This window comes from Corynebacterium sp. TAE3-ERU16 (genome assembly GCF_019209935.1).
Lineage (GTDB): Bacteria > Actinomycetota > Actinomycetes > Mycobacteriales > Mycobacteriaceae > Corynebacterium > Corynebacterium antarcticum.
Map to the genome: position 1 here is coordinate 1 of NZ_JAHUTN010000005.1, position 211,442 is coordinate 211,442.

General features: G+C 67.0%; 184 protein-coding genes and 5 tRNA genes. 126 read left to right on the plus strand and 63 right to left on the minus strand.

The genetic code is table 11. From position 1 onward, the window contains the following. Positions 1 to 204: 204 nt before the first annotated feature. The 4 genes from KRX55_RS06345 to gluA form a co-directional block, all read right to left on the minus strand. Positions 205 to 1,155, minus strand: a complete 951-nt coding sequence (locus KRX55_RS06345) for an amino acid ABC transporter permease (RefSeq protein WP_218406939.1) — start codon at positions 1,153 to 1,155, stop codon at positions 205 to 207. Next, the gene (locus KRX55_RS06350; RefSeq protein WP_218406940.1) at positions 1,156 to 1,839 is read right to left on the minus strand and encodes an amino acid ABC transporter permease; all 684 of its coding nucleotides are present in this window, start codon (positions 1,837 to 1,839) and stop codon (positions 1,156 to 1,158) included. Positions 1,840 to 1,909: 70 nt separating this feature from the next. Further along, positions 1,910 to 2,797: a glutamate ABC transporter substrate-binding protein gene (locus KRX55_RS06355; protein WP_218406941.1), complete on the minus strand. Its 888-nt coding sequence runs from the start codon at positions 2,795 to 2,797 to the stop codon at positions 1,910 to 1,912. A 98-nt stretch (positions 2,798 to 2,895) separates the two neighbouring features. After that, complete coding sequence (gene gluA, locus KRX55_RS06360; RefSeq protein WP_218407089.1) at positions 2,896 to 3,624, minus strand: glutamate ABC transporter ATP-binding protein GluA; 729 nt, start codon at positions 3,622 to 3,624, stop codon at positions 2,896 to 2,898. A 242-nt stretch (positions 3,625 to 3,866) separates the two neighbouring features. Here gluA and miaB point away from each other — a divergent pair, with 242 nt between their 5' ends. Beyond that, complete coding sequence (miaB, locus tag KRX55_RS06365; RefSeq protein WP_218406942.1) at positions 3,867 to 5,408, plus strand: tRNA (N6-isopentenyl adenosine(37)-C2)-methylthiotransferase MiaB; 1,542 nt, start codon at positions 3,867 to 3,869, stop codon at positions 5,406 to 5,408. Positions 5,409 to 5,493: 85 nt separating this feature from the next. Continuing rightward, a complete protein-coding gene (locus tag KRX55_RS06370) occupies positions 5,494 to 6,273 on the plus strand; it encodes an Rv2732c family membrane protein (RefSeq protein WP_218406943.1) in 780 nt (259 codons plus the stop codon). 6 nt (positions 6,274 to 6,279) lie between these two features. Here the strand turns inward: KRX55_RS06370 and KRX55_RS06375 are convergent, their stop codons facing one another. Together KRX55_RS06375 and KRX55_RS06380 are read right to left on the minus strand one after the other, a co-directional pair. Next, positions 6,280 to 7,425, minus strand: coding sequence for a GNAT family N-acetyltransferase (locus KRX55_RS06375; RefSeq protein WP_218406944.1), 1,146 nt, complete (start codon positions 7,423 to 7,425; stop codon positions 6,280 to 6,282). A 46-nt stretch (positions 7,426 to 7,471) separates the two neighbouring features. Then, positions 7,472 to 8,794: a DUF349 domain-containing protein gene (locus KRX55_RS06380; protein WP_218406945.1), complete on the minus strand. Its 1,323-nt coding sequence runs from the start codon at positions 8,792 to 8,794 to the stop codon at positions 7,472 to 7,474. A 162-nt stretch (positions 8,795 to 8,956) separates the two neighbouring features. Between KRX55_RS06380 and KRX55_RS06385 the strand changes: the two genes are divergently transcribed. Genes KRX55_RS06385 through dapF form a run of 3 tightly spaced genes read left to right on the plus strand, consistent with a single transcriptional unit; the run spans position 8,957 to position 11,400 of the window. After that, on the plus strand, positions 8,957 to 9,592 hold the full coding sequence (locus KRX55_RS06385; protein ID WP_370625770.1) for a hypothetical protein: 636 nt from the start codon (positions 8,957 to 8,959) through the stop codon (positions 9,590 to 9,592). Then, on the plus strand, positions 9,589 to 10,497 hold the full coding sequence (gene miaA, locus KRX55_RS06390) for a tRNA (adenosine(37)-N6)-dimethylallyltransferase MiaA (protein ID WP_255567634.1): 909 nt from the start codon (positions 9,589 to 9,591) through the stop codon (positions 10,495 to 10,497). Before KRX55_RS06385 ends, miaA begins: the two co-directional genes overlap by 4 nt. Positions 10,498 to 10,500: 3 nt before the next feature. Further along, positions 10,501 to 11,400: a diaminopimelate epimerase gene (dapF, locus tag KRX55_RS06395; RefSeq protein WP_218406946.1), complete on the plus strand. Its 900-nt coding sequence runs from the start codon at positions 10,501 to 10,503 to the stop codon at positions 11,398 to 11,400. A 57-nt stretch (positions 11,401 to 11,457) separates the two neighbouring features. Here the strand turns inward: dapF and KRX55_RS06400 are convergent, their stop codons facing one another. The 3 genes from KRX55_RS06400 to KRX55_RS06410 form a co-directional block, all read right to left on the minus strand. Continuing rightward, positions 11,458 to 11,865 carry a hypothetical protein gene (locus KRX55_RS06400; protein ID WP_218406947.1) on the minus strand — a complete coding sequence of 136 codons (408 nt, stop codon included), beginning with the start codon at positions 11,863 to 11,865 and terminating at the stop codon, positions 11,458 to 11,460. Between the two features lie 27 nt (positions 11,866 to 11,892). Beyond that, complete coding sequence (locus tag KRX55_RS06405) at positions 11,893 to 12,432, minus strand: hypothetical protein (RefSeq protein ID WP_218406948.1); 540 nt, start codon at positions 12,430 to 12,432, stop codon at positions 11,893 to 11,895. A gap of 72 nt (positions 12,433 to 12,504) precedes the next feature. Then, positions 12,505 to 13,251 carry a hypothetical protein gene (locus KRX55_RS06410; protein ID WP_218406949.1) on the minus strand — a complete coding sequence of 249 codons (747 nt, stop codon included), beginning with the start codon at positions 13,249 to 13,251 and terminating at the stop codon, positions 12,505 to 12,507. Positions 13,252 to 13,395: 144 nt separating this feature from the next. Here KRX55_RS06410 and hflX point away from each other — a divergent pair, with 144 nt between their 5' ends. The 3 genes from hflX to KRX55_RS06425 all read left to right on the plus strand — a co-directional run bounded on the left by hflX (position 13,396) and on the right by KRX55_RS06425 (position 18,081). Then, on the plus strand, positions 13,396 to 14,973 hold the full coding sequence (hflX, locus tag KRX55_RS06415; RefSeq protein ID WP_218406950.1) for a GTPase HflX: 1,578 nt from the start codon (positions 13,396 to 13,398) through the stop codon (positions 14,971 to 14,973). Positions 14,974 to 15,139: 166 nt separating this feature from the next. Continuing rightward, positions 15,140 to 16,705, plus strand: a complete 1,566-nt coding sequence (locus KRX55_RS06420; protein WP_218406951.1) for an amidase family protein — start codon at positions 15,140 to 15,142, stop codon at positions 16,703 to 16,705. Between the two features lie 98 nt (positions 16,706 to 16,803). Further along, entirely contained in the window at positions 16,804 to 18,081 is a 1,278-nt protein-coding gene (locus KRX55_RS06425; RefSeq protein WP_218406952.1) for a uracil-xanthine permease family protein, read from the plus strand. Between the two features lie 122 nt (positions 18,082 to 18,203). Here the strand turns inward: KRX55_RS06425 and KRX55_RS06430 are convergent, their stop codons facing one another. After that, positions 18,204 to 18,473 carry an HPr family phosphocarrier protein gene (locus tag KRX55_RS06430; RefSeq protein WP_200257207.1) on the minus strand — a complete coding sequence of 90 codons (270 nt, stop codon included), beginning with the start codon at positions 18,471 to 18,473 and terminating at the stop codon, positions 18,204 to 18,206. Between the two features lie 311 nt (positions 18,474 to 18,784). After that, a complete protein-coding gene (locus KRX55_RS06435) occupies positions 18,785 to 19,756 on the minus strand; it encodes a 1-phosphofructokinase family hexose kinase (protein ID WP_218406953.1) in 972 nt (323 codons plus the stop codon). A 469-nt stretch (positions 19,757 to 20,225) separates the two neighbouring features. Here KRX55_RS06435 and ptsP point away from each other — a divergent pair, with 469 nt between their 5' ends. Further along, positions 20,226 to 21,935 carry a phosphoenolpyruvate--protein phosphotransferase gene (gene ptsP, locus KRX55_RS06440; protein WP_218406954.1) on the plus strand — a complete coding sequence of 570 codons (1,710 nt, stop codon included), beginning with the start codon at positions 20,226 to 20,228 and terminating at the stop codon, positions 21,933 to 21,935. A gap of 95 nt (positions 21,936 to 22,030) precedes the next feature. Here ptsP and KRX55_RS06445 read toward each other — a convergent pair whose 3' ends face one another. From KRX55_RS06445 to lexA, 3 genes are all read right to left on the minus strand, one after another. Continuing rightward, on the minus strand, positions 22,031 to 22,999 hold the full coding sequence (locus KRX55_RS06445) for a 1-phosphofructokinase family hexose kinase (protein ID WP_218406955.1): 969 nt from the start codon (positions 22,997 to 22,999) through the stop codon (positions 22,031 to 22,033). Continuing rightward, entirely contained in the window at positions 22,996 to 23,775 is a 780-nt protein-coding gene (locus tag KRX55_RS06450; RefSeq protein WP_218406956.1) for a DeoR/GlpR family DNA-binding transcription regulator, read from the minus strand. Before KRX55_RS06450 ends, KRX55_RS06445 begins: the two co-directional genes overlap by 4 nt. Before the next feature lie 424 nt (positions 23,776 to 24,199). Then, a complete protein-coding gene (gene lexA, locus KRX55_RS06455; RefSeq protein WP_218406957.1) occupies positions 24,200 to 24,871 on the minus strand; it encodes a transcriptional repressor LexA in 672 nt (223 codons plus the stop codon). A 380-nt stretch (positions 24,872 to 25,251) separates the two neighbouring features. On the opposite strand from lexA, the gene KRX55_RS06460 reads away from it, so the two are divergent. Then, the gene (locus tag KRX55_RS06460) at positions 25,252 to 25,668 is read left to right on the plus strand and encodes a hypothetical protein (RefSeq protein ID WP_218406958.1); all 417 of its coding nucleotides are present in this window, start codon (positions 25,252 to 25,254) and stop codon (positions 25,666 to 25,668) included. A 70-nt stretch (positions 25,669 to 25,738) separates the two neighbouring features. Then, positions 25,739 to 26,194: a transcriptional regulator NrdR gene (gene nrdR, locus KRX55_RS06465; RefSeq protein ID WP_200257217.1), complete on the plus strand. Its 456-nt coding sequence runs from the start codon at positions 25,739 to 25,741 to the stop codon at positions 26,192 to 26,194. A 12-nt stretch (positions 26,195 to 26,206) separates the two neighbouring features. Here the strand turns inward: nrdR and hrpA are convergent, their stop codons facing one another. Beyond that, positions 26,207 to 30,127: an ATP-dependent RNA helicase HrpA gene (gene hrpA, locus KRX55_RS06470; protein WP_218406959.1), complete on the minus strand. Its 3,921-nt coding sequence runs from the start codon at positions 30,125 to 30,127 to the stop codon at positions 26,207 to 26,209. A 59-nt stretch (positions 30,128 to 30,186) separates the two neighbouring features. Then, entirely contained in the window at positions 30,187 to 31,167 is a 981-nt protein-coding gene (locus KRX55_RS06475) for a hydrogen peroxide-inducible genes activator (RefSeq protein WP_218406960.1), read from the minus strand. Between the two features lie 159 nt (positions 31,168 to 31,326). On the opposite strand from KRX55_RS06475, the gene KRX55_RS06480 reads away from it, so the two are divergent. The 4 genes from KRX55_RS06480 to KRX55_RS06495 all read left to right on the plus strand — a co-directional run bounded on the left by KRX55_RS06480 (position 31,327) and on the right by KRX55_RS06495 (position 35,709). After that, a complete protein-coding gene (locus KRX55_RS06480; protein ID WP_218406961.1) occupies positions 31,327 to 31,923 on the plus strand; it encodes a peroxiredoxin in 597 nt (198 codons plus the stop codon). Further along, positions 31,924 to 32,448 (plus strand): carboxymuconolactone decarboxylase family protein, encoded by a 525-nt coding sequence (locus tag KRX55_RS06485; protein ID WP_218406962.1) that lies wholly within the window; start codon positions 31,924 to 31,926, stop codon positions 32,446 to 32,448. 196 nt (positions 32,449 to 32,644) lie between these two features. Continuing rightward, positions 32,645 to 33,301: a response regulator transcription factor gene (locus KRX55_RS06490; RefSeq protein WP_218406963.1), complete on the plus strand. Its 657-nt coding sequence runs from the start codon at positions 32,645 to 32,647 to the stop codon at positions 33,299 to 33,301. A gap of 8 nt (positions 33,302 to 33,309) precedes the next feature. Next, a complete protein-coding gene (locus tag KRX55_RS06495; RefSeq protein WP_218406964.1) occupies positions 33,310 to 35,709 on the plus strand; it encodes a hypothetical protein in 2,400 nt (799 codons plus the stop codon). On the opposite strand, the gene KRX55_RS06500 is transcribed toward KRX55_RS06495, so the two are convergent. Both KRX55_RS06500 and KRX55_RS06505 read right to left on the minus strand, forming a co-directional pair. Then, positions 35,706 to 38,246: a DEAD/DEAH box helicase gene (locus KRX55_RS06500; protein WP_218406965.1), complete on the minus strand. Its 2,541-nt coding sequence runs from the start codon at positions 38,244 to 38,246 to the stop codon at positions 35,706 to 35,708. The two genes, KRX55_RS06495 and KRX55_RS06500, sit on opposite strands and share 4 nt — an antisense overlap. Before the next feature lie 50 nt (positions 38,247 to 38,296). Then, a complete protein-coding gene (locus tag KRX55_RS06505) occupies positions 38,297 to 39,295 on the minus strand; it encodes a PAC2 family protein (protein WP_218406966.1) in 999 nt (332 codons plus the stop codon). 346 nt (positions 39,296 to 39,641) lie between these two features. Here KRX55_RS06505 and KRX55_RS06510 point away from each other — a divergent pair, with 346 nt between their 5' ends. Then, on the plus strand, positions 39,642 to 40,700 hold the full coding sequence (locus KRX55_RS06510) for a DUF4192 domain-containing protein (RefSeq protein ID WP_218406967.1): 1,059 nt from the start codon (positions 39,642 to 39,644) through the stop codon (positions 40,698 to 40,700). Between the two features lie 21 nt (positions 40,701 to 40,721). On the opposite strand, the gene KRX55_RS06515 is transcribed toward KRX55_RS06510, so the two are convergent. From KRX55_RS06515 to KRX55_RS06535, 5 genes are all read right to left on the minus strand, one after another. Beyond that, the gene (locus KRX55_RS06515; protein WP_218406968.1) at positions 40,722 to 41,405 is read right to left on the minus strand and encodes a metal-dependent transcriptional regulator; all 684 of its coding nucleotides are present in this window, start codon (positions 41,403 to 41,405) and stop codon (positions 40,722 to 40,724) included. Between the two features lie 390 nt (positions 41,406 to 41,795). After that, positions 41,796 to 42,785 (minus strand): sigma-70 family RNA polymerase sigma factor, encoded by a 990-nt coding sequence (locus tag KRX55_RS06520; protein ID WP_234034463.1) that lies wholly within the window; start codon positions 42,783 to 42,785, stop codon positions 41,796 to 41,798. A 115-nt stretch (positions 42,786 to 42,900) separates the two neighbouring features. After that, entirely contained in the window at positions 42,901 to 43,341 is a 441-nt protein-coding gene (gene dtd, locus KRX55_RS06525) for a D-aminoacyl-tRNA deacylase (RefSeq protein ID WP_218406969.1), read from the minus strand. Between the two features lie 16 nt (positions 43,342 to 43,357). Continuing rightward, entirely contained in the window at positions 43,358 to 44,968 is a 1,611-nt protein-coding gene (locus KRX55_RS06530; RefSeq protein ID WP_218406970.1) for a DUF7782 domain-containing protein, read from the minus strand. A 53-nt stretch (positions 44,969 to 45,021) separates the two neighbouring features. Beyond that, positions 45,022 to 45,570: a DUF3099 domain-containing protein gene (locus KRX55_RS06535; RefSeq protein WP_218406971.1), complete on the minus strand. Its 549-nt coding sequence runs from the start codon at positions 45,568 to 45,570 to the stop codon at positions 45,022 to 45,024. Positions 45,571 to 45,627: 57 nt separating this feature from the next. On the opposite strand from KRX55_RS06535, the gene KRX55_RS06540 reads away from it, so the two are divergent. The 3 genes from KRX55_RS06540 to KRX55_RS12045 all read left to right on the plus strand — a co-directional run bounded on the left by KRX55_RS06540 (position 45,628) and on the right by KRX55_RS12045 (position 49,004). After that, positions 45,628 to 45,867: a DUF3039 domain-containing protein gene (locus tag KRX55_RS06540; RefSeq protein WP_198736052.1), complete on the plus strand. Its 240-nt coding sequence runs from the start codon at positions 45,628 to 45,630 to the stop codon at positions 45,865 to 45,867. A 47-nt stretch (positions 45,868 to 45,914) separates the two neighbouring features. Further along, entirely contained in the window at positions 45,915 to 47,573 is a 1,659-nt protein-coding gene (locus KRX55_RS06545) for a DEAD/DEAH box helicase (RefSeq protein WP_255567646.1), read from the plus strand. Between the two features lie 87 nt (positions 47,574 to 47,660). Then, positions 47,661 to 49,004: a DUF418 domain-containing protein gene (locus KRX55_RS12045; protein WP_218406973.1), complete on the plus strand. Its 1,344-nt coding sequence runs from the start codon at positions 47,661 to 47,663 to the stop codon at positions 49,002 to 49,004. Between the two features lie 110 nt (positions 49,005 to 49,114). On the opposite strand, the gene KRX55_RS06555 is transcribed toward KRX55_RS12045, so the two are convergent. After that, a complete protein-coding gene (locus KRX55_RS06555; RefSeq protein ID WP_218406974.1) occupies positions 49,115 to 50,770 on the minus strand; it encodes an RNA polymerase sigma factor in 1,656 nt (551 codons plus the stop codon). Between the two features lie 374 nt (positions 50,771 to 51,144). Next, positions 51,145 to 51,900: a polyphosphate--glucose phosphotransferase gene (gene ppgK, locus KRX55_RS06560; RefSeq protein WP_218406975.1), complete on the minus strand. Its 756-nt coding sequence runs from the start codon at positions 51,898 to 51,900 to the stop codon at positions 51,145 to 51,147. A gap of 84 nt (positions 51,901 to 51,984) precedes the next feature. Between ppgK and KRX55_RS06565 the strand changes: the two genes are divergently transcribed. Both KRX55_RS06565 and KRX55_RS06570 read left to right on the plus strand, forming a co-directional pair. Next, a complete protein-coding gene (locus tag KRX55_RS06565) occupies positions 51,985 to 52,866 on the plus strand; it encodes an inositol monophosphatase family protein (protein ID WP_218406976.1) in 882 nt (293 codons plus the stop codon). A gap of 200 nt (positions 52,867 to 53,066) precedes the next feature. Then, entirely contained in the window at positions 53,067 to 53,360 is a 294-nt protein-coding gene (locus KRX55_RS06570) for a DUF4193 domain-containing protein (RefSeq protein WP_218406977.1), read from the plus strand. A gap of 105 nt (positions 53,361 to 53,465) precedes the next feature. On the opposite strand, the gene KRX55_RS06575 is transcribed toward KRX55_RS06570, so the two are convergent. Beyond that, on the minus strand, positions 53,466 to 53,981 hold the full coding sequence (locus tag KRX55_RS06575; protein WP_218406978.1) for a DUF3093 domain-containing protein: 516 nt from the start codon (positions 53,979 to 53,981) through the stop codon (positions 53,466 to 53,468). A 105-nt stretch (positions 53,982 to 54,086) separates the two neighbouring features. Between KRX55_RS06575 and dut the strand changes: the two genes are divergently transcribed. From dut to dxs, 5 genes are all read left to right on the plus strand, one after another. Further along, on the plus strand, positions 54,087 to 54,533 hold the full coding sequence (gene dut / locus KRX55_RS06580) for a dUTP diphosphatase (RefSeq protein ID WP_218407092.1): 447 nt from the start codon (positions 54,087 to 54,089) through the stop codon (positions 54,531 to 54,533). Positions 54,534 to 54,736: 203 nt separating this feature from the next. Continuing rightward, the gene (locus tag KRX55_RS06585; protein WP_218406979.1) at positions 54,737 to 55,696 is read left to right on the plus strand and encodes a DUF3710 domain-containing protein; all 960 of its coding nucleotides are present in this window, start codon (positions 54,737 to 54,739) and stop codon (positions 55,694 to 55,696) included. An 89-nt stretch (positions 55,697 to 55,785) separates the two neighbouring features. Continuing rightward, positions 55,786 to 56,406, plus strand: coding sequence for a DUF3159 domain-containing protein (locus KRX55_RS06590; protein ID WP_218407093.1), 621 nt, complete (start codon positions 55,786 to 55,788; stop codon positions 56,404 to 56,406). 86 nt (positions 56,407 to 56,492) lie between these two features. Further along, on the plus strand, positions 56,493 to 57,806 hold the full coding sequence (locus KRX55_RS06595; protein WP_218406980.1) for a class I SAM-dependent RNA methyltransferase: 1,314 nt from the start codon (positions 56,493 to 56,495) through the stop codon (positions 57,804 to 57,806). 353 nt (positions 57,807 to 58,159) lie between these two features. After that, positions 58,160 to 60,142 carry a 1-deoxy-D-xylulose-5-phosphate synthase gene (dxs, locus tag KRX55_RS06600; RefSeq protein WP_218406981.1) on the plus strand — a complete coding sequence of 661 codons (1,983 nt, stop codon included), beginning with the start codon at positions 58,160 to 58,162 and terminating at the stop codon, positions 60,140 to 60,142. Between the two features lie 12 nt (positions 60,143 to 60,154). Here the strand turns inward: dxs and KRX55_RS06605 are convergent, their stop codons facing one another. Next, a complete protein-coding gene (locus KRX55_RS06605; protein ID WP_218406982.1) occupies positions 60,155 to 61,360 on the minus strand; it encodes a ribonuclease D in 1,206 nt (401 codons plus the stop codon). A gap of 374 nt (positions 61,361 to 61,734) precedes the next feature. Here KRX55_RS06605 and KRX55_RS06610 point away from each other — a divergent pair, with 374 nt between their 5' ends. Genes KRX55_RS06610 through KRX55_RS06625 form a run of 4 tightly spaced genes read left to right on the plus strand, consistent with a single transcriptional unit; the run spans position 61,735 to position 65,454 of the window. After that, a complete protein-coding gene (locus tag KRX55_RS06610) occupies positions 61,735 to 62,739 on the plus strand; it encodes a siderophore ABC transporter substrate-binding protein (RefSeq protein WP_218406983.1) in 1,005 nt (334 codons plus the stop codon). A 9-nt stretch (positions 62,740 to 62,748) separates the two neighbouring features. Continuing rightward, complete coding sequence (locus tag KRX55_RS06615; RefSeq protein ID WP_218406984.1) at positions 62,749 to 63,690, plus strand: ABC transporter permease; 942 nt, start codon at positions 62,749 to 62,751, stop codon at positions 63,688 to 63,690. Continuing rightward, positions 63,677 to 64,702 (plus strand): iron chelate uptake ABC transporter family permease subunit, encoded by a 1,026-nt coding sequence (locus KRX55_RS06620; protein ID WP_370625771.1) that lies wholly within the window; start codon positions 63,677 to 63,679, stop codon positions 64,700 to 64,702. Before KRX55_RS06615 ends, KRX55_RS06620 begins: the two co-directional genes overlap by 14 nt. Next, complete coding sequence (locus tag KRX55_RS06625; RefSeq protein WP_218406986.1) at positions 64,699 to 65,454, plus strand: iron ABC transporter ATP-binding protein; 756 nt, start codon at positions 64,699 to 64,701, stop codon at positions 65,452 to 65,454. Before KRX55_RS06620 ends, KRX55_RS06625 begins: the two co-directional genes overlap by 4 nt. A gap of 16 nt (positions 65,455 to 65,470) precedes the next feature. On the opposite strand, the gene KRX55_RS06630 is transcribed toward KRX55_RS06625, so the two are convergent. Continuing rightward, the gene (locus KRX55_RS06630; RefSeq protein ID WP_370625772.1) at positions 65,471 to 66,112 is read right to left on the minus strand and encodes a DUF3000 domain-containing protein; all 642 of its coding nucleotides are present in this window, start codon (positions 66,110 to 66,112) and stop codon (positions 65,471 to 65,473) included. Between the two features lie 186 nt (positions 66,113 to 66,298). Between KRX55_RS06630 and hemQ the strand changes: the two genes are divergently transcribed. Next, positions 66,299 to 67,000: a hydrogen peroxide-dependent heme synthase gene (gene hemQ / locus KRX55_RS06635; RefSeq protein WP_218406988.1), complete on the plus strand. Its 702-nt coding sequence runs from the start codon at positions 66,299 to 66,301 to the stop codon at positions 66,998 to 67,000. A 75-nt stretch (positions 67,001 to 67,075) separates the two neighbouring features. Here hemQ and msrB read toward each other — a convergent pair whose 3' ends face one another. The 7 genes from msrB to KRX55_RS06670 all read right to left on the minus strand — a co-directional run bounded on the left by msrB (position 67,076) and on the right by KRX55_RS06670 (position 70,072). After that, positions 67,076 to 67,489 (minus strand): peptide-methionine (R)-S-oxide reductase MsrB, encoded by a 414-nt coding sequence (gene msrB, locus KRX55_RS06640; RefSeq protein WP_218406989.1) that lies wholly within the window; start codon positions 67,487 to 67,489, stop codon positions 67,076 to 67,078. Next, positions 67,486 to 68,799 (minus strand): glycosyltransferase family 87 protein, encoded by a 1,314-nt coding sequence (locus tag KRX55_RS06645; RefSeq protein ID WP_370625773.1) that lies wholly within the window; start codon positions 68,797 to 68,799, stop codon positions 67,486 to 67,488. Before KRX55_RS06645 ends, msrB begins: the two co-directional genes overlap by 4 nt. Positions 68,800 to 68,829: 30 nt before the next feature. After that, complete coding sequence (locus KRX55_RS06650) at positions 68,830 to 69,597, minus strand: pyrimidine reductase family protein (protein ID WP_218406990.1); 768 nt, start codon at positions 69,595 to 69,597, stop codon at positions 68,830 to 68,832. Between the two features lie 108 nt (positions 69,598 to 69,705). Beyond that, positions 69,706 to 69,778: transfer RNA gene (locus tag KRX55_RS06655), tRNA-Gly, on the minus strand. Positions 69,779 to 69,810: 32 nt separating this feature from the next. Beyond that, a tRNA-Val gene (locus tag KRX55_RS06660) sits at positions 69,811 to 69,882 on the minus strand. A 13-nt stretch (positions 69,883 to 69,895) separates the two neighbouring features. After that, positions 69,896 to 69,969: transfer RNA gene (locus tag KRX55_RS06665), tRNA-Cys, on the minus strand. A gap of 30 nt (positions 69,970 to 69,999) precedes the next feature. Continuing rightward, positions 70,000 to 70,072 (minus strand) — tRNA-Gly (locus KRX55_RS06670). Positions 70,073 to 70,377: 305 nt separating this feature from the next. Here KRX55_RS06670 and KRX55_RS06675 point away from each other — a divergent pair. The 24 genes from KRX55_RS06675 (at position 70,378) to KRX55_RS06790 (ending at position 95,145) form a co-directional block, all read left to right on the plus strand. After that, positions 70,378 to 70,449 (plus strand) — tRNA-Val (locus KRX55_RS06675). A 317-nt stretch (positions 70,450 to 70,766) separates the two neighbouring features. Beyond that, positions 70,767 to 71,372 carry a copper resistance CopC family protein gene (locus KRX55_RS06680; RefSeq protein ID WP_370625774.1) on the plus strand — a complete coding sequence of 202 codons (606 nt, stop codon included), beginning with the start codon at positions 70,767 to 70,769 and terminating at the stop codon, positions 71,370 to 71,372. A gap of 7 nt (positions 71,373 to 71,379) precedes the next feature. After that, positions 71,380 to 72,111 carry a copper chaperone PCu(A)C gene (locus KRX55_RS06685; protein ID WP_218406991.1) on the plus strand — a complete coding sequence of 244 codons (732 nt, stop codon included), beginning with the start codon at positions 71,380 to 71,382 and terminating at the stop codon, positions 72,109 to 72,111. A gap of 153 nt (positions 72,112 to 72,264) precedes the next feature. Beyond that, positions 72,265 to 73,566, plus strand: coding sequence for a Dyp-type peroxidase (locus tag KRX55_RS06690; protein ID WP_218406992.1), 1,302 nt, complete (start codon positions 72,265 to 72,267; stop codon positions 73,564 to 73,566). Between the two features lie 310 nt (positions 73,567 to 73,876). Beyond that, the gene (thrS, locus tag KRX55_RS06695) at positions 73,877 to 75,862 is read left to right on the plus strand and encodes a threonine--tRNA ligase (RefSeq protein WP_255567635.1); all 1,986 of its coding nucleotides are present in this window, start codon (positions 73,877 to 73,879) and stop codon (positions 75,860 to 75,862) included. Further along, complete coding sequence (locus KRX55_RS06700; protein ID WP_218406994.1) at positions 75,834 to 76,460, plus strand: HIT family protein; 627 nt, start codon at positions 75,834 to 75,836, stop codon at positions 76,458 to 76,460. Before thrS ends, KRX55_RS06700 begins: the two co-directional genes overlap by 29 nt. Further along, on the plus strand, positions 76,453 to 77,103 hold the full coding sequence (gene pgsA, locus KRX55_RS06705; RefSeq protein ID WP_218406995.1) for a phosphatidylinositol phosphate synthase: 651 nt from the start codon (positions 76,453 to 76,455) through the stop codon (positions 77,101 to 77,103). Before KRX55_RS06700 ends, pgsA begins: the two co-directional genes overlap by 8 nt. Before the next feature lie 13 nt (positions 77,104 to 77,116). Beyond that, entirely contained in the window at positions 77,117 to 78,091 is a 975-nt protein-coding gene (locus tag KRX55_RS06710) for a phosphatidylinositol mannoside acyltransferase (protein ID WP_218406996.1), read from the plus strand. Then, positions 78,088 to 79,212, plus strand: a complete 1,125-nt coding sequence (locus KRX55_RS06715) for a glycosyltransferase family 4 protein (RefSeq protein WP_218406997.1) — start codon at positions 78,088 to 78,090, stop codon at positions 79,210 to 79,212. Before KRX55_RS06710 ends, KRX55_RS06715 begins: the two co-directional genes overlap by 4 nt. After that, on the plus strand, positions 79,206 to 79,670 hold the full coding sequence (locus KRX55_RS06720) for a hypothetical protein (protein ID WP_218406998.1): 465 nt from the start codon (positions 79,206 to 79,208) through the stop codon (positions 79,668 to 79,670). The genes KRX55_RS06715 and KRX55_RS06720 overlap by 7 nt, the downstream gene beginning before the upstream one ends. 127 nt (positions 79,671 to 79,797) lie before the next feature. After that, entirely contained in the window at positions 79,798 to 80,694 is an 897-nt protein-coding gene (pdxS, locus tag KRX55_RS06725) for a pyridoxal 5'-phosphate synthase lyase subunit PdxS (protein ID WP_218406999.1), read from the plus strand. A gap of 99 nt (positions 80,695 to 80,793) precedes the next feature. Next, positions 80,794 to 81,336, plus strand: coding sequence for a DUF7822 domain-containing protein (locus KRX55_RS06730; RefSeq protein WP_218407000.1), 543 nt, complete (start codon positions 80,794 to 80,796; stop codon positions 81,334 to 81,336). Between the two features lie 126 nt (positions 81,337 to 81,462). Next, positions 81,463 to 82,341, plus strand: coding sequence for an acyl-CoA thioesterase (locus KRX55_RS06735; protein ID WP_218407001.1), 879 nt, complete (start codon positions 81,463 to 81,465; stop codon positions 82,339 to 82,341). Further along, entirely contained in the window at positions 82,341 to 82,931 is a 591-nt protein-coding gene (gene pdxT, locus KRX55_RS06740) for a pyridoxal 5'-phosphate synthase glutaminase subunit PdxT (protein WP_218407002.1), read from the plus strand. The genes KRX55_RS06735 and pdxT overlap by 1 nt, the downstream gene beginning before the upstream one ends. Positions 82,932 to 83,129: 198 nt before the next feature. Beyond that, on the plus strand, positions 83,130 to 83,891 hold the full coding sequence (locus KRX55_RS06745; RefSeq protein WP_218407003.1) for a YebC/PmpR family DNA-binding transcriptional regulator: 762 nt from the start codon (positions 83,130 to 83,132) through the stop codon (positions 83,889 to 83,891). A 199-nt stretch (positions 83,892 to 84,090) separates the two neighbouring features. Then, entirely contained in the window at positions 84,091 to 84,681 is a 591-nt protein-coding gene (ruvC, locus tag KRX55_RS06750; protein WP_218407096.1) for a crossover junction endodeoxyribonuclease RuvC, read from the plus strand. Then, a complete protein-coding gene (gene ruvA, locus KRX55_RS06755; protein ID WP_218407004.1) occupies positions 84,678 to 85,277 on the plus strand; it encodes a Holliday junction branch migration protein RuvA in 600 nt (199 codons plus the stop codon). Before ruvC ends, ruvA begins: the two co-directional genes overlap by 4 nt. A 67-nt stretch (positions 85,278 to 85,344) precedes the next feature. Further along, the gene (gene ruvB / locus KRX55_RS06760; protein ID WP_218407005.1) at positions 85,345 to 86,448 is read left to right on the plus strand and encodes a Holliday junction branch migration DNA helicase RuvB; all 1,104 of its coding nucleotides are present in this window, start codon (positions 85,345 to 85,347) and stop codon (positions 86,446 to 86,448) included. Positions 86,449 to 86,517: 69 nt separating this feature from the next. Then, complete coding sequence (gene yajC, locus KRX55_RS06765) at positions 86,518 to 86,892, plus strand: preprotein translocase subunit YajC (protein WP_218407006.1); 375 nt, start codon at positions 86,518 to 86,520, stop codon at positions 86,890 to 86,892. A 390-nt stretch (positions 86,893 to 87,282) separates the two neighbouring features. Next, positions 87,283 to 89,301: a protein translocase subunit SecD gene (secD, locus tag KRX55_RS06770; protein ID WP_218407007.1), complete on the plus strand. Its 2,019-nt coding sequence runs from the start codon at positions 87,283 to 87,285 to the stop codon at positions 89,299 to 89,301. A gap of 3 nt (positions 89,302 to 89,304) precedes the next feature. Next, on the plus strand, positions 89,305 to 90,423 hold the full coding sequence (gene secF / locus KRX55_RS06775; RefSeq protein WP_218407008.1) for a protein translocase subunit SecF: 1,119 nt from the start codon (positions 89,305 to 89,307) through the stop codon (positions 90,421 to 90,423). A 242-nt stretch (positions 90,424 to 90,665) separates the two neighbouring features. Further along, positions 90,666 to 92,315, plus strand: a complete 1,650-nt coding sequence (locus KRX55_RS06780; protein WP_218407009.1) for an ABC transporter substrate-binding protein — start codon at positions 90,666 to 90,668, stop codon at positions 92,313 to 92,315. After that, positions 92,312 to 92,869 carry an adenine phosphoribosyltransferase gene (locus tag KRX55_RS06785; protein WP_218407010.1) on the plus strand — a complete coding sequence of 186 codons (558 nt, stop codon included), beginning with the start codon at positions 92,312 to 92,314 and terminating at the stop codon, positions 92,867 to 92,869. Before KRX55_RS06780 ends, KRX55_RS06785 begins: the two co-directional genes overlap by 4 nt. Continuing rightward, positions 92,866 to 95,145, plus strand: coding sequence for a RelA/SpoT family protein (locus tag KRX55_RS06790; protein ID WP_218407011.1), 2,280 nt, complete (start codon positions 92,866 to 92,868; stop codon positions 95,143 to 95,145). Before KRX55_RS06785 ends, KRX55_RS06790 begins: the two co-directional genes overlap by 4 nt. Before the next feature lie 1,163 nt (positions 95,146 to 96,308). Here the strand turns inward: KRX55_RS06790 and KRX55_RS06795 are convergent. Continuing rightward, complete coding sequence (locus tag KRX55_RS06795) at positions 96,309 to 96,623, minus strand: hypothetical protein (RefSeq protein WP_218407012.1); 315 nt, start codon at positions 96,621 to 96,623, stop codon at positions 96,309 to 96,311. A 285-nt stretch (positions 96,624 to 96,908) separates the two neighbouring features. After that, on the minus strand, positions 96,909 to 97,760 hold the full coding sequence (locus KRX55_RS06800) for a peptidylprolyl isomerase (protein WP_218407013.1): 852 nt from the start codon (positions 97,758 to 97,760) through the stop codon (positions 96,909 to 96,911). 159 nt (positions 97,761 to 97,919) lie between these two features. Here KRX55_RS06800 and KRX55_RS06805 point away from each other — a divergent pair, with 159 nt between their 5' ends. Beyond that, positions 97,920 to 98,567, plus strand: a complete 648-nt coding sequence (locus tag KRX55_RS06805) for an MBL fold metallo-hydrolase (protein ID WP_218407014.1) — start codon at positions 97,920 to 97,922, stop codon at positions 98,565 to 98,567. 78 nt (positions 98,568 to 98,645) lie between these two features. After that, on the plus strand, positions 98,646 to 99,926 hold the full coding sequence (gene hisS, locus KRX55_RS06810) for a histidine--tRNA ligase (protein ID WP_218407015.1): 1,281 nt from the start codon (positions 98,646 to 98,648) through the stop codon (positions 99,924 to 99,926). A 30-nt stretch (positions 99,927 to 99,956) separates the two neighbouring features. Here the strand turns inward: hisS and KRX55_RS06815 are convergent, their stop codons facing one another. Continuing rightward, positions 99,957 to 100,724 carry a hypothetical protein gene (locus tag KRX55_RS06815; RefSeq protein ID WP_218407016.1) on the minus strand — a complete coding sequence of 256 codons (768 nt, stop codon included), beginning with the start codon at positions 100,722 to 100,724 and terminating at the stop codon, positions 99,957 to 99,959. Between the two features lie 128 nt (positions 100,725 to 100,852). Between KRX55_RS06815 and KRX55_RS06820 the strand changes: the two genes are divergently transcribed. Continuing rightward, on the plus strand, positions 100,853 to 101,494 hold the full coding sequence (locus tag KRX55_RS06820) for a hypothetical protein (RefSeq protein ID WP_218407017.1): 642 nt from the start codon (positions 100,853 to 100,855) through the stop codon (positions 101,492 to 101,494). A gap of 8 nt (positions 101,495 to 101,502) precedes the next feature. On the opposite strand, the gene KRX55_RS06825 is transcribed toward KRX55_RS06820, so the two are convergent. After that, a complete protein-coding gene (locus tag KRX55_RS06825) occupies positions 101,503 to 102,081 on the minus strand; it encodes a TetR/AcrR family transcriptional regulator (RefSeq protein ID WP_218407018.1) in 579 nt (192 codons plus the stop codon). A gap of 140 nt (positions 102,082 to 102,221) precedes the next feature. On the opposite strand from KRX55_RS06825, the gene KRX55_RS06830 reads away from it, so the two are divergent. Further along, entirely contained in the window at positions 102,222 to 104,963 is a 2,742-nt protein-coding gene (locus KRX55_RS06830; RefSeq protein WP_255567636.1) for a DEAD/DEAH box helicase, read from the plus strand. Here the strand turns inward: KRX55_RS06830 and KRX55_RS06835 are convergent. The 3 genes from KRX55_RS06835 to ypfJ all read right to left on the minus strand — a co-directional run bounded on the left by KRX55_RS06835 (position 104,960) and on the right by ypfJ (position 107,527). Continuing rightward, on the minus strand, positions 104,960 to 105,409 hold the full coding sequence (locus KRX55_RS06835) for an arsenate-mycothiol transferase ArsC (protein WP_218407019.1): 450 nt from the start codon (positions 105,407 to 105,409) through the stop codon (positions 104,960 to 104,962). The two genes, KRX55_RS06830 and KRX55_RS06835, sit on opposite strands and share 4 nt — an antisense overlap. A gap of 27 nt (positions 105,410 to 105,436) precedes the next feature. Then, positions 105,437 to 106,540: an ACR3 family arsenite efflux transporter gene (gene arsB, locus KRX55_RS06840; RefSeq protein WP_218407020.1), complete on the minus strand. Its 1,104-nt coding sequence runs from the start codon at positions 106,538 to 106,540 to the stop codon at positions 105,437 to 105,439. A 99-nt stretch (positions 106,541 to 106,639) separates the two neighbouring features. Then, positions 106,640 to 107,527, minus strand: coding sequence for a KPN_02809 family neutral zinc metallopeptidase (gene ypfJ / locus KRX55_RS06845; RefSeq protein WP_218407021.1), 888 nt, complete (start codon positions 107,525 to 107,527; stop codon positions 106,640 to 106,642). A 190-nt stretch (positions 107,528 to 107,717) separates the two neighbouring features. Between ypfJ and aspS the strand changes: the two genes are divergently transcribed. The 17 genes from aspS (at position 107,718) to KRX55_RS06930 (ending at position 126,117) form a co-directional block, all read left to right on the plus strand. Next, a complete protein-coding gene (gene aspS / locus KRX55_RS06850; RefSeq protein ID WP_218407022.1) occupies positions 107,718 to 109,517 on the plus strand; it encodes an aspartate--tRNA ligase in 1,800 nt (599 codons plus the stop codon). A 317-nt stretch (positions 109,518 to 109,834) separates the two neighbouring features. Next, positions 109,835 to 111,094: a phosphotransferase gene (locus tag KRX55_RS06855; RefSeq protein ID WP_218407023.1), complete on the plus strand. Its 1,260-nt coding sequence runs from the start codon at positions 109,835 to 109,837 to the stop codon at positions 111,092 to 111,094. A 75-nt stretch (positions 111,095 to 111,169) separates the two neighbouring features. Then, entirely contained in the window at positions 111,170 to 112,528 is a 1,359-nt protein-coding gene (locus KRX55_RS06860; protein WP_218407024.1) for a replication-associated recombination protein A, read from the plus strand. Between the two features lie 152 nt (positions 112,529 to 112,680). After that, complete coding sequence (gene alaS / locus KRX55_RS06865; protein ID WP_218407025.1) at positions 112,681 to 115,350, plus strand: alanine--tRNA ligase; 2,670 nt, start codon at positions 112,681 to 112,683, stop codon at positions 115,348 to 115,350. A 310-nt stretch (positions 115,351 to 115,660) separates the two neighbouring features. After that, on the plus strand, positions 115,661 to 116,191 hold the full coding sequence (gene ruvX, locus KRX55_RS06870; protein WP_218407026.1) for a Holliday junction resolvase RuvX: 531 nt from the start codon (positions 115,661 to 115,663) through the stop codon (positions 116,189 to 116,191). After that, positions 116,192 to 117,382: an endolytic transglycosylase MltG gene (gene mltG / locus KRX55_RS06875; protein ID WP_255567638.1), complete on the plus strand. Its 1,191-nt coding sequence runs from the start codon at positions 116,192 to 116,194 to the stop codon at positions 117,380 to 117,382. Positions 117,383 to 117,470: 88 nt separating this feature from the next. Further along, entirely contained in the window at positions 117,471 to 118,319 is an 849-nt protein-coding gene (locus KRX55_RS06880) for a shikimate dehydrogenase (RefSeq protein ID WP_218407027.1), read from the plus strand. Further along, positions 118,316 to 118,633 carry a hypothetical protein gene (locus tag KRX55_RS06885; protein ID WP_218407028.1) on the plus strand — a complete coding sequence of 106 codons (318 nt, stop codon included), beginning with the start codon at positions 118,316 to 118,318 and terminating at the stop codon, positions 118,631 to 118,633. Before KRX55_RS06880 ends, KRX55_RS06885 begins: the two co-directional genes overlap by 4 nt. Positions 118,634 to 118,709: 76 nt before the next feature. Beyond that, on the plus strand, positions 118,710 to 119,135 hold the full coding sequence (locus tag KRX55_RS06890; protein WP_200257679.1) for a prepilin peptidase: 426 nt from the start codon (positions 118,710 to 118,712) through the stop codon (positions 119,133 to 119,135). A gap of 66 nt (positions 119,136 to 119,201) precedes the next feature. Further along, positions 119,202 to 120,413, plus strand: a complete 1,212-nt coding sequence (aroC, locus tag KRX55_RS06895) for a chorismate synthase (protein WP_218407029.1) — start codon at positions 119,202 to 119,204, stop codon at positions 120,411 to 120,413. After that, a complete protein-coding gene (locus KRX55_RS06900) occupies positions 120,413 to 120,922 on the plus strand; it encodes a shikimate kinase (RefSeq protein ID WP_218407030.1) in 510 nt (169 codons plus the stop codon). The genes aroC and KRX55_RS06900 overlap by 1 nt, the downstream gene beginning before the upstream one ends. A gap of 46 nt (positions 120,923 to 120,968) precedes the next feature. Then, entirely contained in the window at positions 120,969 to 122,063 is a 1,095-nt protein-coding gene (gene aroB, locus KRX55_RS06905; protein WP_218407031.1) for a 3-dehydroquinate synthase, read from the plus strand. A gap of 10 nt (positions 122,064 to 122,073) precedes the next feature. Further along, positions 122,074 to 122,505, plus strand: coding sequence for a type II 3-dehydroquinate dehydratase (gene aroQ, locus KRX55_RS06910; RefSeq protein ID WP_218407032.1), 432 nt, complete (start codon positions 122,074 to 122,076; stop codon positions 122,503 to 122,505). 260 nt (positions 122,506 to 122,765) lie between these two features. Next, entirely contained in the window at positions 122,766 to 123,860 is a 1,095-nt protein-coding gene (locus tag KRX55_RS06915; RefSeq protein ID WP_370625775.1) for a M24 family metallopeptidase, read from the plus strand. A gap of 95 nt (positions 123,861 to 123,955) precedes the next feature. Continuing rightward, complete coding sequence (efp, locus tag KRX55_RS06920) at positions 123,956 to 124,519, plus strand: elongation factor P (protein ID WP_198735991.1); 564 nt, start codon at positions 123,956 to 123,958, stop codon at positions 124,517 to 124,519. A 20-nt stretch (positions 124,520 to 124,539) separates the two neighbouring features. Beyond that, positions 124,540 to 125,184, plus strand: coding sequence for a transcription antitermination factor NusB (gene nusB, locus KRX55_RS06925; RefSeq protein WP_370625776.1), 645 nt, complete (start codon positions 124,540 to 124,542; stop codon positions 125,182 to 125,184). A gap of 81 nt (positions 125,185 to 125,265) precedes the next feature. After that, positions 125,266 to 126,117, plus strand: a complete 852-nt coding sequence (locus tag KRX55_RS06930) for a PPK2 family polyphosphate kinase (RefSeq protein ID WP_218407034.1) — start codon at positions 125,266 to 125,268, stop codon at positions 126,115 to 126,117. 3 nt (positions 126,118 to 126,120) lie between these two features. Here the strand turns inward: KRX55_RS06930 and KRX55_RS06935 are convergent, their stop codons facing one another. The 4 genes from KRX55_RS06935 to KRX55_RS06950 form a co-directional block, all read right to left on the minus strand. Next, the gene (locus KRX55_RS06935; RefSeq protein ID WP_218407035.1) at positions 126,121 to 127,011 is read right to left on the minus strand and encodes a hypothetical protein; all 891 of its coding nucleotides are present in this window, start codon (positions 127,009 to 127,011) and stop codon (positions 126,121 to 126,123) included. A 38-nt stretch (positions 127,012 to 127,049) separates the two neighbouring features. Next, positions 127,050 to 127,550, minus strand: a complete 501-nt coding sequence (locus KRX55_RS06940; RefSeq protein WP_218407036.1) for a YbjN domain-containing protein — start codon at positions 127,548 to 127,550, stop codon at positions 127,050 to 127,052. Then, positions 127,543 to 128,019, minus strand: a complete 477-nt coding sequence (locus tag KRX55_RS06945) for a YbjN domain-containing protein (protein ID WP_218407037.1) — start codon at positions 128,017 to 128,019, stop codon at positions 127,543 to 127,545. Before KRX55_RS06945 ends, KRX55_RS06940 begins: the two co-directional genes overlap by 8 nt. A gap of 123 nt (positions 128,020 to 128,142) precedes the next feature. Further along, positions 128,143 to 129,537, minus strand: a complete 1,395-nt coding sequence (locus KRX55_RS06950) for a TIGR01777 family oxidoreductase (RefSeq protein WP_218407038.1) — start codon at positions 129,535 to 129,537, stop codon at positions 128,143 to 128,145. Between the two features lie 152 nt (positions 129,538 to 129,689). Between KRX55_RS06950 and pyrR the strand changes: the two genes are divergently transcribed. The 25 genes from pyrR to secG all read left to right on the plus strand — a co-directional run bounded on the left by pyrR (position 129,690) and on the right by secG (position 160,728). After that, positions 129,690 to 130,262 (plus strand): bifunctional pyr operon transcriptional regulator/uracil phosphoribosyltransferase PyrR, encoded by a 573-nt coding sequence (gene pyrR / locus KRX55_RS06955; protein WP_218407039.1) that lies wholly within the window; start codon positions 129,690 to 129,692, stop codon positions 130,260 to 130,262. 10 nt (positions 130,263 to 130,272) lie between these two features. Then, a complete protein-coding gene (locus KRX55_RS06960; protein ID WP_218407040.1) occupies positions 130,273 to 131,196 on the plus strand; it encodes an aspartate carbamoyltransferase catalytic subunit in 924 nt (307 codons plus the stop codon). A 53-nt stretch (positions 131,197 to 131,249) separates the two neighbouring features. Next, a complete protein-coding gene (locus tag KRX55_RS06965) occupies positions 131,250 to 132,608 on the plus strand; it encodes a dihydroorotase (protein WP_218407041.1) in 1,359 nt (452 codons plus the stop codon). Positions 132,609 to 132,695: 87 nt separating this feature from the next. Continuing rightward, positions 132,696 to 133,862: a glutamine-hydrolyzing carbamoyl-phosphate synthase small subunit gene (gene carA / locus KRX55_RS06970; protein ID WP_370625777.1), complete on the plus strand. Its 1,167-nt coding sequence runs from the start codon at positions 132,696 to 132,698 to the stop codon at positions 133,860 to 133,862. A 6-nt stretch (positions 133,863 to 133,868) separates the two neighbouring features. After that, positions 133,869 to 137,225 (plus strand): carbamoyl-phosphate synthase large subunit, encoded by a 3,357-nt coding sequence (gene carB / locus KRX55_RS06975; RefSeq protein WP_218407043.1) that lies wholly within the window; start codon positions 133,869 to 133,871, stop codon positions 137,223 to 137,225. Between the two features lie 8 nt (positions 137,226 to 137,233). After that, positions 137,234 to 138,064: an orotidine-5'-phosphate decarboxylase gene (gene pyrF, locus KRX55_RS06980; RefSeq protein WP_218407100.1), complete on the plus strand. Its 831-nt coding sequence runs from the start codon at positions 137,234 to 137,236 to the stop codon at positions 138,062 to 138,064. 229 nt (positions 138,065 to 138,293) lie between these two features. Then, complete coding sequence (mihF, locus tag KRX55_RS06985; RefSeq protein WP_198735979.1) at positions 138,294 to 138,620, plus strand: integration host factor, actinobacterial type; 327 nt, start codon at positions 138,294 to 138,296, stop codon at positions 138,618 to 138,620. 8 nt (positions 138,621 to 138,628) lie between these two features. Further along, positions 138,629 to 139,201: a guanylate kinase gene (gmk, locus tag KRX55_RS06990; protein WP_218407044.1), complete on the plus strand. Its 573-nt coding sequence runs from the start codon at positions 138,629 to 138,631 to the stop codon at positions 139,199 to 139,201. Positions 139,202 to 139,275: 74 nt separating this feature from the next. Continuing rightward, positions 139,276 to 139,551: a DNA-directed RNA polymerase subunit omega gene (gene rpoZ / locus KRX55_RS06995; protein ID WP_198735977.1), complete on the plus strand. Its 276-nt coding sequence runs from the start codon at positions 139,276 to 139,278 to the stop codon at positions 139,549 to 139,551. Between the two features lie 178 nt (positions 139,552 to 139,729). Next, a complete protein-coding gene (gene coaBC / locus KRX55_RS07000; RefSeq protein ID WP_370625778.1) occupies positions 139,730 to 141,016 on the plus strand; it encodes a bifunctional phosphopantothenoylcysteine decarboxylase/phosphopantothenate--cysteine ligase CoaBC in 1,287 nt (428 codons plus the stop codon). Positions 141,017 to 141,219: 203 nt separating this feature from the next. Continuing rightward, the gene (gene metK / locus KRX55_RS07005) at positions 141,220 to 142,443 is read left to right on the plus strand and encodes a methionine adenosyltransferase (RefSeq protein WP_218407045.1); all 1,224 of its coding nucleotides are present in this window, start codon (positions 141,220 to 141,222) and stop codon (positions 142,441 to 142,443) included. Positions 142,444 to 142,479: 36 nt separating this feature from the next. After that, on the plus strand, positions 142,480 to 144,510 hold the full coding sequence (locus KRX55_RS07010; RefSeq protein WP_218407046.1) for a primosomal protein N': 2,031 nt from the start codon (positions 142,480 to 142,482) through the stop codon (positions 144,508 to 144,510). A gap of 104 nt (positions 144,511 to 144,614) precedes the next feature. After that, positions 144,615 to 145,556 carry a methionyl-tRNA formyltransferase gene (gene fmt, locus KRX55_RS07015; RefSeq protein ID WP_218407047.1) on the plus strand — a complete coding sequence of 314 codons (942 nt, stop codon included), beginning with the start codon at positions 144,615 to 144,617 and terminating at the stop codon, positions 145,554 to 145,556. Beyond that, positions 145,553 to 147,106 carry an RsmB/NOP family class I SAM-dependent RNA methyltransferase gene (locus KRX55_RS07020; RefSeq protein WP_218407048.1) on the plus strand — a complete coding sequence of 518 codons (1,554 nt, stop codon included), beginning with the start codon at positions 145,553 to 145,555 and terminating at the stop codon, positions 147,104 to 147,106. Before fmt ends, KRX55_RS07020 begins: the two co-directional genes overlap by 4 nt. 46 nt (positions 147,107 to 147,152) lie before the next feature. After that, positions 147,153 to 147,812 carry a ribulose-phosphate 3-epimerase gene (rpe, locus tag KRX55_RS07025; protein ID WP_218407049.1) on the plus strand — a complete coding sequence of 220 codons (660 nt, stop codon included), beginning with the start codon at positions 147,153 to 147,155 and terminating at the stop codon, positions 147,810 to 147,812. Between the two features lie 169 nt (positions 147,813 to 147,981). Then, positions 147,982 to 148,455, plus strand: a complete 474-nt coding sequence (locus KRX55_RS07030; RefSeq protein ID WP_218407102.1) for a PH domain-containing protein — start codon at positions 147,982 to 147,984, stop codon at positions 148,453 to 148,455. Between the two features lie 58 nt (positions 148,456 to 148,513). Then, complete coding sequence (gene uvrC, locus KRX55_RS07035) at positions 148,514 to 150,571, plus strand: excinuclease ABC subunit UvrC (protein WP_218407050.1); 2,058 nt, start codon at positions 148,514 to 148,516, stop codon at positions 150,569 to 150,571. Between the two features lie 70 nt (positions 150,572 to 150,641). After that, positions 150,642 to 151,556: an RNase adapter RapZ gene (gene rapZ / locus KRX55_RS07040; RefSeq protein ID WP_218407051.1), complete on the plus strand. Its 915-nt coding sequence runs from the start codon at positions 150,642 to 150,644 to the stop codon at positions 151,554 to 151,556. A 13-nt stretch (positions 151,557 to 151,569) separates the two neighbouring features. Further along, positions 151,570 to 152,586: a gluconeogenesis factor YvcK family protein gene (locus KRX55_RS07045; RefSeq protein WP_370625779.1), complete on the plus strand. Its 1,017-nt coding sequence runs from the start codon at positions 151,570 to 151,572 to the stop codon at positions 152,584 to 152,586. A gap of 77 nt (positions 152,587 to 152,663) precedes the next feature. Continuing rightward, the gene (gene whiA, locus KRX55_RS07050) at positions 152,664 to 153,650 is read left to right on the plus strand and encodes a DNA-binding protein WhiA (protein WP_218407052.1); all 987 of its coding nucleotides are present in this window, start codon (positions 152,664 to 152,666) and stop codon (positions 153,648 to 153,650) included. Between the two features lie 436 nt (positions 153,651 to 154,086). After that, entirely contained in the window at positions 154,087 to 155,091 is a 1,005-nt protein-coding gene (gap, locus tag KRX55_RS07055) for a type I glyceraldehyde-3-phosphate dehydrogenase (RefSeq protein WP_218407053.1), read from the plus strand. A gap of 175 nt (positions 155,092 to 155,266) precedes the next feature. Beyond that, positions 155,267 to 156,481: a phosphoglycerate kinase gene (locus tag KRX55_RS07060; protein ID WP_218407054.1), complete on the plus strand. Its 1,215-nt coding sequence runs from the start codon at positions 155,267 to 155,269 to the stop codon at positions 156,479 to 156,481. 74 nt (positions 156,482 to 156,555) lie between these two features. Next, positions 156,556 to 157,338, plus strand: a complete 783-nt coding sequence (gene tpiA / locus KRX55_RS07065; protein WP_218407055.1) for a triose-phosphate isomerase — start codon at positions 156,556 to 156,558, stop codon at positions 157,336 to 157,338. Between the two features lie 205 nt (positions 157,339 to 157,543). After that, positions 157,544 to 160,294: a phosphoenolpyruvate carboxylase gene (gene ppc, locus KRX55_RS07070; protein ID WP_218407056.1), complete on the plus strand. Its 2,751-nt coding sequence runs from the start codon at positions 157,544 to 157,546 to the stop codon at positions 160,292 to 160,294. 197 nt (positions 160,295 to 160,491) lie between these two features. Continuing rightward, positions 160,492 to 160,728 carry a preprotein translocase subunit SecG gene (gene secG / locus KRX55_RS07075; protein WP_198735961.1) on the plus strand — a complete coding sequence of 79 codons (237 nt, stop codon included), beginning with the start codon at positions 160,492 to 160,494 and terminating at the stop codon, positions 160,726 to 160,728. Between the two features lie 2,166 nt (positions 160,729 to 162,894). Here secG and pgl read toward each other — a convergent pair. The 5 genes from pgl to tkt form a co-directional block, all read right to left on the minus strand. After that, positions 162,895 to 163,656, minus strand: coding sequence for a 6-phosphogluconolactonase (gene pgl, locus KRX55_RS07080; protein WP_218407057.1), 762 nt, complete (start codon positions 163,654 to 163,656; stop codon positions 162,895 to 162,897). Positions 163,657 to 163,685: 29 nt separating this feature from the next. Further along, positions 163,686 to 164,654 (minus strand): glucose-6-phosphate dehydrogenase assembly protein OpcA, encoded by a 969-nt coding sequence (locus KRX55_RS07085; RefSeq protein WP_218407058.1) that lies wholly within the window; start codon positions 164,652 to 164,654, stop codon positions 163,686 to 163,688. 53 nt (positions 164,655 to 164,707) lie between these two features. Then, positions 164,708 to 166,264 carry a glucose-6-phosphate dehydrogenase gene (gene zwf / locus KRX55_RS07090; protein ID WP_370625780.1) on the minus strand — a complete coding sequence of 519 codons (1,557 nt, stop codon included), beginning with the start codon at positions 166,262 to 166,264 and terminating at the stop codon, positions 164,708 to 164,710. A gap of 92 nt (positions 166,265 to 166,356) precedes the next feature. Next, on the minus strand, positions 166,357 to 167,436 hold the full coding sequence (gene tal, locus KRX55_RS07095; protein WP_218407059.1) for a transaldolase: 1,080 nt from the start codon (positions 167,434 to 167,436) through the stop codon (positions 166,357 to 166,359). 175 nt (positions 167,437 to 167,611) lie between these two features. Then, entirely contained in the window at positions 167,612 to 169,711 is a 2,100-nt protein-coding gene (gene tkt, locus KRX55_RS07100) for a transketolase (protein ID WP_218407060.1), read from the minus strand. Positions 169,712 to 170,156: 445 nt separating this feature from the next. Between tkt and KRX55_RS07105 the strand changes: the two genes are divergently transcribed. Next, positions 170,157 to 171,089 (plus strand): heme o synthase, encoded by a 933-nt coding sequence (locus KRX55_RS07105; RefSeq protein WP_218407061.1) that lies wholly within the window; start codon positions 170,157 to 170,159, stop codon positions 171,087 to 171,089. 44 nt (positions 171,090 to 171,133) lie between these two features. On the opposite strand, the gene KRX55_RS07110 is transcribed toward KRX55_RS07105, so the two are convergent. The 5 genes from KRX55_RS07110 to mptB form a co-directional block, all read right to left on the minus strand. Next, positions 171,134 to 172,096, minus strand: coding sequence for a quinone oxidoreductase family protein (locus KRX55_RS07110; protein ID WP_218407062.1), 963 nt, complete (start codon positions 172,094 to 172,096; stop codon positions 171,134 to 171,136). 40 nt (positions 172,097 to 172,136) lie between these two features. Continuing rightward, positions 172,137 to 173,078 (minus strand): COX15/CtaA family protein, encoded by a 942-nt coding sequence (locus tag KRX55_RS07115; protein WP_218407105.1) that lies wholly within the window; start codon positions 173,076 to 173,078, stop codon positions 172,137 to 172,139. A 150-nt stretch (positions 173,079 to 173,228) separates the two neighbouring features. Continuing rightward, entirely contained in the window at positions 173,229 to 173,939 is a 711-nt protein-coding gene (locus tag KRX55_RS07120) for an ABC transporter permease (RefSeq protein WP_218407106.1), read from the minus strand. Between the two features lie 98 nt (positions 173,940 to 174,037). Then, positions 174,038 to 174,967 carry an ABC transporter ATP-binding protein gene (locus KRX55_RS07125; RefSeq protein WP_218407107.1) on the minus strand — a complete coding sequence of 310 codons (930 nt, stop codon included), beginning with the start codon at positions 174,965 to 174,967 and terminating at the stop codon, positions 174,038 to 174,040. A gap of 53 nt (positions 174,968 to 175,020) precedes the next feature. Further along, a complete protein-coding gene (gene mptB / locus KRX55_RS07130; protein ID WP_218407063.1) occupies positions 175,021 to 176,712 on the minus strand; it encodes a polyprenol phosphomannose-dependent alpha 1,6 mannosyltransferase MptB in 1,692 nt (563 codons plus the stop codon). Positions 176,713 to 177,136: 424 nt separating this feature from the next. Between mptB and KRX55_RS07135 the strand changes: the two genes are divergently transcribed. From KRX55_RS07135 to KRX55_RS07175, 9 genes are all read left to right on the plus strand, one after another. After that, positions 177,137 to 177,877 (plus strand): helix-turn-helix transcriptional regulator, encoded by a 741-nt coding sequence (locus KRX55_RS07135; protein ID WP_370625781.1) that lies wholly within the window; start codon positions 177,137 to 177,139, stop codon positions 177,875 to 177,877. Beyond that, the gene (gene sufB / locus KRX55_RS07140; protein WP_218407065.1) at positions 177,878 to 179,323 is read left to right on the plus strand and encodes a Fe-S cluster assembly protein SufB; all 1,446 of its coding nucleotides are present in this window, start codon (positions 177,878 to 177,880) and stop codon (positions 179,321 to 179,323) included. 5 nt (positions 179,324 to 179,328) lie between these two features. Further along, on the plus strand, positions 179,329 to 180,513 hold the full coding sequence (gene sufD, locus KRX55_RS07145) for a Fe-S cluster assembly protein SufD (protein WP_218407066.1): 1,185 nt from the start codon (positions 179,329 to 179,331) through the stop codon (positions 180,511 to 180,513). 81 nt (positions 180,514 to 180,594) lie between these two features. Beyond that, a complete protein-coding gene (sufC, locus tag KRX55_RS07150) occupies positions 180,595 to 181,350 on the plus strand; it encodes a Fe-S cluster assembly ATPase SufC (protein ID WP_218407067.1) in 756 nt (251 codons plus the stop codon). Positions 181,351 to 181,367: 17 nt separating this feature from the next. Continuing rightward, a complete protein-coding gene (locus tag KRX55_RS07155) occupies positions 181,368 to 182,627 on the plus strand; it encodes a cysteine desulfurase (RefSeq protein WP_218407068.1) in 1,260 nt (419 codons plus the stop codon). Then, the gene (gene sufU / locus KRX55_RS07160) at positions 182,627 to 183,076 is read left to right on the plus strand and encodes a Fe-S cluster assembly sulfur transfer protein SufU (protein WP_218407069.1); all 450 of its coding nucleotides are present in this window, start codon (positions 182,627 to 182,629) and stop codon (positions 183,074 to 183,076) included. The genes KRX55_RS07155 and sufU overlap by 1 nt, the downstream gene beginning before the upstream one ends. Then, the gene (locus KRX55_RS07165; RefSeq protein ID WP_218407070.1) at positions 183,073 to 183,501 is read left to right on the plus strand and encodes a metal-sulfur cluster assembly factor; all 429 of its coding nucleotides are present in this window, start codon (positions 183,073 to 183,075) and stop codon (positions 183,499 to 183,501) included. The genes sufU and KRX55_RS07165 overlap by 4 nt, the downstream gene beginning before the upstream one ends. A 186-nt stretch (positions 183,502 to 183,687) precedes the next feature. Then, positions 183,688 to 184,296 (plus strand): Ig-like domain-containing protein, encoded by a 609-nt coding sequence (locus KRX55_RS07170; protein WP_218407071.1) that lies wholly within the window; start codon positions 183,688 to 183,690, stop codon positions 184,294 to 184,296. 41 nt (positions 184,297 to 184,337) lie between these two features. After that, on the plus strand, positions 184,338 to 184,868 hold the full coding sequence (locus tag KRX55_RS07175; RefSeq protein WP_218407072.1) for a hypothetical protein: 531 nt from the start codon (positions 184,338 to 184,340) through the stop codon (positions 184,866 to 184,868). 406 nt (positions 184,869 to 185,274) lie between these two features. Here the strand turns inward: KRX55_RS07175 and KRX55_RS07180 are convergent, their stop codons facing one another. Beyond that, positions 185,275 to 186,396, minus strand: a complete 1,122-nt coding sequence (locus KRX55_RS07180) for a lycopene cyclase family protein (RefSeq protein WP_218407073.1) — start codon at positions 186,394 to 186,396, stop codon at positions 185,275 to 185,277. 130 nt (positions 186,397 to 186,526) lie between these two features. Here KRX55_RS07180 and KRX55_RS07185 point away from each other — a divergent pair, with 130 nt between their 5' ends. Then, the gene (locus KRX55_RS07185) at positions 186,527 to 188,158 is read left to right on the plus strand and encodes an ABC-F family ATP-binding cassette domain-containing protein (RefSeq protein WP_218407074.1); all 1,632 of its coding nucleotides are present in this window, start codon (positions 186,527 to 186,529) and stop codon (positions 188,156 to 188,158) included. Between the two features lie 83 nt (positions 188,159 to 188,241). Then, positions 188,242 to 188,796 (plus strand): DUF1990 domain-containing protein, encoded by a 555-nt coding sequence (locus KRX55_RS07190; protein WP_218407075.1) that lies wholly within the window; start codon positions 188,242 to 188,244, stop codon positions 188,794 to 188,796. Positions 188,797 to 188,808: 12 nt separating this feature from the next. On the opposite strand, the gene KRX55_RS07195 is transcribed toward KRX55_RS07190, so the two are convergent. From KRX55_RS07195 to can, 3 genes are all read right to left on the minus strand, one after another. Further along, complete coding sequence (locus tag KRX55_RS07195) at positions 188,809 to 189,552, minus strand: glutamine amidotransferase (protein WP_218407076.1); 744 nt, start codon at positions 189,550 to 189,552, stop codon at positions 188,809 to 188,811. Between the two features lie 83 nt (positions 189,553 to 189,635). Further along, complete coding sequence (locus KRX55_RS07200; protein ID WP_218407077.1) at positions 189,636 to 190,214, minus strand: TetR/AcrR family transcriptional regulator; 579 nt, start codon at positions 190,212 to 190,214, stop codon at positions 189,636 to 189,638. Positions 190,215 to 190,399: 185 nt separating this feature from the next. Then, positions 190,400 to 193,219: an aconitate hydratase gene (gene can, locus KRX55_RS07205; protein ID WP_218407078.1), complete on the minus strand. Its 2,820-nt coding sequence runs from the start codon at positions 193,217 to 193,219 to the stop codon at positions 190,400 to 190,402. Between the two features lie 465 nt (positions 193,220 to 193,684). Here can and KRX55_RS07210 point away from each other — a divergent pair, with 465 nt between their 5' ends. From KRX55_RS07210 to KRX55_RS07235, 6 genes are all read left to right on the plus strand, one after another. Then, complete coding sequence (locus KRX55_RS07210) at positions 193,685 to 194,197, plus strand: Rv1476 family membrane protein (protein WP_218407079.1); 513 nt, start codon at positions 193,685 to 193,687, stop codon at positions 194,195 to 194,197. A 592-nt stretch (positions 194,198 to 194,789) separates the two neighbouring features. Next, positions 194,790 to 196,745 carry a DIP1281 family NlpC/P60 protein gene (locus tag KRX55_RS07215; protein ID WP_218407108.1) on the plus strand — a complete coding sequence of 652 codons (1,956 nt, stop codon included), beginning with the start codon at positions 194,790 to 194,792 and terminating at the stop codon, positions 196,743 to 196,745. A 68-nt stretch (positions 196,746 to 196,813) separates the two neighbouring features. Then, on the plus strand, positions 196,814 to 197,905 hold the full coding sequence (locus tag KRX55_RS07220; protein ID WP_218407080.1) for a ferrochelatase: 1,092 nt from the start codon (positions 196,814 to 196,816) through the stop codon (positions 197,903 to 197,905). Positions 197,906 to 198,026: 121 nt separating this feature from the next. Then, positions 198,027 to 198,782 carry an ABC transporter ATP-binding protein gene (locus KRX55_RS07225; protein ID WP_218407081.1) on the plus strand — a complete coding sequence of 252 codons (756 nt, stop codon included), beginning with the start codon at positions 198,027 to 198,029 and terminating at the stop codon, positions 198,780 to 198,782. A gap of 5 nt (positions 198,783 to 198,787) precedes the next feature. Beyond that, positions 198,788 to 199,513 carry an ABC transporter permease gene (locus KRX55_RS07230; RefSeq protein ID WP_218407082.1) on the plus strand — a complete coding sequence of 242 codons (726 nt, stop codon included), beginning with the start codon at positions 198,788 to 198,790 and terminating at the stop codon, positions 199,511 to 199,513. A gap of 40 nt (positions 199,514 to 199,553) precedes the next feature. Next, positions 199,554 to 200,120, plus strand: a complete 567-nt coding sequence (locus tag KRX55_RS07235; RefSeq protein WP_218407083.1) for a TetR/AcrR family transcriptional regulator — start codon at positions 199,554 to 199,556, stop codon at positions 200,118 to 200,120. Positions 200,121 to 200,130: 10 nt separating this feature from the next. Here the strand turns inward: KRX55_RS07235 and KRX55_RS07240 are convergent, their stop codons facing one another. Next, on the minus strand, positions 200,131 to 200,949 hold the full coding sequence (locus KRX55_RS07240) for a hypothetical protein (protein ID WP_218407084.1): 819 nt from the start codon (positions 200,947 to 200,949) through the stop codon (positions 200,131 to 200,133). Between the two features lie 34 nt (positions 200,950 to 200,983). Between KRX55_RS07240 and KRX55_RS07245 the strand changes: the two genes are divergently transcribed. From KRX55_RS07245 to KRX55_RS07255, 3 genes are read left to right on the plus strand one after another with little or no spacing between them, the layout of a single operon-like run. Continuing rightward, positions 200,984 to 201,826 carry a DUF3097 domain-containing protein gene (locus tag KRX55_RS07245; protein ID WP_218407085.1) on the plus strand — a complete coding sequence of 281 codons (843 nt, stop codon included), beginning with the start codon at positions 200,984 to 200,986 and terminating at the stop codon, positions 201,824 to 201,826. Between the two features lie 45 nt (positions 201,827 to 201,871). Continuing rightward, a complete protein-coding gene (locus tag KRX55_RS07250) occupies positions 201,872 to 202,300 on the plus strand; it encodes an NfeD family protein (RefSeq protein WP_218407086.1) in 429 nt (142 codons plus the stop codon). A 35-nt stretch (positions 202,301 to 202,335) separates the two neighbouring features. Further along, positions 202,336 to 203,514, plus strand: a complete 1,179-nt coding sequence (locus tag KRX55_RS07255) for an SPFH domain-containing protein (protein ID WP_255567641.1) — start codon at positions 202,336 to 202,338, stop codon at positions 203,512 to 203,514. Positions 203,515 to 203,609: 95 nt separating this feature from the next. On the opposite strand, the gene KRX55_RS07260 is transcribed toward KRX55_RS07255, so the two are convergent. After that, positions 203,610 to 204,188, minus strand: coding sequence for a MarR family transcriptional regulator (locus KRX55_RS07260; RefSeq protein ID WP_218407109.1), 579 nt, complete (start codon positions 204,186 to 204,188; stop codon positions 203,610 to 203,612). Positions 204,189 to 204,368: 180 nt separating this feature from the next. After that, a complete protein-coding gene (locus KRX55_RS07265; RefSeq protein WP_370625782.1) occupies positions 204,369 to 205,094 on the minus strand; it encodes a TVP38/TMEM64 family protein in 726 nt (241 codons plus the stop codon). A 232-nt stretch (positions 205,095 to 205,326) separates the two neighbouring features. Between KRX55_RS07265 and KRX55_RS07270 the strand changes: the two genes are divergently transcribed. The 4 genes from KRX55_RS07270 to KRX55_RS07285 all read left to right on the plus strand — a co-directional run bounded on the left by KRX55_RS07270 (position 205,327) and on the right by KRX55_RS07285 (position 211,210). Then, complete coding sequence (locus KRX55_RS07270; protein ID WP_218407111.1) at positions 205,327 to 207,192, plus strand: methylmalonyl-CoA mutase family protein; 1,866 nt, start codon at positions 205,327 to 205,329, stop codon at positions 207,190 to 207,192. Between the two features lie 8 nt (positions 207,193 to 207,200). Beyond that, positions 207,201 to 209,486, plus strand: coding sequence for a methylmalonyl-CoA mutase (scpA, locus tag KRX55_RS07275; protein WP_200257539.1), 2,286 nt, complete (start codon positions 207,201 to 207,203; stop codon positions 209,484 to 209,486). Positions 209,487 to 209,501: 15 nt separating this feature from the next. Continuing rightward, on the plus strand, positions 209,502 to 210,599 hold the full coding sequence (gene meaB, locus KRX55_RS07280) for a methylmalonyl Co-A mutase-associated GTPase MeaB (protein ID WP_218407088.1): 1,098 nt from the start codon (positions 209,502 to 209,504) through the stop codon (positions 210,597 to 210,599). Between the two features lie 179 nt (positions 210,600 to 210,778). Beyond that, positions 210,779 to 211,210 (plus strand): cupin domain-containing protein, encoded by a 432-nt coding sequence (locus tag KRX55_RS07285; protein WP_200257537.1) that lies wholly within the window; start codon positions 210,779 to 210,781, stop codon positions 211,208 to 211,210. Positions 211,211 to 211,442 lie beyond the last annotated feature (232 nt).

A 211,442-nucleotide genomic window follows, 5' to 3' on the forward strand; every position in this document is an offset into this window, starting at 1 on the left:
TTCAGTCTGTGGCTCTTGGCGGGTGTGGGGCGTGGTCTGGCTTCGCGTTGTGTTTCTCTGCGTGCGCGGTGGGTGTGTTGTGGTGTGGTTGTGGGGGGGGGGGGCCCCCCCCCCCCCCCCCCCCCCCCCCCCCCCCCCCCACCTCCGGCTCCCCGGCAGATCGACTCCATGCCGACGGCAGGAGTCAGCTCCGTGGTCGGGGAATCACTCTCCCTGCGTCTGCGTGCGCAGGTCGCGGTGGGACGGCTCGTGCCAGTCGATGACGGCCCGGTCCTTGGTTTCCACGCCCTGGTCGGGATGCTCCGGAACCTTCGCGACGATCAGCTTGCGCGCGCGTCCCGCCCGTAGCTGCCGTTCGATGCGCTCCGCCAGGCGCGTCAGGGCGTAGTTGATCATGATCATGATGACGGCGACCATGATGAGTGCGGGGAAGTAGTTGCGGTAGGCGGACGCCGACTGCAGACCGGAACGGACGATCTCGATGTAGCCGATCTGGTAACCGAGGGCCGCGTCCTTGAGGGCGATGACCATCTGCGAGATCAACGCCGGCAGCATCGCGGCGACCGACTGGGGAAGAAGGATCGACCAGGTCGCCTTTCGGTGTGACAGCCCCAGCGCCCGGGCGGCCTCCATCTGCCCCTTGGGCAGTGACCTGATCCCGGAACGGAGGATCTCGGCGATCACCGAGCCGTTGTACATCGTCAGACCGAAGACCACGGCGGAGAACGCCAGCTGGGAGGACGGCACGAGGTTGTAGAGCGCGAACATCTGGTAGGCGAAGATCATGAGGATCAGCACCGGGATCGCGCGGAAGAACTCGACGATGATCCCGCAGAAAACCGAGATCAGCCGGTTGGGGGAGAGGCGCCCCAGGCCGAGGAGGGTACCGAGGACGAGCGCGAGGATGATCGAGCAGAACGCCGATTTCAGTGTCCCCCACAGGCCGGGAAGGAGATAGGTCGTCCACGTGGTGGACTTCAGGAAGGGAGTCCACTTCTCTCCTTCGAGCTGGCTGTTGTCGTTGAGAACCTGGAGTATCCAGACCCCGATAGCCAGCGCTCCCAGGAGAGTGATGACCGTCAGGATCCGGTTCAGTCGCCGGCCCTTGGGGCCGGGAGCGTCGTAGAGAACCGTTGCGCGTACGCTGCTGCTCATTTAGTTCTTCACCGCCAATGTCGTCGAGTAATGGCTGACCAGGAGACCCATGGGCAGCGTGAGGATGAGGAACCCGAGGGCGAAGATCCCGAATATCAGGAATCCCTGCGCAGCGTGGTTCTCGATGGTGGCCTTCATCAGCAGCGACGCTTCGGCGACACCGATGACCGAGGCCACCGTCGTGTTCTTGGTCAGGGCGATCAGGGTGTTTCCCAGCGGAACGATCGCCGCCCGCAGGGCCTGGGGGAAGATCACCGATCCGAAGATCTGCGGGAAGGTCAGGCCCAGTGACCGGGCGGCCTCGGCCTGTCCGAAGTGGACGGTGTTGATTCCCGATCGCAGCGACTCCGCGACGAAGGCGGAGGTGTAGAGGACGAATCCCAGGACCGCGAGCCGGAAGTTGTTCGACTCGATGAAGTGGGAGTTGTCCGGGGCGAGCGTCAGCCCGAGATTCCCGTACAACCCGATCGAACAGAACAGGACGATCAGCGTCAGTGGCGTGTTCCGTACCGTGTTGATGTAGAGAACGGACAGCCGGCGCATGATCGAGACCGGGGAGACCCGCATCGCGGTGAGCACCGTACCGAGCAGAAAACTGCCGATGGCCGACAGGACCGTCAGTTGAATGGTGACCCAGAACGCGGGCCAGAGGGCCGGCGCGAGGTCGTTCCACATGGCGTTCATAAGCGGAGCAGACTCCTTATCGGTGTCGAGGAGGGGGCCGGTGTGCACCGACCCCCTCCCGGTGTTCGTTCTACTTTGCGGTCAGGAAGGAGAGGTCTCCGGGGGTTCCCTCTTCGACCACGGAGGCGTCGTCGCCGAGGTTCTTGTTCAGGAACTTGATGAACTCACCGGAGGAGTACATCTCGCTCAGCGCCTCGTTGACGGCGTCGGTCGCGGCTGCGTCGTCCTTCATCATTCCGATGCCGTAGTACTCGTCGGTGAAAGCCTCGCCGTCCGGCTTGACCATCTCGATGACGCTGAACTGGCCGTCGTACTGGGAGGCGTAGCCGTACAGGATCGTCGCGTCCGTACTCACTGCGTCGACCTTGCCCTGGCTGAGCGCCTCGACGCAGGATGCGTAGGTGTCGTATTCCTGCAGCTGGACGCCGGGCAGGGCGTCCTTGACCTTCTGCGCGGGGGTGGAGCCGGAGACGGAGCAGAGCTTTCCGCCACGATCGAGATCCTCGAGGGATGAGATCTTGTCGTCGTCCTTGCGCACCAGAAGCGCCTGGTGGGTGATCAGGTACGGGCCGGCGAAGTTCACTGCTTCGGCGCGGGACGCGTTGATCGAGTAGGTGGCGGCGATCATGTCGACCTCGCCGTTCTTGATCATGGTCTCACGCTGCGCGGAAGGGGTCTCCTTCCACGTGATCTCCGGGGTGTTCCAGTTGTTCTCCTCGGCGATGTGGTTGACGACGTAGGTCGCGACGTCGACGTCGAGTCCCGTGAAGGTTCCGTCGGGTGTACGCAGGCCGAGGCCCGGCTGATCGAACTTGGTTCCGACGTTGACCTTGCCCGACTCGATGGCCCCGAGCAGGCCGGCGCTGTCAGAGTCGTTGCTGTCGCCGCACGCCGCGAGGGAGAGAGCCATGGCGCCGGCGGCGGTTATGGCGAGGGTGTTTCTGATGAACTTGTTCATGAGTGTCCTTAACTGTTCATGGAGCGGGATTCCCGCTCCGGCCCAGGGGCGTCGGTGACGCCGTGGGAAGAGTGTGGGTGGGGGAAAGCCCCGGGGTCTCAGTGGCCGAGGATCTTCCCGAGGAAGTCCTTGGCCCGGTCTGATTCGGGGCTGTCGAAGAAGGTTGCGGGATCGGTGTCCTCGACGATCGCCCCCGCATCCATGAAGAGCACCCGGTCGGCGGCCTTGCGTGCGAAACCCATCTCGTGGGTGACGACGACCATCGTCATGCCACCGCTGGCGAGGTCGGTCATGACGTCGAGGACCTCGTTGACCATCTCCGGATCGAGTGCCGAGGTCGGCTCATCGAAGAGCATGACCTTCGGATTCATCGCCAACGCCCGCGCGATGGCGACACGTTGCTGCTGGCCACCCGACAGCTGTGCCGGATACTTGTCGGCCTGTTCGGCGATGCCCACTCTCTCGAGCAGGCGCATCGCCTCGGCGTCCGCCTCCTCCCGCTTGATCCCGCGGACCTTCATCGGGGCAAGTGTCACGTTCCGTTTGATGGTCAGGTGGGGAAACAGGTTGAAGGACTGGAAACACATGCCGACGTCCGCACGCAGACGGGCGAGCTCCTTCCCCTCCTCGGGGAGGAGCTCGCCGTCGATGTAGATCTCGCCGGAGTCGATCGTCTCTAGGCGGTTGATCGTCCGGCACAGGGTGGATTTACCCGAACCGGACGGACCCAGCACGACGACGACCTGCCCTCTGGGGACGTCGAGGTTGATGTCCTTCAGCGCGTGGAAGTCATCGAAGTACTTTTCCACGTTCCGCATGCGGATCATGGTGTCGGTAGTGTTGTTCGCCATAGATCAAGCTTAATGTAATACAGGCCACATATCCTCTCCGGGGGGTGGTCGCCATTTCGACGGACGCGGCGTTTTCAGCGCTTTTGGTGAATCGGGGGTATTCTTCTTCCCGCTGTCCAGCCCTGTTTCAGGCGTTCGCCGCCGGGATCATCCGTGGTTGCGTACGGGGTGTGCCGGGGATCGGTCTATGGGGGTACTAGGGGTTATGATTGGCCATTGTGTTGCAGCAGAATCTGACATCCCAGCCCAGTCGCACGTACGAGGTCCGTACCTTCGGCTGCCAGATGAACGTCCACGATTCGGAACGGTTGGCGGGACTCCTCGAGGAGGCCGGCTACGAACGGGCCCGGACCGGCGCCGACCCGGACCTCGTCGTATTCAACACCTGCGCGGTCCGGGAGAACGCCGATCAGCGTCTCTACGGCAGCCTCGGTGCGCTGCGTGCGGTCAAGCGCACCAGGCCGGACATGCAGATCGCGGTCGGTGGTTGCCTGGCGCAGAAGGACAGACAGGTCGTGGTCGAGAAGGCTCCCTGGGTCGACGTCGTCTTCGGTACCCACAACATCGGCTCGCTCCCCGCGCTGCTGGACCGGGCGGCCCACAACCGGGAGGCGGCGGTCGAGATCGTCGACTCCCTGGAGCAGTTCCCCTCCGTGCTGCCGGCGAAACGGGAGTCCGCGTACGCGGGATGGGTCAGCGTCTCGGTCGGGTGCAACAACACCTGCACCTTCTGCATCGTCCCGTCACTCCGTGGCAGGGAAGCCGACCGCCGCCCGGGGGACATCCTCGCCGAGGTGCAGGCCCTGGTCGACCAGGGTGTCGTCGAGGTGACGCTCCTCGGTCAGAACGTCAACGCCTACGGCGTACACTTCGCGGATCCGGAGCTCGAACGTGACCGCTCGGCGTTCTCGAAACTGCTGCGGGCCTGCGGTGACATCGAGGGGCTCGAGCGTGTGCGCTTCACCTCCCCGCACCCCGCGGAGTTCACCTCCGACGTGATCGACGCGATGGCGGAGACCCCCAACATCTGCCCGCAGTTGCACATGCCGCTCCAGTCCGGTTCCGACCGGGTACTGAAGGCCATGCGGCGGAGCTACCGGTCGAAGAAGTTCCTCGGAATCCTCGAGGAGGTTCGGTCCAAGATCCCGCACGCCGCGATCACGACCGACATCATCGTGGGATTCCCCGGCGAGACCGAGGAGGACTTCCAGGCGACCCTGGATGTGGTGGAGGCCAGCCGATTCAGCTCCGCGTTCACCTTCCAGTACAGCCCCCGTCCCGGAACCCCGGCCGCCGGTTACGATGACCAGATTCCGAAGGAGATCGTCCAGGAGCGCTTCGAGCGGCTCATGGCGCTCCAGGAGCGGATCTGCGCCGAGGAGAACGCCACTCTCGTCGGCACCGACGTGGAACTGCTGATCCAGACTGACGGAGGACGGAAGAACGACCGGACCAACCGGATATCCGGGCGGGCGCGGGACGGTCGCCTCGTCCACCTGAACCCCGTCGCGGCACCGCGGAACCCGGCGGCCATCGACCGGGCGATCCGGCCCGGTGACATCGTCACCGCGACGGTGACGTCCTCGGCGCCGCACTACCTGATAGCGGACGACGGGGTGCTCACGCACCGCCGGACCACCGCCGGTGACATGTCCGAGGCGGGGAGGACCCCCACCACCGGGCCGACGGGCGTCGGCCTGGGGCTGCCCGCGTTCGGACGACCCGCCGCGTGGCCGTCCGACACGGGTTGCGGGTGCTGAAAACCGCTGTTCCGCACACGGGTGGCATAGTTGAATGTGTCCACCGCAGGAATCAGATCACCGAATTAAGGAGCACCCCGACGCCGTGAGTGACAACAACCCCTCCCGGGAGCACTCCGTTGCCGGAGACCCGGAAGAATCCGCGGTCGAGAAACGTCGACGTCTGCGGGCCGAGAAGCTCGCCCCCTACATGGACGATCTGCCGAACGCCGAGAAGCAGGCGGCCCAGACCCTGTATCTCGGGCCGCAGCAGGTGTTCCTCGGACTCGGGATGCTCGGATTCCTCATGTCTCTCTTCCTACCGCACTCCGGTCAGGTGCTCGGACTGGATGTGCTGTTCTTCTCCGACACCGCGAAGGCCTTCGTCACCACGTGGCCGGAACGCATCTACGTCTGGACCGGGGTGACCGGTGTCCTGCTGCTCACCGGTGCGACGATCCTCACCCGGTCGTCGTTGATCGCCTACCTGTCGTGGTTCTGCTCCGGTGCGTCCATGTTCTACTCGCTGTTCGCGATCTGGATGCGCCAGTCCCGGCCCCCGACGGAGCCCGGGGTCGGGCCGTCCTACGGACTGGTTCTCGGCGCGGTCAGCGTGACGGTGGTGGCGCTGAGTCTGACCCGCATCGTGCTCCGGCGTTCCAGCTTCCAGAGTGCGCTTGCGGAGGCACGGAGACAGACGCCGCAGGCCAGTGCGGTGCACAAGGTCCAGGAGGAACTGCTGGCGGCCCAGGTGGACCGCGACAGTCACGACGTCTACGCGGATGATCGACGCTCGCGTGCGGCGAAGCGGCGCCGGGCCAACCGGGACCGGGCGCGCCGTGAGGGCCGGGACCACCCCGAGGGGTCCGTCGAGGGAACCGTCTGATCCGCCCTAGCTTTCGCGGGCTCCGAGGCGTTTCTGCCAGTAGACGTCACGGGCCCTCGGGTCCGCGCCGTATTCCGCGTTGAGCGCACGGATCCTCCTCGATCCGGTGGCCGTGGCCGTGTGGATGCGCCGGATCCCCCTGTCGCGGGCGGCGCCGAGCAGGGCGTTCTTCACCGCCCGGGCGAGGCCCCGGCCGCGGTGCTCGCGGTGGACCACGGTCATCATCTGTGCGGCGACATCGGGGGAGTCCGCGGGGTCCCGGGAGAACGCTGATGCCGCCACGGGCGTCCCGGATCTGTCGAACACCATCGCCCAGACGACCGTCCGCCCGGTGCAGCGGGTGTCGGCGTCCACCCGTTCCAGTCGGGCACCGTCCCAGCGTTGTGACTCGGAGACCAGATCCTCCAGCGGCAGATCGGCGGAGAACATCTCGAGCAGCCTGCACAGGCCGTCCGTGACACCCGGTTCCGCGTCCACCGGGTTCATTCCTTCGAGAATCCTGCCCGAATATCCGGCCGGGAGGTCGCATGTTTGCGGCCGTGCAGGCACCGGCACCGCAGCCTGTTCCTCGACCAGTGCGGGAACGAATCCACGGGTGCGGTAGAGGGCATCCAGGGGATCCCCGGCGGTCGGATCCGCATCCGTCAACTGCCGTATCTGGATCACACTCCTGCCGAGGAACCCGCAGATCTCCCCGACCTCGGTGATGATCGCGTCGACCGCATCCCGCCCCTCGTCGCCCAGTCGTTCACCGGGAAGCGGCAGGTACGGGACGTCGAGGGTGATCTCCACACCGCACACCGACAGGTTCTCCCGGAGCGGAACCGAGATCACGGCCCACGCGTAGGCCACCGGCGCGGGATCGTCACCGGTGGAGGGAATGAGCGGGTACCCGAGATCGGAGATGTCGGCCGTCGCGATGGCGTGGGCTGTCACGGGGTCGTCATCGTCGACGACGGCGAGACCGATCACCCGGACGTCCGGGCCACCGGACAGGGTGTTCAGGACCGAGTCCACCGACACGGACGCGTCCGTGGTTCCGGTGACCTGTTGCCCGTGGACGCCGAGCATCAGCGCCCAGTGGCGGAGGGACATCGACGCCGTATCCGGGGGCGAACCGAGCGGGGGAGTGGTGAATTGGACGGGGCGCATGGGAGGACAGTCTATCGTCCAACCATGCGCCCCTGCGTCGTGGCGTCTAGCGTTCCCCGATGGCGGCCCGGGCCGTTTCCGCCCATTCGGACCACTGGGCCGCCTGGGCCCGGAGTTTCTCCGCCTTCTTCGCGTTGCCACGGGCCTCCGCGGCCTCCGCCTGTGCGGTGAAGTCGCGCACCTTCTCCTCGAACTGCGCCGCACGGGCCTCAGCCGCCGGATCGGTGCGACGCCACTGATCGTCGGCGGCGTCGGCGACCCGCCGTTCGACGGCACCGATCTTGTCCTCGAACTCCCGGATCCGTCCCCGGGGGACGAACCCGATCTCCTCCCACTTCTCCTGGAGCTCGCGCAGCTTCGCCCGGGCCCCCTCGAGATCCCGCTCCGGCTGGATCTGGGGCCCGTACTCGGCGAGCAGCGCCTCCTTCCGGGAGGCATTCTCCTCGAATTCACGGTCGCGTTCCTCGTTGAGGGCGTTGCGCGCCTCGAAGAAGTGGTCCTGCGCGGCCTTGAATGCGGCCCAGAGCTTGTCGTCGACGTCGCGGGGAGCGCGTCCGGCCGCCTTCCACTCGGTCATGAGATCGCGGAAGGCACGGGCCGTCTCATTCCAGTCCGTCGAGTCCTTGAGTGCCTCCGCGCGCTCGACGAGGGCTTCCTTCGCCCGCCGTGCCGCGGCCCGGCCGCGGTCCAGCTCGGCGAAATGCGAACCCCGGCGCCGGTTGAAGGCGTCGCGGGCACGTGAGTACCGTTTCCAGAGGGCGTCATCGGTCTTCCGGTCGATTCCGCGGATCGACTTCCATTCGGTGAGGATGTCCCGGAGCCGGTCCCCGGCGGCCTTCCACTCCGTCGACTTCTCCCCGATGTCCTCCGCTTCGGCGGCGAGCTCCTCCTTGCGGGCGATGGCGTTCGCCCGGCGCTGCTCCTTCTCGGCCTTCACCTGCTCGCTGGCCTCCTCGGCCTCACGGATGATCTCCCCGAGCCGGCGATCGAGTCCATCGAGGTCTCCGACCACCGACGCGGTCGGCAGGCTCTCCCGGAGCTGAACCGCGGTTTCCCGGATGTTCTGGGCCTCATCGGGGTGAGCTTTGAGACGGGTCTCCAGGAGCTCCACCTCGGTGGCCAGATCGTCGAACCGGACGCCGTAGTGGGCCAGCCCCTCTTCCGGAGTGCCCGCCTGCCAGGAGCCGACCAGGCGTTCGCCGTCGCCGGTGGTGACGTACACGTTCCCACTCTCATCGACCCTGCCCCACTTGCTCGGGTCGCTCCGCGAGATCAGCGGTGCCGCCGGCTTCTGCGGGCGGACGGCAGGCATGGCGCCGGGCCGGGGGCCCGGTCGGGGACCGGGCTTGGGGGTGGAGTTCGTGCTCATGGTCAGCGTCCTTAGGGAGTCATCGCCGCGCGACACGGCAGCCGTGAAAGGTGCGGAGTACCGGAAGTTAGGGTCTCTCCCATCGAGAATACAGCCCCGGGGTTAGCAGCGTGAAGATACGGCGGACGGGAGTCGGTGAAACCGGTGGTTTAGTCTGGTCCCGTGACTGAAACAGCAGCCTCCGACCGCGGAAACCGTACGGGCCCCGTGATCGTCGTGCCGGCGAGTCCGGCGCTCGTTCTGTCCGGCGACGCCGATCCCGCCGGTGTCCGGCTGCGGACCGCGACGGAACGGATTCTCTCCCGACACGGAGATCTCCCCGTGCACCTCGTCGGATCCCGGGATCCCCGATGGTGGACCAGCCACAGGGGTACGTTCGCCGCGTGGGGTGATGCCACGGTGAACGTCGGGGAGGGGCGGTACCTCCCGGAGCTGGTCCAGCGTTTCCTGCTGGGGCCGGGGAACCGGGGGCGGGTCGTCGACGTCCGCGGTGCCCTCGGCCACCCCGACCCCGGAGTTCTCACGATGGTCGCGGTCGACGGGTCCGCGGGGCTGACCGATAGGGCACCGTTGGCGCTGATCGACGGGGCGGAAACCGTCGACGCCTGGTGCCGGGCGCTGCTGGCGGGAGACTCGCCAGAGGCGATGACCCCGGGTGAACTACGTGAGGGGGGAGTCATCGAACCGGATCTCTGGATGGAACTCGCCGATGTCCATCCGATCCGGGCGGAACTCGTCGCCGCGGATACGACCACCGGAGTCGGCCGCTACGTCGCGGAATGGGGGGCCGGCGCATGAAGATCCCGGTTCCGGTCGCCGTCGTGGGCCCCACCGCCTCGGGAAAGTCGGCGCTCGGGATAGCTCTCGCGCGCGCGCTCGACGGTGAGGTGGTCAACGTCGATTCGATGCAGCTCTACCGGGGCATGGACATCGGTACCGCCAAGCTGTCGGTCCCGGAGCGGGAGGGCGTTCCGCACCACCAGATCGACGTTCTCGACGTCACCGAGACGGCCAGCGTCGCCCGCTACCAGAGGGAGGCGGTCTCCGACGTCGAGGAGATCCTCGGGCGGGGCAGGACCCCGGTTCTCGTCGGTGGATCGATGCTCTACGTTCAGGCGCTCGTCGACGACTGGAACTTCCCGCCCACCGACCCGGAGGTCCGCGCGAGGTACGCGACGCGGCTCGACGAGATCGGTGTCACCGCGCTCCATGCGGAACTCGCGGCGGTGGACCCCGCGGCCGCCGCTGTGATCGAGGCGAATGATCCGCGCCGGACGGTCCGGGCGCTCGAGGTCATTGAACTGACGGGTCGACCGTTCGCCGCCTCGCAGCCACCGATCGATGCGCCGCCCCGGTGGGGGACCCGGATCCTGGGCCTGGCGACGGAACCCGACTGGCTGAATCCCAGGATCGAGCTCAGGACCCGCCGGATGTTCGACGAAGGCCTCGTCGACGAGGTTGAACGACTGCGGGAATCGGGGCTCGTCGCGGAGTCCACGGCCGGGCGTGCGATCGGATACGCACAGGTGTTCGCCCATCACCGCGGTGAGCTCACGGCCGTGGAGATGGTGGAACGGACGATCACCGGTACCAGGCGGTACGTGCGGCGGCAGCGGAGCTGGTTCCGGCGTGACCCGAGGACCGTCTGGCTGGACGCGGCGGGTGACACGGTGGCGCAGGCGCTCGAATCGCTAGACTCGTGACCCATGACGAACCAGCGACGACAGCTCTCCTTCGCGAAAGGCCACGGTACGGGCAACGACTTCATCATCCTGCCCGATCCCGAGGCTCGGACAGATCTTTCACAGGGGCTCATCCGCGCACTCTGTGACCGGCACCGGGGTATCGGTGCAGACGGTGTCCTGCGGGTCGCACGTGCCGGGGATCTGGTCGACACCGGTGTCCTCGGCACCCTGCCCGGCGGGGTCGCCACGGGAGACTGGTTCATGGACTACCGCAACGCCGACGGCACGACGGCGGAGATGTGCGGGAACGGCGTGCGGGTGTTCGCACACTGGCTCCGGTCGAGCGGGACGGTCGACGGGGACACCGTGCGGGTGGGCACCAGAGCCGGACTCCGGCAGGTCCGGATCGGGAAATGCTCCGGCACCTCAGCGGAGATCACCGTGGAGATGGGCATGCCGGAGGTGACCGGTGTGAGTACCTGCACCGTCTCGGGCCAGCGCTTCGCCGGTATCGGGGTCGACATGGGCAACCCGCATCTCGCCTGCGTGCTGCCTGGCCTGGACCCGGTGGAACTGGCGGCACTCCCCGTGGACCGCTCCTTCGAACTCGATCCGGAGTTCTTCCCGGCCGGGGCCAACGTGGAGATTCTCACCGAGCTCGCCGACGGTCGCGTCCACATGCGGGTCCACGAACGTGGTGCAGGCGAGACGCTCTCCTGCGGTACCGGTACGGTGGCGGCCGCGGTCGCGGCGCTCGCCGACGCCGGTGAGGTCACCGGGGAGGTGACCGTCGTCGTCCCCGGTGGGGAGATCACGGTCGTCGTCCGGGAGGACGGATCGACAATCACCGGTCCGTCGGCGATCGTCGCGGAGGGGGTCATCGACCGGGAGGCGCTCGACGTCGCCGAGGAGCGGGGCTAGGGGCCGGGTTCCCGGACGCGGCCGGAGACGACTCACCGGGTTCCGCATTGTCCGGGGTCAGGCCTGCCCCGGTACCGTCACGAACTGCTCGAGACCCGGGATCGGGTTACCGCCGCGGATGACGTAGAACTCCAGCCAGACCGTGAAGCACAGCATGAACAGTGAGATGAGCACGGCCGCGATCGACATGGCGAGCCTGCGGCCGTGCTGACCGCGGGGTAGCCGCAACGCCCGGCGTACCGCGAGAAGTCCCAGCAGGGCAGACAGGCTGAACAGGATCCACTGGAGTAACGGGTGCTCCTGGTAGAGCGGGAAACCGACACCCAGGAGACCAGCCACGCACAGGGCGAGGATCGCGATGCCGTTGCCGTCGGGAATGTGGGCGAGGGCGTCGGGGGTCGAACCACGGGCTGGCTCGGTTCCGGGGTCTCCGGTGGTGGGACGTGGATCAACGGGATGCGACATGGTGGTCATCCTAGGGGGGTTGCGCGGTCATTCGTAGTCGACGCCGAGTCTGAGGGCGGTACGTCGTGCCTGCGCCCAGGCATCCCTGAGCTCGAGTGCCCTCCGGTCGGTCACCCCCAGCAGTGTCTCCAGCTGGGGGATGCTCAGGTCACCGGTGAGTCGTTCGTCGAGACGCCCGAGGAATCGGCGGGCCGTCCCGTACTCGAAGTAGAAGGTCTCGATGTCGGGGTGGCTGCAGTCCGGATCCGCGAGTGCGGGACGTTTCTGCGAGCGGTCGGCCACCGAATCCGCGTCGGTCCCGTCGCGGAACCGCTCGAACTCCTCGAGGACATCACTGATGTCCTCGGCGGACAATCGGATGGAGGTGGCCAGGGACTCCGCCTCCGCACCGTCCGGCCGGTGCCGGAGCACGAAGTAGGCCATCGACATGATCAGTGCCCCGAGGATGATGCCCTCGAGTTTCAGCCACGCCGTGAGGACAACGCAGAGCAGACCGGTGGCCACCAGCGGCCACGCGGAGACGGGACTGCCGCTGGTGCTCCGTTCCGGGAGTGCGTCATCGTCCATGGTCGGTCACATCCTCAGTGCTCGGGAGAGTGACGGTCGAATCGTCCGTCCGTGCTCGTCCGGGTGGCGGGACTATCCGCATCCGCCGGATCCGCAGCCGCAGCCGCCGCCTCCGGATCCGCAACCGGCGGGCATCCTGACCGCGGCGGTGAGCATGACGGTACCTGCGACGACCGCCCCCTGGGCGGGCAGCTCCGGTGCATCCGGGAGACAGAGATCCATCGGGAACGGTGCCTCGATGTCACAGTGGATGAAGCGCTGGCCGGAAAGTGCCGTCGTCCGGTATTCGGCGGAACGGATCTCGGCGGTGAGCGTCGCCCCGGCGTCCGGGACACGTGATCCGTCCCCCGAGAGGACCACAGCGGCTCCGTGGCTAACCAGCATCCCGACCTCGCCCCCCTTCTCCGCCGTGAAGTCCCCGACTGATGGGTACACGGTGGTGTCCACGCCCAGGGCGGTGATCGCGAGTTGCTGCCACTGCTGGACATTCTCGTCGACGAGCAGGGGCCCCTGCGCGAGGTTCGTGGTGATGGAGGCGATCTGCTCGCCATCCCCGGTCACGACGTCACAGAACGCCAGCACGTCGGTGATCATGTTGACGTGTCCGAGAGCTTCCGTGGTGGATTCGAATCCGGCCCAGGTGGCGAACGGCTCCACCGCCAGGATGTTGATGCAGGCTCCCGAAGGGTCGGCGAACTGTATCAACTGGCCTCCCCGGACCTCTCCCGTCACCGAGAGTTGTCCGGAGGCGATGGCGGCTTCGACGGCGTCCTGCCATCGGTCGTACCGGAGGCCGATGCTTGCGAGATCTTCACTCATGACACCGATTCTAGGTGCTGCTGTCCCGATCGGTTGTGTCGGGGACCCACACCCCGAGGAGACCGGTTGACGCGATAGCGGGTACGGCGCCGCGGAACGGTCCCGGTCACTGCGCACGGGGCGTTTGTGCCACAATGGACGACAATGACTCAGAGAAACAACGATGACCTGCTCGCCGCCGCCTTCAGGGACCACGTCGCGGGCTACGCCCCGGAGGAATCCGCTGGCCGAACCGGCGACCGTGCCGCGGTCGAGACCGAACTCGAGGCCGTCGGGCAGGCACCTCCCGCCACGGGAGCGCAGACGCAGGACCCGACGACCGGTGAACTCGATCTGGAGGCACGCGCCAGTCTCCGGAAGTTGACCCGTGGTGCCAACACCCACACCACCGAGCAGTCCGACGGCTACGACGTCGAGTACCGGAAGCTGCGGCTCGAGCGTGTCGTCCTGGTCGGTGTCTGGACGGAGGGCACGACCGCGGAGATCGAGGCGACGATGGCCGAGCTGAAGGCGCTGGCCGAGACCGCGGGCTCCGAGGTGGTCGAGATGATCTACCAGAAGCGGGACCGCCCGGACGCCGGGACCTACATCGGATCCGGCAAGGTACGCGAGCTCAGGGAGATCGTGGCCGCCACCGGAGCCGACACCGTCGTGTGTGACGGTGAACTGTCCTCGGGCCAGCTCATCGCCCTCGAGAAGGCCCTCGACGTCAAGGTCATCGACCGGACCATGCTCATCCTCGACATCTTCGCCCAGCACGCGAAATCCAAGGAGGGCAAGGCGCAGGTCTCCCTGGCGCAGATGGAGTACCTCATCACGCGTGTGCGTGGCTGGGGCTCCGCCCTGTCCCGGCAGGCCGGCGGTCGCGCCGGTTCCAACGGTGGGGTGGGGTTGCGTGGGCCCGGTGAGACGAAGATCGAGGCCGATCGCCGGCGGCTGCGCCAGGACATGGCCAGGCTACGACGTGAGCTGTCCGGGATGAAGACGTCCCGGGACATCAAGAGGGCCAAGCGCAGGAATTCGACCATTCCCCAGATCGCCATCGCCGGATACACCAACGCCGGAAAATCCTCGCTGATCAACGCGATGACAGGTGCGGGGGTGCTGGTGGAGGACGCCCTGTTCGCGACCCTGGACCCCACCACCAGGCGTGCGGAACTCGCGGACGGTCGAGCGGTCGTGTTCACCGACACCGTCGGATTCGTCCGGCATCTGCCCACGCAGCTCGTCGAGGCGTTCCGGTCCACCCTCGAGGAGGTCGTCGAGGCGGATCTGGTCCTCCACGTCGTGGACGGATCGGATCCGTTCCCGCTCAAGCAGATTGAGGCGGTGAACGGGGTGATCACCGACATCGTCCGGGAACTCGACGTTCCGGCTCCGCCGGAGCTCATCGTGGTCAACAAGATCGACGCCGCGGATCCGTTGGTCCTCGCGGAACTCCGGCACGCCATCGACGACGTCATCTTCGTCTCGGCGCTCACCGGAGAGGGGATACCCGAACTGGAACAGCGGGTCGAGGCGTTCCTCAACTCACTCGACGCCCACGTCCATCTCGAGATCCCGTTCAGTCGCGGTGACATCGTCGCCAGGCTCCACGAGCAGGGAACCGTGCTGTCGGAGACATACGGTGAAAAGGGGGCCCTGGTGGACGTCCGGCTCCCGCAACCGGTTGCCGCGGAACTCGCCGACTTCGCCGTCCCCCGGGATCCCGGGGGCGAGTGATCCCCGGATCCCGGGGGAGTGGAACCACGTAATCCCACGCCGGCCCGCCCGGGCAGGTAGAAACGATGTGGAGATGCCGGGAACGACGGGTCGACATGCGTCGCCACCCGAGAAGGACCTCTTTTCCGCGGCACAGTCAATCCGTCCAAGAGAAACGAGCCGGATCATGCGCACGATAACCAGAGTCGTCACCTCGATAGTCGCCATCGGCGTCATCGCCGTCGGCGGCGTCATAACCTACAACAACCTCAGCAGCCGGGACGGGTCTCTCCATCGGCGTGTCGACGGCGACTTCACACTCGATGAAGAGGTGAATACCTACGCCGGTCAGACGGAGATCGACTACGCGCCCTACGACAGCATCCTCGCGGATCTGAGTCCGGAGCGACGCCACCAGATCTCCGTCGCCTTCGAGGGGCGTGATCTCGCCGGGCGGGCGCAGGCGCGGCGGGAACTCCGGGTGACGAACACCGAGGCACTGGCCTACTACGTGGCGAACATGCGGGAATCGAACAGTTACTACCGTTCGGTCCTGCAGCTCGACCCCGACGCGATCGAGGTCGCCGCGGAGTTGGACGCCCGCGGTGCCGGTCCGAGTCAGGACCAGCCTCTCCGCGGCGCCGTCGTCCTCGTCAAGGGGAACATCGCCGTCGCGGGACTGCCGAACGACGCCGGCTCGAGAGCACTGCACTCCGCGGTGGCCGAGACGGATTCGCCGCTCGTCGCGCAACTCCGGGAGGCCGGCGCGATCGTCGCGGGTAGAGCGAACCTCAGTGAGCTCGCCAACTTCCTCACGGTTGACAACCCCAACGGGTTCAGTGCGGTCGGAGGCCAGACCCTCGACGCGCGGGATCCGTTGAACCGGGACCCCAGCGGCAGTTCGACCGGGTCGGCCACCGCGATAGCCCTCGACTACGCTGACCTGACCTTCGGCACCGAGACCCAGGGCTCCGTCATCGAGCCGGCGGTGGCCGCCGGGGTCTACGGAGCCAGGGCCGGCTGGGGCGAATGCGACATCAGCGGTATCGTGCCGATCGACGACCGTGTCGATTCCCCCGGGGTGTTCGGGCGCAGCGTTGCCGACCTCGTCACCGGATTCCGGTCAGCCTGCGGCATCGATCCGGCGAAGAAATCGGACAGGGAACTCACCGTCATCGGTTTGGGCCTCGATCCGATTCTGGTAGGGGCCCTCGGGCGCTCAGGGATCACCGTGGTCGAGCCGTCGCCGGAGCTCGAGCAGAGTATCGCGGAGCTGAAGGAGTTGCCGTTCATGGACGCTCTCGTGGCCGGTGTCGGCACCTCCATGGGGACCTATTTCGCCGCGAACGCCTCGGGTCGCATCAAGAACCTCGACGATCTCGTCGAGTACTACCGGGAGCATCCGGAGGCCGCGCCCTACGGACTCAGCCTGATCGAGGCGGGACTGACACCACCGATGAGTTTCGGGGAGTCGGACGAGATCCTCGAACGCGGGCGTGAGATCGTCGGAAAGATCAGACGGCAGACGGAGGAACAGGGAGCGGTGGCACTGGTCGGCAGGTCCGAAGGACTGCCGGAGATCACCGCAGGCGGTTCCTCCCGCGCGACCGTGCCGCTGATTCCGGTGACACAGAACCTCGCGGTCGATGTGTTCGGGAAGTACGCCGTCACCATCGACACCGCCGAGAGCGACACGGCTGCACTGCTCGAGATCGCGCGCAGGGTCGAGGCGGCGCGCCCCTTCGACGGATAGCGGAGGACGAGGCGTGCATCGACCTGAAAGCACGCTTAACGATCCTCGATGCGGGGTGGATTGCCCGCAACGCCCCGAGGGGCGGATAATGGCACGCTGTGAGTCAAATATTCGGATGGACCGTCCACGGTGACGGCAAGAAGATCAGTCCCGGTGCGGTCGTCAACCCTGAGGAAAGGCTGAGCTGGCCGCGAACCATCGGAATCGGTATGCAACACGTCATAGCGATGTTCGGTGCCACTCTGCTGGTCCCGACGCTCACCGGGTTCCCCGTCAACACGACCCTGCTGTTCTCGGGCCTCGGAACGATGCTGTTCCTCGTGATCACGAGGAACAGGCTCCCCAGCTACCTCGGCAGTTCCTTCGCGTTCATCGCGCCCCTCATCGCGACCCAGGGGGAGGGGCTGGCTGTGCAGCTCGGTGGAGTGGTCGCCGCGGGTCTGGTTCTGGTGGGCGTCGGCGTGCTGGTCAAACTCGCGGGCAAGCGGGTCCTCGACGCCGTGATGCCGCCGGCCGTGACCGGCGCCATCGTGGCACTCATCGGACTGAACCTCGCTCCCGTGGCCGCATCGGATTTCGCCGCGCAACCCGGTGTCGCCGCCGTGACGCTCGCGGTGATCCTGCTGTGTTCGGTGGCCGGTCGGGGGATGGTCGCCAGGCTCGGAATTCTCATCGGGGTCATCGTCGGCTGGGTGTTCGCCGCGGTCAGCGGGCAGCTCCGCGAGGGCGCCACTGAAGCTGTCGCCGCCGCCGACTGGATCGGTCTGCCCACGTTTCACGCACCGTCGTTCCAGGTGTCCGCGGTGCTCGTGACCCTTCCTGTTGTCATCGTGCTCATCGCGGAGAACGTCGGTCACGTCAAGGCGGTGTCCGCCATGACCGGTAGAGACCTCGATGATGTCGCCGGTGACGCACTCATCGCGGACGGCCTGGCTACGACCCTCGCCGGCGGGTTCGGCGGTTCCGGGACGACGACTTACGCCGAGAACATCGGCGTCATGGCGGCGACCCGGGTCTACTCCACCGCAGCCTACTGGGTGGCCGCATCGACCGCGGTGGCACTGGCTTTCGTGCCGAAGTTCGGGGCGCTCATCAACACCGTTCCCGGGGGTGTCATGGGTGGTGCGACCATCGTGCTCTACGGTCTCATCGGGATGTTGGGCGTGCGTATCTGGCAGGACAACCGGGTCGACTTCAACAACCCGGTCAATCTGATGGCGGCGGCGGTTGCGATGATCGCGGGGATCGGGAACCTGACACTGACCGTGTTCGGCCTGGAACTCCAGGGGATCGCCTGGGGCTCCGCGGGCATCATCATCGTGTATCCGATCCTTAATCGGCTCTACCGGCACATCGGCGAAGGACAGTTTCTCTGAGCTGCCCCGGAGCTCGGTTCGTTCCGGTGGCGACGAATGAGGGAGCCCCGGAACCGCGATCGCGGTTCCGGGGCTCCCTGCCGTCCGGTGCGCCGGCTACAGTGCCGGGCGGTACGGGAGGATCAGGCGTCGAGGTCCTTCTCGATAAGTGCGGCGATCTTCTCGACGGCCTCCGCGTTCTCCGAGGTGACGGTGACCCGGTCGCCGGAGTTCGCCCCCATCGCCATGATCATCATGGACGATGCGGCCTCTGTGGGGTCGTCGTCCGCGTCCTCGCCCTCGAGGGAGAGGAAGATGTCCTCGTCGTACTCGGCGGCTGCTTCAGCGACGATGGTTGCGGGGCGGGCGTGGAGGCCGACGGAGGAGCCGACGGTAACGGTCTTGGAAGCCATGTGGCAGTCCTTTCTTTCCTCGTGCTGGGCACGGGCGAAGTGGTTCCTTTTAGCTGTCTACGAACCTCTGCCGCCCACTGGGACACCGGGATCAGTCCGGTCCGTCAGACGGTGAGGTACCGCCTCCAACTCTACGCACTAACCAGCGACAGTCGCCACACCGGGGACCCGGGAGTTGTCCGGGACACAGGCTCCTTCCCGTGGAACACCCGCTTCAGCGTCAGTTTCACGGTTCCGGAGATCGGCGGAGTCCGCCGATCACGCGGTCCTGCTGCACCGACGGTCCCGGACTTGGTGGTTCCTCCGGAGAATCAGTGGTGTTTCCGGACGAGAGCCGAATCGGGGACGACCATCCCCGGACGGGGTATCGATGTTCCGGGCAGGCTCGCCGCCGCCGCGCCCAGAGCGACCGCCTCAGCCAGCGCCACCGCGGGGACCGCCCCGCGGGAGTCCGCCATGAGATAACCGGCGAGGGTGCAGTCTCCCGCGCCGACCGTGGAGATCGGGCGGATCGGATGCGCCGGTGTCGTCCAGGCACCTTCATCAGTGACGAGGGCGGCCCCGGCGGCACCCAGGGTAACGAGCACCCTCTGCACCCCGTACCGGAGAATCTGGCGGGCGGCGTCCACGGCCGGGGAGAAGTCACCGTCAAGCGCGGCACGTTCCAGCGACGAGCCATCGATCCCGGTGATCTGCCCGAGCTCGAGACCGTTGGGTTTGATGAGCGTGGGGGCGGGGGCGCCTTCACGGATCCGGTCCACCAGCTCCAGGAGGGGGCCGTCCGACGTGTCCACCGCCACCGGGACATCGGGGAAGGTGTCGTGGACGAGTCCGAGCAGGTTCTGGTACCAGCCGTGCGGGGCTCCGGGGGGCAGGGAACCACTCATCACGACCCACTCCGCCGCGCCCGCGGCGATGATGAGCGCCTCCTCGACCGCTGTCACCGCGCTGGGGGACAGCGGGTTACCGGGACCGTTGAGCTTCGTCGTCGTCCCGTCCGGTTCGGTCACCGTCGTGTTGGTCCGAACCGAGACCCCTCCCGGGATGATCCGGTACGGGACCCCCGTTTCCGCCATCAGCCTGACGAAGGTCCCGTGGCTCGGTGCCGGAAACAACGCCAGGGTGTCGACCCCGGCGGAATGACAGGCGTGAGCGACGTTGATTCCTTTTCCGCCCGGAGACTGGGTGACCGAGGTCAGGCGTTGCACACCGCCCGGCCGGAGGGGGACCGGGAGGCTCAGGCTCAGATCAATGCTCGGGTTCGGGGTCAGCGTGAGAATCAAGGGGAGGTCCTCAGATTCGATCGGTGGTGCGGAGAGACCCGCGGGGAATGCGTAGCGAGGGAAACCCCGTCTCGTACCGGTTGAGAGGGGTCCGATCATCCCGGGAGTGCTGTCCGGGGCCCCGGGGTCCCCGGCTTCGACTGGGGGACTGTGCCGGTATCTCTGTGTTGGCTGCGACAACGTTAGCAGGCGTCCGGTGGCCCCTCGGGCTGGGGATCGGTGTGGTTCAGTCCGTTGTGCCCCCTGCCACGGCCCACCCCGGGGGCGATGGCCCGGGCGGGCGCAGGTGGCGGTAGGTGAGGGAGCTGCGCGTGGGCCTCAAATTGTCCATGCCATCCACCCCTCCATGTTGTGTTTCTGTCCGATTTCTCCCGTTCTCGTGTGGGAAATGTGGGAACCCACAGCGGTGTGCGGTTGTGGGTGGTATCTTCGGAACCACTGAAGCAATAGTGAGGACAGGGACTGAATTATGGAAAATGTGACACAGGACACTAAGGGTTCCGTACTTCACGGAACCGCGGTCGTACCCGGAATCCGCTACGCCAAGGCGGTGTGGATCAAGCCGCGTCCCAAGCTCCCGCAGGCCGGGGCACAGGTCGACGAGGCCCAGCGCGACGCCGAGTACGAGCGCTTCGTGGCCGCCGCCGACACAGTGGCTGAGCGGCTCTCCTCGCGGGGCGAGCGTGCGGTCGGGGCCGCGAGTGAAGTGCTCAACGCGACGGCGGGCCTGGTCCGCGACCGCGGCTGGCGCAAGGCGGTGAAGAAGAACACCGCCGCCGGGCACCCAGCGGACTACGCTGTGGTCGCCGCGACCACGAAGTTCATCTCGATGTTCGAGGCCGCCGGCGGAATCATGGCGGAGCGTGTCACCGACCTGCGGGACATCCGGGACCGGACAATCGCCGAGATCCGCGGGGAGGACGAGCCCGGACTTCCCGAGGTCGACGGCGAGGTCGTGCTGTTCGCGGATGACCTTTCCCCCGCTGACACGGCCGCATTGGACACCACCCAGTTCACGGCTCTCGTCACCGAACTCGGTGGCCCGACGAGCCACACGGCCATCATCGCCCGTCAGCTGAATGTCCCGTGCATCGTCGCCGTCGGCGCCGATGTGAACAAGATCCCGGCCGGTGAGATGGTCCTGGTCGACGGCGGCGAGGGGAGCATCGAGATCGGTGCAGATCCCTCTGATGCGCAGCGCCAGGTAGCGGAATCCAAGGCTCTCGCCGAGAAGGTGGCGCTCTGGCGTGGCCCGGCGCAGACCAGTGACGGACACCGGGTCCAGCTGCTCGCCAACGTCCAGGACGGTAAGGCCGCTACGACCGCCGCGGGGACGCAAGCCGAGGGAATCGGCCTGTTCCGCACCGAGATGTGCTTCCTGTCCGCGACCTCCGAGCCCTCCGTCGAGGAGCAGGCCAAGGTCTACACCAAGGTTCTTGAGGCGTTCCCGGACTCCAAGGTCGTCGTGCGTTCCCTGGACGCCGGATCGGACAAGCCGGTCGCCTTCGCCACCCTCGCGGATGAGATGAATCCGGCACTCGGTGTGCGCGGGCTGCGTATCGCCCGGGCCAACGAGGGACTGCTGATCAGGCAGCTCGACGCCATCGCGAAGGCGGCCGAGGACCTGGGTCGCGGAGAAGACACCCCGACCTGGGTCATGGCACCCATGGTCGCCACCGCACGGGAAGCCAAGTGGTTCGCAGGGCTCTGCGCCGAACGTGGCCTGACCGCCGGTGCGATGATCGAGGTTCCCGCCGCGGCCCTCATGGCCGACAAGATCATGCCGCACCTCGACTTCGTCTCGATCGGGACGAACGACCTCACCCAGTACGCCATGGCGGCCGACCGGATGTCGCCGCAACTCGCCTACCTCACCGATCCGTGGCAGCCCGCGGTGCTCCGTCTCATCAAGATGACCTGTGATCAGGGGCGGAAGACCGGTACCCCTGTCGGTGTCTGTGGTGAGGCAGCCGCTGATCCGCTGCTCGCCTGCGTGCTGACGGGTCTCGGGGTGAACTCCCTCTCTGCGGCATCGACGGCATTGGCCGCGGTCGGGGCGCAGCTGGCCGAGGTCGATCTCGACACCTGTGTCCGTGCCGCCGAAGCAGCGCTCGACGCGGAGGGTGCTATCGCCGCCCGGGAGGCGGTCCGGGAGATCATCCCGCTGCCCCAGGCGTAGGAGGTTATCCCACCCGCATGAGCGAACGGGGCCCGGAACCAGCGAAGGTTCCGGGCCCCGTTTCCCTGTTTTTCACGGGTTCAGACGGGGAAGGATCAGTATCGTAGATCGGTGCAACTGACGGCTTCGGGATGGACCAGATCCGGGGTGGGCAGTGCGCCGTCCCGGAGAGGGGCATCGGCGGTGGCGTAGGCGAGTGCACCGGACAACCGTTCCTCCCGACTTCCGGAACCGTCACCCATGAGGTGGCCGGCGAGGAGAACATCCCTGAACCGGTCCGGACCCGATCCTGAACTCGACGTCGACCGGGCGACTATGCCCGATCCCTCGCTGAAGACCACCGCGGTATCCGGCGGACAACTGACGAGGACCTCGGACACACCCGCCCCCAGCAGGTTGCGGATGGCGCGCATGACCGATGACGCGTCGCCGGATCTGAGGTCGGACTCGAGAGTTGATGCGTCCGTGTCGGGGAGGAGATCGGCGATGTCACCGGTTGTGAGTGCCAGCAGGGACGGAGTGATCGCGGAAAGCTGCCGGACCACCGCGCGTAGGGGGCCACCGGAGGTGGCGACCGCGACCCTGACATCCGGATGGTAGAGGGAGAGTGCCCTGATGACCTCGACGTACCAACCGTTGGGGGCGACATCGGGGAGCGGACCTCCCAGCACAACCCAGGTCGCGTCCTCGGCTTTCGTGACCGCCAGATCGCGGAGCTGTGCGAGTTGAACCGGGTCCAGTGGCATCGGGGGGTCGAGGAACTGCGTGGCCTCGCCGGTGCTGTCCGTGACGAGGAACCTCGTCTGGATCGGGCCGGCGACGGGTATGTAGTCGTGCGGGAGCCCCAAAAGACCGATCATCCGGAGGTACTGACTGATCTCGGGTGCCGGAAAGATGGCGAGTGTCCTGGTCCCCGCGAGGTACGCGAGCCGGGACACCGTGACCCCGCACCCCGCCGGGAAGGTTTCTACCTGCCCCAGACGGAGAACGGTCCCACCGGTGAGTGGGGTGTCGATCGCGCCGGACCGTTCGAGTACCGGGGTCGGGGTCACCGTGAGGATCATTGCGCTATCACGACCTCGATGTTGCGCTCACGGAGGGCATCGACGAAGGACTGGGGTGCCGCGGAGTCGGTGACCACGACGTCGATGTCGTCGACACTGGCGAAGCTGACCATGTAGTCGCAGCCCATCTTGGTGGCGTCGCAGAGTACGACGACCTTTCTCGCGTTGATGATCATCGACCGCTTGACGGCGGCTTCCTGACTGTCCGCGGTGGACAATCCGTGGTCGAGAGTCAGGGCGTTGGTTCCGATGAACGCGACGTCCGCGCGCATGAGGGCCAGTGTCCGTAGTGCCGTGTCCCCCACGACCGCCTGCGTGATGGACCGGACGGAGCCACCCAGCAGCTGAACCTCATCCAATCCCGCCGAAGCCATCTTGAGGGCGATGGGCAGGCAGTTCGTCACGATGGACCAGCGGGGGCCCATCGGATGCGCCGCAATGAGATCGGCCAGTGCCGCGAGGGTTGTGCCGGCGTCCAGGAACATTCCGCCCTGCGGGTCCGGAAGATAGTCGACCGCCGCGCGGGCGATCGCGGATTTGGCCGATGAAGCGCTCTTCGCCCTCACGTCGACCGCCAGCTCCGCGGTCTGGAAGTTCTGACTGGCGACCGCACCACCGTGAACCCTGTGTACGGTACCCTCGCTGTCGAGTACCGCGAGATCACGCCGGATGGTCTCGGCGGTCACCTCAAAACGCTCGGCGAGTTCGGTGACATTGACGCGGCCCTCCACGGCGGTCAGTGACGCGATCTGCCTGCGGCGTTCCTCTGCGTACATGGGTCCTCCTCGGTACACGGCAGGAACCAGTCGTGGCGGGGACAACGGTCCACCTCCTGAAACAACGGCTTGATGAACCGTACGTCGTGGGGGAACCGTGGTTGCCCCAGGTGCGACGCAGGGAAAGGATCATCGACCGCCGGTGCCTCGGCCTGCTTTTCCAGTTAACTGTTCCAGTGTCCCACAAAAGCGAAACAAACGGGCGGAAAGGGGCGCCCACAGGAGACTAAAACCACAAACCCACAGGCGCACTACAGGTCCCTGTCCAGAGGATTGCGCCGTCATCACGTTGATAAAGGCTGTTCAACGGGTATTAGTGGGGTTCCGCTGGAGGATCCGGTGTTCGGACGTGCGTTACCTGAGAAACAGACAGTGACCCCCCGATAGTGTGTGGATGCCGGGGTGTACAGCTCCGGTGGCGGCGTCAGAGTTTGCGTATCACGGAGACGACCTTTCCCATGATCTCGGCGTTCTCACCGTTGATCGGGGAAAAAGCGTCATTGCGGGGGAGCAGCCAGGCGCCGGATGCGTCGCGGTGGAACTCCTTGACTGTGGCTTCACCGTCGATCATCGCCGCGACGAACTCACCCTGCTCGGCGACCGGCTGACTCCTGATGATGACCCAGTCTCCGTCGAGGATCGCGGCGTCGCGCATCGATTCGCCCACGACCTCCAGCATGAACAACTCACCGTCACCGACGAACTCCGTCGGGAGCGGGTAGTACTCCTGGACATTCTGTTCGGCGAGAATCGGACTTCCCGCGGCGATCGCCCCCAGTGCCGGGATCATGCTCGTCTGGGCCTGATCGGCCTCATCCGGTTGCGCGGGCCTCTTCCCCCGACGAGGGGCCGGTTCAGGCATGTTCCTCACGTCCACCGCACGGGGCTTGTTCGGGTCCCGGCGCAGGAATCCCTTCTTCTCCAGTTCCTTCAACTGGTAGGCCACCGAGGAGGTGGACTGGAGGCCCGCGGCGTCACCGATCTCCCTGATGCTCGGCGGATAGCCCCGGAGGACAACCGCGTCCCGGATGACCTCCAGGATCCGGCGTTGTCTCGGGGACAGTTCGGAGGGATCGTGCTTGTTCGCGTTCGCCATCGGGGTCTCCTGAGCGTCGTCGTTTGTTCTGGGATGTGTGTTCTGGGGTGTGATCGTGACGGATGGTCGGGCGCAACCTGGCTCGGTGCCGTCGATTCCGGGCCGTGAGTCGTCGGGTGCTCGTCGGATGCGTCCTGCCTGTGGTACGACCGTCGTTCGGGTGGGGACTGTCGGCGTTCGAAAAACCGGGTGGAGCGGCAGGGATGAAGCATTCCACCACATATATTCTTGTTCGATCCTAACACGGGTGTTCGAAGATTTCAGCCGCACTCTGGACAATGTCCGGCGGGAGTGTTATAAATCGAACATACGAACGAGTTCGAACATGTGGGCGATAGACGTGTTCGAGGAGTCCGGTGTCCGAGGTAGTCTTCAGCCACATGACGAAGGAACAGAAAATGACGATCACGAACAACAACGTATCAGCACTTCAGGATGGTTTCCGGCGCCATGCCGCGGTCGTTCCCGCGGCATCGGTGTGGAACGGTCACTGTCGGCCCGTGTCGCCGGGAGGCGGGGCCGGTGTTCGAAAGATGGGGGCCGTGTGTAGAACACCCGGGCCAATTTCACCCGGATCCGGTCATGCCCGCGTCGAAGATTCTGACTGGGCCACCGGGCGCCACGCACGCCGCGGCGCGGCACTGCGTACGTACGTCGCCGGGGCCCTCATCGGCGGCGCATTGTTCGCCGGTTTCTTCATCGCCGCGCCCGCAGACGACGCGCCTGTCGGCCAGGGGGAGAACTACACGACGAGTTCGGTGGCCCTGTCAGGTAGTCCGGGTGGGGTTCCTCGGTGAACTCCCACCCGATTAGGATGGATTCCCCGAGGTCCGGTCCCGGACCGCCCGACCAGACGAGGATGAATCCGTGCACTGCCCCTTCTGTCACCAGTCAACCTCAAGGGTGATCGACTCCCGTACCGTCGACGGTGGCTCGGCGGTACGTCGTCGGAGAGAGTGCAGTAGCTGTCACGGACGCTTCACGACTGTGGAGAAGGCCGTGCTCATGGTGGTCAAACGCAATGGCGTCTCCGAGCCTTTCAGCCGGGAGAAGGTCATCACCGGAGTCCGACGGGCCTGTCAGGGCAGGGATGTCTCGGATGACGCGCTCAAGCGGCTCGCACAGCAGGTCGAGGAGACCGTTCGTCAGCACGGAAGCTCGCAGGTGCCCGCGAACACGATCGGTCTGGCCATTCTGAAGCCGTTGCGGGAACTCGATGAGGTCGCCTATCTGCGCTTCGCCTCCGTCTACAAGTCCTTCGAATCAGCGGCTGACTTCGAGTCGGAGATACGCCTGATGCGACGTCGTTCCCGGGAACCATAGCCGGGCCCGGGTTCACCGGAGCGCGTCGACCGCTTTCTGGATCCGTTTCAGGCTCACGGGCCGGGGTGTTCCCAGACGCTGCGCGAAGAGGCTCACGCGGAGTTCCTCGATCATCCACCGGATCTCCTTCACCTCTCCGGTCTTGGAACGACCCGCGGGCAGCTTACGTAGCCTCTCCTCGAGGTAGTCCCGCGCGGCCCGCACCGTCTCCTGGTTGTCCGCGTCCCTGTCCGGATCGTGTTCCATGGAATCCAGCCGGATCACCATGGCCTCCAGATACCGCGGGAGGTGCCTGAGGTGGTTGACGCCGTGAACCGAGACGGCGTGCTCCGGCAGCAGGAACTCCAGCTGACCGCGCATGTCCTCGATGGCATCGCCGGTCCACAGGGACAGCTCCTCCGCCACGCGGTGGTAGTCCACGAGACCGGGTGCCAGTGCCGTCACCGTCCGGCGTACCCGCGGAGGCACCTCCGGTTTGATGCGGGCGACGAGCTCGCGGAAGGCCTCCGGAGTGCGTACCGGACCCCCGGCCTCGATGAGAGCGTCCCGGATCGCGGCGATCCGGGCGTCATTGACCAGCCCCTCGCCACCGCCGTGCGGGTAGTTCTCGACCGCCACGCGCTGCTTGAGGGGGAGACCATTCAGCATCTGCTTCGTCGGGACCTCTATCTCGCGCATGAGGAGGGTGAGTGTCGCGGTCAGCATCGAGGAGTCGGCCGACTGTTTCGTCGGCATGACCCGTACGGCGACACCTTCCGGTGTCGCCACCAGCGCGGGATACGCCGTGACCTCCTGTCCGTCGACCCGGGTCAGAACCTCTGTCTCGATGTCCCCGATCTTCTCCCTGTCCCACTTCTTCGCCGTGGCCCGCTGAAGACCTCTGCTGACACGGTTGACGGAGGCGTTGATCTGTTCGACGTTGCGCTTCTTCAGGGCACCCAGGTTCCGGTCGCGGTCGACGACCGCTCCGCGCTTGTCCACGGCCGCGAAGCTGATCCGGAGATGGTCGGGGAGATTCCGCGGCCGGAAGTCCGTGTCATCGATGCCGGTCCCGCCGAGACCGCGCAGTGCGTCGGCGAGTTGACCGCAGATCGTCCCGGAGTACGGACGCAGCAGCGGAAGTGCGCGTTCGGCGAAGTCCGGGGCCGGTACCACCGATCGGCGCAGTGCCTTCGGCAGGGTCCGGATGAGCTCGGTCACCAGCTCCTGACGCAACCCGGGGACCAACCAGTCGAATCCCTCGTCGGACACTCCCGCGAGTAGGGGAATCGGGATCCGGACGGTGACCCCGTCGTCATCGGCGCCGGGCTCGAAGTGGTACGTCAGCGAGTAATCCAGGCTGCCCTGCCGCCAGAGGTCCGGGAACGCCTCCTCGTCGATGCCGTGCCTTCCCTCGTTGATGAGGGCATCGGGATCGAAGCTGAGGAGTTCCGGGTCGCTCCGGTGGGTCTTCTTCCACCAGGAATCGAAGGTCCGGCCGGTGGTGACGGTCTCCGGTATCCGGGAATCGTAGAAATCGAAGAGCGTGTCCTCGTCGACGACGATGTCGCGGCGACGCGCCTTGTCCTCCAGCCCCGCGGCATCCTCGAGCATCGCGCGATTCTCGTGGAAGAAACTGTGGTGGGTCGTCCAGTCACCTTCGATGAGCGCGTGCCGGATGAACATGTCCCGGGCTGCCGTCGGATCAACCCGGTGGTACGGCACGGTCCGGTCCGCGATGATGGTGACCCCGTAGAGCGTCGATTTCTGGTGTGCCATCGCCGCCGTCCGCTTGGCCGACCAGAAGGGGTCCGAATAGGAGTGACGCAAAAGATGCGGCGCGATCCGCTCGACCGCCTCGGGCTCGATACTCGCCACATCACGCGCCCACAACCGCGAGGTCTCGACGAGCTCCGCGGCCATGACGAACTGCGGCGGTTTCCTGGCGAGGGCTGAACCCGGGAACACCATGAACTTGGTTCCGCGGGCGCCCTGGAACTCCCGGGAGTCGCCGATCTTCATCCCGATGTGTGACAGGAGACCGGAGAGCAACGCGGTGTGGACGGAACGGGGATCGGTCTTCGTGGCGACGTCTTCGTTCGCCGACCAGCCGAGCTGTTTAGCCACACCCCGCAGCTGCCTGACCAGATCGAACCATTCACGGATCCGGACGTAGTGGAGGAACTCCTTCTTCATCCGTTTCCGGAACGCGTTTCCGCTCATCTCGTCACGGGTGTCGTGGAGGTACCCCCACAGCTTGAGGTAGCCGAGGAAGTCGGAGGTGGTGTCCTTGAACCGGGCGTGTGCCTGATCCGCCTGTGCCTGATGGTCGAGGGGTCGTTCCCGGACGTCCTGGATCGTGAGTGCCGCGACGATGACGACGACCTCGTGCAGGCAGCCGAGCTTCTCCGCCTCGACGAGCATGCGGGCCATGCGTGGATCGACCGGAATGCGGGCGAGTTGCCGGCCCACCGGAGTGAGCTCGGGCGCACCGTTGTCCTCGCCCTCGGCGAGCGCTCCGAGCTCGTGGAGGAGGAGAAGTCCGTCGCGGACCGACCTGTCGTCGGGTGCCTGGATGAATGGGAAGTCGGCGATGTCACCGAGCCTCAGGGATGCCATCTGCAGGATCACACTCGCCAGGTTCGTCCGGAGGATCTCCGGATCCGTGAACTCCGGTCGGGTGGTGAAGTCCTCCTCCGAGTAGAGGCGGATGGCGACGCCGTCCGCGACGCGTCCACAGCGGCCGGACCGTTGGTTGGCTGAGGCCTGCGAGATCGGTTCGATGGGAAGACGCTGGACCTTGGTCCGGACGGAGTACCGCGATATCCGGGCCAGACCGGTGTCGACGACATAGTGGATACCGGGGACGGTCAGCGAGGTCTCGGCGATGTTGGTGGCGAGGACGATCCTGCGGCCCCGGTGGCTCGAGAACACGCGATGCTGTTCGGCGTTGGAGAGCCGTCCGAACAGGGGGGTGACCTCCACACCACGCCACCGGCGCCCCTCGATGGCCTCCATCGCGTCCCGGATGTCACTCTCCCCGGCGAAGAAACAGAGGATGTCACCGGGGCCGATGGCCATGAGCTCCTCGATGGCCTCGAGGAGACCGTCGAGCGGATCCCGGTCGACGGTCCTGCCGTCCACCTCGAACTCGAGGGGCCGGTAGCGGACCTCGACAGGGAAGGTGCGTCCCGACACCTCGATGATCGGGGCCGGGTTACCGTCGGAGTCGTGGAAGTGCTCCGCGAAAGCCTCGGGGTCGATGGTCGCGGAGGTGACGATGACCTTGAGATCCGGACGTCGGGGGAGCAGCTGTTTGAGATACCCGAGGAGGAAGTCGATGTTGAGGCTGCGCTCGTGGGCCTCGTCGATGATGATCGTGTCGTAGGCGTTGAGATCCCGGTCCCGTTGCATCTCGGCGAGAAGTATGCCGTCCGTCATGAGCTTGACCGACGTCGATGCCGAGACGCGGTCGTCGAAACGGATGGCGTAGCCGACGGACTCACCGACGTGTTGGCCGAGCTCGTCGGCGATCCGCTCCGCCACGGTCCTCGCGGCCAGGCGCCGCGGCTGCGTGTGCCCGATGAGCCCACGACGTCCCCGCCCCAGCTCGAGGCAGATCTTCGGGATCTGGGTGGTCTTGCCGGACCCGGTCTCCCCGGCGATGATCACGACCTGATTGTCTCTGATCGTCTCCGCGATGTCCCCGCGCCGTGCGGTCACCGGAAGCTGTTCCGGGAAGGTGATCGCGGGAACCGCGGCCTGGCGGGTCGCCAGTTTAACCCGGGCGGTGTCGATGTCGTGCGCGATGGCCGTCAGCGCCTTGGGGGAGCGTGCCTTGCGGAGCCGTCGACGGAGGGCCCTTTCGTCGGCGATCGTCACGCCGTCGAGCCTGTCGATGAGGTCCTTCCTCGACGGGGGAGCGGAGTGGGGGCTGGAGTCAGTCTGTGTCATCACTAGGAGTTCATCTTAACCGGGTGGGGTCTGCGGGCGTCGCCGCCGCGGGGCAACCTTCAGTCGGCTTTCGTCGATCGGGGGAGTGAGGTGCCGTTGAGCCCGGACACGGTCTCCGCGTATGCGGCTCGGATGAGCTCACCGAGCTGCTGGAACTCCTCCCGACGTGCTGAAGATGCGCGGTAGGCGAGTCCTATCGTCCGTTGTGCGTCGACGCCCGGGGCGAAACGCGCGACGGCGAGACCCGGGCGGTCGCACTCCGAGGGGATCGCACTGACCGGAACCAGCGTCGTACCCAGTCCACCGGCCACACACTGCATCACCGTCGCCAGGCTCGCGGCGCGGGTCGTCGCTTTCCCGGGTCCGGAGGGGGCGGGGGAGAAGTCCTGGCTCTGGCAGAGGTCGATGATCTGGTCCCGCAGGCAGTGGCCGTCGTCGAGGAGCAGAAGGTTGAGCTGCTCGAGCTCCGGGAGGGTGACGTCCTCCCGCCCGGCCATCGGCGAGGTGTCCGGCACGACGACCGCGAACTCCTCCTCGTAGAGGGGCATGGTGGTCAGTCCGGTGCCGGACACGGGAAGCGCCACGACGGCGCAGTCGATCTGGCCGTCCCGGAGCTGCTCCAGCAGGTGTCTGGTCTGGTCCTCGATGATGCACGGTTGGAGATCGGGCAGATCCGAGGCCGTTCTGTGGAGCATGGTCGGCAGGATGTACGGGGCGACGGTCGGGATCATTCCCAGGGCCAGAGGTCCGGTGAGGCTCCCACAGGCCCCCCGGGCCATGGCGAGGAACGTCTCGGCGGCGTCGAGCGTCGCCTTGGCCGAGGGGAGCAGCTCCTCGCCGGTGGGAGTGACGATGACGCGTCTTGTGGAACGTTCTATCAGCTGCACCCCCAGACCGGTCTCGAGGGCCACCAGGGCCTGGGACAGACTCGGCTGGGAGATGGACAGCTTCGCCGCAGCCGTCCCGAAGTGGCGGTTCTCGGCGATGGTGACGAAGGTTCGCAGCTGGGCGAGTGTCGGACGGTACTCTTTATTGCTCATGCCTATTACTATATAACACACCCTAAAGTTAAACCTTTTGACGTCACCGTCGGTTGTAGGCATACTCGGAAGTGTCCGACGGCGGCGCCACGGGGCCGCGGTCCGGACACGACGAACGAACAGACAATCTCCACAACGACCACCATCAGGAGGCACGACATGGCACTGCTCACCATCGGCGACAGGTTCCCGGAGTTCTCGCTCACCGCACTCAAGGGCGGTTCGCTCCACGACGTGAAGGCCAACCAGCCCGACGACTACTTCGAGACGGTCACCAACGACTCCTACGAGGGCAAGTGGAAGGTGTTCTTCTTCTACCCGAAGGACTTCACCTTCGTCTGCCCCACCGAGATCGCCGCCTTCGGCAAGCTGGACGAGGAGTTCCAGGACCGCGACACCCAGATTCTCGGCGGCTCCGGCGACAACGAGTTCTCCCACTTCAACTGGCGGGCGACCCACCCCGAGCTGAAGACCGTTCCGTTCCCGATGTTCGCCGACATCCGCCACGACCTGATGCGCGCACTCGGTGTCGAGAACGCCGACGGTGTCGCCGACCGCGCGACCTTCATCGTCGATCCCGACGGCATCATCCAGTTCGTCTCGGTCACCCCGGACGCCGTCGGGCGTAACGTCGACGAGGTCCTCCGCGTCCTTGACGCACTCCAGTCCGAAGAGGTCTGCGCCTGCAACTGGCAGAAGAACGATCCCACGAAGAACATCGACAAGATGGAAGTCCTGAAGGAGGAACTCAAGTAAATGTCGATCGATAACCTGAAGTCGGGACTCCCCGAGTACGCCAAGGACCTGAAGCTCAACCTGAGCAGCCTCGCCCGCAGCACCGAGCTCAGCGAGCAGCAGCTCTGGGGCACCTTCCTCGCCTGCGCCGCGGCCACCCGCAACGACACCGTCTTCTCCGAGATCTCCGAGGAAGCCTCGGGCCACCTCCCGGATGAGGCTGTGGAGGCCGCACTCGGTGCCGCGTCCATCATGGCGATGAACAACGTCGCCTACCGCGCCAAGGACTTCCTCGGCGATGACTACACCCAGGTCAAGATGGGCCTGCGGATGAACATCATCGGCAAGCCCGGTGTCGACAAGGTCGATTTCGAGCTGTGGTCCCTGGCTGTCTCCACGATCAACGGCTGCCCGGACTGCACCATGGCCCACGACAAGACCGTCCGCGGCGAGGGACTCACCAAGGAGCAGGTCTTCGAGGCGGTCAAGATCGCCGCGACGATCTCCGGTGTCGCGCAGGCGGTTCAGATCGAGGCCGCACGCTGACGTTCCGCCAGCTGATTCCGGTCGGCCGGAACCGCGCCTGAAACCCCTCTCTCCTCTCGGTCCCCGAGGGCGTGGGAGGGGTTTTGCCGTGTCCGCACTTCCGGGGCAGGTGGCCGGGGATCGGGTATTCCCCGCGCGGGGGTACCGGTCGACAAAACGGGAGTATTCTGAAGCGAATCAACTACTGTTGTTTTGCATGTCTATCAATGTTGTCGCAGTCGATGACCACGATGTCGCTCTGGTGGGTATCCGGAGTGTGCTGGAGGGGTCGGAGGTGTGCAACCTCGTCGGCGGGTTCTCCGACGTCGATGCTCTCGCGGAGTTCCTCGACGGGCCCGGGGCGCCGAAGGTGGACCTCGCCCTCCTGGACCTTCGGCTGGGGGATGACTCGGACCCGTACGTCAACGTCACCCGCCTTCGCGAACTCGGACTCAGGGTCCTGGTGTTCTCCGCGATGGAGAGCCCCTTCTACATGCGTCGGGCGTTGTTGGCCGATGTCAACGGCATGGTGCAGAAATCCGTGGACGTGTCCGAGCTCATCGGTGCGATCAGGACCGCCGCGGCCGGGAACACCTACGCCACCAGCGACTGGGCGTCGCTGATCGACTCGGATCCACTCGCTGAGGCGATCGACCTCACCGAACGGCAGCAGGAGATTCTCGTCCTCTACGCGAGTGGCATGACTGCGGATTCCGTGGCCCGGGCCACCGGTCTGAAAGATCCCACGGTCCAGGACCACCTGAACCGTATCCGGCGGAAATACGTCGACGCGGGACGCCGGGCGAACACGAAGGTCGAGCTCTACCGCCGCGCCCAGCAGGACGGCTACATTCGCGGACCACTGGACCACTGACGCCGTCCATGCAGCAACCGTCCTCCGACAGCACGACACGGATCTCCCGGAGTGCCGCTCCGCCGCCGGTCCGGTATCCGGACGACGAATCCTCTGCGGGGCGCGGGGCGCTCTTCTCCCCCGCGCCCGCTCGTGGCGGGGGCGGGATCCCCGAGGACCTGCTCGCCCGTCTCGCCCGCCACCGGGACGCGGAGGTGTCCGTCCTGCGGATAACCGCTCTGGTGACCGGTATCTCACTGCTGCTGCATCTGGTGTCCTCGTACACGACCCACTCCACGACCGCTTCCGGGGGTGGCGACGGTGATCCGGTCGTCGCGGTGGCGTTCGCGACCCTGGTGGGCTGCGCCCTGCTCCAGCTGATGGCCTGCTTCTCCGCTCGGGCGGCCGTCTACCGGTTCGCCATGGCGTTCGGCGGAGGAACCTACCTGTTGATGCTGGCCGTCGACGTGACCCTGTTCTTCTCCCGGGGTGAATCACGGCTCGGGCCCGTGCACCTGGGGGACTACTGCGCGATTCCGGCGGTCATGGTGGCGGCGGCCATCGGCCCCCCGCTGGGACTCATCCTCGCCTTCGCCATGACCGCGGTGGCGGCGATCGCCAACAACCAGGCCATCACGCCCGTTTCCCAGCTGTTGTCCGTCGGACACGGGTTGATCGTTCCCCTGCCCTTCTTCATCGCCTTCACCATGGGGCTCAGCGCGGCCCGGCGTCTGGATGCCCGGATCAGCCGCGCGCACCGGGAGATCCTGTGCGAGATCCGTTCCCGGGAACTGCGGGAGACCGAGGCACGGTTCCTCGCCCACATCCACGACACGGTGCTCACACTCCTGCGTGCGGTCGCATCCGGTGGCATTCCCCCGGACAAGGATCTCATCCTGTCCCATCTGACCCCGTCCGAGGTACCGACCCCGGACACCGGGATACCGGTGGCCGATGCCGTACGGATGGTGCGTGAGGTTGTGGCTGACGCTGCACCGGGCACGAGGGTCATCGTGACCGGGAAACCGGCACCCGCCGGAGTGGGACCACCGGGGCAGGTGGTCACGGCCATCTGTGGTGCGATCGGCGAAGCCGCCCTGAACTCCATCCGTCACGCGCGGACCGATGACCGGCGCTGCGTGATCAGCTGGACGACAGGCAGGGGTGAACTCACCGGATTCCGGGTGCAGTTCACCGACGGCGGAATCGGTTTCGATCCCGCTTCCGTTCCGGAGAACCGCGCCGGCGTCAGGGTGTCCATCACCGGGCGTGTCGCCGCGACCCCCGGATGCTCGGTCGACGTCCGTTCCAGGCCGGGATCGGGTACCCGGGTCACGCTCAGTTGGCGACGCCCGGCGGACCCGGGGAACCGGGAGGATGCCGCTCTACCGTCGCTGTACCGGTTGACCGGTATGTACATCACCCACAGTCCGTGGTTCGCCCTCGCGGCAGTCACGGTACTCACCGGTGTCTCACTCGTCGATGAGGACTGCACCCACGGCCTGGCGTGGGGTATCGGGATAGCCGCGCTGGCCGTGTCGGTGTTCGCGGTGACCTCCGGGACGACCGAGAGACTGGGACGCCGATCCACCGCGATCGTCGTCGTCTCCGTTGTGGTGATGATCGTCGCGGGCGCACTGACCGGCACCATGTCGACCGACGCGTGGCCCGCCGGATGGTGGATGTACGCCACGCAGGTTTCACTACCGCTGTTGGCGATCAGGTGTCGGGCCGTGGTGGCTCTGGCCACGACCTTCGTGTGCGCCGCGCTCGTCCGTGTCCTGGTGCTGGCCGGTGTCGACGTTCAGGGGGCGGACACGGGGATCCTCATGTTCGCGGCCACGACCATCACCGGGGCGTTGGTGCCGTTCCTCGTCCGGCGGGCGACCGCGGGATTCCCGGTCGCGGTCGAGGCGACCCGGATTCGGAGCGCGGGACTCTCCCGGGTCACCACCCGGTCCAGCTTTCTCGGGGAGAGCTGTGGATGGGTCGGTGACCTCGTTCGCGCCATCCTGGACGATGCACGCCCGGAGGCCGCCAGGCGGAGGGACGCGAAGCTCCTCGAGCTACGGCTCCGGGACGCGATCAGATCTCCCCTGCTCGATCGTCCGCGGGTTAACAGGGCCGTCTGGGAGGCGAGATCGAGAGGGGTACGGGTCGTGCTCCTCGACGAGCGGTCGGAATCGTCCGCTCTCCGGGGCGTCTCAGGTGGGGACCCTGATCCGGAGTCCACCGCGCTCACTGGGGTTCGTTCGGCCGCGGCCGGGATCATCGACGCCGCCGTGGACGGACAGGTCACGGTCCGGCTGCTGCCGGAGGGGAGGTCGAATATCGCGACGGTGGTCTCGGAGGTCCGTGGCGAGGTCCACTACGTCACGTTCGACCACGCGGGGCGCGCCGTCACACGTCACATGCGGTCGGAGGACTAGTTGTGCTCGAGAGTGAGCTCCGCGAAGCGGACCTCACCGGCGGTGTCCGAGGCATCCAGGTCGACGGTCGCGACGAATGCGAACGCGTTGTCGCCCTCGGGATCCTTGAGGATCTGCCGTACCTTCCACAGCCGGCCCTCCTGCGCCAACCGGAAGAACTCGGGTCCACGGGCCGCTGGACCGGTGTCCATGTCCGCGTACTCCTCGAAGTAGGCGTCCATACCCGCCCCGAAGTCCGGCGGGGCATCGAGATACCCCGTGAACTCCGCGAGCTGATCCTCCTTCTCGAAGGCGAACAGCTCCACCAGCCGGAACATGGCGTTACGCACCATGATCGTGAAGGCCCGACGGTTCGCGGTGAGCGCGGTCGGGTCCTCGACACCGTATGCCAGCTCCCGCTCGAGGGTCTCCTTCGACACCGGGGCATCCGGGTCCGCCAGCTGCGCCCACTCGTCGACGAGTGACGAGTCGACCTGCCGGATCATCTCGCCGAGCCAGACGATGATGTCCTCCAGCTCCTCCGGTGTGTGCTCCGGTGGAACGGACTGCCGGAGCGTGCGCCACGCATCCGTCAGGTAACGCAGTACGACACCTTCACTCCGGGCGAGACCGTAGGTGGCGATCACGTCGGAGAAGGTCATGCCGTGCTCGATCATGTCGCGGACCACCGACTTCGGCCGCAGCTCGAACTCCCTGACCCAGGGGTGGCCCTCCGCGTAGGACTCGTAGCCCGTCTCGAGCAGTTCCTCGAGGGGTTTGGGCCAGGTGATGTCCTCGACGATGGCCATCCGCTCCGTGTAGTCCACGCCCTCGGATTTCAGGGCCGCGATCTCCTCACCGCGTTCGGCGCGCTGCTGTGCCACCAGGAGCTGGCGGGGGTTGTCGAGGATCGCCTCGAAGACACTGATGATGTCGAGGACGTAGGTGTCGGATTCGGGGTCGAGCAGATCGAGTGCGGCCAGGGCGAACGGGGCCAGCGGCTGGTTGAGCGCGAAGTCCCGCTGGAGATCCTCGGTCAGGTGCCAGTGACGCCCGGTGGGATCCGGCCCGTCGGGTATCCGCTCGACGATTCCCGCGGAGACCAGGCCGCGGAACAGCTCGATCGCGGTCAGGATGTCCCTGTTCTGTTTCCGGCGGGTGTCGTGGTTGTCCCGCAGCAGGTGGCGCATGTGCGCGAATCCGTCGCCCGGGCGTGCGATGACGTTGAGCAGCATCGAGGTGGAGATCCGGAACTGACTGCTCAGCGCCTCCGGCTCCGCGGTGGTCAGACGCTGGTACGTCTTCTCCGTCCAGCTCACCTCCCCCGGACGGGCCGCCTTCTTGCGCAGTTTCTTGAGCTTCCTGGGGTCACTTCCGGCCCGTTCGCGGAGGCGGTAGTTCTCTATCTCGTGCTCCGGGGCCTCGACGACGACGTGGCCGACCGTGTCGTATCCGGCGCGTCCCGCGCGCCCGGCGATCTGGTGGAACTCCCGGGACTTGATCATCCGCTGGTTCGTCCCGTCGAACTTCGACAGTCCGGTGAGCAGGACGGTCCGGATCGGCACGTTGATTCCCACTCCCAGGGTGTCGGTCCCGCAGATAACCTTGAGGAGACCGGTCTGCGAGAGCTTCTCCACGAGACGCCGGTACTTCGGCAGCATGCCGGCGTGGTGGACGCCGATACCCTTGCGGAGCAGCTTCGACAGCGTGCGTCCGAACGTGGTGGTGAAGCGGAAGTCCCCGATCTCGGCCACGATCCGCTCCTTGGTCTCCTTGTCGATGATGGACATCGACGTCAGGGCCTGCGCACGCTCGATGGCCTCGCGCTGGGCGAAATGGACGACGTAGACGGGTGCCTTGTTCTCCTCGATGAGTGCCTCGATGGTCTCGTGGACCGGCGTGTACACATAGGAGAAGTCCAGTGGGACGGGGCGCTCGCTGCCCGACACCAGTTCGGTGTCCCGGCCGGTACGTCGGCTCAGGTCCTCCTCGAGCCAGGTGGTGTCGCCGAGTGTCGCGGACATCAGGAGGAACTGGGCGCGCGGAAGCTCGAGCAGCGGCACCTGCCACGCCCAGCCGCGGTCCGGCTCCGAGTAGTAGTGGAACTCGTCCATGATCACCTGGTCGATGTCGGCGTCGGCGCCGTCGCGCAGCGCTATGTTGGCGACGATCTCCGCCGTCGCGCAGATGATCGGGGCGCCGCCGTTGACGGTGGCGTCGCCGGTCATCATGCCCACGGACTCGGGACCGAAGATGTCGCAGAGGGCGAAGAACTTCTCGCTCACCAGCGCCTTGATCGGCGCGGTGTAGAAAGTCCGTTGTCCGCGGGCGAGGGCGATGAAGTGCGCGGCTGTCGCCACCAGGGATTTGCCTGAGCCGGTGGGGGTGGCCAGGATGACGTTGTTGCCGGCCAGGATCCCGAGCGCCGCCTCCTCCTGCGCCGGATACAGCTGTATCCCCTTCTCCCCGGCCCATCCGGTGAAGGAATCCCAGACGCAGTCGTCGATGAGGGAGTCGGGGACATCGGTCAGGTCGGGGAGAATCTGGGTCAGGGTCACGTTCTCCAGCGTAACCGGCGGGCCCGGACCGACGCCATCTGCTGTACCGGTCAGGGATTCCGGTCGTCGGGGCCCGGTGCCGGATCGCCGTCGGCCCCGGGGGAGTCCGACTCTCCGTCCCCGGGATCTCCCGGGTTGTCGACGGAGGCGAGGAACCTCTCGAACTCCTCGGCGAGGGCATCCGGGTCGGTGGCCTCCGTCTCACCGGGGAGGAGAGCTTCGGGATTGTCCTCCCGGTAGGACTCGAGTTCCTCGTCGTAGCTCTGCTCGAGGGACCGGACCATGGCCGCGATCTCGCCGGAATCGTCGACCTGGTCGCGGAGCAGGGTCATCATCTTCGCCGAGTCCCGTTCGAGGCTCCCCAGCGGGAGTGAAAGGGAGCCGGCGGTCTCGACCGCACGCAGGAGTTTCAGGGTCGCCTCGGGGTAGTTGGATGCGGCGATGTAGTGGGGGACGTGAGCGGTGAATCCCGCGACCGAGCGCCCCCGGGAACCCAGCGTGTACTCGAGTTGAAGGGACGCGGAACCGGGTAACGTCATGTTGCTGTTCACCCGGAAGTGCCTGCGGGTTATCTCATCGGATGTGCCGTGTGCGGTGACGAGCAGTGGCCTGGTGTGCGGAACCGTCATCGGCGCCGAGTAGAGGCAGATCGTCCGGCTGACGTTGAACCGCTCGGAGAGATCGATGACGGCGTCGGTGAATGCGTTCCACCGCATGTCGGGCTCCGGTCCGGCGAGCAACAGGAACGGATGGCCCGCCGAATCCCGCATCGCGTAGAGACCGAGGGTGAGGTCATCCATGTCGACGACCTCGTGATCAGTGATCCGGACGGCGGGACGGCGCGACCGGTAGTCGATCAGTTCGTCGTTGTTGAACGCTGCGACGGGACTGTTCTCCAGGGAACTGAGGAGGTGGCTCGCCGAGGAATCCACGGCATGTCCCGCGTCCGCGTAGCCCTGGAGCGCGACCACGAGAGTGGTGCCGTTCTTGGGTTTCATCTCGGGCGCGGGGTACTCCAGCTCATACATGCGGCGACTGTTGTCCTGCATGTGCGTTCCTCCTTCGTACGTCTGTTGCGCTCGCTCTCCGGCTCCGGGGACCGCCCGGGGACACCCATATCCGTCAACAACAGCAGGAGGGTGAATATTCCGGGGGGAATTACCCCTATGTCGTTCGGCCCGGGCCGACGGGGGTCGGTGGTCGTCCCCGCGCCGGGAATCAGCGCCGGGAATCAGCCGGATGATGGAGGCTGACCCACAAGGATACACCGTTCAGCTCAACATCTGCCACGATCATCACCATGACCGGTGGATGATCCGTCGACCGGATCCGTTGTGTGCGTCGGGGTCCGCCGCAGGGACCCCGGTTCCCGTGGCCTGGGCCACGGTGTGGGCCATGACGGAAACACTCTCCCTTCCCGCCGACCTGATCGCGAGTATTCCCGTATTCCTCGGCTTCTACCCGACCGAATCTCTGGTGATGGTGGCCCTCGACCCCGGGGACACGGGTGCGGGGCGATCCCGGATCGGGCCCGCCACCCGGGCGGACCTCTCCGACGGTGATGCGGTGGCGGGTACCCTCGGTGCCCTCGCCGATGTCGGTGTCACGGACGCATTCGCGTTCTTCGTCGGAGAAGGCCGGGCCGGGGAGATCCCCGACAGCGGCACCGTGACCGAGCTGCACCGGGGAGCGGCTGACCGGGGTATCCGCCTCCTCGGCGCCTGGTGGGTTCCACAGATCATCTCGGGGGCGCCCTACCGGATCCTCGCCGACTCCGCGGGAGGTGACCCGGGCTCGACGGGACACGGCGAAGTGGAGCGGTGGCGGTACGGTGTCATCCCGGACATCGCCACCGCGGCGGCGATGCGTGAGCTGGTGTCGTCCGGAGGGGTACTGCCCGAGCTCACCAGGCGGGAAGCCCTGGACTTCTTCGCGCGGAGCTCCTCCGTTCTCTCGGAGGACAGGGTCCGGCGCATCACTGAGAACGCTGAATCCCCGGGGCCGGAGGTCGTGGAACGACTGAACCCGGGTGCGGGTGAGAGCGTTCCCGGGGAGCGTCTGGACAGTTACGTGTCGTGCCTGGTCGGGGAGAGCCGTCGTCTGCTGGAGTCCGGGGGAAACCCGGCGTCCGACCCCGGTCTTCTCTCCGGTGCCGCCGGACTCGTGGCGCACGGACGGATCAGGGACCTCGTTCTGGGGTACGCCGTCGACACGGCGGATGCGGAGCCGTTGGCGGATCTGATGCTCGTCGTGGCCCGGACGTTCAGCGGGGAGATCCGGTGCAATGCCCTCTGCGTCTACGCGGTCGCGTTGCTCGCCCTAGGCCGGACCACCCGGGTCTGGCCCGCCCTGAGGAGCTCCTACGACGAGAACCCGGACCACCGGTTGACCGGGTTACTGCTCTCCGCGTACGGGCGCGGCCGCTTCGATCTCATACTCGAGTGCTGCCGGTGAACCGCCGACGGTCCGGCGGAATCAGCCCAGGCGTTCCAGGCGGACGGCGTGAGCGAGATCCTGGTCGACGGTGACGCTGTTGCCGTTCCGGGTGAGGGTGACGGTCCCGTCGACGTTGCTGACCTCGACCTCTGCACCGATGGTCATACCGGCATCGATGAGGGCCTTCAGCTGCGCAACATCGACCTGGAGGATCTCGTTGTACTGCAGGACACGGCACCTCAGGTTCTCGTCATGGGGGAGATCGACGGCGCGTTCCCCGATCTTGACCTGATCCGCATCCCCGATCCCGAGCTCCGAGAGACCCGGAATCGGGTTCCCGAACGGGCTCGAACAGACATCGTCGAGCACCTCGACGAGACGTTGCTCAACCTCGACGCTCATGACGTGTTCCCAGCGGCATGCCTCGGCGTGCACCTTGAGGATGTCGAGCCCGATCTTGTCGGCGAGAAGACGCTCCGCGAGCCGGTGCTTCCGCATGACGGCGATGGCCGTCGACCGGCCGGCGTCCGTCATCTTGAGACTCCGGTCGGAGGCGACGTTGACCAGGCCATCGCGTTCCATGCGTGCCACCGTCTGGCTGACCGTGGGGCCGGATTGTTCGAGACGCTCCGCGATGCGGGCGCGCAGCGGGACGACGCCTTCCTCCTCCAACTCGTAGATGGTGCGGAGATACATCTCGGTGGTGTCGACCAGATCCTTCACGGGGATAACGCCTTTCCTCAGTTTTTGTGCGCTCGAAAAAATATGGTTGTGTTCGCGTTCACTTCGTCGAGCACCGGTAATCCGGCGGGCCGGCCAACACCCGGAGTGACCCGGACGCCACTGCCGCCGCATAGGAAGCAACGGGAGAAGAGCGAATCTTGTTCCCGTGGAACTCCGGGTTCACCCCCGTTCCACCCCGGGTGTACCGGGTTCACCGGAAGCTGGGACGGAAAAAGGTGGGGCTTTCCCGGTACAGAGCGGGGAAGCGGAGGGGGTTGAGGTCCTGACCGCCGGACTGTAGCCGTTACCGAACAAGCGTACCGTTTCAACGGCTGAAGCGATTCAAACACGCGGAGAATCCTCGGTGGCGGGACACGACACCTCGGAAAATCAGTTCGCGTAGGCGCGGAGCTTGTCCGCACGTTCACCGTCGCGGAGCTTGCTCATCACCTCGCGTTCGATCTGACGGACCCGCTCCCGGGACAACCCGAAGCGCCTACCGATCTGATCGAGGGTACGTGGCACACCGTCATCGAGTCCGTAGCGGAGACGGATCACCTCCTGCTCGCGGACCTCGAGGGACGCGAGCACGGCGCGCACGTCCGAGTGTCTGAGGGAGGCGACCACGGCGGCCTCCGCGTCTGTGGCGTCGGAGTCCTCGATGAAATCCCCGAGCGGGGCCTCCTCGTCGGCCCCCACCGGCATGTCCAGGCTCACCGGATCCCGGGACTGGCGCAGCAGCATCTCGATCTTCGATTCGTCGATTCCGCTCTCCTCGGCGAGCTCCTCGTTCGTGGCCTCACGACCGAGGCTCTGATACAGCTCCCGTTTGATCCGGGAGAGCTTGTTGACCTGTTCGACCAGATGAACGGGGAGACGGATGGTACGCGACTGGTCCGCCATGCCGCGTGTGATGGCCTGGCGGATCCACCAGGTCGCGTAGGTGGAGAACTTGAAACCCTTGGTGTAGTCGAACTTCTCCATCGCACGGATCAGTCCGAGGTTGCCCTCCTGGATGAGATCGAGCAGGGGCATTCCCCGGCCCGTGTAGCGCTTCGCCAGGCTGACCACCAGCCGCAGGTTCGCCTCCAGCAGATGAGATCGGGCCTGCTTTCCCTGCTTCGACAGGACCTTCAGGTCCCGTTTCATCGCCCGGGTCAGCTTCTTGTCGGGATCCGCGAGGAGATGGTCGGCGTACAGACCGATCTCGATCGTCTGGGCCAGATGAACCTCGTCCTCGGCGGTGAGCAGTGCCGTCTTGCCGATACCGTTCAGGTAGACGCGGACCAGATCAGCTGACGGATTGTCATTGGTCTGGCCCCGGCGTGACCCCCGGTCCGGCTCCTCGACTTCGATGCCCTGCTGGGACGTGGTCGTCATACTGGCCTCCTGCTTTCATCGGGTTGTCAATCCGTTAAACGGGTGACGCTACGGGAAAGTTCCCGGGGAGGTACCGCCGTCCATCTCCGCAGGTCGACCGCGGAGACCGCCGGTTTCAGCAGTCGACGAGAACGGTGAATGGTCCCTCGTTGACGGAGGAGACCCGCATCATCGCCCCGAACCGGCCCTCGGCGACGCTGATCCCGCGGGCACGGAGGCCTTCCGCGATGGCGGCGATCACCGGTTCTGCCTCGGCACCGGGGGCGGCGTCGGACCAACTCGGCCGGCGCCCCTTCGCGGTGCGCCCCTGGAGCGTGAACTGGCTGACGAGGAGGACCGGAGCACCGACCGACTCCACGGATTCCTCGTCCGGCAGGATCCGCAGCTCGGCGATCTTCCGCACCATGGTCTCCACCCGGGAAGGATCCTCGCCGTCGCCGCGGGCCACGCCGACGAGGGCGAGCAGTCCGCAGGTGTCCGGGCAGTTGATCTCACCCACCACCTCATCGTCGACGGTGACGCTGGCACGGGAAACTCGGGTCAGAACAGCTTTCAAGGAATCCTCCTTCGAACTACCGGGGCACCTCGTGTGCCCCGTCGTCGCTGACGGTGATGTCCGCGGGCAACACGATACCGTGACGGATGAGATCCACGACCGCGGCGGTGGCCTCGGGGAGAACCAGCGAGAGATCCAGTCCCCGTGCGGCGCAGTAGAGCTCCACCGTTTCCGCGAGGCTGAGTCCCTCCGGGTGGAGCCCGGAGAGGATCGCCAGCAGGTGCCCGTCTATGTCGTGGCTGAAACGTGGTCCCTCGGTCCGGCTGACGCGGAGGGCCGCCGGCCGGAAGCCCTGACACGCTTCTTCGTCGGTGGTGCGGACATCCTCCACGGCGACGCCGGGCCGTACCAGGAACCGGGCGTCCGCCACCTCGTAGGCTGTCCTGCCGCGGAGCCACGCGGAGCGGGTGAAGAACTCGGACACCTCTTCGTCCAGTCCTGAGGTGTCGTTGATCCGGAAGTCCTCCGCGGTGACCTCGGAGGGCAGGTCGTCGTCGATCCGCTGGAGGGCTACGAACCCGAACCCGATGCCGGTCACGCCGTTGTCCGCGAAGTGGTCCAGCCACTCGACCGTCCTGCGCGACCCCTCCGGAGACCGGGGATCGACGGAGCCGTCCCGCAGCCAGGTGCCGACGTACAGCTCCGGATCCGCGACGTCCCGCTGGAGGATCCACGCGGCCACACCGGTGTCCGGGATCCATGACGCCACGCGCTGGGTCCAGGAGCTTTCAGCGGTGTGCACCCACGAGGCCAGCAGATGCGCGGTACCACCGGGTGTCAGGTGCTCCACAGCACCTGACACGACGAGCTGACTCGCGGCATCCAGGTCGAGACCGGAGTCCCGGTAGACGAATCCCCCACCGGGGCTGACCACGAACGGCGGGTTCGCGATGATCCGGTCGAAACGCATCCCGGACACCGGTTCAAACCACGATCCGCGGCGCAGATCCACCATCGCCACACCGCCGCCGCTGGCCTCGGTGCGGCTCACCCGTCGTCCCTCCCGGGTCACCGGGACCCCGGTGCCCGCGAGAGTCGCCTCCGCGAAGTCGAGGGCACGATCGTGGATGTCGGTCGCGGTCATCCGCTGCGCGCAGTTCAGCTGCCCGAGCAACTGGATCCCGCACCCCGTTCCGAGGTCGAGAACGCTGTCCACCGGGGTGGTCGGTGTCGCCTGCAGGAGAGAGAGTGAGGCCGCACCGACACCCGGGACGTGGTCCGGGTCGGGGCTCCGGTCGCTCACCGCCGGATCCGGGTCAGCGAAGACCCACCGGTCGGAGCCATCGACGGACCGGGGGCGGACGTCGACCGATACCCGGACCCTGTCGGATCCGGGTTCATGCTCCAACACCCCGGCGTCATCGAGGAGCCCCACCGTCCTCGTGCCGAGAAGCTCGGCGAGTTCCCGGAGCCCGGTCGGCCGACGGAGCAGGAACACCCGGATGAGTTCGGTCCGACCGGGGTCGCCCGGTCCGTCCGTCGCCCGCAGCACCGCCGCGGACTCGCCCCGGAACAGGGCGGCGGACGCGGCCGCGCCCAGCTGGGTCGAAACCCCGCGCTCGGTGAAACCATGTTCCCCGAAGACCCGGACGAGGTGGGGTACAGCTGCGGAAAGGGCGTCGGGCAATGGAGACTCCTCGGAAGAACGGTGGGTTGCCTGGGCCGGGGCTGCTCCGGCGGTCAGTCGTGATCTATGACGGGTCCACCGGAGTCCGTGGACCCGGGGGATGTCGTTCCGTCTCCGTCGGAATCGATGATGGTGGGCCCCAGCTCGGGGGTTCTGTCGGTCTGCAGTATATGTCGGGCGTTCCGTTCGCGGATCACGGCCGGTTTGTAGACCTGTCTCACCCTGGGATCCCGGGGTTCACCGGCACCGTTTCCGATGACGACCGCTATCCACGGCAGCGGGACCGAGATGAGGAAGAGAATCGCCGAGATCCACGTGTTCTCCCACCAGACCCAGGTCGCCGCACTCGCGAGGAGAAACGGGATTCGGGAACCCTGCAGGATCGCGTATTTCCTGCGTCTAGCGTTCAGGTTGTCCAGCGGGGTCTGGCGGGCGTCGGTGATGAGCTCGACCCGGCCGCGCCGGGGGAGCAGCCGGCGCAGTCCCCGGCGCCGCGCTGGCGCCGACGCCGGGGCGGCGACACTGTCCCGGGGAGATCGATCGGCGGACGTGTGACCACCGGAATCACCTCCGGGTTCGTCGTCGCTCCGATGCTGCACCATGATCCCACGATAACCCTGTTGTGCCCGGGGGGCCGCGATTGGGGCATGATGGGTTCCGTGAACACCACGACGAAAACCATTGAACGTCCCGATGTCCGGGAAGACACGACGACGTCCGACGACACCCCGAAGTTCTTCCACTACGTCAAGAAGAACAAGATCGTCGAGTCGGCCGTCTCCGGCCGCATGGTGGTTGCGCTGTGCGGAGAGACCTTTCCCGTGACGAAGCAGGCCAAGCCCGGATCGCCGGTATGCCCCGACTGTGAGCGTGTCTACCGGTCCCTGCGCAAGAAGTGAGCGGCGGCAGACTACGCGCCTGGCAGCGCGCGGCACTGGACAAGTACATGTCCGCCCAGCCGAAGGACTTCCTCGCCGTCGCGACCCCGGGCGCAGGCAAGACGACCTTCGCGCTGCGGCTCGCCACCGAACTCGTCGGGAACCGGACCGTCGACCGGGTCATCGTGGTCGTGCCGACCGAGCACCTCAAGGTGCAGTGGTCCCAGGCGGCCGCGCGGGTGGGGCTCTCGCTTGACCCCCACTTCACCAACACGGCCGGGGTGGTCAATCCCGAGTACCACGGCATCGTGGTCACCTACGCGCAGGTGGCGATGCACCCGTACAAGCACCGCGCCGTCGCGACCGCGCACAGGTCGCTGGTGATCCTCGACGAGATCCACCACGGCGGTGACGCGAAGAGCTGGGGCGACGGTATCCGCGAGGCCTATGACGACGCCGAACGTCGACTGGCGCTGACCGGTACCCCGTTCCGTTCGGATGACGCGGCGATCCCGTTCGTCCGGTACACCGACGACGGGGAGGGCTACCTCAAGTCCCGGGCCGACCACACCTACGGGTACGCCGACGCGCTCGCCGACGGCGTGGTGCGTCCGGTCGTGTTCCTCGCTTACTCCGGGGAAGCCCGCTGGCGTACCTCGGCGGGGGAGGAGTTCGCCGCCCGGCTCGGGGAACCACTCAACGCCGAGCAGACGGCCCGCGCCTGGAAGACTGCCCTCGACCCCAGGGGTGACTGGATCCCGGCGGTCCTCCGTGGTGCGCACACGCGGTTGATGCAGCTGCGTGAGCGGATGCCGGACGCCGGTGGCCTGGTCATCGCCACGGACAAGACCACGGCACGCGCCTACGCGAAGATCCTCGGGACCATGTCCTCGACCCCCGTCACGGTCGTGCTCTCCGACGAGGTCGGGGCGTCGCAGCGGATCGAGGACTTCTCCAACTCGGCCGACGAGTGGATGGTCGCGGTCCGGATGGTCTCGGAGGGCGTCGACGTGCCACGGCTCGCCGTCGGTGTCTACGCCACCTCAGCATCGACCCCGCTGTTCTTCGCGCAGGCCATCGGCCGGTTCGTGCGTTCCCGGATGCCCGGGGAGACCGCGTCGGTGTTCCTGCCGTCGGTTCCCGTTCTCCTGGATCTGGCTTCCCGGCTGGAGACCCAGCGGGACCACGTTCTCGGGAAACCGGACCGGGTGAAGGAGGGCTGGGACGACGAGCTTCTCGCCGAGGCGAACAGGGAGAAGAATGAGCCGGACGACACGAAGTCCTACGAGTCGATCGGCGCGGAGGCGGAACTCGATTCGTTGATCTACGACGGATCAACCTACGGAACCGGCACGATCGCCGGTTCCGCCGAAGAAGCCGACTACCTCGGTCTCCCCGGGCTGCTCGATGCGGAGCAGATGCGTCAACTGCTGAAGCAGCGCCAGGCCGAACAGGTGGAGGCACGCGCCGAGGAACACCGCCACGAGCAGGAGAAGAGGTCCGTGCAACGGAACCGGTCGGCGGAGGAGACGAAGTCCACGGCGGCGGACGAGATTCCCCGGCTCCGTAGGGAACTGAACACGCTGGTGTCCATCACCTCCGGGAGAACCGGGCGCCCACACGGAGCCATCCACAACGAGGTCCGGCAGAACTGCGGCGGCCCGCCGACCGCACTGTGCACGGCGGAGCAACTCCGTGACCGGATCGCCTACCTGCGAGACTGGTGAGAAGTCCGCGCCACCGGGGTCCGTGGAACGGGCGTAGGCTCGGCACCTCGTGAGAACAATGTCCCCGACATCCGTACCAGGAGAACAGTGAGCACATCCCCCTCGCACAGACCGCCGGAGAAGTCCGGAGACGATTCACCCCGCGCGACCGGCGCATCAACGGTGCCCCCGCGGGCACGGCTCGTGAGCCCGGACCTGGCCCGGGGACTCATGCTCCTCGGGATCGCGATCGCGAACATCACCAGTACCTGGCTGGCCCCGGTCGGCGACGAACCCGATCTGGCTGCGGCGGCGGGCGGAATCGCGGACGGCAGCGTCTACGACCGTATCGCCGTGGTGTTCGGGGCGTTGTTCATCCACGTCCGTGGTGTCGCGATGTTCTCGACGCTCCTCGGTTACGGTTTCGGGCTCCTCGCCCTCAGTCTGTGGCGTCGGGGTTTCCCGGTCAGCGGGGCCCGCGCGGTCCTCGTCCGGCGCTACGGCTTCCTCGCCGCGTTCGGTGCAGTGCACATGCTGGTGCTCTACTACGGCGACATCATGACCTTCTACGGACTCACGGGAGTGATCCTCGCCTTCCTCCTCCCGCTCAGGGACCGGACGTTGCTGATCATCGCCGCCGTGCTCCAGGTGATCGCACTGTTGTTCATGATCCCGATGATCATGTTCAGCTCGGCTTTCGACATGCAGGGATCGTTGGAATTCGGCAGCTACGGTGAATACGTCGCATTCGGTGGGATGACCATCATCGGGTCCCTGTTCATGTTCCCGGTCGAGTTCGCGGTGGTCGCACCCGTGATCATCGTCGGTTTCGTCGCCGCCAGGAAAGGCGTCCTCACACATCCCGAGAGCCACCTCCGGGTGTTGTGGACCGCTGTCGGGGTCGCGGGCGCCGTCATGGTTCTCGTCGGGCTCCCGTGGGGGCTGTCGATGGCGGGTTGGGCTCCGGCCGGCTGGGCGCCACGACTGGAGTCGGTCAACATGATCGTCGGGATGTTCACCGGTCCCGGACTCGTCGCGGCGATCGCCCTGGGCAGCCTGCCTCTCCAGCGGAGGGTCGATGCCGCGCGCGCGGCGGGGGATGAGTACCGGCCGGGCTTCTTCACGAGCGCCCTGATCGCCCTCGGGCGGCGGTCCATGACCGGCTACATCCTCCAGTCGGTGCTGTGCGTGGTGTTCCTCTCCTCCTTCGGGCTTCATCTGGTCACCCCGGGGAGCGCTGCCGCCGGTACCGCGGCGGGATTCATCGTCTGGCTCGTGACGGTGGTGATCGCCGTGGTGCTCGAGCGTCTCGGTCGTCCCGGCCCGCTGGAGTGGCTGCACCGCAGGCTCGCCTACGGGAGAGCCGGGCTCCCACGGCGCTGGAGCCCGCCGGTCTCCGGCCGCGCTCCGATCGTCGATGACCGGGGAGAGCCGGGCAGGTCTGAGAACTGACCCCGGTGGATCCCGGGCAGGGGAGGAGGCCGACAACGACGGCCCGGGTCCGCGATACCTGTGATCGCGGACCCGGGCCGTGTCGACGGGTGCTCGGGCGGAGTGCCGGTCTAGTCGAGGTAGTCCCGCAGAACCTGGGACCGTGACGGGTGCCGGAGTTTCGACATCGTCTTGGACTCGATCTGACGGATCCGCTCGCGGGTCACGCCGTACACCTGACCGATCTCGTCGAGGGTCCGGGGCATGCCGTCGGTCAGGCCGAAGCGCAGTTTGACCACGCCGGCCTCACGTTCGGACAGTGTCTGCAGGACATCCTGCAGCTGGTCCTGGAGCAGGGTGAAACTCACGGCGTCGACCGCGACGACAGCCTCGGAGTCCTCGATGAAGTCGCCCAGCTGGCTGTCGCCCTCGTCACCGATCGTCTGATCGAGCGAGATGGGTTCGCGGGCGTACTGCTGGATCTCGAGGACCTTGTCCTCCGAGATGTCCATCTCCTTCGCGAGCTCCTCCGGGGTGGGCTCACGGCCCAGGTCCTGGAGCAGCTCACGCTGGATACGACCGAGCTTGTTGATGACCTCGACCATGTGGACCGGGATGCGGATCGTCCGCGCCTGGTCCGCCATCGCGCGGGTGATCGCCTGGCGGATCCACCAGGTGGCGTAGGTCGAGAACTTGTAGCCCTTGGTGTAGTCGAACTTCTCCACCGCGCGGATCAGACCGAGGTTGCCTTCCTGGATGAGATCGAGGAAGGCCATGCCGCGGCCGGTGTAGCGCTTGGCCAGGCTGACCACGAGGCGGAGGTTCGCCTCCAGCAGGTGGTTCTTCGCCTTCCTGCCGTCTCGGGCGATCGCCCGGAGATCCCGCTTGACGGCGGGGGTGAGCTTCGCGTCCTTGTCACCGGCGGCGAAGGCCTCCTGCATCTGCTCGATACGGTAGGTGGCGTAGAGTCCCGCCTCGATCCGCTTCGCGAGGGAGACCTCCTGCTCGGCGTTGAGCAGGGCGACCTTACCGATCTGCTTGAGATACGCGCGGACCGAGTCGGCGGACGCCGTCAGCTCCGCGTCCTTGCGGGCCTGACGGAGTGCCGCTGATTCATCCTCGTCCCAGACGGAGGAACCGTCCTCGTCATCGTCATCGTCGGCATCGACCACATCGTCGGTGTCCTCGTTGTCCTCGTCCGCGGGGAGATCGGCTGCCGTGAAGTCGTCATCCTCGTCCGAGGGATCGGTGGTGATGAACACCTCATCCGCGTCGTCCGGAGGTGTGCCCGGGTCCGAGCCGGACTTCTTCGTCGCAGCTTTCCCGGCGGTCTTCTTCGGTGCCGCCTTCTTGGCCGGAGCCTTGCGGGCGGTCTTCTTCGCGGTCTTCTTGGCCGGAGCCTTGCGGGCGGTCTTCCTCGTGCTTTTCGTGGGTGGGGTCTTCTCCCCGTCGTCGGCGGCATCGGCGGTGGAGTCGGTGCCGGTCGCGGCCCTGGAAGAGGTCTTCTTCGGCGCGGCCTTCCGGGTGGTCTTCCGTGCCGTTTTCCTGGCGGTCTTCTTCACCGGGGGGGTGGAGGCGGTTTCCTGGGCTTCCCCGGCATCGTCGTTTCCGGATGTGGATGCCGCTGACGACGCCCGGGCGGTCCGGGGGGCGGCCTTCCTGGCCGATGCCTTGCGTGCGGTCTTCCGGGCTGTCTTCTTTGCCGTCTTGCGTGCTGCGGGTGTGTCCGAGGAGGGGGTGTCGGTGTCCCCCGGTCGGGCCAGGTCTGAAGAATCAGTGGCTGCCACGTGCGCCCTTTCGCCTTGAGATCGTGTTCTGTGTCCGGTGCCGGGTGGTCATCCGGGGCTGGGCTCCGTCGGGAGGTCGGCCCCGGAACGGCGGATCGCGGAACAATGAGTTCCACGGACGCCTGCGCCGGTCACATGGGTGAATCAGGTAACCTCACTGTGCCCCACCCGAGACAGCGGGCTGTACTACCACCGGTTGAGAGCCGGTTTTCTGATCGGGTGCGGTGGTTACAGTGAGACGAAGTTAATTCACGGTCAACTCGCCAGTATAGATCAACTGCGGGGTGCACGTCGCCGACGGTACACCCGCGACAACGACGCCCACCGTCCGGAACCTGGTTCCGCGCCGTGGGGCGGCCCGTGCCGCACGAACGCTACGGGGTGAGGTCGCGGTCCACGGCCATCGCCGCGCCGACGATTCCGGCCCGGTTCCGCAGCTCCGCCGGAACGACCCGGGTCGAGCACTCCAGTTTCGGTACCCACTTGTGGGCCTTCCGCGAGATACCGCCACCCACGATGAAGAGCGACGGCCAGAACAACCGCTCGAATTCCCGGAGCACCGGCGTGACCCGCTCGCGGGCCCACTGGCCGTAGCCGAGGTCGTCCCGCTCCTTGACCGCGGAGGACGCGAGGTGTTCGGCCTCGACCCCGTCGATCAGCAGGTGGCCGAGCTCGGTGTTCGGGAACAGTTCCCCGTCCATCAGGAACGCACTGCCGATACCGGTCCCGAAGGTCAGCAGGATCACCGATCCCGTCCGGGCATCGGGATTGCCGAAGGAGACCTCGGCGAGACCCGCGGCGTCCGCGTCATTGAGGACACTGATGCGGCGGCGGCCGAGAGTTTCGTGGAAGAGTGCGTTGACATCGGTGTCGACCCAGGACGGGTCGATGTTGGCTGCGGTCAGGGCCCGCTGATCCCTGATGACGGAGGGGAGCGTGATCCCGACCGGGCCGTCCCAGTCAGCGAGACGAACGATCTCCTCCACTGTCGCGGCGACGGCCTCGGGCGTCGCGGGTTTGGGCGTGGGTATCTTGATCCGGTCGTCGATGAACTCGCCGGTGTCCAGGTCCACCCGGGCACCCTTGATACCTGAGCCTCCGACGTCTATTCCAAAACCGATGTTCGTCATGGCGCCATTGTACAAAGCCGACCGGTCGTGCCCTTCCGGATTCTCCGCCGTGACGTCCGGCGGCCCCGGCGGCACAATGGAACCATGACTGAAACCAACGCTTCCGCAGACGGACAGACACAACACAGCACGGACCCGGAGATTCTCCGGGACCTGGCCGTGGACTGGGCCCGGCAGGCCCACCGGCTCATCGTCGACGAACTCTCCCGGATCGACGACCTCAGTGCGTCCGTCACGCTGAAATCCTCGGAGGTCGACCCCGTCACCGTGGTGGACCGGGCCGTCGAGGAGCTGGTGACGGGCCTCATCGCCGAAGAACGACCGGGGGACGGTCTCATCGGTGAAGAGGGCGCGCACCGGGAATCCTCGACCTCCGTCGACTGGGTGATCGACCCCATCGACGGCACGGTCAACTTCCTCTACGGCGTGCCGATGTACGCGGTGTCGATCGCCGCGGCCGTCGACGGGACGCCCGTGGCCGGTGTCGTCCTGAATGCGGCGACCGGTGAGCTCTACTCCGCCGCAACCGGTCGCGGTTCCTTCGTCACCGCCGGTGACGGCCGGACCCGGCGGCTCCGGTGCAACGAGGTCAGGAATACGAACCTGGCTCTCGTCGCCACCGGTTTCTCCTACGATTCCGAACTCCGGGGCGATCAGGCGGAGATGCTCACCCGGATGCTTCCCCGGGTGAGGGACATCAGGCGGATGGGCAGCGCTGCACTCGATCTCTGCCAGCTCGCCGCCGGTCGGGTGGACGCCTACTACGAGCACGCGCTCAACGGATGGGATTTCGCGGCGGGATCCGTGATCGCCCGTGAGGCGGGTGCCCGTGTCGAAGCCCCTGCGCTCGGGTCCAGGTCGGCGGACGGCGAACTGATCTGGGCGGCGGCGGGCACCCTGGCGGACGACTTCGGTGCCCTCCTCGGTCGGTGCGGAGTCACCGGGGTTCTGCGGCGTGCGGAGTGAAACCGCGCACCCCTTCGGTGTCGGATAGAAGATCCGCTTCCGAACCCGTGAACTGCTGAAAACGTGTCGCGGGCGGCTGAATATGACAAGGGCGGATTTAGGGCTTAATATGCGCGTCGACATGCAATACGATGGCGGGTCAGGTCCCGCTGCCTGATCTGCCCCGCCCGACCCCATTGTGAGAAAAAGGAGCCGACATCATGGCTACCGATTACGACGCCCCGAGGCTGCGGCCCGACGATGACATTGAGACTGATTCCCTCGAGGGGCTGAAGGCCTCCGAGAGCGCACAGACTGTTCTCGACGATGACGGAGAGATCGTCGAGCCCTTCGAACTGCCCGCCATGGATCTCTCGGGCGAGGAACTCAGCATCCAGGTCGTTCCCCGCCGGGCGGACGAGTTCACCTGCGGCAGTTGTTTCCTCGTGCAGCGACAGAACCGGCTCTCCCACGTCGAGGACAACGGCGACGAGATCTGCCTCGACTGCGCCTGATCCCCGACATCGGTCGGAGCGCCGCCCACCGACAGAGGGCCCGGATGTGATCGTCCGGGCCCTCTGTCGTCCCGCGGACGGTGTGCGGTGTACCGGGGATCGGAGTCAGGCCGCGGGGTCGTGGCCGTTGTCTCCGGGCAGGAACGCGGCGATCAGCGCCTCCGGATCCCTGGATCCGATCAGCCAGTACGGAGTCGGATCCTCCGGATCATCGAGAACGAACATCGCCATCTCGGGGACCCATCCGTGGGATACGACGAACGCCGCCGGATCGAGTTGTCTTCCCATCGCGTTTCTCTTCGCGGACGCCGGGACGGCCAGCGTCCGGGAGATCGCGTCGTCCGGCAGTACCGCGTCGCCGGCGTGCAGCCAACGAACGCCCTCTTCGTCCAGTTCGACCGAGATGACGGTCCCCGACAGCGAGAGCAGCACCCAGATCGCCGTGCCGGTCAGAATGATCCCGGGGGCCCACAGCCAGATCTCCGATCGGTTGTGGGCCAGCTGTCCGGTGAGGAGCGCGACGATCAGGGCACCGAAGATCCACCACGACCACGGCACCCACTGCCGCTCGCGGTAGACGACCCTGGTGGCGTTCGATGCGGATTCACTCACGGGGGCCATTCTACTGCACCCGGGGGGCCGGCCGGGCCGGGTGTCGGCAGGGAGTGACCGTCGCTCGTTGCGTAGTGTGGGGGTGTGACTGATACGACTCCCTCCGCCCCGACCATCCGTTTCCTCAAACTCGACCAGAGCGCCGTCAGCCCCCGACGTGCCCACCGGGGCGATGCGGGGGTGGATCTCGCCGCGTTGCGGCGGACCGTCATCGAACCAGGTGAACGGGCGTTGGTCGGTACCGGGCTGGCGCTGGCGCTTCCTCTCGGTTTCGTCGGCCTCATCCATCCCAGGAGCGGTCTGGCGTTGCGCCGTGGACTGTCGATCGTCAACACCCCCGGAACGATCGACGCCGACTACAGGGGTGAGATCAAGGTCTGTCTGATCAATCTCGATCCGCGTGAGGCGATCACGATCGAGCCAGGCGACCGTATCGCGCAACTGTTGATCCAACGCGTGGAGCTCTGCGATTTCGTCGAGACGGGCACACTGGATGAAACGGTGCGGGGTGCATCCGGGTACGGTTCCACCGGTGTCGGCGAAACCCCCGGAGACGACTAGGGGGTTGCGGGTCATCCCGCCCGACGACGGACGCCTCCCCGGTGGCTGCATAATGGAGCCGGTACCGTTGGCCCGGGCGCGACCGCGACATTGTCCGGTTGAACAGACCGGAACACGACGAAAAAACAACTAGACCCGTGACCGAGCCGGCGTGCCATCGGCACCGGAACTCGGGCGACGCGGGGAAGGAGACTGAAAAGCACATGGCGCTATTCGGATTCGGAAAGAAGAAGGAACACCGGGACGACCCCTCGGACGGAGAGCTCCGGGATACGGCCGTGTCCCGGGGGGATTCCACCGGTGACGGCGGGGCCCCGGCGGAGCCGCCGTCCGACGCTCCGGAGCCTGCCGGCGCCGATCCCGACGGTCCGGACCCGCTCCACGACGCGGTCACCGGCGAGGTCGGACCGTTTGACGGCGACTCCGTCGACATCCGGCAGTTCGATTTCTCCGACTTCGCCGACGGTGTGCTCAACCTCGGTTCGCTCGGGGTCCCGCTGCCACGTGGTTCCGAGGTGCAGGTGGAGATGGGGCCGAACGGCCCGCGGATGCTGCACATCATCACGGCGTACGGCCGGATCACCCCGGTGGCCTTCGCGGCTCCGCGGTCCGCCGGTCAGTGGCGGGAGTCCACCAGGGAGATCGCCGAGGGGATGCGGAAGGACGGTCTCACGGTTCACATCGAGCACGGCCCCTGGGGCCGCGAGGTGGTCGGTGCCGCCGGAGAGGCGGCGATCCGGATCATCGGTGTCGACGGGCCCCGGTGGATGCTCCGGATGACCCTCGCGGCACCCACCGGATTGGCCGACGAGTTGGCCCAGTTGGGTAGGGACGTCACCGCACGGACATTCGTCTACCGCGGTGACGGGCCGATGCCCGCCGGGCAGTCGCTTCCCGTCGCGCTTCCGGAGGCACTGGCCAAGCAGGTCACCCAGGCGATGCAGGAGCGCCTGAAGAAGGCACAGGAGACCGGAAAGATGGACACCCGCGATCTCCGGGCGCGCACCGCCACCCCGGCGGAGGCCGCGCAGCAGCAGGCCGCCGAGGCCGCAGCGTCCGAGGAACAGCCTGATGACGCCGCCGGTCAGCCAGCGGCGGATACGTACCCGGATCGAGGAGCTGAGGCATCCGCGATGCAGCAGATCCGGAAGTCGGGGCGCTAGTGTCCGTCGACGGTGACCGCTTCGAGGGGCGGGACGTGGTGGGCGCGGCCGGGAAGGATGAAACTCCGGCTCCGACGCTGCTCGAGCAGATGGGTGGGCTCGGGGGGCTGGTGTCATCGACACTCCCGATTCTCGTCCTGATTCCGGTGAACAACCGGTTCGGGCTGACCTGGGCTCTCATCGCCTCGCTCATGGTCGCCACCACGATCTTCACCTGGCGGCTCGCCCGGAGGGAGAATCTCCAGCCGGCGATCTCCGGTCTGCTCGGAGTGGCGATCGGTGCGGCGTTCGCGCTGTTCACCGGTGAGGCGAAGGCCTACTTCCTCTACGGCATCTGGATGTCCCTGCTCTTCGCCGTCGTATTCATCACCTCCGTGGTGGTGCGCTGGCCCATGGTCGGCGTCGCCTGGCGCGGTGTGAACGGGCACGACATGTCCTGGCGCAAGGTCCCCGGCGCGCGACGGGCCTACTCCTGGGCGACGATCGCCTGGTCCCTGGTGTTCCTCGCGAGATTCCTGGTGCAGAGGAATCTCTACGACGCGGATGCGACGAACGCGCTCGCTATCGCCCGCATCGCCATGGGGTGGCCGCTCACCGGCGTCGCGGCGCTCCTGACCGTGTGGGCGGTGCGGCACGCCTCGAGGGCCATCGAGGCCGATTCGCCGGATCCAGCGGATCCCGTGGAGTCCGCGCCATCCGAATCCGCCTGACGTCGCCGCCCACGCGGCCGGGACGCGGACACGACCGACGCTCCCACCCCCAACCCCTGAACCTACCCGAACCGATTGGATCTCCAGTGACCGAAAACAACTCCCCCGACAGCTCCGCCGGAACGGAGCAGAGCTCCGTCAAGGTCGGTGACCGCGTCACCGTGGGTGTCGACCGTCCGGCCCACGGCGGTGAGGGGATCGCACAACTGCCGGACGGTCGCATCGTGTTCGTCCGTGGTGGCCTCCCCGGGGACGTCCTGCGGGTGGAGATCACCAAGGTGAAGAAGCGCTTCACCGCGGCGCGGATCATCGATGTGGTCCAGTCGTCACCGCACCGTGTCGGACAGCGTTGTCCGGCTGCGGCACGGGGCGCGGGCTGCTGCGACTACGGTCACGTCGACCCCGCATCCGAGGACGAACTCAAACGCGCGGTGCTGCTCGACCAACTGCGCCGGATCGGGCGTCTCGGGGACGACCTCCCCGCCATCGAGAGCATTCCCCTCGAGCCCGTCACAGGTTGGCGGACGCGGGTCCGGCTCGGGGTGGACGCCACGGGACATGCGGGGACGAGAATCGCGGGCAGTCACGATCTGCTGTCGATCCCCTGCACGCAGGCTCTGCCGGGCATGCTCGACGGTATCGTCGGTCCCGGTTCCGGGCGGTTCACCCCCGGCGCCGAACTCATCGTCGCCGTCGACTCCACCGGTGCCCGGCACGTGGTCGAGTCGCGGCGGGCCGCCCGCGGACGCCGGACGGAGGCGATCCGGCGCACCCTGGAGGGAAGTGGCGTCTGCACCGAGAAGGTCGGTGAACACACCTACCATCTCCCGGCCACCGCCTTCTGGCAGGCACACGAGAAAGCCCCGGAGACGTTCACCGCCACGGTCCGGTCCTGGCTCGCGGGCGCCCTGGACCACGCCGCCGATGCGGAGACGACCGCCCCCGCGGCACCCGTCGGATGGGATCTCTACGGCGGCGCCGGGCTGTTCGCGCCCGCGCTGCTCGATGTCCTGCGGGACAGTTCCGGTCGCGCCGATGCCTCGGTCATCTCCGTCGAGCAGTCGAGGATGGCCGCCGAATGCGGTCGTGCGGCGCTCGCGGATCTACCGGTGGAGTTCAGGACGGGGGAGGTCGCCGCAGAAGTACCGCAGCTTCCGGCGCCCCGCGCGGTGGTGCTCGATCCGCCACGGACCGGTGCGGGTACGGAAACCGTGTCGGTCATCGCCGCCGCGCATCCCGCTGCGGTGGTCCACGTGGGATGCGACCCCGCCACGTTCGCCCGGGACATCGCCGCCTGGTACTCGAGCGGTTTCCACCTGTCCAGGCTGGCTGTCGCCGGAGCCTTCCCCGGAACCCACCACCTGGAGGCCTTCGGTCTACTCGTCCCGGACGCCCGCTGAGGCGTCCGTTCGTCGCCCGCCGCAACCGATTCCCGGGCCCGGCATCCCTGTCCCCGATGGCAGCTGCCGATGGCCACGGGGTAGGATTGACGGAACGATCGCCCCCGGGCTGTCCCGCCCATTCTGACGTTCACGGGCCGGACGGACTCAGCCACCACAGCGTGGGTCCGTGCCGGATCATGTCACGGGCACCGGCGGGGACACACCGTGTCCCCCGATCGGAGGAGGCGACCCGAGTGTGAACGAGTTGCCCGACGACCGCGCCGTTCCCAGCCGGACGGCACTCCCGAACAGGGGCTCCCGGCCACCCACCGGCCGAGCCCGATGAAAGAAAAGGTGTCTGACTCACGCCAATGGAGATCCTCAACCGCATCCACACTCCCGCTGACCTCCGTACTCTCAGTGATCTCGAGTTGGAGGGACTCGCGGAGGAGATTCGCGAGTTCCTCGTGGAGAAGGTCTCCGCAACGGGTGGGCACCTCGGGCCCAACCTCGGTGTCATCGAACTGACCATCGCGCTGCACCGGGTGTTCGACTCCCCGGCTGACCCGATGATCTTCGACACGAGCCACCAGTCCTACGTGCACAAGATCCTCACCGGGCGCGCGGACCGCTTCGATTCGCTGCGGCAGAAGGGTGGTCTGTCGGGCTACACCAGCCGGAGCGAGAGCGAGCACGACTGGACGGAGTCATCCCATGCCTCGGCGTCGCTGAGTTACGCTGATGGACTGGCCAAGGCCTTCGAGATCACGGGCCAGACCGATCGCACGGTTGTGGCCGTGGTCGGGGACGGGGCGCTTACCGGCGGCATGTGCTGGGAGGCCCTCAACAACATCGCGGCCGGCCACGATCGCCGCGTGGTGATCGTCGTCAACGACAACGGTCGCAGCTACTCGCCGACCATCGGTGGTCTCGCGGAGAATCTCGCCTCACTGCGGATGCAGCCCTTCTACGACCGCGTCATGGAACAGGGGAAAACCACCCTGAATTCGATGGGGTGGGTCGGCCGACGCACGTTCGAGGCGCTCCGGGCGGTCAAGGAGGGCGTCAGGCACTCCGTCATCCCCAGCGAGATGTTCCCCGAACTGGGCATGAAGTACATCGGCCCGGTCGACGGCCACGATCTGGAGAGTCTGGAGAACGCGTTCCGCTACGCCCGGGAGCACCAGGGGCCGATCATCGTGCACTGCGTGACCGAGAAGGGGCGTGGCTACGCCCCCGCGGAGAACAACGTGGCCGATCTGATGCACTCCACCGGAGTCATGGACCCCGCCACCGGCCGTGCCGTGGGGGTCTCGGCACCCGGTTGGACGGGGCTGTTCTCCGCCGATCTGGTCGAGATAGCCGCGGAGCGCGACGACATCGTAGCAATCACCGCCGCCATGGCCGGACCCACGGGCCTGTCCCGGTTCGGGGAGGCGTATCCGGACCGCTTCTTCGACGTCGGTATAGCGGAGCAGCATGCGCTGACCTCGGCCGCCGGTCTCGCGCTGGGTGGCCTGCATCCGGTGGTGGCGGTGTATTCCACCTTCCTCAACCGGGCGTTCGACCAGCTGCTGATGGATGTGGCCCTCCTCGGACTTCCGGTCACGCTGGTGCTCGACCGCGCCGGTGTCACGGGGTCCGACGGCGCGAGCCACAACGGTGTGTGGGACATGGTGGTCACCGGGATCGTCCCCGGAATCAGGGTCGCGGCGCCCCGTGACGGTCGGCGTCTGTCCGAGCTGCTCCGCGAGGCCACGGACATCGATGACGGTCCAACCGTGGTGCGTTTCCCGAAGGGACCGCTGCCCGACGAGCTCGCGGCGTCATTCACCCTCGGCGACGGGGTCGATGTTCTCGTCTACTCGGACTGCGTCCACCCCGGGGAGGACTCCGGTGGGGCCGACGGGGAGGACCCGGACGCGTCCGGGGCGCCCTCCGTTCTCATCGTCTCTGTCGGGGCGATGGCGCACACCGCGGTCGCAGCGGCGAAGGAACTGGGGGAGCGGGGAGTTGACGTGACCGTCATCGACCCCCGGTGGGTGATCCCCGTTGCTCCGTCGGTCCTCGCACTGGCCGCGGACCATGATCTCGTCGTCACACTCGAGGACGGGGTCATTCACGGGGGAATCGGATCTCTGATCTCCGAGGCGCTCGACGCCAGCGAGATCGACACCCCGCTCCGGCGCCTCGCCGTCCCGGAACGGTTCCTCGACCACGCCTCCCGAGGAGAGATTCTGCGGGAACTCGGACTGGATGCGGAAGGGGTCGCCACGCAGGTCGACTCCTGGCTCCTCACCATCGGCTTCGGCGAACCCCGGGTGGAACCGGACGGGCGGGGCGGCGACGCCTGATCCGCGGATCGCTCAGATCAGCTCGCGGGCCAGAACCGGTACGGTCAGTTCGACCTGCCAGGGGCGGGCATCCAGTGACTCCAGGTGGTCCACCAGCTGTCCGGTCGACCGGATCCGTCCGGTCTCCACCGTGTGCCACACCACCGCCCGCAGGGTGGCGGGGGCGAGAATGCTCTCCAACGGCACCTCGACCTCACGGGATACCTCCGACAGCGCGTCCCGGACCCGGGACAGGGTTTCCCTGACCTCCGGGTAGGAGGCCAGGGACGATCTCCCCGGGACGTGGTCGGAATCGTGTCGTGGGGGTTCAGGCCAGGAGGAACGGGGGCTTCGACGTGCCCTGTCGATGACGGACATCCACCGTGTCCGCGCCCGTTCGTCGCGCCGCGGGAAACCACTGATGGTGGCGAGATCCCCGCTCGATCCGGGGAGTCTGCGCGCGATCTCGATCATGGTTCGCGTCTTTAGGATCCGGTGGACGGCACAGTCGCGCTGTCTCGCGATCCTGTCCCGCTCCAGCCACAGCTCCCGCACGACGGCCCGCTGCTCGGGTCGGTTCAGACCGTTGACCCCCTTGGCCTGCGCCCATGTCGCGGGTTTCGCGGGAGCGTTTCGTCCGTGGGTGTCCCGGATGTACCGGAACTCCTGGACAGCCCAGTCCAGTTTTCCGTCGGCGTCGAGTATCTCCGCCATGGCCTCGGCGAGTTCGTTGAGCAGCTCGACGTCCAGGGCCGCGTAATCCAGCCACTCCGCCGGTAGCGGTCTCGTCGACCAGTCCTCCTGCCCGTGGCCCTTGGACAGCGTGTAGCCGAGGACGTCCTCGACCATCGCGGCCAGGTTGACGCGGTCCATTCCCGCGAGTCGGCCGGCGAGTTCGGTGTCGAAGAGGTCGGCGGGGTACAGCCCGAGCCGGGCCAGACAGGGCAGATCACTGGGGGCCGCGTGGATGACCCAACCCGCGGAGTTGAGGACCGGGGCGAGTGCCTTCCGGAGCTCGGCGCGTCGCCCCTCCGGGTCGATGAGTACGGTTCCGGTGTCGCGGCGACGGAGCTGGACCAGGAAGGCCCGTTCGTCGTAGCGGTATCCGGAGGCGCGTTCGGTGTCGATGGCGATCGGGCCACGTCCCGCGGCCAACGCGTCCGCGGCGTCGCTGAGTGCTCCGGCGGAGTCGATCAGGGCCGGAGTTCCCCCGGTGGGCGAGATCAGCGGTACAGACATGACACCCAAGTGTAGTGGGTGAGATGTCGTTCATGGTCCGCACAGGAAATGGCACGGCTCAACCGACAACGTTCTATTCGTAGTTTAGGCTCAGTTAAGGAACGTGAACGTTCGGGGGTGGTTGTGGCAGGTGTGGTTTCCCTCGGTGGAGAGATAAGGGGAGCCTGGGCTATCCTGGCACGGCCGTCCACAAATGGAATGATGCCACGTCGGTCGTTCGGCTGTGTTCCGTGTGCCCGGCGACGGCTCTCCTCCGGTGTTCGGCGGGAACATGGGTCGCCCGTTGATGCCCGGCACCGGTTGATTCCGGTGCCGTCCAGTGGTGTGAGGAGGGCGGACCCGACAACGCGATCAGCTGAAGGAAAAGGAAGAACATGACAATCAGGACCCGTGTCACCGCTGTCGCGGTGGCTGCAGCATTCGTACTCGCAGGCTGCTCGTCCGCCGGCGATGACGCAGACCAGAACGGTACCACCGGTTCCAGCAGCGCCGGCTCGGCTGCCGCTAAGGCGGACGACGGAAAGGTCGCGGCCCGGTACCCCGTCACGGTGAAGCACCGCCAGGGCGAGACCGAGATCACCGCTGAGCCGCAGAAGATCGTCGTCATGAACTACGCCGGCGTCGACTTCCTTGATGCACTCGGTTTCGGTGACCGGATCGTGGCGGTCGCCTCCGGCGGCGCGAATCCGGAAGTTCTCGAGGGGTACGAGGACAGGCAGACCATCGGCTCCTTCTTCGAACCCGACTACGAGGCGATCGCATCACTCGAACCGGACCTCATTGTCGTCGGGACCCGTTCCGCCGGCACGTACGCGCAGATGTCCGAGATCGCCCCCACCATCGACATGAGTGTTGAGTTCGGTGACTTCCTCGAGTCGAACGCCGAGTCCGCCGAGATCATCGGGTCAGCCTTCGGTGCCGGGGAGAAGGCGGAGAGAAAGGGAGAGGAGATCGAGGAGAAGGCGGCCGCCTACAGGGAGAAGATCTCCGCCACTGAGCCGACCGCCCTCGTCATCATGACCAACGGCGGTGAATTGTCGACCTTCTCGGAGGATTCACGCTTCGGCCTGGTTTTCGACCTCGGCTTCGTTCCCGCCGCAAGTCTGGAGAACGCCGGTCCCCACGGTGATCCCGTGAGCTTCGAGTTCGTCGCGGACGCCGATCCCGACTACCTCTTCGTCATCGACCGCGACGCTGCGGTCGGACGTGACGGGAGCACCGCCGAGGCCACCCTGGACAACGAACTGATCAACAACACGAAGGCCGCCAAGAACGGCAACATCGTCTACCTCGATCCGACCGATTGGTACCTGGTTCCCGGCGGGCTGCACACCGTGGACCAGATGGTCGAGTCGGTCGGAAGCGCATACAGGGGATAGCCGGCCGGGATGAGATTCAACTCAACGACCCTGCTGCTTCCCGCGGTACTGACGCTGGCGGCACTGTCCGCCGTCAGTCTGCTGGTGGGCGTCGCCGACTCCGACTGGCGCATCATGGTGGTCTCGCGGATACCGCGGACCGTCGCCATCCTGCTCTCGGGCGCGACCATCGCCGTGGCCGGGCTGCTCATGCAGCTGCTGGCGCGCAACCGGTTCGTCGAACCGTCGACGGTCGGTACGACGGAGTCCGCGGCACTCGGCCTGCTCCTGGTCAGCCTCTTCTTCCCGGCCGCGCCCATCGGGTGGAAGATGGCGGCGGCGTCGTTGACCGCTCTCGCCGGAACCACCCTCTTCCTCGGGGCCATCCGGCGGATACCGAACCCCGGCCTGTTCACCGTCCCGCTGGTGGGCATCATGCTCGGCAGTGTCATCGGGGCGGTGGCCACCTTCATCGCCTACAACTACGGGCTGCTCCAGTCCCTCGGCTCCTGGCAGTTGGGTAGCTACGCGGGCGTGCTCCGGGGCCGCTACGAACTGCTGTGGATCATCGGGATCCTGGTGATCGTCAGCTACGTGGCAGCCGACCGATTCACGATCCTCGGTCTCGGCCACTCCTACGCCGTCAACGCCGGCATCAACGCCCGCGCCGTGGAGACGTTCGGCCTGGCCGTAGTCGCCGTCGTCTCCGCGGTGACGGTCACCGTCGTCGGTGCGATCCCGTTCCTCGGGCTCGTCGTCCCGAACCTGGTGAGTGCCGTGATGGGGGACAACACCAGGCGTTCGCTTCCCTGGGTCGCCCTGATCGGCGCGATGATGTGCATGGTCTGCGACATCCTCGGCCGGATGATCCGTTTCCCCTACGAGATGCCCGTAGGCACCGTCATGGGTGTCATCGGAGCCGCCATCTTCCTGGCGATCCTGTACCGGAGGAATGCCCGTGTCCGCTGCTGAAACCACGAGCCCGAACACCCTCGCCGAGGCCCGACGCGCCCGCCGCCGCAGGGCCGACAGATTCCGCGCACTCCTCGTCACCGGACTGGTGCTCCTGTCCGTGCTGGGGGTCGTATTCTTCCTGACCTGGGATCTTCCCTCGGCCTGGAAGTTCGCGCTCAAACTGCGCTTCTCCACCGTCGCCGGTCTCGTGATCGTCGGCATCGCGATCGGGGCATCGACGGTGGTGTTCCAGACGATCACCGCCAACAAGATCCTGACACCCGCGTTGATGGGCTTCGACAGTCTCTATCTGCTCGTCCAGACGATCATCGTCTACTGGCTCGGCGCGACGTACTTCTCGACGGTGCCGTCCGCCGTGATGTTCCTCGTCAACACGGTCATCATGGTGGGGTTCTCGCTCCTGTTGTTCGGGACGGTGTTCGCCGGAGGCCGGACCTCCATCGACCTGCTCCTGCTCATCGGGATCGTGACCGGCGTGTTCTTCCGATCGCTGTCCGCTCTGCTGCAGCGCATGCTGGACCCGGGGGAGTACCAGGTCCTGCAGGATGTGTTCTTCGCGACGTTCTCGGTGGTCGACAAGAACCTGCTTCCCTGGGCGGGGCTGGTGACCCTCGTGTGCGTCGGGATCTTCCTGCGGCGTCGCAGGCGGCTCGACGTTCTGCTCCTCGGACGGGACACCGCGGTGTCCCTCGGTGTGAACCACCGCCGTGAGGTGATCACGGCCCTCGTGCTGTGCTCCGTCCTGGTCAGTGTCTCCACGTCGCTCGTCGGCCCGGTGACCTTCTTCGGGCTTCTCGTCGCCAATCTCGCCTACCTGCTGGTCCGGAGCGACCGGCACGGGTGGACGATTCCAGTGGCATCCGCGCTCGGCGTCGTGTTCCTCGTCGTCGGCCAGTGGGTGCTCGCCCGACTCTTCTCCTTCGACACCTCACTGTCGGTGATCATCGAGTTCGCCGGCGGACTGCTGTTCCTCTACCTGCTGCTGTCAAAGAAAGGCCTGGGCCGTTGATCCGGATTTCCGGTGTGACCAAGACATACGACTCCGAGAAGGTCGTCGACGACGTCAGCGTGGACATCCCCGCCGGGGGAGTGACCAGTGTCATCGGCCCCAACGGCGCCGGGAAGTCGACCCTGCTGGGGATAATCAGCCGGCTGATCCGGTCCGACGGTGGATCGGTGAGCGTCGACGGGCACGACGTGTCGACCACCCCGTCGAAGAAACTCGCGCAGATACTCTCGGTGCTGCGCCAGGACAATCGGGTCGCGGTCCGGCTCACGGTGAGGGAACTCGTCGCCTTCGGACGTTTTCCGCACAGCGCGGGACGGTTGACACGGGAGGATGAGGAAGCCATCGACCGGGCCATGGCGTACCTGGAACTCGAGGAATTCTCGGAACGTAACCTCGATGAGCTGTCCGGTGGTCAGCGGCAGCGCGCCTTCGTCGCGATGGTGCTGGCCCAGGAGACCGACTACATCCTTCTCGACGAGCCCCTCAACAACCTCGACATCAAGCATTCACTGGCGATGATGAAACTACTGCGCCGGACGGCGGAGGAACTCGGGCGGACCGTTGTCGTGGTGATCCACGACATCAACTTCGCGGCCGCGTACTCGGACCGGATCCTCGCCATGAAGGAGGGGCGACTGGTACACTGTTGCACGCCCGCCGAGCTGATGACCACCGAGAACCTGGCCTCCCTCTATGACGTCGATCTGACTGTCACGGAGGTGGCGGGCCGACCGGTGGCCGTCTACTTCTGAACCGGGGAAAAGCCGCTCAGGAACGGGGCGTTCCGTGGAGATTGGTGAGTGGGATGACACCCTCCGGTGGCAGGCCGGCGACATGGCCGAGCAACTCGCCGAAAGCGGTGACGTGGCCGGAGAGATCGTCGTCGACGGCCGTCCACGAGGCCCGCATCTCCACCTGGAAAGCGCGGGGTGGGCCACCGATGTCCCCGAACCGCACCGAGGCGGTCGAGGTGACCGTGCCGCCGAGGTTCGTGTACGCGGCACCCGAATGGCCCAGTGACTCCTTCAGCCAGTCCCAGGCGACGTCGGGGAGAAGGGGATCAGCAGCGACGGAGTCATCCATGTCCGCCTGGATGTAGGCGACGAGGCGCATCCGGCCCTCCCACGTTTCCTCGGCACCGGGATCATGGAGAAGGATGAGCCGACCGAATGCGTCGCCCTCACTGTCCGTCGCGACACCGTCCCCGTCAGTGGGGCGTTCGACCTCGAGACCGACAGCATGACTGTACGGGGCGAGCCGCTGCGGTGGACGGATCGTTCCCAGTGTCACCTCGGGGCGGAGCCGTGCGCGGTGCATCGACTCGACAGCCTCATTGAACAGCTGCGGTGCGTCGGTGTCGGCCGATGTCCCGGCGGCCGCGGGATGCTTGGGGGCTTCGGATTCGGTCACGGGTCCAAACCTAACCCCCGCCCGCGGGATGAGTGGGGAGGCGCGCCGACCGGGGTGGTGGCGGCCGTGGACGGACATCCAACTTATGATGGAGGACAGCAGCCGTCGACGGGCCACACCCGTGGGCGGCGTCTACCGGAGGCCCCGTGACGGGGGCTACCCCACCACGAAAGGAGCCCGAACACCGTGGCCCAGCGCAAGGATTTCGAGAAACTCAACTCGATGCAGCAGTACTCCCAGTTCGCCACCTTCCGGATCATTCCCGGGGCACTCGGCGACGACCGGGCACAGGCGATCGCCGACACCAGAGAGTTCTTCCGCGGGCTCGGTGACGGTCCGGTGACGGTCCGGGGAGTCTACGACATCTCCGGACTCCGTGCGGAGGCCGACGTGATGATCTGGTGGCACGCCGAGGAGATCGAGGACATCCAGCGGGCGTACAACGACTTCCGTCGCACCACGACACTCGGCCGGTGCTCCGAGCCGTTCTGGACCGGCACCGCGCTGCACCGCCCCGCCGAGTTCAACAAGTCACATCTCCCGAGCTTCATCATGGGGGAGGATCCGGGGCGCTGGATCTCGGTCTACCCCTTCGTCCGTTCCTACGACTGGTACCTGCTCGACGACGCCGAGCGCCGGAAGATCCTCGTCGAGCACGGCATGGCCGCCCGGGACTTCCCGGACGTGCGGGCCAACACGGTGCCCGCGTTCTCACTCGGCGACTACGAGTGGATCCTCGCGTTCGAGGCCCCGGAGATGCACCGGATCGTCGATCTGATGTACCGGATGCGGTACACCGAGGCACGTCGACATGTCCGTGAGGAGATCCCGTTCTTCTCCGGACGCCGCGTCGATGATGTCGAGGAGATCATCTCGGTCCTCCCGTGACCGTGACCTGAACCGGCCGGGAGAGATCGCGCCCGTCCGCCCCGGAGAGGGACGGGCGCGTCTGTTCTGCAGTTGCTAGAGGACCGGCCTCTCCTCGAGGGTGAGGCAGATGGAGTTGATGCAGTAGCGCTGGTCCGTGGGGGTGTCGTAGCCTTCGCCGGTGAACACGTGTCCGAGATGTGACCCGCAGGCCGCGCAGAGAACCTCGACGCGGGGCCTCCCGGGCAGCGAGGTGTCCGGACGTTCGATGACACGATCTTCGGCCAGCGGCGAGAAGAACGCGGGCCAGCCGCAGTGCGCCGCGAACTTCTCCGTCGAACGGAACAGCTCCGTTCCGCACGCGCGGCAGGAGTACACGCCCTCGGTGAACGTGTCGGTGTACTCGCCGGTGTGGGGTGCCTCGGTCCCGGCACGCCTGAGTACCCGGTACTCCTCGGCGTTCAGCCGCCGGCGCCACTCGTCGTCACCGATCAGTGTGAAGTCGGTCATCGTCGTCCTTCCGGTTGCGGTCGAGGTCGGGGTCGGGTACCTCCGGGTTCCGCATGGGGCGGTTCCGATGCGGTTGCCGCCCGACCGTCGCGTTCCTGCCACCACCAGACCACCGCGGCGACGGTGATCGTCGTGACGATCAGCGCCCAGCCCACCGTGGGCTTGAGATAGTGCATCGCCCGTCCGAGATCCAGCCATTCGTCGGAGAACCACACATCAGCGGACAGGAAGCAGTAGACGGCGATCCAGGCGACGGGGGAGTGCATCGCGGAGCGACGGAGCAGTACCGTGAACAGCAGGGGGAACAGGAGCATCGAGTAGTACATCTGCCCGAGGGAGGAGAGCAGGAAGACACCCGCGAGCAGCAGTCCGCTCGTGGTGCTGACCCAGAGCAGGGGATCGGTGTACCGCCAGCGCAGGAGAACGACCACTCCTACCGCGATCACGGCGGCGAAGAAGATGAACCAGAACTTCTCCTGCCACCAGGGCATGCCGTAGTAGGTCGCGATGCCGGGTAGCGAGCTGTTGGCGTAGTCCCGCACCTCACCCAGGTAGGGAATGGTCCGGGTGATGTAGTCACCGGCTCCGGGGACGATGGGCCAGGCCACGGCGTTCACGACGGCGGGGAGCAGTACGCCGGTGCAGACGGTCCGCCAGTTGAGTTTCACGAGGGGCAGGAAGAGCAGAGGGGCGAAGATCGGTTTGATGAGGATGGCGAGACCGATGAGAATTCCCGCCGCCCAACGCCGTTCATGGAGCAGACAGTAGAGGTACCCGGCGAGGGCGAGGAGCAGGATGCCGTTGATGTTCGAGAACACCAGGGTGTTACGGACCGCCTCGGTGAGGAACGCGAAGAACACCGATGAAGGGAACACCGCCGAGGACAGTGCATAGCCGAACATCCGCGTCAGTATGCCGAGACCCGCCACTATCGCGGCCGCGTTGAGGCAGATGAACCACATCCGGGCGGAACTGAAGTCCGTGAGCAGACCCAGCGGCGAGAGCGCGAGCGTGGCGCCCGGGGAATAGAGATAGTGGGGATCGACGTGGTGGTAGGTTTCGTTGTAGATCGGCACACCCTCATGGAACCGGCGCAGGGCGTAGTAGACCGTGGAGAAATCGTCTGTCACCGACCCGTTGACCGAGAGCACCAGGACGCGGTGGACGATCAACATGAGTGACAGAGGCCAGAAGACCATTCTCGCCACGCGGTCGAAACCGGTGGTCCTGGGCGTCGGCGTCGCCGGAGTCACCCGGGGACCGGGTGAGGTCCAGAGCGTGGTCAAACGGGAGCGGGCTAGGTCGGTCACCGCCCCACCATACCGCGGAAAGTTCCCTGATCAGGGAGTGAGGTCGGTGTGTTTCCCGCTGTACCGGAGAAATACACATCCGTCCGACGTCGCCTGAATTCCACTGAGGCCCAGAGGATGTCGTTGCGGGGTACCGCCCGGTCCGGAGTCGGGGTCGACGATCAACGGAGGATGCGCCGGAAGGGTGAGACTGGGGTCGATGGTGATGTGGTGCACGTCGATCAGTCCGGCCCGCACCAGCTGGCCGAGCAGTTGCGCACCGCCCTCGCAGACGATCCTGTGGTATCCGGCACTCCGGAGGCATCCGACAATCTCATCGGGTGCACCGGTTCCCGTCGACACTATCCGTCCGCCGGCGGCGGTGACCGCCTTCCGTGCCCCGGACAAGCCTCGTTCCGCGCACGCGGAAGCCGGCGCGAGAATGATCGGAGTCACCTCGGTGTCGTGGAAAAGGCGGGAATCCGGCGACAGATTGAAGGATCGGGTGACGACCGCGATCGGCGGTACCGGCGCCCGTCCGTCGGATGTCCGCCCGGCCCGGGCGTCGGAGGTGACCGCCACTCCACCGTAGTTCTCGGCTCGGACTGTCTCCGCGCCGACCAGAACGACATCGCTCCAGGTACGTAGGGCGCGGAGCAGGGCCGCGTCGGTGGAGTTGCCCAATGGACCGGATGTCCCGGACACCGCGGTCGCGCCGGTCAGAGTTATGGCCGAGACGGCGCGGATCTGCCCGTGTCCGACCGGCTCCACCGGCCCGATCAGTTCCTCGGGTGGGATCGTGCGGGGAAAGTCGCTCATGAGGTGTGAGGATAGTCGGCCCGGACGGTGTCCCGGAAGGACGAGGAATGGGGTGGGGACGACGTGGAACAGCGGCCCGTGCGATGAACGCCGGGCCGCTGTGGGGAGAGCGGATGACGAGACTCGAACTCGCGACCCTCACCTTGGCAAGGTGATGCGCTACCAACTGCGCTACATCCGCACGCACTGTTTTAGGGAGCTGTGCTACTCCGGTGCGCGATACTGGGATCGAACCAGTGACCTCTTCCGTGTCAGGGAAGCGCTCTCCCGCTGAGCTAAACGCGCAGGACTATGAAGTTGGAGGTGGAAACGGGAATCGAACCCGTGTGCACGGTTTTGCAGACCGTTGCCTCACCACTCGGCCATTCCACCGTGGCTGTGCAGGTACGAGAACCATACCAGAGCGGATGACGAGACTCGAACTCGCGACCCTCACCTTGGCAAGGTGATGCGCTACCAACTGCGCTACATCCGCATCGCGACGACAAGTGGGTCCGGGGACCCGGTGTGGTGCGAGACCAAACTCTAGCCGTATTCGGGACCGGGGCACAAATCGGCTGCTGGGGTGCGCCTGGCCGGCGCCCCCGGAGTCGTCTCCCGGTGCCCGGTGGCCGGGGTCCTCCCGGCATGGGTCCTCCACTCCGCGGAGGATCGGGTCCGGTATCCACCGTGGGGTGCGTGATCGGGAGAGTCACAGATGCACCGGTGGGTCACCAGCGGATTAGGCGGGAGTGCGGTGACCGTGTTAACTTACTGGGCGGACGAGATGCACTCGCCCGAGGTCCCATGGCTCAGTGGAAGAGCGTTCCGTTCACACCGGAAAGGTCGCTGGTTCGATCCCAGCTGGGACCACGTTATCGGCCCGGACACCGCAAGGTGTCCGGGCCTTCGTGTGTTCGTGCTGATGGCAGGCTTCCCCCGTCATCCGTTCCTCCGCACACGCGGCGTACCATGGGGGATGACGGAGATCCGCCGCCGTGGCCACCGCGAACGGCCACCGGGCCGCGGAGGCCACGGTGTGGTGGAGATGCTGAGGTGGATTCCCGTTTCCGGGAACTTTTCCGGGTCCGTGGCCGACTACTGTGGGAGGCTCTCACGGGACGGGAACCCCACGGTGTCCCACGCTTCCGGCCGGGGTAGGCCGCCAACCGACGATCATGGAGTTGATTGTGACCCGACATTACGGACATCGGCACCGCAGACGTGCGGCTCTGGTCGTGACTGCGCTGTGTACCCCCGTCATGGTGCTCGGGTGCCAGTCAGGACTGGGTCCGTCCTGGTCCGGGGGTGTCGCGGTCGCACATGACGTTGTCCTGGACTCGACGCCTGCCGACGGTGCCACGGTCGATGAGTTCCCCCGCGAGATCGTCCTCGAGTTCTCGGGGATTCCCCGGGACAGCTTCAACACAGTTGCGGTGAGTGACACCGACACCTCCACCGTCCTGTTCAGCGATGAACCTGCGCTGGACAACCAGGTTGTCTCGGTCACAGTGCCTGAGGACATCCATCCTGGGCCGGGGCATTACACGGTCGGTTTCCAGATCACGTCCTCCGACGGTCACGCCACCCGGGGACGGACGACCTTCACAGTGTCGGACGGTGCGGCGTCCCCCTCGGAGCCGTCCGGTTCATCACCGGCAACCAGTTCGGGGGATTCCACTGACCGGTCAGGTTCAGCGGAGTCCCCGTCACCAGTTCCAGCCGTCGCCGTCGGTGGCGGTCTGCTCCTGCTTCTTCTCATGGTCGCAGGCATGATCATCAAAAAGAGAAAGTGAGTCCCACATGACCACCCGTACACTCAGCCGTATCTCCATCGCCACCCTCGCCGTTGCGGCGTTCGCGCTCGCCGGCTGCTCGGATTCCACCAAGGACTCCGTCGATGACGCGGCATCCGCTGTCACCTCGGCGGCCGCCGAGGCCGGTGACGACGCCAAGGATGCAGCCAAGGACGCGGGCGACAAGGTGAAGGAGGGGGCCGAGGACGCCAGGGACGCCGCCGAGGAGGCGGGCCGGAAGGCGAAGGACGGTGCCGAGGACGCCAAGGACGCCGCCGAGGGAACACTCACGGCGGAGACCGTCCACCTCCACGACGGTTTCGTGAAGGCCATGCCCGCCGGTGCCGGTATGACCGCGATCTTCGGCATGCTGGAGAACCACACGGATCACGAGATCAACCTGACCGGGTTCACCACGTCGCTCGGTAAGGCCGACTACGAGATCCATGAGGTGGTCGACGGAAAGATGCAGGAGAAGAAGGGCGGCATCACCATCAAGGCCGGCGGTAAGCACGTCCTCGAACCCGGTGCCGACCACCTGATGATCCTGAATTACGACGGGGCCGTCGAGGCAGGTTCGACCGTCGACGTCACCCTGGAGTTCTCCGACGGGTCGAAGGTCGTCGTCAAGGATGTGCCGGTTCGTGCCATCGCGGCAGGAGAAGAGGAGTACGGATCGGACTCCGCACACGGTGACCACGACATGCATCACGACATGGACCACGACAACGACAAGTGAGTCCGCTCCGGTGCGGGGCCACGGTCCGCCGAAGGCGGGGCCGTGGCCTTCGGCCGGGACGATGATCCGGCATTCGACGCGCAGGGTGCCGGGCCCACCAGACCACCAGTTCCAACCCGCGATCGTTCCACTCTGAAAGACCGGCGATATCTCATGCCTCACGAGAGCAGATCCTGTCCCGTCCCGCACTCACTGTCCCGCCGCGGATTTCTGGCGGGGCTGTCCGCGGGTGCCGCCGGGGCCGGGCTCGCCGCCTGTGCCCCGGACACCGCGCGAGATCTGGAACCGGGGATCGAGGTCCCCGGCGACCGCGAAGGGGAGGCCTCCAGGCTCGGGAGTGAGAAGGTCCCGTTCGGCGGCGAACACCAGGCCGGCATAGCGACCCCGTTCCAGGCCCACCTCAACCTCGTGGCCTTCAGCTTCCGGGGGGAGGCGGACAGGGGGGCGGCCCGCCGGCTCATGCGGCTGTGGACGGAGGACGCGCGCAGATTGTGTGAGGGCAGGGCACCGCTCGGTGACCTTGAACCGGAGATGGTCGATGCCCCCGCCAATCTCACCGTCACCTGTGGTTTCGGAGCCACCTTCTTCGACATCATCGGACGCCCCGACGCCCGGCCGGAATGGCTGGGGCCACTTCCGGCATTCTCCCGCGACAAGCTGGATGACAGGTGGGGGGAGGCCGATGTGGTGCTCCAGTTGTGCTCCGACGATCCGGTCACGCTGTCCCACGCCACGCGCCACATGATCAGGGCCGGTGTCGACTACGTCTCGGTGCGCTGGTTCCAGCAGGGGTTCCTCAATTCCGACGGAACCCGCCCGGACAACGCGACACCACGGAACCTGTTCGGCCAGAAGGACGGCACGGTCAACCCGCGGACGCGGGAGGAGTTCGACGACATCGTCTGGATCGACGAGGGAGCCGACTGGCTCCGGGGCGGCACCGCTCTCGTCGTCCGACGTGTCGCGATGAACCTTGATGAGTGGGAGATGCTCGACCGTACGTCACGGGAGGTCGTCATGGGGCGGACCCTGGACAGCGGGGCGCCGTTGACGGGTGAGCGGGAGTTCGACACGCCCGACTTCGAGGAGACCGACTCCTACGGTCTACCGGTGATCGATCCGGCGAGCCACGTCGCCCGTTCCACGAATCCGGACGATGCGCCGCACCAGAAGATCAGGAGACGTGCCTTCAACTACGACCTTCCTCCGGAACCGGGGAGCGGACAGACATCGAACGCGGGCCTCATCTTCATCTGCTTCCAGAAGAACCCCCTCCACCAGTTCGTACCGATCCAGCGCCGGCTCGACGAGAAGGACAGGCTCAACCAGTGGATCACCCACATCGGCTCCGCGGTGTTCGCCTGCCCGCCCGGGGTGACGGACGAGGAACGTGGAACTGGCCGGAACGACACCGGGCGCGACGCCTACTGGGGAGCCGCGCTGCTCGAGGATTGATCGGGCGGGCTAAGATGATGGCTGACAGTTCGGCCGGTCCGGTCCAACCGCCGTGACGCATCGCGTAACCCGGAGGTGAATCGGGTCGGCGTCGGTCCACCTGACGTCCTGGCGCGGGGGCCGTTCGCAACCGGTGCACACCGTTGCCGGACGGGACTGTCCCACCACCGTGAACGGGAGCCGGCCAGGTATGCCGGTCCCGCCGAGCGCAAGAAGGAGCGCGACCAGCATCGTGTGCACGACAGATAATTCTCAACACGGATCCCACCCGTCATTCCGGGTTCCCGCTGGCACCGCCGTCGGTGCGGCGATGCGGGAACTGGAGCTCCCGAACAAGGGGGAGGACGCCATCGTCTGTGTCGCTGACGCGGACGGGGCCCTTTTCGACCTCTCCCACGTTCCGGATGCGGATTCCGCATTCTTCCCCGTCCCCGCGAACACCGAGGCCGGTCGGTCGGTCATCCGGCACTCCTGCGCACACGTTCTCGCACAGGCGGTCCAGGCCGAGTTCCCCGGAACGAAGCTAGGTATCGGTCCCGCGATCGACGGTGGTTTCTACTACGACTTCGACGCCGCGGAACCGTTCACCCCGGAGGATCTCCGTACGCTGGAGAAGCGGATGAAGAAGATCATCAAGTCGGGCCAGAGGTTCGAGCGCCGTGTCTACCCGAGCCTCGACGCCGCGCGGGAGGAACTCGCGGGTGAGCCCTACAAACTCGAGCTGATCGAGGACAAGGGTTCCGTCGATCCCGATTCGGATGAGGCGACGGAGGTCGGTGCAGGCGAGCTGACCGGCTACTACAACGTCAATCCCCGCACCGGAGAACCCGAGTGGTACGACCTCTGTCGTGGGCCACACGTCCCGACGACGCGCTACATCCCGGCCTTCGCGCTGACCCGCAGCTCCGCGGCCTACTGGCGTGGCGACCAGCGCAACGCCGGTCTCCAGCGGATCTACGGCACGGCCTGGGAGACGAAGGAGGCCCTCGAGGAGTACCAGACGATGCTCGCCGAGGCTGAGAAGCGTGACCACCGGCGGCTGGGCACCGAACTCGACCTGTTCAGTTTCCCCGATGAGATCGGATCCGGATTCCCGGTGTTCCACCCGAACGGCGGCATCGTCCGTCTGGAGATGGAGGAGCACTCCCGCAGGAGGCACATCAACGCCGGATACAGCTTCGTCAACACGCCGCACCTGACCAAGGGCGAGCTCTTCGCGAAGTCCGGTCACCTCGACTTCTACGCCGACGGCATGTTCCCGCCGATGCAGCTCGACGGGGAGACGGACGCCGACGGCAACGTGACCAAGCAGGCGCAGGACTACTACGCCAAGCCCATGAACTGCCCGATGCACAACCTGATCTTCGCGTCCCGTGGGCGGAGCTACCGGGAGCTGCCGCTGCGGTTGTTCGAGTTCGGAACCGTCTACCGCTACGAGAAGTCCGGCGTGATCCACGGACTCACCCGCGCCCGGGGATTCACCCAGGACGACGCCCACATCTACTGCACCGACGATCAGCTCGAGACCGAACTGACGACGGTCCTGGAGTTCGTCATCTCGCTGCTCCGCGACTACGGACTCGACGACTTCTACCTGGAACTGTCGACCCGTGACGACGACAAGAGCGTCGGGTCCGACGAGATCTGGGAGCGGTCCACGGCGATTCTCGAGCGCGTCGCCCACAACTCCGGCCTGGAGCTCGTCCCGGACCCGGGCGGAGCCGCGTTCTACGGGCCGAAGATCTCCGTCCAGGCCAGGGACGCCATCGGAAGGACCTGGCAGATGTCGACCGTGCAGCTCGACTTCAACCTGCCCGAACGGTTCAACCTCGAGTACACGGCCTCCGACGGGACCAAGAAGCGCCCGATCATGATCCACCGGGCCCTGTTCGGCTCGATCGAGCGGTTCTTCGGTGTCCTCCTCGAGCACTACGCCGGTGCATTCCCCGCGTGGCTCGCTCCGCACCAGGTGGTCGGTATCCCCGTGGCCGACGACTTCGCACCGCACCTCGAGTCGGTCTGCGAGCGGCTCCGCCGCGCAGGTATCCGTGCGGAGGTCGACACCTCCGACGACAGGATGCAGAAGAAGATCCGCAACCACACCACCGGCAAGGTCCCCTTCATGCTCCTCGCCGGCGCCCGGGACGTGGAAGCGGGGGCGGTGAGCTTCCGGTTCCTGGATGGTAGCCAGGTCAACGGGGTCCCGGTCGACCAGGCGGTCGAACTGATCACCGCCTGGGTGCGGGACCGGATCAACGATCAACCGAATGAGGAACGCCTTGCGGAACGCCGCTGATGACGAACGGGTGCCCGAGGGAGCCGTGATCGACCGGGGCGCGGGGGTTCCCGACCGCCTCGTCCGGCTCTGGGCGCCGTACCGGATGAGCTACATCGCCGACTCCGGCGCGGAGAGCCGTTCGGAAGCCGGAGCCTCCACCGACCGGCGGGATCCCTTCCTGAGGATTCCCGAGCTCGACGATGAGGAAGGGCTCATCGTCGCCCGGGGCGAGTCTGTCTACTGCGTCCTCAATCTGTACCCGTACAACTCCGGGCACATGATGGTCGTCCCCTACCGCAAGGTGGCGAACCTCGAGGACCTCACCGCCGAGGAGTCCGGAGAGCTGATGGCGTTCGCGCAGACCGCCGTGCGGGCCGTGAAGTCGGTGTCGCACCCGGACGCCATCAACGTCGGGCTGAACCTGGGCCGGGCCTCCGGGGGCTCCGTCGGGGACCACCTGCACCTGCACATCGTCCCACGGTGGGCCGGGGACGCCAGCTTCATGACGGTCATCAGCGGCACCAAGGTGCTGCCGCAGCTGCTGCGTGACACCAGGAAGCTGCTGGCTGAGGCGTGGGCGGGACTGGAGAACACATCGGGAGTGACGAATGCTTAGTGCACGAGGCCGGCGTCCGGCGGCAGTTGTGGTGGAACCCGTCGCACGGGCGATGCTCAGGCTGGGGATCTCCCCGAACACGATCACGGTGGCTTCGGCGTCGCTGACGATCGCCCTCGCCGTGATCCTCATCCCCACCGGGCACCTGTTCGCCGCGGCTGTGTTGACCGGTCTGTTCTCGGCGTTCGACATGATCGACGGGACGATGGCGCGGATGCGGGGCGGTGGCACGAAGTACGGGGCCACCCTGGACGCCACGTGCGACCGCATAACCGACGGCGCGCTGTTCGGTGCGATCACCTGGTGGCTCATCTACACGCACCGGGCCGCGGCCCCGGTGGTCGTCGCGGCGCTGGTGGTTCTGGTGGGTTCCCAGGTCATCTCCTACGTGAAGGCCCGTGGCGAAGCTTCGGGGCTCAAGATCGTCGGTGGGCTCATCGAACGCCCGGAACGGCTTATACTCGGTCTCCTCGGGATCGGACTCACCGGCCTCGGTGTTCCGTGGGCCATCGAGATCGCCCTGTCCGTCCTCGCGGTGGGCACGGTCCTCACCGTGATCCAGCGACTCAGATTCGCGGCACGGTCAACGGGCGCCTCGGAGAGAACCGCTCCACCGGCCGGCGCCCGCAGCTACAAAACCTAGGAGACACCTGTACATGGACTGCAACCACAATGATCCGGACCCCAGCGGGTGGGTCGCTGCGTTCGGGGGGGCGGTCCGTTCCGGGGACCCGGCCGCGGTCGGGTACCTCCTGGGCTGGCGTATCGTCCGGTGGCTGCCCGCCCCGGTCGCGCGGATGCTGTTCACCATCGGTGCGGATCTCGCCTCGGACGGGGGACGGGGCATGGAGCAGCTCCGTGCGAACCTCAGCAGGGTGGTCGGTCCCGAGAACGTGACCCGCAGTCTTGTCCGCGCCTCGGTCCGTTCCTACGCCCGCTACTGGTTGGAGGCATTCCGGCTACCTGCCCTGGCGAAGAACGATGGGTTGCTCGGGAGGCTCGCGCCGAACGTCATCGGGTTGAGCACACTCGATGCCGCGGTGGCTTCGGACCGGGGGCTGGTCCTTGTCCTCCCGCACACCGGGAACTGGGACATGGCGGGGGTGCTGATGGCCCAACGGTACGGGAGCTTCACGACGGTCGCGGAGCGGCTACGGCCCGAGGTCCTCTACGATGCGTTCGTCCGCTTCCGGACCGGGCTCGGATTCGAGGTGCTCCCGCTGACCGGTGGCCCCGCCCCCTTCCCGATACTCCGTGAGCGCCTGGAATCAGGGGGGACGGTGTGCCTGATGGGGGAGCGGGACCTCAGACAGACCGGTGTGCCGGTCGAATTCTTCGGCGAAACCGCGCGAATGCCCAGCGGGGCGGTCCGTCTGGCCAGGGACACCGGTGCCGCCCTGCACGTCGCCCACAGCTACTTCACCCCGGATGGATGGGGCTTCAGCGTTTCGGATGAGATCACCGTGGGGTCCGACATCAACGCGGGCGTCCAGAAGATGGCCGACATCTTCGCGGCCAACATCGCGGCCTACCCGGCCGACTGGCACATGCTGCAGCCGTTGTGGCTCGCGGATCTGGATGCGGAGCGCCTCGAGCGGGGCCTGGACCGGCGGGAGGGGGGAGCCGAATGAGGATAGGTGTCGTCTGCCCGTACTCGTTCGACGAACCCGGCGGTGTGCAGGCCCACATCATCGATGTGGCCCGCAGATTCATCGAGGCCGGACACCACGTCGAGGTCATCGGTCCCTGCTCGCCGGACACCGAGGTCCCGGACTTCGTGGTCCGGGGAGGGCGCAGTTTTCCGTTCCGGTACAACGGTTCCGTCGCCAGACTGTCCTTCGGGCCGTGGGTCGACCGTCGGCTCCGGAGGTTCATCAGGGAGGGGAACTTCGACGTCCTGCACATTCATGAGCCGAACTCGCCGAGTTTCTCGATGGCGGCGCTCCGGCTCGCGGAAGGCCCCATCGTCGCGACGTACCACGCCTCATCGAGCGGGTCGCGGCTGCTCCGCCTGGCGCTTCCGGTGCTCCGTCCGATGCTGGAGAAGATCCGGGGAGGTATCGCCGTCTCCGAGATGGCGCGGCGATGGCAGGTCGAACAACTGGGAGGTGACCCGATCCTGATCCCGAACGGGGTGGACACCGGGTTCTTCGCTGCCGCCCGTGCCGATCATGAGCGCGCCGTGGCGGCTGGGCGCTCACCCGGTTCCGACGACAGGAGACCCGAGATCGTGTTCCTGGGTCGCATCGACGAACCCCGGAAGGGGCTCGACATCCTGCTCCGGGCGCTGGCGAAGCTGGACAGGGACGTCCACTGCACCGTCATCGGAGGAGGGACACCGCGGTCCATGAATTCAGTCAGCTTCGTGGGCCGTGTGAGCGACGCGGAGAAGGCGGCGATACTCGGCGCCGCGGACATCTACGTGGCCCCCAACACCGGCGGGGAGTCCTTCGGGATCGTGCTCGTGGAGGCGATGGCCGCCGGAGCTGTCGTCCTGGCCAGTGACCTCGAGGCATTCGCCGCGGTCTGTGACGTGGAAGCCGAGCAGCCGGCCGGGGTGTTGTTTGCCGTCGGATCAGACGGCGACCTCGCGGAGAAACTGGGCACGCTCCTGGACGACGGGAACCTACGGCGGGCCCTGATCGATGCGGGACACCGGCGGGCCGGGAAGTACGACTGCCGGGCGGTCGCCGACAAGGTTCTCGAGGTCTACCGGACCGTCGACGACGGCTCGGGGGTGCGGTTGTGCTGATCGTCTGGATCGTCATCGCGGTGCTGGTCACCGCGTTCGTGTGCTGGTGCTACTTCACCGCACAACGGCTCAACCGGCTGCACATCGGTACGGACGCCGCATTGTCGAGTCTCCAGGCGGCGCTGGACAGACGCGCCGATCTCGTCGGTGTCCTGTCCCCGGGTGCGGTGGAGGACGCCCGCCGTGCCATCGATGTACCCCTCGCCCCGGGACGGTTCGCCGAGCGTGTCCGACTGGAGCACCGGATCAGTTCCCGTCTCCGCGACATGGAGGGGGAGCCGTCGGAGCTCCTGGAACGCGCCATCTTCCGCGTGGACACCTCCTACCGGTTCTACAACGACTACGTCACCAGGACCCGGGCGCTGCGGACCCGCCCACTCGTCCGCGTTCTCCGGCTCGGTGGAACCGCTCAGCTCCCCGAGTATTTCGCGCTGTCAATCGACGACGGGGAGAACTGATTACCGCCCGATGAGGGAACGGGCGTGAAACTAAGTCCACCTGTTGTGTGCCTTCGGGGGCGGGTCGTTCTACTATGAGCGGGTACTTTCCAGGACCCACCGACGCACACAGGAGACGGAAGACGCAGTGAGCAACAACGAACCCATCCGAGGCACCGCCAGAGTCAAGCGCGGACTCGCAGAAATGCTCAAGGGCGGCGTGATCATGGACGTCGTGACCCCGGAGCAGGCAAAGATCGCCGAGGACGCCGGCGCCACCGCCGTGATGGCGCTCGAGCGGGTGCCCGCGGACATCCGCGCGCAGGGCGGCGTGTCCCGCATGTCGGACCCGGACATGATCGAGGGAATCATCGAGGCCGTGTCCATCCCGGTCATGGCCAAGGCGCGCATCGGGCACTTCGTCGAGGCACAGGTCCTGCAGTCCCTCGGAGTGGACTTCATCGACGAGTCCGAGGTGCTCACGCCCGCGGACTACGCGAACCACATCGACAAGTTCGGCTTCACCGTCCCGTTCGTCTGTGGTGCGACCAATCTCGGTGAGGCACTCCGCCGGATCAACGAGGGTGCCGCGATGATCCGTTCCAAGGGAGAGGCCGGCACCGGGGACGTCTCCAACGCCGTCACCCACATGCGCACGATCCGCGCCGAGATCAAGCGCCTGTCCTCCATGGCGGAGGACGAACTCTACGTCGCGGCGAAGGAGCTCCAGGCACCGTACGAGCTGGTCCGCGAGGTCGCGGAGACCGGCACCCTGCCGGTGGTGCTGTTCACCGCAGGCGGGATCGCGACGCCCGCGGATGCCGCGATGATGATGCAGCTCGGTGCGGACGGTGTGTTCGTGGGATCCGGGATCTTCAAGTCGGGCAACCCCGCCGACCGTGCCAGGGCGATCGTCCAGGCCACCCAGAACTTCGAGGACCCGGCCACCATCGCGAAGGTGTCGCGTGGACTGGGTGAGGCGATGGTCGGAATCAACGTCGACGAAATCCCCCAGCCGCATCGGCTCGCCGAACGCGGCTGGTGACCCGGTCGGGGGGCGGGTGTGACCACCTGCCCCCCGGTTGAAGCGGGTAGGACTACACTGGCACCAACGCACGTTCATCTTCAGCAGGAGGTTTCATCCATGGCCAACCGCAGCTACATCTATGCCGCGACAGAAGCTGAGGGCGGTGACCGTATTCTGCTGGGTCAGCACGAGGACAGTGTTCCGCTCATATTCAAGATTCTCTTGAGCGCCGACGCCGAGAAGCACACCGAGGCTGACTCGGACAGAACGTTCATCTCCGGTGACTTCGACGGGGGTGTGCAGCGCCTGGAACTGTTCTTCGACGATCTGGGCCCGGGATCCGGTGCCGGCCTCAACCGGAAGGAGTTCCGGCGCAGCGCCGAGAACGCCCTGATGGTGCTGAAGAGCAAGCGCCTCCGGAACTGCCGCTACATCGTCCTCGACTCGACCGAGGTGGCCGAGGGAGCCGACACGGACACCCTGCTGTCCGAGGTCCGGAACATCAACGACACGATTGACTCGGATCCGGTCCTCGTCGGGGACAAGGCGTCCAGTCTGTCCGAGCTCCTCCACAACCAGTCGCTCGTCGCACCGGACGATGAGGCCGGCATCCGGAGGATCTCCGAGATCGGACTGACGAGCATCGGAGCCGGAAGGTAGCTTTTCCGCACCCGGACCCGCTGGAACAGACACTGTGTTCCGGTGGGTCCGACCTGTATCCAACCGCAGTCGGGACCGACTCCCGCAGGCCGGGCGACACCAGAACGAAGGAGTGGGAGAATTCCCGTGGCCAGAATCAACAGGGTACTGGACCTGGAGCAGGTCGACCGGGACATCTTCCGGGGGACCGTCATCGAATCGACACTGCTCCGCACATTCGGCGGCCAGGTCGCCGCTCAGGCGCTCGTCGCGGCGACACGGACCGTCGATCCCGGGTTCTCGGTGCATTCGCTCCACGGCTACTTCATCGCCGCCGGCAAATCGGATCGCCCCACCGTCTTCATCGTCGACCGGCTCCGCGACGGCAGGAGCTTCTGCTCCCGACAGGTCAAGGCGATCCAGGACGGCAAGAATCTGTTCACGATGTCCGCCTCGTTCCACCGGTCCGGGGACCACGGGGTCGAGCACTCCGACCGGATGCGGGAGGTACCCGATCCCGAGGACATCGTGATGGACACGTCCGGGATGCGCGAGTCGTTCCGGGCGCTGCTCGACGAGTGGAGTGACTTCGACATCAGGGTCGTCGATCCGTCGCAGTACCGGCAGAATCCCTACACCGCCAGCCAGCAGGTCGTCTGGCTCCGTTCCCGCACACCCCTCCCGGATGATGAGACCGCACACGTGTGCACGCTCGCCTACATGTCGGACATGACGCTCCTCCAGTCCGCACTCGTGCCCCACGCCGGTGTCGAGGTCCAGGAGGCGTCCCTCGACCACGCGATGTGGTTCCTCCGACCGTTCCGCGCCGACGACTGGCTGCTGTACGATCAGGTGTCCCCGTCGGCGTCCGGCGGACGCGCACTGACCCACGGGCGGATATTCGACCGGTCCGGAAATCTGGTCGCCGTTGTCACCCAGGAGGGGCTCGCGCGTACCTTGAGACCGGGAACCCAGTCGATTCCCATGTCCACACTCGCCCCCAAGGAAAGGACGCGACAGCGTTGATGATCGGGATTCTGGCACTGCAGGGCGGTGTCAGGGAACATGAGCAGGCCCTCGACAGGATCGGTGTCGAACACCGTCAGGTGCGCAGGATCGAGCATCTCGAGGGAATCGACGGTCTGATCCTGCCCGGCGGTGAGTCCACCACGATGTCGAAGCTGCTCGAACTCGGTGGACTTCTCGAACCCCTGCGGGAACTGCTCTCCGGGGGACTTCCGGTGTACGGCACGTGTGCCGGAATGATCCTGCTCGCACGGGAGGTCCTCGACACCCGGGCCGACGCCCACAGCTTCGGCGTTCTCGACGTGACGGTTCGCCGCAACGCCTTCGGGCGACAGGTCGACTCATTCGAGACGGACCTCGATTTCTCGGGGATCAGTGATCCGGTCCACGCGGTGTTCATCCGGGCCCCGTGGGTGGAGCGGGTCGGTCCGGACGTCGAGATTCTGGCGGTGGTCCCCGACGGTCCCGCGGAGGGCGCGGTCGTCGCGGTCCGTTCGGGCAACGCACTCGCGACGTCCTTCCATCCGGAGTGCACCGGCGACACGAGGGTGCACGCGTTGTTCCGGGACATGGTCGCGGCGACCGCCTGATCCGTCGGCGACCCAGGGGGCGCGATGGGCCCGCCGGTACCCCGCGTATAATCGGGACACAATCCAACGACGTACTTCAGTGGTGCCGCCGTGTCATCAACGACATCGGAGGGAGCGGGTGAGAACTCCGCCTCGTCGTCCGTGTTCCGAAGTACCGGGCACCGGGCGGGTGGCACCGCGCAGAGGAAAGGGTAGACGATGTCCGGCCACTCCAAATGGGCGACCACCAAGCACAAGAAGGCCGCCAACGACGCGAAGCGCGGCAAGGAATTCGCCAAGCTCATCAAGAACATCGAGGTGGCGGCGCGGACCGGTGGAGGCGATCCGTCGGCGAATCCGACCCTCGACGACATGATCAAGAAGGCCAAGAAGGCCTCGGTCCCGAACGACAACATCGAGCGCGCCCGTAAGCGTGGATCCGGCGAGGAGGCCGGCGGCGCCGACTGGCAGACGATCATGTACGAGGGCTACGGGCCGAACGGTGTGGCGGTGCTCATCGAGTGCCTCACCGACAACCGGAACCGGGCCGCCACCGAGGTCCGGACCCGCATGACCAAGAACGGCGGCTCGATGGCCGATTCCGGTGCGGTGAGCTACCTGTTCAGCCGAAAGGGCGTCGTCACCGTGAGCGCCGACGGTCGCACCGAGGACGATGTCCTGATGGCTGTCCTGGAGGCCGGAGTGGACGCCGAGGAGGTCAACAAGGTCGGTGACCTCTTCGAGGTCGTGTCCGCCCCGGGTGACATCCCGGCCGTGAAGGAGGCCCTCGCCGCGGCGGACATTCCCGTCGATGACTCGGACAGTGATTTCCGTGCCTCCGTCGAGGTGCCGCTGGAGGCGGCGGACGCGCGCCGCATCTTCAAGCTGATCGACGGTCTGGAGGATTCGGATGACGTCCAGAACGTCTACACGAACATGGACCTGTCCGATGAGGTGCTCGCGGAGCTCGAAGAGGACTGAACCGACGACCCACCGGCCGCCGGAGATCGACCCGAATTAGAAAATCTGTGCTAATCTGGGTCGGTGTCCGGCGGTTTTCCGGTGTGGAATCCCCGTCCGGTGGCCGTCCGCCTGTCCCAGCTGGCGGCCCCGGGGTCGGACCGTCACGATTCTCCAACTTGTCCCGGGACCTTTTCGGCGGAAAGGATCGGTGCCGCGGGTGAATCTCGAGGGGCTGCGGGTCATGGGTATCGATCCGGGGCTGACGCGATGCGGGCTCTCCGTCGTCCAGGCGGGGAGGGGGCGCGCGGTGCTTCCTGTCGCGGTGGGCGTCGTCCGGACGCCCTCCGGTGATGACCTCGCGCTGCGCCTCCTCAGGCTGTCCCGTGCCGTCCGTGAGTGGATGGACGAGTACCGTCCGGACGTCGTCGCCGTCGAGCGCGTCTTCGAGCGGGGCAATGTCTCCACCGTCATGCACACCGCCCACGCCGTCGGGGTGCTGGTGCTCGCGGCCGCGGAACGGGAGGTGCCCGTCCACATGTACACGCCCAGTGAGGTCAAGAAGGCGGTGTCCGGGAACGGGCGCGCGGACAAGAAGCAGATGACCGCTATGATCACGCGCATCCTCGGCCTGTCGGAACCTCCCAAACCGGCCGACGCCGCGGACGCACTCGCACTGGCCGTCTGCCACTGCTGGCGCGCCCCCATGATCTTCCGCCAACGGAACGGACTCATCGACGGTGCCCGGCCGGCCACGACCCGCGCCGCGACACCGCAGGTGCACCACAACGACAGGAGTTTGCCCTCATGATCGCCTCACTGCACGGGGAAGTCATCGACATCGGGTTGAATACGGCGGTCATCGAATGCGCCGGCGTCGGCTACGCCTTCACGGCCGCGCCGCAGACACTCGCTACCCTCCGTCGGGGTGAGCCCGCCTGGGTGCTGACGACCCTGGTTGTCCGCGAGGACGCGATGAACCTCTACGGATTCACGGACGCGTCCAGCCGGGAGATGTTCGCTCTCCTCCAGAGCGTGTCGGGTCTCGGACCCAGGTTGGCGCTCGCCGCGCAGTCCGTGTTCGACCCCGCCGAGCTCGCCACGGCGATCGCGGGGGGCGACGCGAAGAGTCTCCAGCGGATCCCCGGGGTGGGGAAGCGGATGGCGGAACGCATGATCGTTGATCTCAGGGACAAGGTCGGTCAGTACTCGGCCGAACCCGGCCCGGAGGCCCCGGTCACACCCCCGGGTTCCGTGGTCCCGGAGCAGGTCATCGAGGCGTTGGTCGGCCTCGGGTTCCCCGAGCGCACCGCGGCCGCGACCGTCGCCACGGTCGCCTCCGAGATCCCCGGGCTGGATACCGCGGGTGCGCTCCGCGCGGCCCTCGCCCACCTGGGGCGTGGGTGATGGAGGACCGGATGCGTGATGAAACCCCCGGCGGGGAAACCGTCGGCGGGGGATTAGGGTGAGTGCCATGTCCGACATCGAGAAGACCGAGTTCAGGCTGCCCGACGGCACGCGACCGGGACAGGGTGCGGGGCGCCCGGTGGACGCCCCGGTCACCCCTGACCGGCAGCCCGCCGACGGTGACGTCGAAACGACACTCCGGCCCCGGTCCCTCGAGGAGTTCATCGGCCAGCCGAAGGTCAGGAACCAGCTCGATCTGGTGCTCACCGGCGCGCGGAAGAGAGGCGTTGCACCCGATCACGTCCTGCTGTCCGGGCCCCCCGGTCTCGGCAAGACGACCATGGCGATGATCATCGCCCAGGAGCTGGGCAGCTCACTGCGGATGACCTCCGGTCCGGCGCTCGAGCGTGCCGGTGATCTCGCCGCGATGCTGTCCAACCTCATGGAGGGCGACGTGCTCTTCATCGATGAGATCCACCGGATGGCCCGCCCGGCGGAGGAGATGCTCTACATGGCGATGGAGGACTTCCGCATCGACGTCATCGTCGGGAAGGGGCCGGGAGCGACCTCGATCCCCCTGGAGCTCGCGCCCTTCACCCTCGTGGCCGCGACCACCCGGTCGGGCATGCTGACCGGACCGCTGCGCGACCGCTTCGGTTTCACCGCGCAGATGGAGTTCTACGGCACCGCGGACCTCACCCGGGTCGTCACCCGAGCGGCACGGATCCTCGGGGTCACCGTCGACGCGGACGCCGCAGCGGAGATCGCGTCCCGGTCACGCGGCACCCCCCGTATCGCGAACCGTCTCCTCCGTCGGGTCCGGGACTTCGCGGAGGTTCACGGCGACGGGCACATAGACATGGAGTCGGCCCGCGCGGCCCTGGTCGTATTCGACGTGGACTCGATGGGGCTCGACCGCATCGACCGGGCCGTCCTCGACGCGCTCATCCGGGGCCACGGCGGTGGTCCGGTCGGCCTGAATACCCTCGCCGTCGCGGTCGGGGAGGAACCGGCGACGATCGAGGAGGTATGTGAGCCCTACCTCGTCCGTGCCGGCATGATCGCCCGCACCGGGCGGGGACGGGTGGCCACCGTGGCCGCCTGGCGACACCTCGGCCTCACCCCTCCGGAGGGAACCCCCGGCGTGGAACCCGGCGCACTGCGGGCCTGATCCGGCGGTGGATGTCCGACCCGGGGCGGTGGTCCCGGAGCCTGCGAGGCGTCTGGCATAGTGGTGCGCATGGAACTACTACTTCTCGCCGCAATCGCCGCCATCTTCATCGTGCCCACCACCATCCAGGCCCGCCGCCAGCGTCGCCGCATGGCGGAGATCCAGGAGCTGCAGGATTCCCTGCGCGCCGGCGACCGCGTCGTGACCACCTCCGGTGTCCACGGTGTCGTCCGGGGGATGTCGGACGAGCTCGTCGATCTCGAGATCGCCGTCGGGGTCAACATGACCTGGGAACGGAGCGCCATCATCCGGAGGGTGGATCCCGCCGCAGCTGCCCCGCCCGCCACGACGGGCGACGAGCGTTTCTGGGAGGACGGCGACGCGCGGTCCGGAGAGTCTGCGCCCACTGCCCCGGAAACCGAGGACGACGTCGACAAAAAGTGACTCTGAACACACTGATGTGGGTTGGCTGACCTCATCCAGGGACGCTACGGTGCGGTTACCGTTCGCCGGTCGCCCGCGGGACACCGATGCCGGGCCGGGGTGTAGCCGTACAGCTGTCACCCATGCCGTACTATAGCCGTGACACCGGGCCGATCCGCCGTCCAACACTACGGTGGATCGGCCCCTCGGAATCGGAGTCCGGGATTCAACCCCGTGATCCGGTCTCCGTCCCGGAACACTGAACAGACACACCGTCACAGTTGCATGCCGCCTTCATTCCGACCGGGAGGCGGCCGGTCAACCGTGCAAGACCCCGACCAGCACTCGCCGGCGCCCGCCGCCGGAACGCGGTAGATCCGCAGAGTCGCTGAGACACAAGGAGACACTCCATTGGCTTCGCAATCTGGGCGCAGACGCGTCGGGCAGAAGAACTGGCCGGTGATCGCGCTCGCCCTCTACCTGGTGATCCTGATCTTCGTCTACTCACTGATCCTGTTGACCGGTGACCACTCGGCGAAGCCGAAACTCGGCATCGATCTCCAGGGGGGTACCAGGGTGACCCTGGTGCCCCAGGGTGAGGAACCGACGAAGGAACAGCTCGACCAGGCGCGGAACATCCTCCAGAACCGCGTCAACGGCATGGGTGTGTCCGGGGCAGAGGTCGTGACGGACGGCAACACCCTCGTCATCACCGTTCCCGGTGAGGACACCTCCCAGGCCCGTGCCCTGGGCCAGACCTCCCAGCTGCTCTTCCGCCCCGTCCTGGAACCCGGTCAACCCGATCCGGAGAAGCTGCTCACCGAGCAGACGGAGATGGCGGAGCGGTGGGTCTCCCTCGGTGTGATCTCGCCGGACGAAGCCCAGACCGCGGTCAACGACCTGACCGAACAGCTCAACCTGAACGCGCAACAGCAGGCCGAGGCCATCGCGGACATGCAGGCCCAGGCTGAGGGCGGGAACGCGGACGGGGACGGAGCCACGTCGGAGGCCGCGAAACCCGAGATCGACGTCGAGAAGATCGAGGCTCCGACGGTCGACGCGACCGCGCCCGAGCCGCCCGCCAACTCCATCGAGGCGGCCGAACGGCGCGCCGAGGTGACCTCGATGCTCCGTGAGGACCGGCAGTCCGAGGACCCGACGACGCAGCTCGCCGCCGCATCCCTCCTGGTCTGCAACGAGGAGCTCGACCCCATCGCCGGTACGGATGATCCGGCCAAGCCGCTCGTCGCCTGCGACGTCGAGAACGGTGCCAAGTACATCCTCGGTCCCTCACCTCTGCTCGTCGGAGAGACCGACCCGGTCGACGGACTGCGGCTCAGCGGAAACGAGATCGACACCAACCGTCCCATCAACGGTGGCCTGAACTCCCAGACCGGGCAGATGGAGATCAACTTCTCCTTCAAATCCGGTCCCGGTGAACAGGGCGGCGCCACCTGGGCGGCCCTCACCCAGGAGTACCTCAAGCGACAGGTCGCCATCACCCTCGACTCCGAGGTCATCTCCGCGCCGGTGATCCAGTCGCCGACCCCCGTCGGCTCCGGAACGTCCATCACCGGTTCCTTCACCCAGCAGGAGGCGATGGACCTCGCCAGCAACCTCCGCTACGGCGCACTCCCGCTGTCCTTCGCCGGAGAGAACGGTGAACGCGGTGGAACCGCGACGACCATCCCGGCGACGCTCGGTTTCGCCTCCCTGAAGGCCGGACTCATCGCCGGCATCATCGGGCTGATCCTGGTGAGCATCTTCTGCCTCGCCTACTACCGGGTCTTCGGATTCCTCACCGTGTTCACGCTGTTCGCCGCGGGCTCACTCATCTACGGTTCGCTCGTGCTCCTCGGCCGGTGGATCGGCTACTCCCTCGATCTCGCGGGGGTCGCCGGCCTGATCATCGGCATCGGCACCACGGCGGACTCCTTCGTGGTGTTCTACGAGAGGATCAAGGATGAGGTCAGGGAGGGGAGAACCTTCCGGTCCGCGGTACCCCGCGCGTGGGCCCGGGCGAAGCACACCATCCTGTCCGGCAACTTCGTCTCACTGATCGCCGCGGTCGTGCTCTACGTCCTCGCTGTCGGCGACGTCAAGGGTTTCGCGTTCACGCTCGGCCTGACCACCGTGTTCGATCTCCTGGTGATCTTCCTGGTCACCTCACCTCTCGTCATCCTGGCCTCCCGCAGGGCGTCCTTCGCCGACCCGAGGATCAACGGTCTCGCGGGCGTGATGAAGGTCGCCGGGCAACGTCGCGAGCGCGGGGAGTGGCTCGCCGGCGACCACGCGGAGAACGCTCTCGACGGAGAGACCGATGCACAGACAACCGCACGGCTCACGGACGGGCACCGGGACACCGCCGGTTCCGATCCGATCGCCCCATCAACCTCCGGTGCCGAGTCCGGCGAGAACGAGGAGAAGTAACCCATGAGCTCTTCCATCTTCAGGCGTCTCTACACCGGTGAGGGCGGCATCGACTTCGTCGGTCGTCGCCGGCTGTGGTACTCGATCACCGGCGCGGTCCTCGTGCTCTGCCTTCTCGGAATCGTCGTCCGAGGTTTCACCCTCGGCATCGACTTCGAGGGCGGTACCAAGATGAACATGCCCGCCGAGGGAATCTCGACCGAGGCCGCCGCGGAGGTGTTCACCGACGCGACCGGTGTCACCCCGCAGAAGGTCCAGGTCGTCGGCGCCGGTGATTCCCGGATCCTCGAGATCAACTCCGAGCGGCTCAACGAGCAGCAGATCGGGGACGCACGCGAGCAGCTCTTCGACACGTTCCAGCCGGTGGACGCCACCGGGCGACCGAATCCCGACGTTGTCGGTGACTCCACGGTGTCCGAGTCCTGGGGATCGACGATCACCGACAGGATGCTGCTGGCCCTCGGGGTCTTCCTGGTGCTGATCTTCGGCTACATCACGGTCCGCTTCGAACGGGACATGGCGATCGCCGCGATGGGCGGGCTGTTCGTTGACGCTGTGGTCGTCGCGGGCATCTACGCCCTGATCGGTTTCGAGGTCACCCCGGCCACCGTAATCGGTCTCCTGACCGTCCTCGCGTTCTCCCTCTACGACACCGTCGTCGTCTTCGACAAGGTCAAGGAGAACACCGCGGGATTCCTCAACACGACCCGGCGCACCTACGCCGAACAGGCCAATCTCGCCGTCAACCAGACGGTCATGAGGTCCATCGCCACGACCGTGATCTCGGCCCTGCCCATCGCGGCACTGATGGTCGTCGCGGTCTGGTTGATGGGTGTCGGCACCCTCAAGGACCTGGCGCTCGTCCAGTTCATCGGCGTCATCGAGGGAACCTTCTCCTCCGTGTTCCTCGCGACGCCCATCCTCGTCTCCCTGAAGAACCGGCAGCGCAAGGTCCGGGAGCACAACGACCGGGTGCTCGCCGAACGGGAGGGGCGGCAGGTCTCCTCCGAGACGTCGGCACCCGACAACGGGCGCTCAGCACGACGGACCGTGTCGACCCCCGTCGCTCCGGTGAACCCGGGACACGGGTCCGCCGGAGCGAGCTGGCGCCCGGGTCGCTAGCCCGGAACAGTCCGAACCCGCACGAGGAATCGGTCGCTCGACGTCGCCCGCGTCGGACGGCCGATTCCCGTTGTGCGGCGACGACCTCTCGATGATGGGAACCGGCGCACCGTTGCCTATAATGTGATGAGTTCCACGAGGAGCGATCCCCGGTCCCTCCAGCCGGGGGTCAGAGAACGGGATGGTCCGTCGGACGTGTCCGACGTGGCGGAATCCCCGACGACCGACAAGGACTGTCCCCAATGGCCGACGTGCTGCTCCGAATACCGGGCCCATCCTTCAGGATCCCTCCCCGCCTGTGCGCGGTGCTGTGTGGAGCCCTGCTGTTCACCGCGGCGTGCGCCACGTCCCCCGACGGCGCCCCCGATGATTCACCGCCACCGGAACCCAGACGCCTCACCCTCGCGACCTCCTCGCCGCTCGCCACGACGAACGCCGCGGGGTTGCTCGGCGCCTCCACCAGCGCCGACACCCTGGCCGGGCGCCTGTATCCGCCGGCCTTCGTGCACGGCCCGTCCGGGCAGCAGATCCCGAACCGTGACCTGGTGACCGCCCAGCCCCTGCCCGGAGCGGAACCCAGGGTGGTCTACACCATCAACCCGGAAGCGACGTACTCGGACGGAGCTCCGGTCACCTGCACGGACTTCCTGCTCTCCTACAAGGCGGGAACCCTGCCGGGCCTGTTCGACGCGTTCCTGCCGCTCACGGCGCAGGTGAAGAACCTCGAGTGCGTCGCCGGGGCGAGAGAGTTCACCGTCATCTTCAACGAGGGGACGGGGTCCAGGTGGCGGTACCTCTTCGGGCCGGGCACCGTCCTGCCCGCCCACGCCATAGCGGCCAGAGCCGGCCTTACGGAGGAGGAGCTCGTCACTGCGCTCACCACGGAGGACGTCGAGACGCTGCGCCCGGTCGCGGAGGTGTGGAACACCGGGTTCGATCTCGACAACTTCGATCCCGCTCTCCAGGTCTCCTCCGGCCCGTTCACCATCGACCGCGTCGACGCGGACGGCGCTGTGCTCCTGCGCCGCAACGAACGCTTCAACGGGGACCCCGCGGAGGCGGAATCGGTGATCGTCTGGCCCCGGGGAACCGACGTCACGGCCCGGAGAGATGAGGCCTCCACCGTCCTCGCGGACCTCACCGGGGGCACCCCGGTGGACTGGATTCAGCGGGACGAACCCGGTAACACCGCGGAGGTCGAGTACGAGACCGGAGTCCGTATCGAACAGCTGGTTCTCGGTGACGGTGGCGTGCTGTCGACCCCGCAGAATCGCGCGGCGTTCGCCGCGTGTGTCTCGCAACCCGAGGTCGCCGAGGTGTCCTCGGAGGTCGCCGGACACCCGGTACCGCCGATGGGGGTGCGTCTCTCGCCCGCGGACAGTCCCGCCACCGACCACGACCGACCGGTTGCTGACGCGCACCTCGGCGTCGACCTCACCGTGGCCCGGGCGCTGTCCGGGACAACGATCCGGATCGGATACCTCGGTCCGGATCCGAGGTTCGCGGCCATGGTGGAGGCGATCCGGACATCCTGCGAACCGGCGGGGATCACCGTCATCGATGCGAGCTCGGACGGATCCACCCTGGGCGACCTCGTCTGGTCCTCGTACGACGAGTGGTGGAATCCCCGTGTCACGGAAGGAACACTCGACGCTCTGCTGGTCGCTCTCGTTCCGGAGGGGGAGTACGGGGCGGTAAACGTGACCAGTGATGATCTCGAGGGATTCCGCGCAGCGGAGGAACGGCTCTGGCAGGACGTCCCGACGATTCCGTTGGCTGCGGAGCCCCGGACATTTGTGGTGGACCGCAACGTAGGTAACGTTGTGGTGAATACCGGTAATTCCGGAATCGGGTGGAACATGGACCGGTGGCAGGAGAGTGAAGGACAATGATCTACGACAACGCCCGTGAGGCGCTCGCGGCAAAGATCCGCTATGTGAGGGACTTTCCGGAGAAGGGGATCCTCTTCGAGGATCTCACCCCGGTGCTCGCGGACGCGGAGGCATTCCAGCTCGTCGTCGACGAACTCGCCGATGCCGCCGAACGCTTCGGAGCGCAACTGATCGGTGGGCTCGACGCGCGGGGTTTCCTCCTCGGATCAGCTGTCGCTTACCGGCTGGGGCTGGGAATCCTCGCGATCCGCAAGCAGGGCAAGCTGCCACCGCCCGTGCACACCGAGGAATACCAGCTCGAGTACGGCACAGCCGCCCTGGAGGTACCGGCTGGTACGGGCACGGACCTCGACGGGGTGCGCGTCGTCCTCGTCGATGACGTCCTGGCCACCGGCGGCACACTCGTGGCGGCCCGGAAGCTGCTCGAGAACTGCGGGGCCACCGTCGCCGGACACGCGGTCGTGCTGGAGGTACCCGGACTGGGTGGGCGTGACCGGCTCGGCGACAGTCCACTCGTCGTGGTCAACGAACCGGTAGCCGGTGACCGGCGATGAACCAGGGGCGCAGCAGCAGGCAGCAGGTCAACATGCGGAGCATGTCGGCCCGGCTCGCGCGGAGTCTCACAGGTACACGGACGAAGGTGGACCCGGTCCTGGACCCGCTGGTCAGCATCCACCGGAAGATCCACCCGAAGGCCGACATCGACACCCTGCAGCACGCCTACCACACCGCCGAGCGGCTCCACGAAGGGGTGTACCGCAAGTCCGGTGACCCCTACATCACCCACCCCCTCGCAGTGGCGACGATCGCCGCCGAGATCGGAATGGACACCACGACGCTCGTCGCCGCACTCCTGCACGACACCGTCGAGGACACGGATTACAGCCTCGAGGACCTCACCGCCGAGTTCGGCGAGGAGGTGGCACGTCTGGTTGACGGTGTCACCAAACTCGACAAGGTCGCCCTGGGCGCCGCCGCCGAGGCGGAGACCATCCGGAAGATGATCGTCGCCATGAGCCAGGATCCCAGGGTCCTGGTGATCAAGGTCGCCGACCGCCTGCACAACATGCGGACGATGCGGTTCCTGCCGCCGGAGAAGCAGGCGAAGAAGGCCAGGCAGACACTCGAGGTCATCGCCCCGCTGGCGCACCGGCTCGGGATGGCGACGATCAAGTGGGAACTGGAGGACCTCTCCTTCGCGATCCTCTATCCCAAGAAGTTCGACGAGATCGTCCGGCTCGTGGCTGATCGGGCACCGTCCCGCGACCGGTATCTGGCCGAGATCATCGCCGACGTCCAGTCGACGATGCGGGAGAACTCCATCGCCGCGAGCGTGATGGGCCGGCCGAAACACTACTGGTCGATCTACCAGAAGATGATCGTGCGGGGCCGGGACTTCGACGAGATCTTCGATCTGGTCGGTATCCGCATCCTCGTCGACAACCTGAATGACTGCTACGCCGCCATCGGTGCCGTGCACTCGCTCTACTCGGCGCTGCCGGGCCGCTTCAAGGACTACATCTCCGCGCCACGCTTCGGCGTCTACCAGTCGCTGCACACCACCGTGATGGGCCCGGGAGGCAAGGCACTCGAGGTGCAGGTGCGCACACACGAGATGCACTACAACGCCGAGTTCGGCATCGCCGCCCACTGGCGGTACAAGGAAACCAAGGGGTCCCACTCGGGTGAGCAGTCCGAGGTCGACCAGATGGCGTGGATGCGTCAGCTGCTCGACTGGCAGAAGGAGGCCGCCGACCCCAACGAGTTCCTCGACTCACTGCGCTACGACCTCCAGGCCACCCAGATCTTCGTGTTCACCCCGAAGGGCGACGTGGTCAACCTCCCGGTCGACGCCACGCCGGTCGACTTCGCCTACGCCGTCCACACGGAGGTGGGGCACCGGTGCATCGGGGCGAAGGTCAACGGCAGACTCGTCGCCCTCGAATCGAAGCTGAAGTCCGGTGACCGGGTCGAGGTATTCACCTCGAAGGACCCGGGCGCCGGGCCGAGCGCGGACTGGCAGAAGTTCGTCGTCTCCCCCCGGGCGAAGGCGAAGATCCGGCAGTGGTTCGCGAAGGAGCGCAGGGAGGAGTCCCTCGAACTCGGGCGTGACGCCCTCGCCGCGGAGGTGCAGCGGGGTGGACTGCCCATGCACAGACTCTTCACCGCACAGTCGATGAAGACCGTCGCCACGGAACTCCACTACCCGGACGTCGACGCGCTGTACACGGCGATCGGTTCCGGTGCGGTCTCCGCCAAGCACGTGGCGTCCCGTCTCATGGCGAACTTCGGTTCGCCGGACGAGGCCGAGGACGCCCTGGCCGCCCGGACCCCGTTCAGCGAACTCGCCAGGTCCCGGCCCCAGGCGTCCGCCGACGGGGCGGGAATCCTCGTCGAGGGCAGCCCGGATGTCATGGCGAAGCTGTCCAAGTGCTGCGGTCCGGTACCGGGGGACGCGATCTTCGGGTTCGTCACCCGGGGCGGGGGCGTCAGCGTCCACCGCACCGACTGCACGAACGCGTCCAAACTCCACGAGGAACCGGAACGCCTCATCGCGGTCGCCTGGGCCTCTGAGGGGTCGGGCAGCGTGTTCGCCGCGACACTGCAGCTCGAGGCACTGGACCGGAGCGGGCTGCTGTTCGAACTCACCCGGGTCATCAACGAGCAGCGGGTGACGGTCACCGCCATGAATTCCTACTCGGCCGAGGACCACGTCGCGATCTGTCGTTTCACGTTCGAGGTGTCGGACACCAAGCAGCTCGGTTCGCTGATGACCCAGCTGCGGAACACGGAGGGCGTGTTCGACGTCTACCGCGTCTCCACCGACTGACGTCGCGGTCGCGGCCAGCAACAGCGAAGGAGGCCCCGCCACCCATCGGTGGGGCCTCCTTCGCGTTGAGGTGACGGATACGTCTGGAGCCGGGGACACGGGTTTCCGTCGAGCACGGTTGACGGACTAGACCACCCAGACTAGGGGTTAGACGGGACGCCGGCCGTCGACGGGTGGCGCTCGATGACGCATGAGGCTGCCGTGGAGGCCGCGGTGCACTTCGGGTCCGTGATCGCTTCACCTTTTGATGCCCGGCGTCCGGTTCCTGCGGAGTACAGGGTCCGACCGACCTCGCGTGGTCACCGATGACGGAGGGATCCAAGTGTCTTGCGGGGCCGCCGCCCGGAGAAGCCGGTACCGGTGACCGATGATGTTCGGGGCGGATGGACGCCTGCGGGAACGATGGGTTCTGCGCGCGGGTCAAGGTGCTCGGCTTCGCGACACCGCTCGTGTATGAAAGCCCTCAGGACGTTGGAGATCGACAGGATTCTCGGGGTTCATTACGGGTGTACGGGTTCCGTGGATCGACGGGGACCGGCGACGCGTTCTCCGCCACGGAGGAACCGGCTTTTCGTCCGGGGTCCGATCAACGATGCGCTGTGCGGTGGTGCGGAAGACGACTGGTACGGGCGATCCGTTCATCCGGGATCGGCCCCCGGGTCTCGGCTTTGAGCCTTCAAGTCGGTGGGAGATGACCGTGATCATCGCCGGCATGATGAGCCCGGGACGATCTTCTACGGGGGATCGAATCGAGGGGCCCGCTCCAACGTTTCCGGGGCTGTCCGCGTGGAGCATCCTCGTACCTGAAGATGGGATGGAATTGGCGAGGTGCCGAAATTCTGATCTCGTCTGTGGGGGAGTGCTCTCCCCGGGGAGGTGGGGCCGTCCCTCCCGGTGAGGGGGCGGACGTGGAGGAGCGGACCGTGCGTGGTGGCGAGCACGGAAGAGTGTCTCGGGAGACGCAGCCTGTAGCATGGTTCCGCTTCCGGCAGGCCGATGGGGCCGCGCGGAAGTCCCGCGCTTCGTTCCCGGGCCACAGTGGTGTGCGGTTCTCCCAGAGCCGGGGCAGTGCCGAAAAAGAGGGCAACCCACCGGGATAAGGTGGGTCACCCTCTCAATCAAGCTCGACCGATGAACCGGTCGGGGCCGTCACACGATGGTGACTAGAGGCCGAGAAGCTTCTTGATGGCGTTGCCGACCGTGATGATGGCGCCGAAGAAGGAGGCGACGGCGGTGAGGATCTGGACCCAGCCCTTGATCTCCTTGGCGGAGTCCGAGGAGCTCACGGCCTTCTTCTTGTCGTTCTCGGTCTTATTTTCGTCCCCGGTCTTCTTGCCCTCATTCTCCGAGGGCGCGCTCTGCGTGGAGGTCGCCGCCGGGGTGGTGGTTTCGGCCATGGCCGGTGCGGCGAGACCGGAGACGGAGACGGCGACGACGGTCGCGGCGGTGACGAGTGACTTACGGGAAAGCAGCTTCATGGATGTTCCTTTTTAGATATCGACTAGCATCGGGACTGAGCAACAGCTTATCCCCTCGGGTGGAGCGCGCACCACATCTGATCTGTCTCGCGCCAATATTTCTGTTTACCGCGGCCACTGCTCGTCTCTATCAAGTTTTCAGGGTTGACTTCGGGTGGATGTTTCAGGGTGTACGGGGGTGGAGGTGGAGGCGTCCCCGTGTCGCCCCGGTGGCCGGTCGACAAAGTGGCCGCGGGATTGACCGAACCTAGTGGCCGCCTGCCGTCCGGATTCGACCGGCGGTGGCTAGCCGAGTTCCGCGGTGGTGATCCGGACCTCCTCGGCGGGGGCTTCGCCGTCACCGGAGACCCCGGCCTCGGCGATCTTGTCCAGAGTGGCGAGCCCCTCCTCGCCGATCGTGCCGAAGTAGGTGTACTGCGCCGGCAGTGTCGAGTCCTCGTAGTTCAGGAAGAACTGTGAACCGTTGGTGCCGGGGCCGGAGTTCGCCATCGCGACGGAGCCACGCGGATAGACGACGGGGGCGTTCGGATCATCGACATCGTCGGTGGGGTACTCGTTGGGGAAGACGAAGCCCGGGCCGCCGGTGCCGGTTCCCGTGGGATCGCCGCACTGGAGCACGTGGATGCCCGCGGTGACCAAGCGGTGGCAGATCGTGTCGTCGTAGTACTTGTGGTAGGCGAGATGCTCGATGGCATTCACCGTGCAGGGTGACGCGGCCCGGTCGAGTGTGAGCGGGATCGGGCCCCTGTTGGTGTTCAGCGTCAGATCGACCGTGCCGGTGGCGGGGACATCCGTGGTGTGGGTCGGGGTGTCGACCTCGCGTGCCGCCGGCTGGCCCGCCGAGTCATAGGTGCAGGAGACGGTCTCGCCGAGGGCGGTCGACCGGGTACCGGTGAGCGTGACGGGCTCCTCGTTCGCCGCCGACGTCTGCGTCGTCTGTTCCGAGGCGTCCAGGGTGGAGTCATCTGAGCCAGTTTGGGTGTTCAGGAACCAAATTCCGCCGACGATGAGCGCGATGACCGCCAGAGAGGCGAGCGCCACCGTCAGGGGTTTCGTCTTCTCGGAGCGGTCGCGGTTCTTCAGCTCCTGCTCCAGCTTCTTCATCGCTTCTGTTCGGCGGGTTCTGTTACTGCTCAACGTTGTGTCCCCTGGTCGGATCGGGTCGGCCGGCAACCGCTGTCACGGGTGCCCGGTGGTGGTGGTGAACTTTCCCGCCCATCCTAGCCCGGGTGCTTCACCCGACCGCACCCACGGGTCCGGGTGCCCGGGCGCGCATCCGGCAGTTACGATGTCGCCATGGAGATTCTCGGATTCGCCGCCGGCCCGTACCAGACCAACACGTGGTTGCTCGTGGAGGGGGATCGGTGCGTCGTCGTCGACCCGGGGATGCACGCCGCGCAGCGCGTCCTCGAGATCCTGGCGGAACGCGGGCTCACCCTGGAGTCCGTGATCCTCACCCACGGGCACATCGACCACACCCGGGACTCGGGGACCCTGGCGAACCGCTCCGGTGTACCCGTCTACATCCATCCGGAGGACCGCATGATGCTCGATGATCCGTCGGCGGGTGTGTCAGCGGCGTCGGTCCAGCTGTTCAACGCGGACCAGATGATCCGCCCGGCGACGGTCCTGAACCTCGAGCACGGCACCCGACTGAATCTCGCGGGAACCGAGTTCACCGTTCGCCACGCCCCGGGGCATTCGCCGGGGAGCACCCTGTTGATCGGTGCGGGGATATGCCTGTCCGGCGACGTCCTGTTCCGGGGCGCGATCGGGCGCACCGATCTGCCGGCCTCGGACCCGGCGGCCATGGACCGCACCCTCCGAGGGGAGGTCCTCGCCCTCGACGATCGGCTGCAGGTTCTGCCCGGGCACGGACCGGTGACGACGATGCGTGCTGAGCGTCGTTCGAATCCGTTCCTCCTCGCACTGAATCGGAGCTGAAGTCTCCGCGTCGCGGGGACAGACGGTCCGTCCGACCGAGTCGGGTGCGGGGAACCGGATCCTCTATACTCTGGATCCGTGAAGGATTCCCCTAAAATTCAGCCGTTTTCCGCCCCGAAGGGTGTACCGGACTATGTTCCGCCCGTCTCCCCCGAGTTCATGACGGTGCGTGAGACGTTCACGGAGCAGACCCGACTCGCGGGCTACGAGCACATTGAGCTGCCGGTGTTCGAGGACACGGGTCTGTTCGCCCGGGGTGTCGGGGAATCCACCGATGTCGTGAGCAAGGAGATGTACACCTTCGAGGATCGGGGTGGACGCTCCGTGACGCTGCGCCCGGAGGGGACCGCGGGCGTCATGCGCGCGGTGATCGAACACAACCTCGACCGCGGTCAGCTACCGGTGAAGCTGTCCTACGCAGGGCCCTTCTTCCGCTATGAACGCCCGCAGGCCGGCCGGTACCGCCAGCTGCAGCAGGTCGGGGTCGAGGCGATCGGTGTGGACGACCCGGCGCTCGACGCCGAGACCGTCGCGCTGGCGGACCGCTGCTTCCGGAGCATCGGCCTTACCGGGTTCCGGCTCGAGATGACCAGCCTCGGCGACGGGGCCTGTCGCCCGGCGTACCGGCGGAAACTGCAGGATTTCCTCCTCGGGTTGCCCCTGGATGAGGCGACGCGGCAGCGGGCTGAACTCAATCCGCTGCGGGTCCTCGATGACAAGCGTCCCGAGGTGAAGGAGATGACCGCGGACGCGCCGCTCATGCCGGATCATCTGTGCCCCGACTGCCGCGCGCACTTCGATACGGTCACGGGCCTGCTGGGCGACATGGGTGTGCCCTACACCCTGGCCCCACGCCTGGTTCGCGGCCTGGACTACTACACCCGCACCTGCTTCGAGTTCGTGCACGACGGACTCGGCGCGCAGTCGGGTATCGGAGGCGGCGGCAGGTACGACGGGCTCATGGCGCAGCTCGGGGGACAGGAACTCTCCGGCATCGGGTTCGGGCTCGGCGTCGACCGTGCCCTGCTCGCACTCCAGGCCGAGAACATCAGTGTCTCCGACGGATCCCGCGTGGCGGTCTACGGTGTCGCGTTGGGAGCCGCGGCGCGCAGGAGGATGGCCGTTGAGATCGACCGCCTCCGGGTCGCCGGGATCAGCGCCGACATGTCCTTCGGGGACCGCGGCCTCAAAGGTGCGATGAAGGGTGCGGACAGGGCCGGTGCCCGGTTCGCACTCGTCCTCGGGGACCGGGAACTCGAGTCCGGCACGGTGGCGGTCAAGGACCTCGCCGCCCACGAGCAGATCGATGTTCCCCTCGCGGACCTGGTTACCCACCTGCGGGAGCGGCTCAGCGCGTAGCCGCCGGGACCGGTCATCCGATGCCGTGGATCAGAACTCCACGGCATCGAGGAGGGTGGGTATGTCCGCCGCGACCAGGATGAGGATCGGCAGCTGATCCCGTTTACCGTGTTCGGTCACGATCGCGGCATCGGGCAGTCGGCCCCCGGAATCGCGGGTGCCGAGGATCTCCAGCATCTCCGGGACGGTTGTCGTCCTGGGAACCAGGACGGCCCGGTCCCGTGGCTCCGCGAAGCGGAGGACTTCGCCGACGGTCACGGCGTCCAGGCGGCCGTTGTCCGCGAGGTCGTGGGCGACCCACCGGGCCACGGATCGCGCGGTGAGCAGTCGGTGGTAACCGCTCCCGTCGTAGATCGGGAACTGGGCGTAGCCGTGCTCCCGGATCGCGGCGAGCATCTCCGTCACCCAGGACTCCGGGGAGAACCGGATGATCCGGTCCTGCTTCAGGACACCGGTCACGTTCGGCGCGGCGAGGAGGACGTCCCGCAGACGGCGGATCTCCGCCACGGTATCGGGTCGGGGATCGGCGATCGGACGTCCGTCGCGGAACTCGCCGTGGCTGATCGCGTTGCGCAGATCCGCGAAGGCGTGGAGTGCGTCGGACTGGGGCCGGGTCAACCGGTTGCGCTTCACCAGCTGGCGGACCATCCAGGTGAATGAGTCCGATTTCCGCGCGTCGAGTGTGTCGCGGAGGAAGGCCTCGATCTCGTTGAAGGCGGCGAGAAACTCCGTGGCGGGGGACCGGTTTCCCTCCGCTGCGGAGAGCTTTCCGTTGGTGGATTCAGGGGTGTCGGACACGATCACCACTGTAGCTGGACTGCGGCTCGCCCGCCTTTCGGGCACCGGGGGCGGGACTGTAGAATCAGCCGGATCACCGGTGCCGTGTTCTTCCGGCCCGGCCCCCTGATCCTGTGAGGAGTGTGTCAATGAGCGGCAACCGCGGAACGGTCCGGACGATGGTGTTTCTGGCCGGGATCGGCCTCATCGCGGGCTGCGGTACGACGGGAAACGGTGCACCGGACGAGACGACGGCTGCCGCGCCACAGACCTCGGAGTCGGTGTCGGTGGACACGACGCCGGACACGACGAGCCCGGCTCCGCAGACCGCAGACACCGTGGATCCGGTGCCGACCGCGGAGCCGACCGACAACTCCACGCCAGTGGCTGGTGACGCCGGGGGAGCCGACGCTGTCCGGGTATCGCCGGACCTCGAGGCGAAGCGGTGGGGTGGATCCGACTACGACCCCCGCCTGGCCGCGAAGATGCCCGCGGATCCGTTGTACCCGGGTGACCGGACCGAGGTCCTCGGCCAGCCTGCCGTCATCTGTGCCGCAGGTGACTTCTACGGGGTCCACTACGTCGCTGCCCCGGATGCCGGGGGCTGCGGCTCCGCCGAGGCGGCGCTGGCCTCGGCTTTCGGGGACGAGGATGCGATGGACAACGTCCATTTCGCGGAACCGCGGACCGTGGACGTCGGCGACGGGCGGGTGACCCGGTGTGTGGAGAAGGGGAACATCCTGTTCGACTGCAGAGGTCCGGAGGGCGCCCCGGTGGCCTGGTTCTGGTGAGCCCGGCGTCAGTACCTGAGCGGACGGAGGGTCCCGTGCCTCAGTCCGGAGAGGAATATCTCCACGAGATTCGTGGTGATGTTCGGTTCGAGGGACAGGACACCGGGAACCGGGGGACGGGCGACGGTCAGCAGACCGATGATGAAGGTGTCGTGCTGGATCGACGCCTCGACGAGTCCGTGTCTCTTCGCCTCCTCGAGGATCGTGTTCCCGAGTTTCGCGGTGCGCTGGCGGAGATCCATCACATCCGACGGCAGGACGGTCAGGTCGTCGGGGGCGAAGGCGGCGACCAGGGTGCCCAGACCCATGTCGACCAGGGAGTCGACGTAGCGCAGCCACTGGCCCTCCGGATCCCGGTCGAACTGCCCGAGAACCGAATGCTGCAGTTCGATCGCCCGGGTGAAGAGGCGGGCACCGCACGCGTGGAGCAGTGACTCCCGGTCCGGGAAGTTCCGGTACAGCGTCGCGATACCGACGTCGGCCCTCTCCGCGATGACCTCCAGGGGGACTGTCTCGGGCTGACGGCGGAAGAGTTCACACGCGGTGTCGATGATTCGGTTCCGGCGTTCGAGTGCGTCGGCGCGCAACGGTTTCTCCAACTGTGGGGGACGGTGGTGCGGCCCGTGGATGGGGACCCTTCTTAAAGTGATAGTCGCCACTACCGGTTCTGTCCAGTTCCGGTGCAGCCCGACTTTCCGGTACGACGACGAGCGGGCAGGATGGTTCCATGGACAGAACTCAGCTGCGGGCCCTCCTGCGAGACGCCGATGACATCAGGTCCCTCGCAACCCGGGCCGTGCGCCTCCTAGACGCCGTCCAGGAGGATGAACCGTCGGTGGATCCGGGAACCGGTGCGCACTGTGAGACACCCGCCGGTTCCGTCGACATTCTCCCGCCGCACTCCCCGGAGTGGCCGAGAGACCTCTACGCACGTGCCACCGTCGAGCACGATCACCCGGGGTTCAACCACCTCGTCCGCGAGCTCGTGTCGGTCGTCGTGCGTATCGATGTCCTGCGGGGCCCGGCGTCCCGGGCGGGAACCGGGGTGCTGGGCAGGCTGTTCGGTCTGGGGAGACCCGATCCCGCCGCGGAGAACGCCGCCACCGATCTCCTCTTCCTCCTGTCCGACGCCCGGACCAGCTGGGTCGTGACCGCGGTCCGGGCGGTCCTGTCCGATGCGCAGCGTGCCGCGGATCAGCAGCGGCGGGACGGGATCCGACTCAACCCGGGTCCCGGTGGGCCCGGTGACCACTGCATCGAGGCCGCGCGGCGCGCGGTGATCAGGGGAGCCGGAACCGGACCCGGGGGCGTCGAGTTCGGCCGGGTTGAACCGGCGGCGTTGTCGGGCGCCCGGACCGCTGTCGAACGTGTGCTCCGCCACCCGGACTCTGAACCGGCCCTCCGGGCGGAGGCGGACGAGGCTCTGGCGGGCCTGGGGCGCCGTCACACCCGCCAACTGATGGAGCAGCTGCCCCCGGAGGCGCTCAAGCGGGTCACCGATGACAGACTCCGGTTCACGGGGCTGGCCGAGGCCGGTATCACGTCCGTCGCGGACGTCCTCGACACGCCGGTTGACCGGTTGATGGCGGTCAACGGCATCGGCCGCCGGACCGCCGACCGACTGCAGGCGGCGGCGCGCACCCTGGAATCCGAGGCCGCGATGACGAACCCGGCCCTGCACATCGGCGCGGACCCGGTCCCGGAGGCGGTGGCGCTGACCCGTGTCCTGGCACGGTACGAGCAGGTCGCCGTGCTCGACGAGACCGAGCGCTCCCGCAGGGACCGACTCATCGACTTCTTCCGGGAGCTACCGGTCGGGCCGGCGCCGGACGGATTCGACGTCATCGTCCGGGGGCGCGGCGCCCTGGACCAGCTCCTCGACGATCTCCGGTGGGCCGCGGCCGGCCCGGCTCTGCTGCTGCCGGAACACGTCACGGATCCGGGACCCGCCGCGTGGGACGACTATCTCTCCCGTCCGGCCCGGTATCAGGCGCTCCTCGCCGATCTGCTCCGGCTCGACACCGTCACCGGGGAGGACTCGGCGCTGCTCGACGCGGCGCTCATCGAGCGGATCCGGGAGATCCACCTGAACCGGGACTTCCTCCGCGATCTCCATCTCCGGGGCTACCAGTCCTACGGTGCGCGGTTCGCGGTCGTCCAGCGCCGGATCATCCTCGGTGACGAGATGGGTCTGGGCAAGACCATCCAGGCGATCGCTGTCGTGGCGCATCTCGCCGCGGAACTCGCCGCCGAGGGAGGCGGACCGGGGCACACCGCCGTGGTGTGCCCCGCCTCCGTCGTCGTGAACTGGTCGAGGGAGCTCGCCACCTTCTGCACACTGGAGGTCTTCGTCGCGCACGGCCCGGACAAAAAGGTCGCCGCGGCGGCATGGCGGGAACGGGGTGGGGTCCTGGTCTGCACCTACGACGGTGTGCGGACCCTGGACCTCGGGGAACCGGACACGCTCATCGTCGATGAGGCGCACATGATCAAGAATCCGCGGGCGAAGAGGACGGTCGCGTGCTCCGCTCTCGCGGAGGCCTCCGGGACAGTCATGCTGCTGACCGGAACGCCACTGGAGAACCGCGTCAGTGAGTTCGTCAATCTCATCCGCATCGTCCGGCCGGACCTGGTCACACGGGGAATGGCCGAACTGGAGGCGGAGCCGTTCCGTCGGCTGATCGCGCCGGCGTACCTGAGGAGGAACGTCATCCAGGTGCTCGATCAGCTCCCGGAACGGGTGGACGAGACGGAGTGGGTCGAGCTGACCGACGACGACCGGAGGTTCTACCGGGAGAACGTGGCCGAGGGATCCTGGATGGGGATGCGCCGTGCGTCGTGGCTCACGCCCGCCGGCGAACCGGCGAAGCTGGCCCGACTCGCGGAGATCATCGCGGATGCCCGCACCGCGGGTAGACGGGTCCTGGTATTCAGCTTCTTCCTCGATGTACTCGAGATCATCGCCGGAGCCTTCGGGGAGTCGGTCGTCGGGGTCATCGACGGTTCGGTTCCCCCGCAACGCAGACAGGAGCTCGTCGACACCTTCGGCTCCGCACCTGGCGGCAGTACCCTCCTGGCGCAGGTCCTCGCCGGTGGGCAGGGCCTGAACATCCAGGCGGCGTCCGTGGTTGTACTGGCTGAACCCCAGGTCAAACCCACTCTGGAGGACCAGGCGATCGCCAGGGCTTACCGCATGGGCCAGACCGGGACGGTTCACGTGCACCGCCTCATCGGAACGGACACCGTCGACGAGAGGATGCTGGAGATACTCGCGGGGAAGCGCGGGGTGTTCGATTCATTCGCGCGCAGCTCGGATGCGGCCGAGGTGCCTGACGCGCTGGACATCTCCGAGCCGGAACTCGCCAGACAGATCATCGCCGAGGAACGTCGCAGGCTGGGGCTGGCGGACGAGGAACCGGCGCAGCCTGCACCGGAGACGGACACCGCGCCGGAGATCCGGCGGAGCTAGCTTCCCGAGGCTCCGGTGTCCGACGTGGGGACACCGATATCCCGGAGGAGCCGGCGGACCCGTGCCGCGATGTCGTCGCGGACCAGCCGCATGCGTTCGGTTCCCCCGATTCCCCTGTGGGAGGGTTCGTCGGTCACCCAGACCTCAGGCTCGCTCCGCATGCCGGGCACGGGTTCCACGGTGGCCTCGGTGCCGAGGACGATGACGCGGTCGGCGCGCCGGAGAATGCCGGGGTCGATGCCGCTGGAGACCGCCCCGTCCATGGACGCGCCGATCTCGGCGACCGTCGCCGCTGACGTCCGGTTGATGGACCCTTTCGGCATCGTGCCGGCCGAGTGGACCTCAACCCGGTCCCCGGCGTAGAGCCTGGTGATTGCCTCGGCCATCTGGGATTTCCCGGCGTTCCGGGCACAGATGAAAAGGACAAGTGGACGACGTCCGGGCATCGGGTGAACCTCCGGTGTGTGGATGTGTCAGTTGACCCGCGCGTGGACGGCGGTTCCGGGCGGCGATGTCGGGTCGCCGGGGAAGAGGTGCGGTGCCCACCACATCGCCACGTAGACCAGTGCCAGGAGAACGGGGACCTCGATGAGGGGGCCGATCGTCCCCGCCAGCGCCTGCCCGGACATCGCACCGAAGGTACCGATTGACACGGCGATGGCCAGTTCGAAGTTGTTGCCCGCTGCCGTGAACGCGATCGTCGTGGAGGTGGCGTAGCCGAAACCCGCGGCCCGGGACACGACCGTGGCGAGGATGAACATGACGAAGAAGTAGAGGACTAGTGGAAGCGCGATCCGGACGACCGCCCACGGGTTCGACGTGAGCTGTCCGCCCTGCAGACTGAACAGGACGACGATGGTGTAGAGGAGGCCGCCGAGGGCCAGCGGAGAGATCATGGGGAGGAACCTGGTCTCGTACCACCGGCGGGACCGGGCCCTTTCGCCGAGCACCCGGGACAGGAACCCCGCCAGCAGCGGGATCCCGAGGAACACGAGTACGGAGACGAGGATCGCGGTGAAGGAGAACTCGGCGCTCGTCGTCTCGAGGCCGAGCCAGGAGGGAAGTACCTGCAGGTAGAACCAGCCGAGCACCGAGAACATCACGACCTGGAAGACCGAGTTGATGGCGACCAGCACTGCGGCGGTCTCACGGTCGCCGCAGGCGAGGTCGTTCCAGATCAGCACCATGGCGATGCACCGGGCCAGGCCGATGATCACGAGCCCGGTCCGGTACTCGGGGAGATCGGGGAGAAGCAGCCACGCGAGGGTGAACATCAACGCCGGACCGAGAATCCAGTTCAGGGCGATTGTGATCGCCATCAGTCGGCGGTCCGTGGCGATCTCACCCGTCTTGTCGTAGCGTACCTTCGCCAACGGCGGGTACATCATCACCAGCAGACCGAGTGCGATGGGTACCGAGATACCACCCACCGACCAGGAATCGAGGAGCCTGCCGAGTGACGGGATGAAACGACCGAGGAGTATTCCTAGGGCCATTGCGGCGATGATCCACGCCGGCAGCCATCTGTCGAGGAAACTCAATCGTGCGGGGACGGGAGCGCTCGGGGAGGTGCTCATTGCGTGACGGAACCTGTCTGTTCGGTGAGCTGGCCGCTAGACAACTCTAGGTAGGAGACCTTCTATGGTCAACAGTGTATGCCGCGGAAGACGCCGGACCTACATCCGGTACCCGCCCCTGTCCAGGGTGTCGCAGGAGTTCATCGACCCCGACCGGTAACCGGCGAGGAAAGCCTGCTCGCGCTGCTCGGATGACCCGTGCGTGAAGGCATCCGGCCGGACCTCGCCCCGGCTGCGTTTCTGTATGTTGTCGTCGCCGACGGCACGTGCGGTCTGGACCGCGTCCCGGACCTGCTCGTCGGTGATGGGTTCGAGGAAGGCCCCCTCGCCGTCATCGGCGTAGTGTGCCCAGACCCCGGCGTAGCAGTCGGCCTGGAGCTCGATCTTCACCGCGTTCGAATCCGCGCCCGGGTTCTTGTAGTCGCTCAGCCCCAGTGTCCCCTCCAGGTTCTGCAGGTGGTGCCCGAATTCGTGGGCGACGATGTACTCCTGCGCGAGCGGTGCGTTCTCCCCCCCGAGCTGGACGATCTGATCGAAGAAGCTCACGTCGAAGTAGGCGGTCTGGTCGACGGGGCAGTAGAACGGTCCCGTCGCGGCGGAGGCCATGCCGCAGCCGGACCGGGTCGAGTTGTCGAAGATGACGAGGCCCGGTTGCGAATACTCGATCCCGGCCTGGTCCGGGAGATTGGCCGCCCACACCGCATCGAGTGACTCAGCGGTCGCGGACACCCGGCAGTCGGCGTACCGGTTCGCGTCGGCACCGGTGCGGCAGTGCTCGAGGGTCGCGCTTCCGGTGGCGCCGTCACGGGGGGCCTGCGACTGCTGCTGGTTCAGCACCTCGTTGAGCTCCGCCGGATCGCCACCGAGGAGGAAGAAGGCCACGGCCACGATTACGGTGCCGATACCGCCGCCCGCGGCGAGCTTCATCCCACCACCGGAGCGTCGGGCGCGGGATGAACTCAGGTCCACATCATCACGAAAGGTCATGCGACGATCATGCCACACCGGTGCGGGGCCGGAGCACGGTTGATCGCGGCCCGTCAGCAGCACGTTTCCGACGGGGATGTCGCCCGGGCCCCGCAAATCTCCGCCCGGGCGGACGGGGCACCGTGGGGCGGGGGTAGACTCGCAGGTCGATCGGAATTTCTCTGTTACCTAGTGGAAGGACACCAGACACGTGTTGCGCACTCATCTTGCCGGCGACCTGCGGAAGGAATCAGCGGGACAGACGGTGACGCTGACCGGATGGGTGGCTCGCCGCCGCGATCACGGAGGTGTCATCTTCATCGATCTGCGTGACCGCTCGGGTGTCGCCCAGGTCGTCTTCCGGGAATCCGGGGTCGCCGAGAAGGCGCACCACCTGCGCAGCGAGTTCTGCATCCGGGTGAGCGGTGTGGTCGAGCCCCGCCCCGAGGGGTCGGAGAACCCGAACCTCGCGTCCGGTGACGTCGAGGTCAACGTCACCGAGCTGGAGATCCTGAACGAGTCCGCACCGCTGCCGTTCCAGATCGAGGACTCGGCCACCTCCGGGGAGGTCGGCGAGGAGGCGCGTCTGCGCTACCGCTACCTCGATCTGCGTCGCCCGAGCCAGGCCAAGGCGATGCGCCTCCGTGCCGCCGCGAACCAGGCCGCGCGGAGAGTACTCGATGCGAATGACTTCACCGAGGTCGAGACACCGACCCTCACCCGGGCCACACCCGAGGGTGCCCGTGACTTCCTCGTGCCCGCCCGCCTCAAGCCGGGAACCTTCTACGCGCTCCCGCAGTCGCCGCAGCTGTTCAAGCAGCTGCTGATGGTCGCCGGCCTCGAGCGCTACTACCAGATCGCCCGCTGTTACCGGGACGAGGACTTCCGCGCGGACCGCCAGCCCGAGTTCACGCAGCTCGACGTGGAGATGAGCTTCGTCGACGAGAACGACGTCATCGAGCTCGCCGAGCAGGTCCTGGTCGAGCTGTGGAAGCTGATCGGTTACGAGATCACGACCCCGATCCCGCGCATGACCTACGCGGAGGCGATGCGCCGCTACGGTTCCGACAAGCCTGATCTCCGCTTCGACATCGAGATCACCGAGTGCACCGAGTTCTTCTCCGAGACCACGTTCCGGGTGTTCCAGAACGAGTACGTCGGTGCCGTCGTGATGGAGGGTGGCGCGAGCCAGCCCCGCCGTCAGCTGGACGCCTGGCAGGACTGGGCCCGCCAGCGCGGCGCCAAGGGCCTCGCCTACATCCTCGTCGGGGAGGACGGGGAGCTCGGTGGGCCCGTCGCGAAGAACATCACTGAGCAGGAGCGCGCCGGTATCGCCGGGCACGTCGGTGCGAAGCCCGGCGACTGCATCTTCTTCGCCGCCGGAGACACCAGGTCCTCCAGGGCACTGCTCGGTGCGGCGCGCGGTGAGATCGCCCGCAAGCTCGACCTCATCAAGGACGGGGACTGGGCCTTCACCTGGGTCGTCGATGCGCCCATGTTCGAGCCGTCCGCCGACGCCACCGCGTCCGGCGATGTCGCCCTCGGTCACTCCAAGTGGACCGCGGTCCACCACGCGTTCACCTCGCCGAAGCCGGAGTTCCTCGACACCTTCGACGAGGACCCGGGGTCCGCGCTGTCGTACGCCTACGACATCGTGTGCAACGGCAACGAGATCGGTGGCGGATCGATCCGTATCCACCGCCGGGACGTTCAGGAGCGGGTGTTCAAGGTCATGGGCATCACGGACGAGGAGGCGCAGGAGAAGTTCGGCTTCCTGCTCGACGCCTTCGCCTTCGGGGCGCCTCCGCACGGCGGCATCGCCTTCGGCTGGGACCGGATCATGAGCCTGCTCGGCGGCTTCGACTCGATCCGCGACGTGATCGCGTTCCCGAAGTCGGGTGGCGGAGTCGACCCGCTCACCGACGCCCCGGCGCCGATCACCCCGGAGCAGCGCAGGGAATCCGGGATCGACGCCAAGCCGAAGAAGCAGGGCCAGCCCAACCGGAGCTGACCTCACCCGGCCGCTCCACCATCGGGCATCGGGCCGGTCGCCGGCTGACCGGCCCGATGGTGATTCCGCCCCCCCGGTGACCGTGTCGCCCGGCTGCGCGGGAACTGTGTCCCCGTTTTTCCTGTGCCTCCGATACTGTTCAGGAGTTGTTTCCGGGGATTTCACGGTGCCGGATCCGCGGCACCGCCGTCCGGACGGCCGACGCCTGTTCCTCCCGCCGGATACAGTGAGGGGGAGTATTGAGGGCGTGATCGTGCGTCCACGTGCGCCCTCACCACGCCGGTTCACCGGCGAATGAACCATGAAGGAGTTTTCCCATGCTCGCGACCGAAGAGATCGTCGAGGTGGCCCAGGAGCTGCTGTCCGAACGTTTCGGAGGCACCCAGAAACTCGGGGACGTCGTGTCCCTCGGGGGATCCGGGAACGCGGTGGTGCTCCGGGCCCGTGTCGCCGTGTCGCCGTTCCTCCAGCAACGCTCGGTCGTACTCAAGTACACGCCCCCGACCGGGGACAGGATCGACGATGCGGCCCTGATCCGCGAGGTCGTGTCCTACCAGTTCACGACCTCCCTTCCCGCGGACGTCCGCCCCGGTCCGGTTCTCCTGGCGTACGACATCGACCGCAGGATCCTGGTCATCAGCGATTCCGGTGACGGCGAGACCTACGCCGATCTGCTGGCCGGTGCCGAGGGGGAGAAGCGGCTCCCGCTCATCCGCAGCCTCGGACGTGCGATCGGCAGGATGCACGCCGGAACCGCGGACCGTGAGGCCGGGTTCGACATTCTCCTGAAACGCATGCTGCGGACGTATCCGGACACCGAGGAGCTCCAGTACGCACGGGAACGGGGTCTCCCGGCCTCGATAGATCGCGGTCTCGAACTCCTCGACGCCGCGGGAATCGAGATCCCGGCCAACGTGCGGCATTTCGCCGCCGACGCGAAACGCCGCCTGGTCAGCGGAAGGCACCGGGCCTTCACCCCGTTCGATCTGTCCCCGGACAACATCATCCTCGCCGACCGCACCCAGTTCCTCGACTACGAATGGGCCGGGTTCCGGGACGCGACCTTCGACATCGCCTGCGTCATCGCCGGCTTCCCGCAGTTCCTCTTCACCCGCCCCATCACCGATGACGAGGCGGACGCACTCACGGAATCGTGGGTCGAGGAGGTCCGGGAGATCTGGCCCAACGTCACCAACGAGGCGCGGCTGCAGGCCAGGATCGTCACCGCGATGATCGGATGGGCGATGTCGAGTGTCTGCTATCTCTACTACGGTTCCATGAACCAGGTCATCAGCGAGTACGGTGAGCGGGCCGGGGCACAGGATGCCGAGATCCCGGATCCCGAGGTGGAGGCCGCCGCCACCGCCGAGGCCGCGGGCATCGACGAGGGCTACGACGTCCTGGCGGACGCGCTGGGCGACATCTCGGACAACAGCGGGCTCGCCCGCGATGACCTCCACGAGACGTTCAGCGCCCTCGCCCACTACGCCGAACGCGGACAGGATCCCCGTTTCCCGGATGTCCACCGTTTCGCCGCCGCCGTTGTGGAACGACTCGACGCACTGGACCGGGGCTGACGCGCTCCCCGTCGGAGGACCGGCACAGGGGTCGGTCCTCCGAAGTACCCGAAGAGTAAGGAAGATCCACCCTCCATGGCACAGGCCACGCTGTTTCCCGGCGGAGACGATGACGACGGCGCCGCCGACACCGGCACCGGCTACTTCCACCCCGGGGAACATGCGCCGCTCGCCGCGCGGATGCGCCCCCGGAACCTGGACGAGGTCGTCGGCCAGGGGCACATCCTCGGCCCCGGTAAACCGTTGCGCCGACTGGTCGAGGGTTCCGGGGCCGCCTCAGTCATCCTCTACGGACCTCCGGGTACCGGGAAGACCACTATCGCGTCCCTGGTGAGCGCGGAAACGGAGCGCCGCTTCGTCGGACTCTCCGCCCTCAACGCTGGTGTCAAGGAGGTCCGAACGGTCATCGACCGGGCCCGGCGGGATCTCATCGACGGGCGCCGCACGGTGCTGTTCATCGATGAGGTGCACCGGTTCTCGAAAACCCAGCAGGATGCCCTGCTGGGCGCCGTCGAGAACCGGATCGTCCTGTTGGTGGCTGCGACGACGGAGAATCCCTCCTTCTCGGTCGTGGCACCGCTGCTGTCCCGGTCACTCATCCTCCAGCTGCATCCACTGGACGACGACGATGTCGCGACGGTGGTCCGGCGGGCGCTCGTCGACGAGCGTGGTCTAGGTGGGCGCATCACGGCCACCGATGAGGCCGTCGACCAGCTGGTCGCTCTGGCGGGTGGCGACGCCCGTCGGGCCCTGACCTACACGGAGGCGGCCGCGGAATCGGTGCCCGACGGTGGTGAACTCACCGTCGAGACGGTCCGGGAGAACGTCGATCGCGCCATCGTCCGCTACGACCGCGACGGTGACCAGCACTACGACGTCACGAGCGCATTCATCAAGTCGGTGCGCGGTTCCGACGTCGATGCCGCGCTCCACTACCTCGCCCGCATGATCGAGGCGGGGGAGGACCCCAGGTTCATCGCCCGGCGCCTGGTCATCCTCGCCTCCGAGGACATCGGCATGGCCGACCCCGGGGCTCTGCCGATGGCGGTCGCCGCGGCGCAGACGGTGGCGCTGATCGGGCTGCCCGAGGCGCGCCTCGCCCTCGCCCAGGCGACGATCCACCTGGCGACCTCACCCAAATCCAACGCCGTGATCACGGCGATCGACGCGGCGCTCCGGGACGTCCGGGACGGCCGATCGGGGCACGTTCCGCCGCATCTCCGGGACGGGCACTACGCAGGGGCGAAGAAGCTCGGCAACGCCGTCGGCTACCGCTATCCGCACGATGATCCCCGCGGCATCCTGGATCAGCAGTATCTTCCGGATTCGTTGGCGGACGCGTGCTACTACCGGCCCACCGGGCACGGCGGCGAGCAACGGCTCGGTGACGTCGTCGGGCGTCTGCGCCGGATCATCCGGGGGAACCGGAAGTGACCCGGCGGTGGTGACCGCCGCGCACGTCCCGGTCACGGGGGCGTGATCCGGCGACCTCCGAAGGACCCCGGGGTGGGACGGGAAGGTGGGGACGGAGCGGGTAAGGTTGTCCGGGACCGATCCCAAAACATGACAGCGAGGATTCTAGAACCGTGCAGACCCACGAGATCCGGGAGCGCTTCATCGCGCACTTCGTCAAAGCTGGACACGTCGAGGTACCCAGTGCCCCGTTGATCCTCGACGACCCCAACCTCCTGTTCGTCAACGCCGGGATGGTGCCGTTCAAGCCGTACTTCCTGGGCCAGCAGAACCCGCCCTTCCCCTCCGGTACCGCGACCTCGATCCAGAAGTGTGTCCGCACCCTGGACATCGAGGAAGTCGGTATCACGACCCGGCACAACACCTTCTTCCAGATGGCGGGCAACTTCTCCTTCGGCCAGTACTTCAAGGAGGGTGCGATCACTCACGCGTGGAACCTGCTCACCGGTTCCGTCGCGGACGGCGGTTTCGGGATGGACCCCGACCGCCTGTGGGTCACCGTCTACCTCGACGACGATGAGGCCGCGGACATCTGGGAGAACAGGATCGGACTGCCGAAGGAACGCATCCAGCGACTCGGGATGGCGGACAACTACTGGTCCATGGGTATCCCCGGCCCCTGCGGCCCCTGCTCGGAGATCTACTACGACCGCGGTCCGGAGTACGGCGCCGACGGTGGCCCGGAGGCCGACGACAACCGCTACATGGAGATCTGGAACCTCGTCTTCATGCAGAACGAGCGCGGCGAGGGAATCGGCAAGGACAACTTCGAGATCCTCGGCCCGCTGCCGAAGAAGAACATCGACACCGGTCTCGGCATCGAGCGCGTCGCCTGCCTGCTGCAGGGCGTCGAGAACGTCTACGAAACCGATCTCCTGCGCCCCGTGATCGATGTCGCGGAGCAGCTGACCGGCGCGACCTACGGGGCGAAGCACGCCGATGACATCCGGTTCCGGGTCATCGCCGACCACTCCCGTACCGCGATGATGCTGATCCTCGACGGCGTCACCCCGGGCAACGAGGGACGCGGTTACATCCTGCGCCGGTTGCTGCGGCGGATCATCAGGTCCGCGCGGCTGCTCGGTGCCACGGGCGAGACGATGGAACGATTCATCGCCACCATCATGGACACGATGACCCCCTCCTACCCGGAGATCGCGGATTCCCGGGGCCGGATCCTCGACACCGCGGTGACCGAGGAGAAGGCCTTCCTCCGGACACTGGAGTCGGGTACCCACCTGTTCGAGCGCGCCGCCGAGAGCGTCCGTTCGTCGGGTGCGAAGACGTTGGCCGGTGACCAGGCCTTCGCGCTGCACGACACCTACGGATTCCCGATCGACCTGACGATGGAGATGGCCGCTGAAGCCGGTCTCGAGGTCGACCGCGCCGGATTCGACGCCCTCATGGCGGAACAGCGGGACCGTGCGAAGGCCGACAACCGTGCAAAGAAGCACGGTCACGCCGATCTCTCCGTCTACCGGGAGTTCGTCGACGAACACCCCACGGTGTTCGTGGGCTACGACAACCTCGAGGCCGAGGGCCGGGTTCTTGGTCTGCTGCAGGGTGGTTCGACCGTCACCCGCGCGGCTGAGGGCACGGACGTCGAGGTGATCCTCGACGTGACCCCGATGTACGCGGAGGCGGGCGGACAGTTGGGCGACCGGGGCGCGATCACCCTCGGGGACACCAGGCTGCGCGTCAACGACGTCCAGAAGATCGGCAAGAAGCTCTGGGTGCACAAGGCCACCGTGGAGAACGGTGAGATCGGCGTCGGCGAACAGGCGCTGGCCTCCGTGGACGAAGGCTGGCGGCACGCCGCCCGCCAGGCGCACTCCGGCACCCACCTCATCCACGCCGCCCTGCGTCAGGTCCTCGGCCCCAACGCCGTCCAGGCCGGCTCGATGAACAAGCCGGGCTACCTCCGCTTCGACTTCAACTCAGCACGGGCGCTCACCCCCGAGCAGCTCACCGAGATCGAGACCATCACCAACCAGGCGGTGGACGCCGACTGGGCGGTCAACACCTTCGAGACGAGCCTCGACGAGGCCAAGGCAATGGGGGCGCTGGCCCTGTTCGGAGAGAACTACGGCGACCGGGTCCGCGTCGTCGAGATCGGCGGACCGTTCTCGATGGAGCTCTGCGGCGGCACCCATGTCGGCCACTCCTCCCAGATCGGACCGGTGTCGGTCCTCGGCGAGGCGTCGGTCGGGTCCGGTGTCAGACGGATCGAGGCCTACTCGGGCCTGGATTCCTTCCGGTACCTGTCCCGTGAGCGCGCCCTCGTGGAAGGCCTCGCGACCTCCCTGAAGGCGCCCAGCGACGAGCTGCCGGACCGTATCGCACAGCTCACCGAGAAGCTGAAGGCGGCGGAGAAGGAGATCGCGGCACTCCACCGCAGGCAGCTCGCGGCCGCCACCGCCGACTACCTGAAGCAGGCCCGCCAGGTCGGTGACTTCACCCTGCTCACCGCACGTCTTCCGGAGGGCACCGCGGGTGGCGACCTGCGTACCGTCGCCACTGACCTGAGGAACCGGATCGGATCCGAACCGGCGGTGATCGTGCTCGCGACAGCTGATGACCGGGGCAAGGTACCGTTCCTCGTCGCAGCCACCGACGGCGCCGTGGAACGAGGTGTCCGTGCCGGTGATCTCATCAGGGTCTTCGGCGGGCCGGTCGGTGGCCGCGGAGGTGGCAAGCCGGACATGGCCCAGGGATCGGGTTCGGACGCCTCCGGCATCGACGCGGCCTTCAGTGCCGTGGAGGACGACCTCCGCAACCGTTGACGGCCACGGTCGCTCAGCGATCCGCGGTCGCGGTGCCCCCACCCGGATCCGGTTCCGGAGTGCCGCCGGACGGGGCCCGGGGACACGCCGCACCCACCGCCCCACCGGGCGCAGGCCTGTGGCGGAGCCGAAATGCTATAGATTTGGGGTTGCGTGTCCGACGCGCCGCTGTGACGGTTCTGTTACGGTCGGTGCCTGGTGGGGTGCGCACCCCACCGGAGCGCACGGCCATCTCCACGAAGCACACGCGCAGGTGTGAATGCCCCGTCCCAGTGCCCATACTCCCGAGACGAAAGACGAAGCCGAGAGCATGCCCATACAGCCAGACAAACCCGGAGTCGATGACCCCGGTAGGGGACGGCGTCTCGGGATCGACGTCGGAACGGTACGGATCGGCGTCGCGGTGTCTGACTCGGACGGTCGGCTGGCGACCCCGGTGGAGACCGTTCCCCGGGTGACGGGCCTGAAGGACCGTGACGGTTCCGACATCGACCGGCTCATCGAGCTGATCACCGAATACGGTGTCGTCGAGGTCGTCGTCGGATTGCCGCGGGATCTCCACGGCAACGGTTCGTCCTCCGTCAAGCACGCGAAGGAGTTCGCCTTCCGCATCGACCGGCGGCTGACCGGATGGAACGATCAGGGTAGGAAGATCCCCGTCAGACTCGCCGACGAGCGGCTGACCTCTGTACTGGCCACCAGGGCACTGCACATGTCGGGACGAACGACCAAGAACGGACGCAGTGTGATCGACCAGGCCGCTGCCGTCGAAATTCTCCAATCATGGCTCGACGCCCGGGCGAACGCCCTGTCGGCCACCGACGTTGAGGACGGTTCATAGATGAACAGAGCACGCCCCAGGCGCAGCCCGAAGGGGCGCCGGATGGAACCCAGGTACGTCCGTCGGCGGCAGTCCGGCATGGCCATCGTCATAGCCAGTGTCCTCATCATCATCGGGACGGTCGTGTACATCGTGGGATCACGCAGCGGTTCTAACGCGCCGGAGGACTTCAACGGCACCGGCAACGAGATCGTACAACTCGTCCAGATCAAGGAGGGGTCGTCCGTGTCCGCGCTCGGCCCCGAACTCGTGGAGAGGGGGATCGTCAAATCCAACGGTGCGTTCCAGGCCGCGGCCGGGGCGAACCCGGATGCGGCCCGGGTCCAGCCGGGGTTCTACCGGCTCCAGGGGGAGATGAGCGCGAAGTCCGCGGTCGCCGCCCTCGTGGATCCCGCGAACAAGGTGGAGATGCTGGAGATCCCGGGAGGGGCGACCCTGATGGATGTCCGGGTCATCGGCGGCGAGACCCGTCCCGGCATCTACACGAAGATCGCCGGGGTGACCTGCACCCTGGGCTCCCCGAACTGTGTCACGGCGGAGGAACTCGAGAGAGTGGCCGCCACCACCGATCCGGCTGAGTTCGGGGCACCCGAGTGGGCCCTCGAACAGGTTCGTGCCCGCAACGGCGACCCGAAGCGTCTCGAGGGACTCATCACTCCGGGCAGCTACGTGATCAATCCGGAACAGGATGCCACCGGCATCCTGCGGGAACTCGTCAGCGCGGGTACCGAGGAATACAACTCCACCGGAATCGTCGACCGTGCGAACGCCATGCACCTCACACCCTACGAGCTGCTCACCGCAGCGTCCCTGGTGGAACGGGAGGCGCCGGCCGGTGACTTCGACAAGGTCGCCCGGGTCATTCTCAACCGGCTCGCCGAGCCCATGCGGCTCGAGTTCGACTCGACGGTCAACTACGACCTCACCGACGTCGAGGTGGCGACCACCGACGAGGACCGTGCCCGCAGAACCCCGTGGAACACGTACGCCATGGACGGGCTTCCCCAGACCCCCATCGCGGCACCGTCCATCGAGGCAATCGAGGCCATGGAGAATCCGGCTGAAGGCAACTGGCTCTTCTTCGTCACCATCGACAGTGACGGCACGACCGTCTTCAACGACACCTTCGAGGACCACCTGCGGGACACCCAGCAATCGGTGGACAACGGTGTCCTCGACTCCAACCGCTGACAGCCTCCGTCGGCGGTGTACCGGAGCCCGGTACACCCGATCCGAAGCACCCGTGGGGCGCCGGCTCCCGTGAAAGGAAGAACCATCCGTGAGTGATCCCATCCGTCACCGGGCCGCTGTGCTCGGCCGTCCGGTCGAGCACAGTCTCTCGCCCGTCATCCACATGGCCGGATACCGGGCGATCGGACTGGATGACTGGTGCTACACCCGGATCGACTGCGGTGCGGAGGACCTGCGACGGATCGTGTCGGACGCCCCGGCGGAGTTCGCCGGTTTCTCGGTCACCATGCCCGGGAAATTCGCGGCCCTCGACGTCGCCCGGGAGGTCACACCCCGGGCCGCCGCGATCGGATCCGCGAACACCCTGGTCCGGATCGCCGGTGGCTGGCGCGCGGACAACACGGACTGCGAGGGGGTGTCGGCCGCGCTCGGGGATCTGGGAGTCCGGAACCCCGCGGCCGGGGAACGTGCCGTGCTCGTCGGAGCCGGGGGGACCGCGAGACCCGCGCTGTGGGCACTGGGCCAGTCGGGGTACCGGGCCGTGACCGTGATCAACCGGTCCGACCGCAGCGCTGAACTCGCACCGCTCGCGGAGACACTCGGGATCGAGCTCCACTGGACGGTTCCGGACCGGGACCGGGTCAGAGCGGCCGTGCGCGACGCGGCGGTGGTCATCTCGACCGTTCCCGCGGCGGCACTGGACGGGATCGAGGAGGATCTCGCACGGGTACCGGTGCTGGACGTCATCTACGATCCGTGGCCGACACCGCTGGCCCGGGCGGCAGCGGGCAACGGTGTCCCCGTGGTCGGCGGTGACGTGATGCTGGCGGGCCAGGCGTTGAGCCAGTTCGAGCAGTTCACCGGAGAACCGGCGCCCCGCGACGCGATGCGCGCGGCACTGACGGACGCACTCCGCGACCGGAGCTCCGGATCATGAACAGCGGGAGACGCCGCGGAAACAGCCCCTGGTTCGGGCATCTCCTGATCGCGCTGCTCGTTCCGGTCGGCTACCTCCTGGTGGTCTTTCTGTCCGGGTTCAATCCCCCGGAGCGACCGTTCGCGGAGCTGAGCTATCTCACGCTCGCCACGATCGCACTGGTCGTCAACGCCGTCGTCTACGCCCGTCACCTGGACAGATTCGACACGAATCGCCCGCCTACCTGGATGAACCTCACCTTCGCGTGCTATCACCTCGCCGTGCTCCCGTTGCTGATCTTCGGTGTCGTGACGTTCGTGGGTGCGATCTTCTGATCCTCCGGGTCGGTGGTCCACAGCTGCACCGCACCGCCCGCGGACCGTGGTGCCCCGGGAGATTAGATTCCCGTGGATGACTCTGCTGCCGTCGATCCCCGTCCTCGTCATCTGGGCCGGTCTCCTGGTGCGCTCCGATCTCCGTCACCGCAGGCTCCCCGACGGTCTGACCGTGCCCCCGGCGGTGTCCGCACTCCTGGTGACGTGCTGGTTCGCACCGGTTTTTCTCGTCCCCGGTCTCGCCTGGTCCCTGATCTACCTGCTCCTGGCCGGATTGACCGGTGGCGGTATCGGGGGAGGGGACATCAAACTCGCGGTGCCGCTCGGCATCCTGGCCACGGTCATCGGCGGGATCTCCGGTGGTCTCCTGGCGGCGGCGTTGTCCGGGTTGCTCACCTCGGTGGTTCTCGTCGGAACCGGGCGCAGCTCCATTCCACACGGTCCGGCCATGTTCGCGGGCACCCTCATCGTGTTGGTCTCCGCGGTTCCCGGCTCCGTGTGACCGTGACCGGGGGCGTTTCGGGGACCCTGGTGTTCCGGTGAACTGATCGCATGGAAGAATGAGCGCATGCTTCGATGGACTACAGCAGGGGAATCCCACGGTCAGGCTCTCATCGCACTGGTGGAGCACATGCCCGCGGGGGTTCCACTGACGACTGATCAGATCTCCACCCAACTCGCCCGCCGTCGACTGGGCTACGGTCGCGGGGCCCGGATGAAGTTCGAGGCCGATGAGGTGACGATGCTCACCGGCGTCCGCCACGGGCAGACGATCGGTGGTCCGGTGGCGATCATGATCGGAAACACCGAGTGGCCGAAGTGGACGACGATCATGTCCGCCGACCCGGTCGACCTCGACGACGAGGAGGTCGCACGTGCGATGGACTCCGGGCGTGGGGCGAAACTGACCCGACCCCGTCCCGGGCACGCGGACTTCGCGGGAATGCTCAAGTACGACTTCGACGAGGCACGGCCCGTTCTCGAGCGTGCCTCCGCCCGGGAGACCGCGTCCAGGGTGGCCGCTGCGACCCTGGCACGGAACTTCCTCCGCGAGACACTCGGCGTGGAGGTGCTCTCGCACGTCATCTCCATCGGTGACTCGAAGGTCGTCGACGGTGCACCTGTTCCGGCGTTCAGTGACCTCGACGCGATCGACGAATCACCGGTGCGTGCCTTCAACGCCGAGGCCGAGGAATCGATGATCGCCGAGATCGAGGCCGCCAAGAAGGCCGGCGACACCCTCGGTGGCGTCGTCGAGGTCGTGGTCCACGGGCTACCCGTCGGATTGGGGAGCCACATCTCCGGGGAGGACCGCCTCGACGCTCAGCTCGCCGCGGCTCTCATGGGGATCCAGGCCATCAAGGGCGTGGAGATCGGGGACGGATTCGCCGAGGCACGCCGCCGCGGTTCCGCCGCGCACGACGAGATGATCCGGACCGACGACGGTGTCACCCGGACCACGAACAGGGCCGGTGGGCTGGAGGGTGGAATGACCAACGGACAGACCCTCGTGGTCCGGGCCGCGATGAAACCCATCTCCACCGTTCCACGTGCGTTGAAGACCGTGGACATGACGAGCGGGGCGGCCGCCAGTGCCATCCACCAGCGCAGTGACGTCTGCGCGGTCCCGGCGGCGGGCGTCGTCGCTGAGGCGATGGTCGCGCTAGTCCTCGCCAGGGCTGTTCTCGCCAAGTTCGGGGGCGACAGCCTCGGCGAGACCTCCCGTAACATCACCAGCTACCTGTCCCGTGTCGCCGAGCGTCTGGAGTTCGATAACTGATGTCCAAACCCCGTGTCGTACTCGTCGGTCCGCCCGGCGCCGGGAAATCCACCATCGGTCGCAGACTGGCCAGTGCGCTGAATACGACGGTCATCGACACCGATCAGATGATGGAGCAGGAGCAGGGGAAACCCTGCGGTGACATCTACGCGGACCTGGGCGAGGAGTTCTTCCGTGAACTCGAGGCCCGCATCGTGGCGGAAGCCCTGGACCACAACGGGGTGGTCAGCCTGGGCGGCGGCGCGGTGGTCACACGCTCGACCAGGGAACTGCTCGACCAGCACGAGGTCATCTGGCTCGACGTGTCAGCGGAGGAGGGGGTTCGCCGCACGGCGGGCGGGAACCGTCCGGTGCTCGACGGCGACGACGCCCTCGCGCGCTACACGGAACTCCTCGACGGCCGCCGCCAGTTCTACCGTGAGGTGGCGAGCTTCCGCGCCCGAACCGACGAACGTACCCCTCAGCAGGTGGTCGCCGACGTTCTGGGCTACCTCGACTCCGAGGTCTAGGCACCCCCACCCGCAACCTCACGTATCCAGCGCGAAAGGCACCACAGTGAGCACCTCCGGATCCTTTGAATCGACCATCGCCGTCACCGGCCCCGCCCCGTACACCGTCCGGATCGGACACGGTCTGGACGGAGCGGTCGCGGAGTTCGCCGCCGGTTCGCCCGGCGCACGGAAAGCCGCCATCCTCCACCAGGAGGCTCTCAGCGCAGTGGCGGAGGGACTGACGGAGGCCCTCTCGGACGCCGGACTCGAGGTCGTCCGGCACGTCATACCGGACGCCGAGTCGGGGAAGACCCTGGAGAGCGCAGGCGAATGCTGGGACGCACTCGGCCGCGCGGGGCTCGGACGTCGGGACGTCGTCATCGGGCTGGGCGGTGGTGCGGCCACCGATCTCGCGGGTTTCATCGCCGCCACCTGGATGCGTGGCGTGGCGGTCATCCAGGTCCCGACGACGCTGCTCGCGATGGTTGACGCCGCGGTCGGCGGAAAGACGGGGATCAACACGGCCGCGGGGAAGAACCTCGTCGGCTGCTTCCATGAGCCGGCGGCGGTGTTCATCGATCTCGACCGCCTGGGAACGCTTCCCGCGGACGAGATCGTCGCCGGAAGTGCGGAGATCATAAAGACCGGGTTCATCGCGGACCCCGAGATCCTCGCCCGGTACGAGTCGGATCCGGAGGCGTGCCTGCGGGCCGACGGGCACCTGCCCGAACTCATCGCCCGGTCGGTCGCCGTGAAGGCACGGGTCGTGTCTGAGGACCTCCAGGAGGCCGGACTGCGGGAGATCCTCAACTACGGGCACACCTTCGGGCACGCCGTCGAGCTGCGTGAGCACTTCGCCTGGCGGCACGGGCGCGCCGTGGCCGTCGGCATGATGTTCATCGCCGAACTGAGCCGCGAACTGGGGCACATCGACACCGACCTGGTGGACAGGCACCGCCGCATCCTCTCATCCGTGGGGCTGCCCACCACCTACGTCCCCGGATGCTTCGACGAACTCTACGCCGGAATGACCCGGGACAAGAAGAACCGCGACGGCCACATCCGCTTCGTCGCGCTCACGGACGTCGGCTCCACGATCCGGCTGGAGGGGCCGTCGACGGACAGTCTCCGTGCCGCGTACGCCGCGATCGGTGGCTAGGATCGTCTCCATGCGCACCATAGACGTCTACAACGGTCCCAATCTCGACCGGTTGGGGAAACGCCAGCCGGAGATCTACGGTTCGACGACCCTCGGGGACGTGGAGAGGCAGCTCACCGCCCTGGCGGATGAACTCGGCGTCACGGTACGGTGCCGGCAGTCGAACTGGGAGGGGCAGTTGATCGACTGGATACACGAATCGGCCGACGCCGGAAATCCGGTCATCATCAACCCCGGAGGCTTGACCCATACCTCGGTGGCGCTGCGTGACGCACTCGCCGAGGTCGCCGACGACGCCGGTTTCATCGAGGTCCACATCTCGAACGTGCACGCCCGCGAAGCGTTCCGCGGCCACTCCTATCTCTCCCCGATCGCGCGTGGGGTGATCGCCGGACTGGGTACGGACGGATACTCCTTCGCGCTCCGGAAGCTGGCCACGTAGCCCGGTGGACGTCCCTCCGTGCCCGGAAGACGGCCGGTGCGGACCCGCCGGGGGACCGCGCCACGGTTCTCCCGCCCGGGAATCGAGGGCGCCAGCGTCCGTGGTGCGGCACCCCCGTTAACAACAGTCGCCCGCCCCTGGCGTACGGGAACGGGCACACGGGTTAACCTATGTCCAAAGAACGTCGTGTCGGTACCTGCCCCAGGTTGTCCAGCCGGGACGGCCGCCGACCCCGCAACCATGTTAGGCACGGTGACATTGTGGCTTTTTTCGCTGATACCCGATTCTCGAACCGACGGCGCGCACTCGCCGCGGAGATGGCCGGGCGACGCATCGACTCGATACTCGTCACCCATCTGACCCACGTGCGCTACCTGTCCGGGTTCTCCGGGTCGAACGGTGCGTTGCTGCTGTCGAAGGACCTCTCCGCGCGGATCGCGACGGACGGCCGCTACACCACACAGATCGCGGAGGAGGTCCCGGACATCGAGTGCCTGAAGGCGCGGGATGTCGGGGTCGAGCTCCTCCGTGAGGTAACCGGTCCGCGACGGGTCGGTTTCGAGGCCTCGCACGTCACGGTGGCGCAGCTCGACCGGCTGTCCGACGCCTGTGGTGAGGACGTCCAGCTCGTCCCCGTGACCGGTCTCATCGAGGATCTCCGGCTGACCAAGGACCAGCTCGAGCTCGAGCGTCTCACCGGCGTCGCGGAGCTCGCGTCGACGGCCCTCGCGCAGGTCCTGGACGCCGGGGAACTCGCTGTCGGACGGACGGAACGTCAGGTAGCGGCCGATCTCGAGTACCGCATGCGGATGCTCGGGGCCGAGCGCGTCAGCTTCGACACGATCGTCGCCTCCGGGCCGAACTCGGCCAAACCCCATCACGGCGCCGGTGACCGGGTCATCGAGGCCGGGGATCTCGTGACGATCGACTTCGGTGCGCACGACCGCGGATTCAACTCGGACTGCACCCGCACCTACGTCATGGGGCACACCACCGAGTTCACGGAGGAGATCTACAACCTCGTGCACCGTGCCCAGGCCGCGGGCGTGGAGGCCGCCACCCCGGGGACACCGCTGCGCGACGTGGACGCCGCCTGCCGGGACATCATCGCGGCGGCCGGTTACGGCGACTACTTCGTGCACTCGACGGGCCACGGGATCGGGCTCGACGTCCATGAACCGCCGATGGCGTCTCTCACAGGGTCGGGCGAACTCCGTGAGGGCATGACCCTGACCATCGAACCCGGGGTCTACGTCCCGGGTCGTGGCGGAGTGCGGATCGAGGACACGCTCATCATCACCGCAGGCTCGCCGGAAGTGATCACCCGCCTGCCGAAGGACCTGCGGGTGATCTGATCCGGGGCGTGATGTAAGCTGATACGCCGTACCAGTGGGAAGCCCGGATCCACCGGGTGCGTTCCCGCACCGCAACATCCGAGGGAGAGCAACGAGTGGCAACCACCGCCGACTTCAAGAACGGTCTTGTGCTCAAGATCGACAACAAGCTGCAGCAGATCGTCGAGTTCCAGCACGTCAAGCCGGGCAAGGGCCCCGCTTTCGTGCGGACCAAGCTCAAGGACGTCGTCTCGGGCAAGGTTGTGGACAAGACCTTCAACGCCGGCGTCAAGGTCGAGACGGCGACGGTCGACCGCCGCGACATGACCTACCTCTACCATGACGGCACCTCCTACGTGCTCATGGACGCCAAGACCTTCGAGCAGATCGAGGTCGGCGACCATCTCATGGGTGACGGCGCGAAGTTCCTCCTCGAGAACATGACCGTCCAGGTTTCCTTCCACGAGGGTGAGCCGCTCTTCGTGGAGCTGCCGATCGCCGTCGAGCTCAAGGTCGAGCACACCGACCCGGGCCTGCAGGGTGACCGCTCCACCGGTGGAACCAAGCCCGCGACGCTCGAGAGCGGAGCCGAGATCCAGGTCCCGCTGTTCATCGAGACCGGCAACGTCCTCAAGGTGGACACCCGCAACGGCTCCTACCTCTCCCGCGTCAACAACTGATCGCCGGGGCCGATCCAGCTGTGACTGACAAAGACAACCGAGCGGACGCCGGAAGGCGTCCGCCCCACAAGCGTCGCGGTGCCCGTTTCCGTGCGCGTCGCCGCGCCGTGGACATCCTCTTCGAGGCGGAGGCCCGCGACGTCGACCCCGTCGCGATCGTCGAGGACCGGGTGGAACTGTCCCGCCTGCCGCAGCCCGACGTCGCTCCGATCGCGGACTACACCCGGACGATCGTCGAGGGCACGGCCTACGAGCTGGACCGCGTCGATGAGACGATCTCGAGGTACCTGGTCGAGGACTGGACGTTCGGGCGGCTGCCGGCCGTCGAACGGGCGATCCTGCGGGTCGCGGTCTGGGAGCTGCTCTTCAACCCGGACGTCCCGCCCGTGGCCGCCATCGATGAGGCCGTCCGGCTCACCGGAGACTACTCCTCCGACACCGCACAGGCCTACGTCAACGCGGTGCTCGACTCGGTGGCCGGCAACCTCGACTCGCTGCGTGCCGGGGAACCGGAGCCCGAGGCGCCGGACTTCCTCGACGCCGGTGACCCGACGGATGACGAGGACGATCCCGGTTATCAGTCCGGGGGCGAGGCCGAATTCCGGGTCACGGACGCCGGTGGTGCGGTCAACCCCGTTCCGGAAGGGTCCGACACGGCCCGCTGACACCGCGAATGGTGAATTGATTCCCCGGATACCCGATGACGGGTACCGGGGAATTTCCGTTGTTGCGGCTACCATGACGACATGGCAAATTTCAGTACGGAAGACGCGAAGGAACTCCGGGTCGGGAAGGACTTCGTCATCGCGGACGTCGATCCCGGATCCACCCCGAACTTCAAGGGGGACAAGGACAAACTGAAGAAGGAGTTCTCCGAGATCGACGACGAGCTCGCGGAGCTCCAGGAGATGCTCTACGCCAACGGACGGGTGCACGGTGACGGTGCCGGGGCGGTCCTCCTCGTCCTCCAGGGCATGGACACCGCGGGCAAGGGCGGTGTGGTCCGACACGTGCTCGGGATCGTCGACCCGCAGGGCGTGGACCTGGCCGCCTTCGGGAAGCCGACCGAGGAGGAGCTCGCACACGACTTCCTCTGGCGGATCCGGAAGAAGCTGCCCCGTCCCGGACGCATCGGCGTCTTCGACCGCTCCCACTACGAGGATGTGCTCATCCACCGTGTCCACGGGCTGTCGCCGGCGGACGAGATCGAGCGACGCTACGGTGCGATCGTGGATTTCGAGCGGGAGCTCGCTGAATCCGGTGTCCGGGTCGTGAAGGTCATGCTGCATATCAGCCCAGAGTTCCAGCGGGAGAACCTCGAGGAACGACTGGAACGCGCCGACAAGCACTGGAAGTACAACCCGGGCGATGTCACCGAGCGGGGCTACTGGGAGGAGTACCAGGAGGCGTACGAGATCGCCCTGCGCCGCACGTCCACGGATTTCGCCCCCTGGTACTGCGTGCCGGGGGACGACAAACCCTACGCGCGGATGGTGGTGAAGTATCTCCTGCTGGATGCGCTCCGGTCCATGGATCTGGAGTGGCCCGAACCCGATTTCGACGTGGCGGAGGAGAAACGGCGTCTCGCGGAGAGCTGATCCTCAGGGGAGGGGACACACGGCGGGGGCCTGCAGTCGATCCGAGACGTGGTGCAGGCCGGCCTGCATCCAGCGCAGCTTCCGGTCGAGGGTCTCCGCCAGAACCGCGTCGTCGATTTCGCGGGGGCAGAAGACCAGGGCGGTCGCCTTGAGGACTATCTGGCCACGGGACGCGACGAAGTCGATGACGGGGCCGGCCGCTGACACGGTGAACTCGTTGCAGATGTGCAGGGTCATCGTCAGCAGGTTCGGGTCGTCGACGGGCAGTTCCGTCGGCCACCGACCCTCGATCCTGTACCAGGGGGAATGATCCGCGGCGGTGATGGTGCACGGTACCGGGCCACGGCGGGCGGTCCCGTGGGTCACACCGACGGCCGTCGCCTCGAGACCGGACAACACGGCGTGGAGATGCGGGGGATCGACCCCGGGTCCGTTACCGGGGGCCGCTTCCGAGGACGGGATCACGTCGAACGCGGGCTTCGCCGGTACACCTCCGGGCAGCGCCTCCTCGGCGTACCCCATGAGGGTGCGTGTTCCGTCGTACGCGTAACGGGTGAAGTCGGCGACCGTCTCCGCGCCGATGCGGTCCGCGCACATGAGTGCGGCGGATGACACGAGGACGATGTGTCCGGGGGCGATGTCGGTGTTGTAGCCGGCGGACGGGAGGTCCCGACCGTGCGTGTACCACGCCTGGACCAGATCGACGACGGCGCCGGAATTCTCCATCGTGGTGAGGCGTTTCCGCATCCCCGAGGCGATCAGGGAATCGCCGTCCGAGACCGTGAAGGTGAGGACCCACGTGTCGGTCTCGATCGTGAGGCGGTCTTCGCCGTGCTGCACGACGTGTCCGTCTGAGGTCAGGACGCGGGAGGCGGTCTCGAGGATCGGGTTCACTGGTATCGGGCCTTCGGAGGGGATCGGGGGCCGGGTGGTCAGGCGTCGGTGGGCGGCTGGTCCCGGATGCTCTCGCGGATGGAGTCGGCGATCTCGGTCAACGCGCTCTGCGCCGCGAGAACGACGTCGACGCCGGAGCGTACCGCGGCGGTGAGCTGCGGTGCGGTCATGCCTGCAGCGAGGAGGGTCTCGCTCTCGGTGCGGAGAATGAGCTGCTCGGTGCGGTCGACGACGGTCGCCTTGACGTCGAAGCTCAGGGCGTTGAACCTGTTGGCGGCGAGGAACAGCGTCGGATCACCCGCCGCCGGATCACCACCGGTCGGTACATCCGCGCGGATGAGGAGGACTCCGCCACCGATGATGGCGAAGGTCACCTGCGTGCCGTTGAGGTTGGCGCCACCGACGGTCGGTTCCTCGGCCATGGCCAGTTCGACACCGAAACCCCGCATGACCCCGCGGACATCATCGAAGGTGACGGGGCCCACCGCTGCGGTGTCTCCGGCGGACGGGTTGACGGTGTTCTCGGCGTCGTTACTCATGGTTGTGCTCCTGCCAGGTGACGAGATCGGGGAACTGCGAACCGAGCCACTCGAAGCAGTTCACGGTGAGCTCGAGGGTGGACATCGTGAACGCCCCGACCTGATTCCGGGTCGCTCCCTCAGTGGCCAGTAGGCGCCGGTGCGCGTGCACCGACAGGGTCCCGTCCGGGGATTCCGAGAAATGCAGGATCGGGGTGATCTGGGTCAGGTTCCATTCGTTGACCGCCGCGAGCATCTCCGGGGCGCGCTCCCGGGCGGGGGCGCCCCGCCACACGGCATCCGCGAGGATCTTGTCCTCGCGGATGAAGAATGCGAAGGCGGCGTTGGGGAAGCCGGTGCGGAGGATGTCGGGCGAGTCCTCGTCCCACAGCCATTTCAGGTCCTGGGAGTCCAGGATCTCGGAGACCCGGTCCAGATTGACCGGGGTGGGGACGTTCTCATTGTCGTCAATGTCGTCATTGTCGGTCACGGTGGCGCAGAGCTCCTCGTGTCACTGAATGGGGGCGGCGTGAGGACACCGCACGTGTCTGGCCAATGATACCGGGGATGAGGGCCCTGCCGCTCACACGGTCCGACCGGACACCGGGTCGGGTCACGGGGTGGTCCCCGTGGAACCGAGAAGTTCCTCGCCACCGAGCTCGTGGGCGAGCGCGACGTCGATCGTCGGATGCCGGAATGTGTGTTCCAGCGATTCGAGGATCGTGGGGGCGACCCGTTGGTTGGCGAGGGCGATCTGCTCGGCCCCCTCACTGCCGAGGAGGAGCTTCGGTCCGAGGGTCGGTATCTGGAGGAACGCCGGTCGGTTGAGCTCGCTGGCGAGCGCCTCGGTCATCTCCGCGTTGCGGACGGGGTTGGGGGCCGTGGCGTTGATCGGGCCGCTGAGCGCGGGGTCGACGATCGCGCGGCAGTAGATGTCCGTGAGGTCGTCGATCGAGATCCAGCTGAACCAGATCGACCCGTCACCGAACTTTCCACCGAGCCCCGCCGAGAACAGCATCTTCAGCAGGGGGAGCACCCCGCCCGTGCCGGCGAGCACGATGCCGGTCCGGATGTTGACGACCCGTTTCCCGGCGTCGGTGGCGGGTTGGCACGCCCGCTCCCAGTCCCGGCACACCTCGGCGAGGAATCCTTCTCCCGGAGCGGACACGTCGGTGAGGATCTCGTCGCCGCGGTCGTGGCCGTAGAAACCGATGGCCGAGGCGCAGATCATCGTGCGGCAGCCGGGGGAGGCGGCGACGAGTTCGGCGAGGTACCGCGTCGGCGCCGTCCTCGACTCCCGGATCGAGCGCTTGTGGCCCTCGGTGAATCGGCCGAGCAACGGTTCGCCCGCGAGGTGGACGAGGACGTCGACCCCACTCAGCAGATCGGGGTCGGGATCGGAGGGATTCCACGCGCGCGTGTCCTCCCGATCGTCCACGTTTCCCCGCCGGAGCCTGATGACGGTGTGCCCTGCGGTGCCGAGCTGTGCGCACAGGGCGCGGCCGACGGTACCTCCGGAGCCGGTGACCGCGATGGTCAGCCGACGGGGATTTCCGTCGTCGTCCCGCAGTTCCCCGGGGGTGTGGGCGGACAATCGCGCCAGGAACTTCAGGTCCTCGAACAACTGGTGCTGGCGGTAGGCGAACAATCCGGTCAACGTGGATCCGGGGACACGGGTGGTGACCTCGTCCGTGATGACGGTCCCGCCGGGCGCGTCGGCGAAGGTGTGCACGTGCCGCCAGTTGGCCAGGGCCCTGAGTGGCGCCGACACGCAGACATCCGTGAACCGGTGGCCCCGGCGGTACCCCGAGAGGTCGTGCCGGGCGACCCACTTGAGGCCGGCGGGGAGGCTGAACACGGTCGTTCCGTCGGAGAGACGGCTGGCCTCCCGGACCGGGGTCATGGGGGCGAACGGGGGAGACAGGCGCACGACCGCTCCGGTACGCGTGTGCCAGTCCCAGACGTCCTCCCTGTCGAAGGGCACGAAGTGGCTGGTCGTCAGGCTCATGCTGGCGCTCCCGTCGTCAGTTCCACCGCCGGATGGGTGGTTCCGGCGGAGAAGCGTTTCCCGTCGGTTCCGGTGGTGCTAGGGTGATCATCGTAGTTCAAGCATAGGCATCCTTTAAGGAACCGCACCGTGAGGCGGGAAAGGAGGTCACGATGAGCGGACACGATCAACCGGTGAAGACGGAGCTGCTGTCAGCGGACGATGTCAACCGGACGGTCGCGCGCATCGCGCACCAGATCATTGAGAAGACGGCCCTGGACTCTGCGGAGTCGGGTCGCGTCATTCTGTTGGGGATCCCCTCCGGGGGAGTGCCCCTCGCACGGCGGCTGAAGAGCAGGATCGCGGAGTTTTCGGGGGTGGACATCTCCTGCGGTTCGCTGGACATCACGCTCTACCGGGACGACCTGCGTTCGCGCGGGCACCGGGCGCTGCAGCCCACCGACGTGCCCGCCGGGGGAATCGACGGTGCGACCGTCATCCTCGTCGACGACGTCCTCTACTCCGGACGCACCATCCGCGCCGCACTCGACGCCCTGCGCGACCTGGGGCGGCCCGACGTCATCCAGTTGGCGGTCCTGGTGGATCGCGGTCACCGGCAGCTGCCCATCCGCGCCGACTACGTCGGGAAGAACATCCCGACCTCCCGTTCCGAGGACGTCGACGTCCTGCTCGAAGACATCGACGGCCGGGACGCCGTCGTACTGACCCGCCCCGACGGGGCGTGAGGGATACCCCATGAAGCATCTGCTCAGTATCAAGGACCTCGACCGTGACCAGATCATCGGTCTGATGGATGAGGCCGACCGGTTCCGGGAGGCACTCGAGGGGCGTGAGGTGAAGAAGCTCCCGACGCTCCGCGGCCGGACCATCTTCACCGTCTTCTACGAGAATTCGACCCGCACCCGTTCGTCGTTCGAGACCGCGGGCAAATGGATGAGCGCGGACGTCATCAACATCTCCGCCTCATCGTCCTCGGTGAAGAAGGGGGAATCGCTGAAGGACACGGGGCTGACCCTGAAGGCCGTCGGCGCCGACGCACTCATCATCCGGCATCCGTCCTCGGGCGCCGCGCAGCAGCTCGCGCAGTGGGTCGCGCCCGGTGGTGACGGGCCGAGCGTCATCAACGCCGGCGACGGCGCTCACCAGCACCCCACACAGGCGCTCCTCGACGCCGTCACCATGCGCCAGCGGCTCGGCTCCGTCGAGGGACGGAAGGTCGTCCTGGTCGGCGACTGCCTGCATTCCCGGGTCGTGCGCTCCAACGTCGACCTGCTGTCGACCCTCGGCGCGGAGGTCGTGCTCGTCGCGCCGCCGACGCTCCTGCCCACCGGTGTGGAGAACTGGCCCGTGCGCACCGCGTGGTCCATGGACGACGAGATCGTCGACGCAGACGTGGTGATGATGCTCCGCGTCCAGCAGGAACGCATGCTCGGCGGTTTCTTCCCCTCGCACAGGGAGTACGCGAACCGGTACGGGCTGTCGAAGGACCGGCTCGCCCGGCTGAAGAAGGACTGCATCGTCATGCACCCCGGCCCGATGCTGCGCGGCATGGAGATCAACTACAGCGTCGCCGACGCGCCGCAGACAGCTGTGCTGCAGCAGGTGTCCAACGGCGTCCACCTCCGGATGGCCGTCCTGTTCACCCTCCTGGCCGGCTGATGGCCCGCCCCACCCCGAACCCTTCTCAGACATTCCCAGGACACGTGATTCCCATGACTGCACCACATCCCTCCGACTGGCCCGCGACCGGCATTCTCGCTCCTGCGGAGCCGGGCACCCTCCTCATCACCGACGTCCGCCCCTACGGTGAGGGCGATCCGGTCAACGTACTGGTCACCGACGGCGTGATCACCTCACTCGACGCCGCATCCGACACCGCCGCCGACCGTCGCGTCGACGGTGCCGGCGGCGTGCTCCTGCCCGGCCTCGTCGACATGCACGTGCATCTGCGGGAACCCGGTCGCGAGGACACCGAGACGATCGCGACCGGCTCCGCCGCGGCGGCGAAGGGCGGGTTCACGGCCGTCTTCACCATGGCGAACACGACCCCGGTGACCGACCAGCCGATCATCGCCGAGTCGGTCTGGTTCAAGGGCCAGAACACCGGACTGTGTGACGTCCATCCGGTCGGCTCCATCACCAAGGGGCTTTCGGGTAAGGAGATCACCGAGTTCGGCATGATGGCCGACTCCGCGGCAAAGGTCCGGATGTTCTCCGACGACGGTGTGTGCGTCTCCGATCCGCTGATCATGCGCCGGGCCCTCGAGTACGCCCGCGGCACCGAAGTGCTGCTGGCCCAGCACTGCGAGGATCCCCGTCTGACGCTGGGAGCCGTGGCCCACGAGGGGGAGGTCGCCGCCGAGCTCGGACTCCGGGGCTGGCCCCGTGCCGCCGAGGAATCCATCGTGATCCGGGACGCACTGCTCGCCCGCGACTACGGTGGTCGGGTGCACATCTGCCACGCGTCGACCGCGGGCACGGTCGAGCTGCTCACCTGGGCCCGCGAGCACGACATTCCGCTGACCTCCGAGGTCACGCCGCATCATCTTCTGCTGACCGATGAGCTCCTCACCTCCTACGACGGGCGGTACCGAGTGAACCCACCGCTGCGCGAGGACAGCGACACCCACGTCCTGCGGCAGGCCCTCCTCGACGGGATCATCGACTGTGTGTCCACCGACCACGCCCCCCACGGCTCCGAGGAGAAGTGCTGCGAGTTCGAGAACGCTCGACCGGGCATGCTCGGCCTCGAGACCTCGCTGGCCATCATCGCCCAGCTGTTCGTGGAGACCGGCCTCGCGGACTGGCGTTGGGTGGCGAAGGTGATGAGCGAGCGCCCGGCGGAGATCACCCGGCTCCCGGGCCACGGTCGACCGATCGCCGAGGGTGAACCCGCCAACCTGTGCGTCATCGATCCCGATTCCCGGTGGACCGCACGAGGTGCCGAGATGGCGTCGAAGGCGGAGAACACCCCCTATGAGGGGCGGGAGTTCTCCACGCGGGTCCGCGCGACCATCCTCCGGGGTCGGGTCACCTGCGAAGACGGCGTCGCGGCCGCGCCCCGGAACTGAGCCCGGCGCGACCGACGAAGAGATTGAATAGAATACAGCCCAATGAATAAAACTGATTCTCATCCCAGACCCCCGAAAGGCGGCCCCGTGAGCGACTCCGTCGACACCAAGCGGACCGACATCCCAGCAGTTCTCGTCCTCGCCGACGGCCGAACCTACCGCGGCTTCGGTTTCGGTGCCACCGGCACCACCCTCGGTGAAGCGGTGTTCACCACCGGCATGACCGGGTACCAGGAGACGATGACCGATCCGTCCTACCACCGTCAGATCGTCGTCGCGACCGCCCCCCAGATCGGCAACACCGGGTGGAACGACGAGGACGGAGAATCCCGTGGTGACCGGATCTGGGTCGCGGGCCTCGTCGTCCGGGATCTCGCCCACCGCGTCTCCAACTGGCGTGCCGAACGGACCCTCGCCGAAGAGATGGAGAAACAGGGGATCGTCGGCATCCGTGGTGTGGACACCCGCGCACTCGTCCGGCACCTCCGGAACCACGGATCCATGTCCGCGGGCGTATTCAGCGGAGCCGACGCTCAGCGGGACACCGACGAACTCGTCCGGATCGTGAATGAGCAGCCCGCCATGGCCGGCGCGGACCTCGCGTGCGAGGTCAGCTGCACCGAGCCCTACACCGTCGAACCCGACGGCGAGCACCGCTTCACCGTCGTCGCCTTCGACATGGGCATCAAGACCAACACCCCGCGCAACTTCGCCGCCCGCGGTATCCGCACCGTCGTCGTCCCCGCGGGAACCGACTTCGACACCATCTCCTCCTACTCGCCGGACGGTGTGTTCGTCTCCAACGGGCCCGGGGACCCGGCCACCGCGGACGACATGGTCGCCGCGGTCCGCGACGTCCTGGCCGCGAAGATCCCGTTCTTCGGGATCTGCTTCGGTAACCAGATCCTCGGCCGCGCCCTCGGGATGGAGACCTACAAGCTCAAGTTCGGCCACCGCGGCATCAACGTCCCGGTGCTCGACCACTCCACCGGCACCGTCGAGATCACCGCCCAGAACCACGGCTTCGCGCTCAAAGGCGAGGCCGGTGTCGAGTTCGACACCGACTTCGGGCCCGCGAAGGTCACCCACACCTGCCTCAACGACGATGTCGTCGAGGGCGTCGCACTCACCAACGGACTGGCGTACTCCGTGCAGTACCACCCGGAGGCCGCGGCCGGCCCCCACGACGCCAACCCACTGTTCGACCGTTTCGTCGAGCTCATGTCCACCCGCAGCACCCCGACGGAAGGTTAAGAACCCATGCCCAAACGTAGTGACATCAACCACGTCCTGGTCATCGGCTCCGGGCCGATCGTCATCGGACAGGCCTGCGAGTTCGACTACTCAGGCACCCAGGCCTGCCGCGTCCTGAAGGAGGAGGGGCTGCGGGTCACCCTCATCAACTCCAACCCGGCGACGATCATGACCGATCCCGAGTTCGCCGACCACACCTACGTCGAGCCGATCCGGCCCGAGTACATCGAGAAGATCTTCGAGGCGGAACGCACCGCCGGCCACCCCGTCGACGCCGTCCTCGCGACCCTCGGCGGGCAGACCGCGCTGAATGCCGCCATCGCCCTCGACCGCCGCGGCAGCCTGAAGAAGTACGACGTCGAACTGATCGGCGCGGACATCGACGCGATCGAACGCGGCGAGGACCGGCAGAAGTTCAAGGACATCGTCGAGCGCATCGGCGGCGAATCCGCCCGTTCGCGGGTCTGCCACAACATGGACGAGGTCCGGGAGACCGTCGCCGAACTCGGCCTGCCCGTCGTCGTCCGGCCGTCGTTCACCATGGGCGGCCTCGGCAGCGGCCTCGCCTACACGGACGAGGACCTCGAACGGATCGCCGGTGGGGGACTGGCCGCCAGCCCCGAGGCGAACGTCCTCATCGAGGAGTCCATCCTCGGTTGGAAGGAGTTCGAGCTCGAGCTCATGCGTGACGCCAACGACAACTGCGTCGTCGTCTGTTCCATCGAGAACGTCGACGCCCTCGGCGTCCACACCGGCGACTCCGTCACCGTCGCGCCCTCCATGACGCTGACGGACCGTGAGTTCCAGATCATGCGCGACCAGGGCTTCGCGATCCTCCGCGAGGTCGGCGTCGACACCGGCGGCTGCAACATCCAGTTCGCGATCAACCCCGACGACGGCCGCCTGATCACCATCGAGATGAACCCCCGCGTCTCCCGCTCCTCGGCGCTGGCGTCCAAGGCGACCGGTTTCCCGATCGCCAAGATCGCCGCCAAGCTCGCCATCGGCTACACGCTCGACGAGATCACCAACGACATCACCGGCGTCACCCCGGCCGCCTTCGAACCGACCCTCGACTACGTCGTCGTCAAGGCGCCCCGCTTCGCCTTCGAGAAGTTCCCCGGGGCCGACGACACCCTCACCACGACCATGAAGTCCGTCGGTGAGGCGATGTCCCTGGGCCGCAACTACATCGCCGCCCTCGGCAAGGTCATGCGCTCCCTGGAGACCAAGCAGACCGGATTCTGGACGAAACCCGACGAGTTCTTCGCCGGCGACAGGGCCACCGACGTCGACGCGGTTCTGGCCGATCTGAAGCGCCCGACCGAGGGCCGGATCTACGACGCGGAGCTCGCGCTCCGTCTCGGCGCCACGGTCGAGCAGGTCCACGAGGCCAGCGGCATCGACCCCTGGTTCCTCGGCGAACTGCAGGCGCTCGTCGACTTCCGTTCCACCCTCGAGGACGCACCGGTGCTCACCGAGGAGCTGCTGCGCACCGCGAAATGGTACGGACTGTCCGACCTGCAGATCGCGGCACTGCGCCCGGAGCTCGCCGGCGAGGACGGGGTCCGCCGCCTGCGCTGGTCCCTCGGCGTCCGGCCCGTATTCAAGACCGTCGACACCTGCGCCGCCGAGTTCGAGGCGAAGACCCCGTACCACTACTCGGCCTACGAGCTCGACCCGGCGGCGGAATCCGAGGTCGCGCCCCAGACCGAACGGGAGAAGGTCATCATCCTCGGCTCCGGCCCGAACCGGATCGGCCAGGGCATCGAGTTCGACTACTCCTGTGTGCACGCCGCGCTGGAGCTCTCCCGCGTCGGATACGAGACGGTCATGGTGAACTGCAACCCGGAGACCGTCTCCACCGACTACGACACCGCCGATCGCCTCTACTTCGAGCCGCTGACGTTCGAGGATGTCATGGAGGTCTACCACGCCGAGACACAGTCCGGCACCGTCGCGGGCGTCATCGTGCAGCTCGGTGGCCAGACTCCGCTGGGCCTGGCGGAGAAGCTGCGCGACGCCGGTGTCCCGGTCGTCGGCACCAGCCCCGAGGCCATCGATCTCGCCGAGGACCGCGGCGAGTTCGGTGAGGTCCTGCGCAAGGCGGAGCTCCCGGCCCCGGCCTTCGGCACCGCCACCTCCTTCCGGGAGGCCCGCGCCGTGGCCGAGGAGATCGGCTACCCGGTTCTCGTCCGCCCGAGCTACGTGCTCGGTGGACGCGGAATGGAGATCGTCTACGACGAGCAGTCGCTGTCCGACTACATCGACCGCGCCACCGAGATCACCGCCGATCATCCGGTGCTCGTCGACCGGTTCCTGGACAACGCCATCGAGATCGACGTCGACGCCCTCTGCGACGGCGACGAGGTCTATCTCGCCGGCGTGATGGAGCACATCGAGGAGGCCGGCATCCACTCCGGCGACTCCGCGTGTGCGCTGCCGCCCATGACGCTCGGACCGGAGGACATCGCCAAGGTCCGAGAGTCCACGGTCAAGCTGGCGCACGGGATCGGTGTCCGGGGCCTGATGAACGTCCAGTACGCCCTGAAGGACGACATCCTCTACGTCATCGAGGCCAACCCCCGCGCCTCCCGTACCGTTCCGTTCGTGTCCAAGGCCACGGGCGTCCCGCTGGCGAAGGCGGCCGCCCGTATCTCCCTCGGCGCGACACTGGCCGAGCTCAGGCAGGAAGGCATGATCCCGACCAGTCACGACGGCGGTTCACTGCCGCTCGATGCACCCATCGCGGTCAAGGAGGCGGTCCTGCCGTTCAACAGGTTCCGCCGGGCGGACGGATCCCTGCTCGACAGCCTGCTGTCCCCGGAGATGAAGTCCACCGGTGAGGTCATGGGCCTGGCGGACAACTTCGGAGCCGCCTACGCCAAGGCCGAGGACGGTGCCTACGGGGGCCTGCCGACCGAGGGCACGGTCTTCGTGTCCGTCGCCAACCGGGACAAGCGGACCCTGATCTTCCCGATCCAGCGGCTGGCCACCCTCGGATTCAGGATTCTGGCCACCTCCGGCACGGCGCAGATGCTGCGCCGCAACGGGATCGAGTGTGAGGTGGTGTACAAGCACTCCGACGTCAGGGAGGGCGACGACAGGATCTCCGTGGTCGACCGGATCCTGGGCGGGGACATCGACCTCATCCTCAACACGCCCGCCGGATCCGCCGGCGCGCGGCACGACGGCTACGACATCCGTTCCTCCGCGGTCTCGGTCGGTGTGCCGCTGGTGACCACCGTCCAGGGCGTCACCGCGGCCGTCCAGGGAATTGAGGCCATGCGTTCCGGTGAACTCACCGTGCGTGCGCTCCAGCAGCTCGACCACGCAGTCGACATGGTCAGGGAGAAGGAATGAGCGACACCGTGACCCCGTCCTTCGGGGACCGGCTCGCCGCGGCCGGTGCGGCCCGGGGTCGGCTGTGCGTCGGCATCGACCCGCACCCGGGTCTGCTCCGTGACTGGGGGCTGACGACGGACGCCACCGGACTGGCCGACTTCGCCCGGATCTGCGTGGACGCCTTCGCGGACACCGCCGCCCTCGTGAAGCCGCAGGTCGCCTTCTTCGAGCGGTACGGCAGTGCGGGCTACGCGGTTCTGGAGGAGACGATCCGCTCGCTGCGGGAAGCCGGGTGTCTGGTACTCGCGGACGCGAAGCGGGGAGACATCGGTTCCACCATGGCCGCCTACGCGGGTGCCTGGCTCGACGACGACTCGCCGCTCGCCGTGGACGCCGTGACCGTCTCCCCGTACCTCGGGTTCGGTTCCCTGGACCCGGCCGTGTCCCTGGCCGTTGAGAAGGGGAGGGGCGTGTTCGTGCTCGCCGCGACCTCGAACCCGGAGGGCCCCGAGGTGCAGCGTGCGGGTAGGGCCGACGGTACGTCGGTCGCGCAGTACGTCGTCGATTCCTGCGCCGCCCACAACGCCCCCTTCGTCGCCCGCGGAGGTTTCGGCCCCTGCGGGGTCGTGGTCGGTGCGACCGTGACCGACGCCCCGGCCCTGGCCGAGCTCGGTGGGCCGGTCCTCCTGCCCGGGGTCGGCGCCCAGGGTGCCGGACCCGACGATGTGGACCTACTCACCCGTGGTGTCGGGACGTTGGCTTTCGCCAGCGTCTCCCGTGGCATTCTGCGTGCGGGGCCGAACATCGGTGACCTGCGGAAAGCCTGTGTGGAGCAGGCAGGGGCATTCGGCGGCTGACGCTCCGTCGGGTGGTGGGGAAACCACTGTTCAGCGCGAATTCGGCGGCCCGCGGCAACGGCCTTTCCCGCCCCGACCTTTGACTTTGCGTCACTAGTGTTAGACTGTTCCAAGTTCGCTGGCTGACACCGATGAGATTAGCGTTGTCGGAGCCGGCGGGAACTGGTAGAACCGGACCCCGCGACTACCCAATGACATTGTCCGAGAAAATGAAAAACGGAGGAACCCCGTGGCCCTTCCCAAGTTGACCGATGAGCAGCGCAAGGACGCCCTTGCCAAGGCCGCCGAGGCCCGCAAGGCACGTGCCGAGCTGAAGGAGAAGCTGAAGCGAGGTGGCACCAACCTGAAGGAGGTGCTCGCCCAGGCGCAGAGCGATGAGATCATCGGCAAGACCAAGGTCTCCGCACTGCTCGAGGCCATGCCCAAGGTGGGCAAGGTCAAGGCCAAGGAGATCATGGAGGAGCTCGAGATCGCGCAGACCCGCCGTCTCCGTGGGCTCGGTGACCGTCAGCGCCGCGCGCTTCTGGAGCGTTTCGGCTTCTCCGAAGAGGACTAGTCGTCGACATGTCGGGTGATCGGAACCCAGCACGTCTCGTCGTGCTCGCCGGGCCTTCCGCGGTCGGGAAATCGACCGTGGTCAATCGGCTCCGTGATGAAGTGCCCGACCTGTTCTTCTCCGTGTCGATGACGACACGCGCGCCACGCCCCGGAGAAGTTCACGGCCGTGACTACCTCTACGTCACCCCGGAGGAGTTCCAGCGGACCATCGACGCGGGTGACATGCTCGAATGGGCTGAGATTCACGGTGGTCTGCAGCGGTCCGGAACGCCCGCCCGGCCTGTCCGCGAGGCGCTGGAACTCCGGCGCCCCGTGCTCGTGGAGGTGGATCTGGTCGGGGCACGGAACGTCGCGCGGCTCATGCCCGAATCCCGCACGGTGTTCCTCGCGCCCCCCTCGTGGGAGACGCTCGTGGAGCGCCTGACGGGACGTGGTACGGAACCGGCCGACGTCATCGAGCGCCGGTTGCAGACGGCCCGGGAGGAGCTGGCCTCCGCGGACGAGTTCGACCACGTCATCGTCAACGACGACGTGGACCGGGCTGTCGCGCAGATCCGCGCGATCCTCACCGGCGACTGACAGATCCGGGAATCCAGTTCTCCCGGGCGAACCAGCAACACTTTTTCTTCCCCGACTCTTGAAGGTGCTAAACAGTGACCAATGACATCACCGCAACCGAGGCCGTCTTCGATCCGCCGGTCGGTATCACCGATCCGCCGATCGACGAACTGCTGGACAAGGTGTCCTCGAAGTACGCCCTCGTGATCTTCGCCGCCAAGCGGGCGCGCCAGATCAACAGCTACCTCCATCAGCGTGATGAAGGTGTCTTCGAGTTCGTTGGCCCGCTGATCGACGACAGTCAGGCGAAGCCGCTCACCGTCGCGCTCCGCGAGATCAACCGCGGAATGCTCGACCACGAGGAAGGCTGAGACCCTCGACGTCGGTTCCGACGCATTCGCCGTCCCACCACATGCACCCTTCCCTCTTCCACGGACACCGTCGGCCCCGGAGCCTCCGGACCGTCCGCATCACGGGGGAGGGGTCTCGTGTTTTCCGGCGTCGGTCCCGGCGCCTCGACCTAATCTCCACTGATGATTGAAGGACCCCGTGACCAGTACGTCGCCCTCTGACATTCCGGCACCCCACGACACCGCGGAGAACCACCCCGGGAATATCGTCCTCGGCGTCGCCGGCGGCATCGCCGCCTACAAGTCCTGCCACATAGTCCGCGGCTTCACGGAACGCGGGTATCCGGTCCGTGTCGTGCCGACGGAATCCGCACTGAACTTCGTCGGTGCGGCGACCTTCGAGGCGCTGTCCGGTCAGCCCGTCGCCACAGGGGTCTTCGATCGCGTCCACCGGGTGCAGCATGTCCGGGTCGGACAGGAGGCCGATCTCGTGGTCATCGCCCCCGCCACGGCGGATCTCCTGGCACGTCTCGCGACGGGCAGAGCGGACGATCTGCTCACCGCCACCTGTCTCGTCGCCACCTGCCCCGTCGTCGTCGCGCCGGCGATGCACACCGAGATGTGGAACCACCCTGCCACGCGTGCGAACGTCGCGACGCTGCGCGAACGTGGGGTGACCGTGCTGGAGCCCGCGCACGGCCGTCTCACCGGAGCTGATTCCGGGGCCGGGAGGCTGCCGGATCCGGAGCAGATCATCGCCCTGTCCCTCCTGCGGCTCGCCGGACGTGAGCTCCCGCGGGACCTGTCCGGCCGTCGGATCCTGATCACGGCCGGTGGAACCAGGGAGAACATCGATCCCGTCCGCTACCTGGGGAACCGCAGCTCCGGCAGGCAGGGCTTCGCGCTCGCCGAGGTCGCGGTACAGCGCGGTGCCGAGGTGACCCTGATCGCAGGGGCCACCGATGAGCTCCCGACGCCGTGCGGCGCCGAGATCATCCGAGTCTCGTCGGCCCGCGAACTCGCCGAGGAGGTCACCGCCCGCGCCGCAGACAGTGACGTCATCATCATGGCCGCCGCGGTGGCGGACTACCGGCCCACCGTGACCGCGCCCGCGAAGCTCAAGAAGAACTCGGAGTCCGCGCCGACCGCTCTCGATCTCACCGAGAACCCGGACATTCTCGCGGGACTCACCGCGGCCCGCCGGGACGGTCGGATCCCGGCGGACACGGTGATCGTCGGTTTCGCGGCGGAGACCGGCGACGAGAAGGCCTCCGTCCTGGATCACGCGCTCCGGAAGATCCGGCGGAAGGGCTGCGATCTTCTGATGTGCAACGACGTCAGCTCCGGGAAGGTGTTCGGACGCAGCCGTAACCGTGGGTGGCTGATCGCCCCCGACGGTTCCTCGACGGAGGTCCCGGACGGCACGAAGCTCGAGGTGGCCTCGCTCATCCTGGATTCCGTGGTGCGGATCACCATGGAGCGGTGACGGGGGTTCTCCGCACCGACCCCGATCCCGTGACCGGCGGGTGAGGGGACCGTTGCAGTTTTAGACAGCTTGGTCTATATTGATCATGGTGCCGCCGCTTGCGGCGTCCCAACGGTGTGCTCCGCGACTTCCCGTACAGTCGCCCCCGGAACACCGCGCGAGCCCGCCGAACCAGGAAATCACCGAGTTGAGAAGGAAGTACCGTGGCTGTAGGCACCACCGCCGTCCGTCTGTTCACCAGCGAATCGGTCACTGAAGGGCACCCGGACAAGATCTGCGACGCCATCTCCGACACGATCCTCGACGCCATGCTCAAGGTCGATCCGCATTCCAGGGTCGCCGTCGAGACCGTCGTCACCACCGGCCTCGTCCACGTCGTCGGTGAGGTCCGCTGCTCCGGGTACGTCGAGATCCCGGCGCTGGTGCGCACCAAACTCCGCGACATCGGATTCACGTCCTCCGAGGTCGGTTTCGACGGAACCACCTGTGGTGTCACCGTCGCGATCGGGGAGCAGTCCCGGGAGATCGGCGCCGGAGTAGACACCTCCCACGAGGTCCGGAACGGAGACACCGGGGACGACGACAACCAGAGCGGTGCAGGCGACCAGGGACTCATGTTCGGGTACGCCTCGAACGAGACCCCCGAGTACATGCCGCTTCCCGCGGCCACGGCCCACCGGCTCGCACGCCGACTGACCCAGGTCCGCAAGGACGGTATCGTCCCCAACCTCCGGCCCGACGGGAAGACCCAGGTCACGTTCGCCTATGACGGCGACGACCGACCCGTACGGCTGGACACGGTGGTCATCTCGACACAGCACGATCCAGACGTCAGTCAGGAGTGGCTGGAGGAGCAGCTGCGTAGCCACGTGATCGACCACGTCATCCGGGAGGCACAGCTCGAGGACTTCGTCGACGGGGATCTGACCATCCTCATCAACCCCTCCGGCTCCTTCGTCGTCGGCGGCCCCATGGGCGACGCCGGGCTCACCGGACGGAAGATCATCGTCGACACCTACGGCGGCATGGCCCGCCACGGCGGTGGCGCGTTCTCCGGCAAGGACCCGAGCAAGGTCGACCGCTCCGGCGCATACGCAATGCGCTGGGTCGCGAAGAACATCGTCGCCGCAGGTCTCGCGGACCGTGCCGAGGTCCAGGTGGCCTACGCCATCGGCCGGGCCAACCCCGTGGGGCTCTACGTCGAGACCTTCGGAACCGCGCACAGCGGGCTGACCGACTCCGACATCCAGGCAGCCGTGGCGAAGGTGTTCGACCTGCGCCCGGGCGCGATCATCAGGGAGCTGGATCTGCTGCGCCCGATCTACGCCGCCACCGCCGCGTACGGTCACTTCGGACGGACGGATCTCGATCTCCCCTGGGAGCAGATCAACCGGGTCGACGAACTCCGGGCCGCAGCCGGTCTCTGACCCCTTCCTCCGTACCGGCGATATACAATTGCCGGCATGTCCAGACCCCGTTCCCCGGCTCCGAGTGCGCCGGTGGCACGGGTTCTGCCGCTTCTCGGGCTCGCGCACCTGGACCGGCCCTTCGACTACCTCGTCGACGAGAAGCAGCACGCCGACTGCCAACCCGGGGTCAGGGTCCGCATCCGGTTCTCCGGGCGTCTGGTCGACGCGGTGGTGCTCTCCCGGACGTCCGTCAGCGACCACGCCGGAAATCTCGCCTGGCTGGACCGGGTGATCTCCCCGGAGATCGTCTACCCGGAGGCGACCCGCGCTCTGGTCGAAGCCCTCTGCGACCGCTACGGAGGGGTGCGCAGCGATCTGATCCGCTCCGCGGTCCCGGCCCGGCACGCCACCGCGGAGAACTCGGACACCTCGACTCCCTGGGAGGAGCTCGGCGCCGTCACCGACCCCGACCTCTCCCCGTGGCTCAGCTACCTGTACGGACCGAACTTCGTCGACGCCGTCCTGGCCGGCCGTGCGGCACGCGCAGCCTGGCAGATCGCCCCCGGTGACGACTGGTCGTCGGCCCTCGCGGGGCTGGCCGTCGCGACCGCCCGGTCCGGAGGAGGTGTCCTCATCGTGCTGCCGGACCAACGGGACGTCGACACGCTCGAATCGGCTCTCCGCGAACTCGTCTCCGCGCGGCAGATCACCGTATTGAATTCCGCCCTCGGGCCGCAGGCGCGTTACCGGCGATTCCTGTCCGTCCTCCACGGCCAGGGTCGGCTCGTCATCGGCACCCGGAGCGCGGCCTACGCCCCGGTCGCGGACCTCAGGCTGGCCGTGCTCCTCCACGACGGCGACGACAACCTGATCGACCCCCGCGCCCCCTACACACACGCCCGGGAGGTGCTCACCACACGCAGTGCACAGAGCGGCTGCGCACTCATCCTCGGCGGTCACACCCGGACCACCGAGGTGCAGCTGATGGTCGAGCAGGGCTGGATGCACGATCTCGTGGCTCCGCGCGAGGTCCTGCGACAGCGGATGCCCCGCGTCCGGGCCACCGCCGACAGCGACATCGCGCTCGAGCGGGACCCGCTGGCCAGGTCCGCCAGGCTCCCGGCCGTCGCATTCGATGCGGTCCGCAGGGCGCTGGACCGGGACGAGCCGGTACTGATCCAGACCCCACGCAAGGGGTACGTGCCGACCCTGGCCTGCGGTCAGTGCCGGTCACCCGCCCGGTGCCGCGCCTGCAACGGCCCACTGGGACTCCCGGCCGGCGGCGACGACGCACCCGGTGTACCGATGTGCCGGTGGTGCGGACGTCCCGCCGCAAACCACCGGTGCGGCAACTGCGGGTCCGTCCGGCTCCGCGCCGTGGTGCTCGGTTCCGAACGGACCGCCGAGGAACTGGGCAGGGCGTTCCCCAGGGTCCCGGTCTCCACGTCCGGTGGAACCCGGGTCCTCGACGAGGTGCCGCCGGGCGCCCGGCTCGTGGTGTCCACCCCCGGTGCCGAACCTCCGGTCAGGGACGGCACCTACGGAGCCTGTCTGCTGCTCGACACCTGGGCGCTCCTCGGCCGGGCGGACCTCCGCGCCGCGGAGGACACACTGGCGAAGTGGATGGCGGCCGCGACCCTCGTCGCCCCCAACGGGGACGGGGGAGAGGTGATCGTCGTCGCAGACCCGGCACTCGCCCCGGTCCAGGCGCTGATCCGGTGGGATCCCGTCACCGCGGCCGCGATGGAACTGGCCCAGCGTCGTGAGGTGGATCTTCCCCCGGCGGTGCACCTGGCCGCGGTGGACGGCCCCCAGACCACCCTCGACGACTTTCTCGACCTGGTCGACCTGCCGGAGGGGGCGGATATCCTCGGGCCGGTAGACCTCCCGCCGGGTTCCCCACTGCCGGGGGAGTACGACGAGTCACGGTTCGGGCCTCCGCAACGGCTCCTCGTCAGGGTACCGCTCGGGTCCGGGCACCGGAGCGCACTCGGCAGGGCGCTGAGGTCGGGACGGACCGCGCGGGCCGTCCGCAAGGACGAGCTTCCCCTCCGCATCCAGATCGACCCGCTGCACGTCGGCTGATCACCGTCACCCGGGTCGGGGCGACGGACTTCAACCGATCCGGTGAGGGACCGTAGGATGGGGACGTTGACAGACGATCCCCGTAGTAAGGATGTTCCCCACCCATGCGCCTGGTCTTCGCCGGCACCCCGGAACCCGCAGTCGTCGCACTCGAGAAGCTGCTGTCCTCGAACCACGAGGTCGTGGCGGTGATCACGAGACCCGATGCCCGTCGTGGCCGGGGCCGTACCCTGCACCCGTCACCCGTTGCGGAGCTCGCCGCCGCCCACGGCGTCGAGATTCTCAGACCCACCTCCCTGAAGCCCGACTCCGAGGACGGTCGCGCACTGCGCGCACGACTCGCGGAGCTCGCACCCGACTGCATCCCCGTGGTCGCGTACGGGAACCTCATCACCCCGGACCTCCTCACGGCCGCCCCCCACGGGTGGGTGAACCTGCACTTCTCCCTCCTCCCGGCATGGCGTGGTGCCGCTCCCGTGCAGGCCGCGCTGGCCGCCGGCGACCGGGAGACCGGGGCCGCGACCTTCCGGATCGAGGAGGGACTGGACACCGGGCCGGTGTTCGCCCACGTCACGGAGACGATCACCCCGGAGGACACCGGTGACGACCTGCTCACCAGGCTCGCCCACAGTGGGGCACAACTCCTGGTGGACACCATGGACGGCATCGCGGACGGTTCACTGGAACCGACACCGCAGAGCGGGGAGGCGACCTACGCCGCGAAGATCTCCAAGGACGACGCCCGGATCGACTGGACCTCGACATCCGCGGAGATCGACCGGCGGATCCGTGCGTTCACCCCGGCACCCGGGGCGTGGACCACACTGAACGGCCAACGCATGAAGATCGGGCCGGTGGCCGCCGTGGACGGAGGGCCCGGATCACCGGTGCCCGGGGAACTGCGGGTCACCGGTGACGGTGTCGTCGTCGGAACGGGAGACGGGGCGGTGATGCTCCGGCGGGTCCAGGCTCCGGGCAAGAAGATGATGGCTGCAATGGACTGGGCGCGTGGCGCGCATCCGGAAGAAGGAACGGTACTCGTATGAGTTTGGAGAAGTCCGGTGGATTCCGCGCACGGAGTGGCGGCGGACGCAGCAGTTCCCGGGCCACCGGCGGCGGATCGGGGGCGCAGCGGCGGACCGGCGGAGGATCCGGGAAACGGGGGCGGACGCAGTCGTCGCACCGGCCCAAGGGTGACGTCTCAGGGGCCCGTTCCGGGTCGACGAAGAAGACGGTCCCCGGTGGATCCGGCCGTCCCCTGACCCCGGGGGTCGACGCCCCCAGGGCGGCGGCACTGCACGTCCTGCGTGCGGTCCGCGCCGACGACGCCTACGCGAACCTCATCCTCCCCGGCCTGCTCCGCACCCACGGGATCACGGAACGGGACGCCGCGTTCGCCACCGAGCTCACCTACGGCACGTTGCGTCAGCTCGGGGTTCTCGATGAGGTGATCGACGCCGCGTCGAGCCGACCGCTGGAGACCATCGACGGGGAGGTCCTCGACATTCTCCGGCTGTCGGCCTACCAGCTGCTGAACATGCGGGTCGGTGCCCACGCCGCTGTGGACACCGGGGTACGGCTCACCGAAGGCATCGGGCAGGAACGGGCGAAGGGATTCGTCAACGCCGTACTGCGGACCATCTCGAGGCGGACCCCGGACGAGTGGATGCGCGACCTCGCCCCGGCGGGAGGAGTGGCGGCCACCGCCTTCGCGAACGCCCATCCGGTCTGGATCGCGGAGAGCTTCGCCAGGGTGCTCGGTGAAACCGAACTCGACGAGGCACTCGCCGCGGACTCCGAGCGGCCCAAGGTCCACCTGGCCGCCCGTCCCGGTGAGATCACCGCGGAGGAACTGGCCCTGGCCACCGGTGGCGAGCCCGGTCCGTACTCGCCGTACGCCGTCCACCTCGACTCGGGGGACCCCGGTGACCTGGAACCGCTGCGGGAACGGCTCGCCACCGTCCAGGACGAGGGCAGCCAGATCATCGCCCGCGCGCTGGTCGAGGCTCCGGTGGAGGGCGCGGACCGTGGCCGGTGGCTCGATCTGTGTGCGGGCCCCGGTGGCAAGGCGGCGCTCATCGGTGCACTCGCCCGGATAGACGGTGCCCGCCTCGACGCGGTGGAGGTGTCCGAACACCGGGCGAAACTCGTGCGTACCGCGACCAGCGGACTGCCGGTCAACGTGGTGACGGCCGACGGACGTGACCCGGGGCTCGAGCCCGGGTACGACCGGGTGCTCGTCGACGCCCCGTGCTCCGGACTCGGCGCCCTGCGCCGCCGACCCGAGGCACGCTGGCGCAAGTCCGAGGCCGACATCGCGGAACTCACGGAGCTCCAGTTCGAGTTGCTCTCCAGCGCCGTGTCGCTGGTTCGCCCCGGTGGGGTCGTCGTGTACTCGACCTGCTCACCCGACCTCCGGGAGACCCGCGGCGTCGTCGATCGTGCACTGGCTGAACTCGGTGTCACGGAGCTCGACGCCTCGGGCCTCGCGTGCGGGATGCCGGACACCGGCGAGTGTGCCAGCGTCCAGATGTGGCCCCACCGCCACGGCACCGACGCGATGTTCTTCAGCGTGCTCCGGGTCGACCGCGCCTGACGCCCTGACCGTGCGTTCCCGGCGGGTGGGGCGATAGGATGGCGGCATGTCAGAGCCGATCATCGCACCGTCAATCCTGTCCGCCGACTTCACCCGCCTCGGGGAGGAGATCGCCCGCGTGTCCGACGCCGACTGGATCCACGTCGACATCATGGACGGGCACTTCGTGCCGAACCTCTCGTTCGGGGCGATGATCACAGCGGCGGCACACCGCGCGACGGACACCCCGCTCGACGTCCACCTGATGATCGAGGAGCCCGAGAGGTGGGTCGACGACCACATCGACGCCGGGGCGCACACGGTGATCTTCCACGTCGAGGCGACCGATGACCCGGTCACCCTGGCCCGGCACATCCGGGGGAGAGGAGCCCGGGCGGCGTTCTCCCTGCGCCCCGGGACACCGATCGAGGACCACCTCCCGATCCTCGGAGAGTTCGACCAGGTACTCGTGATGAGCGTCGAACCCGGATTCGGCGGGCAGTCCTTCATGCCCGACCAGCTGGCGAAGGTGCGCACGCTGCGTCGCGAGATCGACCGGCTGGGACTGGACTGCACCATCGAGATCGACGGCGGGATCTCCCGGGACACGATCGCGGCCGCCGCCGAAGCGGGATGCGACGCCTTCGTCGCCGGTTCCGCCGTCTACGGCGCCGACGATCCCAACGCTGAGGTGGCCCATCTGCGCACTCTGGCGGTGCGCGCCTGACCCGGACACCGCGAGCCCGGACCCGGCCGCACTCTTTGCCGGAATCCGGGGGTGGCGGGCTAGACTGGGCGCAGAAGCACACCCGGACCGATGAGACAGAGATTGAGTGGACGTGAACCCTGAGGGCAAGACCAGCGGAGCCGAGAACGGCGGCGTCGACATCCAGCGCATGCTCGCTGCGGATGCTCCGACGACCACGGAAAACCCCTGGGAACTGGTCGTCACATCCCGGCGTCTGAAGCTCCTCGCGGTCGTGGCGGTCATCATCGTGATGGCCGTCCACATCTTCATGGCGTTCGCCGTCGCGATCGGTGACACCGGTGCCGCGGTGACCACGGTGGACCAGTGGTCCTTCGTGGGGGTCGGTCTCGTCATCGCGTTCTGCTGCATCGGTATAGCCAGGCCGCGGGTCCGGGCGAACGGGGACGGGGTCGAGGTCCGGAACTTCATCGGCACCCGGTTCTACCCCTGGTCCGTGATCTACGGACTGTCGTTCCCGAAGGGTGCCCGCTGGGCGCGACTGGAGCTCCCGGAATTCGAGTTCGTCCCGATGTGGGCCTTCCAGTCGGCGGACGGGGAGGCGGTCGTCGAGGCCGTGTCCCGGTTCCGTGACCTCGAGGACGCCTACATGCCCGAGGACTAGGGCGGATCAGGGAAGACTGTGGTGTACGTACGCATGCACGCGGACGGTGCGGTAGCCCGTGGCTGATCCGGCAACCTACCGCCCTGCGCCGGGGACCATCCCCACCGAACCGGGGGTGTACAAGTTCCGCGAGGACTCCGGACGGGTCGTCTACGTCGGGAAGGCGAAGAACCTCCGGGCCCGGCTGTCCAACTACTTCCAGGATGTCACGCAGCTGCACCCGCGGACCCGGCAGATGGTGTTCGCAGCCTCCTCCGTCGAATGGACCGTGGTGTCCAGCGAGGTGGAGGCGCTCCAACTGGAGTACACGTGGATCAAGCGGTTCGATCCGAGATTCAACGTCAAGTACCGCGACGACAAGACCTACCCGATGCTCGCCGTCACCGTCGGGGAGGAGATCCCGCGGGCCTTCGTGTACCGCGGTCCGCGCCGACGCGGCGTGCGGTACTTCGGCCCCTACAGTCACGCGTGGGCCATCCGGGAGACGCTCGACCTGCTGATCCGGGTCTTTCCCGTGCGGACCTGCTCAAAGGGGGTGCTCAACCGGCACCGGCAACTCGGTCGGCCCTGTCTCCTCGGATACATCGACAAATGTTCCGCGCCCTGCGTCGGAAGGGTCAGCCCCGAGGAACACCGCGAGATCGTCGACGGCTTCTGTTCCTTCATGTCGGGGCAGACTGACCGGGTCACCCGCAGGCTGGAGCGGGAGATGAACGACGCCGCCGAGTCCCTGGACTTCGAGCGGGCGGCACGGCTGCGTGACGACCTCGGAGCGATCACGAAGGCGATGGAGAAGCAGGCGGTCGTTCTCGGAGACGGTACCGACGCCGACGTCATCTGCTGCGCCACCGACGAGCTCGAGGCGGCGGTGCAGATCTTCCACGTCCGCGGTGGACGGATCCGCGGTCAGCGCGGTTGGGTGGTGGAGAAGACCGGGGACACCGAGCTCGAGATGGGGGAGGACGGGCGTGACCCGGCGGTTCCGCGGATCATCCAGAACTTCCTCACCCAGTTCTACGGGGAGGCTGCCGAACGGGCGGAGGAGGACCGGTCGGAGGCGGAGAAGATCCGGCGCCGCGGGGTCGACCAGTTCTCCCACGGGGACGACGGACAGGACGTGCACCTCTCTCCCGTCCCCAGGGAGGTTCTCGTCCAGGAACTGCCGGAGGATCCCGAGGAGACCACCGCGTGGCTCAGTGCACTCAAGGGGGCGAAGGTCGACCTCCGGGTACCCCAACGCGGGGACAAGCGGGCCCTGGCCGAGACCGTAGAGCGCAACGCGCGGGAAGCCCTCAGACAGCACAAGCTCAAGCGCGTCGGGGACCTGACCGCGCGCTCGGCCGCCCTGCGGGACATCCAGGAGGCGTTGTTCATGTCCGAGGCGCCGCTGCGGATCGAGTGCACCGACATCTCCCACATCGCCGGCACCGATGTCGTGGCCTCCCTGGTCGTGTTCGAGGACGGTCTGCCCAGGAAATCCGACTACCGGCGCTACCGGATCCGGGAGGCGGCGGGGGACGGCCACAGCGACGACGTCGCGTCCATCGCCGAAATCACGCGGCGGCGGTTCCTGCGGCACCACCGCGACGCCACCGACGTCCCCGACGCGGAGGAGTTCGACGGCACCCGCTTCGAGGATGAGAAGGTGGAGGAGCACACCACAGAGGCCCGCAGGTTCGCCTATCCGCCGAACCTGTTCATCGTCGACGGTGGTCTTCCGCAGGTCAACGCCGCACAGGCGGTGTTCGACGAACTCGGCGTGACGGACGTCACCCTCGTCGGACTGGCCAAGCGGCTGGAGGAGATCTGGGTGCCGGGCGACAGTGAACCGGTCATCCTGCGGCGCAACAGCCAGGCGCTCTACCTGCTGCAGCAGATCCGTGACGAGGCGCACCGCTTCGCCATCACCTACCACCGTCAGCAGCGGAGCAAGAGGATGCGGGTCAGCGAACTCGACGGGATCAAGGGGCTCGGAGCGGCGCGGCGCGCCGAGCTGGTACGGCACTTCGGCAGCGTGCGGAAACTGAAGGCCGCCGCCGTGGACGACATCACCGAGGTGAAGGGTTTCGGTCCCGCGCTCGCGGAGGCCGTCTATCGTGGTCTCCACCCGGAGTGACCACGAAAGTACGGGCTGGCGGGGACAAACTCCCTGTCCCCGCCTCCGGTTGCTGCGATAGAATGCCGGTATGACAGTCCATGCGCGTGAAGATTCTTCCGAGCGGTCGACCGGTCACTCGATCGAGAGTGATCCGGTCCTCGTGACCGGTATGTCCGGCGCCGGGCTCAGCTCCGCGGCCCGCGTGCTCGAGGACCTGGGATGGTACGTGTCGCAGAACCTCCCCGCCGAGCTGATGGTGGAGCTGGTCGAGCTCTGCCGCCGCGATGATTCCCCGGTGGACAAACTCGCCATGGTGACGGACGTGCGTTCCCGGAGTTTCCACGGTGGGCTGCAGCAGGTGCTGGACGAACTCCGGGACAAGGGGATCAACCCCACGGTCCTGTTCATGGACGCCCGGGACGACATGCTCATCCGTCGATTCGACACCGTCCGCCGCACCCACCCCCTGCAGGGGGCAGATACCCTGAGCATCGGTATCGAACGGGAACGCAAGGCCCTCGCGGGAATCAAGGAGCGGGCCGACGTGGTGATCAACACCTCCGATCTTTCGGTCCACGATCTCCGCCGGGCGATCGAGAGCTCCTTCGCCACGATCGACAACATGCGCCAGCACGTCACCGTCCAGTCCTTCGGTTTCAAGAACGGTGCCCCGTCGGACGCCGACCTCGTCGTCGACGTACGTTTCCTCCCCAACCCCTACTGGGAACCTGAGCTCCGTCCGTTCCGTGGTGTCGACAAGCCCGTCAGCGACTACGTGCTGGCGCAACCGGCGGCGCGGGAATTCATCGACAACTTCGTCGCGATGTTCTCCACGATGGTGGAGGGATACCGCAGGGAGGGCAAGAGCTTCATCACCGTAGCCGTCGGCTGCACGGGCGGACACCACCGCTCGGTGGCGGTCGCCGCGGAGATCGCCCGGAAGCTAGATGAGATCGACAGCCTCGATGTCTCGGTGAACCACCGTGACATCTGCCGCGGCTGAGAGGCGGGCGGACGTGAACGACACCTGTGATACCTCCGTGACCCCGAATCCGGGCAGTCTCACCTGTCTCGGAGGCGGGCACGGCCTGTTCCAGACCCTGCGGGCCGGGCGACATCTCGACGTCGACCGGATCACGGCGGTCGTGACCGTGGCCGACGACGGTGGATCGTCGGGCCGGATCCGGCAGGAGCTCGGCCAGATCCCCCCGGGCGATCTCCGGATGGCCCTCGCCGCACTGTCTCGGGAAGACGAGGAGGGAAGGCTGTGGGAGCAGGCCCTGCAGCACCGGTTCGGCGGGTACGGCGCTCTCGCCGGTCACGCCGTCGGGAACCTGCTCATCGCGGGCTTGACGGACGTGCTCGGGAGTCAGGTGAAGGCGCTCGACACCGTCGCGAAACTGACCCGGTCCCACGGGCGTGTCCTCCCGATGTGCGAACAGCCGCTGGAGATAGAGGCTGAGGTCGCAGGCCTCGGCGATGAACCGATGGCGGTGCGCCCGGTCCGTGGACAGGTCGCCGTCGCCTCAACTACGGGGAACGTCCGCCGGGTCAGGCTCTTTCCGGAGCGCCCACCGGGAGGCGTGGACGCGGTCGCGGCGATCCGGTCGGCGGACATGGTGACCCTCGGCCCCGGATCATGGTTCACGTCGGTGATACCGCACATCCTCGTCCCCGACATCGCCCGCGCACTGATCGAGACCGAAGCGTGCCGCGTCGTCATCCTGAACCTGACCGCGGAGCCCGGCGAAACCGCCGGATTCTCCACGGAACGGCACATCCACATGCTCACCCAGCACGCACCGGATCTGAGGGTCGACCACATCATCATCGATTCCACGATGATCTCGGACGACGTGGAACGCAGCTACCTCGCCCGCGCGGCCGCGACCATCGGCGCGAGTGTCGCGTTCGAACCGGTCCGGGCCGATGACGGCGACGGGGGCTGGGTCAACCGGCACGACCCGGTCAAGCTCGCGGCCGCACTCCAGCGCGTCTACACCCGACACATCTCCGGGGATCCGCGGCGGTAGTATCAACGGGCGCGACGCGGGACCGAAAACACCACCGCGCCATGTCGGAGAACAGCGAATGAGGGGAGCCGGACACAGTGGCACTGACCACCCGTGTGAAGGAAGAACTGGGGCGCGTCACTGTCAAACGTGACGCCCCGAGAAACGCGGAACTCGCGTCCCTCCTCCGGTTCTCCGCGACACTCCAGGTCGTGGGGGACAGGTTGGTGATCGAGGCCGACGTGGAGTCGATGGACATCGCGCGGCGGATCAGGGATTCGATCCGGCACCTCTACGGGTGTGAGGCGGTCATCCACGCCGTCGGGTCGGGCGGTGCACGTCGTACCCGCAGCTACACGGTGACGGTGACGGACGGCGCCCGGGAGATCGCACGGAGGGTGGGTCTGGTCTCACCTTCCGGACATCTGGTCCGCGGGCTGCCGCCGAGAGTGGTCTCCGGGACGGTCTCCGACGCGGAAGCGGCATGGCGCGGGGCGTTCCTCGTGCACGGTTCGCTCACGGAACCCGGGCGGTCCTCCGCACTGGAGGTCGCGTGCCCGTGCCCGGAGGCGGCCCTCGCTCTCGTGGGATGCGCACGCCGCCTGGGTATCACGGCGAAGACGAAGGAGTCGCGGGGTACGGACCGGGTCAGTGTGCGGGACAGCGAGGCGATCGGTGCGCTGCTCACCCGGATGGGCGCGCAGCGGACCCGGCTCGAGTGGGAGGAGCAGCGCACCAGACGCGAGGTGAGGGCATCGACGAACCGCCTCGCCAACTTCGATGACGCGAACCTCCGTCGCTCCGCGCGGGCGGCGGTCGCTGCGGCGGCCCGGGTCGAGCGTGCGCTGGAGATCCTGGGGGATGACGTCCCGGACCACCTGGCGGAAGCGGGGCGGCTGCGGGTCCAGCACCGGCAGGCATCGCTGGAGGAGCTCGGCCGACTCGCTGATCCACAGATGACCAAGGATGCCGTCGCCGGCCGGATCCGTCGCCTTCTGTCGATGGCGGACCGGAGGGCGGCGGAACTCGGTGTGCCGAAGACCTCCGAGGCGGTCACGGACAGCCTTTTCACGGACAATCCCTAGGACATACGGTCCGCGTCCGTGGGCCGGGCGTCCCCCGGCCCCCGTGGCCGGGAAGCCGGTGTGCCGCCCGCCCCTTCCGGACAGTGGGTGTGAGCAATACCACACCAGGAGCTCGGTGGACCATTCGGGCGTCCGCCGGAACGCCCGTGGGCCACTTTTCGGGGGTGATTTCCGTGCCCGTCTGTGGGATTCCCGGGGAAAGTGATCGTGGTTTCCAAAATCGATGGGCCCAACGGTGTGGTTTTTTCCGGGTTTGTGCCGGGATGCTGCCCGTTTGAATGTCCGGATATGTCTACTTCCGGTGTGAGTGTGTCCGCTTTCACTGCACGGTTCGACGGACGTCGGTACAGTGGGAGCCATCAGGGATGAACGCCCGAACTCCCCGGTTCAGGGTCATCCCGATGATCAAAGTTCCAACAGGACAAAGGAGATCACAGTGACGGTTCGTGTAGGCATCAACGGCTTCGGTCGCATCGGACGCAACTACTTCCGCGCCATTCTCGAGCGCGGCGCCGACATCGAGGTTGTCGCGGTCAACGACCTGACCGACAACAAGACCCTGGCGCACCTGCTCAAGTTCGACTCCATCCTCGGCCGCCTCGGCCAGGACGTCGACTACGACGACGAGTCCATCGTCGTCGGCGGCAAGCGCATCATCGTCACCGCGGAGCGGGATCCGAAGAACCTCGCCTGGGGCGAGCACAACGTCGACATCGTCATCGAGTCGACCGGTTTCTTCACCGACGCCAACGCCGCCAAGGCACACATCGAGGCCGGCGCGAAGAAGGTCATCATCTCAGCGCCCGCCAAGAACGAGGACGCCACCTTCGTCGTCGGTGTCAACCACACCGATTACGATCCCGAGAACCACACCATCATCTCGAACGCGTCCTGCACCACCAACTGCCTCGCCCCCATGGCGAAGGTCCTGGACGAGGCCTTCGGCATCGAGCGCGGCCTCATGACCACGATCCACGCGTACACCGGTGACCAGCGCCTCCAGGATGCCCCGCACAAGGACCTCCGCCGTGCGCGCGCCGCAGCCGTGAACATCGTGCCCACCTCCACCGGTGCCGCCAAGGCCGTCGCCCTGGTCCTCCCGCAGCTGAAGGGCAAGCTCGACGGCTTCGCGATGCGCGTCCCGGTTCCCACCGGCTCCTGCACCGACCTGACCTTCACCGCCGCCAAGGACGTCACGGTCGACGAGGTCAACGCCGCCATCAAGAAGGCCGCCGAGGGCGACCTGAAGGGTGTTCTGGCCTACTCGGAGGAGCCCCTGGTCTCCACCGACATCGTCACCGATCCGCACGCCTCCATCTTCGACTCGGGCATGACCCGCGTCATCGGTGACCAGGTCAAGGTCGTCTCCTGGTACGACAACGAGTGGGGTTACTCCAACCAGCTCGTCACACTGACCGAGTACGTCGGCGATCGGCTCTGATCCGGCGCGGAAAAAACCTCCGCCGTCCGGGCTGACGCCCTGATAACGCCAACGGCCCGGGATGCGTACCTCTCCGGAGGTACGCCCCGGGCCGTTGGCGCACTCGAACCCGCTGAAACGGATTCCGTCCCCACCTTCAACCCGATACAGACAGAACAGAACTCAAGGAGAATCGATGACCGTCAAGAACCTCAACGACCTGATCGCCGAAGGTGTCGAGGGCCGTTACGTCCTCGTCCGTTCCGACTTCAACGTCCCACTCAACGAGAACCGTGAGATCACCGACTCCGGTCGCATCACGGCGTCCCTCCCGACCCTGAAGAAGCTCGTCGACGCGAACGCCAAGGTCATCGTCATGGCCCACCTCGGCCGCCCGAAGGGCGAGGTCAACGAGAAGTTCTCCCTCGCTCCGGTCGCCGAGGCGCTCTCCGAGGAACTCGGCCAGTACGTCGCTCTCGCCGGCGACGTCGTCGGCGAGGACGCCCATGAGCGGGCCAACGGCCTGACCGAGGGTGACGTCCTGCTGCTGGAGAACGTCCGTTTCGATCCCCGCGAGACCAGCAAGGACGCCGCAGAACGCGGTGAATTCGCCGACCAGCTCGTCGCGTTGACCGGTGAGAACGGTGCCTTCGTCTCCGACGGTTTCGGCGTTGTCCACCGTGCCCAGGCCTCCGTGTACGACGTGGCCCAGCGCCTCCCGCACTACGCAGGTCAGCTCGTCGAGAAGGAGATCAAGGTTCTCGGTGAGGTCGCGTCCAACCCCGCCAAGCCCTACGTCGTCGTGCTCGGCGGCTCGAAGGTCTCGGACAAGCTCGGCGTCATCGAGGCCCTCGCACCCAAGACCGACGCGCTGATCATCGGCGGCGGCATGTGCTACACCTTCCTCGCCGCGCAGGGCCACGACGTGCAGAAGTCCCTCCTCCAGGAGGAGATGATCGACACCTGCCGGGACCTCCTCGAGCGCTTCGGCGACTCCATCGTCCTGCCCGTCGACGTCGTCGCCGCAGACAGGTTCGACAAGGACGCCGAGAAGCGGACCGTCGCAGTCTCCGAGATTCCCGAGGGCTGGATGGGCCTGGACATGGGGCCGAAGTCCGTCGAGCTGTTCGCCGCACGCCTCGCCGAGGCGAAGACGATCTTCTGGAACGGCCCGATGGGCGTCTTCGAGTTCCCGGCGTTCGCCGAGGGCACGAAGGGAGTCGCCGAGGCGATGATCTCCGCCACCGAGAACGGGGCCTTCTCCGTCGTCGGCGGCGGCGACTCCGCAGCCTCCGTGCGCACCCTCGGTCTGAACGAGGACGGCTTCAGCCACATCTCCACCGGCGGAGGCGCCTCCCTCGAGTTCCTCGAGGGCAAGACCCTGCCGGGCGTCAACGTTCTGGAGAACTGACACCACCCGCCCGCCCACTGGGGCGGGTACCCCGGACACACCCATCCAACCCATACACCGAGAAAGGCCAGAACATGGCACGCACCCCCCTCATCGCCGGCAACTGGAAGATGAATCTCAACCACCTGGAGGCCATCGGAGTCGTCCAGAAACTCGCCTTCGCGCTCCCAGCGGACTACTACGACAAGGTCGACGTAGCGCTGACCGTCCCGTTCACCGACATCCGCTCCGTCCAGACCCTCGTTGACGGTGACAAACTCCGGATCACCTACGGCGCCCAGGACGTGTCCCGCCACGAGTCCGGGGCCTACACCGGTGAGGTGTCCGCCGAGATGCTCGCGAAGCTCGGCTGCTCCTGGGTCGTGGTCGGCCACTCCGAGCGCCGCGAGTATCACGGCGAAACCGATGAACTGGTCGCCGCCAAGGCCGCCGCCGCCCTGAAACACGGCATCAGCCCGATCGTCTGCGTCGGCGAGCCCCTCGAGGTCCGCGAGGCCGGCGAACACGTCAACTACGTCGTCGCCCAGACCCGCGCATCCCTCGCAGGACTGGACGCCGGACAGCTCGCCAACACCGTGGTGGCCTACGAGCCCGTCTGGGCCATCGGCACCGGCAAGGTCGCGTCGGCCGACGACGCCCAGGAGGTGTGCGCCGCTATTCGCGCGACCGTCCGCGAGCTCTCGGACGAGAAGGTCGCCGACGGCATGCGCATCCTGTACGGCGGCTCCGTCAAGGCTGACTCGGTCGCCGAGATCGTCGGTAAGCCCGACGTCGATGGTGGCCTCGTCGGCGGGGCATCGCTGAACGGCGAGGACTTCGCCAAGCTCGTCGCGAACGCCGCGGGACCGCAGTCCTAGTTCCCGCATCGGGGCGGGTCGTCCCGCATCCGCCCCGACAACCCAGTGCCCGGCGTCATCTGTGGGGCCGACACCGTGAATCCCGGTCTCGGATCCGCCGCAGTGACGGCGGGCACCGGTCTGCGCAGAGCAGCTGACAGACCGTGAACACCCAGGCGCCCGGCCCGAACTCCGGCTCCACCGCCAACCGATAAGGAAACACACCGTGCCTGAACAACTTCGCGAGGACATCCGGCATCTCGGACGTATCCTCGGAAACGTCATCCGTCAGCAGGAGGGCGACGATATCTTCGATCTCGTCGAAGGCGCCCGCCGAGCCTCCTTCGGCGTCGCGAAGGGGGAGCGGACCCTCGACGATCTCGTCGGGATGTTCCGCGACCGTGACACCTCCACAATGATCAAGGTCGTCCGGGCCTTCTCCCACTTCGCGCTCCTGGTCAACCTGGTCGAGGACCTCAACGACGAGAACAACCGCCAGGAGATTCTCGACGCCGGCGCGCCGGCGCCCGACTCCACCCTCGAGGCGACCTGGGTCAAGCTCGAGGCGGCGGAGATCACCGCGGAGGCTGTGGCCGCGGCCGTGGCACGTGCCGAGATCGCTCCGGTGCTCACCGCGCACCCGACGGAGACCCGCCGACGCACCGTGTTCGATGTCCAGAAGCACATCACCGCCCTGATGCAGGAACGCCACGACATCGCTTCGCGTCCGCGCAACTCCAGGACCGATGCGCGTATCCGCGAGATCGACCGGGCGATCCAGCGACGGATCACGATTCTGTGGCAGACCGCACTCATCCGGGTCGTCCGCCCGAGGATCGAGGACGAGATCGAGGTCGGTCTCCGTTACTACAAACTGAGCCTCCTCCGGCAGATCCCCGCCATCAACCATGATGTGCGGCACGAGCTGCAGGCCAGGTACGGCGACACCGTGCCATCGACCGCCGTGGTCAAGCCCGGTTCCTGGATCGGCGGGGACCACGACGGAAACCCCTATGTCACGGCGGCGACCCTGCGCTACGCGACGACCCGCGCCGCCCAGACCGTGCTCAAGTTCTACGCCGCCCAGCTCCACAAACTGGAGCATGAGCTGTCCCTGTCCGACCGGCTCTCCGAGGTCAGCCGCGAGCTCATCGAGCTCGCCGACCGAGGCCACAACGACGTACCCAGTCGGGTGGACGAGCCGTACCGGCGCGCGGTGCACGGTATCCGGGGACGGATCGCCGCCACCCAGGCCGAGCTCATCGGGCAGGATTCCGTGGAGGGAACCTGGTACCAGTGCCACGAACCCTATCCGGGCCCCGAGGAGTTCGCGGCGGATCTGGACGTCATCGACGCCGCGCTGCGGGACTCCTACGACGGACTGGTCGCGGACGACCGCCTCGGCCGGATCCGTTCCGCGGTGGCGAGTTTCGGATTCCACCTCTACTCGCTGGACCTGCGCCAGAACTCCGAGTCCTTCGAGAACGTGCTCACCGAGGTCTTCGCCCACGCCGGCGTCACCGGGGAATACCGTTCGCTGGATGAGGACGCGAAGCGGGAGATTCTCGTCGCGGAGCTCGGCTCCCCACGCCCGCTGATCCCGCCGCACCCCCAGGACTTCAGCGAGGAGACCAGACGTGAGCTGGAGATCATCGCGGCCGCCGCCGAGGCGGTGGACAAGTTCGGGGAGCGGATGGTGCCCCACTGCATCATCTCGATGGCCCAGTCGGTGTCCGACATCCTCGAGCCCATGGTTCTGCTCAAGGAGTTCGGCCTCATCCGGATCGAACAGGGGCAGCCGTGCGGGGACATCGACATCATCCCCCTCTTCGAGACGATCGAGGACCTGCAGGCCGGTTCGTCCATTCTCCGCGACATCTGGACCGTTCCGGTCTACCGGTCCTACGTCCGCCAGCGGGGTGAGATCCAGGAGGTCATGCTCGGCTACTCCGACTCGAACAAGGACGGCGGTTACTTCGCCGCGAACTGGGCGCTCTACGACGCGGAAATCGACATCGTCCGGGCGTGCAGGGACAATCAGATCCGGCTCCGGTTCTTCCACGGCCGGGGAGGTACCGTCGGTCGCGGCGGCGGACCGAGTTACGAGGCGATCCTCGCCCAGCCAGAGGGAGCGGTCTCCGGTTCGGTCCGGGTCACCGAGCAGGGGGAGATCATCTCGGCGAAGTACGGTCACCCGACCACCGCCCGGCGCAACCTCGAGGCGCTCGTCTCCGCGACGCTGGAGGCGTCGCTTCTGCCCGTCGATGATCTTGATCAGCCGGAACGCGCGCACGCGATCATGCGGGAGATCGCCGAACTCTCCCGCCGGAAGTACGCGACACTCGTCCACGAGGACCCGGGTTTCATCGAGTACTTCACCACCTCGACGCCGCTCCAGGAGATCGGTGCCCTGAACATCGGTTCACGTCCCGCGTCCCGGAAGCAGACGGCATCCATCGGTGATCTCCGGGCGATCCCGTGGGTTCTCGCCTGGTCGCAGTCCCGTGCGATGATCCCGGGCTGGTTCGGCGTGGGCACCGCGCTCCGCGAGTGGATAGCCGGCGACCCGGACCGTCTCGAGGAACTCCGCGCGCTGTACCGGGACTGGCCGTTCTTCACCTCCGTGATGTCGAACATGGCCCAGGTGATGGCCAAGGCGGAGATGCCGCTGATGGAGCTCTACGCGTCGCTGGTCAAGGACCGTGAGGTCGCGGAACGAATCTCCGGGGCGATCTCGGAGGAGTACGACCTGACGATCGACATGTTCCTCACCGTGACGGGGGCCGACCGTCTCCTCGCGGACAACCCCACCCTGGAACGCTCGGTTCGCAGCAGATACCCGTATCTGCTGCCGCTCAACGTCATCCAACTGGAGCTACTCCGCCGCTACCGCGCCGGCGACACCGATGACGGCGTGCCGGAGGGTATCCAGTTGACCATGAACGGCCTGGCCACCGCCCTCCGGAACTCGGGCTAGCCAGGGCTCCGGAACCGGATCCGCGGCCCCGATCCCGATCGGGTTGCGGATCTCCGGTGCCACCGTCGTTTCCCGTCCACCGACGTGTATGGTGGTATCCGGCGGCCGTTGATCCGGCGCGACCATCAGCGGTCCCTTTCACCCGGACCGGGGCCGGACAAGACAGACCCATCCACGATTAAAGGATCCACGTTTCCATGGTGCTTACGCTTCAGATCGTTCTCTTCCTGGCCTGCCTGGGCATGACCATGTTCGTGCTGCTGCACAAGGGCAAGGGCGGCGGTCTCTCGAGCCTGTTCGGCGGCGGCGTGCAGTCCAACCTCTCGGGATCCACCGTCGTCGAGAAGAACCTCGACCGGGTCACCATCATCTGCGCGATCATCTGGATCGTCTGCATCGTCGGCCTGAACCTGATCCACGCCTACGTCGGGTAGCACCACTCCGGGCGGTCCTCTCCGCGGCCGGGATCCGTCGCGGCTCCGGTGTGACGCCGCGCGGCATTCGAACGGATCCCGTCCGCTGGGCCGTACCAAAAATGACATGGCAGACGGTGTGTGATTGTTGAGTTGCTGTCGCACCCGTTGCGGGGGCCGGGGCGACGATGACCCGCGAGGAGTGTGAATGGTGCGGGTGCTTGTTCGTCTTCCCCCGATACGGTTTGCGCATGAGCGTGCCGCCCACGACAACCAACGGCCCTGGTTGGGAGATTCGCCCCACTGGAACCACAGAAACCGCTCCCGGCGGCACCGGGGCGGTTTCAGGCATGTCAGGGGCACCGGCTCCGGTGCGGTTGTCTATGCCGTAACGGACGAAAGGCAAGATCCTCCGAAAAACGGGGCCGAGGCCGTTACCAGATTTGCAAAAGCACTGAACCCTGTCGGTCGATCACGGTGCTCCGAAAAACAGCAGGAACATTGCCGGGATAATTACCACGGGTGCCAAAGCGCAGAACAGGGTCAGGTAGGCCAATCGCCTCGATTTGAACACCTAAGCCGCGATGACACCCATTCCGTGGATGACCAGAGTCCACCGGGCGAAAGGTGTGTCGAATGAATTTGCGACATTGATCATCATTGCGGCGACCTGCAGTACGCGGGCGACCGCGACAATCCACTTCGCAGGGGAATTTGACTTCGCCTCGTTTACGGCAACAAAAACCACCTCCATTACCGCGTGAGACGATTTCTTTCGGAAGATCCGTACCTGTGCCACTCTCGTTCGGGCAATCACGGAATTCAATACTGAACTCCGTATTGCCGGAGGGGCAGGAACTCAAATACATCCCGTGTTTTATGCCGTTCATACCGTCCCGGTCGCTGTCGCGGGGGACAGGTGATCCATCTCCGGGATGAAACCACCGGCAAACCCACGACGGAGTGTGCGGTAGGTGCATGCCGTAGCTGGTGCATTGCGGGGCCATCGTTCGGAAAACCTTTTCCGTAAGAACCGTGCGGGGTTGCGGAACGGGTGCTTTGCGGCAACGTTGCCAAACACGCGGAAATACCGCCTCCCCGGGAATGAAGCGCATTCATGACGGATAGCGTGGTCCCGTGTTCGTCGGCGTTCACCGCAAGATGTGGTGCCCCCGTATCCGGTAGCACGACCGCACACGCACCAGCCGTGCCGGTGACAACGGTTGCCCCGGGACGGAGGAACCCGGCCAGGGCTCGCCGTGCCCGTTGTTTCGACAGGTTCGACCGCCCCGCCAACCGGTAGAACACTCCACTCGCTCCAGCGATACCGGTGACAATGCAGGTGCAGTTGCGCCCATTGCTTCGGCCGCGAAACGCCCTGCCGATCCGCCGGGGGCGTCGTGATCGAATGCCCGCGGCCTCTCTACGATTCGTGGAGAAACCTCTCATCGACCTGTGCCGGCGCACCGTCACCGGCACTGGTTCGCTCAATGTGGGTGTCGAAGACCCGCATCATTCGGTTGCGCAGGAAGAACCGGTTCGCACACTCACCCCATACCGGGGTACGACGAACTGACAGTTCATCCACAAAGCACGGACTGAGTTTCTCCGGCGTCGAAAACAGTGGTTTCGACATACCCGGAACGGTCGTTGTTTCCTTGCCGAACGTCCTACGGCACCCGTGCCGCAACCACCGTCGCCCATGACCGGTGCGTCCTCTACGAACGGGTTTCACGCCGCCGCATCCGGGGCGAAACTCAGGTGGGATTTCCTGGGTGGGCATCGACAGTTTGAGTAGCTGTTCCAGCTCAGCGACAGGTGGCACGCGCCGCCTGCCATCAACACCGCTCAGTGTTTCCCGGGCTTTCCCAATGATTGTTGTCGCCACAACCACCCACTTTCCTGGTCCGGCACGGACGGTCAGGGCAGGTTTGCAACCCGGACACGACAACCAGGCTCGGCGAAGGAGCGTTCTGACGCGGGTGGCGGGCTTCTGGTCGGCAGCCGTGTCGGTCCCCGGGCCGTCGGCGACCCAGGCAACGCCGACGGTGCCCGGGGGATCCCCGGAGCCGGAGGTGCAGCCACCCAACACCCCGTGGGGACAATGACCGTCTGCGGCGTTCCCGCGTTCCGGGTCCCGGTCGTCACCGGAACCGATACAGGGGGAGAGGTGGGACAGTGCCCGGATCAGAGGTCGGCGCCGGCTGCCGCGTCATCGAGGAACAGCACGGTCTCCGACCTTCCGCGGGCACCGGCGGCGGGCCAGTCCTCCGGCGCGGCGCCGTCGATGACCGCCCGGGCCGCCTCCGCCTTCTCCGCTCCAGCGACGAGCAACCAGACGCGGTCGGCCGAACGTACCGCCGGCAGCGTCAGCGTGACCCGCTCGGCCGGCGGTTTCGGCGAGTCTGTCACCGCCGCGACGAGGTTCGCGTCCTCCCGGACCGCGGGGGTGTGCGGGAAGATCGAGTTGATGTGGCCCTCCCCGCCCATGCCGAGCAGGTGGAGATCGAAGCCCCCGGGCGCGAACGCGCGGAGGTCCCGCCGGGCGGCGTCCACGGCCGAGTCGAGATCCCGCCCACCGAGGCCGTAGCCGTGGATGTTCGCTTCGTCGATGTCGACGTGGTCGAGCAGCGCCACCCGGGCCTGGCCCTCATTCGATTCCGGATGGGAGACATCGACATTGCGCTCGTCACCGAAGAACACGTGGACCCGTGACCAGTCGATGTGGACGACCGGGAAGTCGTCGCTCATCGTGCGGGCCGTCGCGTCAAACTCCGCGAGCTTCCTGAGCAGCCCGATTCCGGCACCACCGCCGGTCAGGACCACACGCGCCACACCGTCACCGTGCAGGCCGCCACCGGCCTGCACGGCCGCGATGGTCTGGGTCATTCTGGCCGCGGCCGTCGCGACGAGTGAATCGAGGTCTCGGACACGTGCGATCTCCACCATGGTGGGTTCCTTCCGGGGGACGTGGGTGATCAGTCGGTGAGTGCGTCGACGTACCGCACGCGGTTGAGGCCGCGCAGAGCGCGCGCGTAGGCGAGGTCCGGGTCGAGGTGCCGGAGCTCCTCCGCGAGGCAGTCCGCCTGGCTCCGGCGGCCGAGTGCGACCAGACCGTAGTGGGTGCCGTCGACCGAGACGGAGAGCGTCTCCGCGTCGCGGACCTCCACGGTGATCGTCGATTGGCTCCGGAACAGCACGACACGGGTGATCGCGATGCACTCACGGCCTTCGGTGTCGACCGGTACGGCGTCCTGACCGGTCGAATGGCGGACGATGTTGACACCGAACCGGTCGGCGAGCCACCCCGCCGCGAGATCGACACTGGGGGAGTCCGCGGGGCCGTGGACCTCGGCGTCCAGGACCCCCTCGTGGGGCGGCTGGTCGAGGGTCGACGCCACGACGCCACGCCACTGGGTGATCCGCGACCAGGCCATGTCCGAGTCACCCGGTCGGTAGTGGTTCCGGCGCCGGTAGATCGAGTCCTCCGGGGGATCGTAGAGCGCATCGGTGATCCGCCGGGCGGCGATCCGGCCGATTGGGTCGGTCGAGGGGTTGACGGGGGCCGTGCCCGGCCACCAGGCGACGATCGGGGTGTCCGGCAGCAGCAGGGGGGTGACCACGGCCTCGACGTGGTCGGCGACCTCCCCGTTGAGCCTCATGACGACGATCTCGGAGGCACCCGCGTCGCCGCCGATCCGGATCTCGGCGTCGACCGTCGATCGGTCCGCCGTCGAATCACCGGTCACCATGACCAGGACCCGGGACGGGTGTTCCCGTGAGGCGTCGTTCGTGGCGGCGATGAGTGCCTCGATGTCGTCATCGGCGTCGGCGACGACGATCAGGGTGAGGACCCGTCCTGTCGTGACCTGTGAACCCCAATCACGTATGGACACGAGTTTGGCGGCGATCGCCCGGGTGTCGGTGTCGGGCATTGTGATGATCATGGGGGCCTTTCAGACTGTGGCGGCGTGGGAGCGGTGTCGGTGGGAGGCGGACGTCAGGGCCGGCGCCAGGTACGGCCTTCTCGGGCCAGCATCCTGTCCGCGGACACAGGCCCCCAGGTACCCGCCTCGTAGTCCTCGGGTCGGCCACGCTGGGCCCAGTACTGGATGATCGGATCGAGGATCTGCCACGACAGCTCGACCTCCTCGTTGGTGGGGAAGAGACTCGACTCGTCGAGCAGGGCGTCGAGGATGAGGCGTTCGTAGGCCTCGGGTGATTCCTCGGTGAACGCCTCCGAGTAGGAGAAGTCCATGTTCACGTCCCGGACCTCCATGGTGGAGCCCGGGACCTTGGAACCGAAACGCATGAGGACGCCCTCATCCGGCTGGACCCGGATCACGACGGCGTTCTGCCCCAGGGCCGAGGTCATGACGTCACCGAACGGCAGGTGGGGGGCCGGCTTGAAGATCAGGGCGATCTCCGTGACCCTCCGGCCGAGCCGCTTTCCCGTCCGGAGATAGAAGGGCACCCCGGCCCAGCGGCGGGAGTTGATCTCCAGGGTGCACGCGGCGTACGTCTCGGTGTTGGAGTCGTCGGCGAAGCCCTCCTCCTCGCGGAGACCGGGGACCTGGGTGGATCCCTGCCACCCCGCCGTGTACTGCCCTCTGGCCGTGGTCTTGGCGAGGGGGTGGACCGGTGCCGTGGCCCGCAGGACCTTGATCTTCTCCGCCTGGAGTTCCGCCGGGGTGAAGCTCACCGGTTCCTCCATGGCCGTCAGTGCGAGGAGCTGCAGGAGGTGGTTCTGGATGACGTCGCGGGCGGCGCCGATTCCGTCGTAGTAGCCGGCGCGGCCGCCCAGACCGATGTCCTCCGCCATCGTGATCTGCACGTGGTCGATGTAGTGGCTGTTCCAGAGGGGATCGAACAACTGGTTCGCGAACCGGAGCGCCATGATGTTCTGGACGGTCTCCTTGCCCAGGTAGTGGTCGATCCGGAACACGGAATCCTCCGGGAACACGGCATTGACGACCCTGTTGAGTTCCCGGGCGGACTCCTGATCGTGGCCGAAGGGCTTCTCGATGATGACCCGCCGCCAGGAGTTGTCCGGGGCCTCGGCCATCCCGGAACGCTTGAGCTGGTGGCAGACATCGGAGAAGTAGTCCGGCGGCACGGAGAGATAGAATCCCCAGTTTCCCGCCGTTCCCCGGGTACGGTCGAGCTCCGCCAGCTTCGCACCGAGACGGTCGAAGGCCTCATCGTCACGGAAGGTCCCGCTGACGAATTCCATTCCCTCGGCGAGTCGCTCCCACACACTGGTCCGGACCTCGGTCCGGGCGCCAGCGACCACGGCGTCGTGGACGTAGTTCTCGAAGTCCTTCTTAGACCATTCCCGCCGTCCGTAACCGACGAGAGCGAACCCAGCGGGTAGCAGGCCTCGGTTCGCCAGATCGTATATGGCGGGCAGGAGCTTCTTCCGGGCGAGGTCGCCCGTCACCCCGAAGATCACCATCCCGCACGGACCGGCGATACGCGGGAGTCGTTTGTCCTGGCTGTCGCGGAGCGGATTGAACCAGGGTGCGTTGTCGGGGAGGCCGGTCAGGGTATTGCTCACGGTCGTGTCTGCCTGCTTTGTCGGTGGTGGGACCCACCCGCCGGATCGTGGTCACCGGCGGGTGGGTGGTGTCGGGAAGGGGAATGGTCCGGTCAGAGGCGCTGGCGCATCGAGTCGAGGAGCTCGTTCCAGCTCTTCTCGAACTTCTCGACACCCTCGCGTTCGAGAACGGTGAAGACATCGTTGAGGTCGATCCCGACGGCCTCGAGGGCGGAGAGCACCTCGCGGGACTCGGCGGCCCGGCCGGTGAGGGTGTCACCGTGGAGACCACCCTGCCTGAGGGTGGCGTCGATCGTCGGCTCGGGCATGGTGTTCACCGTCTGTGGGCCGGCCAGCTCGGTCACGTAGAGGGTGTCCGGGTAATCCGGGTTCTTCACGCCGGTCGACGCCCACAGCGGGCGCTGGACGGTCGCTCCCTCGGGCAGCGCGGCGTCGGCGAAGGAGCTGCGGAACAGTTCGTAGGCGAGCCGGGCGTTCGCGACGCCGGCCTTGCCGCGGAGCGCGAGGGCGGCATCGGTCCCGATCTTCTCCAGGCGGCGATCGACCTCGACGTCGAGGCGGGACACGAAGAAGGACGCGACCGACTGGATCCCGGCGACATCGTGGCCGTTCTCCGCGGCCTCCCGGACACCCGCGATGTAGGCCTCGATGACCTCGCGGTACCGGTCGCACGAGAAGATGAGGGTGACGTTCACGCTGATCCCCTCGGCGAGGGCCCGGGTGATCGCCGGAAGCGAACCGGGGGTCGCCGGAATCTTGATGAGGAGGTTCGGGCGGTCGACCCTGCGCCACAGCTCCCGGGCCTGTGCGATGGTCGCCTCAGCGTCATCCGAGATGCGGGGGTCAACCTCGATGGACACCCGACCGTCGACACCTCCGGTGCGTTCGAAAGTCTCGCGGAAGACGTCACAGGCGCGGCGGACATCGTCGACGGCCATGGCGTAGACCGCCGTATCGGCGTCCGCACCCTCAGATTTCAGGACGGCGATCTGGTCGTCGTAGGCGGTGCCCGAGGTCATCGCGGTGGCGAAGATCGCGGGGTTCGTGGTCACACCGACGATGGATTTCGTGGTCAGGAGTTCTTCCAGGTTGCCGCTGTCGAGGCGGTCACGGGAGAGATCGTCGAGCCAGGTGGCGGTGCCGATTCCGGCGAGTTCATCGATGTGGGTCATGTGGGCTCCTAGTGCAGGCTTGGGGAAACGGTCGTTCCCTCGTATCCGGAACACGAGGGTAGTCGGCTTTCCGTGGTGGTGCAGCGTCGTGGTCCACCCGACACAATGATCCGGGCCATCCCACAGCCCGGATGCGGGGCGGGGTGGCCCGGAGAGTGGGACGACGAATCAGGCGTCAGCGGGCGGCGGCGAGGGATTCGCGGGCCGCGACGACGACCGCGTCGGCCGTGATGCCGAACTCCTCGAACAGCTTCTCGTACGGCGCGGAGGCACCGAAGTGCTCCAGGGAGACCGCGCGCCCTGCGGTACCGAGCCAGCGGTACCAGGGCATCGCGATGCCGGCCTCGACGGAGACGCGGGCGCTGACGGAGGCAGGCAGGACGGACTCGATGTAGTCGGCGTCCTGTTCCTCGAACCAGTCCATGCAGGGGACCGAGACGACGCGGGCGGCGATGCCGTCGTCCTCGAGGGTCGCGGCCGCCGCGACGGCGAGCTGCACCTCGGAGCCGGAACCCATGAGGATCACGTCCGGGGTGGGCTTGGAGCCCTCGACCAGGATGTAGGCGCCGCGTGCGACCCCCTCATCGGCCTTCTCCGCGGTGCCCTCGAGCACCGGGACGTTCTGGCGGGTGAGCGCGAGGCCCTTCGGGCCCTCCCGGTACAGCAGGGAGTACTTCCAGGCCGCCGCGGTCTCGTTCGCGTCGGCGGGGCGGAGCATCGAGAAGTTGGGGATGGCGCGGAGGCTGGCGAGCTGCTCGACCGGCTGGTGCGTCGGGCCGTCCTCACCCAGACCGATGGAGTCGTGGGTCCAGACGTAGTAGGCGTCGGTTCCCATCAGCGCGGCGAGGCGCACCGCGGGACGCATGTAATCGGAGAAGATCAGGAACGTGCCGCCGTAGGGGCGGGTGCCGCCGTGCAGGGCGATGCCGTTCATGATCGAGCCCATGGCGTGCTCGCGGATACCGAAGTGCAGGTTCCGGCCGTAGGGGTCCGTGGTCCACGTGTCGGTCGTGATGTGCTCGGGACCGAAGGACGGTGCACCCTTGATGACGGTGTTGTTGGAGCCCGCGAGGTCGGCGGAACCTCCCCAGAGCTCGGGCAGCGTCGCACCGAGGGCCTGGAGGACGGCCTCGGAGGCCTTGCGGGTGGCCACGCCCTTGGCGTCCGCGTCCCAGGTCGGCAGGCCGTCGGCCCAGCCCTCCGGGAGCTCGCGGGCCGCGAGCCGGTCGAACAGTTCCCGGCGCTCCGGATTGGCCTGCGCCCAGGCGTCGAACCTCTCCATCCACGCGGCGGTCTTCCGGGCGGCACGGTCCGCCAGGGAACGGGTGTGGGCGAGAACCTCGTCGTCGATGTGGAAGGACACCTCGGGGTCGAAGCCGAGCACCTTCTTCGTCGCGGCGACCTCGTCGTCACCGAGTGCCGCGCCGTGGACCGCGCCGGTGTTCATCATGTTCGGCGCCGGGTACCCGATGATGGTGCGGACCCGGATGAAGGACGGCCGGGAGGTGTCGGCCCTGGCCTCCGCGATCGCGGCCTCGAGCGCGGCGATGTCCTCGCCGGACCCGACCTCGAGGGTCTGCCAACCGTAGGCCGCGTACCGGGCGACCGTGTCCTCGGTGAAGGCGATCTGGGTGTCATCCTCGATCGAGATGCGGTTGTCGTCCCAGAAGACGATGAGGTTGCCGAGCGCCTGGGTACCCGCGAGGGAGCTCGCCTCGCTGGTGACGCCCTCCTCGATGTCGCCGTCGGAGGCGATGCAGTAGATGAAGTGGTCGAAGGGGGATTCTCCGGCGGGAGCTTCGGGATCGAAGAGGCCCCGTTCGCGGCGGGCCGCCATCGCCATGCCCACGGCGGAGGCGAGGCCCTGGCCGAGCGGACCCGTGGTGATCTCGACGCCGTCGGTGTGCCGGTACTCGGGGTGGCCCGGGGTCTTCGCCCCCCAGGTGCGCAGTGATTCGAGATCATTCATCTCGAGGCCGAAGCCGCCGAGGAAGAGCTGGATGTACTGGGTCAGCGAGGAGTGCCCGCAGGACAGGACGAAACGGTCACGGCCGGGCCAGGTCGGCTGGGCGGGATCGACGTCCATCGTGCGCTGGAAGAGCGTGTAGGCGAGGGGAGCGAGACTCATCGCGGTCCCCGGATGTCCGGAGCCGCAGTTCTGCACCGCATCGGCGGCCAGGACCCGGGCCGTGTCCACGGCGCGGGTGTCGAGGTCGGTCCAGTCCTCCGGGTAGTTGCGGCGGGTGGATTCCTTCAGTTCATCAGACAGGGTCACGGTCCGGTTCCTCGTTTCGTTCGGGTGGCCAGATTCTGGCGAGTTCGTCAGCCGCGGGGCATTCGTCCCGGGGCGGTCAACGTAACCAGCTTAACGGCTGGCCCGGTGTCGTGCGTTCCCGGCCCGTCAGCGGGTTGACCGGCCGCTGTGCCACGGTGCGGGTGCGGCCGGATGACCCTGGTACGTCGGGACGCTCCCGGAAGGGGGAGGGGGATCCCGGCGACTGTGAACAGGGGTCGACGGCGGTTAAGATCGGCCAGGTGTGTACCCTCTGTATATTGCCGAGGGAACACTGCCACGTCAGTGGTGGGTCCGTGTTTCACGCATTCCTGTTCCGGAATCACGGTGAAGGGATCCGGTTGACCGGTCGTCGCCCCCGATGGCATACCCCTGAAGCCCGAGACCCGCTGACGCTTCGACCCGACATCTGCTGGAGGAATGGTCCTTGGAGACGATAAAGGCGTATCTTGCGCTGACGAAACCAAGAGTCATCGAGCTGCTCCTGGTCGCCACGATCCCCGCGATGCTCCAGGCGGACCGCGGCGAGAATCACGTCGGGTTGATCCTCCTGACCGTTATCGGTGGGTGGATGGGTGCCGCTGCTGCGAACACCTTCAACATGGTCGCCGACAGTGACATCGACAAGGTGATGAAACGTACGGAGCGACGACCCCTCGCGAAGATGGTCGTGACCAACCGCAACGCCACCATCTTCGCGTGGACGCTGACCGTGGTCAGTTTCCTCTGGCTGTGGTTGCTGTGCCGGTCGATCCTCGCCGCGCTGTTCGTCATGGCCACCATCGCGTTCTACATCTTCGTGTACACCAAGTGGCTGAAGCGCCGGACCCCGCAGAATGTGGTCTGGGGTGGCGCGGCCGGCTGCATGCCGGTCGTCGTCGGATGGGCGGTGATCACCGACAATCTACCCGCCGGAGTACCGCCCGAGTGGTGGCAGGCGATCGTGCTGTTCCTCATCATCTTCTTCTGGACACCGCCGCACACGTGGGCTCTCGCGATGCGGTACAAGGAGGACTACCGGGCCGCGGGCGTACCGATGATGCCGGTGGTCCGTACCGAGGCACAGGTGACCCTCCAGATCGTGCTGTACACCTGGGCGACCGTCATCACGACCTTCCTGCTCATCCCGGCCGCCGGGTTCATCTACGCGGCCGTGGCGGTCGCGGCGGGTGCCTGGTTCATCACAATGGCCCACCTGCTCCACCGCGCCGTTCTACGTGGGGTGGAGGTGAAACCGCTGAAGCTCTTCATCCTCTCGAACAACTACCTCGCGGCGGTCTTCGTCGCACTGTCCCTCGATGCGTTCTTCGGACTCGAGACGGTCGGGCAGATGCTCGGGATCTCCACCACCTTCTTCTGAGCGCACGACACGGGTGCCCTGACCCGTCGGGTCAGGGCACTTCGTCATGAGACCTCGAGGACGATTGATCCGGTGGTGGCCCTGGACTCCAGTTCACGGTGCGCCACGGCGGCATCCTCGAGCCGGTGGACCGATCCGACACGGACATTCAGCCGACCCTCGACGATCGCCTGCGTGACGGCCTGGGCCCGCATGACGAACTCGCCCTCCCGGGCGGTCCACGCACCGATGGAGGGTCGTGTGAGGAAGATCGATCCGTGGGTGTTCAGCAGCTGCGGATCGATGGGATCGACGGGCCCGGAGGCGGCACCGAACAGGCACACGGTGCCCCGTGGACGCACCGCCCGCAGGGACTGGTCGAAGGTGGCCCTGCCGACTCCGTCGTAGACCACGTCGACACCGTTCCCGCCGTTGGCGCGGCGCACCTGGTCGGCGAGGCGATCGGAGTAGCGGAACACCTCGGCGGCACCGGCGCGGCGGGCGAGCTCCTCCTTCTCATCGGTCGACACCACCGAGTACACGGTCGCGCCCCGGGCGGTCGCCATCTGCGTGGCGAGCAGGCCGACCCCACCGGCACCCGCCGTCAGCAGACAGGTGTCGCCGTCGCGCAGGGAATAGACGCCGTCGGTGAGATAGTGCGCGGTGATCCCCTGGAGGAGCATGGATGCGGCGGTGTGGGGATCGATTCCGCGGGGTACGGCGACGAGGCGGTCCCGGGGAACGACGGCGTACTCCGCGTAGGAACCGAAGGCGTCGCACCAGGCGACGAGAGTTCCCTCGGCGATCTCGCCGTGGGGATCCTCGACGACCCGGCCGGTTCCCTCGAGTCCCGGTATGAACGGGAGCTCGGCGTTGTAGACGCCCTCGCGGTAGTACGTGTCGATGTAGTTGACCCCGGCGACGTCGACGGCCACCAGAACCTGGTCGTCGTTGGGCGTGGGGCGGGGGACATCGGCGGGTTCCAGTACCTCAGGCCCGCCGTGACTGGATATCCGGATTGCTCGCATAGGTCAATCCTAACGTGAGTGACCGCCCCGCCGCCCGTGGTCAGGCTGCGCGGGCCGCGGCATCCCGTCCCGAGACGCGCTTCCGGCGCAGCCGGTCTCCGTTCCGGGAACCGGTGGTTCCCGTCTCTCCTCCCACTCTGTCGCGACCGTGGGCGAAGAGCACACCGGTGAACGCCACGACGGTGCCGGAGAGCGCGACGTGGACCGGGACCGTCCACCGGGGGACACCGAAGTTGAACTGGATGATGCCGATCGCCGCCTGCAGGATTATGAACCCGATGAGGATCCACCCGATACGGCGTGCCCGGAGTGCCGCTCCGACGGTGACGAGGGCGATGACGAGGCCCACGGTCAACCCGAGGTACAGGTACATGAAGTGGGCGTGGATGTTGGCGATCCGGGCGAGATCGATGTCCAACCGGCCCTCCATACCGACCCCGGAGTCGCCGGAGTGCACGCCGGCGCCGGTGACCATCGTCCCCGTTCCGAGAACGACCGCCAGGGTCGCCGCGGACAGGACCGCGAGGAGACGGAGCGGCCGCGGATAGGTTTCGGTGGGGGTACCGTCATCGGGCTCGGCGATCCGGACCCACAGGATCGCGGCGAGCCAGACGAGGAGCATCGAGGGCAGGAAGTGCATGGCCACCGACCACCACCGGAGCTCCAGATGAACGGAGATTCCGCCGAGGATCGCCTGGATGATCACGCCGAGGCCCTGGATGAAGGCCTGGACGATGACCTCGCGGCGGCGGGCGGCGCGGACGACCGCGATGAACACGAGCAGTGCCGCGGCGGCGACCACGAAGGTCAGAAGGCGGTTGCCCCACTCGATCGCCTGATGTATCCACGGGGCCGCACCGGCCACGGGAACGAGCGATCCGGGCTGGCAGTTCGGCCAGGTTACGCACCCGAGGCCGGAACCGGTGACCCGGACGACGGAGCCCGTCACGGTGATCCCCGCCTGACAGACGAGGAGGACCATCGCCAACCGGCGTTGGATCCGGACATCGGGACCGTCGATGAGGGAGCGGATCCACTGGAGGGGGTGGGTGAACAGGGAAGGGGCTGGGCTGGTTCTCACGCCCCTGATCCTATCGTGCCCCCACGACGGTCCAGGGATGAGACCCACGGGTCAGGCGGTGAACTTGAACACCTTGACCGTCACCGCTCCGGCGACGACAGCCCAGACTGCGAGCACGAGCAGCTCGACACCGGGGAACCCGCCGGACAGGGCCCCGGTCATGCCCCGGGTGAGGGCGACGGAGGGGATGATGACGGTCCAGTCGGCCCAGTCGCCGATGCTTCCCGCACGGATCTGGACGTAGGAGGCCATTCCGATGAGCAGGAACCAGACCAGATTGGCCAGGGCGAGGACGATCTCGGAGCTGAGTGTCCCGCCCATGAGCAGGCCGAGTGCGGTGAATGTCGCGACCCCGATGATCAGGGTGAGGACGGCCACCGGGAGCGCGGCGACCTCCGGCCGCCAACCGAGGACGAGGGCCGTCCCGCAGAGCAGGACCGTCTGTACCGCCGACACGGCTAGCACCCCCAGGACCTTGCCCGCGATGATGACCCACCGGGGGACACCCGAGGCTCCGATCCGTTTCAGTGCACCGTACCTCCGGTCGAACGCGACGGCGATGGCCTGCCCGGTGAATCCGGCGGACACCGCAGAGATCGCGAGGGTGAGCGGGAGAACGAGTGTGACCGGGTTCACGACGTCGAGCAGCGGCATGAGTGACAGGGCGATGAGTGAGCCGAGCGGGATCACGAGACTGAGCAGCTGCTGCTCACTGTGCCGGAGGAAGAGTCGGGCCTCGATCAGCGCCTGGGCGAGGAGCATGTGCACGGCGCCGGCCTGCTGTGGATCGGGGGAGAAGGTTCCGGGGCTGAAGCGGGACTCGCCACCCGGTCGGGCGTCGGGTTGCTCTGGTATCACTGTCAACTCCTCATTTCGCGCCCGGTGATCTCGAGGAAGACATCCTCGAGACTCCGGTGGTCGATGCCCAGTCCGCGGATCAGCACGTCCTGCTCCGCGGCCGCCGATGCGATGGCGGCGACGAGGTCCGGTGTCGGGCGGGCCTGGATCCGGTAGGACAGCGGACGTGTCGCGGTGAGGGTCGCCCCTTCCCCGTGTCCGGAGGAGGTCAACGAGGACCGGAACAGGGCCGGGTCGAGTTGTGCGGAGGTGTCGACCCGGATCTGTGCGGCGCCGCCGCCGGTCAGTGCGGTGAGCTCAGCGGGACTTCCCTCGGCCACCTTGACGCCGCGATCGATGATCACGACGTGGTCGGCCAGCGCCTCCGCTTCGTCCATGAGGTGGGTCGTGAGAACGACCGTCACCCCGTCACGCCGGAGTGAGTTGACGAGCTCCCACACGGCGAGCCTGGACTGGGTGTCCATTCCCGCGGTCGGTTCATCCAGGAAGACGAGTTCCGGTCGACCGACGAGAGCGCAGGCAAGGGAGAGGCGCTGCTGCTGCCCCCCGGAGAGTCGGCGGTACGACGTCCGGGCGTGCCGGGTGAGTCCGACGAGCCCGAGGAGCCAGTCGGGATCCAGGGGCCGGGCACTGTAGGAGGCGGTCAGTTCGAGCATCTCCCGCACCCGGATGCCGGGGTAGGCACCTCCTCCCTGCAGCATCACACCGATCCTGCGTCGCACGGCATCAGCCTCGACGGCTGGGTCGAGTCCGAGGACCCGGACGTGCCCGGAGGTGGGTTCGGTGAATCCCTCGCACATCTCGATCGTCGTCGTCTTACCCGCCCCATTGGGACCGAGCAACGCGAGAACGGTGCCGGCTTCGACCCGGAGATCCAGATGGTCGACGGCGCGGACGTCGCCGAAGTTCCTCGTCAGGCCGCGGATCTCCAACGCGGTGCCGGGGGCGGTGTCGCCCTGTCGCCGCCGTGCATCATCTGTCTGGGTCACGACGGCCAGTCTATGACACGTGGGTGAGAACGTCGTACAGCCCACCACAGCAGGGCCGTAACGGCCACCGTCGAGAGCACCGTGGACAGGTAGATGCCGGCCACCGTTCCGGGTGGCAGCGGCAGCCCGCGGGGCAGGACGAAGAAACTGACCACGGCCGAGTAGACGGTCGCGGACACCCGGAACAGCGGCCGGTTCGCCCAGGCCGCGAGGGGCAAAATCGCCCACAGCATGTACCAGGGCTGGACGACGGGGAACAGCAGGACCAGGACGAACGTCGAGATTCCGAGGCCACCCACGGCGTGGATCGTGCCCCGGTAGACGGCGATGAGCATCCGGAGCATGAAGACACCGGCGACGGTGACCCCGGCGGCGCGGGTGACCGCCAGCATGGCCGCGGTCTGGTCGCCGAGCCCGGTGAGCATACCGATACCACCGGCTATGACGCCGAGTGCGGTCGTCGCGGACATCCAGGACCGGACCGCGACCGCACCGCCCTGACCCGTCACCCACCCGAGGCCGATTCCCGTGACCGCGCTGAGCGTGACGACCGAGCCGACCATCACACCGGCCTGGAACAGGCCCGCGGAGACGACGGCGACCAGTGGATGAAGTCCCCTCGAACGTAGGGTGCGGGCCAGCGCCATCCCGGTGAATCCGAGCGCGATGAATCCAGTGATCTTGACCATGCCGGCGCCGGCGATGAGCACCCCGGACACGGTGAACAGGATCCATCCCGCCCACCGGTCCCGCCTGGACACCGCCATGACACGGTCCACCCCCCGGAGGCCGGTCTCCATGCCGACGAGCAGAAGACCGAGCAGTACCGACTCATTGTGGATGCCGCCGACGAGATGCAGGAGAGTCAGCGGGTTGAGCATCCCGAGCCAGACGGCCGCCTGCACGCTGACGCCGCACCGGGACGCCAGGCGGCTCAACGCCCATCCGGCGGCGGCGATCCCCAGGACAGCCACCAGGCGGTGGAGATAGACGCCGACGAAAACGGATTCTCCGGCGATCCGATAGATGACGGCGGAGATCCCGCTGGCCACGGGGCCGTAGGGTGAGGGGGAGTGGGACCAGATCAGCGGTACGGAACGGGCGAGCGGGTTACCGGAACCGAGGAGGTCGACCGGCCCCGCGCTGTAGGGATCGAGTCCTCTCGCTGTGATGGCACCCTGGGCCAGGTAGGAGTAGATGTCCTGGGTGAACATCGGCGCGCTCAGGGCTATCGGCGCCATCCACACCACGAAGGTCCGGTACAGCTGTCCCGTACTGACCCGGAATCGCCGGGTGCGGTCACCGAGGACGCTCGCGCCCACGTACGGGGCCATCAGCACCCACGCGATGACGATGAGGGCGACCCCGGTCAGCGCGACGGTGGATGACGTCTGCAGCATGCGTTGCATGATTGAACCACCGGGAAACGACCGGTAGACGTTAGCGGTGACAGGGAGCGCTCCCGCGCCGAGTGCGCCGAAGCTCAACATGAGTGCACCCACCGTCCCCATCCAGCGGAGCAGGGCGAACCGGACGGGGAGCACGGATGCCCCGGGATGGTTCCGGGGTTCCTCGAAACCTCCGGTCCGGTGGAGGGACGCGGACCGGGAGCCTGCGGACCCGATCCTGGGAAGTTCCCCGGTGAGAGCGCGGAGGATCACCGTTCGGCGGGAGGAAGCTTCTGACACACCGGCATTCTAACCGTGCGCGCCACGGGCAGCGCCGTGTGCGGCGCGAGGGGAAGACGTCGCTGGAGGCCCGGGGGTGGCGGTGAATGGTCACTGCCACCCCCGTCCGCCGTTTTTCGTGAACGGGTGACGGTGGCGCGACGGTGTATTGAACGGTGGTCAACCGGCGGGTCGGCGCTCCCTGCCCGCATCGATCGTCATCGGTCCGGAGTGGCGGGCCCACCGGGTATCTCCACCGGTTGGACAACGGGAATGAATTACGGAACACTTGTGTTGTCTAATGATGAACGGTGGGTCGGACCCGCCGTGGACAGACGTATCCCGGTTGTCCGTTCCCCGCCTCCCCCGGCATCGGTGGAGGCGGGACGGCTGCCCGGGGACCACCCGGATTGAACAACTGACGAGAGAGCAGGAGGTGACAACGGTGACGACAGCACGACAGGATCGGACCGGGTCCCGGTCCACCTGTTCCCCGGCGGGTTCATTCCGTCCCCAGGACGGCGACACCCGCCGTGCGATCCTCCGGACACTGCTCGAGCGGGCCCCGGTGAGTGCCTCGGACATCGGGGCCCACCTCGGTTTCTCGGCGGCGGGTGTGCGTCGGCATCTGGACATTCTGGTCGACGATGAACTGGTCGAGGTCACCCGCCCCGTCGGTCGTGGCCGTGGACGTGGGCGCCCGGCGAAGGCCTTCCGCCTCACCGACCGGGGACGCGCGACGTTCGGCCACGACTACGACTCCCTCGCCGCTTCCGCTCTGCAGGCACTGCGGGAGACGGGCGGAGAGGAAGCCGTCCGGGCGTTCGCCCGGCGGCGCATCTCGACGATCGTCGACGGGATAGCACCCGCCGACGACGAGGAGTCCGTCCCCGCGACAGCCCGCGCGGTAGCGGACGCTTTCTCCGCTCACGGCTACGCCGCCACGGTGCACCATGCCGGTGGAGGCGTGCAGATCTGCCAGCACCACTGCCCGATCTCCCAGGTCGCCTCGGAGTTCCCCGAACTCTGTGAGGCGGAGCACGAGGCGATCGCCAGGTTGCTCGGGAATCACGTGCAACCCCTGGCGTCCATCGCCGAGGGACACGGCATCTGCACGACCAACGTTCCGGCCGGGCAGCTCACATTGACCCCCATACCCCACACTCCTGATGAAAGGAGAGGCTAAATGACCCAGGCCCAGGAAAAGCCGGTTGTCGACGCCCCCCGCACCGATGAGGAGATCATCGACTCAATCGGCGCGTACAACTACGGTTGGCACGACACGGACATCGCAGGCGCGGCCGCGAAACGCGGTCTCAGCTCCGAGGTCGTCGCGGACATCTCCGGTAAGAAGAACGAGCCCGAATGGATGCTGAAGAACCGGCAGAAGGCACTCGACATCTTCGAGCGTAAGCCGATGCCGACCTGGGGAGCCGACCTCTCCGGGATCGACTTCGACAACATCAAGTACTTCGTGCGTTCCACGGAGAAGCAGGCCACCACGTGGGACGAGCTTCCCGCGGACATCAAGGACACCTACGACAAGCTGGGTATTCCCGAGGCGGAGAAGCAGCGCCTTGTCGCCGGCGTCGCCGCCCAGTACGAGTCCGAGGTCGTCTACCACCAGATCCGCGAGGACCTGGAGGCGCAGGGCGTCATCTTCCTCGACACCGACACAGCCCTCCGGGAGCACGAGGACCTGTTCCGCGAGTACTTCGGTACCGTCATCCCCGCGGGCGACAACAAGTTCGCGGCCCTGAACACCGCCGTCTGGTCCGGTGGGTCGTTCATCTACGTCCCGAAGGGCGTCCACGTCGACATCCCCCTGCAGGCCTACTTCCGCATCAACACCGAGAACATGGGTCAGTTCGAGCGGACGCTCATCATCGTCGACGAGGACGCCTACGTCCACTACGTCGAGGGCTGTACCGCGCCGATCTACAAGTCGGACTCCCTGCACTCCGCGGTCGTGGAGATCATCGTCAAGAAGGGCGGCCGCTGCCGTTACACGACGATCCAGAACTGGTCGAACAACGTCTACAACCTCGTCACCAAGCGCACCAAGTGTGAAGAGGGCGCAACGATGGAGTGGGTCGACGGCAACATCGGCTCGAAGGTCACGATGAAGTACCCGGCCGTGTGGATGACCGGCCCCCACGCCAAGGGTGAGGTGCTCTCCGTGGCCTTCGCCGGCGAGGGCCAGTTCCAGGACACCGGCGCGAAGATGGTCCACATGGCGCCGTACACGTCCTCCAACATCGTGAGCAAGTCCGTCGCCAGGTCGGGCGGCCGCGCCGCCTACCGGGGTCTCGTCCAGATCAACGCCAACGCGCACCACTCGACCTCCAACGTCGAGTGCGACGCACTCCTGGTGGACAACATCTCGAGGTCGGACACCTACCCGTACAACGACATCCGGAACGACCACGTCTCCCTCGGTCACGAAGCCACCGTCTCCCAGGTCTCCGAGGACCAGCTCTTCTACCTGATGAGCCGCGGCGTCGCCGAAGACGAGGCCATGGCGATGATCGTGCGCGGCTTCGTCGAGCCGATCGCGAAGGAACTCCCGATGGAGTACGCGCTCGAACTCAACCGCCTGATTGAACTGCAGATGGAAGGATCGGTGGGTTAATCCCGATGACCGAGACAAAAGTGGAACGTGTCAAGAACGCCACCTACCACGACACCAAGGGTGATTTGTTCACCTCCTTCAACGTCGACGACTTCGACGTTCCCCGGGGCCGGGACGAGGTCTGGCGCTTCACTCCGCTGCGTCGGTTGAGGGGCCTGCACGACGGCACCTTCCCCGAGGCGACCACCCCGGACGTCGCCGTCGACGTTCCCGATTCCGCATCGGGGGTCACGGTAGAGAAGGTGTCCCGCGACGATGAACGGATCGGGACCGCCGGTGCCCCCGTCGACCGTGTCGGGGCCCAGGCTTGGAGTTCCATGGAGGAGGCCACCCTCGTCACCTTCGCCAGAAACTCCACGAACACCGATCCGGTCACCGTCACGGTCACCGGCAGGGGAGCCGACGTCACCTCGTTCACCGACGTCAGCATCGTCGTGGAGGACGGTGCCGAGGCCGTAGTCAACATCCGATACACCGGTGACGGCACCCACGCCGACAACCATGAGTACATCGTGGGTGACAACGCCCGGCTGACCGTCGTCGTCCACGTCGACTGGGACGACACCGCGGTCCATCTCGGCAACCAGCGGGCGAAGCTCGGACGGGACGCGGTGCTCCGCCACAACGTCGCCTGCTTCGGCGGCGGCGTCGTACGACTCATCCCGAGCGTGAAGTTCACCGCCCCCGGCGGCGACGCCGAACTGCTCGGTGTCTACTTCGCCGACGACGGACAGTTCTTCGAGCAGCGTCTGCTCGTCGACCACGCCGAGCCGAACTGCCGCTCCAACGTGCTGTACAAGGGTGCGCTCCAGGCGGATCCGGCATCCGATCTCCCTGACGCGCGCACCGCCTGGGTCGGCGACGTCCTGATCCGCGCCAATGCACAGGGAACCGACACCTACGAGACGAACCGCAACCTCGTCCTCACCGAGGGGGCGCGGGCTGACGCGGTACCGAACCTCGAGATCGAGACCGGCGAGATCGTCGGAGCGGGTCACGCGGCAACGGTCGGCCGCTTCGACGACGACCAGCTCTTCTACCTCCTCTCCCGCGGCATCGACCCGAACCAGGCCCGCCGACTGATCGTGCGCGGCTTCTTCTCCGAGGTCATCGGCCGGATCCCCGTCAAGGCCGTCCGCGATCAGCTCGAGGAGCAGATCGCCGAAGAGCTCGAGGGAACGCGCCTCTGAGAACGTCCCCGTGCGCCCGGTACACCCCGGCCCACGGCCCCTCCGCAGTACCACACCTCACAGCCCAAGAAAGAACCCACAATGAGCACTCTTGAAATCAAGAACCTCACGGCACAGGTTGCCGCCCCCGACGAGCACAGCGAACCCAAGCAGATCCTCAAGGGCGTCAATCTGACGATCCGTTCCGGCGAGACCCACGCGATCATGGGCCCCAACGGGTCCGGGAAGTCGACGCTCTCCTACACGATCGCAGGCCACCCGAAGTACGAGGTCACCGGCGGCGAGGTCCTCCTCGACGGGGAGAACCTCCTCGACATGGACGTCGATGAGCGCGCCCGTGCGGGGCTCTTCCTCGCCATGCAGTATCCCGTCGAGGTTCCGGGTGTCTCCATGGCGAACTTCCTGCGCACCGCGGCCACCGCGGTCCGTGGCGAAGCCCCGAAGCTCCGTGACTGGATCAAGGAGGTCCGTGGCGCACAGGAGGAACTCTCCATCGACCGCGCGTTCTCCGAGAGAAGCGTCAACGAGGGATTCTCCGGTGGTGAGAAGAAGCGCCACGAGATTCTCCAGCTCGGCCTGCTCCGACCCAAGTTCGCCATCCTCGACGAGACCGACTCCGGCCTCGACGTCGACGCGCTCCGTGTCGTCAGCGAGGGCATCAACCGCTACCGCGACCGCAACGACGGCGGCGTGCTGCTGATCACGCACTACAAGCGGATCCTCAACTACGTCCAACCCGACCATGTTCACGTGTTCGCCGACGGCCGGATCGTCACCTCAGGTGGCCCGGAACTGGCCGATGAACTCGAGGCCAACGGCTACGACCGCTTCCTCTGATGGCCGGAGGATCCCCGATGTACCGAAATCCCGACGGCAGCGTTGATGTCGCGGCGGTCCGCGCCGAGTTCCCGATACTGAATCGGACCGGGCGTGACGGCTCGACCATCGCGTATCTCGACTCGGGTGCGACCTCGCAGCGTCCGGAGCGGGTGTGGCGCGCGGAGGAACGGTTCGTGCTCGGTACGAACGCACCGGTCCACCGCGGTGCGTACCTCCTCGCCGAGGAGGCCACCGACGCCTACGAGTCGGCGCGTGAACGTATCGCCACGTTCGTCGGTGCCGACGAACCCGAGATCGTCTTCACCAAGAACGCCACCGAGGCACTCAACCTCGTGGCCCACGTCCTCGGTGACGACCGTTCCGGTGAGTACCGGGTCGGGGCCGGTGACACGGTCGTGGTCACGGAGCTCGAGCACCACGCCAACCTCGTTCCCTGGCAGGAACTCTGCCGTCGGACCGGCGCGACGCTGAAGTGGTACGGAATGACCTCCGACGGCCGTATCGACCTCGATTCGCTCGAGCTCGACGAGAAGGTCAAGGTCGTGGCCTTCACCCACCAGTCCAATGTGACGGGCGCGGTGTCGGACGTCGCCGAAATCGTCCGGCGTGCCCGCTCGGTCGGCGCCGTCACGGTGCTGGACGCGTGCCAGTCGGTGCCCCACCAGGCGGTGGACTTCCACGCGATGGGTGTCGACTTCGCCGCCTTCTCGGGGCACAAGATGTGCGGCCCGAGCGGGGTCGGAGTCCTCTACGGTCGTTCGGATGTCCTCGGGACACTACCGCCTTTCCTCACCGGTGGTTCGATGATCGAGAAGGTCACCATGGAGGGATCGACCTACACTGCGCCACCGCAGCGGTTCGAGGCCGGCACCCAGATGAACAGCCAGGTTGTCGGTCTCGGGGCGGCGGTCGACTTCCTCACCGCGGTCGGGATGGACGCCGTCGAGGCCCACGAGAGGAAGCTGACCGCCCACGCGTTGGATGCCCTGACCGGTATCGAGGGGGTCCGGATCATCGGCCCCACCACGACGGACGATCGTGGGGGTGCCGTCAGCTTCACCGTCGACGGGATCCATCCGCACGATCTCGGACAGGTCCTCGATGACGGTTCCGTCGCGATCAGGGTCGGACACCACTGTGCGTGGCCGGTCCACCGCGCCTCCGGGGTGCAGGCGACCGCGCGCGCCTCTTTCTACATGTACAACACGCCCGACGAGGTCGACCGGCTCGCCGCCGGAGTTCTCCGGGCCCGAGAGTTCTTCGGGGTTAACTGATGCGACTTGAACAGATGTACCAGGAGGTCATCCTGGACCACTACCGCCATCCGCAGCACAAGGGACTCCGCGATCCGTTCGATTCGGAGGTCCACCACGTCAACACCTCCTGCGGGGACGAACTCACGCTCCGGGTCCACCTCTCGGAGGACGGATCGACCGTCGAGGATGTTTCCTATGACGCGGTCGGCTGCTCCATCAGCCAGGCCTCCACATCCGTGATGGCCGAGGAGATCGTCGGTGCGAGTGTGGAGGACGCGATGAAGAGCGTCTCCGCGTTCGAGACGATGATCACGTCCCGCGGCACCGAGGAGGGCGACGCCGACCTGATCGGCGACGGCATCGCGTTCGCCGGTGTGTCGAAGTATCCCGCCCGCGTCAAATGTGCCCTGCTCGGATGGAAGGCGTTCCAGGCCGCGACCGCTCAAGCACTCAAGGAGAAGAGATGACCGACCAGACAGAGAACCGCGACGCCACCGCGTCCGAGGGCGGCGATCTGCCCCCGGACCGCTCCGACGAGAGGATCGAGAGGGTCCGCCCCGAGCAGTCCGAGGACGATCTCGCCAAGGCGAGTGATGTCGAGGAGTACATGCGCGACGTGATCGACCCCGAGCTGGGCATCAACGTCGTCGACCTCGGTCTGGTGTACGACATCTGGATCGAGAACGGCGATGAGGCGGTCGTCCAGATGACCCTGACCTCCCCGGCGTGCCCGTTGACGGACATCCTGGAGGAACAGGCGGAGACCGCAGTCGTGGGATCCGGGACCGCCAGCAAGCTCGATCTGGAGTGGGTCTGGCGTCCTCCGTGGGGACCGCACATGATCACCGAGGACGGACGCGAGCAGCTCCGCGCACTCGGCTTCTCGGTCTGATCCGCAGCCCGCCGCCCGCGGGCGTTCCTCCCCTGCACCCCTCCCGTCGATGTGAACCGGACCCGGTGACCGGGAAAGCTCACATCGTGGGGGTGCCTCGCGTGAGTCCCCTGCGTCAGATCTGCTTCCCCGGTGACCCTCCGTCGGTTAGTGTTGTCCGCAAACCTTCCGACAGTGAGGAATCACATGAGATACAGAACCCATCGACTCTTCACCACGGGTGTGGCGGCGCTGGCCTCCGCGGTGCTCATCTCCACCGGTGTCCCGGTCGCTGGCGCGGCACCGGCGGCAGCCGGACCCGTCGCGGAAGCACAGACGGACACCGCCAAGCGGTCCATCGCCCGGGAGCTGACCCTCGAAGCCGGCCCCGTCGGTGGGCTCGAGAACAGTGCGCGCAGATACCGCATCACCGCACATCTTTCGTCGGCGGACCCGGCGACGGGGCACGGTATCGCCGGACAGGTCGTCACCTTCACCGTCAACGGTCCGGCTTCCGGGTACACGGTGGATGCGGTTACGGATGCCGACGGATTCGCGACCATCCACCACGTCGTCACCTTCACCGACGCCCAGGCCCTGGCGTCCGGGGTGCGTGTCACCGCCACCGTCGATTCCCACTACGAGGACAACGCCGTCTACGGGCCCGCGGAGGCCGGGATCGTCGTGCCCCTCACCGGTGATCCGGGTGGATTCGGTTCGTCGGGCCCCGGATTCGGCTTCTTCTCCGGCATGCTCGCCAACTTCCACCGGATGTTCGGGCACTTTTTCGCAGGCCTCTTCGGAGCGAACCGGTGAACGCGGGGTTGGGGCGACGCGGTCAGGACAGGCGCGCACGATTGGTGCCGCATGCCGGTACAGCTGTCGCGGCGGCCCTTCTTCTCGCCGTCACCTCCGGAACCGAGATCGCCGCGGCGATCCCTCCGGTGCCGGTCGTCGGAGAGTGCGTCCCCGGTGCGGACGCCCTATGTGACATGCCGCACCCGATTGACCCGATCCACGTGACGCGGTCACTGGAACTGTCGGTGGTCCCTGTCGGACCATTCAGCTCGAAGATGCGGGCGACCGCGTCGGTGACCAACGAACCGAAGGCCCCCTTCTCAGCTGAGGGAGAGACCGTGACCTTCACGATTGACGGAAGGGCCTACACCGCGGTGGTCGGGGCCGATGAAACGGCTTCGGTTGATTTCCATCCTCGGCCCGGCGGAGGATTCGTCGGCGCCGACCTGCCGATGGGCTCTGAGAGCGACGGTCTGATCATCATGTCGGAGGCTCACGCTGAGGTGCCGTACACGGCTCCGGCCGTCGGCATCGGCGGCGGGTTCCTCGGTTGGTTACTGTCTCTGCTCCACGGAATCTTCGGCTTCTGAGCGAATAAGGAGCTCAATCCGGGACGCCGGTCCGATCGCCCGATTTCGTCCGGGACCGACGCGCGGTCCGACGGCCCGGTCTCTCCGCCCCACGGAGCTGGAGATCCCTCATCCGCTCAGCGCCCTCTCAAGCGGCAGGTCGGGGATCGTGGTTCGTCCAGGAGCGGTGCGGAGGTTCACGTGGCCGCAGCCCGGTGGTTCGGCGTTCCGGTGCGCGTCCGGTGGCGGAGGCATGGCACAGGAACCGGTGAAACACATGATTGCGACCCGAAATCCGTGCGCCGAAAGACCTGTGCCGGACACGGATCCGCTCGAGTCCGCGTACACCTGCGCGGGCCAGTTTCCGGTCCGGGACCGGCCGATGTGCTTCGGCGCGCTCTACGCATCGGCTCTGTGCAGGCGCCGATCAGCCGGAGTCCTGCCGGTGCGGTGCACCGATCCTCCGGGTCCGGCGACCGAGGATCGCACCCAGGATCCGCAGGCGCATCGGAGGATCCGACGCCCGGAAGACCGCCATCATGCCGCTCGCCGTCGCCAGCGGCGACCCCGTCGCCAGGAAACCCCGCTGCGCCTCCGGGCTCAGGCTGAACAATGCGTCCATGAACAGCGGGAACTCGTCGGTGTCGAGATCCAGCAGGACCTTCTGCCCCAGGTCCTTGAGCATCCGGTCCAGACGCACGGTGGGGTGATGCCACGGCAGAGTACCCCGTCGGCCACCCTTCAGGAGGGGAGCGAGGGCGTCCAGCAACGGCTCCACCAGCTGCAGACTCGTCGCCACGGAGTATCCCGAGATCGGGCTGATCAGCCCTGCTCGGGCCCCGAAGGCCACCGCGCCGCCACGACTGTCCAGTACCGGTCGGGGGGCTCCCACCGGGATCAGCACCCGCTCCTCACGGAGGATCTCCGACCGTGGGGGCGCGAGTGCTCCCAGACGACGGCTCAGCGAGTTCTCCAGGTCCTGCCACGGTACCGCCCTGTCGGCCACCAGGATCGTCTCCTCGTAGAGGATCCCGTCGTGCACGGGTATCTGGTAGAGGAACGTGGGGTGGGGACCGCAACCACCGTGCTGGCGTAGATCCATCCACACCGCGGTGTCGCGGGTGAGCGGGGCGGCGACGACGATCCCGTACGCCTGCTGCACCGGTTGTGGCCCGGACCGGGGGACACCCCGCGCATCGACGACCACCGGAGCGTGGTAGCTACGTGCACCGATGGTGACCGAGGTCGCACGGACCTCCTCGGCGCAGGCCCGGATGACCGGAAAGGTGGAGAGCCGGGTACGGAGTTCGTCATTGTCCAAAACCAGATACCCGCGGCCCGGACGGTGCCGTCCGAGGCAGCCGATCACCGCGGGCTCGCTGGTCGACTGCGTCGGCAGGGGCTCCAGCCACCCGGGCACCTCGTCGCGGAAGATTCCGTAGGTGTTCGGCCAGCTTTCACCCGGATCCACTCCGAGTACCCGCCAACCTCGGACCTGGGCCTGATGCGCGAGGGCGGTTCCGGCGGGACCGAGGCCGACGACGATCAAGTCGAGAGGCTCCGGCACCGGTGCAGGGGCGACTCCTGACCTTGTTGAACTCACCCTCGCCGCCTCCCGCGGTTTCGTCGGCATCCGGAGAACGGGGTTTCCGGAAGGTCCACTGATACACTGTCCGGCTGTGATTGTAACCAGTGATCTTGAAGTGCGTGTCGGTGCCCGGACGCTGCTCACCGCCCCCGGCCAGCAGCTCCGGGTACAGCCCGGGGACCGCATTGGTCTGGTCGGTCGGAACGGCGCGGGGAAGACAACGACCATGCGGATACTCGCCGGGGAAGCGGAACCCTACGCCGGTGCGGTGACCCGTTCCGGAACGGTCGGATACCTTCCCCAGGACTCCCGTGAGGGCAACATCGAGGTCACCGCACGGGAGCGGGTGCTCTCCGCCCGCGGTCTGGACAGGATCCAGTCCGCCATGGAACGCCAGCAGGAGATCATGGAGACCACGGGGGACGACAACCGCCGGGACACCGCTATCCGCAAGTACTCGCGTCTGGAGGAGCAGTACCACACCCTGGGAGGCTATGAAGCCGCCAGTGAGGCGGCGCGGATCTGTGATGCACTGGGGCTACCGGCACGGATTCTGGACCAGCAGCTCAAGACTCTCTCCGGGGGCCAGCGTCGGCGCGTCGAACTGGCCCAGATCCTGTTCGCCGCGTCCGCGGGATCAGGGAAATCCGCGACGACACTTCTCCTCGACGAGCCGACCAACCACCTCGACGCCGACTCGATCACGTGGCTGCGGGAGTTCCTCAACCGGCACGAGGGGGGCCTCATCATGATCTCCCACGACGTGGAGCTGCTCGATGCCGTCTGCAACAAGGTCTGGTTCCTGGACGCCGTCCGGGGCGAGGCCGACGTCTACAACATGGGCTGGAAGAAGTACCTCGACGCCCGTGCCACCGATGAGGCGCGGCGGCGCCGTGAGCGTTCCAACGCGGAGAAGAAGGCATCCGCGCTGAAGAAGCAGGCGGCGAAGCTCGGCGCGAAGGCGACGAAGGCCGCGGCGGCGAAGCAGATGCTCGCCCGCGCGGAGAAGATGATCGAGAACACCGACGAGATCCGCAGATCGGACAAGGTCGCGCACATCACGTTCCCGGAACCGGCCCCGTGCGGTAAAACCCCGCTGAATGCGACCGGACTGACGAAGATGTACGGATCCCTGGAGGTGTTCGCGGGTGTCGATCTGGCGATCGACAAGGGGTCCCGGGTCGTTGTCCTCGGATTCAACGGCGCCGGCAAGACGACGCTGCTCAAGCTCCTGGCCGGCGTCGAGCGGACGGACGGGGAGGGCGGAATCGTCTCCGGTCACGGCCTGAAGATCGGGTACTTCGCCCAGGAGCACGACACCATCGACCCGGAGGCCACGGTGTGGGAGAACACCGTGCGGGCCTGTCCCGATGCCGGGGAACAGGATCTGAGGGGATTACTCGGTGCCTTCATGTTCTCCGGCGAACAGCTCGAGCAGCCCGCGGGCACCCTCTCCGGGGGTGAGAAGACCCGCCTGGCGCTCGCCGCGCTGGTGAGTTCGCGGGCGAACGTCCTGCTGCTGGACGAGCCGACCAACAACCTCGATCCCGTGTCGCGGGAACAGGTCCTCCAGGCTCTGGGAACCTACACCGGTGCGGTCGTGCTGGTAACCCACGACCCCGGTGCGGTCGAGGCACTCGATCCGGAACGTGTCATCGTGCTGCCGGACGGCACCGAGGACCTGTGGAGCGACGAGTACATGGAGATCGTCGAACTGGCCTGACGCGTCACGGCCGGTCCTTCGCGTTGGGTCGGGGGCTACCGTGCCCCGGGGCCGCACCGTCGGGAAGCCTACCCTGGAGAAGCATGTACCCGCATGATGTGACCGGCAGCCGGTGGCGGCACTGGGCCGAGGAGCTCACCTACCCCGCCGAGCTGATGCTCGGGACGCTGGATCTGCGCGGTGGACGGGGGACCACCGGGAAGTTGATCGACGGTCCGTGGCGGATCCTCGACGAGGAGATCGTCCTGGGGGAGGGCATGGACTGCTTCCGGCGGGCGTCGGATCGGCTCCTGGCCTGGCGCGCCCACCACCACGCGGGCGTCCGGGTCGGTGCCTGGCGCACCGCCACGCTCGGCGATGTGGTGCGGTTACGCTTCGCCGGGACCATCTCGCCCTGCCTCATCCTGTGTGCCGACACGGGGGAGCGTGAGACGCGGCTCGTGTACGGGACGCTTCCGGGCCACGTGGAGTGCGGAGAGGAGGCCTTCTCCGTCGTGATCGGGGATGACGGCGTGGTCCGCGGTAGGATCGTGGCCTTCTCGGTGCACGCGTGGTGGCCGGCGAAGATCGGGGCACCGGTGGCGCGTGCCGTCCAGACCCTCGTCACGCGCCGGTACCTCGAGGGCCTCACCCCGTAGGAGCACAGGGGCTCAGCAGGCGTAGATCCGGGCGAAGTTCAACAGGAGCCGGTTGTCCGTCGACAGATCATGGCCGGAACATGAATCGATGATCGAATCGAACTGCTCCGGTTCGTAGTAGCCCGCCTCCCGGTAGACCTCGAGACGGTCGCGGAAGGAATCGAGTTCGAGTTCCGGATGGAACTGCGTGACGAAAATGTGCCGCTTTATCCGGTACATCTGGACAGGGCAGACTTCGCCGCGAACCAGGAGCGTGGCACCCGGGGGCAGGGCACGGGTCGCTTCCTTGTGCCCCACGATGGTGGGGAACCGCGACGGCATTCCGTCGAGGATCGGATCCGCGAGCCCCTCGGTGGTCACGTCGACGAGGATGCAGCCCGGCTTCTCCCCGAAGTGCCGGTCGATGACCCCACCGGCGACACTGCCGATCACGCCGACGCCGAAACATGCTCCGAACAGTGGGAAATCCCGCTCGATGCACTCCCTGATGACGGTGTTGAGGCAGGACTCCACGCGGACCTGATGGTCGGTCTTGTCGGGTTCGGTGGCGTTGTAGGGACCACCACCGACGATGATGCCCGAATAGTCATCCAGGATGATCGGGCCCAGAGGCTCCCGGTCGACGCGTTTCTGGATGAGAAACTCGGGCCGGAGTTCCATCATCGAGACGAACGATCGGTATTCGGCCTCTGCGGCATCATCCTCGGGGCGGGTGCTCAGCAGAAGGAACGGCTTGGTTATCTCGGTGACGGCCATACCGAGTGATACTACTGTCTCCTCACCTGAGTATGGGAGTTATCACACCGAAAAGCCAGGAAATAATGATCAGACCGGTCTGATCAGAGGTCTGTGGGGGTCTGCGTCCGCACGCTGGCCTCCACCAGATCAAGTACCTGGTGCAGGGGGTCGGTGGGTTCACCGCTGGCGAGGTGGGTGATGAATCCGTCCATCACCGTCACCAGGTACGTGTGCAGGACGTCCACCGGCACATCGGTGCGCATCCGACCGGAATCGACACCAGCCTGGAGACGGGAACGGATGGCTTCGTCCAAAACAGCCTGGTGTTCGACCCACCGCGCAGAGAATACCGGGTCCGTACGCAGGAGACGGGTGATCTCCAGTCGTGTCGAGAGCCAGTCGTAGCGGTCCTGGTGCGCCAGCATGTCCCGCATCACCTCGACGAGTCCCTCCGCGGTGACGACATCCGCCATCCGGGCCGCGTCCTCCCTCGCCAGGGCGAGAAAGAGGTTCTCCTTGTCCGCGAAGTGATGGAAGATGGCGCCCCGGGATTTTCCGGTGGCCTGCTCGAGTCGCCTGACGGTCGCTCCGTCGTAACCGAATTCTGCGAAGCAGCGACGGGCGCCTTCGAGGATCTCCCGGCGGCGGTGGGAGAGATCCGAGGAACTGACCTTGGGCATGACAGTTCTCCTTGGTTGTGGCTACACGAGTGGATTGTACTGGCGTCTACGACGCCGAGGGGGCTGCGGGACGCGGACGGTGGACACCGTCACACATCACCGCAGCCCCCGTCAGTCAGATCGAGAGTGGACCGGCGCACCCGGACCGATGGTCACACGGAACGGGGTTCCGGGTGCGCACCGACTCAGGCTGCGCCGCGAGCCATGTTCCGCAGCACGTACTGGAGGATGCCGCCGTTGCGGAAGTACGCCGCCTCACCGGGGGTGTCGACGCGGACCTTGGCGTCGAACACGATGTCCTCTCCGTCTTCCTTATGGGCGGTGACCTTCACGGTCTGGGGGATCGTGTCGTTGTTGAACTCCTCGATGCCCTCGATGTCGAAGACCTCGGTGCCGTCCAGTCCGAGGGACTCGTGGGACTCACCCTCGGGGAACTGCAGCGGGATGACACCCATACCGATCAGGTTCGAGCGGTGGATTCGCTCGAAGCTCTCGGTGATCACGGCGCGGACACCGAGGAGGTTGGTTCCCTTCGCCGCCCAGTCGCGGGAGGAACCGGTACCGTACTCCTTGCCACCGAGAACGACCAGCGGGATGCCCTCCGCCTTGTAGTTCTGGCAGGCATCGAAGATGAATGCCTGGGGGGCGCCTTCCTGCGTGAAGTCGCGGGTGTAGCCACCGGCCTGGTCGACCAGCTGGTTCTGCAGGCGGATATTGGCGAAGGTACCGCGCATCATCACCTCGTGGTTACCACGCCGGGAGCCGAGGGAGTTGTAGTCGTTGCGTTCGACACCGTTCTCGTCCAGGTACTGGGCCGCGGGGGTGCCGGGCTTGATGGACGATGCGGGGGAGATGTGGTCGGTGGTGACAGAATCTCCGAGCTTGCACAGCACGCGGGCACCCTTGATGTCCTGGACCGGCTCCGGGTCCATGGTCATCCCGTCGAAGTACGGCGCCTTGCGGATGTAGGTGGAGGACTCGTCCCAGTCGAAGGTCTTGCCCTCGGGGGTGGGCAGGTTCTGCCACTGCTCGTCGCCCTTGAAGACGTCGGCGTAGTCGGCCTCGTACAGCTCGCGGGAGATGCACTCCTCGATCGTGGACTCGATCTCCTCGGTGGAGGGCCAGATGTCCGTCAGGAAGACGTCGTTGCCGTCCTGGTCCTGGCCGAGAGGTTCCTTCTCGAAGTCGAAGTCCATGGTTCCCGCGATGGCGTAGGCGATGACCATGATCGGCGACGCGAGGTAGTTCATCTTCACGTCGGGGGAGATGCGGCCCTCGAAGTTACGGTTTCCGGAGAGCACCGCGGTGGCGGTCAGGTCGTACTTGTTGATCGCCGCGGAGACCTCCTCGGGCAGCGGGCCCGAGTTGCCGATGCACGTGGTGCAACCGAAACCGGCGAGGTAGAAGCCCATGGCCTCCAGATCCTTCCAGAGGTCAGCGCGCTTGTAGTAGCCGTCGACGACCTGGGAACCCGGGGCGCAGATGGTCTTGACCCACGGCTTGGCCTTCAGGCCCTTGGCCGCCGCCTTACGGGCGATGAGGCCGGCGCCGATCATGACGGAGGGGTTGGAGGTGTTGGTGCACGAGGTGATGGACGCGATGGCGACCATCCCGTGATCCAGGGTGTACTCGCCGCCATTGGGGGAGGTCACGGTCACCGGCCGGGACGGGCGGCCCTCGGCGCCACGCGCCGCCGTCTCGCCGTGCCCCTCGCGGGACGAGTTGTACAGATCGGCGACATCGGCGTCACTGAAATCGAGCTCGCCCTCGGAGTCCATGCGGACGGCCGGGCGGCTCTCGTCTTCCTCGACCTCGTCGTTGCAGTAGTTGGGCAGATCCTTGCGGAACTGTTCCTTCGCCTTCGACAGCAGGATGCGGTCCTGCGGGCGCTTCGGGCCGGCGATGGAGGGCTCGACTGTCGAGAGATCGAGTTCGAGGTACTCGGAGTACTCGGCTTCGGGGGAGTTCTCGTCCAGCCACATGCCCTGGGCCTTGGCGTAGGCCTCGACGAGCGCGATCTGCTCTTCGGAGCGGCCGGTGAGCTGCAGGTACTTGGTGGTCTGTTCGTCGATGGGGAACATCGCGCAGGTGGAACCGAACTCGGGCGACATGTTGCCGATCGTCGCGCGGTTCGCGAGCGGAACCTCCTTGACGCCGGAGCCGTAGAACTCGACGAACTTCTGGACGACACCGTGCTGGCGCAGCATCTCGGTGATCGTCAGCACGACGTCGGTGGCCGTGACGCCGGCGGGGATGGAGCCGGTCAGCTTGAAGCCGACGACGCGGGGGATGAGCATCGAGACCGGCTGGCCGAGCATCGCGGCCTCAGCCTCGATACCGCCGACACCCCAGCCGAGGATGCCGAGTCCGTTCTCCATCGTGGTGTGTGAGTCGGTGCCGATGCAGGTGTCGGGGTAGGCGACGCCCTCGTTGTCGAAGACGACCCGGGCCAGGTTCTCGATGTTGACCTGGTGGACGATGCCGGTTCCCGGGGGAACGACACGGAAGTTGGAGAACGCCTTGGAACCCCAGCGGAGGAACTGGTAGCGCTCCTCGTTGCGCTCGTACTCGATCTTGACGTTCTTCTCGAGTGAATCGGAGTGGCCGAAGGCCTCGATGATCACGGAGTGGTCGATGACCATCTCGGCGGGGTTGAGCGGGTTCACTCCGTCGGGATCGCCGCCGAGGGTCTTGATGGCCTCGCGCATGGTGGCGAGGTCGACGACGCAGGGAACACCGGTGAAGTCCTGCATCAGTACGCGTGCGGGCGTGAACTGGATCTCGACGCTCGGCTCAGCGGAGGCATCCCAGTTCGCGATCGCCTGGATGTGATCGCGGGTGATGTTGGCGCCGTCCTCGGTGCGGAGAAGGTTCTCGCCGAGGACCTTCAGGGAGTAGGGCAGCTTCTCCATGCCGGGTACGGCATCGAGTGCGTAATACTCGTAGGACTTGTCGCCGACTTCGAGGGTGCTCTTGGCGTTGAATGAGTTCTGGCTCTCAGTCACGTAAGCTCCGTTCCTAAATAATTCGGGTGAGTGGAGCGTCGGCTGGGTGGCTCTCCGGCTGGCACCGACGCAGGTCAAAAGAGCGGTTCATCGTGGCCGCTGGCCGACATGAACGTCGTCTGCGGTAAAGTATAACAGTACGGGCGTTCTGTTCGAGAATCGTGGCCCGCTCCGCTATCTTCCACCCCCGTAATCTATCATTTTGTTCCCGAATGCCGTGGTGGCACGTATCAGGTTGTTTCACTTCGTACCCCCGGGGCGGTGTGTGACCCCCGCGTGCGGCGCCAAAACCGACGGACACCCCCGGGTTGACCGGGGTCGTTCCGGCGTGCCGACGTTTCTGCCGGATGCGGGTGTCGTTCCCGGGGAGCACGATGGGACATGGAATAGTCGAACCGGTGAGGTGCGCCGAGTCCCGGTTCGTCCGGGCCCATCCTTGACCTACCGAGAGGAACACTCTGTCCCATGACCCCCGCCGACATCGAACTGACGGACATCATCGAGGATCTCGCCGATGACGGGGTCGCGATCGGCTCACTGGGCGTGGAGTATCCGGGACTGTCCGACGCGCTCTCCGGTGTGATCTCCGATGCGCGGCAGAATGGCTTCGGTGAGCTCCGGTTCGTGTTTCTCGATTCCCCGCCCGCGGTCGCGGCCGACCAGCGGGACGTCGCCCAGGATCTCCTGATCGCCACCGGTGCGGACACCGTTGTCCTCCGTTCCCCGGCGGGCGGTGCCGTGGTTAGCGGAGACCATTCCCGGGCGGCCATCGAATCCGCACAGGTCGATCTCTTCGGCAATCCCGATCTTGTGGCCGGCACTCAGGCCTTCGTCGACGACCTGACCCACTCCACCGTCCCCTGGCAGGAGATAAACGCCGGTGTGGGGGCCGCTGTCCTGGTGGCGGTTCTCGCCACGGTCCTCGCGCTGCGTCCCCGCCCGGCCCGTGGGGGACGTGGTGCTGATGGTGTGGAGTGACTGAATAGCGTCAAAAGTCAACCCTTCAGGCTTGAATTTTCCGGGTGGGACCACCCCTTCCCGAAGGATGTCTTCCGTTCCGGCGGGCCACCGTCCAGACATCGGCTGTCCGGAAAGGTCGCGACACGCCGACGACCGTTGATTATGTGACAAATGTCACTAAACATCCGCGCCCGGCTAAGTCCACAGGTCAGCAATGCTGTCAGTCATGTGTTCAGGCTTTACCAGTGTGACTGCTGGGGTCATTGTGTGCCCGAGTTCCTCCAAGTGAATTAACGTTCAGTTGTCAGCTCATGAGCTTCATCGAGTCAGTCTGTCCCCACCGGTTTCACTCTGGCGGTGGTTCACCCGGACCGCGCGGATGGACCGGTGGGAGCGGGCCGGCCAGGCACGTGGGGAAGCATGCCCGGTCGACCCGGAACCACAGATGGTGTGGCCCATGAGCGACGCCGAATGTCAGCCCACCGAGGGTTCCGGAACATCAGGTCCGGTACCACGGCCCACGATGCGAGAAACAGTCGCCGCCACCACCACCGGTTCCGCCAAGCGGGATCAGGACCGGTCGGGCGGGGATAGGAGTTAATCAGTGGCAATGTTCACGACCCGCCACGTCCCGGACGCCGGTGCAGCGCATGGGCTGGTACCGGCTGCGTCCCGGCGTTTGATCGGTGTTCTGTTGACCGCATCCCTCGCCTTCACCCTCACCCCCGCCGTCGCGGAACCACGGAACCCGGATGACGCGGAGATCGCCGCCGCGGAGCAGGCTGTCGAACTGAACTCAGGGGAGGTGGCATCCCTCGCTGCGGGCCTGTCGACCGCACAGGAGCAGATCGCCGGTCTCGAGAACGAGATGGGCCGTCTCCGTGAAGCGGTCAACAAGGCACTGGTGGACCTGCATGACGCCCAGGCCACCGCGGAGCTGGCGCGACAGACCGCCCGGGGTGCCCGCGCAGACCTCGAGGAGACGCAGGAGGAGTTGAACTCCCAGCAGGCGACGCTCGACGAAATCTCCCGCAGCGCCTACCGGCGGGGAACGGTGTCCCTCGCGGTCAGTGGCCTCGCGGGTGCGAAGAACGCCGATGACGCCCTCGCCAGGCAGACTTTCCTGCGCACCTCAGCAGCCAAGCAGCAGGGTGTACTCGACTCCCTCGATCAACTGCGGACCGCTAACGCCAACGAGGAGTCGCGCCTGCGTGCCGCGCGCAAGGCCGCCGAGGAACGCGAAGCCGAAGCTGCGGCCGCCGAAGCTGCGGTGCGGGCTGAGATAGACGCCAACGCGCGCCGGATCGAACAGGCCGCCGCCGAGCGGGACAGGCTCGCCGCGGAACGCGACGCCGCCCAGAAACGCCTCGCCGAAGCCCGTGCGACGTCCGGTGAACTCCTCAATCAGCGGAGGGAGTTCGAGGAGTACACCCGGGCCGAAGCCGAGAGAAAGGCCGCAGAGGCGGCGGCGGAGCTGGCCGCCCGACAGAAGGCCGCCGCGGCAGCGGAGACGGCGGATGAGCGTCAGGAGGCCGCTGCGGCAGCCAGTGCCGCGGCCGCTGAGGCGCTCGCCGCGCCCGACCGCGAATCTGCCCGGGGCAAAGCCCAGGAAGCCGCCGATCAGGCGGTCCGGGCGCAGCAGGTGGCGGAGCAGGCGAAGACCGAAGCGGGTGCCGGAGCCGATGCGGAGCAACTCGCGGAGGATCTGAAACGCGCGGCGAATGCGGCGGCATCCCTCGCCGCGGCAGCCATGGTCGCGGTCAATTCGCCGGACCACGCCACGCTGGACAACCCCTATCCGCAGGAGGAATCCGACGCCGCCACGCTGATCGCGGCGGTGCGCGACACCGCCGCCCTGATCGACGAGAGTCTCGGTGGAGGAAACGCCCAGTCCGCGGCTCCGCAACCAACGGCCGCCGGTGAGAGCGCGACCGTCGGCGACGGTACCGCGACGGACGGTGCCGGAGTGCCCGCCGTGGCGACCGCCGCTCCGAGCACAACTCAGGCAGCCCCCACCACCACGACGCGGAACGGGACCGCCGAGGATCCCGTCACCGGCACGCTGGACACGATCGTGGACTACGTCACCCTGACCGACCTCGATGAGGTCACGAACACCGCCACGGACGTCGTCACCGGCTCCCGCTCGGAGAAGATCGAGGCCGTCATCTCCAGGGCGACGTCGGTGATCGGCACCCCGTACGCGTGGGGAGGCGGAAATGCGGCTGGTCCGACCCGTGGTATCCGCGACGGTGGGGTCGCGGACTCCTACGGCGACTACAACAAGATCGGTTTCGACTGCTCGGGCCTGACGCTCTACGCTTTCGCCGGCGTCGGGATCGCGCTCCCGCACTACACGGGCTACCAGTACCAGCGTGGCACCAAGGTCTCGACCTCGAACATCCAGCGCGGTGACCTCCTGTTCTGGGGGCCGAACGCCGAGTACCACGTCGCCATCTATCTCGGCGACGGAATGATGATCGAGGCGCCCCAGTCGGGTGGTCACGTGCAGATCAGCTCCGTCCGGTGGTCCGGTATGAGTCCGTACGCCGTCCGCCTGATCTGATCCACTCCATCTGAACCGCCCACCGACGGAATGTCCGTTTCCGGTGGGCGGTTCGGTATTCTGGCGTCATGGCTGACGCTCGCACCACCGACTACGACGCCCTGCTGTTCCTGTCCTTCGGGGGGCCGGAGGGACACGACGATGTCCGCCCTTTCCTGGAGAATGTGACCCGTGGCCGTGGAATCCCTCCGGAGCGTCTGGACGAGGTTGAGGTCCACTACCACCACTTCGGTGGCGTGAGCCCGCTGAATCAGTTGAACCGCGAGATCATCGCGAATGTCCGGGCGGAGCTCGCACAGAGGGCCATCGACCTGCCCGTGTACTTCGGAAACCGGAACTGGCATCCGATGGCCCCGGACACCGCCGTCGAGATGGCCCGGGACGGGATCCGCAACGCACTGGTGTTCGCGACCTCCGCGTGGGCCGGCTACTCGGGATGCAGACAGTACGATGAAGACATCGCGGGAATGCGGGAACGTCTCGCAGCTGAGGAACTGCCGGAGATCCGGTTCACCAAACTCCGGCAGTTCTACGATCACCCGCTGTTCATCCGCGCGATGGCCGACGCGGTCCGTGCGGCCTACGCCCGGCTCCCTGACGACGTCCGGTCATCCGCCCGCCTGATATTCACCGCCCATTCGATCCCCACGGCGGCCGATAACGCGGCAGGGGTCGACGATGACGGGCCGCTGTATTCCCGCCAGGTCCACGAGAGCGCCGCGTTGGTCGCCAGGGAAGTGGGGGCCACCGATTTCGATGTGGTCTGGCAGTCGCGTTCGGGGTCCCCGCACACACCCTGGCTCGAACCCGACATCGTCGACCACGTGACGGAGCTGCATCATGACCGCGGGCTCCCGGCGGCAGTGGTCTGTCCGATCGGATTCGTCTCCGACCACATCGAGGTCGTGTGGGACCTCGATTCCGAGCTCGCCGAGGAAGCGGAACAGTTCGGTATCCCGATCGAACGCAGCGCCACAGCGGGCCCCACCCCGGAGTTCGCGAAGATGGTGGTCGACCTGGCCATGGAGATGATCGAGGGAACCGGGCCGGTACGCCTCGGGTCAGCGCCGTTGAAGGGGTGCACAGTGAACGGGGCCTACTGCGCAAACGGCTGCTGCGCCCCCGCCAGGCGGCCCGCCGGTGCCCGGCGATCGAGATAGTTTCACCGCAGTGGATCTAAACCCCCGACTCGTTCAACATCTGTTGAACGAGTCGGGGGTTTGGTGTAGCGTGTGCACTGTCCACTTATTCAACATCTGTTGAATACTGAAAGGCGAGCGCATGTCACACGTCATCACCGCCACCGGCCTCACGGTCAGCCGTGGTCCGAACCGCCACCGGAGAACGATCATCGGACCTCTGTCCTTCACGGTCCCTCCCGGCTGTATCAGTGGGGTGGTCGGCCCCTCCGGAGCGGGTAAGACCACCCTGATCCGTGCCATCACCGGTCTGCAGCCTCATCAGGGCGAACTCGTTGTCCTGGGGCGCCGGGCCGGGCATCCTGCGAACCGGGGGAGAATCGGATACGACCCGCAGGAGGCCGCGGTGCATCCCGGACTCAGTGCCCGCGAGCACTGCCGCTACTACGGGACCCTCGGACATGACTCCGTCCCCTCGCGGGAGGTCATCGATGAGCTCCTTGAAGTGCTCGGGCTGGCGGAGGTGGCCGAGATCAGGACGGACGGGCTCTCCGGAGGACAGCGCAAACGCGTCTCACTGGCCTGTGCGCTCATCTCCCGGGCGAAACTTCTCGTGATCGATGAACCCACCGTCGGGCTCGACCCGTTAACCCGGGAACATCTCTGGAACCACTTCCGGAGCCTCGCAGCCGAGGGTGTCACCTTCCTGTTGAGTTCACATGTTCTCGAGGAGGCCGACAGGTGCGACCGCGTGCTGATGCTCAGGCAGGGTGAGCTGATCGCGGACGAAACACCGACCGAACTGCGACACCGTACCGGATGCCCTGATCTTGAATCAGCGTTCCTCAAACTCGTACGGGAATGCTCCGGCTCAAGCGGAGAAGGGTGGAAGCGGTGAGTGCGATGAGACGAACGCTGTCCACCTCCGGACGGCTCTCCCTGGAGCTCATCCGTGACCGGAGACTCGCAGCACAGATTCTGATACTCCCGACACTGCTCCTCACGCTCCTGTACTTCGTCTACCTGGATCATCCGGGATTCACGGTTGTCGCCCAGATGCTGCTGGGACTCATGCCCATGGTGGTGATGTTCATCGTCGCTGCTGTCGCCGTCCAGCGGGAGCGCACGGCCGGGAGTCTGGAACGCCTCTGGACGACCTGTCTCACCCGTACCGAACTGTTGGTCGGCTACGCACTGACCTTCGGAGGTTTCGCCGTCGTGCAGGCGGCGGTCATGCTCGGGGTCGCCCACCGGGCCCTCGGTGTGGATCCGCCCTCCGGAGTCCCGGGCACGGCCGTCGTGGCCATCTTGTCCGGGGTCACCGGGGCGGTGCTGGGTCTGGTCGCGGGCACCTTCGCCCGCAACGAGTTCCAGGCCGTTCAGATGGTTCCTCTGGTGATGGGCCCGCAGCTGTTCCTGGCGGGAATCTTCGTCCCGACGTCGGCGATGCCCCGGGCACTCCGGTGGATCTCGGACGCTCTACCGTTGACCTACGCGGTGGAGGCACAGCGACACCTCGCCGTGGAAACCGGCGTTTATCCGGACTTCGGGAGGGACATGCTGATTCTCTCCGGGTTCTCAGTGTGCGGTCTGCTCGTGGCCGCGCTGTTCATGCCGCGACGGACCTGAAACACCGGGGACGTTCCATCCGGACGTTAGAATGCCGGTGATGGAGAAGAGCAGCGCACGCAACCGAATCCTCGCATCCGCGGGTGCACTATTCGCGGCCCACGGATACCGTGGCACTACGCTTCGTGCCGTGGCGGCGGGGGCCGGGTGCGACGTCGCCCTTATCCCGCACTACTTCGGGAACAAGGAGGGGCTGTTCCGGGCTGTGATTCAGTTCCCCGAAGACCCGGGTGATGTCCACTCGGTGCTCGCTTCGGTGCCCTTCGACGAACTCGGCCCGGCACTGGTCGGGGAAATCGTCGGCCTGTGGGAATCACCTGTCGCCGATCAACTGCTCGCGATGGCCCGCGGTGCACTCGAGGATCCGACTCCCTTCTCCGAGTACCTCACGTCCGTTCTCTGGGAACCGGTTCGTGCGAGGCTCAGGGAGAAGGGCCTCGATCGCACGGAAACCGAGCGGCGGATCGCCTTCTCCCAGGCGCAGTTGGCGGGGATCATCGTCACCCGTTATCTGTTGCGTCTGCCGGGCGCCCGGGAATTGTCGACCGCTGAGCTCGTTGAGTCACTCGGCGCCGTCGTGCAGGGTTTCCTCGACGGCAGCAACTGAACCCACGGGATCAGGAACCGCGACCGTATTCACCGACCGCGTACGCGACACCGGCCATCCGTGCGGTGCGGAGATGCGTGAGGAGCTGGGTGAGTTCCGCGTCGTGGCTGTGATCGCCGGCTTCGGTGACGACGCTCTCGATTATCGCGGCCACCCGGTCCGCCCGGGCGAAGACCCGGACCGCCCGGGGCGCGGCGGAGTCCGGGAGACCGGGACCCGAATAGAAGTCGTCCAGGCGACCGACCGTCAACCGGGGATCCGGCAGGGGGCTGCGTCTGAAACCTCTGGCCTCGATGAGATCGGCGGCACGGGAGGTCGCCTCGGCGAGCATCCGGTCCGCGTCTCCCGGCCCGAGATGGTCGGGCTCCGGCGCACGTCCCGGCTCGGTGTACCACCGCCACCGGACCACGCCTCCCGGATCACCGAGGCCCGGTCCCGGGAGCAGAACATGGTTGATCTCCGGGTCCGGGGCCCGGATCACGAGGGCACTGAAGTTCAGATCGCGCGCCGCCTCGGCGGCCGGTGAGCCCGCGATGAGCCCCGGCACCTGACCGGGCCCCCCGAAAACGAGTCTGAGTACGGGCTCTCCCGGGGCGAGCAGGGGAAGAACCGGGGCGGCGGTCTCCCGGAAATGGCGGAGCAACCCGATCAACCCGTCCTCGACCGCGGACCCGGTCACACCCGGGCCCCGGACGACGAGGGTGTGCCTGGCACCGTAGTCGCCGAATGCATCGAGGAGATCGTCGTAGCTGACTCTGCCGTAGAGCCAGCCGGCGAGCCAGACGGCGGCGTTCTGGAGGGGTGAGTACACCAGCGGGCGGAAATCCATGGTTGCCAGATTTTAGCCGATAGGGTGTATCCCCATGAGTTTCAATGATCCGTACAGCGGAGACATTCTCGCGGGACACTCCCGGACCCGCAAGCCCGCGTACCCCAGGGTGCCGGCTGAACCCGGCCTGGTCGCGGAGGTGGTCGCCGACGGCTTCGTCGGGGCGGTCACCGGCTTCGAGCGCACGTACGACGGCGATTTCGTCCGGCTCGAGGACCGCTACGGCAGAGAGCGGTTGTTCAAGCTGAGGGACGGAGCGTTCCTTGTGGAGGGACAGCGGGTGACCCTCACCCGGTACGTCCCCCGTACCGGGCCGCGGCGGTCGAACTCGGGCTCCCGGAAGGTGGCGGACGTCACCGCCAAGGTTGCGGCACCATCCCGGATCTGGGTCGAGGGGATCCATGACGCGGCGATCGTCGAGAAGGTGTGGGGCCACGACCTGCGCGTCGAGGGAGTCGTCGTCGAGTACCTCGAGGGGCTGGACAACCTCCCGGAGCGTCTCGGGGAGTTCCGGCCCGGGCCCGGCAGGCGGGTCGGTGTGCTCGCGGATCACCTCGTCGAGGGATCCAAGGAGACCCGGTTGACGCGATCTCTCGGCCCCGATGTCCTCGTGACGGGCCACCCGTTCATCGACATCTGGGCGGCCGTCAAACCGGAGAAACTCGGGATGCGGTCCTGGCCTGATGTACCCCGGGGTGAGGACTGGAAGACCGGGATCTGCGCCCGGCTGAAGTGGGGGACGCCCCGGGAGGGATGGAACCGGGTCTACGGTGCTGTCGAGAGCTACCGGGACCTCGATTCGACGCTCATCGGAGCGGTCGAACGGCTCGTCGATTTCGTCACGATCCCCGGTGTCGACAAGCGTGATCTGATCTGATTCGGGGCCAGAGTCAGGTCCCGACGTTCAGGTAGGGTGAAAACCGTGGGTGCACTCATCTGGTTGATAGCAGCGGTCCTGTTGGCCGCCCTCGAGCTGATCGCGGGCGACTTCACCCTGCTGTTGCTCGGCGGCGCCGCACTGGCCACCGCCGGTGTCGCGGTCCTGGAGGTTCCCCTCTGGGTGGAGATCGCCGCTTTCGCGGTCTCCTCGCTGACGCTCCTCATCTTCGTCCGGCCGGCCCTGCGCAGGCGGACCCTCTCCGGCCGGATACTCGACATCTCACCGCAGGCGCTCGTCGGTACGTCCGCCACCGTTCTGGAGGATGTCGACGGACACAGCGGGCAGATCCGGCTCGACGGCGATGTCTGGTCCGCGAGAAGCCTCGACCCCACACACAGGTTCGCCCCGGGTGACCGGGTGAACGTCGTCAAGATCGACGGTGCCATCGCCGTCGTCTGGAAGGAGATCTGAGCACAATGGAAGCTGCTCTGGTTCAAGTTTTTCTGATGGCGCTCATCGTCATCCTCATCGCACTGGTGGTGTCGAAGTCCCTCAAGCTGGTGCCGGAAGGGGAGGCCGCCGTCATCGAGCGGCTGGGATCCTACACCCGGACCGCACAGGGACTGACGTTCCTCATCCCATTCATCGACCGGGTCCGCGCGAAGGTCGACACCCGTGAACGGGTGGTCAGCTTCCCGCCGCAGGCCGTGATCACCAAGGACAACCTGACGGTGGACATCGATGTCGTGGTGACGTTCAAGATCAATGAGCCGCATCTGGCGATCTACGGCGTCGACAACTACATCTACGGTGTCGAGCAGATTTCCGTCGCCACACTCCGTGACGTCGTCGGCGGCATGGATCTCGAGGAGACCCTCACCTCCCGAGAGGTGATCAACCGCCGGCTCCGCAGCGAACTGGACGGTGCGACGACGAAGTGGGGCCTGCGCATCGCCCGCGTCGAGCTCAAGGCGATCGATCCGCCACCGTCCATCAAGCAGCCGATGGAGAAGCAGATGACGGCGGAGCGCGAGAAGCGGGCGATGATCCTCACCGCCGAGGGACAACGTGAGGCCTACATCAAGACCGCCGAGGGGCAGAAGCAGGCCCGGATCCTCGCCGCCGAGGGCGAGAAGCACGCCTCGATTCTCGCCGCGGAGGCCGAACGACAGGCCGAGATGCTCCGCGCCGAGGGCGACCGCGCCGCGAGCTACCTCCGGGCGCAGGGCGAGGCGCGCTCGATTCAGAAGATCAACGCCGCGATCAAGGCATCGCAGTTGACGCCCGAGGTTCTGGCCTACCAGTACCTCGACAAGTTGCCGAAGCTGGCCGAGGGCGACGCCAACAAGGTGTGGATGATCCCGAACCAGTTCGGTGACTCCCTCGAGCAGTTCGCCCGCGCCATGGCGAACAAGGACGAAGAAGGTGTCTTCCGCTTCGAACCCAACGAGGTCGACGACCGGACCCGGGAGATCGCGGAGGACGATGACACCGAGGGATGGTTCTCCACGGAATCCGACCCGGAGATCGCCGCCGCGGTCGCAGCGGCCAACGCCGTGGCCAACAAACCGGTCGATCCCTCACCCCACGAGGCCAAGAGGAGCGCGGCATCCGACCCCGAGATCCCGATCGCCCCGTTCACCGCGCACCCGACACCCGATCCGGCCCGGGAGAAGACCGACTGACCGGAGAACAGCATCCCCCGCGCCGCGGAACACTCCCCGGTGCGGGGCATTCTCTGTCTGGTGGGCGTTACCTGCGCTGATCCGCGCGTGCCCCGTCAAATGGTGCGGCCTGACCCGCCGTCCGCCCTGCGGAGCAGCCCGACGGCGAGTTTCCACCCGGCGGTCTCCGCCGACCAACCCGCTGCCGCCAGCCGTTGGGACATGGCCTGTTTGGAGATGCCGAGTTCCGCGGCGGCCTCGTTCTGGTTCATCCCGCCCCGCATCAGCTGGGTGGCCTCACGGCCCTCGGTCGTCCGTTTCGCCAGGACGTGGGCCAGCAGTGCGAAGACCGCTGCGATGTCTCCCATGTCGTCACCGCTCCGGGATCGCACCCGAACCACGCCGGTGCGGCAGCGTCGGCCGATCGCGGTGGTCGCGAGTTTCCGGACCTCCTCGGGGTCCACACCCGTGCCTGGTGCGATACCGATCCCGACCGCCCATTCCCCGGCGGAGAGCAGAGCCATCGTTGTGTCGGTGACGGCCTCGGCGGAATCGATCACCGCACAGATGTCCTCTACTCCGAGGATCTCGAAGGTTCCGACCCCCTTGAGGGTCGACAGTGCCTCGGCGGAACGCCGGACCAGGTCCGCCCGACGGCGTTCCCGCCCGCGGTAACGCGCGTGGACTGCGAACATCATCTCTCCCGTTCTTCAGGGCCTGCCGGAATGTCCGCCGGAGATCCGGTAGTTGAATCAGCGGCGTGACATGCCAAGTCTACGCTCAGGGCTTGACTCATGTCGTATCTGTCACCGGTTCCGGATCGTCTCCCGGAGATCCGGGGACACACTCCCGGGTCCCGGTGCCGAGGACGGCGCCTAACGGAGGTCCCCGTTCACCGGGATCCTCGAATCCAGGATCAGGCCGCTGACGCCGACCACCGTCAGGATCACTGTGACGATCACGACCGCGGGATTCGCCTGTCCGGTCAGTGCGTCGCCGAGGATCACCGTCATGATGGTTCCGGGCGCCGATCCGAGGAGGGTGGCCACGGTGAATGCGGCCAGCGGGACCCGGGTCAGCGCCGCGGTGTAGTTGAGCACCGAGAACGGCACAACCGCGATCATGCGCAGTGAAGCCACCGCCAGCCAACCGCGTTCCCTGAGGCGCGCGTCGATCCCGACGACGGTGGGGTGGGTGAGGCGTGGTCTGACCCAGTCCCCGAGGAGTGTCCGGACGATTGTCAGGGACAACGCCGCCGACGTGGTGGTCGCAGCCACCGCGATGAATATGCCCAGCGCCGGACCGAACAGGACTCCGCTGGCGAGCGTCAGGATCGTCCGTGGGACCGGGAACTGGGTGATGATGACGTATCCGGTGAAGAATGCGAGGGGGAACCACCCTCCGGTTTCCTCGGACCACGCCCGCAAACTGCCTATTCCGGGGACATCGACGTAGACGATGACGCCCGCGGCGGCACCCACGAAAGCAAGGATCGCCAGGCGTTTGAGGAGGGGGAGTGTCAGGAATCCACGGAACATCTGCGCCGCGCTGAGCGTGAGGGCACCTAGCAGCTGCTGTCCCCGGTTCCGGAATCCGATCACCGTTCCCAGTTTACGGATCCGTCCCACGTCCCGATGTCGTGCGTGTCCCCACTGCGCGATCCACGGGTCGCGGGGTCGCCTCCCACCCGAAGTGGGTGTGGTGTTTACCGAATCGGCTCCGGGGGGTGGGGTTCACCGGTTAGACTCAGGTACCGCCTTCAAGGCAGCCACGACGACCGATTGACAGGATTTCCTCACTGTGACCACTACACAAAACGAACCTGAGCGCCCACTGAATGTCCCGGGGAAGTCCCCGGGACTTCCTGAGGACTTCACTCAGCGCCAGGACGCCTGGTACAAATCAGTGGCCGGCGTCTTCGCCCGGGTACAGCGCAAGGACGTCGCCGACGTTCCGCTCGATGTGTGGAAGAAGCTCATCAGGACGACCTACGACGGGATCGCCGTCCGACCGCTCTACACGAGAGCCGATGAATTCTCCGAGGCAGCCGCCCCCGGTGTGTTCCCGTTCACCCGGGGTAACGAGGTCAAGGACGCCCAGCGCGCGGGGTGGGGGGTCACGGAGACATTCGGGCGGGATTCCGTGGGGAACGCCGCGGCCGTCAACAAGGAGATCCTCCACGCGCTCTACAACGGAACCACGGACCTCGTTCTCGATCTCACCGGGGAGCTTGGCCCGTCCGACCTCGGGGAGATGCTGGGTGGTGTGCTCCTCGATCTGGTTCCGCTGAGGCTCGCGGCCGGTGCGGACACCCCCGACGCCGCACGCGAGCTCTACACCCTCGTCGACGCGGCGGACAACCCGGACAAGGTCACCCTCGAACTGTCGTGTGCGCCGCTGACCGCCGACGTGGACGCCACTGACTCCGTGGATCTGCCGACAGCCGTCGAGCTGGCGGTCGAGGCGTCCGCGCGGCCCGGTGACGTGCGTGCGATCCTCGTCGACGGCGTCGCCTTCAACAACCAGGGGGCGACCGACGCCCAGGAGATCGGCTTCGCGCTCGCGGCCGGTGCCGAATACCTCCGCGCGCTCGTCGACGCCGGTCTCGACACCGCCGCTGCTCTGCGGCAGATCTCCTTCCGGTTCGCTGCGACGGACGATCAGTTCGCCCAGATCGCCAAGTTCCGGGCCGCCCGCCAGCTGTGGGCCCGGGTCGCCGAGGTCGTCGGTCACGCGGAGGCCGGGGGCGCGCCCCAGCACGCGATGACGGCTCCGGTGATGTTCAGCCAACGGGACCCGTGGGTGAACATGCTGCGCAGCACGGTCGCCGCTTTCGCCGCCGGCGTCGGTGGCGCCACCGATGTCGAGGTCCTGCCCTTCGACGCGGCGGTCAAGGGAGGTCTGCAGGGAACCTCACGGTCCTTCGCGCACCGGATCGCCCGGAACACCAACCTCCTGCTTCTCGAGGAATCACATCTCGGCTTCGTCGTGGACCCCGGCGGCGGATCCTACTTCATCGAGGACCTCACCCGGGAGCTCGCCGACGCGGCGTGGTCCATCTTCACCGGTGTCGAGGGCGATGGTGGGTTCCGCGCCTACCACGAGTCGGGTGCCCTGCAGTCGGTCCTGGATGAGTCCCACGAGACTCTCCGTGCCGATGTCGCCCACCGGAGGAAGCAGATCACGGGCATCAACGAGTTCCCGAATCTCGCCGAGAAGCCGCTCCCGGCCGACCGCCGGGTGGAGCCGGCCGGTGTCCGCCGCTGGGCAGCCGAGTTCGAGGCGCTGCGCAACCGGTCCGACGCGTTCCTCGAGGAGCACGGCGCGCGACCGCGTGCTGTGCTCATCCCGATCGGCCCCCTGGCCAAGCACAACGTGCGGACCGGCTTCGCCACGAACCTTCTCGCCTCCGGTGGGATCGAGGTCGTGAACCCCGGACAGCTCGTGCCGGGCACCGACGAATTCGCCGAGGCCGTCGAGGGCGCCGACATCGCCGTGCTGTGTGGTGCGGATCCGGAGTACACCGCGACCGGTGCAGAGGCCGTCCGGGCGGCCCGTGCCGCCGGAGTCGGCAGACTGCTGGTCGCCGGCTCCCCGAAGTCCTTCGCCGAGGCGGAGGACACCCCCGATGACTACCTGAACATGACCATTGACGCCGCGGCCACCCTGGCCGGCCTGCTCGAGACGCTGGGAGCGTGACGCACACCATGAGCACCATCCCTAATTTCCACGACATCCCACGCACCACCGGCGAGGCTCCCTCGTCGGTCGACGATCCCGGTTCCGCCGCGGAACAGATCTGGGCGACGCCCGAGGGCATCGACGTCAAGCGTGTCTACACCCGTTCCGACCGCGACGCCGCCACCGTCGGCGACGGGGAACGCCCGCCGCACCCGCTGGACACCTTCCCGGGTACCCCGCCCTACATGCGCGGCCCGTACCCGACCATGTACACCAACCAGCCGTGGACGATCCGCCAGTACGCCGGTTTCTCCACCGCAGCGGAGTCCAACGCGTTCTACCGGCGGAACCTCGCGGCGGGGCAGAAAGGCCTCTCGGTCGCCTTCGACCTGGCCACCCACCGCGGCTACGACTCCGACAACGAGCGGGTCCTCGGTGACGTCGGTATGGCCGGCGTCGCCATCGACTCCATCCTCGACATGCGCCAACTGTTCGAGGGAATCGACCTGGGCGCGGTGTCCGTCTCGATGACCATGAACGGCGCCGTCCTGCCGATCCTCGCCCTCTACATCGTCGCGGCCGAGGAACAGGGCGTCGGTCCGGAGCAGCTCGCGGGGACCATCCAGAACGACATCCTCAAGGAGTTCATGGTCCGCAACACCTACATCTATCCGCCGAAGCCCTCGATGCGGATCATCTCCAACATCTTCGAGTACACCTCGCTGAAGATGCCGCGGTTCAACTCGATCTCGATCTCGGGCTACCACATCCAGGAGGCCGGTGCCACGGCCGACCTGGAGCTGGCGTACACCCTCGCCGACGGTGTCGAGTACATCCGTGCCGGCAAGGACGTCGGTCTCGACGTGGACAAGTTCGCCCCCCGACTGTCCTTCTTCTGGGGCATCTCCATGTACACCTTCATGGAGATCGCGAAGCTCCGTGCCGGCAGGCTCCTCTGGAGCGAACTGGTCGGCGGTTTCGAACCCAAGAACAAGAAGAGCCAGAGCCTGCGCACCCACTCGCAGACCTCTGGTTGGTCGCTGACCGCGCAGGACGTGTTCAACAACGTCCCGCGTACCTGCATCGAGGCCATGGCCGCGACCCAGGGCCACACCCAGTCGCTGCACACCAACGCCCTGGACGAGGCGCTGGCGCTGCCCACCGACTTCTCCGCGCGCATCGCCCGCAACACCCAGCTGCTCCTGCAGCAGGAGTCCGGGACCGTCCGTCCGGTGGACCCGTGGGCGGGTTCCTACTACATCGAGTGGCTGACCAACGAGCTCGCGAACCGTGCCCGCGCGCACATCGAGGAGGTCGAGGCCGCGGGCGGCATGGCACAGGCCACGGCCGAGGGCATCCCGAAGCTCCGCATCGAGGAGTCCGCCGCCCGCACCCAGGCCCGCATCGACTCCGGACGTCAGGCGCTCATCGGCGTCAACAAGTACATCGTCGAGGAGGACGAGGAGATCGAGGTCCTCAAGGTCGACAACACCAAGGTGCGTCAGGAGCAGCTCGAGAAGCTCGACCGGCTCCGTGCCGAGCGGGACAACGAGGCCGTCCAGGTGGCGCTGGACAAGCTCACAGAGGCCTGCCGGATGGAATCGAAGGAGGCCGGCGACCTCGAGCACAACCTCCTGAAGCTCGCCGTGGACTGCGCCCGGGCCCAGGCGACGGTCGGCGAGATCTCCTACGCCATGGAGAAGGTCTTCGGCCGGCACGAGGCCGAGATCCGTACGCTGTCCGGCGTGTACAAGGATGAGGTCGGAAAGGAAGGCGCCGTGAGCAACGTCCAGCGCGCGATCGCGATGGCGGACGCATTCGAGGCCGAGGAAGGCCGTCGTCCGCGTATCTTCATCGCCAAGATGGGGCAGGACGGGCACGACCGCGGCCAGAAGGTCGTCGCCTCCGCATACGCGGACCTCGGCATGGACGTCGACGTCGGACCGCTGTTCCAGACGCCCGCCGAGGCTGCCCGCGCGGCCGTCGACGCCGACGTCCACGTCGTCGGCGTGTCCTCCCTCGCGGCCGGTCACCTCACCCTGGTGCCCGCGCTGAAGGAGGAGCTGGCGAAGCTCGGACGCGAGGACATCATGATCATCGTCGGCGGGGTCATCCCCCCGGGTGACTTCCAGGATCTCTATGATTTCGGTGCCGCCGCGATCTACCCGCCCGGCACCGTCATCGCGGATTCCGCGATCGACATGATCACGAAGCTGTCCGCGAACCTGGGGTTCGACCTCGATCTTCCGGACGAACTGCAGGCCGAGGCGGAGGCGTCCGAGGGCTCCTACGGCACGCCGGTCGAGGCGTAGGGGGATCCCGGGAATATGAGCATCGACGACGAGTTCCTCGAACACCATCTCGGTTCGCTCGCGACGACCGCCGGAACCGATCTCGGCTCGGCCACGGCCGTGGCCCCCGAGGTGGTCCGCCGTGCCCGTCGCCGGATCGACGTCGACGAGCTCTTCCAGGCCGTCCGGGACCGTGACCGGACCCGGATATCCCGGGCGATCACGCTCCTCGAATCGACGGCGCCGGCACACCGGGTCCTGGCCCAGGAACTCCTCGTCCGCCTGCTCCCGTTCTCGGGTGACGCCCTGCGTGTGGGGATCACCGGAGTTCCGGGAGTGGGGAAATCGACGTTCATCGAGGCCCTCGGGATGAAGTTGATCGGGGAGGGGCACCGGGTGGCGGTTCTCGCCATCGATCCCTCCTCGACGAGGACCAGGGGATCGATCCTCGGGGACAAGACCCGCATGTCGAAGCTGTCCAGCCAGGACGACGCGTTCATCCGGCCCTCTCCCTCGGCGGGAACCCTCGGCGGCGTTGCCAAGGCGACCCGGGAGTCCATGGTGGTCTTCGAGGCCGCGGGTTTCGACATCATCCTCGTCGAGACGGTCGGCGTGGGACAGTCGGAGGTAGCCGTGTCGAACATGGTCGACTGCTTCACCTTCCTCGCCCTCGCCGGGGCCGGCGACCAGCTGCAGGGCATCAAGAAGGGCGTTCTCGAGATGGCGGATCTCGTCGCCATCAACAAGGCCGACGGACCGAACACGAAGACGGCGAAGCGGGCGGCGCGTGAGCTGGCCGCCGCCCTGCGCATGGTCCGGAGCGAGGACGCGATCTGGCATCCGCCGACGATGACGATGTCGGCGGTCGAGGGCGACGGCGTGGACAAGTTCTGGGACACGGTGCAGGAGCACCACGAGGCGATGCTCAAGTGCGGGAAGTTCGAGGAGAACCGAAGGGAACAGCAGGTCGGCTGGATGTGGTCGATGGTCCACGAGACGCTGCTCCAGCGCCTGAACACCAGCGGCCGGGTCAAGGAGACCCGGACCTTCGTCGAGGATCAGCTGCGTCACGGGCGGATCACCCCGACCCTCGCCGCGGAGAAGATCCTCGAGGCCTTCGACGCGACGGACTAGCCCGACCCCGTTGACGTCAGACGACACGGCAGACCACCCCGGTCTGTCGTGTCGCGCCCGTTTAAAAAGCCGCTAGCACAGGAGAAGTGGGCTCTGACGAGGTCCGATGCAAAGGTCTCCCGGGGTGGGTACAGTGGAAGCCGTAAACAGAAAAACCCTATAGATAAGAGGAGACTCATATGTCTGACCTTCGTACTGACCATGGTCCGAATCCGTATGTCCTCGACATCGAGAAGGCCACCAAGGACAACGACAACTTCCGTGACACTCTGTGGACCGGCAAGTTCCTCCAGATGACCGTGATGAGCATTCCCGCGGGTGGCGAGATCGGCGCCGAGGTCCACGACGACCACGACCAGTTCCTCCGCCTCGAGGCCGGGGAAGGCCACGTCATGATCGGTGACGACGCCGACAACCTGGACATCGACCAGACCGTCGAGGACGACTGGGCGATCTTCGTTCCCGCAGGTAAGTGGCACAACGTCGTGAACGAGGGCTCCGAGCCGCTCAAGGTCTACTCGATCTACGCGGCTCCCGATCACGTCAGGGGCACGATCCACGCGACCAAGGAAGACGCGGACAACGACCCCAACGAGCAGCACGACGACTGATCGACCGTCGAGGCTCACGGAAGGGGGGGGCCCCCCGGAGCCGGGGGGGGGGCCCGGGGGGGGGCCCCCCCCCCCCCCCCGGGGGGGGGGGGGGGGGCGCCGCGGGGGGGGGGGGGGCCGGGGGTGGGGCGGACCCACCCCAAGTGGGGCGGGCCGAGGAACCGGGGTGGGCGGGGGCGGAGCCCGGCAACGCGACCCGAGAGGGGGGGTATGGTAGAGACAACCCCGGGGA

What these genes read in the sequence shown, in the direction of transcription:
- KRX55_RS06345 (WP_218406939.1), bottom strand. Translation starts at nt 1,155, where the DNA reads ATGAGCAGCAGCGTACGCGCAACGGTTCTCTACGACGCTCCCGGCCCC.
- KRX55_RS06350 (WP_218406940.1), bottom strand. Translation starts at nt 1,839, where the DNA reads ATGAACGCCATGTGGAACGACCTCGCGCCGGCCCTCTGGCCCGCGTTC.
- KRX55_RS06355 (WP_218406941.1), bottom strand. Translation starts at nt 2,797, where the DNA reads ATGAACAAGTTCATCAGAAACACCCTCGCCATAACCGCCGCCGGCGCC.
- gluA (WP_218407089.1), bottom strand. Translation starts at nt 3,624, where the DNA reads ATGATCCGCATGCGGAACGTGGAAAAGTACTTCGATGACTTCCACGCG.
- KRX55_RS06375 (WP_218406944.1), bottom strand. Translation starts at nt 7,425, where the DNA reads ATGCGCCCCGTCCAATTCACCACTCCCCCGCTCGGTTCGCCCCCGGAT.
- KRX55_RS06380 (WP_218406945.1), bottom strand. Translation starts at nt 8,794, where the DNA reads ATGAGCACGAACTCCACCCCCAAGCCCGGTCCCCGACCGGGCCCCCGG.
- miaA (WP_255567634.1), top strand. Translation starts at nt 9,589, where the DNA reads ATGAAGATCCCGGTTCCGGTCGCCGTCGTGGGCCCCACCGCCTCGGGA.
- dapF (WP_218406946.1), top strand. Translation starts at nt 10,501, where the DNA reads ATGACGAACCAGCGACGACAGCTCTCCTTCGCGAAAGGCCACGGTACG.
- KRX55_RS06400 (WP_218406947.1), bottom strand. Translation starts at nt 11,865, where the DNA reads ATGTCGCATCCCGTTGATCCACGTCCCACCACCGGAGACCCCGGAACC.
- KRX55_RS06405 (WP_218406948.1), bottom strand. Translation starts at nt 12,432, where the DNA reads ATGGACGATGACGCACTCCCGGAACGGAGCACCAGCGGCAGTCCCGTC.
- KRX55_RS06410 (WP_218406949.1), bottom strand. Translation starts at nt 13,251, where the DNA reads ATGAGTGAAGATCTCGCAAGCATCGGCCTCCGGTACGACCGATGGCAG.
- hflX (WP_218406950.1), top strand. Translation starts at nt 13,396, where the DNA reads ATGACTCAGAGAAACAACGATGACCTGCTCGCCGCCGCCTTCAGGGAC.
- KRX55_RS06420 (WP_218406951.1), top strand. Translation starts at nt 15,140, where the DNA reads ATGCGCACGATAACCAGAGTCGTCACCTCGATAGTCGCCATCGGCGTC.
- KRX55_RS06430 (WP_200257207.1), bottom strand. Translation starts at nt 18,473, where the DNA reads ATGGCTTCCAAGACCGTTACCGTCGGCTCCTCCGTCGGCCTCCACGCC.
- ptsP (WP_218406954.1), top strand. Translation starts at nt 20,226, where the DNA reads ATGGAAAATGTGACACAGGACACTAAGGGTTCCGTACTTCACGGAACC.
- KRX55_RS06445 (WP_218406955.1), bottom strand. Translation starts at nt 22,999, where the DNA reads ATGATCCTCACGGTGACCCCGACCCCGGTACTCGAACGGTCCGGCGCG.
- KRX55_RS06450 (WP_218406956.1), bottom strand. Translation starts at nt 23,775, where the DNA reads ATGTACGCAGAGGAACGCCGCAGGCAGATCGCGTCACTGACCGCCGTG.
- lexA (WP_218406957.1), bottom strand. Translation starts at nt 24,871, where the DNA reads ATGGCGAACGCGAACAAGCACGATCCCTCCGAACTGTCCCCGAGACAA.
- KRX55_RS06460 (WP_218406958.1), top strand. Translation starts at nt 25,252, where the DNA reads ATGACGAAGGAACAGAAAATGACGATCACGAACAACAACGTATCAGCA.
- hrpA (WP_218406959.1), bottom strand. Translation starts at nt 30,127, where the DNA reads ATGACACAGACTGACTCCAGCCCCCACTCCGCTCCCCCGTCGAGGAAG.
- KRX55_RS06475 (WP_218406960.1), bottom strand. Translation starts at nt 31,167, where the DNA reads ATGAGCAATAAAGAGTACCGTCCGACACTCGCCCAGCTGCGAACCTTC.
- KRX55_RS06480 (WP_218406961.1), top strand. Translation starts at nt 31,327, where the DNA reads ATGGCACTGCTCACCATCGGCGACAGGTTCCCGGAGTTCTCGCTCACC.
- KRX55_RS06485 (WP_218406962.1), top strand. Translation starts at nt 31,924, where the DNA reads ATGTCGATCGATAACCTGAAGTCGGGACTCCCCGAGTACGCCAAGGAC.
- KRX55_RS06490 (WP_218406963.1), top strand. Translation starts at nt 32,645, where the DNA reads ATGTCTATCAATGTTGTCGCAGTCGATGACCACGATGTCGCTCTGGTG.
- KRX55_RS06495 (WP_218406964.1), top strand. Translation starts at nt 33,310, where the DNA reads ATGCAGCAACCGTCCTCCGACAGCACGACACGGATCTCCCGGAGTGCC.
- KRX55_RS06505 (WP_218406966.1), bottom strand. Translation starts at nt 39,295, where the DNA reads ATGCAGGACAACAGTCGCCGCATGTATGAGCTGGAGTACCCCGCGCCC.
- KRX55_RS06510 (WP_218406967.1), top strand. Translation starts at nt 39,642, where the DNA reads ATGACGGAAACACTCTCCCTTCCCGCCGACCTGATCGCGAGTATTCCC.
- KRX55_RS06520 (WP_234034463.1), bottom strand. Translation starts at nt 42,785, where the DNA reads ATGACGACCACGTCCCAGCAGGGCATCGAAGTCGAGGAGCCGGACCGG.
- KRX55_RS06535 (WP_218406971.1), bottom strand. Translation starts at nt 45,570, where the DNA reads ATGGTGCAGCATCGGAGCGACGACGAACCCGGAGGTGATTCCGGTGGT.
- KRX55_RS06545 (WP_255567646.1), top strand. Translation starts at nt 45,915, where the DNA reads ATGTCCGCCCAGCCGAAGGACTTCCTCGCCGTCGCGACCCCGGGCGCA.
- ppgK (WP_218406975.1), bottom strand. Translation starts at nt 51,900, where the DNA reads ATGACGAACATCGGTTTTGGAATAGACGTCGGAGGCTCAGGTATCAAG.
- KRX55_RS06565 (WP_218406976.1), top strand. Translation starts at nt 51,985, where the DNA reads ATGACTGAAACCAACGCTTCCGCAGACGGACAGACACAACACAGCACG.
- KRX55_RS06570 (WP_218406977.1), top strand. Translation starts at nt 53,067, where the DNA reads ATGGCTACCGATTACGACGCCCCGAGGCTGCGGCCCGACGATGACATT.
- KRX55_RS06575 (WP_218406978.1), bottom strand. Translation starts at nt 53,981, where the DNA reads ATGGCCCCCGTGAGTGAATCCGCATCGAACGCCACCAGGGTCGTCTAC.
- KRX55_RS06585 (WP_218406979.1), top strand. Translation starts at nt 54,737, where the DNA reads ATGGCGCTATTCGGATTCGGAAAGAAGAAGGAACACCGGGACGACCCC.
- KRX55_RS06590 (WP_218407093.1), top strand. Translation starts at nt 55,786, where the DNA reads ATGGGTGGGCTCGGGGGGCTGGTGTCATCGACACTCCCGATTCTCGTC.
- dxs (WP_218406981.1), top strand. Translation starts at nt 58,160, where the DNA reads ATGGAGATCCTCAACCGCATCCACACTCCCGCTGACCTCCGTACTCTC.
- KRX55_RS06605 (WP_218406982.1), bottom strand. Translation starts at nt 61,360, where the DNA reads ATGTCTGTACCGCTGATCTCGCCCACCGGGGGAACTCCGGCCCTGATC.
- KRX55_RS06610 (WP_218406983.1), top strand. Translation starts at nt 61,735, where the DNA reads ATGACAATCAGGACCCGTGTCACCGCTGTCGCGGTGGCTGCAGCATTC.
- KRX55_RS06615 (WP_218406984.1), top strand. Translation starts at nt 62,749, where the DNA reads ATGAGATTCAACTCAACGACCCTGCTGCTTCCCGCGGTACTGACGCTG.
- msrB (WP_218406989.1), bottom strand. Translation starts at nt 67,489, where the DNA reads ATGACCGACTTCACACTGATCGGTGACGACGAGTGGCGCCGGCGGCTG.
- KRX55_RS06650 (WP_218406990.1), bottom strand. Translation starts at nt 69,597, where the DNA reads ATGAGCGACTTTCCCCGCACGATCCCACCCGAGGAACTGATCGGGCCG.
- KRX55_RS06685 (WP_218406991.1), top strand. Translation starts at nt 71,380, where the DNA reads ATGACCACCCGTACACTCAGCCGTATCTCCATCGCCACCCTCGCCGTT.
- KRX55_RS06690 (WP_218406992.1), top strand. Translation starts at nt 72,265, where the DNA reads ATGCCTCACGAGAGCAGATCCTGTCCCGTCCCGCACTCACTGTCCCGC.
- thrS (WP_255567635.1), top strand. Translation starts at nt 73,877, where the DNA reads ATGCGGGAACTGGAGCTCCCGAACAAGGGGGAGGACGCCATCGTCTGT.
- KRX55_RS06700 (WP_218406994.1), top strand. Translation starts at nt 75,834, where the DNA reads ATGAGGAACGCCTTGCGGAACGCCGCTGATGACGAACGGGTGCCCGAG.
- pgsA (WP_218406995.1), top strand. Translation starts at nt 76,453, where the DNA reads ATGCTTAGTGCACGAGGCCGGCGTCCGGCGGCAGTTGTGGTGGAACCC.
- KRX55_RS06710 (WP_218406996.1), top strand. Translation starts at nt 77,117, where the DNA reads ATGGACTGCAACCACAATGATCCGGACCCCAGCGGGTGGGTCGCTGCG.
- KRX55_RS06715 (WP_218406997.1), top strand. Translation starts at nt 78,088, where the DNA reads ATGAGGATAGGTGTCGTCTGCCCGTACTCGTTCGACGAACCCGGCGGT.
- KRX55_RS06730 (WP_218407000.1), top strand. Translation starts at nt 80,794, where the DNA reads ATGGCCAACCGCAGCTACATCTATGCCGCGACAGAAGCTGAGGGCGGT.
- pdxT (WP_218407002.1), top strand. Translation starts at nt 82,341, where the DNA reads ATGATCGGGATTCTGGCACTGCAGGGCGGTGTCAGGGAACATGAGCAG.
- KRX55_RS06745 (WP_218407003.1), top strand. Translation starts at nt 83,130, where the DNA reads ATGTCCGGCCACTCCAAATGGGCGACCACCAAGCACAAGAAGGCCGCC.
- ruvA (WP_218407004.1), top strand. Translation starts at nt 84,678, where the DNA reads ATGATCGCCTCACTGCACGGGGAAGTCATCGACATCGGGTTGAATACG.
- ruvB (WP_218407005.1), top strand. Translation starts at nt 85,345, where the DNA reads ATGTCCGACATCGAGAAGACCGAGTTCAGGCTGCCCGACGGCACGCGA.
- yajC (WP_218407006.1), top strand. Translation starts at nt 86,518, where the DNA reads ATGGAACTACTACTTCTCGCCGCAATCGCCGCCATCTTCATCGTGCCC.
- secF (WP_218407008.1), top strand. Translation starts at nt 89,305, where the DNA reads ATGAGCTCTTCCATCTTCAGGCGTCTCTACACCGGTGAGGGCGGCATC.
- KRX55_RS06780 (WP_218407009.1), top strand. Translation starts at nt 90,666, where the DNA reads ATGGCCGACGTGCTGCTCCGAATACCGGGCCCATCCTTCAGGATCCCT.
- KRX55_RS06785 (WP_218407010.1), top strand. Translation starts at nt 92,312, where the DNA reads ATGATCTACGACAACGCCCGTGAGGCGCTCGCGGCAAAGATCCGCTAT.
- KRX55_RS06790 (WP_218407011.1), top strand. Translation starts at nt 92,866, where the DNA reads ATGAACCAGGGGCGCAGCAGCAGGCAGCAGGTCAACATGCGGAGCATG.
- KRX55_RS06795 (WP_218407012.1), bottom strand. Translation starts at nt 96,623, where the DNA reads ATGAAGCTGCTTTCCCGTAAGTCACTCGTCACCGCCGCGACCGTCGTC.
- KRX55_RS06805 (WP_218407014.1), top strand. Translation starts at nt 97,920, where the DNA reads ATGGAGATTCTCGGATTCGCCGCCGGCCCGTACCAGACCAACACGTGG.
- KRX55_RS06820 (WP_218407017.1), top strand. Translation starts at nt 100,853, where the DNA reads ATGAGCGGCAACCGCGGAACGGTCCGGACGATGGTGTTTCTGGCCGGG.
- KRX55_RS06830 (WP_255567636.1), top strand. Translation starts at nt 102,222, where the DNA reads ATGGACAGAACTCAGCTGCGGGCCCTCCTGCGAGACGCCGATGACATC.
- KRX55_RS06835 (WP_218407019.1), bottom strand. Translation starts at nt 105,409, where the DNA reads ATGCCCGGACGTCGTCCACTTGTCCTTTTCATCTGTGCCCGGAACGCC.
- arsB (WP_218407020.1), bottom strand. Translation starts at nt 106,540, where the DNA reads ATGAGCACCTCCCCGAGCGCTCCCGTCCCCGCACGATTGAGTTTCCTC.
- ypfJ (WP_218407021.1), bottom strand. Translation starts at nt 107,527, where the DNA reads ATGACCTTTCGTGATGATGTGGACCTGAGTTCATCCCGCGCCCGACGC.
- KRX55_RS06855 (WP_218407023.1), top strand. Translation starts at nt 109,835, where the DNA reads ATGCTCGCGACCGAAGAGATCGTCGAGGTGGCCCAGGAGCTGCTGTCC.
- KRX55_RS06860 (WP_218407024.1), top strand. Translation starts at nt 111,170, where the DNA reads ATGGCACAGGCCACGCTGTTTCCCGGCGGAGACGATGACGACGGCGCC.
- ruvX (WP_218407026.1), top strand. Translation starts at nt 115,661, where the DNA reads ATGCCCATACAGCCAGACAAACCCGGAGTCGATGACCCCGGTAGGGGA.
- mltG (WP_255567638.1), top strand. Translation starts at nt 116,192, where the DNA reads ATGAACAGAGCACGCCCCAGGCGCAGCCCGAAGGGGCGCCGGATGGAA.
- KRX55_RS06885 (WP_218407028.1), top strand. Translation starts at nt 118,316, where the DNA reads ATGAACAGCGGGAGACGCCGCGGAAACAGCCCCTGGTTCGGGCATCTC.
- KRX55_RS06890 (WP_200257679.1), top strand. Translation starts at nt 118,710, where the DNA reads ATGACTCTGCTGCCGTCGATCCCCGTCCTCGTCATCTGGGCCGGTCTC.
- aroC (WP_218407029.1), top strand. Translation starts at nt 119,202, where the DNA reads ATGCTTCGATGGACTACAGCAGGGGAATCCCACGGTCAGGCTCTCATC.
- KRX55_RS06900 (WP_218407030.1), top strand. Translation starts at nt 120,413, where the DNA reads ATGTCCAAACCCCGTGTCGTACTCGTCGGTCCGCCCGGCGCCGGGAAA.
- aroQ (WP_218407032.1), top strand. Translation starts at nt 122,074, where the DNA reads ATGCGCACCATAGACGTCTACAACGGTCCCAATCTCGACCGGTTGGGG.
- KRX55_RS06930 (WP_218407034.1), top strand. Translation starts at nt 125,266, where the DNA reads ATGGCAAATTTCAGTACGGAAGACGCGAAGGAACTCCGGGTCGGGAAG.
- KRX55_RS06940 (WP_218407036.1), bottom strand. Translation starts at nt 127,550, where the DNA reads ATGAGTAACGACGCCGAGAACACCGTCAACCCGTCCGCCGGAGACACC.
- KRX55_RS06950 (WP_218407038.1), bottom strand. Translation starts at nt 129,537, where the DNA reads ATGAGCCTGACGACCAGCCACTTCGTGCCCTTCGACAGGGAGGACGTC.
- pyrR (WP_218407039.1), top strand. Translation starts at nt 129,690, where the DNA reads ATGAGCGGACACGATCAACCGGTGAAGACGGAGCTGCTGTCAGCGGAC.
- KRX55_RS06960 (WP_218407040.1), top strand. Translation starts at nt 130,273, where the DNA reads ATGAAGCATCTGCTCAGTATCAAGGACCTCGACCGTGACCAGATCATC.
- KRX55_RS06965 (WP_218407041.1), top strand. Translation starts at nt 131,250, where the DNA reads ATGACTGCACCACATCCCTCCGACTGGCCCGCGACCGGCATTCTCGCT.
- carB (WP_218407043.1), top strand. Translation starts at nt 133,869, where the DNA reads ATGCCCAAACGTAGTGACATCAACCACGTCCTGGTCATCGGCTCCGGG.
- gmk (WP_218407044.1), top strand. Translation starts at nt 138,629, where the DNA reads ATGTCGGGTGATCGGAACCCAGCACGTCTCGTCGTGCTCGCCGGGCCT.
- KRX55_RS07010 (WP_218407046.1), top strand. Translation starts at nt 142,480, where the DNA reads ATGTCCAGACCCCGTTCCCCGGCTCCGAGTGCGCCGGTGGCACGGGTT.
- fmt (WP_218407047.1), top strand. Translation starts at nt 144,615, where the DNA reads ATGCGCCTGGTCTTCGCCGGCACCCCGGAACCCGCAGTCGTCGCACTC.
- KRX55_RS07020 (WP_218407048.1), top strand. Translation starts at nt 145,553, where the DNA reads ATGAGTTTGGAGAAGTCCGGTGGATTCCGCGCACGGAGTGGCGGCGGA.
- rpe (WP_218407049.1), top strand. Translation starts at nt 147,153, where the DNA reads ATGTCAGAGCCGATCATCGCACCGTCAATCCTGTCCGCCGACTTCACC.
- KRX55_RS07030 (WP_218407102.1), top strand. Translation starts at nt 147,982, where the DNA reads ATGCTCGCTGCGGATGCTCCGACGACCACGGAAAACCCCTGGGAACTG.
- rapZ (WP_218407051.1), top strand. Translation starts at nt 150,642, where the DNA reads ATGACAGTCCATGCGCGTGAAGATTCTTCCGAGCGGTCGACCGGTCAC.
- KRX55_RS07060 (WP_218407054.1), top strand. Translation starts at nt 155,267, where the DNA reads ATGACCGTCAAGAACCTCAACGACCTGATCGCCGAAGGTGTCGAGGGC.
- tpiA (WP_218407055.1), top strand. Translation starts at nt 156,556, where the DNA reads ATGGCACGCACCCCCCTCATCGCCGGCAACTGGAAGATGAATCTCAAC.
- secG (WP_198735961.1), top strand. Translation starts at nt 160,492, where the DNA reads ATGGTGCTTACGCTTCAGATCGTTCTCTTCCTGGCCTGCCTGGGCATG.
- pgl (WP_218407057.1), bottom strand. Translation starts at nt 163,656, where the DNA reads ATGGTGGAGATCGCACGTGTCCGAGACCTCGATTCACTCGTCGCGACG.
- KRX55_RS07085 (WP_218407058.1), bottom strand. Translation starts at nt 164,654, where the DNA reads ATGATCATCACAATGCCCGACACCGACACCCGGGCGATCGCCGCCAAA.
- tal (WP_218407059.1), bottom strand. Translation starts at nt 167,436, where the DNA reads ATGACCCACATCGATGAACTCGCCGGAATCGGCACCGCCACCTGGCTC.
- KRX55_RS07110 (WP_218407062.1), bottom strand. Translation starts at nt 172,096, where the DNA reads ATGCGAGCAATCCGGATATCCAGTCACGGCGGGCCTGAGGTACTGGAA.
- KRX55_RS07115 (WP_218407105.1), bottom strand. Translation starts at nt 173,078, where the DNA reads ATGGTCCTCCTCGTCTGTCAGGCGGGGATCACCGTGACGGGCTCCGTC.
- KRX55_RS07120 (WP_218407106.1), bottom strand. Translation starts at nt 173,939, where the DNA reads ATGCTCCTCGCCCAGGCGCTGATCGAGGCCCGACTCTTCCTCCGGCAC.
- sufB (WP_218407065.1), top strand. Translation starts at nt 177,878, where the DNA reads ATGACCCAGGCCCAGGAAAAGCCGGTTGTCGACGCCCCCCGCACCGAT.
- sufD (WP_218407066.1), top strand. Translation starts at nt 179,329, where the DNA reads ATGACCGAGACAAAAGTGGAACGTGTCAAGAACGCCACCTACCACGAC.
- sufC (WP_218407067.1), top strand. Translation starts at nt 180,595, where the DNA reads ATGAGCACTCTTGAAATCAAGAACCTCACGGCACAGGTTGCCGCCCCC.
- KRX55_RS07155 (WP_218407068.1), top strand. Translation starts at nt 181,368, where the DNA reads ATGTACCGAAATCCCGACGGCAGCGTTGATGTCGCGGCGGTCCGCGCC.
- sufU (WP_218407069.1), top strand. Translation starts at nt 182,627, where the DNA reads ATGCGACTTGAACAGATGTACCAGGAGGTCATCCTGGACCACTACCGC.
- KRX55_RS07165 (WP_218407070.1), top strand. Translation starts at nt 183,073, where the DNA reads ATGACCGACCAGACAGAGAACCGCGACGCCACCGCGTCCGAGGGCGGC.
- KRX55_RS07170 (WP_218407071.1), top strand. Translation starts at nt 183,688, where the DNA reads ATGAGATACAGAACCCATCGACTCTTCACCACGGGTGTGGCGGCGCTG.
- KRX55_RS07190 (WP_218407075.1), top strand. Translation starts at nt 188,242, where the DNA reads ATGTACCCGCATGATGTGACCGGCAGCCGGTGGCGGCACTGGGCCGAG.
- KRX55_RS07195 (WP_218407076.1), bottom strand. Translation starts at nt 189,552, where the DNA reads ATGGCCGTCACCGAGATAACCAAGCCGTTCCTTCTGCTGAGCACCCGC.
- KRX55_RS07200 (WP_218407077.1), bottom strand. Translation starts at nt 190,214, where the DNA reads ATGCCCAAGGTCAGTTCCTCGGATCTCTCCCACCGCCGCCGGGAGATC.
- KRX55_RS07210 (WP_218407079.1), top strand. Translation starts at nt 193,685, where the DNA reads ATGACCCCCGCCGACATCGAACTGACGGACATCATCGAGGATCTCGCC.
- KRX55_RS07215 (WP_218407108.1), top strand. Translation starts at nt 194,790, where the DNA reads ATGTTCACGACCCGCCACGTCCCGGACGCCGGTGCAGCGCATGGGCTG.
- KRX55_RS07220 (WP_218407080.1), top strand. Translation starts at nt 196,814, where the DNA reads ATGGCTGACGCTCGCACCACCGACTACGACGCCCTGCTGTTCCTGTCC.
- KRX55_RS07225 (WP_218407081.1), top strand. Translation starts at nt 198,027, where the DNA reads ATGTCACACGTCATCACCGCCACCGGCCTCACGGTCAGCCGTGGTCCG.
- KRX55_RS07230 (WP_218407082.1), top strand. Translation starts at nt 198,788, where the DNA reads ATGAGACGAACGCTGTCCACCTCCGGACGGCTCTCCCTGGAGCTCATC.
- KRX55_RS07235 (WP_218407083.1), top strand. Translation starts at nt 199,554, where the DNA reads ATGGAGAAGAGCAGCGCACGCAACCGAATCCTCGCATCCGCGGGTGCA.
- KRX55_RS07240 (WP_218407084.1), bottom strand. Translation starts at nt 200,949, where the DNA reads ATGGATTTCCGCCCGCTGGTGTACTCACCCCTCCAGAACGCCGCCGTC.
- KRX55_RS07245 (WP_218407085.1), top strand. Translation starts at nt 200,984, where the DNA reads ATGAGTTTCAATGATCCGTACAGCGGAGACATTCTCGCGGGACACTCC.
- KRX55_RS07255 (WP_255567641.1), top strand. Translation starts at nt 202,336, where the DNA reads ATGGCGCTCATCGTCATCCTCATCGCACTGGTGGTGTCGAAGTCCCTC.
- KRX55_RS07260 (WP_218407109.1), bottom strand. Translation starts at nt 204,188, where the DNA reads ATGTTCGCAGTCCACGCGCGTTACCGCGGGCGGGAACGCCGTCGGGCG.
- scpA (WP_200257539.1), top strand. Translation starts at nt 207,201, where the DNA reads ATGAGCACCATCCCTAATTTCCACGACATCCCACGCACCACCGGCGAG.
- meaB (WP_218407088.1), top strand. Translation starts at nt 209,502, where the DNA reads ATGAGCATCGACGACGAGTTCCTCGAACACCATCTCGGTTCGCTCGCG.
- KRX55_RS07285 (WP_200257537.1), top strand. Translation starts at nt 210,779, where the DNA reads ATGTCTGACCTTCGTACTGACCATGGTCCGAATCCGTATGTCCTCGAC.